The organism is Herbaspirillum sp. Her4 (genome assembly GCF_057961335.1).
This window is the reverse complement of record NZ_CM176330.1, coordinates 792,326-1,019,415: the sequence shown is the minus strand read 5'-3', so window position 1 is coordinate 1,019,415 and position 227,090 is coordinate 792,326. Positions and strand designations below refer to the sequence as shown.

General features: G+C 62.7%; 198 protein-coding genes, 2 tRNA genes, 6 rRNA genes and 1 pseudogene (1 of these 207 cut by a window edge). 104 read left to right on the top strand and 103 right to left on the bottom strand.

Going from position 1 to position 227,090, the window contains the following annotated elements; genetic code table 11:
* Positions 1-82 precede the first annotated feature (82 nt).
* The gene (locus tag ACWFUC_RS04690) at positions 83-1,249 is read left to right on the top strand and encodes a CobW family GTP-binding protein (protein ID WP_039790314.1); all 1,167 of its coding nucleotides are present in this window, start codon (positions 83-85) and stop codon (positions 1,247-1,249) included.
* Positions 1,250-1,395: 146 nt separating this feature from the next.
* Positions 1,396-4,236, top strand: a complete 2,841-nt coding sequence (locus ACWFUC_RS04685; protein ID WP_134137691.1) for a bifunctional diguanylate cyclase/phosphodiesterase — start codon at positions 1,396-1,398, stop codon at positions 4,234-4,236.
* A 69-nt stretch (positions 4,237-4,305) separates the two neighbouring features.
* Here the strand turns inward: ACWFUC_RS04685 and ACWFUC_RS04680 are convergent, their stop codons facing one another.
* Positions 4,306-5,241 carry an AEC family transporter gene (locus tag ACWFUC_RS04680; protein WP_209585203.1) on the bottom strand — a complete coding sequence of 312 codons (936 nt, stop codon included), beginning with the start codon at positions 5,239-5,241 and terminating at the stop codon, positions 4,306-4,308.
* A gap of 137 nt (positions 5,242-5,378) precedes the next feature.
* On the opposite strand from ACWFUC_RS04680, the gene mnmC1 reads away from it, so the two are divergent.
* Positions 5,379-7,256 carry an FAD-dependent 5-carboxymethylaminomethyl-2-thiouridine(34) oxidoreductase MnmC1 gene (gene mnmC1, locus ACWFUC_RS04675; RefSeq protein WP_489624236.1) on the top strand — a complete coding sequence of 626 codons (1,878 nt, stop codon included), beginning with the start codon at positions 5,379-5,381 and terminating at the stop codon, positions 7,254-7,256.
* Here mnmC1 and ACWFUC_RS04670 read toward each other — a convergent pair.
* Together ACWFUC_RS04670 and ACWFUC_RS04665 are read right to left on the bottom strand one after the other, a co-directional pair.
* Entirely contained in the window at positions 7,231-7,566 is a 336-nt protein-coding gene (locus ACWFUC_RS04670; RefSeq protein WP_121037460.1) for a YXWGXW repeat-containing protein, read from the bottom strand. The two genes, mnmC1 and ACWFUC_RS04670, sit on opposite strands and share 26 nt — an antisense overlap.
* A gap of 220 nt (positions 7,567-7,786) precedes the next feature.
* Positions 7,787-8,764, bottom strand: coding sequence for a GNAT family N-acetyltransferase (locus ACWFUC_RS04665; protein WP_209585207.1), 978 nt, complete (start codon positions 8,762-8,764; stop codon positions 7,787-7,789).
* 244 nt (positions 8,765-9,008) lie between these two features.
* Between ACWFUC_RS04665 and ACWFUC_RS04660 the strand changes: the two genes are divergently transcribed.
* Complete coding sequence (locus ACWFUC_RS04660; RefSeq protein ID WP_121037466.1) at positions 9,009-10,616, top strand: NAD(P)/FAD-dependent oxidoreductase; 1,608 nt, start codon at positions 9,009-9,011, stop codon at positions 10,614-10,616.
* A 76-nt stretch (positions 10,617-10,692) separates the two neighbouring features.
* Here the strand turns inward: ACWFUC_RS04660 and phaP are convergent, their stop codons facing one another.
* The 3 genes from phaP to ACWFUC_RS04645 all read right to left on the bottom strand — a co-directional run bounded on the left by phaP (position 10,693) and on the right by ACWFUC_RS04645 (position 13,050).
* Complete coding sequence (gene phaP, locus ACWFUC_RS04655) at positions 10,693-11,262, bottom strand: TIGR01841 family phasin (RefSeq protein WP_006463404.1); 570 nt, start codon at positions 11,260-11,262, stop codon at positions 10,693-10,695.
* Positions 11,263-11,500: 238 nt separating this feature from the next.
* Positions 11,501-12,709: a patatin-like phospholipase family protein gene (locus ACWFUC_RS04650; protein WP_489624235.1), complete on the bottom strand. Its 1,209-nt coding sequence runs from the start codon at positions 12,707-12,709 to the stop codon at positions 11,501-11,503.
* Positions 12,710-12,843: 134 nt separating this feature from the next.
* Positions 12,844-13,050, bottom strand: a complete 207-nt coding sequence (locus tag ACWFUC_RS04645) for a DUF3717 domain-containing protein (protein ID WP_008333821.1) — start codon at positions 13,048-13,050, stop codon at positions 12,844-12,846.
* Between the two features lie 266 nt (positions 13,051-13,316).
* Between ACWFUC_RS04645 and ACWFUC_RS04640 the strand changes: the two genes are divergently transcribed.
* From ACWFUC_RS04640 to ACWFUC_RS04610, 7 genes are all read left to right on the top strand, one after another.
* Complete coding sequence (locus tag ACWFUC_RS04640; protein WP_489624234.1) at positions 13,317-14,552, top strand: SfnB family sulfur acquisition oxidoreductase; 1,236 nt, start codon at positions 13,317-13,319, stop codon at positions 14,550-14,552.
* A 40-nt stretch (positions 14,553-14,592) separates the two neighbouring features.
* Positions 14,593-15,855, top strand: a complete 1,263-nt coding sequence (locus tag ACWFUC_RS04635) for an SfnB family sulfur acquisition oxidoreductase (protein ID WP_489637455.1) — start codon at positions 14,593-14,595, stop codon at positions 15,853-15,855.
* 9 nt (positions 15,856-15,864) lie between these two features.
* Entirely contained in the window at positions 15,865-17,244 is a 1,380-nt protein-coding gene (locus ACWFUC_RS04630) for an LLM class flavin-dependent oxidoreductase (protein WP_134137695.1), read from the top strand.
* 121 nt (positions 17,245-17,365) lie between these two features.
* Complete coding sequence (locus tag ACWFUC_RS04625) at positions 17,366-18,187, top strand: MetQ/NlpA family ABC transporter substrate-binding protein (RefSeq protein ID WP_343725892.1); 822 nt, start codon at positions 17,366-17,368, stop codon at positions 18,185-18,187.
* A gap of 150 nt (positions 18,188-18,337) precedes the next feature.
* Complete coding sequence (locus tag ACWFUC_RS04620; protein WP_166675115.1) at positions 18,338-18,487, top strand: hypothetical protein; 150 nt, start codon at positions 18,338-18,340, stop codon at positions 18,485-18,487.
* Positions 18,488-18,625: 138 nt separating this feature from the next.
* Entirely contained in the window at positions 18,626-19,558 is a 933-nt protein-coding gene (locus ACWFUC_RS04615) for a DMT family transporter (protein ID WP_121037538.1), read from the top strand.
* 12 nt (positions 19,559-19,570) lie between these two features.
* Positions 19,571-20,917, top strand: coding sequence for a DUF2863 family protein (locus ACWFUC_RS04610; RefSeq protein WP_489624233.1), 1,347 nt, complete (start codon positions 19,571-19,573; stop codon positions 20,915-20,917).
* A gap of 9 nt (positions 20,918-20,926) precedes the next feature.
* Here ACWFUC_RS04610 and ACWFUC_RS04605 read toward each other — a convergent pair whose 3' ends face one another.
* Positions 20,927-21,253, bottom strand: a complete 327-nt coding sequence (locus tag ACWFUC_RS04605; protein WP_489624232.1) for a hypothetical protein — start codon at positions 21,251-21,253, stop codon at positions 20,927-20,929.
* Positions 21,254-21,664: 411 nt separating this feature from the next.
* Between ACWFUC_RS04605 and ACWFUC_RS04600 the strand changes: the two genes are divergently transcribed.
* Positions 21,665-22,510 (top strand): transporter substrate-binding domain-containing protein, encoded by an 846-nt coding sequence (locus ACWFUC_RS04600; protein WP_039790280.1) that lies wholly within the window; start codon positions 21,665-21,667, stop codon positions 22,508-22,510.
* A 105-nt stretch (positions 22,511-22,615) separates the two neighbouring features.
* Here the strand turns inward: ACWFUC_RS04600 and ACWFUC_RS04595 are convergent, their stop codons facing one another.
* From ACWFUC_RS04595 to ACWFUC_RS04580, 4 genes are read right to left on the bottom strand one after another with little or no spacing between them, the layout of a single operon-like run.
* Positions 22,616-23,014 (bottom strand): type II toxin-antitoxin system VapC family toxin, encoded by a 399-nt coding sequence (locus tag ACWFUC_RS04595; protein ID WP_489624231.1) that lies wholly within the window; start codon positions 23,012-23,014, stop codon positions 22,616-22,618.
* Positions 23,011-23,337 (bottom strand): hypothetical protein, encoded by a 327-nt coding sequence (locus ACWFUC_RS04590; RefSeq protein WP_489624230.1) that lies wholly within the window; start codon positions 23,335-23,337, stop codon positions 23,011-23,013. The genes ACWFUC_RS04595 and ACWFUC_RS04590 overlap by 4 nt, the downstream gene beginning before the upstream one ends.
* 31 nt (positions 23,338-23,368) lie before the next feature.
* A complete protein-coding gene (locus tag ACWFUC_RS04585; protein ID WP_489624229.1) occupies positions 23,369-23,560 on the bottom strand; it encodes a hypothetical protein in 192 nt (63 codons plus the stop codon).
* A complete protein-coding gene (locus ACWFUC_RS04580; protein ID WP_489624228.1) occupies positions 23,560-23,850 on the bottom strand; it encodes a hypothetical protein in 291 nt (96 codons plus the stop codon). The genes ACWFUC_RS04585 and ACWFUC_RS04580 overlap by 1 nt, the downstream gene beginning before the upstream one ends.
* Positions 23,851-24,289: 439 nt before the next feature.
* Here ACWFUC_RS04580 and ACWFUC_RS04575 point away from each other — a divergent pair, with 439 nt between their 5' ends.
* Positions 24,290-25,441, top strand: coding sequence for a sigma-54-dependent Fis family transcriptional regulator (locus ACWFUC_RS04575; protein WP_489624227.1), 1,152 nt, complete (start codon positions 24,290-24,292; stop codon positions 25,439-25,441).
* An 84-nt stretch (positions 25,442-25,525) separates the two neighbouring features.
* Entirely contained in the window at positions 25,526-27,328 is a 1,803-nt protein-coding gene (locus tag ACWFUC_RS04570; protein WP_489624226.1) for an NAD(P)-binding domain-containing protein, read from the top strand.
* Positions 27,329-27,455: 127 nt separating this feature from the next.
* On the opposite strand, the gene ACWFUC_RS04565 is transcribed toward ACWFUC_RS04570, so the two are convergent.
* The gene (locus ACWFUC_RS04565; RefSeq protein ID WP_489637454.1) at positions 27,456-28,229 is read right to left on the bottom strand and encodes an amino acid ABC transporter ATP-binding protein; all 774 of its coding nucleotides are present in this window, start codon (positions 28,227-28,229) and stop codon (positions 27,456-27,458) included.
* Positions 28,230-28,239: 10 nt separating this feature from the next.
* Positions 28,240-28,905: an amino acid ABC transporter permease gene (locus ACWFUC_RS04560; protein WP_008333808.1), complete on the bottom strand. Its 666-nt coding sequence runs from the start codon at positions 28,903-28,905 to the stop codon at positions 28,240-28,242.
* A gap of 355 nt (positions 28,906-29,260) precedes the next feature.
* Between ACWFUC_RS04560 and ACWFUC_RS04555 the strand changes: the two genes are divergently transcribed.
* Together ACWFUC_RS04555 and ACWFUC_RS04550 are read left to right on the top strand one after the other, a co-directional pair.
* Positions 29,261-30,058, top strand: coding sequence for an SDR family NAD(P)-dependent oxidoreductase (locus ACWFUC_RS04555; protein WP_121037504.1), 798 nt, complete (start codon positions 29,261-29,263; stop codon positions 30,056-30,058).
* An 86-nt stretch (positions 30,059-30,144) separates the two neighbouring features.
* Positions 30,145-31,410 carry a D-amino acid dehydrogenase gene (locus ACWFUC_RS04550; protein WP_252697464.1) on the top strand — a complete coding sequence of 422 codons (1,266 nt, stop codon included), beginning with the start codon at positions 30,145-30,147 and terminating at the stop codon, positions 31,408-31,410.
* 36 nt (positions 31,411-31,446) lie between these two features.
* Here ACWFUC_RS04550 and ACWFUC_RS04545 read toward each other — a convergent pair whose 3' ends face one another.
* On the bottom strand, positions 31,447-31,890 hold the full coding sequence (locus ACWFUC_RS04545; protein ID WP_034338987.1) for a hypothetical protein: 444 nt from the start codon (positions 31,888-31,890) through the stop codon (positions 31,447-31,449).
* 250 nt (positions 31,891-32,140) lie between these two features.
* Here ACWFUC_RS04545 and ACWFUC_RS04540 point away from each other — a divergent pair, with 250 nt between their 5' ends.
* On the top strand, positions 32,141-32,716 hold the full coding sequence (locus ACWFUC_RS04540; RefSeq protein ID WP_034338990.1) for a hypothetical protein: 576 nt from the start codon (positions 32,141-32,143) through the stop codon (positions 32,714-32,716).
* A 158-nt stretch (positions 32,717-32,874) separates the two neighbouring features.
* Here ACWFUC_RS04540 and ACWFUC_RS04535 read toward each other — a convergent pair whose 3' ends face one another.
* Positions 32,875-33,552: a flagellar basal body L-ring protein FlgH gene (locus ACWFUC_RS04535; protein ID WP_039790266.1), complete on the bottom strand. Its 678-nt coding sequence runs from the start codon at positions 33,550-33,552 to the stop codon at positions 32,875-32,877.
* Between the two features lie 475 nt (positions 33,553-34,027).
* Here ACWFUC_RS04535 and folE point away from each other — a divergent pair, with 475 nt between their 5' ends.
* Together folE and ACWFUC_RS04525 are read left to right on the top strand one after the other, a co-directional pair.
* Complete coding sequence (gene folE / locus ACWFUC_RS04530; protein ID WP_039790264.1) at positions 34,028-34,771, top strand: GTP cyclohydrolase I; 744 nt, start codon at positions 34,028-34,030, stop codon at positions 34,769-34,771.
* 2 nt (positions 34,772-34,773) lie between these two features.
* Positions 34,774-35,199, top strand: coding sequence for a BLUF domain-containing protein (locus tag ACWFUC_RS04525; protein WP_034338998.1), 426 nt, complete (start codon positions 34,774-34,776; stop codon positions 35,197-35,199).
* A gap of 78 nt (positions 35,200-35,277) precedes the next feature.
* On the opposite strand, the gene ACWFUC_RS04520 is transcribed toward ACWFUC_RS04525, so the two are convergent.
* The gene (locus ACWFUC_RS04520; protein ID WP_034339001.1) at positions 35,278-36,522 is read right to left on the bottom strand and encodes a cyclic di-GMP phosphodiesterase; all 1,245 of its coding nucleotides are present in this window, start codon (positions 36,520-36,522) and stop codon (positions 35,278-35,280) included.
* Between the two features lie 327 nt (positions 36,523-36,849).
* A complete protein-coding gene (locus ACWFUC_RS04515) occupies positions 36,850-38,277 on the bottom strand; it encodes an MFS transporter (protein WP_121037510.1) in 1,428 nt (475 codons plus the stop codon).
* 219 nt (positions 38,278-38,496) lie between these two features.
* Here ACWFUC_RS04515 and ACWFUC_RS04510 point away from each other — a divergent pair, with 219 nt between their 5' ends.
* The 13 genes from ACWFUC_RS04510 (at position 38,497) to rrf (ACWFUC_RS04450) (ending at position 55,440) form a co-directional block, all read left to right on the top strand.
* Complete coding sequence (locus ACWFUC_RS04510; protein ID WP_489624225.1) at positions 38,497-39,741, top strand: ArgE/DapE family deacylase; 1,245 nt, start codon at positions 38,497-38,499, stop codon at positions 39,739-39,741.
* Between the two features lie 218 nt (positions 39,742-39,959).
* On the top strand, positions 39,960-41,438 hold the full coding sequence (locus ACWFUC_RS04505; protein ID WP_489637453.1) for a HAMP domain-containing sensor histidine kinase: 1,479 nt from the start codon (positions 39,960-39,962) through the stop codon (positions 41,436-41,438).
* A complete protein-coding gene (locus ACWFUC_RS04500; protein ID WP_034339018.1) occupies positions 41,428-41,931 on the top strand; it encodes a hypothetical protein in 504 nt (167 codons plus the stop codon). The genes ACWFUC_RS04505 and ACWFUC_RS04500 overlap by 11 nt, the downstream gene beginning before the upstream one ends.
* A gap of 71 nt (positions 41,932-42,002) precedes the next feature.
* Positions 42,003-43,385, top strand: coding sequence for a sigma 54-interacting transcriptional regulator (locus ACWFUC_RS04495; RefSeq protein ID WP_489624224.1), 1,383 nt, complete (start codon positions 42,003-42,005; stop codon positions 43,383-43,385).
* A 232-nt stretch (positions 43,386-43,617) separates the two neighbouring features.
* Complete coding sequence (locus tag ACWFUC_RS04490; protein ID WP_121037519.1) at positions 43,618-43,962, top strand: BON domain-containing protein; 345 nt, start codon at positions 43,618-43,620, stop codon at positions 43,960-43,962.
* A 506-nt stretch (positions 43,963-44,468) separates the two neighbouring features.
* Positions 44,469-46,001, top strand: a 16S ribosomal RNA gene (locus ACWFUC_RS04485).
* A gap of 117 nt (positions 46,002-46,118) precedes the next feature.
* A tRNA-Ile gene (locus ACWFUC_RS04480) sits at positions 46,119-46,195 on the top strand.
* A 368-nt stretch (positions 46,196-46,563) separates the two neighbouring features.
* Positions 46,564-49,434 (top strand): 23S ribosomal RNA (locus ACWFUC_RS04475).
* Between the two features lie 140 nt (positions 49,435-49,574).
* Positions 49,575-49,687, top strand: a 5S ribosomal RNA gene (rrf, locus tag ACWFUC_RS04470).
* Positions 49,688-50,224: 537 nt separating this feature from the next.
* Positions 50,225-51,757, top strand: a 16S ribosomal RNA gene (locus ACWFUC_RS04465).
* Positions 51,758-51,874: 117 nt separating this feature from the next.
* A tRNA-Ile gene (locus ACWFUC_RS04460) sits at positions 51,875-51,951 on the top strand.
* A gap of 364 nt (positions 51,952-52,315) precedes the next feature.
* Positions 52,316-55,187, top strand: a 23S ribosomal RNA gene (locus tag ACWFUC_RS04455).
* 140 nt (positions 55,188-55,327) lie between these two features.
* Positions 55,328-55,440: ribosomal RNA gene (gene rrf / locus ACWFUC_RS04450) — 5S ribosomal RNA — on the top strand.
* Together the 16S, 23S and 5S rRNA genes with 2 tRNA genes alongside form the textbook arrangement of a ribosomal RNA operon.
* Before the next feature lie 147 nt (positions 55,441-55,587).
* On the opposite strand, the gene ACWFUC_RS04445 is transcribed toward rrf (ACWFUC_RS04450), so the two are convergent.
* From ACWFUC_RS04445 to ACWFUC_RS04435, 3 genes are all read right to left on the bottom strand, one after another.
* Positions 55,588-56,687 (bottom strand): IS3 family transposase gene (locus tag ACWFUC_RS04445; RefSeq protein WP_489622786.1). Its coding sequence is split into 2 segments (ribosomal slippage): positions 55,588-56,435 and positions 56,435-56,687, totalling 1,101 coding nucleotides; the frame shifts between segments, so codons are not numbered across the junction.
* Between the two features lie 743 nt (positions 56,688-57,430).
* Positions 57,431-58,834 (bottom strand): sensor histidine kinase, encoded by a 1,404-nt coding sequence (locus ACWFUC_RS04440; RefSeq protein WP_489624223.1) that lies wholly within the window; start codon positions 58,832-58,834, stop codon positions 57,431-57,433.
* A gap of 4 nt (positions 58,835-58,838) precedes the next feature.
* Positions 58,839-59,525, bottom strand: a complete 687-nt coding sequence (locus tag ACWFUC_RS04435) for a response regulator transcription factor (RefSeq protein WP_088755402.1) — start codon at positions 59,523-59,525, stop codon at positions 58,839-58,841.
* 258 nt (positions 59,526-59,783) lie between these two features.
* On the opposite strand from ACWFUC_RS04435, the gene phnD reads away from it, so the two are divergent.
* The 5 genes from phnD to glpD all read left to right on the top strand — a co-directional run bounded on the left by phnD (position 59,784) and on the right by glpD (position 64,947).
* Positions 59,784-60,773 (top strand): phosphate/phosphite/phosphonate ABC transporter substrate-binding protein, encoded by a 990-nt coding sequence (gene phnD / locus ACWFUC_RS04430; protein ID WP_034339821.1) that lies wholly within the window; start codon positions 59,784-59,786, stop codon positions 60,771-60,773.
* A gap of 160 nt (positions 60,774-60,933) precedes the next feature.
* Positions 60,934-61,704 (top strand): phosphonate ABC transporter ATP-binding protein, encoded by a 771-nt coding sequence (gene phnC / locus ACWFUC_RS04425; protein WP_013236645.1) that lies wholly within the window; start codon positions 60,934-60,936, stop codon positions 61,702-61,704.
* Positions 61,701-62,504, top strand: a complete 804-nt coding sequence (gene phnE / locus ACWFUC_RS04420; RefSeq protein ID WP_121041338.1) for a phosphonate ABC transporter, permease protein PhnE — start codon at positions 61,701-61,703, stop codon at positions 62,502-62,504. The genes phnC and phnE (ACWFUC_RS04420) overlap by 4 nt, the downstream gene beginning before the upstream one ends.
* Positions 62,497-63,330: a phosphonate ABC transporter, permease protein PhnE gene (phnE, locus tag ACWFUC_RS04415; RefSeq protein WP_034339830.1), complete on the top strand. Its 834-nt coding sequence runs from the start codon at positions 62,497-62,499 to the stop codon at positions 63,328-63,330. The genes phnE (ACWFUC_RS04420) and phnE (ACWFUC_RS04415) overlap by 8 nt, the downstream gene beginning before the upstream one ends.
* Positions 63,331-63,342: 12 nt before the next feature.
* Positions 63,343-64,947: a glycerol-3-phosphate dehydrogenase gene (gene glpD, locus ACWFUC_RS04410; protein ID WP_489624222.1), complete on the top strand. Its 1,605-nt coding sequence runs from the start codon at positions 63,343-63,345 to the stop codon at positions 64,945-64,947.
* Here glpD and ACWFUC_RS04405 read toward each other — a convergent pair.
* The 16 genes from ACWFUC_RS04405 to ACWFUC_RS04330 all read right to left on the bottom strand — a co-directional run bounded on the left by ACWFUC_RS04405 (position 64,929) and on the right by ACWFUC_RS04330 (position 81,425).
* Positions 64,929-65,540: a HupE/UreJ family protein gene (locus ACWFUC_RS04405; RefSeq protein ID WP_034339842.1), complete on the bottom strand. Its 612-nt coding sequence runs from the start codon at positions 65,538-65,540 to the stop codon at positions 64,929-64,931. The genes glpD and ACWFUC_RS04405 overlap by 19 nt on opposite strands.
* A gap of 59 nt (positions 65,541-65,599) precedes the next feature.
* Positions 65,600-66,232, bottom strand: coding sequence for an urease accessory protein UreG (gene ureG, locus ACWFUC_RS04400; protein WP_489624221.1), 633 nt, complete (start codon positions 66,230-66,232; stop codon positions 65,600-65,602).
* Positions 66,233-66,292: 60 nt separating this feature from the next.
* The gene (locus ACWFUC_RS04395) at positions 66,293-66,973 is read right to left on the bottom strand and encodes an urease accessory protein UreF (RefSeq protein ID WP_489624220.1); all 681 of its coding nucleotides are present in this window, start codon (positions 66,971-66,973) and stop codon (positions 66,293-66,295) included.
* 4 nt (positions 66,974-66,977) lie between these two features.
* Entirely contained in the window at positions 66,978-67,511 is a 534-nt protein-coding gene (ureE, locus tag ACWFUC_RS04390) for an urease accessory protein UreE (protein ID WP_204726745.1), read from the bottom strand.
* A gap of 18 nt (positions 67,512-67,529) precedes the next feature.
* Positions 67,530-69,230, bottom strand: a complete 1,701-nt coding sequence (gene ureC, locus ACWFUC_RS04385; protein WP_489624219.1) for an urease subunit alpha — start codon at positions 69,228-69,230, stop codon at positions 67,530-67,532.
* Positions 69,227-69,571 carry an urease subunit beta gene (locus tag ACWFUC_RS04380; RefSeq protein WP_034339857.1) on the bottom strand — a complete coding sequence of 115 codons (345 nt, stop codon included), beginning with the start codon at positions 69,569-69,571 and terminating at the stop codon, positions 69,227-69,229. Before ACWFUC_RS04380 ends, ureC begins: the two co-directional genes overlap by 4 nt.
* Positions 69,572-69,581: 10 nt before the next feature.
* Positions 69,582-69,884 (bottom strand): urease subunit gamma, encoded by a 303-nt coding sequence (locus ACWFUC_RS04375; RefSeq protein WP_008333723.1) that lies wholly within the window; start codon positions 69,882-69,884, stop codon positions 69,582-69,584.
* Positions 69,885-69,974: 90 nt separating this feature from the next.
* Positions 69,975-70,874, bottom strand: coding sequence for an urease accessory protein UreD (locus ACWFUC_RS04370; protein WP_489624218.1), 900 nt, complete (start codon positions 70,872-70,874; stop codon positions 69,975-69,977).
* A gap of 241 nt (positions 70,875-71,115) precedes the next feature.
* Positions 71,116-71,814, bottom strand: coding sequence for an urea ABC transporter ATP-binding subunit UrtE (urtE, locus tag ACWFUC_RS04365; RefSeq protein WP_008333719.1), 699 nt, complete (start codon positions 71,812-71,814; stop codon positions 71,116-71,118).
* 18 nt (positions 71,815-71,832) lie between these two features.
* Positions 71,833-72,702 (bottom strand): urea ABC transporter ATP-binding protein UrtD, encoded by an 870-nt coding sequence (gene urtD / locus ACWFUC_RS04360; RefSeq protein WP_039790232.1) that lies wholly within the window; start codon positions 72,700-72,702, stop codon positions 71,833-71,835.
* Positions 72,699-73,829, bottom strand: coding sequence for an urea ABC transporter permease subunit UrtC (gene urtC / locus ACWFUC_RS04355; protein ID WP_489624217.1), 1,131 nt, complete (start codon positions 73,827-73,829; stop codon positions 72,699-72,701). The genes urtD and urtC overlap by 4 nt, the downstream gene beginning before the upstream one ends.
* Positions 73,826-75,442: an urea ABC transporter permease subunit UrtB gene (urtB, locus tag ACWFUC_RS04350; protein WP_034339871.1), complete on the bottom strand. Its 1,617-nt coding sequence runs from the start codon at positions 75,440-75,442 to the stop codon at positions 73,826-73,828. Before urtB ends, urtC begins: the two co-directional genes overlap by 4 nt.
* A gap of 245 nt (positions 75,443-75,687) precedes the next feature.
* The gene (gene urtA / locus ACWFUC_RS04345) at positions 75,688-76,941 is read right to left on the bottom strand and encodes an urea ABC transporter substrate-binding protein (protein WP_013236630.1); all 1,254 of its coding nucleotides are present in this window, start codon (positions 76,939-76,941) and stop codon (positions 75,688-75,690) included.
* A gap of 435 nt (positions 76,942-77,376) precedes the next feature.
* Positions 77,377-78,204 (bottom strand): ferritin-like domain-containing protein, encoded by an 828-nt coding sequence (locus tag ACWFUC_RS04340; RefSeq protein WP_489624216.1) that lies wholly within the window; start codon positions 78,202-78,204, stop codon positions 77,377-77,379.
* A 160-nt stretch (positions 78,205-78,364) separates the two neighbouring features.
* A complete protein-coding gene (locus ACWFUC_RS04335; RefSeq protein ID WP_489624215.1) occupies positions 78,365-80,086 on the bottom strand; it encodes a sensor domain-containing diguanylate cyclase in 1,722 nt (573 codons plus the stop codon).
* 13 nt (positions 80,087-80,099) lie between these two features.
* Positions 80,100-81,425 (bottom strand): ABC transporter substrate-binding protein, encoded by a 1,326-nt coding sequence (locus tag ACWFUC_RS04330; RefSeq protein ID WP_489624214.1) that lies wholly within the window; start codon positions 81,423-81,425, stop codon positions 80,100-80,102.
* A gap of 471 nt (positions 81,426-81,896) precedes the next feature.
* On the opposite strand from ACWFUC_RS04330, the gene ACWFUC_RS04325 reads away from it, so the two are divergent.
* The 6 genes from ACWFUC_RS04325 (at position 81,897) to ACWFUC_RS04300 (ending at position 88,086) form a co-directional block, all read left to right on the top strand.
* On the top strand, positions 81,897-83,120 hold the full coding sequence (locus ACWFUC_RS04325) for a Bcr/CflA family multidrug efflux MFS transporter (RefSeq protein ID WP_039790221.1): 1,224 nt from the start codon (positions 81,897-81,899) through the stop codon (positions 83,118-83,120).
* A 23-nt stretch (positions 83,121-83,143) separates the two neighbouring features.
* Positions 83,144-84,040: an EamA family transporter RarD gene (rarD, locus tag ACWFUC_RS04320; protein WP_121041301.1), complete on the top strand. Its 897-nt coding sequence runs from the start codon at positions 83,144-83,146 to the stop codon at positions 84,038-84,040.
* A gap of 40 nt (positions 84,041-84,080) precedes the next feature.
* Positions 84,081-85,748, top strand: coding sequence for an energy-dependent translational throttle protein EttA (gene ettA, locus ACWFUC_RS04315; RefSeq protein ID WP_039790218.1), 1,668 nt, complete (start codon positions 84,081-84,083; stop codon positions 85,746-85,748).
* A gap of 101 nt (positions 85,749-85,849) precedes the next feature.
* A complete protein-coding gene (locus ACWFUC_RS04310; protein ID WP_489624213.1) occupies positions 85,850-86,200 on the top strand; it encodes a hypothetical protein in 351 nt (116 codons plus the stop codon).
* Positions 86,201-86,430: 230 nt separating this feature from the next.
* The gene (gene panS / locus ACWFUC_RS04305; protein ID WP_489624212.1) at positions 86,431-87,345 is read left to right on the top strand and encodes a ketopantoate/pantoate/pantothenate transporter PanS; all 915 of its coding nucleotides are present in this window, start codon (positions 86,431-86,433) and stop codon (positions 87,343-87,345) included.
* 147 nt (positions 87,346-87,492) lie between these two features.
* Positions 87,493-88,086 carry a putative pterin-binding protein gene (locus tag ACWFUC_RS04300; RefSeq protein WP_489624211.1) on the top strand — a complete coding sequence of 198 codons (594 nt, stop codon included), beginning with the start codon at positions 87,493-87,495 and terminating at the stop codon, positions 88,084-88,086.
* A 21-nt stretch (positions 88,087-88,107) separates the two neighbouring features.
* Here the strand turns inward: ACWFUC_RS04300 and ACWFUC_RS04295 are convergent, their stop codons facing one another.
* Positions 88,108-89,748 (bottom strand): acyl-CoA synthetase, encoded by a 1,641-nt coding sequence (locus ACWFUC_RS04295; protein ID WP_489624210.1) that lies wholly within the window; start codon positions 89,746-89,748, stop codon positions 88,108-88,110.
* 180 nt (positions 89,749-89,928) lie between these two features.
* On the opposite strand from ACWFUC_RS04295, the gene ACWFUC_RS04290 reads away from it, so the two are divergent.
* The 3 genes from ACWFUC_RS04290 (at position 89,929) to hisC (ending at position 92,522) form a co-directional block, all read left to right on the top strand.
* Positions 89,929-90,603, top strand: a complete 675-nt coding sequence (locus ACWFUC_RS04290; RefSeq protein ID WP_259433719.1) for a Crp/Fnr family transcriptional regulator — start codon at positions 89,929-89,931, stop codon at positions 90,601-90,603.
* A gap of 89 nt (positions 90,604-90,692) precedes the next feature.
* The gene (locus ACWFUC_RS04285; RefSeq protein ID WP_489624209.1) at positions 90,693-91,355 is read left to right on the top strand and encodes a hypothetical protein; all 663 of its coding nucleotides are present in this window, start codon (positions 90,693-90,695) and stop codon (positions 91,353-91,355) included.
* 84 nt (positions 91,356-91,439) lie between these two features.
* Entirely contained in the window at positions 91,440-92,522 is a 1,083-nt protein-coding gene (gene hisC / locus ACWFUC_RS04280) for a histidinol-phosphate transaminase (protein ID WP_489637452.1), read from the top strand.
* A 57-nt stretch (positions 92,523-92,579) separates the two neighbouring features.
* On the opposite strand, the gene ACWFUC_RS04275 is transcribed toward hisC, so the two are convergent.
* Together ACWFUC_RS04275 and ACWFUC_RS04270 are read right to left on the bottom strand one after the other, a co-directional pair.
* Positions 92,580-93,815, bottom strand: a complete 1,236-nt coding sequence (locus tag ACWFUC_RS04275; RefSeq protein ID WP_489624207.1) for a YbfB/YjiJ family MFS transporter — start codon at positions 93,813-93,815, stop codon at positions 92,580-92,582.
* A 344-nt stretch (positions 93,816-94,159) separates the two neighbouring features.
* Positions 94,160-94,759 carry an HD-GYP domain-containing protein gene (locus ACWFUC_RS04270; protein WP_039790209.1) on the bottom strand — a complete coding sequence of 200 codons (600 nt, stop codon included), beginning with the start codon at positions 94,757-94,759 and terminating at the stop codon, positions 94,160-94,162.
* A 266-nt stretch (positions 94,760-95,025) separates the two neighbouring features.
* Between ACWFUC_RS04270 and ACWFUC_RS04265 the strand changes: the two genes are divergently transcribed.
* Both ACWFUC_RS04265 and ACWFUC_RS04260 read left to right on the top strand, forming a co-directional pair.
* A complete protein-coding gene (locus ACWFUC_RS04265) occupies positions 95,026-96,186 on the top strand; it encodes an MFS transporter (protein ID WP_134223921.1) in 1,161 nt (386 codons plus the stop codon).
* 48 nt (positions 96,187-96,234) lie between these two features.
* Positions 96,235-96,930: an alpha/beta fold hydrolase gene (locus ACWFUC_RS04260; protein ID WP_489624206.1), complete on the top strand. Its 696-nt coding sequence runs from the start codon at positions 96,235-96,237 to the stop codon at positions 96,928-96,930.
* A 51-nt stretch (positions 96,931-96,981) separates the two neighbouring features.
* Here the strand turns inward: ACWFUC_RS04260 and ACWFUC_RS04255 are convergent, their stop codons facing one another.
* Together ACWFUC_RS04255 and ACWFUC_RS04250 are read right to left on the bottom strand one after the other, a co-directional pair.
* Positions 96,982-97,251 (bottom strand): hypothetical protein, encoded by a 270-nt coding sequence (locus tag ACWFUC_RS04255; RefSeq protein WP_034339950.1) that lies wholly within the window; start codon positions 97,249-97,251, stop codon positions 96,982-96,984.
* A gap of 388 nt (positions 97,252-97,639) precedes the next feature.
* Positions 97,640-98,614: an NAD(P)H-dependent flavin oxidoreductase gene (locus ACWFUC_RS04250; RefSeq protein WP_489637451.1), complete on the bottom strand. Its 975-nt coding sequence runs from the start codon at positions 98,612-98,614 to the stop codon at positions 97,640-97,642.
* A gap of 305 nt (positions 98,615-98,919) precedes the next feature.
* Here ACWFUC_RS04250 and ACWFUC_RS04245 point away from each other — a divergent pair, with 305 nt between their 5' ends.
* Positions 98,920-99,075 (top strand): hypothetical protein, encoded by a 156-nt coding sequence (locus ACWFUC_RS04245; RefSeq protein WP_489624204.1) that lies wholly within the window; start codon positions 98,920-98,922, stop codon positions 99,073-99,075.
* A gap of 42 nt (positions 99,076-99,117) precedes the next feature.
* On the opposite strand, the gene ACWFUC_RS04240 is transcribed toward ACWFUC_RS04245, so the two are convergent.
* Both ACWFUC_RS04240 and ACWFUC_RS04235 read right to left on the bottom strand, forming a co-directional pair.
* Positions 99,118-100,230: a ShlB/FhaC/HecB family hemolysin secretion/activation protein gene (locus tag ACWFUC_RS04240; protein ID WP_489637619.1), complete on the bottom strand. Its 1,113-nt coding sequence runs from the start codon at positions 100,228-100,230 to the stop codon at positions 99,118-99,120.
* Positions 100,207-100,428: pseudogene (locus tag ACWFUC_RS04235) on the bottom strand (POTRA domain-containing protein); the annotation flags it as partial. The pseudogene ACWFUC_RS04235 and the gene ACWFUC_RS04240, both read right to left, overlap by 24 nt.
* A 20-nt stretch (positions 100,429-100,448) precedes the next feature.
* On the opposite strand from ACWFUC_RS04235, the gene ACWFUC_RS04230 reads away from it, so the two are divergent.
* From ACWFUC_RS04230 to ACWFUC_RS04205, 6 genes are all read left to right on the top strand, one after another.
* Positions 100,449-102,134, top strand: a complete 1,686-nt coding sequence (locus tag ACWFUC_RS04230; RefSeq protein ID WP_489637450.1) for a hypothetical protein — start codon at positions 100,449-100,451, stop codon at positions 102,132-102,134.
* Positions 102,056-104,143 carry a hemagglutinin repeat-containing protein gene (locus tag ACWFUC_RS04225; RefSeq protein ID WP_489637449.1) on the top strand — a complete coding sequence of 696 codons (2,088 nt, stop codon included), beginning with the start codon at positions 102,056-102,058 and terminating at the stop codon, positions 104,141-104,143. Before ACWFUC_RS04230 ends, ACWFUC_RS04225 begins: the two co-directional genes overlap by 79 nt.
* The gene (locus ACWFUC_RS04220) at positions 104,140-105,030 is read left to right on the top strand and encodes a hypothetical protein (protein ID WP_489624200.1); all 891 of its coding nucleotides are present in this window, start codon (positions 104,140-104,142) and stop codon (positions 105,028-105,030) included. Before ACWFUC_RS04225 ends, ACWFUC_RS04220 begins: the two co-directional genes overlap by 4 nt.
* A gap of 168 nt (positions 105,031-105,198) precedes the next feature.
* Complete coding sequence (locus ACWFUC_RS04215) at positions 105,199-106,005, top strand: hypothetical protein (RefSeq protein ID WP_489624199.1); 807 nt, start codon at positions 105,199-105,201, stop codon at positions 106,003-106,005.
* A 129-nt stretch (positions 106,006-106,134) separates the two neighbouring features.
* Positions 106,135-106,524: a hypothetical protein gene (locus ACWFUC_RS04210; RefSeq protein ID WP_489624198.1), complete on the top strand. Its 390-nt coding sequence runs from the start codon at positions 106,135-106,137 to the stop codon at positions 106,522-106,524.
* Between the two features lie 126 nt (positions 106,525-106,650).
* Positions 106,651-107,049 (top strand): DUF6853 family protein, encoded by a 399-nt coding sequence (locus ACWFUC_RS04205; RefSeq protein ID WP_310161487.1) that lies wholly within the window; start codon positions 106,651-106,653, stop codon positions 107,047-107,049.
* 197 nt (positions 107,050-107,246) lie between these two features.
* Here the strand turns inward: ACWFUC_RS04205 and ACWFUC_RS04200 are convergent, their stop codons facing one another.
* The 9 genes from ACWFUC_RS04200 to ACWFUC_RS04160 all read right to left on the bottom strand — a co-directional run bounded on the left by ACWFUC_RS04200 (position 107,247) and on the right by ACWFUC_RS04160 (position 116,281).
* Entirely contained in the window at positions 107,247-108,155 is a 909-nt protein-coding gene (locus tag ACWFUC_RS04200) for a hydroxymethylglutaryl-CoA lyase (RefSeq protein WP_489625594.1), read from the bottom strand.
* A gap of 52 nt (positions 108,156-108,207) precedes the next feature.
* Complete coding sequence (locus ACWFUC_RS04195; protein ID WP_121041275.1) at positions 108,208-108,717, bottom strand: YbaK/EbsC family protein; 510 nt, start codon at positions 108,715-108,717, stop codon at positions 108,208-108,210.
* A 98-nt stretch (positions 108,718-108,815) separates the two neighbouring features.
* Positions 108,816-109,745, bottom strand: coding sequence for an MBL fold metallo-hydrolase (locus ACWFUC_RS04190; protein WP_489624197.1), 930 nt, complete (start codon positions 109,743-109,745; stop codon positions 108,816-108,818).
* Between the two features lie 10 nt (positions 109,746-109,755).
* Positions 109,756-111,771 (bottom strand): acetyl/propionyl/methylcrotonyl-CoA carboxylase subunit alpha, encoded by a 2,016-nt coding sequence (locus ACWFUC_RS04185; protein ID WP_489624196.1) that lies wholly within the window; start codon positions 111,769-111,771, stop codon positions 109,756-109,758.
* Positions 111,772-111,793: 22 nt separating this feature from the next.
* Positions 111,794-113,428, bottom strand: coding sequence for a carboxyl transferase domain-containing protein (locus ACWFUC_RS04180; protein ID WP_489624195.1), 1,635 nt, complete (start codon positions 113,426-113,428; stop codon positions 111,794-111,796).
* Between the two features lie 80 nt (positions 113,429-113,508).
* Positions 113,509-113,925, bottom strand: coding sequence for a YchJ family protein (locus ACWFUC_RS04175; protein ID WP_121041271.1), 417 nt, complete (start codon positions 113,923-113,925; stop codon positions 113,509-113,511).
* Positions 113,925-114,527 (bottom strand): 2-hydroxychromene-2-carboxylate isomerase, encoded by a 603-nt coding sequence (locus ACWFUC_RS04170; protein ID WP_489624194.1) that lies wholly within the window; start codon positions 114,525-114,527, stop codon positions 113,925-113,927. Before ACWFUC_RS04170 ends, ACWFUC_RS04175 begins: the two co-directional genes overlap by 1 nt.
* A gap of 42 nt (positions 114,528-114,569) precedes the next feature.
* On the bottom strand, positions 114,570-115,754 hold the full coding sequence (locus ACWFUC_RS04165; protein ID WP_489624193.1) for an isovaleryl-CoA dehydrogenase: 1,185 nt from the start codon (positions 115,752-115,754) through the stop codon (positions 114,570-114,572).
* Between the two features lie 113 nt (positions 115,755-115,867).
* Positions 115,868-116,281, bottom strand: a complete 414-nt coding sequence (locus tag ACWFUC_RS04160; RefSeq protein ID WP_008333608.1) for a MerR family transcriptional regulator — start codon at positions 116,279-116,281, stop codon at positions 115,868-115,870.
* 131 nt (positions 116,282-116,412) lie between these two features.
* Between ACWFUC_RS04160 and ACWFUC_RS04155 the strand changes: the two genes are divergently transcribed.
* A complete protein-coding gene (locus ACWFUC_RS04155; RefSeq protein WP_489624192.1) occupies positions 116,413-117,477 on the top strand; it encodes an MBL fold metallo-hydrolase in 1,065 nt (354 codons plus the stop codon).
* Between the two features lie 108 nt (positions 117,478-117,585).
* Here ACWFUC_RS04155 and def read toward each other — a convergent pair whose 3' ends face one another.
* Positions 117,586-118,104 (bottom strand): peptide deformylase, encoded by a 519-nt coding sequence (gene def / locus ACWFUC_RS04150; RefSeq protein WP_039790192.1) that lies wholly within the window; start codon positions 118,102-118,104, stop codon positions 117,586-117,588.
* 303 nt (positions 118,105-118,407) lie between these two features.
* Here def and dprA point away from each other — a divergent pair, with 303 nt between their 5' ends.
* The 3 genes from dprA (at position 118,408) to ACWFUC_RS04135 (ending at position 123,197) form a co-directional block, all read left to right on the top strand.
* A complete protein-coding gene (gene dprA / locus ACWFUC_RS04145) occupies positions 118,408-119,553 on the top strand; it encodes a DNA-processing protein DprA (protein ID WP_489624191.1) in 1,146 nt (381 codons plus the stop codon).
* 86 nt (positions 119,554-119,639) lie between these two features.
* Positions 119,640-120,116, top strand: a complete 477-nt coding sequence (locus ACWFUC_RS04140; protein WP_034339991.1) for a Smg family protein — start codon at positions 119,640-119,642, stop codon at positions 120,114-120,116.
* 402 nt (positions 120,117-120,518) lie between these two features.
* On the top strand, positions 120,519-123,197 hold the full coding sequence (locus ACWFUC_RS04135; RefSeq protein ID WP_134134206.1) for a DNA topoisomerase III: 2,679 nt from the start codon (positions 120,519-120,521) through the stop codon (positions 123,195-123,197).
* Between the two features lie 214 nt (positions 123,198-123,411).
* On the opposite strand, the gene ACWFUC_RS04130 is transcribed toward ACWFUC_RS04135, so the two are convergent.
* Positions 123,412-124,188 carry an exodeoxyribonuclease III gene (locus ACWFUC_RS04130; RefSeq protein ID WP_039790188.1) on the bottom strand — a complete coding sequence of 259 codons (777 nt, stop codon included), beginning with the start codon at positions 124,186-124,188 and terminating at the stop codon, positions 123,412-123,414.
* Between the two features lie 174 nt (positions 124,189-124,362).
* Here ACWFUC_RS04130 and pyrE point away from each other — a divergent pair, with 174 nt between their 5' ends.
* The gene (pyrE, locus tag ACWFUC_RS04125) at positions 124,363-125,022 is read left to right on the top strand and encodes an orotate phosphoribosyltransferase (RefSeq protein WP_008333588.1); all 660 of its coding nucleotides are present in this window, start codon (positions 124,363-124,365) and stop codon (positions 125,020-125,022) included.
* A gap of 90 nt (positions 125,023-125,112) precedes the next feature.
* On the opposite strand, the gene ACWFUC_RS04120 is transcribed toward pyrE, so the two are convergent.
* The 6 genes from ACWFUC_RS04120 to ACWFUC_RS04095 form a co-directional block, all read right to left on the bottom strand.
* The gene (locus tag ACWFUC_RS04120; protein ID WP_489624189.1) at positions 125,113-125,613 is read right to left on the bottom strand and encodes a LapA family protein; all 501 of its coding nucleotides are present in this window, start codon (positions 125,611-125,613) and stop codon (positions 125,113-125,115) included.
* A gap of 178 nt (positions 125,614-125,791) precedes the next feature.
* Positions 125,792-126,316 (bottom strand): peroxiredoxin family protein, encoded by a 525-nt coding sequence (locus tag ACWFUC_RS04115; RefSeq protein WP_489624188.1) that lies wholly within the window; start codon positions 126,314-126,316, stop codon positions 125,792-125,794.
* 166 nt (positions 126,317-126,482) lie between these two features.
* Positions 126,483-127,142 carry a BON domain-containing protein gene (locus tag ACWFUC_RS04110; protein WP_209583564.1) on the bottom strand — a complete coding sequence of 220 codons (660 nt, stop codon included), beginning with the start codon at positions 127,140-127,142 and terminating at the stop codon, positions 126,483-126,485.
* Complete coding sequence (locus tag ACWFUC_RS04105) at positions 127,135-127,731, bottom strand: phosphoheptose isomerase (protein WP_259433701.1); 597 nt, start codon at positions 127,729-127,731, stop codon at positions 127,135-127,137. Before ACWFUC_RS04105 ends, ACWFUC_RS04110 begins: the two co-directional genes overlap by 8 nt.
* Positions 127,732-127,854: 123 nt before the next feature.
* Complete coding sequence (locus ACWFUC_RS04100; protein WP_489637448.1) at positions 127,855-128,223, bottom strand: YraN family protein; 369 nt, start codon at positions 128,221-128,223, stop codon at positions 127,855-127,857.
* Between the two features lie 7 nt (positions 128,224-128,230).
* Positions 128,231-129,496 carry a penicillin-binding protein activator gene (locus ACWFUC_RS04095; RefSeq protein WP_121041256.1) on the bottom strand — a complete coding sequence of 422 codons (1,266 nt, stop codon included), beginning with the start codon at positions 129,494-129,496 and terminating at the stop codon, positions 128,231-128,233.
* A 13-nt stretch (positions 129,497-129,509) separates the two neighbouring features.
* Between ACWFUC_RS04095 and rsmI the strand changes: the two genes are divergently transcribed.
* Complete coding sequence (rsmI, locus tag ACWFUC_RS04090) at positions 129,510-130,424, top strand: 16S rRNA (cytidine(1402)-2'-O)-methyltransferase (RefSeq protein ID WP_489624186.1); 915 nt, start codon at positions 129,510-129,512, stop codon at positions 130,422-130,424.
* Positions 130,425-130,568: 144 nt separating this feature from the next.
* On the opposite strand, the gene ACWFUC_RS04085 is transcribed toward rsmI, so the two are convergent.
* From ACWFUC_RS04085 to ACWFUC_RS04060, 6 genes are all read right to left on the bottom strand, one after another.
* Positions 130,569-131,777 (bottom strand): septal ring lytic transglycosylase RlpA family protein, encoded by a 1,209-nt coding sequence (locus ACWFUC_RS04085; protein WP_489624185.1) that lies wholly within the window; start codon positions 131,775-131,777, stop codon positions 130,569-130,571.
* Between the two features lie 174 nt (positions 131,778-131,951).
* On the bottom strand, positions 131,952-133,061 hold the full coding sequence (gene rodA / locus ACWFUC_RS04080; RefSeq protein ID WP_034340689.1) for a rod shape-determining protein RodA: 1,110 nt from the start codon (positions 133,059-133,061) through the stop codon (positions 131,952-131,954).
* A gap of 40 nt (positions 133,062-133,101) precedes the next feature.
* Positions 133,102-135,075, bottom strand: coding sequence for a penicillin-binding protein 2 (mrdA, locus tag ACWFUC_RS04075; protein ID WP_489624184.1), 1,974 nt, complete (start codon positions 135,073-135,075; stop codon positions 133,102-133,104).
* Between the two features lie 19 nt (positions 135,076-135,094).
* Positions 135,095-135,604, bottom strand: coding sequence for a rod shape-determining protein MreD (gene mreD / locus ACWFUC_RS04070; RefSeq protein WP_034340686.1), 510 nt, complete (start codon positions 135,602-135,604; stop codon positions 135,095-135,097).
* A complete protein-coding gene (mreC, locus tag ACWFUC_RS04065) occupies positions 135,601-136,689 on the bottom strand; it encodes a rod shape-determining protein MreC (protein ID WP_489624183.1) in 1,089 nt (362 codons plus the stop codon). Before mreC ends, mreD begins: the two co-directional genes overlap by 4 nt.
* 328 nt (positions 136,690-137,017) lie before the next feature.
* The gene (locus ACWFUC_RS04060; RefSeq protein ID WP_006465688.1) at positions 137,018-138,061 is read right to left on the bottom strand and encodes a rod shape-determining protein; all 1,044 of its coding nucleotides are present in this window, start codon (positions 138,059-138,061) and stop codon (positions 137,018-137,020) included.
* A gap of 358 nt (positions 138,062-138,419) precedes the next feature.
* Between ACWFUC_RS04060 and gatC the strand changes: the two genes are divergently transcribed.
* The 3 genes from gatC (at position 138,420) to gatB (ending at position 141,768) form a co-directional block, all read left to right on the top strand.
* Positions 138,420-138,722: an Asp-tRNA(Asn)/Glu-tRNA(Gln) amidotransferase subunit GatC gene (gene gatC, locus ACWFUC_RS04055; RefSeq protein ID WP_134134198.1), complete on the top strand. Its 303-nt coding sequence runs from the start codon at positions 138,420-138,422 to the stop codon at positions 138,720-138,722.
* 73 nt (positions 138,723-138,795) lie between these two features.
* A complete protein-coding gene (gene gatA, locus ACWFUC_RS04050; protein WP_034340678.1) occupies positions 138,796-140,262 on the top strand; it encodes an Asp-tRNA(Asn)/Glu-tRNA(Gln) amidotransferase subunit GatA in 1,467 nt (488 codons plus the stop codon).
* Positions 140,263-140,307: 45 nt separating this feature from the next.
* Positions 140,308-141,768: an Asp-tRNA(Asn)/Glu-tRNA(Gln) amidotransferase subunit GatB gene (gatB, locus tag ACWFUC_RS04045; protein WP_489624182.1), complete on the top strand. Its 1,461-nt coding sequence runs from the start codon at positions 140,308-140,310 to the stop codon at positions 141,766-141,768.
* Positions 141,769-141,870: 102 nt separating this feature from the next.
* Here the strand turns inward: gatB and ACWFUC_RS04040 are convergent, their stop codons facing one another.
* The 5 genes from ACWFUC_RS04040 to ACWFUC_RS04020 all read right to left on the bottom strand — a co-directional run bounded on the left by ACWFUC_RS04040 (position 141,871) and on the right by ACWFUC_RS04020 (position 148,540).
* Positions 141,871-142,626: a putative type VI secretion system effector gene (locus ACWFUC_RS04040; protein ID WP_489624181.1), complete on the bottom strand. Its 756-nt coding sequence runs from the start codon at positions 142,624-142,626 to the stop codon at positions 141,871-141,873.
* Between the two features lie 32 nt (positions 142,627-142,658).
* Entirely contained in the window at positions 142,659-143,414 is a 756-nt protein-coding gene (locus tag ACWFUC_RS04035) for a putative type VI secretion system effector (RefSeq protein WP_489624180.1), read from the bottom strand.
* A gap of 95 nt (positions 143,415-143,509) precedes the next feature.
* The gene (locus tag ACWFUC_RS04030) at positions 143,510-146,350 is read right to left on the bottom strand and encodes a T6SS effector BTH_I2691 family protein (protein ID WP_489624179.1); all 2,841 of its coding nucleotides are present in this window, start codon (positions 146,348-146,350) and stop codon (positions 143,510-143,512) included.
* A 2-nt stretch (positions 146,351-146,352) separates the two neighbouring features.
* Entirely contained in the window at positions 146,353-147,327 is a 975-nt protein-coding gene (locus ACWFUC_RS04025) for a DUF4123 domain-containing protein (RefSeq protein ID WP_489624178.1), read from the bottom strand.
* A 277-nt stretch (positions 147,328-147,604) separates the two neighbouring features.
* A complete protein-coding gene (locus tag ACWFUC_RS04020; protein WP_489624177.1) occupies positions 147,605-148,540 on the bottom strand; it encodes a cupin-like domain-containing protein in 936 nt (311 codons plus the stop codon).
* A gap of 155 nt (positions 148,541-148,695) precedes the next feature.
* Between ACWFUC_RS04020 and ACWFUC_RS04015 the strand changes: the two genes are divergently transcribed.
* Positions 148,696-149,586, top strand: a complete 891-nt coding sequence (locus ACWFUC_RS04015) for a TauD/TfdA dioxygenase family protein (protein ID WP_288069931.1) — start codon at positions 148,696-148,698, stop codon at positions 149,584-149,586.
* A gap of 4 nt (positions 149,587-149,590) precedes the next feature.
* Here ACWFUC_RS04015 and ACWFUC_RS04010 read toward each other — a convergent pair whose 3' ends face one another.
* The 10 genes from ACWFUC_RS04010 to aptA all read right to left on the bottom strand — a co-directional run bounded on the left by ACWFUC_RS04010 (position 149,591) and on the right by aptA (position 162,545).
* Complete coding sequence (locus ACWFUC_RS04010) at positions 149,591-151,165, bottom strand: methyl-accepting chemotaxis protein (protein WP_489624176.1); 1,575 nt, start codon at positions 151,163-151,165, stop codon at positions 149,591-149,593.
* Between the two features lie 220 nt (positions 151,166-151,385).
* Positions 151,386-152,879: a M81 family metallopeptidase gene (locus tag ACWFUC_RS04005; RefSeq protein ID WP_489624175.1), complete on the bottom strand. Its 1,494-nt coding sequence runs from the start codon at positions 152,877-152,879 to the stop codon at positions 151,386-151,388.
* 37 nt (positions 152,880-152,916) lie between these two features.
* Positions 152,917-154,176, bottom strand: coding sequence for a Zn-dependent hydrolase (locus tag ACWFUC_RS04000; protein ID WP_489624174.1), 1,260 nt, complete (start codon positions 154,174-154,176; stop codon positions 152,917-152,919).
* Between the two features lie 166 nt (positions 154,177-154,342).
* Entirely contained in the window at positions 154,343-155,047 is a 705-nt protein-coding gene (locus tag ACWFUC_RS03995; RefSeq protein WP_034340657.1) for an ABC transporter ATP-binding protein, read from the bottom strand.
* Positions 155,044-155,811: an ABC transporter ATP-binding protein gene (locus ACWFUC_RS03990; RefSeq protein WP_489624173.1), complete on the bottom strand. Its 768-nt coding sequence runs from the start codon at positions 155,809-155,811 to the stop codon at positions 155,044-155,046. Before ACWFUC_RS03990 ends, ACWFUC_RS03995 begins: the two co-directional genes overlap by 4 nt.
* Positions 155,808-156,806, bottom strand: coding sequence for a branched-chain amino acid ABC transporter permease (locus ACWFUC_RS03985; protein WP_489624172.1), 999 nt, complete (start codon positions 156,804-156,806; stop codon positions 155,808-155,810). Before ACWFUC_RS03985 ends, ACWFUC_RS03990 begins: the two co-directional genes overlap by 4 nt.
* Positions 156,807-156,858: 52 nt before the next feature.
* Positions 156,859-157,725, bottom strand: a complete 867-nt coding sequence (locus ACWFUC_RS03980) for a branched-chain amino acid ABC transporter permease (RefSeq protein ID WP_034340650.1) — start codon at positions 157,723-157,725, stop codon at positions 156,859-156,861.
* A 193-nt stretch (positions 157,726-157,918) separates the two neighbouring features.
* Positions 157,919-159,112: an ABC transporter substrate-binding protein gene (locus ACWFUC_RS03975; protein ID WP_121041230.1), complete on the bottom strand. Its 1,194-nt coding sequence runs from the start codon at positions 159,110-159,112 to the stop codon at positions 157,919-157,921.
* Positions 159,113-159,687: 575 nt separating this feature from the next.
* A complete protein-coding gene (locus ACWFUC_RS03970; protein ID WP_121041228.1) occupies positions 159,688-161,181 on the bottom strand; it encodes a CoA-acylating methylmalonate-semialdehyde dehydrogenase in 1,494 nt (497 codons plus the stop codon).
* Positions 161,182-161,216: 35 nt separating this feature from the next.
* Positions 161,217-162,545 (bottom strand): omega-aminotransferase AptA, encoded by a 1,329-nt coding sequence (gene aptA / locus ACWFUC_RS03965; RefSeq protein ID WP_204726776.1) that lies wholly within the window; start codon positions 162,543-162,545, stop codon positions 161,217-161,219.
* Between the two features lie 336 nt (positions 162,546-162,881).
* Between aptA and ACWFUC_RS03960 the strand changes: the two genes are divergently transcribed.
* Positions 162,882-164,300, top strand: a complete 1,419-nt coding sequence (locus ACWFUC_RS03960) for an aminotransferase-like domain-containing protein (protein WP_121041224.1) — start codon at positions 162,882-162,884, stop codon at positions 164,298-164,300.
* A 6-nt stretch (positions 164,301-164,306) separates the two neighbouring features.
* On the opposite strand, the gene ACWFUC_RS03955 is transcribed toward ACWFUC_RS03960, so the two are convergent.
* Positions 164,307-164,792, bottom strand: coding sequence for a DMT family transporter (locus ACWFUC_RS03955; RefSeq protein WP_489624171.1), 486 nt, complete (start codon positions 164,790-164,792; stop codon positions 164,307-164,309).
* Between the two features lie 69 nt (positions 164,793-164,861).
* A complete protein-coding gene (locus ACWFUC_RS03950; RefSeq protein ID WP_489624170.1) occupies positions 164,862-165,239 on the bottom strand; it encodes an EamA family transporter in 378 nt (125 codons plus the stop codon).
* Between the two features lie 93 nt (positions 165,240-165,332).
* On the opposite strand from ACWFUC_RS03950, the gene ACWFUC_RS03945 reads away from it, so the two are divergent.
* The 3 genes from ACWFUC_RS03945 (at position 165,333) to ACWFUC_RS03935 (ending at position 167,940) form a co-directional block, all read left to right on the top strand.
* Positions 165,333-166,268, top strand: coding sequence for a LysR family transcriptional regulator (locus tag ACWFUC_RS03945; protein WP_489637447.1), 936 nt, complete (start codon positions 165,333-165,335; stop codon positions 166,266-166,268).
* Entirely contained in the window at positions 166,269-166,853 is a 585-nt protein-coding gene (locus ACWFUC_RS03940; protein WP_489624167.1) for a GNAT family N-acetyltransferase, read from the top strand.
* Positions 166,854-167,292: 439 nt separating this feature from the next.
* Entirely contained in the window at positions 167,293-167,940 is a 648-nt protein-coding gene (locus tag ACWFUC_RS03935) for an HAD family hydrolase (protein ID WP_209569535.1), read from the top strand.
* Between the two features lie 6 nt (positions 167,941-167,946).
* On the opposite strand, the gene ACWFUC_RS03930 is transcribed toward ACWFUC_RS03935, so the two are convergent.
* From ACWFUC_RS03930 to ACWFUC_RS03915, 4 genes are all read right to left on the bottom strand, one after another.
* Positions 167,947-169,515 carry a methyl-accepting chemotaxis protein gene (locus ACWFUC_RS03930; RefSeq protein WP_489624166.1) on the bottom strand — a complete coding sequence of 523 codons (1,569 nt, stop codon included), beginning with the start codon at positions 169,513-169,515 and terminating at the stop codon, positions 167,947-167,949.
* Between the two features lie 490 nt (positions 169,516-170,005).
* On the bottom strand, positions 170,006-170,737 hold the full coding sequence (locus tag ACWFUC_RS03925) for a DsbA family protein (RefSeq protein WP_489624165.1): 732 nt from the start codon (positions 170,735-170,737) through the stop codon (positions 170,006-170,008).
* A 76-nt stretch (positions 170,738-170,813) separates the two neighbouring features.
* The gene (locus ACWFUC_RS03920; RefSeq protein WP_039783000.1) at positions 170,814-171,425 is read right to left on the bottom strand and encodes an NAD(P)-dependent oxidoreductase; all 612 of its coding nucleotides are present in this window, start codon (positions 171,423-171,425) and stop codon (positions 170,814-170,816) included.
* Between the two features lie 58 nt (positions 171,426-171,483).
* Positions 171,484-172,380, bottom strand: coding sequence for an MBL fold metallo-hydrolase (locus tag ACWFUC_RS03915; protein ID WP_489624164.1), 897 nt, complete (start codon positions 172,378-172,380; stop codon positions 171,484-171,486).
* 125 nt (positions 172,381-172,505) lie between these two features.
* Between ACWFUC_RS03915 and ACWFUC_RS03910 the strand changes: the two genes are divergently transcribed.
* Positions 172,506-173,450: a LysR family transcriptional regulator gene (locus tag ACWFUC_RS03910; RefSeq protein ID WP_489624163.1), complete on the top strand. Its 945-nt coding sequence runs from the start codon at positions 172,506-172,508 to the stop codon at positions 173,448-173,450.
* Between the two features lie 10 nt (positions 173,451-173,460).
* On the opposite strand, the gene ACWFUC_RS03905 is transcribed toward ACWFUC_RS03910, so the two are convergent.
* A complete protein-coding gene (locus ACWFUC_RS03905; RefSeq protein ID WP_034340603.1) occupies positions 173,461-174,021 on the bottom strand; it encodes a PAS and helix-turn-helix domain-containing protein in 561 nt (186 codons plus the stop codon).
* Between the two features lie 269 nt (positions 174,022-174,290).
* Between ACWFUC_RS03905 and ACWFUC_RS03900 the strand changes: the two genes are divergently transcribed.
* The 3 genes from ACWFUC_RS03900 (at position 174,291) to ACWFUC_RS03890 (ending at position 176,511) form a co-directional block, all read left to right on the top strand.
* A complete protein-coding gene (locus ACWFUC_RS03900) occupies positions 174,291-174,986 on the top strand; it encodes a CoA transferase subunit A (protein WP_013236556.1) in 696 nt (231 codons plus the stop codon).
* A gap of 13 nt (positions 174,987-174,999) precedes the next feature.
* Positions 175,000-175,650: a 3-oxoacid CoA-transferase subunit B gene (locus ACWFUC_RS03895; protein ID WP_034340601.1), complete on the top strand. Its 651-nt coding sequence runs from the start codon at positions 175,000-175,002 to the stop codon at positions 175,648-175,650.
* A 228-nt stretch (positions 175,651-175,878) separates the two neighbouring features.
* Positions 175,879-176,511, top strand: coding sequence for a hypothetical protein (locus ACWFUC_RS03890; RefSeq protein ID WP_288069904.1), 633 nt, complete (start codon positions 175,879-175,881; stop codon positions 176,509-176,511).
* Here ACWFUC_RS03890 and ACWFUC_RS03885 read toward each other — a convergent pair.
* Both ACWFUC_RS03885 and ACWFUC_RS03880 read right to left on the bottom strand, forming a co-directional pair.
* On the bottom strand, positions 176,506-177,651 hold the full coding sequence (locus tag ACWFUC_RS03885; RefSeq protein WP_489624162.1) for a helix-turn-helix domain-containing protein: 1,146 nt from the start codon (positions 177,649-177,651) through the stop codon (positions 176,506-176,508). The two genes, ACWFUC_RS03890 and ACWFUC_RS03885, sit on opposite strands and share 6 nt — an antisense overlap.
* Before the next feature lie 117 nt (positions 177,652-177,768).
* Positions 177,769-179,283 carry a sensor domain-containing diguanylate cyclase gene (locus ACWFUC_RS03880; protein WP_204726787.1) on the bottom strand — a complete coding sequence of 505 codons (1,515 nt, stop codon included), beginning with the start codon at positions 179,281-179,283 and terminating at the stop codon, positions 177,769-177,771.
* Between the two features lie 107 nt (positions 179,284-179,390).
* Between ACWFUC_RS03880 and ACWFUC_RS03875 the strand changes: the two genes are divergently transcribed.
* Both ACWFUC_RS03875 and ACWFUC_RS03870 read left to right on the top strand, forming a co-directional pair.
* Entirely contained in the window at positions 179,391-180,833 is a 1,443-nt protein-coding gene (locus ACWFUC_RS03875; RefSeq protein WP_259433682.1) for a sensor histidine kinase, read from the top strand.
* Entirely contained in the window at positions 180,818-182,167 is a 1,350-nt protein-coding gene (locus tag ACWFUC_RS03870) for a sigma-54-dependent transcriptional regulator (protein WP_121041207.1), read from the top strand. The genes ACWFUC_RS03875 and ACWFUC_RS03870 overlap by 16 nt, the downstream gene beginning before the upstream one ends.
* Before the next feature lie 181 nt (positions 182,168-182,348).
* On the opposite strand, the gene ACWFUC_RS03865 is transcribed toward ACWFUC_RS03870, so the two are convergent.
* A complete protein-coding gene (locus ACWFUC_RS03865; protein WP_134223880.1) occupies positions 182,349-183,167 on the bottom strand; it encodes an SDR family NAD(P)-dependent oxidoreductase in 819 nt (272 codons plus the stop codon).
* A 108-nt stretch (positions 183,168-183,275) separates the two neighbouring features.
* Between ACWFUC_RS03865 and ACWFUC_RS03860 the strand changes: the two genes are divergently transcribed.
* Entirely contained in the window at positions 183,276-184,217 is a 942-nt protein-coding gene (locus ACWFUC_RS03860) for a GlxA family transcriptional regulator (RefSeq protein ID WP_489624161.1), read from the top strand.
* 17 nt (positions 184,218-184,234) lie between these two features.
* Here ACWFUC_RS03860 and ACWFUC_RS03855 read toward each other — a convergent pair whose 3' ends face one another.
* Together ACWFUC_RS03855 and speG are read right to left on the bottom strand one after the other, a co-directional pair.
* Positions 184,235-184,567 carry a DMT family transporter gene (locus tag ACWFUC_RS03855; protein WP_034335425.1) on the bottom strand — a complete coding sequence of 111 codons (333 nt, stop codon included), beginning with the start codon at positions 184,565-184,567 and terminating at the stop codon, positions 184,235-184,237.
* 68 nt (positions 184,568-184,635) lie between these two features.
* A complete protein-coding gene (gene speG / locus ACWFUC_RS03850) occupies positions 184,636-185,226 on the bottom strand; it encodes a spermidine N1-acetyltransferase (protein ID WP_489624160.1) in 591 nt (196 codons plus the stop codon).
* An 89-nt stretch (positions 185,227-185,315) separates the two neighbouring features.
* On the opposite strand from speG, the gene ACWFUC_RS03845 reads away from it, so the two are divergent.
* From ACWFUC_RS03845 to ACWFUC_RS03830, 4 genes are all read left to right on the top strand, one after another.
* On the top strand, positions 185,316-186,215 hold the full coding sequence (locus ACWFUC_RS03845) for a LysR family transcriptional regulator (protein ID WP_489624159.1): 900 nt from the start codon (positions 185,316-185,318) through the stop codon (positions 186,213-186,215).
* A gap of 159 nt (positions 186,216-186,374) precedes the next feature.
* Positions 186,375-187,109, top strand: a complete 735-nt coding sequence (locus ACWFUC_RS03840) for a hypothetical protein (protein ID WP_121041193.1) — start codon at positions 186,375-186,377, stop codon at positions 187,107-187,109.
* Positions 187,110-187,187: 78 nt separating this feature from the next.
* A complete protein-coding gene (locus tag ACWFUC_RS03835; protein ID WP_034335429.1) occupies positions 187,188-187,535 on the top strand; it encodes a DMT family protein in 348 nt (115 codons plus the stop codon).
* Positions 187,532-188,761, top strand: a complete 1,230-nt coding sequence (locus ACWFUC_RS03830; RefSeq protein ID WP_489624158.1) for an MFS transporter — start codon at positions 187,532-187,534, stop codon at positions 188,759-188,761. Before ACWFUC_RS03835 ends, ACWFUC_RS03830 begins: the two co-directional genes overlap by 4 nt.
* A gap of 5 nt (positions 188,762-188,766) precedes the next feature.
* Here the strand turns inward: ACWFUC_RS03830 and ACWFUC_RS03825 are convergent, their stop codons facing one another.
* Complete coding sequence (locus tag ACWFUC_RS03825; protein WP_489624157.1) at positions 188,767-189,510, bottom strand: helix-turn-helix domain-containing protein; 744 nt, start codon at positions 189,508-189,510, stop codon at positions 188,767-188,769.
* Positions 189,511-189,715: 205 nt separating this feature from the next.
* Between ACWFUC_RS03825 and ACWFUC_RS03820 the strand changes: the two genes are divergently transcribed.
* From ACWFUC_RS03820 to ACWFUC_RS03800, 5 genes are all read left to right on the top strand, one after another.
* Positions 189,716-190,126, top strand: a complete 411-nt coding sequence (locus ACWFUC_RS03820; RefSeq protein ID WP_134134172.1) for a hypothetical protein — start codon at positions 189,716-189,718, stop codon at positions 190,124-190,126.
* A gap of 21 nt (positions 190,127-190,147) precedes the next feature.
* The gene (locus tag ACWFUC_RS03815; protein WP_489624156.1) at positions 190,148-190,939 is read left to right on the top strand and encodes a DUF2145 domain-containing protein; all 792 of its coding nucleotides are present in this window, start codon (positions 190,148-190,150) and stop codon (positions 190,937-190,939) included.
* Positions 190,940-190,971: 32 nt separating this feature from the next.
* Entirely contained in the window at positions 190,972-191,349 is a 378-nt protein-coding gene (locus tag ACWFUC_RS03810) for a c-type cytochrome (protein WP_205703729.1), read from the top strand.
* A 64-nt stretch (positions 191,350-191,413) separates the two neighbouring features.
* Entirely contained in the window at positions 191,414-192,343 is a 930-nt protein-coding gene (locus ACWFUC_RS03805; RefSeq protein WP_489624155.1) for a hypothetical protein, read from the top strand.
* A complete protein-coding gene (locus tag ACWFUC_RS03800; RefSeq protein ID WP_489624154.1) occupies positions 192,340-193,242 on the top strand; it encodes a hypothetical protein in 903 nt (300 codons plus the stop codon). The genes ACWFUC_RS03805 and ACWFUC_RS03800 overlap by 4 nt, the downstream gene beginning before the upstream one ends.
* A gap of 7 nt (positions 193,243-193,249) precedes the next feature.
* Here the strand turns inward: ACWFUC_RS03800 and ACWFUC_RS03795 are convergent, their stop codons facing one another.
* Positions 193,250-194,128, bottom strand: coding sequence for an oxygenase MpaB family protein (locus tag ACWFUC_RS03795; protein ID WP_489625593.1), 879 nt, complete (start codon positions 194,126-194,128; stop codon positions 193,250-193,252).
* Positions 194,129-194,538: 410 nt separating this feature from the next.
* On the opposite strand from ACWFUC_RS03795, the gene ACWFUC_RS03790 reads away from it, so the two are divergent.
* The 4 genes from ACWFUC_RS03790 to ACWFUC_RS03775 all read left to right on the top strand — a co-directional run bounded on the left by ACWFUC_RS03790 (position 194,539) and on the right by ACWFUC_RS03775 (position 202,159).
* Positions 194,539-197,727 (top strand): efflux RND transporter permease subunit, encoded by a 3,189-nt coding sequence (locus ACWFUC_RS03790; RefSeq protein WP_489625592.1) that lies wholly within the window; start codon positions 194,539-194,541, stop codon positions 197,725-197,727.
* A 3-nt stretch (positions 197,728-197,730) separates the two neighbouring features.
* Complete coding sequence (locus ACWFUC_RS03785) at positions 197,731-198,954, top strand: efflux RND transporter periplasmic adaptor subunit (RefSeq protein ID WP_489624153.1); 1,224 nt, start codon at positions 197,731-197,733, stop codon at positions 198,952-198,954.
* Complete coding sequence (locus ACWFUC_RS03780) at positions 198,951-200,429, top strand: efflux transporter outer membrane subunit (RefSeq protein ID WP_489624152.1); 1,479 nt, start codon at positions 198,951-198,953, stop codon at positions 200,427-200,429. Before ACWFUC_RS03785 ends, ACWFUC_RS03780 begins: the two co-directional genes overlap by 4 nt.
* Before the next feature lie 179 nt (positions 200,430-200,608).
* Entirely contained in the window at positions 200,609-202,159 is a 1,551-nt protein-coding gene (locus tag ACWFUC_RS03775; protein WP_489624151.1) for a methyl-accepting chemotaxis protein, read from the top strand.
* A gap of 127 nt (positions 202,160-202,286) precedes the next feature.
* Here ACWFUC_RS03775 and ACWFUC_RS03770 read toward each other — a convergent pair whose 3' ends face one another.
* Positions 202,287-203,030 (bottom strand): response regulator, encoded by a 744-nt coding sequence (locus ACWFUC_RS03770; protein ID WP_489624150.1) that lies wholly within the window; start codon positions 203,028-203,030, stop codon positions 202,287-202,289.
* Positions 203,027-204,481, bottom strand: coding sequence for an ATP-binding protein (locus ACWFUC_RS03765; protein WP_489624149.1), 1,455 nt, complete (start codon positions 204,479-204,481; stop codon positions 203,027-203,029). The genes ACWFUC_RS03770 and ACWFUC_RS03765 overlap by 4 nt, the downstream gene beginning before the upstream one ends.
* 226 nt (positions 204,482-204,707) lie before the next feature.
* Here ACWFUC_RS03765 and ACWFUC_RS03760 point away from each other — a divergent pair, with 226 nt between their 5' ends.
* The 8 genes from ACWFUC_RS03760 to ACWFUC_RS03725 all read left to right on the top strand — a co-directional run bounded on the left by ACWFUC_RS03760 (position 204,708) and on the right by ACWFUC_RS03725 (position 215,308).
* Complete coding sequence (locus ACWFUC_RS03760; protein ID WP_489624148.1) at positions 204,708-206,009, top strand: efflux RND transporter periplasmic adaptor subunit; 1,302 nt, start codon at positions 204,708-204,710, stop codon at positions 206,007-206,009.
* Positions 206,010-206,020: 11 nt separating this feature from the next.
* Positions 206,021-209,176 carry an efflux RND transporter permease subunit gene (locus ACWFUC_RS03755; RefSeq protein WP_489624147.1) on the top strand — a complete coding sequence of 1,052 codons (3,156 nt, stop codon included), beginning with the start codon at positions 206,021-206,023 and terminating at the stop codon, positions 209,174-209,176.
* On the top strand, positions 209,176-210,678 hold the full coding sequence (locus ACWFUC_RS03750) for an efflux transporter outer membrane subunit (RefSeq protein ID WP_489624146.1): 1,503 nt from the start codon (positions 209,176-209,178) through the stop codon (positions 210,676-210,678). The genes ACWFUC_RS03755 and ACWFUC_RS03750 overlap by 1 nt, the downstream gene beginning before the upstream one ends.
* A gap of 411 nt (positions 210,679-211,089) precedes the next feature.
* Complete coding sequence (locus tag ACWFUC_RS03745; RefSeq protein ID WP_121041165.1) at positions 211,090-211,944, top strand: NAD-dependent epimerase/dehydratase family protein; 855 nt, start codon at positions 211,090-211,092, stop codon at positions 211,942-211,944.
* 247 nt (positions 211,945-212,191) lie between these two features.
* Complete coding sequence (locus ACWFUC_RS03740) at positions 212,192-213,025, top strand: amino acid ABC transporter permease (protein WP_489624145.1); 834 nt, start codon at positions 212,192-212,194, stop codon at positions 213,023-213,025.
* Positions 213,022-213,675 carry an amino acid ABC transporter permease gene (locus ACWFUC_RS03735; protein ID WP_121041161.1) on the top strand — a complete coding sequence of 218 codons (654 nt, stop codon included), beginning with the start codon at positions 213,022-213,024 and terminating at the stop codon, positions 213,673-213,675. Before ACWFUC_RS03740 ends, ACWFUC_RS03735 begins: the two co-directional genes overlap by 4 nt.
* Positions 213,659-214,453 carry an amino acid ABC transporter ATP-binding protein gene (locus tag ACWFUC_RS03730; protein ID WP_489624144.1) on the top strand — a complete coding sequence of 265 codons (795 nt, stop codon included), beginning with the start codon at positions 213,659-213,661 and terminating at the stop codon, positions 214,451-214,453. Before ACWFUC_RS03735 ends, ACWFUC_RS03730 begins: the two co-directional genes overlap by 17 nt.
* Before the next feature lie 51 nt (positions 214,454-214,504).
* Positions 214,505-215,308, top strand: a complete 804-nt coding sequence (locus tag ACWFUC_RS03725; protein ID WP_489624143.1) for a transporter substrate-binding domain-containing protein — start codon at positions 214,505-214,507, stop codon at positions 215,306-215,308.
* A 64-nt stretch (positions 215,309-215,372) separates the two neighbouring features.
* Here the strand turns inward: ACWFUC_RS03725 and ACWFUC_RS03720 are convergent, their stop codons facing one another.
* On the bottom strand, positions 215,373-216,095 hold the full coding sequence (locus ACWFUC_RS03720) for a FadR/GntR family transcriptional regulator (RefSeq protein ID WP_209534022.1): 723 nt from the start codon (positions 216,093-216,095) through the stop codon (positions 215,373-215,375).
* Between the two features lie 448 nt (positions 216,096-216,543).
* Between ACWFUC_RS03720 and ACWFUC_RS03715 the strand changes: the two genes are divergently transcribed.
* Positions 216,544-217,800, top strand: a complete 1,257-nt coding sequence (locus ACWFUC_RS03715; RefSeq protein WP_034331750.1) for an MFS transporter — start codon at positions 216,544-216,546, stop codon at positions 217,798-217,800.
* A gap of 94 nt (positions 217,801-217,894) precedes the next feature.
* Here the strand turns inward: ACWFUC_RS03715 and yfcF are convergent, their stop codons facing one another.
* Complete coding sequence (gene yfcF / locus ACWFUC_RS03710; RefSeq protein WP_489624142.1) at positions 217,895-218,536, bottom strand: glutathione transferase; 642 nt, start codon at positions 218,534-218,536, stop codon at positions 217,895-217,897.
* Between the two features lie 24 nt (positions 218,537-218,560).
* Positions 218,561-219,448: a 4-hydroxy-tetrahydrodipicolinate synthase gene (dapA, locus tag ACWFUC_RS03705; RefSeq protein WP_489624141.1), complete on the bottom strand. Its 888-nt coding sequence runs from the start codon at positions 219,446-219,448 to the stop codon at positions 218,561-218,563.
* Between the two features lie 357 nt (positions 219,449-219,805).
* On the opposite strand from dapA, the gene ACWFUC_RS03700 reads away from it, so the two are divergent.
* Positions 219,806-220,285, top strand: a complete 480-nt coding sequence (locus tag ACWFUC_RS03700; RefSeq protein WP_489624140.1) for a DUF2384 domain-containing protein — start codon at positions 219,806-219,808, stop codon at positions 220,283-220,285.
* Complete coding sequence (locus ACWFUC_RS03695) at positions 220,282-220,797, top strand: RES family NAD+ phosphorylase (RefSeq protein ID WP_259433654.1); 516 nt, start codon at positions 220,282-220,284, stop codon at positions 220,795-220,797. Before ACWFUC_RS03700 ends, ACWFUC_RS03695 begins: the two co-directional genes overlap by 4 nt.
* Before the next feature lie 28 nt (positions 220,798-220,825).
* Here ACWFUC_RS03695 and ACWFUC_RS03690 read toward each other — a convergent pair whose 3' ends face one another.
* On the bottom strand, positions 220,826-221,560 hold the full coding sequence (locus ACWFUC_RS03690) for a GntR family transcriptional regulator (RefSeq protein WP_034331745.1): 735 nt from the start codon (positions 221,558-221,560) through the stop codon (positions 220,826-220,828).
* Positions 221,561-221,927: 367 nt separating this feature from the next.
* Here ACWFUC_RS03690 and ACWFUC_RS03685 point away from each other — a divergent pair, with 367 nt between their 5' ends.
* Positions 221,928-223,169 (top strand): MFS transporter, encoded by a 1,242-nt coding sequence (locus ACWFUC_RS03685; protein WP_034331744.1) that lies wholly within the window; start codon positions 221,928-221,930, stop codon positions 223,167-223,169.
* The gene (locus ACWFUC_RS03680; protein ID WP_489624139.1) at positions 223,166-224,002 is read left to right on the top strand and encodes an amidohydrolase family protein; all 837 of its coding nucleotides are present in this window, start codon (positions 223,166-223,168) and stop codon (positions 224,000-224,002) included. The genes ACWFUC_RS03685 and ACWFUC_RS03680 overlap by 4 nt, the downstream gene beginning before the upstream one ends.
* Before the next feature lie 122 nt (positions 224,003-224,124).
* Here the strand turns inward: ACWFUC_RS03680 and ACWFUC_RS03675 are convergent, their stop codons facing one another.
* Positions 224,125-224,763 carry a cysteine hydrolase family protein gene (locus tag ACWFUC_RS03675; RefSeq protein WP_034331743.1) on the bottom strand — a complete coding sequence of 213 codons (639 nt, stop codon included), beginning with the start codon at positions 224,761-224,763 and terminating at the stop codon, positions 224,125-224,127.
* Positions 224,764-224,950: 187 nt separating this feature from the next.
* The gene (locus ACWFUC_RS03670) at positions 224,951-225,520 is read right to left on the bottom strand and encodes a hypothetical protein (RefSeq protein WP_489637446.1); all 570 of its coding nucleotides are present in this window, start codon (positions 225,518-225,520) and stop codon (positions 224,951-224,953) included.
* A 95-nt stretch (positions 225,521-225,615) separates the two neighbouring features.
* Between ACWFUC_RS03670 and ACWFUC_RS03665 the strand changes: the two genes are divergently transcribed.
* Complete coding sequence (locus ACWFUC_RS03665; RefSeq protein WP_489637445.1) at positions 225,616-226,665, top strand: phosphoethanolamine transferase; 1,050 nt, start codon at positions 225,616-225,618, stop codon at positions 226,663-226,665.
* Positions 226,666-226,784: 119 nt separating this feature from the next.
* On the top strand, positions 226,785-227,090 hold the start of the coding sequence (locus ACWFUC_RS03660) for an NAD(P)/FAD-dependent oxidoreductase (RefSeq protein ID WP_489624137.1). The gene runs 981 nt beyond the window's last position; 306 of the gene's 1,287 nt are visible here — the first part of the coding sequence; the start codon lies at positions 226,785-226,787; its stop codon lies beyond the right edge, outside the window.

Genomic DNA, 227,090 nt, shown 5'->3' with positions numbered 1-227,090 from the left:
TTTTTTGTCTCGCGGAGGCAGTCCGCTTGACGCATCAGGTAGCATGACGGCTGCATCGTCCTTACTCCCCCGTCCTGACACCATGAATCCATCCGTCCCTGCCGGCAGCGCGCCGATCCCCGTTTCCCTGCTGACCGGTTTTCTGGGCAGCGGCAAGACCACGCTGCTGAACCATCTCATCACCCAGCCGGAGATGAAGAACACCCTGGTCATCATCAACGAGTTCGGCGAGATCGGCCTGGATCACCTGCTGGTGGCCCACAGCCAGGAAGAGACCATCGTCGAGATGAGCAGCGGCTGCCTGTGCTGCACCATCCGTGGCGACCTCAAGAAGACCTTGAAGGACATCACCTGGCGCTTCGCCGAAGGCGGCCAGCGCAAGTTCGACCGTGTCGTCATCGAGACCACCGGCCTGGCCTCGCCCACGCCCATCCTGCATACGCTGATGACCGATGCCTTCATCTCGGAGCGCTATCGCCTCGATGGCGTGATCGTCACGGTGGATGCCGTCAATGGCATGTCGACCCTGGACCATCACCCGGAAGCGATCCAGCAGGCCGCCGTCGCCGACCGCCTGTTGCTGACCAAGACCGACCTGGTGGATGCCGATACGCTGTCGGCCCTGCAGGCGCGCCTGCGCACGCTCAATCCCGGCGCGCGCCAGCTGCAGCCGCAGGTCGGCCAGATCGCTGCTGCCGAGCTGCTCGACGCGGGCCTCTTCAAGCCTGGCGAGAAGATGCCTGACGTCGCGCGCTGGCTCAACGAGGAAGCCTTCGCCGAGAAAGAGGCGCACGCCCATCATGCGCACCATCACCACGGCCATGGCCACGAGCACGGACACCACGATCATCATGGGCACCACCATGACGATCACGCCCATGACGTCAATCGTCACGATGACCACATCCGCGCCTTCTGCTTTACCTTCGACGAACCCATCGATCCGGTGCTCTTCGATGAGTGGCTGAGTTTGCTGGTCGGCTTCAAGGGCCCCAACATCCTGCGCATCAAGGGCATCCTCAATCTCAAGGGCGAGGACAAGCCGACCGTCATCCACGGCGTGCAGCACATCTTCCACCCCACGGCCACGCTGCCGGAGTGGCCCTCGGAAGACCGCCGCAGCCGCATCGTCTTCATCACCCGCGATGTCGAGCGCGCGACCATCGAGCGTTCCTTCGATGCCTTCATGCAGGCCCAAGCGATTGAGCGCGAAGCACGCGAGCAGCGCCAGTCACCATCGGTTTATTGAGCCCGGTCACGCTGAACAAATGCGTTCGTTCCCATGTGGAAACATGCGAGCAGGCTGGTCCGGTTAAAAATAAATGCGCTTTGACCGATAACAAGGGGAGTCCCGGATTATGATCGGGCTCTCCTAAGGGATATAACGATTCGTTTATGCAGCGTGTGATCAACAAGCTGGGGGCAACGTTGTCGGCATCGCTCACGCTGATGCTGGGTTTGTGTGCCACTGCGACGGTGTTCGTCGCGACCAGCCATCTGGAAGAGGATGCCGTCCAGCTCGACTTCGAGCGTCGGGCGGGCCTGCGCGCCTTCACCATACAGCGCGGTCTGGAAGAGGCGGTGCAGGTACAGTCGGTGGTGAACCATTTCTATGCCACCGTGGGCGATCCCACGCGCGAACAGTTCGAGAGCTTCACGCGGCCGCTGCTGGAACGCTATCCCTATGTGCGCGCCTTCAGCGTGCAGCGCTTCGTGGCCGACGAAGACCGCCTGGTCTTCGAAGCTCTGCGCCAGGGGGCCAAGCCGGGCTTTGAAATCACCGCGCTCGATGGCGACCGCACCGTGCGCGCCTCGCAGCAGCCGACCTATCTGGTGGTCGATTACGTGGAACCGGTGGCCGGCAATGAAGCGGCGCTCGGGCTGGATGTCTCGCGCAATCCCGCCATCATGGGCGCGCTCGACGCCGCCGTGGTCAGCGGGAATCCTTCTTCAACGCCGCCGATCCGGCTGGCCCAGACCGGCCCGGATGAGCGCGGCCTGCTGGTGATCCAGCCGGTCTATCGTGGTGGCGTACAGCCGACCGACACGGCGGCCCGGCGCGCACTGCTGGTCGGCGATACCACCGCCGTACTGGAACTCAACGGCCTGGTGCAGAAGATCCTCGACGGTGCCGGGCTGATGTCCGACCATGAGATCGGCCTGCGCCTCTACGTCGGACCCCAGGCCGATCCGGCCAACCTGGTCTACCGCCACGACAGCCAGCCCCGCGCCATGCAGTGGATGGACCAGGTCATCAAGCCGGGCAGCTTCTTCCGCCATCCCTCCACCACCATCACCAGCTTCGACATCGCCGGCCAGACCTGGCACATGGAGATCAGCATCCCGCCACGGTCGGTCTTCTCGGACCACTACGGTTCGCTGCTCATCGGCCTGGTCGGCGTGATCGCTTCGTTGCTGGGCGCGGCCTACATGCGGGCGCTGTCGATGCGTTCGCACCGCGTGCAGCAACTGGTGGAAGACAAGACCGCGGAGCTGCGTACCACCAATGCCCTGCTGTCGGATGACATCAAGGCGCGCCGCCTGGCCGAACGTGCGCTGCGCCTGCGCCATCAGGCCATCGAGGCCAGCGCCAATGCCATCCTGATCCTCTCGGCGCAGGAGCCGGACTACGCCATCGAATACGTCAATCCGGCCTTCGCCCGCATCACCGGCTACAGCAGCGGCGAAGCGGTGGGCAAGAGCATTCGTTTCCTGGAAGGCCGCGACAGCGATCCTGAAGGTTTCGAGACTGTGTGGATCGCCATGCGCGAACAGCGCGAACACAATGTTGTACTGCGCAACTATCACAAGGATGGCTCGGAGCTGTGGAACGATTTCTACATCGCCCCGGTGCGCGACGAGAGTAGCGTGGTGACGCATTTCGTGGCGGCGCTCTACGACATCACCTCGATGAAGCGCTATGAAGCCGAACTGGAATTCCAGGCCAGCCGCGACACGCTCACCGGCCTGATCAACCGCCACATGCTGCGCCATCATCTGGAGCAGGCCATCGGCACGGCCGAGCGGCAGAAGCAGGCCTTGTGGGTGGTGTTCGTAGACCTGGACCGCTTCAAGTTCGTCAACGACACCCTCGGGCACAAGGCCGGCGATACCCTGCTGCGCACGGTGGCCGGTCGCCTGCGTGCGGCCGTGCGCGAAGCCGATACGGTGGCACGCCTGGGTGGCGACGAATTCATCATGATCCTGCCGGAGCAGGACGAACTCTCGCTCGATACCCGCAGCCTGCAACGCATCATGGATGCGGTGGCGGCCCCCGTGACGCTGGGCGGCCATACGCTGTTCATGACCTGCAGCATCGGCGTGGCCTGCTACCCCAACGATGGTACCGATGGCGAGACGCTGATCAAGCATGCCGACATCGCCATGTATCGCGGCAAGCAGACCGGCCGCAACAATTTCCAGTTCTACACCCCAGCCATGAACGAGCAGGCGCTGGAACGCCTGCGCATCGAAGGCGACCTGCGCAATGCGCTGGATCACGGCGAATTCCTGCTGCACTACCAGCCCAAGGTGGACCTGGCCTCGGGCCGCGTGGTGGGCAGCGAGGCGCTGATCCGCTGGCTGCATCCGCAACTGGGCATGGTCTCGCCGGCGCGCTTCATCGGCCTGGCCGAAGAGACCGGCCTGATCCTGCCCATCGGTGCCTGGGTCCTGCGCACCGCCTGCACGCAGTGCCGCCAGTGGCAACTGGCCGGGCATGAGGACATCAGCGTGTCGGTCAACCTCTCGGTGGGCCAGTTCCTGCAGAAGGATCTGGTCTCCTCGATTGCCGATGTGCTGCAAGACACCGGCCTGCCGCCGGCCTCGCTGGAAATCGAACTCACCGAGAGCCTCATGATGACCGACGTCGAGCACGCCATCGGCATCCTGGCGGGCTTGAAGAAGCTGGGCATCCGTCTTTCCATCGACGACTTCGGTACCGGTTATTCGTCGCTGGCCTACCTGAAGCGCTTCCCGATCGACGTGCTCAAGATCGACCGTTCCTTCGTGCGTGACATCACCATCGATGCCGATGATGCGGCCATCACCGCCTCCATCATCTCGCTGGCGCGCCACTTGAAACTGCGCGTGATTGCGGAAGGCGTGGAGACCGATGAGCAGCTGGACTACCTGCGCCACTATGGCTGCGACGAGATCCAGGGTTACCTGTTCAGCCCGCCGGTGGCGGCCGAGAAGTTCGAGCAGATCCTGCGCGAAGAGCGGGTGATTTTGTAATTTTTCTTCACGCGCTGTTCTGGAATCAGGCCGCACGGCAATGCCGCTGCGGCCTTTTTCATATTGGGCTCAATGATGCGCAATCCAGGCCAGGATGAGCGCGATGGTGGGCAGCGAGAGGGTGGTGGAGTACAGGATGGCGCGCGACATGGCAGTGACTTCGCGTTGATACAGCTCGGCCAGCATGAAGGGGCCGGTACCGATGGGCAGCGCCGCCAGCAGTACCGCGCTGTCGGCCCACAGGCGCGGCATGGGCAGAATCCAGTAGGCCAGCACGGCGGTCACGGCCGGCTGCAGCAGCAGTTTGAAGGCCACCAGCAGCCACACCGGCGAGCCTCCGGCCGTGCGCACCGGCTGGGCCAGGAACAGCCCCAGCGAGACCAGCGCGCAAGGACCGGCCGCACCGCCCAGAATCTTGAAGAGCTGCTGTACGCCAGGGGGAATGGCCACGCCGCTCAAGGCCACGATGATGCCGGCCACCGGCGCGATCATGATGGGATTGCGCAGCAGCGAGCGGCCCACCTTGGCGACGGTCTGGCCGAAGGCCGCCTGGGCATGCAGGCAGGTTTCCAGCAGCACGATGGCCACCGCAAAGAGCAGGCAGGCCGTCATCACCATGGCGATCACCGAGGGCGGCAGGCCGTCGCTGCCGAAGGCCAGGTAGCACAGCGGAATGCCGATGAAGCCGGTATTGGCATAGGAGCTGCCGAGACTGTCGATGATGACGTCGGGTGCGGCCGCTTTCTGACGCAGGCGCAGCGCGGCGGTGATCAGGAACACCACCGCCACGCCGATGGCGAAGACGGCGATGAAGCGCAGGTTGGCGAAGTCCGCGGGTTTGAGGCGCGACATGGAATCGAACAGCAGCGCCGGCAGCGCCAGCCAGATCACGAAACGGTTCAGCTCGCTGGCCGCGCCTGCCGAGAGGATGCGGCGCTTGCGGCACATCCAGCCCAGGAAGATCAACGAAAAAATCGGGAAGACGATGTTGAAGATGGCGAGCATGGCGTGGCGGGTTGACCGGCGTCGGAGGTGGGAACAGACCCTACGGAGCCGCTCCTGCTTTGTCAAGGCGCAATGCCGCACGGGGTGGGCGGCGTAGAATGGCGGCCTTGTCTGATTTATCCACAGGGCTTTTCACGATGCCTGCGCGTCCTCTTCAACTTGCCTCCCCTGAATTGCTGGCCGCCTGGCGTGCCGAGGCCGGCACGATTTCCTCCGCACTGCAGGGCGTTCCGGACTGCCTGCGCGAACAGCGCAGCGCCACCGTGCTGGACCTGCATTTCGGGCTGGGTCAGTCCTTCTTCGCCACCTGGCATGCCTTCGCCCGCCAGCGCGCGCAAGGGGAGGGCGCCGCACATTTGCACTACATTGCGATCCTGCCGCATCCGCCGACCGCCGATGTCCTCCATGAAGATTTGACTTATGCACAGGCCTTGCGCGCTGCATGGCCGTTGCCCTTGCCGGGCACGCACCGCCTCTTGCTCGATGAAGGCCGCGTCACACTGACCCTGATCTGGGGCGCGGTGGAAGAAGAGCTGGCCCGACTGGACGCGCCGGTGGACCTGTTCTACCTGCATGCCGACCCGACCCGCTTCGATCCTGCCGCGCCATCCTGGCATGCGCATGCCTGCAAGCGCCTGGCGCGGTTGGCCTGGACCGGGGCGCGGGCGCTGGTGTTCGGTGCGGCGGCCGATGTGGCGCTGATGGCGGCGATGCGCCAGGTCGGTTTCCATGGACAAGCGCGTGACGGCGCGCTGGCCTTGCGTTATGCACCGGCCTGGGCGCGTCCGGCCACGCACGTGGCGGCGTCCGATACGCCCTTGCGGCGCGATCTGCCGCATGCGCGGCAAGCGCTGGTGATCGGCGCCGGGCTGGCCGGAACCGCTGCGGCCGAGCGGCTCACGGCACGCGGCTGGTGCGTCGATCTCATCGATGCGGGCCCGGAGGTGGCCACCCGCGCTTCAGGCAATCACGGTGGTCTCTTCATGCCCGCGCTGGCTCGCGATGATAGCCCGCTGGCGCGGCTCACGCGGGCGGCTTTTCTGTTTGCCTCGCAGCGTCTCGATGATCTGGGCGGGGTCGGTCTGGACGATCACGCTGCCATTCGTGGCGAGCGCTGCGGCATCCTGCAATTCGGCCGCGATGCCAAGCAGGCGATCTCCTTCGAGCAGGGCGCGCAGGAGTGGCAGTATCCGCCGCGTTATGCGCGCTGGATGTCCGCCGGTGAGACGGCAAGCGCACTGGGCATGCCGACCATGGGTGGCGGCTATTTCTTCCCGGAAGCGGGCTGGCTCAATCCGCCCTCGGTGTGCCGCCGCATGCTGGCGGTGGCGCAGTCGCAAGGCGAGGTGCGCACGCATTTCAATCGCGCCGTCGCCCGCCTGGTACGCGTGGATGATCAATGGCAGGCGCTCGATGCCGCTGGCCTGCTGATCGCGCAAGCGCCGGTGGTGATCCTCGCTGCGGGCGCGCAGGCGCGCGTGCTGGAGCAGGCGGCGGGTTTGCCGCTCAATGCAGTACGCGGCCAGGTCACGCACCTGCCGGCAACAGGCTTCCCCGGTTTGCCGCATGCGCTGTGTGGTGACGGTTACCTCACGCGCCCCTATGCCGGGCAGGTGTGCATGGGGGCCAGCTATGATCGCTTCGACGATCCTGCCCTGCGTGCCGACAGCCATGCCGAGAACCTGGCCCGCCTGCAGCACATGCTGCCGCAGATCGCGGCACACATGTCGCTGCCGCAGGCGGATGCGGAGCTTCCTGGGCGGGTCGGCCAGCGTTGCATTGCGCCGGACCGCTTGCCGCTGGTCGGTGCTTTGCCGGGTGAGGCGGGGATCTATGGCCTGTTGGGCTATGCCTCGCGCGGCCTGATCTGGGCACCGCTGATGGCCGAGTTGCTGGCCGCGATGATCGAGCGCGAGCCCTTGCCGCTGCCGCGCGAATTGGTGGCGGCGCTGGATCCGGCCCGTTTCGGCGCGGATTCAGCGATCGGCCTCAACGCACCCAGTGACCCGGAATGAATACCCAGCCACCCGGACCCGGTTGCCAGTGGGCCGGCTCATAGCGGGCGTAGTCGCGGCGCACGCGTTCCCAGTGGCCGCCGATCCAGATGTGGCGATGGCCGTTCCAGGCCCAGTAGCCGGGTGCCCAGGCATAGCCGTGGCGCGGGGCGGGCACCACTTCATAACGCGGGGCGGGCGGTGGCGTGCCGATGCGCACATCGACGCCGACTACCTGCGCTTGCGCGGCAGGCGCCAGGGCTGCGGTGGCAGCGAGCGCAGACAGGGTCGTGAGAAGGACGAAGGCGAGGCGAGTGATCTTGGTTTTCATGTTGGACTCCTGCAAGGTGGTGGTGCGTGGATGCAGCGCAAGCGGGGCCGCGCTGTGAAAACCACTGTAGGAGCCGGGCTTCTTTAAGACTGTAATGTTGTGTTTCCAGTTGTGTCCGTGCCTGTCAGCGCTGCCGTATTGCAGCCCGAAGGCAGCGCAGCGCGGGGGAATCCGGTAACAAATCGCGGCATACCGATACATGCCGCGCACCCTGCACCGCTCATTTCCTGCGCGCCGGGCGCTCGTAGCGTTGCTCCACCACGCGGCTTCCCCATTGCTCACCCGGCGATTCCTCCACCAGTTCGAAGCCGGCCGACAGATACAGGTGGCGTGCCGCATCCAGTCCCTGGAAGGTCCACAAATAGCAGGCCAGGCGATGGGCATCGACAAAGGCCATGGCCTGTTCCAGCAAGCGCCGTCCCACGCCGCTGCCGCGCAGGCTGTCGTCGACGATGAACCAGCGCAGGTGCGCTTGCCGATGCTGCAGATCGCCATCGATCACGATGGAGGCCAGGCAGCGCCCGTGTTCGACGTGGGTCCAGAGTTGCTTGCCGGCCTGGGGCAGGGTTTGCGCAAAGCTGCCCAGTTCGCTGGCCACCTTGTGCTCGAAGAACACCCCGAAGCCGGCCGCCGCGGCGTAGTAGCGCGCATGCAGGCTGGCGATATCGCCGATGCAGCCGGGCTGGTAGCCGGTGCTCAATTCCGATGCCGCGCCTTTGGCCGGGCGAGCTGCTGCATTGGGGTTGTCGCGCGACAGGGCCTCGGAATACAGCGCCAGCGCCCGCACCAGGCCCTGCTGGTCTTCCGGCAGGATGCGCCGCAGGGCCCCGGAGACCTGGTCGGTGGCGAACTTGTCGATCTTCTTGCGCAGCGCCTGCCCCTCTTCGGTCAGCGCCAGACTGTAGGCCCGCCCGTCGCCCGGCACCGGGCTGCGCCGTACCAGCCCCAGTGCCTCCAGCTTGGCCAGCTGGCGGCTGGTGTTGGATTTGTCCAGGTACAGCAGCTCGCCCAGCTCGCGCGCCTGCAGGCCGGGTTTGAGTCCGATCTCGATGAGCGCGTGCACCGCCGAGGGCGCCAGGTCGCTGCCGGCCAGGGTGCTGCGCATGAAGCCCAGTTCCCGCACCAGCTTGCGCGAGAGCTCGCGCAACTGGCGGATGGTCTGGTCGCGCGGGGGAGACTGCAGGCCGTCATAGTCCATGGCAAGATCCGGTAATGGTTGCGAAGTGCAATCAATGCTGCGCCAGATGCTTGCGTTATGCAACTTGTTTGGCAGCCCGGGCCATGTTGGCTGTCGCACCTGCGCAACTGGCGGGGCCGGGCTGGGAGCGCCTGCCGGGCTGGAGTAAAATGTCGCCTTTCGCGCAGCCTTCCGCCGTGAGCACACCGGCCATCGTGGCCTGCGCCACCTCCTGCATCCCCAGTCTTGTTGAAAGTCCCCGCACATGTTGCGCATCTCTGAACTGACCCTTCCGTTGAGCCATACGGAAGACGAACTGAACGCCGCCATCCTCGACCGCCTGGGCATCCCGGCCGGCGACCTGCTGTCCTTCACGCTGTTTCGCCGCAGCTACGATGCCCGCAAGAAGACGGCCATCACCCTGAACTACACCATCGACGTCGAGGTGAAGGACGAGGCGGCGGTCCTGGCACGCCATGCGAAGACCACCAATGTCGGCCCCACGCCCGATACCTCCTATCACTACGTCACGCGCGCCCCGGCGAGCATCAAGAAGCGTCCGGTGGTGATCGGCTTCGGTCCCTGCGGCCTCTTTGCGGCACTGATCCTGGCCGAGATGGGTTTCAATCCCATCATCCTGGAACGCGGCAAGACCGTGCGCGAGCGCACCAAGGACACCTGGGGCCTGTGGCGCCAGCGCGAACTGAAACCGGAATCGAACGTGCAGTTCGGTGAGGGTGGGGCCGGGACCTTCTCCGACGGCAAGCTCTACAGCCAGGTCAAGGATCCCAAGCACTATGGCCGCAAGGTGCTGGCTGAATTCGTGGCCGCCGATGCGCCGCCCGAAATCATGTACGTCAGCAAGCCCCACATCGGCACCTTCCGCCTGGTCAAGATGATCCAGCTCATGCGCGAGAAGATCGAGAAGCTGGGCGGCGAATTCCGCTTCGAACAGCGCGTCGAGGATGTGCTGATCGAAGACGGCCAGATCCGTGGCCTGACGTTGAACACCGGCGAACAGATCGAAGCCGACCATGTGGTGCTGGCCATCGGCCACAGCGCCCGCGATACCTTCGAGATGCTCTACGAGCGCGGTGTCTACATCGAGGCCAAGCCGTTCTCGATCGGCTTCCGCGCCGAGCACCCGCAGTCGCTGATCGACAAGTGCCGCTTCGGTCCCGGTGCCGGCCATCCCATCCTGGGCGCGGCCGACTACAAGCTGGTGCACCACGCCTCCAACGGCCGGTCGGTCTACAGCTTCTGCATGTGCCCGGGCGGCACGGTGGTGGCGGCGACCTCCGAGCCGGGCCGCGTGGTCACCAACGGCATGAGCCAGTATTCGCGCAATGAGCGCAATGCCAACAGCGGCATCGTGGTGGGCATCTCGCCGGCCGACTATCCGGGCCATCCGCTGGCCGGCATCGCCTTCCAGCGCGAGTGGGAAAGCCGCGCTTACGAACTGGGCGGCGGCAACTACAATGCACCGGGGCAGCTGGTGGGCGACTTCATCGCCAATCGTCCCTCGACCCAGCTGGGCAGCGTGGAGCCATCGTACAAGCCGGGCGTGACCCTGGGCGACCTCAACCCGTCGCTGCCCAAGTACGCTATCGATGCCATCCGCGAGGCGCTGCCGGCTTTCGAAAAGCAGATCCGTGGCTACTCCATGCATGACGCCGTGCTGACCGGCATCGAGACGCGGACCTCCTCGCCCATCCGCATCAAGCGTGACGACCACACCCTGCAGAGCCTCAACACCAAGGGCCTGTACCCGGCCGGTGAAGGTGCCGGTTATGCCGGCGGCATCATGTCGGCGGCCATCGACGGCATCCGCGTGGCCGAGGCGCTGGCGCTGGACATGGTGGGACAGGGCTGATCCCAGGACCGCCCAAAGCAAAACGCCGCTCCGGTGACCCGGGGCGGCGTTTTGTTTTTACGGCCTGAAGTGAAGATTACTTCTTGGCGCGGGCCGAAGCGACGGTCTTTTCAGCAGCAGCGGTGAACTGTTTGGTCGCGTTGGCCAGGTTGGCTTCCAGCGTTTCCACAGCTTGCTTGGAGTTCTTGGACAGTTGCTCGTAGGCAGCGTTGGCGTTGGTGAGGGTGGCCTTCAGGATGGAGACGGCTTGCTCCGAACCCGGGGGCGCGTTCTTGCTGATCTCGTCGATCAGGGCCGACAGCTTGCGGCTGGTTTCGGAGATCTGGGCTTCGGCAGCCTTGGTGAATTCAGCCTGGGTCGAGGACACGATACCGGCCAGGTGACGGCTGTAGGCGGTGGCCTTTTCAGCGCCCGGCTGGGCTTGGGCGGCGGCCAGCGACAGCAGTTCCTGCGGGTCCTTGGCGGCGGCCAGCTGCTTGGCGGCAGCGGTGGCTTCTTCCAGGGTGGCCTTGGTGGCCGACAGGTTCAGCTCAACGATCTTTTCCACGCCTTCGAAAGCCTTGGCGGTCAGGTTGTTGATGAGGTCCAGGTGGGCTTGCAGGTTGGCCTTGGTGGCGGCGGAAAACTGATCTTGGTACGAAAACATGTGCATCTCCTAGGTGATATGAACAAATGAGCTTGCCGACGAGCGTGACGATCAAAACAATCGGCGTTCGAGCGCGGCTTTCGACCAGAATCAATCAACAATCATGATTTGTGCGCCGCAACAATTCTTATTGTATGCACTTCTTTGGTGAAATCAAGAGTTATTTGTGCGGCGCACAAAAAATAATCCGCCGCGTGGACATTTTGCTACGCCGCACCAGCAGCGGCTTTGCGGGCGATCAAGCCGAACGTTCGGTCGTTTTCTCCGGGCGGACGTGGGTGTCGCCGCTGGGGAGATCGTGGACCACGATGCCGGTATCGCTCTCGGAAAACGGACAGCCCTTGCCCAGCGCGATGGCACGCAGGCCATCCTGGTAGCCCTGCTCCCAGCGCCACATCACCGAGCCCTTGGCGAAGTTGACGTCCTTGGAGGCCATGTTCCAATCGCGCCCGGCGTAGGCCAGGCGGACGATGTGGATGGTGCTGTCGGCTCCGAGCTCGTCCATCATCTGGCGGTCCTGCTGGGTCAGCATGTCGGGGGGCAGGCGCTTGTAGAGCGCGTGGGCCGCACGGCGCAGCTTGTATTGCTGCAGATAGGCATCGATGTGGCGCTGGGAACGGGAGGCGAAGGTGACATCCTTCTCGCGCGTCTGCACCTCTTCCAAGGTACGCGGCTCCGGTCCGTCGGCATGCCACAGGTCGACCATCATGCAGAGCAGGTTGGTACGCGGCTCATCGTTGAGCACGACTTCCAGCGGCGTATTGGAATACAGCCCGCCATCCCAGTACAGCTCGCCGTCGATGCGCACCGGCGCAAAGCCCGGGGGCAGGGCGCCGCTGGCCATGACATGTTCCGGTCCCAGCGGCCGCTGGCGCGAATCGAAATTGACCAGCGTGCCACAGGTGACCTTGACCGCCGCGACCGTCATGCGGATGCCGGAGGGACTGTTGAGGTAATCGAAATCGACCAGACGCGACAGCGTCTCGCCCAGCTCGGCAGTGCTGTAGAAACTGGCTTCGTCGGGCGGCACAGGCAGGCCCAGCGCAAAGGGGTTCAGCGGACGCGGCCGGAAGAAGCCGGCCGTGCCGCGCAGAAACGTATCGAGCGTGGTCAGGCGCGTGGCCCAGGGGCGCAAGGCGTCCGGGACCTGGCGCAGGTCGAACACGTCCGGATGCGCCACCGTCTCCCAGAATTCGCGCAGGCGGGCGATGCGGGTCTCGCGCGGGTTGCCCGCAATCAAGGCGGCGTTGATGGCACCGATGGAGGTGCCGACCACCCAGTCGGGGGTCAGGTCGTTCTCGTGCAGGGCCTGGTAGACCCCGGCCTGGTAGGCACCCAGCGCACCGCCTCCCTGCAGCACCAGCGCCACGCGCGGCTTGGCAGCCACGGTGGCGGGGGCGGATTTGCGGCGGGGGGAGGGCGGCGACTGATCCTGATCCTTGCGCATCGTTCTTCCTTTCAGGGGATACCGGGTGGATCCGGCAACAACGTGAAGGTTCTGCAACAACAGCAGGAGTCTAGGATAACGCGCTTACACGGAAGTGACCGTCACTGTACGCGGACGTACGAAAAACCTGGGGTTCAGCTGGCCAGCCAGGCCTCGATCAGCTGGCGCGCCTGGGCATCGATCTGCTCCAGGTCCACTTCATGGCGGCGATGGAAAATCATCATCGCGTAGAGGCCCGCCAGGGCATTGACTTCCGGGGACAGTGCGCACTCCTCTCCGCTGGCCGGGCGCTGTTGGCGCCAGTAGTTGATTGCATCTTCGAGTTCGGTGAGGGTGAGCATGGCGGTATTTCTTGATAAAGACGTAAGGTAAAACGTCGGCGCATTCTACTCCATTTCAGCCGCCGATACTGGTTGAAAACACAGTATGGCCGGGCTTGCCGGGCCTCCATGCAATTTCCGCATAAGCATCCGCGTTCTCTGCAGCATGCGAAAAACAAGCAAGCACATGCGCAATGCTTCGTTCGGATTCCCCCCTCGCTTTGCTCTAATGAGACCCCTCGCGCGCGCCATTCGGCGCTGCCCGCACTATCCCTCAGGAGTGGTTCATGTCCGCGCACATCCTAGAAACCGTCCGCCGTCCCGGCCTGCGCCAGGCCCAGCGCATAACCAGTGAAGCGCAGGCGCTGCAGGTTGCCGTCGAGCTGGCCGCCGAGTTCGCGCAAAGCGCCGCCGAGCGCGACCGTGAGCGCATCCTGCCGTTCGACCAGATCGAACGCTTTTCGCACAGCGGCATGTGGGCCATCACCGTGCCGCGCTCCCATGGCGGCATCGGCGCATCATGGCAGACGGTGGCCGAGGTGTTTCGGTTGATCTCTGCGGCCGACCCTTCCATCGGCCAGATTCCGCAAAATCATTTCGGCAATCTCAACCTGATCGCCAAGCTCGCCAGCGAAGAGCAACAGCGCTTCTTCTTCAACGAGGTGCTCGAAGGCGCGCGACTGGGCAATGCCGGTCCCGAGCGCAACGGCAAGAACGTGCTCGACGTGCGTACCCGCGCGACCCTCGACACCGCAGCAGGTGATGGTAGCTACCTGCTCAATGGCACGCGTTTCTATTCCACCGGTGCGCTCTATGCGCACTGGATTCCCAGCCGCGCCATCGATGATGAGGGCCAGCCGCTGGTGGTCTACAGCCGCCACGATGCGCCGGGTCTGCGGGTGATCGATGACTGGTCCAGCTTCGGCCAGCGCACCACGGCCAGCGGTACGGTGGTGTTCGACAACGTGCGCGTGCCGGCGTCGCAGGTGCTGCCCCTGAAGGACGTGCTGCAGCAGCCCAACAACATCGGCCCGGTCTCGCAGCTGATCCAGGCCGCCATCGATGCTGGCATCGCCCATGCGGCCGTGCAGGACACCATCGCCTTCGTCACCACCCGTTCGCGTCCCTATGTGGACAGCGGCCTGGAGCGTGCCAGCGACGACCCCTACATCCTGCGCGACATCGGCAACCTGAGCCTGCGCCTGCATGCGGCCGAAGCGCTGCTGGAAGAGGCGGCCGCCGTGCTCGACAGCCTGCCCGCCAAGATCAGCTTCGAGCAGATGGCGCAAGCCTCGGTAGCCGTGGCCGAGGCCAAGGTGCTGTCCACCGAAGTGGCCCTGCTGGCCTCGGAAAAACTGTTCGAACTCTCCGGCTCGGCTGCGACCCTGGCGAGCCACAACCTCGACCGCCACTGGCGCAATGCGCGCGTGCACACGCTGCATGATCCGGTGCGCTGGAAATATTTTGCGGTCGGCAATTACGCCCTGAACGGCACGCCGCCGCCGCGCCACTCCTGGAGCTGATGCCCGGACCCTGCCTTCCCTCATTCGAACGCGAACCATCATGACCCAGACCGCTGCCGCCCAGGCCACCCACACCACGCTCGATTCCCTGCCGCCGCCGTCGGGCACGCCACCGCGCCTGGTGGCGCGCATCCGCGACGACGCCGAAGCCATCGCCGCCGCGCGCAAGCTGGCCGAGGACTTCAGCCGCGAAGCCGCGCTGCGCGACCGCGAGCGCAAGCTGCCCTGGGACGAGCTGGAACGCTACGTGCGTTCGGGCTTGTGGGGCATCACCGTGCCCAAGGAATACGGCGGTGCGGGTGTCAGCTACGGGACCTTGGCCGAAGTCATCGCTACCATCTCTGCGGCCGATGGTTCCATCGGACAGATTCCGCAAAACCATTTCTATGCGGTGGAACTGATCCGCGTCAACGGCAGCGAATCGCAGAAGCGTTTCTTCTTCGACCGGGTGCTGCAGGGCGACCGCTTCGGCAACGCCCTGGCCGAACTCGGCACCAAGACCTCGCATGACCGCAAGACCCGTCTGAGTCGCAACGAACATGGCCCCGGCTACCGCATCAACGGCCGCAAGTTCTACGCCACCGGCGCGCTCTATGCCGACTGGGTCCCGACCTCGGTGATCGATGAAGAGGGCGTGCAGCAACTGGCCATCGTGCCGCGCCATGCACCGGGCCTGACCATCATCGATGACTGGTCCGGCTTCGGCCAGCGCACCACCGGCAGCGGCAGTGCCGTATTCGAGAACGTCCATGTACCGGCCGATGCCGTGATCGGGTTTGCCACTGCCTTCTCGCGGCCCACGCAGATCGGCCCGATGGCGCAGATCCAGCACGCGGCCATCGATCTGGGCATTGCGCGCGCAGCTTATGCGGACCTGCTGCAATTCGTGCGCACCCGCTCGCGGCCCTGGGTTGACAGCGGTGTGGAACGCGCCGGCGACGATCCGCTCACCATTCGCGAAGTGGGCGACCTGACCATTCAACTGCACGCCGCCGAAGCACTGGTGCGCCGCGCCGGCCGCAAGGTCGATGCCGCCGCTGCCGCGCCCACGGAAGACAGCATCGCAGAGGCGTCCATTGCGGTGGCCGAGGCACGCGTGCTGACCACCGAAGTCTCGCTGGCGGTCGGCAGCAAACTGTTTGAGCTGGCCGGTTCGCAATCGACCCTGTCCGAACACAATCTCGACCGCCACTGGCGCAATGCCCGCACCCATACGCTGCATGATCCGGTGCGCTGGAAATATCACGCCATCGGCAATTACGTCCTGAATGGCAAGAAGCCGCCGCGTCACGGCGCGATCTGAGGAGCCCGCATGGCCAAGAAGGAAATCCGTCTCAACGCATTCAACATGAATTGCGTCAGCCACATCAACCACGGCCTGTGGACGCACCCGCGCGACCGCTCGCAGGACTACACCGACATCGCCTACTGGACCGACCTGGCGCGCCTGCTGGAACGCGGCAAGTTCGACGGCCTGTTCCTGGCCGATATCGTGGGCGTCTATGACGTTTACCAGGGCAATACCGATCTCACCCTGCGCGAGACCATCCAGCTGCCCGTGAACGACCCGCTGATGCTGGTCTCGGCGATGGCGGCAGTCACCGAACATCTGGGCTTTGGCGTCACTGCCAACCTGACCTATGAGGCCCCGTTCCTGTTTGCGCGCCGCATGTCCACGCTGGATCATTTAAGTCGTGGCCGCGTGGGCTGGAACATCGTCACCGGTTATCTCGACAGCGCCGCGCGCGCCATGGGCTTGCATGAACAGCTGGAACACGATCAGCGCTATGACCGCGCCGATGAATTCATGGAAGTGGTCTACAAGCTCTGGGAAGGCAGCTGGGAAGACGGTGCCGTGGTGCGTGACCGCGCGCGCCGCGTCTATGCTGACCCGGCCAAGGTGCACAAGATCGCGCATCACGGCGACTACTACCACGTCGAAGGCATCCACCTGAGCGAGCCGTCGCGCCAGCGCACGCCCGTGCTGTACCAGGCCGGTTCGTCCGGACGTGGACAGGCCTTCGGTGCACGCCATGCGGAATGCGTGTTCATCTCCAGCCAGAGTAAGGACGCCACGCGCAAGCTGGTGCAGAGCATTCGTGACGGGGCGGTGCGCGAGGGACGCGATCCGGACGCCATCAAGATCTTCATGGGCCTGACGGTGGTGACCGGCCGCACTGACGAGGAGGCCCAGGAGCGCTTCCGCGAATACGCCAGCTACGCCAGTCCCGAAGCGGGGCTCGCGCATTTCTCGGCGGGCACCGGCATCGATTTTTCTAAGTATGAGCTGGATGAACCGATCCGCGCGGCCAAGACCAATGCCATCGAATCGCTGACCAAGGTGGTCACGCAACCGGAGCTGAACTGGACCAAGCGCAAGCTGCTGCAACAGCTCGAACTGGGTGGCCGTTATGCCAGCATCGTGGGCGCGCCCGACCGCATCGCCGATGAACTGGAAAGCTGGGTCGCCGACACCGGCATCGACGGCTACAACCTGACCCGTACGGTCGCGCCGGAGAGTTTCGAAGACTTCGTGAACCTGGTCATTCCGGTCCTGCAGGAACGCGGTTCCTACAAGCGCGAATACGCCCAGGGAACTTTGCGTGAAAAACTTTTCCAGCGCGGTGCCACCTTGCCGCAAGAGCACGTGGGTGCGGGTTTCCGGGCGGGAGCGGCGGTCGAGCACGCCTGAAGAAAATCGCCTGGTGGCTGCGCGCAGGCACATGCGCGCAGCACATAAGCAAAGCGGAAATGATTCCTTCCGCACCGGTTGAGGGCTCGCTACATTGGCCTTTTTTCAACCGGGGAAAACAATGAAATCGATCGTCACCAACTGGCTTTCGCACCTTGCCATCGGCGTGCTGGCCAGCGCCAGCATCACGGCCCAGGCCGCCACCGACCAGGTGATTCGCGTGGGCGTGACCAGTGGTCCGCATGCGCAGATTTTCGAGCAGGCACGCCGCGTCTTCGAGCGTGACAATCCGGGCTACAAGGTCAAGATCATCGAGTTCAACGACTACATCCAGCCCAATGCGGCGCTGGACGCTGGCGAGCTCGATGCCAACAGCTACCAGCATCGTCCCTTCCTCAATGCGCAGATCAAGGCGCGCGGCTACAAGCTCTATGCCGAGGGCAAGACCATGATCGGGCCCATGGCGATCTATTCGCGCAAGTATCGCAAGCTGGAGGACGTGCCGGTGGGAGCAAAGATCGGCATTCCCAATGACCCGGCCAACGAGAGCCGCGTGCTGCTGCTGTTGCAGAAGCAGGGCCTCATCAAGCTGCGCGAGGGCATCGATCCGCTGACCGGCACCAATGCCACGCCCATCGACATTACCGAGAATCCGAAGAAGTGGAAGTTCGTCGAGATCGACGCCGCGCAATTGCCGCGCACGCTCGATGACCTGGATGCCTCGGCCATCAATGCCGACTATGCCTCCAAGGCCGGCTTCAATCCGGCGCGCGACAGCCTGCTCGTGGAAAGCGGCGACAGCCCCTATGCCTGCCTGATCGCCGTGCGCGACAAGGACCGTGCGCAGCCTTGGCTGGGCAAGCTGGTGCAGGCGTATCAGTCGCCGGAAGTGAAGCGGTATATCGAGACGGAGTTCAAAGGGGGGATTTTGGCGGCTTGGTGAGTGCGATCGTTATTGCCGGACGTTGATTTGTTTTGATGGCGCGGCAAAAGTTTTTGAAACGCATCGACCTCAAGAAAGCGGCCCTTATAGTGAAGTCCCGGCGCATGTCCGCATGCGCCCGGTTCAACGTTCACGAGAGGGAATCCGCTCATGTCATTTTTCCGCAAGCTTTGGCAGGATCTTAAAAACGGCGAAATGCACGCCGGTGCGCTGGTGGCCGAGCTTGGCACGATTGGGTTCGTTTTGCTGCTTCTGCTATTGGGCGGTGTCAAAAAACTCATCGAGACTTTCTGGCATTGAGCTCGCCGCACTTTTCTTTTCCACAGGGCTGCACGCCCTCATCAGGTTCACTTCGTTCGAGCAGGTAAAATGCTGGCTCCATTCACCGGAGCCAGCGTCGTCCATGCCGCCGGCCTCGACACGATATCCGAACCGAACATGAGCTACACCCCCAGCCGCCCCATGGGCTATGGCTGTCTGATCCTGAGCATGTCCCTGGTCGGCGCTTACGTCGCGCTGACCAAGCCGCTGGCGGCGCTGCTGCCGGTGTTCCTGCTGGCCTGGCTGCGCTTCGCCATCGGTGCGGTCGCCATGCTGCGCTGGCTGAAAAAACCGGCCGATGAAAAGCCGCTCTCCACGCAGTCGCGCTGGCTGGTCTTCCTCGAATCCTTCCTCGGCAATTTCCTCTTCACGCTGTGCATGATTACCGGCGTGTCGATGACCAATGCGGTCTCGGCGGGCGTGATCATGTCCTCTATCCCGGCGGTGGTGGCGGTGATGAGCTGGGTCTTCCTCAAGGAAAAAATCAGCCTGCGCGTCTGGGGCGCGGTGGCCTGCGGGGCCATCGGCATCGGCTTGCTGTCGCTGGCCAAGGACAGCCATGGCGCGGCCGCTGCCAGCGGCGGGCAGAGCGCCTGGCTCGGCAACGTGCTGGTGTTCTGCGCCGTGCTGTGCGAGGCCGCCTATGCCGTCATCGGCAAGAAGCTGACCACGGTCCTCACGCCCAAGCGCATCAGCGCCGTCATCAACCTGTGGGGCCTGCTGCTGATGACTCCCATGGGCTTGTACACCGCGCTGCAATTCAATTTCTCCACCGTGCCGGCCAACATCTGGCTGCTGCTGGTGTTCTATGCCCTGGCCGCCAGCGTCTGGACCGTGTGGCTTTGGATGACGGGATTGAAGGTGGTCCCGGCTGCGCGTGCCGGCGTCTTTACCGTGATGCTGCCGGTCTCGGCCGCGGTGGTCGGCGTGCTGGCCCTGGGTGAAAGCCTCTCGGCCCTGCAGGCCGGCGCCTTCGCCGTGGCCCTGGCCGGGATGTTCCTGGCCACGCTGCCTGGCCGCAATACTGCCGACAAGTTACCGCTGAACTGAGCGAGGAAAAAAATGAATCAAACCAAACGCCCCACCGGCAAACCACATTCCCCCGGCCCCAAGAAAGCCCCCCAGAGCCACGCCAAGCCAGCCGCGAAGGCGGGCCCCAAGCCTGCGCCCGCGGGCCCGGCACGCGACAAGCCCAAGACCCACGTCTCCACCGAAGCCGCCCGCCGTCGCCAGCACCAGGCGCATGCGGCTTCGCAGAGCCTGGATGAAGATGAACTGCGCGTGCAGCAGATGGTGGCGCTGGCCAGTGCGGTGGCCGCCGATGCGCCGGACCGCGCAGGCCGCCGCGTCGGCCAGGATGAACTGGAACGCATGGTGCGCAATACCCTGCGCGAGCGCGATGACGACACCCTCTACGAAGCGCTGGAACAGCTGCGCTACGACGATCCGCGCGGCCATGCTTTCCTGCGTGAAGTGGTGGAAGAGGGCGCCGACATCATCGTGCTGCGCCGGGGCGAGAAGGAACTGGAAATCAATGCCTTCCTGATCCCCCTGCTGGCGCGCACGCGCGGTGGCCTGCGCGAGGAGCAGGCCCTGGCCGATGGCGATGCCTTCGACACCCTGCGCGAGAGCATCCAGAAAGCCGGACTGGAAAGTCCCAAGGCGCGCGTGGTGCTGGTGCATCATCTCTATCATCCGGAAGAGATCAACGCCTTGAGCTTCAGTGAAGTGGAGGCCATGAATCGCGATGCCTTTGCCTCACTGACCGACAAGAAGATCCTGAGCGTACCGGCCATCGAGCGCAGCATGCGCGGCTGGCCGGCCAGCCATTTCGCGGCCGACGATGAGGCGCTGGAACTGCGCTTCCTGCTGGGCTTTTCGCTCAAGGAGGTGACTGATCCCTTCTATGCGATTCCACAGGAAGAAGCGGCCGCCGATGCCTACTTCGAATCGCGCGCGCAACGCTTCCGCCAGTGGAGCGAAGAGATCACGCCGCTGATGCAGCAATGCCTGACCGGGCAAACCGGCGAGGCGGCGCAATGCCAGTTGCACTTCCTGTACCAGGATCTGTTCCATGGCGCCAAGCACACAGGCAATGGCGAATACCGCACCCTGCAGATGCTCTCCGAACTGGAAGCCGGTCTGGCGCAATCCGCTGCACAGGCGGCAGAGGCGAGTGCCTACATCGCGCTGGTGGACGAGGACGACGAGACCACCCTGCAGGTCGTACTGCGCAATGCGCAAGCCACGCTGGCTCGCTCTGAACATCTGGTCGAGGGCGATCTGCAGGCGGTGCTGTTCGATGCCGCCGATGCGGTGGCCTCGCTGGGCGTGACGGCTGTGCGCCTGGCCGATGGCTTTGATGAGCACGGACAGCCGGTGCGTCCGCGCGATCTGCCGGCGGCCTGATCGGCGGCCTCAGTCCAGCAGCGCCTGCAGGCTGGTTCCTGCAGGCTGGCAGCGGAAAATCAGCTCTACCTGCATCGGACGCCAGCCACGGATGAGCTGGCGCAGGTCGGCCTGCATCTGCTGCTTGCCGCAGAAGGCGGTCGCCTTTTCACGGGCGGCCGAAGTCAGGGCCGGAATCGACATGGTGTAGCTCACCCCCGTGGCCGAGACCGTGTAGAGATCGCCGCGCCCGGCGCTGACTTCGCTGAAGTTGGCGCATCCGCCCAGGGCGGCTGCACCGAGACAGGCGGCCAGCAGGCGGCCGTTGTGGCGACGATGATGATGGTGACTGCGCATGAGATCCCCCTTGTACTCGTGACGCGTGCTGTCGGCAATTGCCCTGCGGCATCAACACGACAAGGCAAGCCTACGCGCGGCATGGCTGCCGTTGGGGGTGGCTTACCCGGTTTTACCCGGATGGCGTGGCTGTAAAAAAATCTTCAATGGCGTTCGAAAAATAGCGTGACCTGTCAATTTTCGTACAGGCGTGTCAGGGCGCTGGCTACTTCAAGTGCACGTAAATAATTTCCTGCCTGCTGGGAGCCAGGGCCATGTGGCTCCCCGTGCATGGCATTTGCCTGCGCGAGCGGCTGGCGGCTGGGCTAAAATCATCGACGCCGTCGGGCCAGGGCCGGGCGGCAGACCACGTGTGCCATGCTGCCGACCATAGCGCAGCGGTACCATCCGCCAAATCAGGGAGAACCGAGAATGACCAACCGTCGCAGTTTCATCACCGGCGTGGCCGGCCTTGCCGCCGCCACTGCCATCCCCAACGTCTTCGCCCAGGCCGCCGCTGCGACCGGCTCCACGGAACCGACCCTGGCCCGCGTGCAGCGGACCAAGACCCTGCGCATCGGTGCCGTGCGCGGTGCCGCACCGTACTACAACAAGGACCTGGCCAGCGGCGAGTGGGGCGGTTTCATGATCGATTTCGCCAAGAGCCTGGCGGCCAGCCTGAACGTGAAGCTGGACATCACCGAAACCACCTGGGGCAATTCGGTGCTGGACCTGCAGACGCACAAGATCGACCTGTTCTTCGGCATGAACCCGACTCCGGCGCGCCGCGAAGTGATCGGCTTTACCGAACCGCTGTTCCTGAACGCCTTCACGGTGGTCTCCAAGAAGGAGTTCAAGACCTGGGCCGACCTGAACAAGCCGGAAGTCAAAATCGCCGTGGACATCGGTTCCTCGCACGACCAGATGATCAGCCGCGTCTGTCCCAACGCCACCATCGTGCGCCTGGAAAAGGCGGACGACGCCACCCTGGCGCTGCAGACCGGCCGCGTCGATGCGCAGGTGCTGGTGTGGCTGCTGGCCCTGAACATCCTCAAGAAGAATCCTGCGCTGGGCAAGATGTACGTGCCGCAGCCGCTGGAAGCGACCTCCACCAACATCGGCGTACCCAAGGAAGAGGACAAGGCCTGGGTCGAGACCATCAACAAGTGGATCGCCGCCGAGCGCGCCGCCGGCAAGATCAAACCGACCGTGCTGGGCAATCTGCAGAAGCTCTCCGGGGTGAAGCCGGAGGATGTGCCGGCGCAGATTCCGCTCTGATGTCGGGCGGCCTGACCGGCCGCGCTGCAGACAAAGAAAACCCGCGCTGAAATGCCAGTGCGGGTTTTTTATTGGCGGGTCGGAGGGCGCTTGTGGGCAGACGTTTCAGTTGCCCAGCAAACGCATGCCGGCGGTTCTGGCGGCCTTGCGATCAAAGGTCAGCGTATCGCTGCATCCAGCCTGGTAGCCGCTGCGTTCGATCAGGCAATCCGCAAATCCTGCTGTCGATTCAGCAAAGCGGTGAAGCGCCTGCGATGCGCTTTCGGAATTTTCGACAACAATTTCAGGGGCCAGCAGGAGCTTCTCGATGATGCGCACCAATTGAGGCTTGCGCACCTTGTAGGCAGCATGCAGCACCCACACCAATTCTGCCAGGGCGATCTGGGACAGGAAGCCCGGCTGTTGCTCGTTCAGCGATTCGATCACTGCCGTCGCTTGGGCTGATTGCAGCGGATGGTCCTGGGCGAAGTAACGGGCCAGCACATTGGTGTCCAAGCCGATCATTGCGCGGCCCCGCCTCGCCGGGCAATGGCTTGCTCCATTTCCTCCAGGGACACGGGGCGCTGCTGCCGCACGCAGCCCTTGAGGGCCCGGATCGACCCTGAAGGGATGCCAGGCGTGGCTTGCGACCGGGGCTCGGGCGCGATGGCATTCTTGTTTTTCGCATGAGCCTTGGGCACGTGGGGAGCGATGGCAGCGGCGGGCACGGTGAACCTCCAGTCAGGGGAAAAAGGGAGAGCCGCGAAGTTGCCAGATGCCTTCCCCAATGTCGAGGTCATGACGATTTTTTGCCGGGAGGTCTCGATTTTTTGCGGAGCATCTTTCATGGCAGGTTGGATCGCCTCCGATGCAATTGCATCATTTGATTCGCTTGAGCTCGCTGGCATGGAGCACCACCTCCAGCAGGGTTTCCAGCTTGATCATGCGCTCGGTGAGGTTTTCGATCCGTATCTGTTGCTGACGCAGGGCTTCGCTTTGCCGGATCACCTTGTCCTCCAGCTTGATGACGGTCGCCAAGGCGCTCCAGATACGGCCGGTAATGCCGAACATCAGGCGCTCCTGGACCGGGCGGATGCGTCCAGCGCAGCCAGCCGTGCATTGCTGGCCTCGATGAAGGCCAGCGACGCATCGGCGCTGGCTCCGGCCCGTTCGGCTGCTTCCTGCGCCAGATTGGCCAGGGTGTCCAGCTCCTCTTCCCATTGCGCAGCCTCATAAGCCAGGGCACCGAGACACATCAGCTCCGAGATCTGCAGCCCCAGCTTGCGCGCCTTGGCCGCGATGATTTTCTCTTCTTGCGCGGTGGCTTCGACCACGATGGTTGCGACGGCAGCAGTACGCATGATGAACCTCCAGACAGGGAAAGGGGAGAACCGCGAACTTGCCTGATGCCCTGCCTGAAGTCGAGGCCATTGCAGATTTTTGCAGGAGGGTCTCGATTTTTTGCGGAGCATCTCTCGCACGCAGGTAGCGTCTTTCTGCAAGCCGGCATCATGAAGCAGAAAAATATTCGCTGACAATTTGCAAGCACAAGAACGCCGCTGCCGGGCTTTTGTCTTGCTGGCCGGGGCCTGTGAACCGCCCCTCATGCTCCGATCAGCGTCGACATGAGCCCCCCTTCGCGCCTTGAGACAAGCGTCTCACCATCCCCCGATGCTGCGCCGCAGGACAACTCGCCGCGCACGCTGTGCTACAACATCACCCATCGCTTCACCGTCGTTTGCGCCCTGATCCGCATTGATGCCGATGGATCCGCGCAGTGCCGTCCAGCCAGGAGCCCCCATGCCCTACGTTGCGAAAGTCAGCCATCTCGACCGCGTGCGCCGCCTGCTCGACGGCCAGCCCGATCCTGCCGCCAGTCCCTACCTGCAACGGCTGAGCTCGTCTTACCTGCGTTCGCTCGACCAGCACCATCTCGACCCGGCCGACATGCGCGGTCCGCGCGTGCTGAGTTCCGGCGAGCTGCGCCAGGTCCAGCAGGGCGAGGAAGATTTCCTGCGGGCATCAGGGCAGTGCCTGTCGGTGCTGCACCAGACCGTGCGCGAAGCCGATTACTGCGTGATGCTCACCAATGCCGGCGGCACCACCATCGACTATCGCGTGGACCGCGAGCGCCGGCATGATTTCAAGCGGGCCGGTCTCTATCTCGGTTCCTGCTGGTCCGAGAGCGAAGAGGGGACTTGCGGAGTGGCCGCCGTGCTGCAGGATGCCTTGCCGATCACGGTCCACAAGAGCGATCACTTCCGCGCCGCCTTCACCACGCTGACCTGCAGCGCTGCCCCCATCTTCTCGCCGTCGGGTGAGCTGATCGGCGTGCTCGATGCCTCGGCGATCCGCTCGCCCGATGCGCGCGACAGCCAGAATCTGGTCAACCGCATCGTCCAGCAAAGCGCCACCCTGATCGAGGATGGCTATTTCCTCAATGCCATGGCCTGCGCCTGGGTGCTGCTGGTCCATCGCAGCCGCCATTACGTGGAAGCGCAACCGGAAATCCTCATCGCCTTCGACGCCCTGGGCAACATCATCGCGGCCAATCGCCGCGCGCGCGAATGCATCGCGGGATTGCAGCAATTGCCGCGCCCCATGGGCGAGATCTTCGACCTGCAGTTCGAACGCCTGCTCGACAGCCGCGCCCTGCAAGGCTTGCATCTGCTGCGCCTGCATGGCGGCAGCACGCTCTATGGCCGCGTACGCGCACCCGTCTCGCGTGCGGTGCGTCCGGCCCGTGCCCATGCGGCGGCGACGCCGGTGGCCACAAGCAGCGAGAGCCCCGCCATCGAAGCCGATGAACGCCAGGAGCGCGACCAGATCGTCGCCGCCCTGACCGAATGCAAATGGCGTGCGCCGCACGCCGCCCAGTTGCTGGGCATGTCACGCGCCACGCTGTACCGGCGCATGGCGCGCTACCGCATCCTGCCGCCGCATCGACGTTAGCGCGGCAGGCTTCACCCAGGCGGTCACAGAACCGCCACCCCCATCCAACCACGAGATCTATTGTCGAGATAGAGGAGACTTGTCATGCCCGAAGAAACCCCCAGCCAGACCATCGCGCACATGCTGGAGACCCTGCAGGCCGCCCTGCGCGAAGGCAATGCCGCCAAGGCCGCCGCCCTGTTCGGGGAGGACGGCTACTGGCGCGATCTGATTGCCTTCACCTGGAACATCAAGACCCTGGAAGGCCGCGACCAGATCTGCGCCATGCTGCAATCGCAGCTGCCGCAGCTGGGATCGATACAGCTGCGTCCCGATCCCGATGAGACGCCCTCGCAAGCCGATGGCGTAACCCAGGGCTGGATCCTGCTGGAGACCGCCGTCGCCCGCGGCAAGGGCTACCTGCGCCTGCGCGACGGCAAGATCTGGACCCTGCTGACCACCGCCGCCGAACTGAAGGGCCACGAAGAACCCAAGGGCGTGAACCGCCCGCGCGGGGCGGTGCATGGCGTGCATACGCAGCGCCGTACCTGGAAGGAAGAACGCGAAGCGGAGGCGCGTGAACTGGGCTACCAGCAGCAACCGTATTGCCTCATCATCGGCGGCGGGCAGGGGGGCATTGCGCTGGGTGCGCGGCTGCGCCAGCTGGGTGTGCCGACCATCATCATCGAACGCAACGAGCGCGCCGGTGACAGCTGGCGCAAGCGCTACAAGTCGCTGTGCCTGCATGATCCGGTGTGGTACGACCATCTGCCCTACATTCCCTTCCCCGAGAACTGGCCGGTCTTCGCGCCCAAGGACAAGATCGGTGACTGGCTGGAGATGTACGCCAAGGTGATGGAACTGAACTACTGGGGCTCCACCGTCTGCAAGTCCGCCAGCTTCGACGAGGCCACGCAGAAGTGGACCGTGGTGGTCGAGCGCGAAGGTAAGGAAGTCGTGCTGCAGCCGACCCAACTGGTGCTGGCCACCGGCATGTCGGGCAAGCCCAATGTGCCGCAGTTTCCCGGAGCGGAAAACTTCCGGGGCGATCAGCATCACTCCTCGCGCCATCCCGGTCCCGATCCTTATCGCGGCAAGAAGGTGGTGGTGGTCGGCTCCAACAATTCGGCGCACGACATCTGCGCGGCGCTCTGGGAGAACGGCGTGGACGTGACCATGCTGCAGCGGTCCTCCACCCACATCGTCAAGTCCGATTCCCTGATGGAACTGGCCCTCGGCGATCTCTATTCCGAACGCGCAGTGGCCAGCGGCCTCACCACCGCCAAGGCCGACCTGCTGTTTGCGTCGATCCCCTACAAGGTCTTGCCGTCGATGCAGAAGCAGGTGTTCGACAAGATCCGCGAACGCGATGCGGATTTCTATCGGCGTCTCGAAGAGGCCGGTTTCCTGCTCGATTTCGGCGATGACGATTCCGGCCTGTTCATGAAATACCTGCGGCGCGGCTCCGGCTACTACATCGACGTGGGTGCCTCCGAGCTGATCGCCGAAGGCAAGATCCGCCTCAGGAGCGGGGTCGACGTCAAGGAGATCCGCGCACACTCCATCCTGCTCTCCGATGGCAGCGAATTGCCGGCCGACGTGATCGTCTATGCCACCGGTTACGGTTCCATGAATGGCTGGGCCGCCGACCTGATCTCGCACGAGGTGGCCGACAAGGTCGGCAAGTGCTGGGGCCTGGGATCGGCCACCACCAAGGATCCGGGACCGTGGGAAGGCGAACAGCGCAACATGTGGAAGCCCACGCAGCAGCCAGCCCTGTGGTTCCATGGCGGCAACCTGCACCAGTCGCGCCATTACTCGCTGTATCTGGCGCTGCAGCTGAAGGCGCGCATGGAGGGTATTCCGACACCGGTGTATGGCCTGCAGGAGGTGCATCATCTCCGATAAGGCCCGCGCCTGAGACCGGCAAGGGCAGATGAAAAAAATGGCGCACAGAGAAATCTGCGCGCCATTTTTTCGTCCGGCTGAAAAGCTGCTGTCAGCGTGGTTTCGATGCCATCTCCATCACTCCCGGTCAGGCATTGAAGCGGGCCAGGAAAGCCTGCGTTGCCGCCTCGCGCGGATTGTCGATCACCTGCGACGGCGGTCCGGCTTCCACCACCACGCCATCGCGCATGAATACCACTTGGTCCGCCACTTCACGGGCGAAGGCGATCTCGTGCGTGACCAGGATCATGGTCATGCCATCGGCGGCCAGGCCACGAATCACGTTGAGCACTTCACCGACCAGCTCCGGGTCCAGCGCCGAGGTCGCTTCATCGAACAGCATCACGTCCGGCTGCATGGCCAGCGCGCGGGCGATGGCGATGCGCTGCTTCTGGCCACCGGAGAGCTTCTGCGGATACATGTCGGCACGGTCCGACAGGCCCACCTTCTGCAACAGCGCCATGGCCTTGGCGCGCGCTTCGGCCTTGGGCGTGCGCAGCACGGTGACCATGCCTTCCATCACGTTTTCCACCGCCGTCATGTGCGGGAACAGGTTGAAGTGCTGGAACACCATGCCGGTGCGCACCCGGAAGGCGGCCAGCTCGCGGTCCTTGGGCAGGCGCGACTTGCGGCCGTTGAATTCGAAGTGGCGCTCGCCGATGCGTACCGTGCCCAGGTCCGGCACGGTCAGCAGGTTCAGGCAGCGCAGCAGCGTCGACTTGCCCGAGCCCGAGGGGCCGATCATGGCCACCACGCTGCCACGGGGCACGGCGATGGAAATGTCCTTGAGCACCACGTGCTCGCCAAAGGCCTTCTTGAGATTGCTGATCTGGATCATCGCGTCCGAGTGTTGGTTGTTCATCGTCTTCTCCTCAACCATGCTGGACCGACAGGCGGTTTTCCAGGCGCTTGGCCCAGATGGTGGCCGGCAGCAGGATCACGAAGTAGATGATCGCCACCAGGGTGTAGATTTCCAGCGGACGATAGGTTTCGTGGGCGATGATCTGGCCCTGGTACAGCAGGTCGGGCACGGCCAGCACCGACAGCAGCGAGGTGTTCTTGAGCTGCATGATGGACTGGTTCACCAGCGGTGGCGTCATGCGTTTGAAGGCCTGCGGCAGGATCACGCGCTTCATCAGCTGGAAACGCGTCATGCCCAGTGCCCAGCCCGCTTCGGACTGGCCGACATCGATGGAGACGATGCCGCCGCGAATGATCTCGGAATAGAACGCACCGCCATACAGCGCCAGCGACAGCATGGCCGCCGTGCCCGCCGACATCTCGATGCCCAGCAGCACCGGCAGCGCATAGTAGAACCACACCAGCTGTACCAGCACCGGCGTGCAGCGGAACACTTCGACGAAGGCGCGCAGCGGGCCGGAAATGAAGGGGTTCGACGACAGCCGGCCGAGGCCCACCACCAGACCGACCAGCAGGCCGAGCGCGATACAGGCCACGGTGTAGGAGAGGGTATAGACGAAGCCGATTCCGATGATGCTCCTGAATTGCCAGAGCGAGCCGAAGTCCCATTGATACATCTGCGATTTTCCTTGGTTGCCAATTGCATGAGCCCGGGGAGGGCAGGGTGTGCAGCGCAGGCACGAACCATGCCCTATCCCTCCGGGGCAGTTGTGCGCCGGGTACCGGGAGGAGGGAGGACGTGGGAAGAACTGCCCGCGCATGGATTGCAGGCGACCGCAACCGACGCTGCGGCGTGCCGCGAACCCGGCCATTGTAAAGGAGAACGCCTGGAGCACGAACTGAACAAAACGTCTCATCATGCGCCGGGAACCCCCGTAGATGCGGGCTTTGGCTAAAATGACGGGATTGCGCAAGTGAAGTGTTATGCCAAATTCCCGGTCAGCGGGAACGTGCTGTTTCACCTTTTGGATCATGAACCCGTCCCCTTTTTCTTCCATTCCTGCTGCCAGTTCTCCCCTTTCTGTGCGTGTCATCCTCATCACCGGTGCCGCGCGCGGCATCGGCGCGGCGGTGGCCACCACCGTGGCGGCACCCGATGTCGCCCTGGTCCTGCATGCCCGCAGCGAATCGCCGGAGTTGCAGGCGGTGGCGCAGCAATGCCGCGCGCAGGGCGCGCAGTGCACGCTGGCGCTGGGCGACCTGGCTGATGCGCACACCGCAGCGCAGTTGCGTGACGCTGCGCTGACGCACTACGGAAGGCTCGATGCGCTCGTGGCCAATGCCGGCTTTGCCGATCGCAAGCGCATTGGCGAACTCGATGAGGCGGACTGGTCGCGTTCGCTCGATGCGCTCCTGGGCGGCTTTTTCCGCTTGATCACGGCTTGCCGCGAGCCGCTACAGGCCAGCGGTCAGGGCCGTGTGGTGGCGGTGAGCTCCTTCGTGGCCCACGTGTTCCGCCTGGGGGAATCGGGCTTTCCCGCATCGGCGGCGGCCAAGGCGGGCATCGAGGCCCTGGTGAAATCGCTGGCGGTGCAGGTGGCCGCGGCCGGGGTGACGGTCAACGCGGTGGCGCCCGGCTACGTTCAGAAAAGCGACCCGGCCAAGTCGGCCATCGACCCGGCCGCCTGGCAGGCGGCGCTGGCGCGTATCCCGCTGCAGCGCCTGGGACAGCCGCAGGAGATCGCCAATGTGATCGCTTTCCTCCTCAGTCCGGCGGCTTCCTACGTCACCGGACAGGTGTGGCACGTGGATGGCGGACTCACCCTGTAATGCAAAAATGGTTTAAATCGTTTAAATCATTTATATCATTAGCTCCATTAACATCATTTACATTTTTCGGAAGTTGAACTGAGACCATGCGCATCATCGTGCTGGGCGCCGGCATCGTCGGCGTCACCACTGCTTATTTCCTCCGCGAGCGCGGCCATGAAGTGGTCGTGGTGGAACGCCGCGCCGAGGTGGCGGCCGAGACCAGCGTCGGCAATGCCGGCCATGTCTGCCCCTCGTATGCCACGCCGTGGGCGGCTCCCGGCATGCCGGCCAAGTCGCTGAAGTGGTCGGTGCAGAGCTGGCTGGGGATCGAGGCGGCCTTGCGTTTCACGCCGCGCCTGGATGCGCATCAGTGGAAGTGGCTCAAGACCTTCCTGGCGCAATGCACGCCCGAGCGCTATGCCGTCAACAAGGCCCGCATGGGGCGCCTGGCACGCTACAGCCACGGCCAGTTGAAACAGATCCGCGAGCGTCTCGATATCCGCTACGAACAGACCACCGGCGGCAACCTGCAATTGTTCCGCACCCAGGAAGGGCTGGACAATGCCGGGCTGTCGACCAAGGTATTGGCGGAAGCCGGCGTGCCTTTCGAGCTGCTGGATGCCGATGGCTGCGTGGCCTTCGATCCGGGCTTGCATGCGGCCCGTCATGAATTGAAGGGCGGTTTGCTGTTGCCGATGGATGAAACCGGCAATTGCCCGCTGTTTGCGCGCGCGCTGGCCGGCTGGCTGCAGGCGCATGGGGTGGAGTTTCACTTGTCCACAGAGGTGCAGGCCATCGAGGTGGCCGGTGGCCAGGTCAGCGGCCTGCGCACACCCACTGGTACCTTGCGCGCCGATGCCTACGTGGTCGCCTGCGCCAGTGCGTCAGTACCGATGCTGAAACCCCTGGGGCTGGACCTGCCGATCTATCCGGTCAAGGGCTATGCCATCACGGTGCCGGTGGCCGATCCCAAGAGCGCGCCGCGCAGCGGTGTCATGGACGAGTACTACAAGGTCGCCATCACCCGCATGGGCAATCACATCCGTGCGGCAGGCACGGCCGAGATCGGCAGCTGGGATGCGCGGGTAACCCCGCGCGATTGCGCCACCGCGCTGAAGTCGCTGAAGAATCTTTATCCACAGGGCGCCGATCTGGCCAAGGTCGAATACTGGGCCGGACTGCGACCCATGACACCGGACGGCGCACCGCTCATCGGTGCCACCCGCTATGCCAACCTGTGGCTCAACGCCGGCCATGGCTCCAATGGCTGGACCACGGCCTGCGGGTCCTCGGCCATCATCGCCGACAAGATCTCGGGCGTGGCCAGCGCCATCGAGAGCGCCGACCTGGAGCCGCAGCGCACGTTCTGAGCGGCGCGCTGCCGATCAATGATCAATGATCAATGATCAGCGATCAAACAGCGCATCCACATTGTCGCCATTGCTGAAGCTGCTCACGGCCCAGCCGCCAGGCGTCTTGTAGAAGATGAACATCCACGGGATGGCCTGGCGTTCGGTTTTTTCGATGTAGGTGAGCTTGATCAGCGATTCGCCCACCTTCTCGGAACGGATGAATTCGTAGCCGACCGAATTGCCGACCAGCGCTTCGATGGCCGTGCGCGCGCTGCGTGCACTGGTGCGTGCGCCCTCGAAGGCGCGGATGTCCACCAGCGCATAGGGCGAAAGCAGGCCATAGGCATCATCGGTGCGGCCGGCACCGGCCTGGGCCATGACCTTGTCGGCCAGGGCGCGCACTTCGGTGTCGGATTTGAGGGTATCGGCCTGGGCGGCCTGCAGCAGGCCGGTGAAGGCGAGGGAGGCCAGCAGGGAACGAATGATGAGCGAGGGCATGGAAGTCTCCTTGTAAGGCAGCACATGAAACGGCACAGGCGGCTATTGTGCCAGTAGTGTGCAGGTCCCCGCCAAGCCTTGTATTTGCGTGACGTACGTGGCTGTTAAGCCTGCACAGGGTCAGCGTAAATCAAGGTAAAACGGTCCTGAGGCTGCAATATGCGCCGCTATGATGGGCAGCCTGTAATCCCGGCCACCTGCGCCATGCAGGGATCGTGAAAGCCAAGGGATTGCGCTCGGGGAGAGCATCATGCGCACCATCATCATTGCCACCTTGCTGGCTTCATCGCTGTCGGGCTGCATCGTCACGTCCGGCAATGCCCTGGTCGACGCCGTGGGCCTGGTCGGTTCCACCGCCTCCAGCGTGCGCGCGATGACGCCCAACTCGGTACAGAATCCCATCGTCTACAGCAAGGACCCGATCCACGAAGTCTGCATCGAGTGGAATGGCTCGGTGGCGCTGAGCGACTTCGTGCCCGGCCTGCAGGGCGAGCTGCAGAAACACGGCGTACAGAGCCGGGTCTACGATGCCGGTACCCAGTCGCTGGCCTGCCCGGTGACGCTGAGCTATGTGGGCTACGTCAAATGGGACACCAAGGTCTTCACCGATGCCTATACGCCCTATCTCACCTATGCCGCACTGACCCTGCGCCGCGAAGGCCGCGTGCTGGGCACGGCGCAGTACCGGCTCGGTTCCTTCGGCCAGGACAAGTGGGCCAGCGCGGGTGACAAGCTGGCACCGCTGATCGATGCGCTGTTCCCGGGCAATCCGCAGGTGGCGGACAATTCGCCGGACAACATGCGCAGCGCGGCCAACGGATTCTGAAGCCGGATTCGAAAGACGAAATACGGCGCACACGGCGCACTCGGGGATCACGCTGTTGCGCCTCCAATGAAAAACGGCAAGCTGCGCGCTTGCCGTTGTCGTTTGCAGACCGGGTGATCTCGCGCCTGCAGCGCGTACCCGATCACATCATCATCCGATCACCAGATGGTCAGCAGGCGGCGGAAGAAGTTGCCATCGGTGCTGGCATCCGCAATGGAGCCACCGCCGACCTGTTCCAGCCGCGCATCGGCCACGTTGGAGGAGGCCACGATGCCGCCGCGGATGTCACGGGTGCGCACCACCCCCGAGAAGCGCAGGGTGTTGGTGTTGCCGTTGACGCCGATGCGCTTTTCACCGGCCACCACCAGGTTGCGGTTGGGCAGCACTTCGACGATGGAGACCATCAGCGTGCCGGTCATGGTGTTGGTATTGCTGCTGTCGCCGGAGCCCTTGAAGGTATTACTGCCGTTGGCCGAATAATTGGCGTCGTACAGTTGCGTGAACAGTCCGCCCAGCGGCGCGCCCGAGCCCGGGCCCTTTTGCGTGAGCGTGGTGTCGCGGCTGTTGGTGGTGGCTGCCTTGTTGCTGCTGCTGATGGATTCGGAGATGTCGATCTTGATGATGTCGCCCACGTTGTAGGTGGTCGGCTCTTCGAACAGCTGCGCGCTGGAGACGCGGAAGATGGCACCATTGTTTTCCACGTTGGCCACCTGATAGGCCGGCCGCACGCTGGTGGGCCCGGTCACCATGGGTGCCGGGCTGTTGCAGGCCGACAGCGAGACCGATAGCGAAACGGCCAGTGCGCAGGCACCGGCAAGGCGATACTGGAATGTCATGGTACTCCCCCGATGGCGGCCAGGCTGGATGCCCGGCACGAGCCACCGCCCGCTGTTGCCTGCTTCTGAGCTGCTGCTTGCCTGAGGCGGGCAGCCACCTCGCAGGAAGCATGAACGCGCGGGCGGCGCGTGCAGGGATGATGGTGGCTGCAGGCGTAAGCAGCGGTTAGGCCCGTGTAAAGTGCGGCAAACAATCATCAATGACGGTTAAGTCGTGCGCTGGACAGCATTAAGCGCAGATGAATGCTCCTGTGAACGAGCATTAAACACGGGGCACGGAGGTCATACGGATGAATCCCGCGCAGCTCCCGGTTTCGCCGCCGGCGCTGCCGTGGACGGCACGCCACAGCCGCGCTGTTGTGATCGCTTTGACTCGGGCTTGACGCTGGTTTGCCCTCAATGCGTCTGCGTTTTTCCGTGCATAATGACGCCACCCCCAACTCAGCGGTCCCGCCTGGCGTGATCGCACTCCATCATGGCAACAGACAAGAACCAGGCCGCCACCAGCGCCGAGATTGCAGCGCCCAGCGTGCATGAGCAGCTGGTATCGGCCCGCATCCGCCAGCGCATCAAGGCGGCCGGCGTGCGTTTCCACGCCAACGACAATATCGCCGCCTTCATCCGGGAAGGCGAACTGGAGCAATTGCAGGCCGAGGTACAGTCCAAGCTGGCCGCGGTGCTGGAGAGCCTGGTGATCGATGTCGAGAGCGACCACAACACCCAGGACACCGCCAAGCGCGTGGCCAAGATGTACCTGAACGAAGTTTTCAAGGGCCGCTACCAGGCGGCGCCGCCGGTGACCGAGTTCCCCAACATCGAGCGCCTCAACGAGCTGATGATCGTCGGCCCGATCACGGTGCGCAGTGCCTGCTCGCACCACCTGTGCCCGATCATGGGCAAGGTGTGGGTGGGCGTGATGCCCAATGAACATTCCAACCTGATCGGCCTGTCCAAGTACGCGCGCCTGCTGGAATGGATCATGAGCCGCCCGCAGATCCAGGAAGAAGCGGTCTCCCAGGCCGCCGACCTGCTGATGCAGAAGCTGCAGCCCGATGGCCTGGCCATCGTCATGGAAGCCGATCACTTCTGCATGCACTGGCGCGGCGTCAAGGATGTGGAATCGAAGATGATCAACAGCGTCATGCGTGGCTCCTTCCTGCGTGATGCCAACCTGCGCCGTGAATTCCTGGCGCTGATTTCCCAACGTCAACGAGGTTAATCATGCTGGTTCGTCTGATCTACGCAAGCCGCTCGCGCGAGACCATCACCCACGAGACCATTGAGGGCATCCTGGCTGCCTCGCGCCAGCGCAATCCGCAGCAGGGCATTACCGGCGTGCTGTGCTACAGCGACACGACCTTCGTGCAGGTGCTCGAAGGCGGGCGCGATCAGGTCAATCGCCTGTATGGCCGACTGCTGCGTGATGACCGTCATCAGGACGTGATCCTGCTGGCCTATGAATCGATCGACGAGCGCCAGTATTCCTCCTGGACCATGGGCAAGATCCGCCTGGACAAGATCAACCGCTCGCTGTTGCTGAAGTATTCGGTCACGGGCGAACTCAATCCCTATGATGTTTCCAGCTGTTCCACCGTGGCGCTGTTGAATGAGCTGGCCTCGACGGCGGCCTTCGCCCAGCGCGATTGATGGCGCAGGTTCGCGCGGATGTGAGAACGGCACCTTGCGGTGCCGTTTTTTTTGGGGGGCTGCGTGATTTTCGCGGGCTTAATCCAGGTCGATGCTGGGCAGGCTGCGGATGCCCCACTTGGCCGGATCGGCGTAGGCCACGATCTTGTCGCCCCCACGGGCCAGGTCGATGATTTCCGGCTTGAGCGGCATGCGGCTGGTGGTCGAGTAGAACAGTTTGATGCGCGGGGTGAGCAGGTGCTCCGGCCGCTGGTCCACTACGATCCCCAGCCGGCCCGATTGCAGGATCACGCAGGAGCCGGTCGGGTAGATGCCGATGGCCTTGACGAAGGCTTCCATCGTGATCGGATCGAAATGCCCGGCGCTGGCGGCCATGTGGCGGATCGAGCGGGCCGGATCCCAGCCGGCCTTGTAGGGACGGTTGGAGGTGATGGCATCGTAGACGTCGCACACCGCGCCCATCTTGGCCATGATGGAAATGCTGTCGGCCTTGAGATTGAACGGATAGCCGCTGCCGTCGATCTTCTCGTGATGATGCAGCGAGACATCCAGCGCGGCTTCGCCAATTCCTTCGATCTGTTTGAGGATGCTGTGGCCCTGTACGGTGTGCGAGCGCACCGAGGCGAATTCTTCTTCGGTCAGCTTGGCGGGTTTGTTGAGGATATCCAGCGGCACGGCCATCTTGCCCACATCGTGCAGCAGGCCGGCCATCCCGGCTTGCTTGATCTGTTCCTGCGTCATGCCGAGCTGGTTGGCCAGCGAGATCATCATCGCGCAGACCGCCACTGAATGCATGTAGGTGTAATCATCGGTGGTCTTCAGCCGCGCCAGGCTGATCAGCGCATCGGCATTGCGCGAGACCGAGGAGGTGATCTCGGTCACCAGTTCGGCGGCATCCTTGACGTCGACCGTCTTGCCCATGCGCGCTTCGGAAAACATGTTGAGCACGGTGGACTTGGAGGAGGAGATGATGCGCGCCGCGCGTTCACGTTCTACCGCCGTCTCGGTGCGGGTGGCTGGTTTGCGCACGGCCACCGTGGCGCTGGCACCCTGGTGGGCGATGGCGATCTCGGCGGGGGGCGCGGCGTCATCCTGCTCCGCCTCGCCGGTCTCGTCGTCGATATCGTGTTCGGGGGCGATGTCGCGGCCCTTGGCGGTGTCGATGGTCACTTCGTCGACCGGGCACTCGCGCAGGGTTTGCAGGTCTTCCAGCGTTTCGATCTTGAAGGATTTGCGCCAGAAAGGATGATTGATCCATCCGCCGGGGATGGAATGAACGTACATGCCCAACCGTAATTGAGCCAAGGCGATGGATTTCAACATATCGAATTCAGGTCTGTGCCTGTCGCTGGTTCCCGTACTGAAAGCGGTTCGATTTCCCTGATGAAATGGACGCCTGTTGTCTGAAGGAATGAAGCTCGGTGATGGTCTGTGAACATCATTCCACTGACGGGCTATCGTAACAGAATGGCATCAGTTTTACGCGACTTGTCGTCATCTTGCCGACGAATTTTACCTGCGTCCGCACGGAAGTTTATGTGCGGAAAATGTTTGATCTGAAGATCGTTGAAAAATTGATGTAATACCGAGACAGGTAGCCACCGCCTGAGAATCCGGCCGACGGTGGCTGTGAGGAATGGTGAGAAAAACTTATTTTTTCAGTGGCGGCGCATAAGGGTTGCTGGTGAGCAAACGCAGGAAGCTGGCAATGCAGGCCACCCCCGCAAAGGCGGCGCCGAAGCCGAGGGCAAAGCGCGAGCCCTGGGTCTCCGACAGGTTGAAGCACAGCGCCACCAGCGCGGCCCCGACACTCTGGCCGAGCAGCCGTGCCGTCGCCACGATGCCGGAGGCACCACCGCTGCGATGCGGCGGGGCGCTGGTCATCAGTGCCTTGAGATTGGGCGACTGGAAGAAGCCGAAGCCCATGCCACAGAGCAGCATGCGCCAGCTGATTTCCCATACGGTGGGCGCAGCCGGCATGAAGGTCATCGATAGCAGCCCTGCACACAGGAGCGCCAGCCCGACGCCGCCGAGGATGCCGACCGGATAGCGATCCGACAGCCGTCCGGCGATCGGTGCCATGATCGCCACGGCCACCGGCCAGGGTGTCATCAGGAGACCGATCTCGACCTGGCTGCGGCCCAGGTCATGGTGGAAGAAGAAGGGCAGCGAGACGAAGGCGAGGCCCTGTGCCGCGAAGGAACACACGGCGGTGATCGCCGAGAGCGTGAACATGGGATGGCGGAACAGGTCCACCGGCAGCATCGGTGCCGGATGCGACAGTTCGCGCTTGAGCAGGAACAGGCCGCAGACGATGGCGGCGCCCAGTTCCAGTCCGACCACGCTGGCCTCTGCCTGGTGCGCGCCTTCACCGATGGCCAGGATCAGCAGGCCGAAGGCAGCCGCATTGAGCACGGCGCTGCGCAGGTCGAAGGCGTGTGTCGACAGCGCGGTATGCGGCAGCGAGGGCAGGGCCAGGATGACGGCCGCCACGCCCAGCGGCACGTTGACCGCAAACAGCCACGGCCAGGGTGCGATGGCGAGGATGCCGGAGGCGACCGATGGTCCTACCGTGAAGGCGATGGCCACGATCAGGGTATTGAGCCCGACGCCACGGCCCAGTGAGCGGGTCGGATAGATGAATCGGATCAGCGCGGTGTTCACGCTCATGATGCCGGCCCCGCCCAGTCCCTGCAGGAAGCGCGCCATCACCAGCGTGGGCAGCGACCAGGCCACCGCGCACAGCAGCGAGGCCGCGGTAAAGAGGACCAGTCCCCAGATATAGATGCGGCGGTAACCGACGATTTCCCCCAGCGCCGCCAGCGGCAGCAGCGCCACCATCATCGCCAGCTGATAGGCGGTGACGATCCAGACCGAGGCTGCCGGTGTGGTGTTGAGGTCCAATGCCATGGCGGGCAGGGCCGTGTTGGCGATGGCGGTGTCGAGCGTGGCCAGGCCGACCGCGATGCCCAGCGCCAGGATGGCGCGCCCGCGCTGCTCGGGCGGCAGGCCCTCGCCGGCGATGACGATGTGATGGGCAGGATCGGACGTGCCGGAAGTGGAAGGCTGCGAGGACATGGTGTGGTTGGGTGTTGGCGGTGCAAGCGTGCTGGTGCTGCCGCTTGTTGTCGTGGTTGTCTTGGAGGTCCTGGAATGCGCGCCACCCCGCAAGGCAGCGCCGGTCAATGATAGCGGGGAACGCCCGGATGCGCAGGCGGCGGCCACACGCGGGGCGGCTGCGCTATGATGGCGGTTTGCGCCAGCGCGGCTGGTGCCTTTGATCACGGAGTGGCAAGCATGTCCAAACAGCAGTTGTCGGAGCGCCTGTGCGCATGGATCGATCAGCATTTCGAGGAAGAGGTCGGGGTCCTGCAGCAGTTGATCCGCATCCCCACCGATACCCCGCCCGGCAACAACGCCCCGCACGCCGATGCGGTGGCCGAGCTGGTGCAGTCCTGGGGCTGGCAGGCCGAGAAGCACGCGGTACCGGCCGACCAGGTGCGCGACTATGGCATGCAGAGCATCACCAACCTGATCGTGCGCCGTCCCTATGGCGACGCTGGACCGACCCTGGCGCTCAACGCCCACGGCGACGTGGTGCCGCCGGGCGAAGGCTGGACCCATGACCCGTATGGGGGCGAAGTGGCGGATGGCCGCATCTATGGCCGTGCGGCAGCGGTTTCCAAGAGCGACTTCGCCAGTTATATCTTCGCCACGCGCGCGCTGGAGTCCTTGGGGGCAGCGCTGCGCGGCGCAGTGGAACTGCACTTCACGTATGACGAGGAATTCGGCGGCGTGCTCGGCCCGGGCTGGCTGCTGGAACAGAAGCTGACCCGTCCGGATTATGTGCTGGCGGCCGGCTTCAGCTACAACGTGGTGACTGCCCACAATGCCTGCCTGCAGTTCGAGGTGACCGTGCATGGCCGCGCCACGCACGGCTCCATGCCCGAGACCGGCCATGATGCCCTGCAGGCGGCCAATGCCATTCTCAATGCGATCTATGACGCGCTGCCGGGATTGAAGGACATCCGTTCCTCCATCCCGGGCATCAGCCATCCGACCATGATCGTCGGCCGCATCGATGGCGGTACCAATACCAATGTGGTGCCGGGCAAGGTGGTGCTGAAGATGGACCGCCGCATGATTCCCGAGGAAGATCCGGCGCAGGTCGAAGCCGGCGTGCGCAAGCTGATCGAAGACGCAGCGGCCGGCCTGCCGGGCATCCGTGTGGAGATCCGCCGCCTGCTGCTGGCGCGTGCGCTGCGCCCGCTGCCGGGTCACGAGAAGCTGGTGGACAGCCTGCTGCGCAATGCCGAACAGGTCATGGGCGAGACCCTGACCACCAATGGTTCGGCGCTCTATACCGATGCCCGCCTGTATGGCGAAGCGGGCATTCCGGTGGTGCTGTTCGGGGCCGGTCCGCGCACGCTCATGGAATCCAATGCCAAGCAGGCCGATGAGAATCTGGCGCTGGATGACCTGAAGAAGGCCACCAAGGTGGTCGCCCTGATGCTGCTGGATTTCCTCGGCCCGCAAGACTGAGGCCGACGCCATTCCGGGCGCGCCTGCGGTCCTGCGCGGCAGGTCGCGCTCGCGGAATTGCTGCGGGGAAACGTCGCCGCATCGCAGGCCGCCCGACAAATGATTACAATGTGTGCCCGCAACAGCGTGGCCGGCGTTTCCTGTCGGCATGTTTCGGGCCGGAGGGCAGTGCGCCAGCCGGATAACCAGGCAAGTCTTGTGGGACCGAGATCAATCGCATGTTCAACGCCATCGAGCACACTCATCCGCCCCAGTCGCCCGCCGGCCGCAAGCCCGGCTATCTTGGATTGTCGTTCCGGCAGTTGCTGCTGGCGGCTTTCCTGCTGATCGCCGCGCTCCTGAGCGGTACGTCCATCCACGCCCTCTTCACACTGGACCGCATGTCGGCCAACAGCCGCGAGACGGCGCGCCAGGCGGTGCAGCTGACCGAATCCGCCCAGCGGCTGGCCGAGCGCACCGTGGCCATGGAGCGCAGTGCGCGCCAGTACCTGGTGCTGGATGACCGCGCTTTCCATGATCGTTTCAACGAGGCGCGCGAGCAGGCGCGCCAGGCCTTGGGTGAATTGTCGGATTCGCTGCCGATGGCCCCGCGCGACCTGTTCAGCCAGTGGGGCGTGTATGTGGATGAAGCCGCCGGCGTGCTGGAGGCGGAGTCGCGCAAGGACAAGGGCGAGCAGGCCAAGCTGTTCCAGGACTTTGCGCGCCTGCCCGCGCTCAATGAACGCATCGCGCTGGAGAGCCGACGCGAGGTGGATCGCCGCAACAATGCTTTATCGGCGGCGCTGGAGCAGCAGCGCCAGCTGCTCACCGCCCAGGTGGTGGGGGCCATCGTGTTGGCGGTCTTGCTGGCGTTCTGCTTCGGACTCTGGCTGTCGCGTCCGATGGCACGGCTGGAGCAGGCCATTGGCCGGCTGGGCGACAATCGCTTCGACCAGCCCATCGACGTGCGCGGCCCGGCCGACATCCGCCGCCTGGGCCAGCAGCTGGACTGGCTGCGCCAACGGCTGGCGGATCTGGAGGCGGAGAAGTCGCGCTTCCTGCGCCATGTCTCCCATGAATTGAAGACCCCGCTGGCGGCGCTGTGCGAAGGCGCGGCCCTGCTGGATGACGGCGTGGCCGGGCAACTGACCGAGAACCAGCGCGAGATCGCTCGCATCCTGCGCCAGAATACCCAGTCGCTGCAGACCCAGATCGAGGATCTGCTGCGTTATAACGAAGTCTCCTTCGATGCCCAGCGTATCCATCCGGTGCCGGTGGACCTGCGCGCGCTGCTGCACAAGGTGATCGACGACCAGCGCCTGCAATGGCTGGCGCGCGAACTGAAGGTGGAAATCGAGGGTGCGGCCCGTACCGTGGTGGTCGATCCCGAGAAGATGGCCATCGTGCTGGCCAACCTGCTGTCCAATGCCGTGCGCTTCAGCCCGCAGGGCGGCTTCATCCGCTTCCTGCTGAGCGAGGCTCCGGGCATGGTGCGGGTGGAATGTCTGGACCAGGGGCCGGGCGTGGCACCGACCGATACCGCCCGCATCTTTGAACCCTTCTACCAGGGCTTGCATCAGCCCACCGGTGCCCGCCGTGGCAATGGCATCGGGCTGTCCGTGGTGCGCGAGTACGTACAGGCGCATAGCGGCAAGGTCTATCTGGTCCCGCGTGAGGGCGGGTCGCATTTCCGAATCGAGTTGCCTGATGAAAAATAAGATCCTGATCCTGGCTTGTTCCGTCGTGCTGGCCGCGTGTGTGGGACCGCAGCCGTCCGCACCGACGTCGACCGTCCAGCTCATCCAATCCTCCAGCAACATCGACGAACTGCTGGCCTACAACGCCCAACTGCGCAAGATGACGCCGGCCGAACTGGGCCGCGAGTTGCAGCGTGTCAATACCTATCCGGCCGGTCCGGCGACCAATGTGCGCCGCGCCATGGCCCTGTCTTTGACGCGCGACGCCATCGACCTGGCCAAGGCCGAAGCCCAGCTATGGAACGTCATGGCCGATCGCAGCGTCGAAGCGGAGAAGCTCAAGCCTCTGGTGCAGTTGCTGGTTGGACATTATTCCGACCTGCGCCGCGTGGCCGACGGTGCCGAGAAGTCCTCGGTGCAACTGAAGGAAGCGCAGCGCAAGGTCGATCAGCTCAACGACAAGCTGGAAGCGCTCAAGAACATCGAACGGACCCTGCCGGCTGGCGGCAAGTAATCTGCATCCCTGAAGACCCGGGGTGCCGCCATCCCGCCGGGGCCGTTCCCTTTACTGGAACTGGAGTCCCGATGGGAAAGACTGCCCCCCTGATGCTGGTCGACGATGATCCCGACCTGCTGCGATTGCTGACGCTGCGCCTGAACGCCAGCGGCTACCGCATCCTGGCCGTGGAAAGCGCCGAGGCCGCCCTGGCCCAGCTGGCCATTGCGCTGCCGGCGCTGGTGATCACCGACGTGCGTCTGCCCGGCATGGATGGGCTGGCGCTGTTTGCCGAGATCCGCAGCCGCTATCCGGCCTTGCCGGTGATCCTGCTCACCGCCCATGGCACCATTCCCGATGCCGTCGAGGCCACCACGCAGGGGGCCTTCGCCTATCTCACCAAGCCGTTTGATGGCCATGTCCTGCTGGACAAGGTGGCGCAGGCCCTGAGCCTGTCCGCGCCAGCCCAGGAGACGCCGGATGAAGCCTGGCGCGCCGACATCATCAGCCGCAGCCAGCGGGTCGATGAACTGTTGGCCGAGGCCCGGCTGGTGGCGGCCTCCGACGCCAGCATCCTCATCCGTGGCGACAGCGGTACCGGCAAGGAAGTGCTGGCCCGCGCCATTCATCGTGCCAGTCCACGTGCGGACAAGCCCTTCATTGCCGTCAATTGCGGTGCCATTCCCGAGCAGTTGCTGGAGTCCGAATTGTTCGGCCATGTGAAAGGCGCATTTACCGGCGCTGTAGAGCATCGTGAAGGTTTATTCCAGGCGGCGGAAGGCGGTACCCTGTTTCTCGATGAAATCGGGGATATGCCGCTGGCCTTGCAGGTCAAGCTGTTGCGCGTACTGCAGGAAAAGACCGTGCGGCAGGTGGGGGCCAACCAGGCTGCCGAGGTCGACGTACGGGTGATCTCGGCCACCCACCGCGACCTGGAGGTGGCCATGAATGAGGGGCACTTCCGGGCCGATCTGTATTACCGGCTCAATGTGGTCACGCTCAGCCTGCCGCCGCTGGAAGAGCGGCGTGAGGATATCGCGCTGCTGGCCAATCATTTCCTCAAGACCATCGCCGCGCGCTATCCCAAGCGCCTGACGGGCTTTGCCCCGGATGCGCTGGAAGTGCTCAGCCTGGCCCACTGGCCGGGCAATGTGCGCCAGCTCTATAACGTCGTGGAGCAGGTGTGCGCGTTGTCGACCGCGCCGCTGATCCCGGCGTCGCTGGTGCAGCGCGCATTGCGGGTGCCGACGCTGGATCTGCTGCGTTATGCAGAGGCCAAGCAGAAATTCGAGCGGGATTACCTCGTGCGGCTGCTGAAGCTGACGGATGGCAATGTCTCCGACGCAGCCCGGCTGGCCGACCGCAATCGAACCGAGTTTTACCGGCTGCTGCAGAAGAATGGACTGGATCCAAGGCGATTCCGGGGTGGCGAGGAGGCCGTCGTGATGGAGCGACAGGATGGAGTCGTTTGAAATCAAGGAGTTGCGCTTGTCGCTGCGACATGATGTCGGGTCCGGCCGACGGAAATGGTGGGTTTGCCGGCTCATCTTTGCTGCCGTACTGCTGAGTTCGCGCGATAAGTCACTGATGTCATTGAGGATAGCTTGGGGTGGCATGGCATTTGCGAACGAACAGACCAGAGTTGCCCGCCTCGGTGAAGGGAAGGGCAATGCCAGGTCCACCTCATTGAACAAGGAGAACTTCATGAAGACATCTTCACTTGCAGCACGACTGCTGGCCGCCGCCATGGTGATGGCCGCTGCCGCACCGGCAGTCCACGCGGCGGATTCCGCCAGCACCAATGCGCCCTCTGCGCAGAAGGCCGGAGCCTATATTGACGATTCCGTGATCACCGCCAAGGTGAAGGCGGCGCTGGTGGAAGACAAGCAGATCTCTTCCATGAAGATCAAGGTCAGCACCAAGGATGGCGTGGTCACCCTGAAGGGCTCCGTCCCGAGCGCCGAGCTGGGCCAGCATGCCTTGCAATTGGTCGCCGGGGTCGAGGGAGTGCGAGACGTGAAGAGCGACCTGACCGTGAAGGCGGGTTAAGCAGAGCCGCCTGGGTTTGCAGAAAATCCGGTAATTATTTGAATTATTTAGACCAGTAAAAAAGAATCCGGGCCGTCCCGCCAGGGATGGCCCGGATTCTTTTGGTTTTTTTCGGTCCTGGCCAGAATCTCCGAGGCCCAAGCTGGGTAAGGCTTTTCGGCGTACCGGACGGAGCCTGGCCCATATCCTTCTAAATTATTTTGAACTATTTTTCAAAAAGTACTTGCGCGCTGCCGGATGCGTTGCTATAGTTCGCCCCCTGCTGACGAACAAAACGATTCGCAGCGATGCAAACAGCGCCAGGCGCGTTTGCGACAGACAGATCTTTAAAAATTAACAGCCGATAAGCGTGGGCGTTTAATGAAGTGCGACCGAACTTCGGTTCTGGAAACTTTAAATATTAAATGCTCACAAGAAATATAGGTAAGTTCGCAAGAAATTACCTGTCAGTATTTTGAGAGAGCGATGCCCTTCGGGGTAGCCAGAAATGGCACAAAACAGAGATTAAACTAAAGAGTTTGATCCTGGCTCAGATTGAACGCTGGCGGCATGCCTTACACATGCAAGTCGAACGGCAGCATAGGAGCTTGCTCCTGATGGCGAGTGGCGAACGGGTGAGTAATATATCGGAACGTGCCCTAGAGTGGGGGATAACTAGTCGAAAGACTAGCTAATACCGCATACGATCTACGGATGAAAGTGGGGGATCGCAAGACCTCATGCTCCTGGAGCGGCCGATATCTGATTAGCTAGTTGGTGGGGTAAAAGCCTACCAAGGCAACGATCAGTAGCTGGTCTGAGAGGACGACCAGCCACACTGGGACTGAGACACGGCCCAGACTCCTACGGGAGGCAGCAGTGGGGAATTTTGGACAATGGGGGCAACCCTGATCCAGCAATGCCGCGTGAGTGAAGAAGGCCTTCGGGTTGTAAAGCTCTTTTGTCAGGGAAGAAACGGTAGTAGCTAATATCTATTACTAATGACGGTACCTGAAGAATAAGCACCGGCTAACTACGTGCCAGCAGCCGCGGTAATACGTAGGGTGCAAGCGTTAATCGGAATTACTGGGCGTAAAGCGTGCGCAGGCGGTTGTGTAAGTCAGATGTGAAATCCCCGGGCTCAACCTGGGAATTGCATTTGAGACTGCACGGCTAGAGTGTGTCAGAGGGGGGTAGAATTCCACGTGTAGCAGTGAAATGCGTAGATATGTGGAGGAATACCGATGGCGAAGGCAGCCCCCTGGGATAACACTGACGCTCATGCACGAAAGCGTGGGGAGCAAACAGGATTAGATACCCTGGTAGTCCACGCCCTAAACGATGTCTACTAGTTGTCGGGTCTTAATTGACTTGGTAACGCAGCTAACGCGTGAAGTAGACCGCCTGGGGAGTACGGTCGCAAGATTAAAACTCAAAGGAATTGACGGGGACCCGCACAAGCGGTGGATGATGTGGATTAATTCGATGCAACGCGAAAAACCTTACCTACCCTTGACATGGATGGAATCCCGAAGAGATTTGGGAGTGCTCGAAAGAGAACCATCACACAGGTGCTGCATGGCTGTCGTCAGCTCGTGTCGTGAGATGTTGGGTTAAGTCCCGCAACGAGCGCAACCCTTGTCATTAGTTGCTACGAAAGGGCACTCTAATGAGACTGCCGGTGACAAACCGGAGGAAGGTGGGGATGACGTCAAGTCCTCATGGCCCTTATGGGTAGGGCTTCACACGTCATACAATGGTACATACAGAGGGCCGCCAACCCGCGAGGGGGAGCTAATCCCAGAAAGTGTATCGTAGTCCGGATTGGAGTCTGCAACTCGACTCCATGAAGTTGGAATCGCTAGTAATCGCGGATCAGCATGTCGCGGTGAATACGTTCCCGGGTCTTGTACACACCGCCCGTCACACCATGGGAGCGGGTTTTACCAGAAGTGGGTAGCCTAACCGCAAGGAGGGCGCTCACCACGGTAGGATTCGTGACTGGGGTGAAGTCGTAACAAGGTAGCCGTATCGGAAGGTGCGGCTGGATCACCTCCTTTCTAGAGTGCGCACGAAGTTAAGCGTCCACACTTATCGGCTGTAAATCAAGAACAGTTATTTGGTGAAGCACGGTCCGTGACACAAGTCACTGACTGGCTACTGATACTGATCCAAGCGGGTCTGTAGCTCAGCTGGTTAGAGCACCGTGTTGATAACGCGGGGGTCGTTGGTTCGAGCCCAACCAGACCCACCAAGGTTTCGGGGTTTAGCTCAGCTGGGAGAGCACCTGCTTTGCAAGCAGGGGGTCGTCGGTTCGATCCCGTCAACCTCCACCAAGAAATGTCAAACCTAAGTCAGCGTTCAAGTTGGCGTAGTGATTTAGGTTTGATCTTTTACGATCAATGGCTGTTTTTGTTCTTTAACAATCTGGAAGAAGTAAAGATTCATTTGATGATGAATGCCAGGACTGCGGTCCTTGTATGAAAGTAAAAATGGGTGTGATTGTATCAATCAAAGTATTACGAAGTGATCTTAGCAATTAGAAGACTTACTTTGGAATACGGCAAACGCTAAAACTCAACGCTTCATATAACGCTCTTGCAAAAGAGGCTAACGTTATAGGAACAAGCGAATAAGTGCACATGGTGGATGCCTTGGCGATTACAGGCGATGAAGGACGTAGTAGCTTGCGATAAGCTGCGGGGAGCTGGCAAACAAGCTTTGATCCGCAGATTTCCGAATGGGGAAACCCGGCCGTAAGGTCATCGTTATCTGAATACATAGGGTAACGAAGCGAACGTGGCGAACTGAAACATCTAAGTAGCTACAGGAAAAGAAATCAACCGAGATTCCCAAAGTAGTGGCGAGCGAAATGGGATCAGCCTGCAAGATTTAGCATCAACGATAGCAAAACGGAATGGAAAGTCCGGCCATAGTGGGTGATAGCCCCGTATGCGAAATCGATGGTGTGGAACTAGGCTTGCGACAAGTAGGGCGGGACACGTGAAATCCTGTCTGAACATGGGGGGACCATCCTCCAAGGCTAAATACTCGTAATCGACCGATAGTGAACCAGTACCGTGAGGGAAAGGCGAAAAGAACCCCGGAAGGGGAGTGAAATAGATCCTGAAACCGTGTGCATACAAACAGTAGGAGCCTCGAAAGGGGTGACTGCGTACCTTTTGTATAATGGGTCAGCGACTTACATTCAGTGGCAAGCTTAACCGAATAGGGAAGGCGCAGAGAAATCGAGTCCGAATAGGGCGTTCAGTCGCTGGGTGTAGACCCGAAACCAAGTGATCTATCCATGGCCAGGTTGAAGGTGCGGTAACACGCACTGGAGGACCGAACCCACTAATGTTGAAAAATTAGGGGATGAGCTGTGGATAGGGGTGAAAGGCTAAACAAACTTGGAAATAGCTGGTTCTCTCCGAAAACTATTTAGGTAGTGCCTCAAGTATCACCATCGGGGTAGAGCACTGTTATGGCTAGGGGGTCATCGCGACTTACCAAACCATTGCAAACTCCGAATACCGATGAGTGCGAGCTTGGGAGACAGACGCCGGGTGCTAACGTCCGACGTCAAGAGGGAAACAACCCAGACCGCCAGCTAAGGTCCCAAAGATTGGCTAAGTGGAAAACGAAGTGGGAAGGCTAAAACAGTCAGGAGGTTGGCTTAGAAGCAGCCATCCTTTAAAGAAAGCGTAATAGCTCACTGATCGAGTCGTCCTGCGCGGAAGATGTAACGGGGCTAAGCCAGTCACCGAAGCTGCGGATATCCGCAAGGATATGGTAGGAGAGCGTTCTGTAAGCCTGTGAAGGTGTCTTGTAAAGGATGCTGGAGGTATCAGAAGTGCGAATGCTGACATGAGTAGCGATAATGCGGGTGAAAAGCCCGCACGCCGTAAGCCCAAGGTTTCCTGTTCAACGTTCATCGGAGCAGGGTGAGTCGGCCCCTAAGGCGAGGCAGAGATGCGTAGCTGATGGGAAGCAGGTTAATATTCCTGCACCGTCGTTAGATGCGATGGGGGGACGGATCGCGGAAGGTTGTCCGACTGTTGGAATAGTCGGTTTTTGCATCGAAGAAGGCTGTTAGGCAAATCCGGCAGCGTAATTCAAGGGTGTGAGACGAGCGAACTTGTTCGCGAAGCAATCGGAAGTGGTTCCAAGAAAAGCCTCTAAGCTTCAGTCTAACGAGACCGTACCGCAAACCGACACAGGTGGGCGAGATGAGTATTCTAAGGCGCTTGAGAGAACTCGGGAGAAGGAACTCGGCAAATTGGTACCGTAACTTCGGGATAAGGTACGCCCAAGTAGTTTGACTGGCCTGCGCCAGAAGGACAAAAGGGTTGCAATAAAATGGTGGCTGCGACTGTTTAATAAAAACACAGCACTCTGCAAACACGAAAGTGGACGTATAGGGTGTGACGCCTGCCCGGTGCTGGAAGATTAAATGATGGGGTGCAAGCTCTTGATTGAAGTCCCAGTAAACGGCGGCCGTAACTATAACGGTCCTAAGGTAGCGAAATTCCTTGTCGGGTAAGTTCCGACCTGCACGAATGGCGTAACGATGGCCACACTGTCTCCTCCCGAGACTCAGCGAAGTTGAAATGTTTGTGATGATGCAATCTACCCGCGGCTAGACGGAAAGACCCCATGAACCTTTACTGTAGCTTTGCATTGGACTTTGAACCAATCTGTGTAGGATAGGTGGGAGGCTTTGAAGCGTGGACGCTAGTCTGCGTGGAGCCGACCTTGAAATACCACCCTGGTTTGTTTGAGGTTCTAACCTTGGTCCGTTATCCGGATCGGGGACAGTGCATGGTAGGCAGTTTGACTGGGGCGGTCTCCTCCCAAAGTGTAACGGAGGAGTTCGAAGGTACGCTAGGTACGGTCGGACATCGTGCTAATAGTGCAATGGCATAAGCGTGCTTAACTGCGAGACTGACAAGTCGAGCAGGTACGAAAGTAGGACATAGTGATCCGGTGGTTCTGTATGGAAGGGCCATCGCTCAACGGATAAAAGGTACTCTGGGGATAACAGGCTGATTCCTCCCAAGAGTTCATATCGACGGGGGAGTTTGGCACCTCGATGTCGGCTCATCACATCCTGGGGCTGTAGCCGGTCCCAAGGGTATGGCTGTTCGCCATTTAAAGTGGTACGTGAGCTGGGTTTAAAACGTCGTGAGACAGTTTGGTCCCTATCTGCCGTGGGCGTTGGAAGTTTGAAGGGGGCTGCTCCTAGTACGAGAGGACCGGAGTGGACGAACCTCTGGTGTATCGGTTGTCACGCCAGTGGCATTGCCGAGTAGCTAAGTTCGGAAGAGATAACCGCTGAAAGCATCTAAGCGGGAAACTCGCCTTGAGATGAGACTTCCCGGGAACTAGATTCCCCTAAAGGGTCGTTCGAGACCAGGACGTTGATAGGTCAGGTGTGGAAGCGCAGTAATGCGTTAAGCTAACTGATACTAATTGCCCGTGCGGCTTGTTCCTATAACATTAGCTCTGTTATAGACAAGTTGAGCATATATTGTGTTTGCCATAGTGCATCACACCCCAAGAATCTACTAAATACTTCTTCCAGTTTGGGTTAGTTGCTGCTCCATTGAGAGCAACTGGCTTTACAAGTTATGCCTGATGACTATAGCAAGTTGGTACCACCCCTTCCCATCCCGAACAGGACCGTGAAACGACTTCGCGCCGATGATAGTGCTGCAACCAGTGTGAAAGTAGGTCATCGTCAGGCTTGTTATCCCCAAAAACCCTCGTTACGCAAGTAGCGAGGGTTTTTGCTTTTAAGTATACGTGTGAGACCCTGAAGTATGAATGAGTCTTCACCGAGCTGGCCGGAACAACGGTGACCGCTGAAAAGCGAACCAGGTTGAACCGGAAAGCAAAGAGGCATGAAGCAGTGTGAAGTACGTTTTAAATGGAAGTAGTCAAAGCGGAAGTTAAGCGAGACGAAGAGATTTAAAACGAATCGCAAAAAAGTAGTTGACGCGATAAACAAACTGCTACATAATCTCGCTTCTCTGCTGCTGACGAACAAAACGATTCGCAGCGATGCAAACAGCGCCAAGCGCGTTTGCGACAGACAAGATCTTTAAAAATTAACAGCCGATAAGCGTGGGCGTTTAATGAAGTGTGACAGAACTTCGGTTCTGGAAACTTTAAATATTAAATGCTCACAAGAAATATAGGTAAGTTCGCAAGAAATTACCTGTCAGTATTTTGAGAGAGCGATGCCCTTCGGGGTAGCCAGAAATGGCACAAAACAGAGATTAAACTAAAGAGTTTGATCCTGGCTCAGATTGAACGCTGGCGGCATGCCTTACACATGCAAGTCGAACGGCAGCATAGGAGCTTGCTCCTGATGGCGAGTGGCGAACGGGTGAGTAATATATCGGAACGTGCCCTAGAGTGGGGGATAACTAGTCGAAAGACTAGCTAATACCGCATACGATCTACGGATGAAAGTGGGGGATCGCAAGACCTCATGCTCCTGGAGCGGCCGATATCTGATTAGCTAGTTGGTGGGGTAAAAGCCTACCAAGGCGACGATCAGTAGCTGGTCTGAGAGGACGACCAGCCACACTGGGACTGAGACACGGCCCAGACTCCTACGGGAGGCAGCAGTGGGGAATTTTGGACAATGGGGGCAACCCTGATCCAGCAATGCCGCGTGAGTGAAGAAGGCCTTCGGGTTGTAAAGCTCTTTTGTCAGGGAAGAAACGGTAGTAGCTAATATCTATTACTAATGACGGTACCTGAAGAATAAGCACCGGCTAACTACGTGCCAGCAGCCGCGGTAATACGTAGGGTGCAAGCGTTAATCGGAATTACTGGGCGTAAAGCGTGCGCAGGCGGTTGTGTAAGTCAGATGTGAAATCCCCGGGCTCAACCTGGGAATTGCATTTGAGACTGCACGGCTAGAGTGTGTCAGAGGGGGGTAGAATTCCACGTGTAGCAGTGAAATGCGTAGATATGTGGAGGAATACCGATGGCGAAGGCAGCCCCCTGGGATAACACTGACGCTCATGCACGAAAGCGTGGGGAGCAAACAGGATTAGATACCCTGGTAGTCCACGCCCTAAACGATGTCTACTAGTTGTCGGGTCTTAATTGACTTGGTAACGCAGCTAACGCGTGAAGTAGACCGCCTGGGGAGTACGGTCGCAAGATTAAAACTCAAAGGAATTGACGGGGACCCGCACAAGCGGTGGATGATGTGGATTAATTCGATGCAACGCGAAAAACCTTACCTACCCTTGACATGGATGGAATCCCGAAGAGATTTGGGAGTGCTCGAAAGAGAACCATCACACAGGTGCTGCATGGCTGTCGTCAGCTCGTGTCGTGAGATGTTGGGTTAAGTCCCGCAACGAGCGCAACCCTTGTCATTAGTTGCTACGAAAGGGCACTCTAATGAGACTGCCGGTGACAAACCGGAGGAAGGTGGGGATGACGTCAAGTCCTCATGGCCCTTATGGGTAGGGCTTCACACGTCATACAATGGTACATACAGAGGGCCGCCAACCCGCGAGGGGGAGCTAATCCCAGAAAGTGTATCGTAGTCCGGATTGGAGTCTGCAACTCGACTCCATGAAGTTGGAATCGCTAGTAATCGCGGATCAGCATGTCGCGGTGAATACGTTCCCGGGTCTTGTACACACCGCCCGTCACACCATGGGAGCGGGTTTTACCAGAAGTGGGTAGCCTAACCGCAAGGAGGGCGCTCACCACGGTAGGATTCGTGACTGGGGTGAAGTCGTAACAAGGTAGCCGTATCGGAAGGTGCGGCTGGATCACCTCCTTTCTAGAGTGCGCACGAAGTTAAGCGTCCACACTTATCGGCTGTAAATCAAGAACAGTTATTTGGTGAAGCACGGTCCGTGACACAAGTCACTGACTGGCTACTGATACTGATCCAAGCGGGTCTGTAGCTCAGCTGGTTAGAGCACCGTGTTGATAACGCGGGGGTCGTTGGTTCGAGCCCAACCAGACCCACCAAGGTTTCGGGGTTTAGCTCAGCTGGGAGAGCACCTGCTTTGCAAGCAGGGGGTCGTCGGTTCGATCCCGTCAACCTCCACCAAGAAATATCAAACCTAAGTCAGCGTTCAAGTTGGCGTAGTGATTTAGGTTTGATCTTTTACGATCAATGGCTGTTTTTGTTCTTTAACAATCTGGAAGAAGTAAAGATTCATTTAAACGATCGCCAGGACTTCGGTTCTTGCGAAAGTAAAAATGGGTGTGATTGTATCAATCAAAGTATTACGAAGTGATCTTAGCAATTAGAAGACTTACTTTGGAATACGGCAAACGCTAAAACTCAACGCTTCATATAACGCTCTTGCAAAAGAGGCTAACGTTATAGGAACAAGCGAATAAGTGCACATGGTGGATGCCTTGGCGATTACAGGCGATGAAGGACGTAGTAGCTTGCGATAAGCTGCGGGGAGCTGGCAAACAAGCTTTGATCCGCAGATTTCCGAATGGGGAAACCCGGCCGTAAGGTCATCGTTATCTGAATACATAGGGTAACGAAGCGAACGTGGCGAACTGAAACATCTAAGTAGCTACAGGAAAAGAAATCAACCGAGATTCCCAAAGTAGTGGCGAGCGAAATGGGATCAGCCTGCAAGATTTAGCATCAACGATAGCAAAACGGAATGGAAAGTCCGGCCATAGTGGGTGATAGCCCCGTATGCGAAATCGATGGTGTGGAACTAGGCTTGCGACAAGTAGGGCGGGACACGTGAAATCCTGTCTGAACATGGGGGGACCATCCTCCAAGGCTAAATACTCGTAATCGACCGATAGTGAACCAGTACCGTGAGGGAAAGGCGAAAAGAACCCCGGAAGGGGAGTGAAATAGATCCTGAAACCGTGTGCATACAAACAGTAGGAGCCTCGTAAGGGGTGACTGCGTACCTTTTGTATAATGGGTCAGCGACTTACATTCAGTGGCAAGCTTAACCGAATAGGGAAGGCGCAGAGAAATCGAGTCCGAATAGGGCGTTCAGTCGCTGGGTGTAGACCCGAAACCAAGTGATCTATCCATGGCCAGGTTGAAGGTGCGGTAACACGCACTGGAGGACCGAACCCACTAATGTTGAAAAATTAGGGGATGAGCTGTGGATAGGGGTGAAAGGCTAAACAAACTTGGAAATAGCTGGTTCTCTCCGAAAACTATTTAGGTAGTGCCTCAAGTATCACCATCGGGGGTAGAGCACTGTTATGGCTAGGGGGTCATCGCGACTTACCAAACCATTGCAAACTCCGAATACCGATGAGTGCGAGCTTGGGAGACAGACGCCGGGTGCTAACGTCCGACGTCAAGAGGGAAACAACCCAGACCGCCAGCTAAGGTCCCAAAGATTGGCTAAGTGGAAAACGAAGTGGGAAGGCTAAAACAGTCAGGAGGTTGGCTTAGAAGCAGCCATCCTTTAAAGAAAGCGTAATAGCTCACTGATCGAGTCGTCCTGCGCGGAAGATGTAACGGGGCTAAGCCAGTCACCGAAGCTGCGGATATCCGCAAGGATATGGTAGGAGAGCGTTCTGTAAGCCTGTGAAGGTGTCTTGTAAAGGATGCTGGAGGTATCAGAAGTGCGAATGCTGACATGAGTAGCGATAATGCGGGTGAAAAGCCCGCACGCCGTAAGCCCAAGGTTTCCTGTTCAACGTTCATCGGAGCAGGGTGAGTCGGCCCCTAAGGCGAGGCAGAGATGCGTAGCTGATGGGAAGCAGGTTAATATTCCTGCACCGTCGTTAGATGCGATGGGGGGACGGATCGCGGAAGGTTGTCCGACTGTTGGAATAGTCGGTTTTTGCATCGAAGAAGGCTGTTAGGCAAATCCGGCAGCGTAATTCAAGGGTGTGAGACGAGCGAACTTGTTCGCGAAGCAATCGGAAGTGGTTCCAAGAAAAGCCTCTAAGCTTCAGTCTAACGAGACCGTACCGCAAACCGACACAGGTGGGCGAGATGAGTATTCTAAGGCGCTTGAGAGAACTCGGGAGAAGGAACTCGGCAAATTGGTACCGTAACTTCGGGATAAGGTACGCCCAAGTAGTTTGACTGGCCTGCGCCAGAAGGACAAAAGGGTTGCAATAAAATGGTGGCTGCGACTGTTTAATAAAAACACAGCACTCTGCAAACACGAAAGTGGACGTATAGGGTGTGACGCCTGCCCGGTGCTGGAAGATTAAATGATGGGGTGCAAGCTCTTGATTGAAGTCCCAGTAAACGGCGGCCGTAACTATAACGGTCCTAAGGTAGCGAAATTCCTTGTCGGGTAAGTTCCGACCTGCACGAATGGCGTAACGATGGCCACACTGTCTCCTCCCGAGACTCAGCGAAGTTGAAATGTTTGTGATGATGCAATCTACCCGCGGCTAGACGGAAAGACCCCATGAACCTTTACTGTAGCTTTGCATTGGACTTTGAACCAATCTGTGTAGGATAGGTGGGAGGCTTTGAAGCGTGGACGCTAGTCTGCGTGGAGCCGACCTTGAAATACCACCCTGGTTTGTTTGAGGTTCTAACCTTGGTCCGTTATCCGGATCGGGGACAGTGCATGGTAGGCAGTTTGACTGGGGCGGTCTCCTCCCAAAGTGTAACGGAGGAGTTCGAAGGTACGCTAGGTACGGTCGGACATCGTGCTAATAGTGCAATGGCATAAGCGTGCTTAACTGCGAGACTGACAAGTCGAGCAGGTACGAAAGTAGGACATAGTGATCCGGTGGTTCTGTATGGAAGGGCCATCGCTCAACGGATAAAAGGTACTCTGGGGATAACAGGCTGATTCCTCCCAAGAGTTCATATCGACGGGGGAGTTTGGCACCTCGATGTCGGCTCATCACATCCTGGGGCTGTAGCCGGTCCCAAGGGTATGGCTGTTCGCCATTTAAAGTGGTACGTGAGCTGGGTTTAAAACGTCGTGAGACAGTTTGGTCCCTATCTGCCGTGGGCGTTGGAAGTTTGAAGGGGGCTGCTCCTAGTACGAGAGGACCGGAGTGGACGAACCTCTGGTGTATCGGTTGTCACGCCAGTGGCATTGCCGAGTAGCTAAGTTCGGAAGAGATAACCGCTGAAAGCATCTAAGCGGGAAACTCGCCTTGAGATGAGACTTCCCGGGAACTAGATTCCCCTAAAGGGTCGTTCGAGACCAGGACGTTGATAGGTCAGGTGTGGAAGCGCAGTAATGCGTTAAGCTAACTGATACTAATTGCCCGTGCGGCTTGTTCCTATAACATTAGCTCTGTTATAGACAAGTTGAGCATATATTGTGTTTGCCCTTAGTGCATCACACCCAAGAATCTACTAAATACTTCTTCCAGTTTGGGTTAGTTGCTGCTCCATTGAGAGCAACTGACTTTACAAGTTATGCCTGATGACTATAGCAAGTTGGTACCACCCCTTCCCATCCCGAACAGGACCGTGAAACGACTTCGCGCCGATGATAGTGCTGCAACCAGTGTGAAAGTAGGTCATCGTCAGGCTTGTTACTCCCAAGAACCCTCGTTACGCAAGTAGCGAGGGTTTTTGCTTTGTGCGCTCGGTTTTCATTTGGTCGGCAGGCGAAGTAAATCCCTGTGTGGCCAGAGGTTCCGATGCTGTCCTGACCTGCGTCGGTAATTTGTAGCCAGTCAGGCAGTGAGTCGGTTGTCGATCATATTCGATTCCAGCCAGGCTCGACGGACCGTAGCTGGAGGTTGGTACTGATGTGCGCTATGCGGCCTGCGCTCGTTGTAGAACTGACGCCATCTTTCAATCAGCACTTTTGCCTCTGCCCGACTGCGGAACCACTCCCGGTTAAGCAGTTCGTCACGCAGCTTGCCATTGAAGCTTTCCACGAATCCGTTCTGCCATGGACTGCCTGTCGCAATGAAGGCGGGACCAACGGAGGCATCCCGCAGCCAGCGCATGACCTTGGCCGCTGTGAACTCGGCGCCGTTGTCCGACCGAACGTAGGCCGGCTTTCCATGTAACCGCATCAATCGCGAGAGCGTCAGAATGACGTCCTGGGAGCGCAAACTGGCAGCAACTTCGATGGCCAGGCATTCCCGGGTGTATTCATCGATCACGCACAGCATCTTCAATGAGCGTCCATCCACCATCTGGTCATGAACAAAGTCGTAGCTCCAGACCGAATTGGGCTTGGTTGCTCCAGGTAGCCGAATGTCGTTGCCGCATCGACGCCTGCGAGGCCGCTTTCGTGGAATACCCAGTTTGAGCGCGCTCCAGAGCCGTCGTACTCGGGACTCGCCCAAGGCCAGCCAGGCAGACATACGCCGATAGCCGAATCGAGGGACCTCTTGCGATGCCGCGATCAGCTGCTGCGTCAGACTCCGATCCTTTTCAGGTTGTAGCAACTGATAACCTGCTACCCGCCGGCTCAGATCCAGATAACGACATGCCTTGCGTTGCGACAGCCCCCGACGAGTAAGGACTTCCAGCGCTTCGCGCCGGCCCGCGGAGGTCATCATTTTTTTCGGCTTAACTCCTTCAAGCCATCAATCACCAGCAGCTGCTCCGCCACCATGCGTTTGAGCTTGTCGTTCTCGGATTCAAGCTCTCTGAGCCGCCGGGCATCCGAGACATCCATACCGCCAAACTTGTTTCTCCAGCGGTAAAAGGTCTGCTCTGTAATGTTATGACGCTTGCACAGATCTACCGTCGCAATCTCCTTGCTCTCTGCTTCTCGCAAGATGCTGATGATCTGTTCGTCCGTAAATCGCTTCTTCATTGAGTTCTCCTTGGCGTTAGCATAAAGAACTCACTTAGCCGGTGGCTACAAAATTCGTCTCAGGTCAGTCCTCTCGGCTTGGAAGCCATGAAACGCGCCAGGCTGTTGATTGATGCAGATGGCCTGGCGTATCTTCGGCTCAGCTCAGTCCGCCGCACTGAAAAAACAGCGCCTTGCTTCATCTTTTCCACAGGCGCTCTCTACGCATCGTCCGCATATCGGGCCGTCCTGCCCTCCTTCTTCATATCACCTCCGAACCACCCAACACCGGGCGCGGTTTGTCTTTTCCACAGGCCAGCAACAGGAAAAGCCAGCTTATGTTTTCCACAGGGCCAACTCCTCTTGAACTGGCCGTGGATGAATTGTCCACAGCGATCCTGCTGAGTGACGTCTTGCGCTTCTCAAGTCAACGTCATTCCGTTGCAGAACAAGGTAATGGATCATTTTCCAAGTTTCCTGGAGTATTAGAGACATAACCCAACGCCAAAAGAAAAGCCGGCAAAGCCGGCTTTTCTAACAAATGAGTGATGACACCATCTCCGTGGGAAACCAATCAACTTATCCCCAATTCCGCCACGGATGCGACGCAAGCTACTTTGTCCACAACCTGAACTAAGTGGAAACAGTGTACAAAAACTTATACACAGGCATTCGAGGCGTCCATCCCATGCTGTGCTGAGTGACGAACGAGACCGACAAAAAACTAAGTTTTCCACACCCTCCACATTCTTGCCACACCAGCCTCACCCCGCAACAGATCTGAAATGCACCAGTGCATCCAAGCCGTCAAGCGCCCCCTCCTTGCTGATCCGATTGCGCAAGCTGATGGTTGCCTGCATCGAATCGACAATCTCTCCGCAGATGGTCAGCCCCAACCCGCCGGCTGATGAAACATTGGAAGAAAACGCCTTGAAGACATTCTCCATCGCCTGGTCATCGATCCCCTCTCCGCTATCCCAGATCAGCAACTCCGCCACATCTTCCCGAGCACTGATGCGAATGCCCAGCTTCCCATGCACAGGCGTATGCCGGATCGCGTTATGCAGCAGATTGGAAATCAGCTCCCCGATCATCCACGGATGACCCATCACGAGGATCTTCTCCCCCTCCAGCTCGAAGTCCAGATCCTTCTCCGCAATCAGCGGCGACAGATCCACTGCCGTTTCGCGCGCCAGCATGCCCAGGTCGCACACCTCCTGCGCACCGCGACCGCGTATCTGCTCGACCTTGGCCAGGGACAACAATTGATTGGCCAGCGTCGTGGCCCGCTCGACGGTACCCGACATCTCCTGCCAGATCACCGGTGCCGGCGCATCACCCCGCAAACCTGACTGCAGCTGCGTTTTCAGCACCGCCAATGGCGTACGCAACTGATGCGAGGCATTGGCCACGAAACGTTGCTGGTGATCCAGCAGCCGTCGCAAGCGCGCCATCAATTGATTCAAGGCATCGATGAACGGCTGCAATTCACGCGGTGCCATCGGCGGCGCCACGGGCGAGAGATCATCCGCCGGCCGCTCATCAAGCTGCCGCCGCAAGGCATCCACCGGTTGCAGCGCACGCCGCACCACATACAAGGTCACCGACACGATCACCACCAGCAAGGCTGCCTGACGGATCAGCGTCTCCCAGAAAATCTTGCGTGCCAGCGCACTGCGGTTCTCCATCGTCTCGGCCACCTGCACCAGTGCCGCGCCGCGCGGATCATTGGTCACCACCGGCTGGAACAGTGCCGCCACCCTGACCGGCACGCCGTTATAGGTATCTTCGTAGATATGCGCCAGGGCCGGATAGATGGCCTCCTTGTCCGCCTTCCCCTTGTAGGAAGGCAGATCCTGATCCCCCTCGAAGAACTTGCCGTCCAGGCCGTTGATGCGGTAAATCATGCGGCTCGAATAATCGGCCTCATAAATTTCCAGCGCCGCATAAGGCAGCGAAGCCTTGAGCTCGCCATTCTCGATGCGCAGCAGGTCGCCAATCGAATGCACCGAGGCAATCAGCATCCGGTCATAAGCGGTGTTGACCGACTCCAGGGTATTGCGATAAAGCGAGAAGGAATCGATGACGATGAACAGCGCAATCGGTGAAATGATCCACGCCAGCAGATAGGCACGTACCGAGCGCCGCCGCGAAAACAGATGTGCCACGTCCTCAGCCCTCGCCACCCTGCTGCTGCCGATCCCGCAGCAGATACCCCAGCCCGCGCAGTGTCATGATCTCGGCACCGGTCTCCATGAGTTTCTTGCGCACCCGGTGCACCACCACTTCGATGGCTTCGAGCTGCGTGTTCTCCTCCATCGGAAAAACCAGCCTGAACAATTTCTCCTTGGTCACCGCATGTCCCGGCTTGGCGATCAATGCCTTCAACAGCGTATGCTCGCGCGGCGTCAACTCCAGCGGCTCATCGTCACAATAGAACGCCCCCGATGCCCGGTCAAAGCGCAGGCGCCCGCAGCGCTGCCCGCCATCATCGGCATTGGTACGTCGCCGCAGCAGCGCACGGATGCGGGCATCGAGCTCATCCAGATCAAAGGGCTTGGCCAGGTAATCATCGGCACCGGCATTGAGTCCCACCACCCGATCGCCCACTGCGCCGCGCGCGGTCAGCACGATCACCGGGGTACCGATGTCCTGCGAGCGGATGCGCTGCAGCAGGTGCAGCCCGTCCAGTCCGGGGATATTGAGATCGAGCACCACCAGGTCGCCAATCCCGTCCTTGATGTGCGAGAGCGCACTGATGCCATCACCGCAATGCGTGACCTGAAAGCCGCGCCGCTCCAGCGCGCGCACCAAGGCGCGCGACATGTCGATGTCATCCTCTACCAGCAGGATATGCATGATCTCCCGTGTCGTTATCGTTGTGCAGCCGCCTTTATACCGCCAATCCACGCGGGGCGCGAGTCCCGTCTCCCCACGCTTTGAAAGCAGATTGAAAGCCGCTGGAAAGGCAGCTGACAGGAAACCCCCTCCTCGGCGACCTCGCCCCATGGCAAAAGCCGTCCCCCTCGCCTACACTCCCGCACATCGCCGGCCACGCACCGATCAACACCGCCGTCGCGACCGGCACCAAGACCAAAACCATCTCCAGGAGACAGCATGACCCCACGTCTGATCAAGACCCTGTTGGCACTCGCCCTGGCCGCCCCGGCCATCGCCTTCGCCCAGGACACCTGCAGCAATCGCGGCGACCTCGACCAGCAATACTGCGACGCCAATCACGACCTGACCGCCGACACCCCCACCGATCCCAAGAAGCTGAAGAACCCCAATACCCTGGTCTTCACCTTCACCCCGGTGGAAGATCCGGCCGTCTACGACAAGATCTTCAAGCCCTTCACCGACTACCTGTCGCAATGCACCGCCAAGAAGGTGGTCTTCTTCCAGGTGCAATCCAACGCCGCTGAAATCGAAGCCATGCGCTCGGGCCGCCTGCACGTCGGCGGCTTCTCGCCGGGACCGACCAACTTCGCCGTCAACATCGCCGGTGCCGTGCCGTTTGCCGTCATCGGTGACGCCAAGGGTTATCAGGGTTATACCCTCAACGTGATCGTGCGCAAGGACAGCCCGATCCAGAAGATGACCGACCTCAAGGGCAAGAAGGTCGCCCACACCGCGCCTTCGTCGAACTCCGGCCACATGGCCCCGATGGCCTTGTTCCCCAAGCTGGGCGTGACGCCGGACAAGGACTACAAGGTCATCTTCTCCGGCAAGCATGACCAGTCCATCTTGGGCGTGAACTCGGGCGACTACGATGCTGCTGCCATCGCCTCCGACGTCTTTGATCGCATGGTGGAACGTGGCGTCATCAAGGCCGAGAACTTCCGCGTCATCTGGCACAGCGAGAAATTCCCGACCCAGGACTTCGCCTATGCGCATGACCTGGAGCCCAACTTCCGCGACAAGATGCTCAAGTGCTTCTACGACTATCGCTTCACCGATGAGCTCAAGAAGGCCTTCGCCGGTTCCGATCGCTTCTACCCGATCAACTACAAGAAGGACTTCGAGATGGTGCGCTTCGTCGCCCAGTCCGCCGGTGAGTCCTTCAACCGCGCCGCCTACGACAAGCAGAACGCCGGCAAGAAGTAAGCATCACCGCAAGGCATCCGTGACCTCCGGTCCGGATGCCGCAAGACGATTCCATCCAGCACAAGCAACACGGCCCCTGCCCATCAGCAGGGGCTGCGGCCCCTCGCATCCCGCAGTCCGCCGCGCACCACCAGAAACATCACCAGAGAAAGCGTCTCCCATGTCACACGCCATCGAAATCCAGGGCCTGGTCAAGGAATACAAGCCCGGTCATCCCATCCTCAAAGGCATCGACCTGAAGATTGGCGACGCCGGCCTGATCGCCATCATCGGCCCTTCCGGCACCGGCAAGTCCACCCTGATCCGCTGCATCAACCGTCTGGTCGATCCCAGCCGTGGCGCGATCTGGTTCGAGGGCGAAGGCAAGCGCGTGAACCTGGCCGAACTGCGCGGCCGCGCCCTGCGCGAACAGCGCCGCCACATCGGCATGGTGTTCCAGGAATACAACCTGGTGGAACGCCTTTCCGTGATGGAGAACCTGTTGTGCGGAAGACTGGGTTACGTCAATGCCTTCACCGCCTGGCGCCGCAACTTCGCCAAGGAAGATATCGCGCACGCGTTTGAATTGCTCGATACCGTGGGCCTGGGCAACTTCGCCAACCAGCGGGCCGACGCGCTCTCCGGCGGCCAGCGCCAGCGCGTGGGCATCGCCCGCGCCCTGATGCAGCGCCCGCGCCTGCTGCTGGCCGATGAACCGACGTCCTCGCTGGACCCCAAGACCTCCTTCGAGATCATCTCGCTGCTCAAGGAACAGGGCCGCGCCCAGAAGATCCCGGTCATCGTCAACATCCACGACGTGGAACTGGCCAAGCGCTATGCCGACCGCATCATCGGCATGTCCGGCGGCCACGTGGTCTACGACGGCAATGCAGAGAACCTGTCGGATGACTTCCTCAAACAGATCTACGGCGGCGAGGACTGGCTGGCATGACGACCTCCTCCACTTCCTCCACGCCCCGCGTGAGCCTGGCCTTCAAGCCGCAACTGGCCACCCGCGTGGTGATCTGGCTGATCGCCCTGTATGCGATCTACGCAGCCACGCAACTGGGTTTCTCGTGGGAGCGTTTCTCTTCGGGCCTCGGCAATGGCGCCAAGTTCCTGGGCCGCATGTTTCCGCCCGATCTCTCCAAGGGCGACATTCTCTGGGGCGGCATCAAGGAGACGCTGCAGATTGCCGTGCTGGCGTCGCTGTTTGGCATCCTGTTCTCGCTACCCATCGGCCTGATGGGCGCACGCAACCTGATGCCCTCCTGGATATCCTGGCCTGCGCGCGCGCTGGTGTCGGTGTGCCGCTCGCTGCATCCGGTGATCGTGGCCATCCTGTTCGTCAAGGCCGTGGGCTTTGGTGCGCTGGCCGGCGTGCTGGCGCTGATCGTGGCGTCCATCGGCTTCATCGGCAAGCTCTTTGCCGAAGCCATTGAAGAGATCTCCATCAAACAGGTCGAAGCCATCCGCGCCACCGGTGCCTCCTTCATGAACGTGATCCTCTTTGGCGTGCTGCCGCAGGTGATGTCGCGCTTCGTCGGTTTCTCGACCTACCAGCTCGACTCCAACCTGCGCAACTCGACCATGGTCGGCATCGTCGGTGCGGGCGGCGTGGGCGGCGTGCTGTTCTCCGCCTTCCAGCGCTTCGACTACGACTTCGTGCTCACCATCCTGGTCACCATCATTACCATCATCGTCGTCGGCGAACTGCTGGCCAATTCGGTCAAGAAGGTCTTCAATGTCTGATACCGTCCTCCCCCGCCCCGCTGCCGCGCTCAACCCAGCCGAGCGCGAATGGCAGCGCCATACGCCCCTGCAGCGCATCCTGCGCTTCACCGTGTGGCTGGTCATCGCCCTGGCCGTGGTGCAATCGCTGCGCTACATCGAGATCATCCCCGAGTTCCTCTACGATGCGCCCGAGCAGATGAGCGACATGCTCGCCCGCATGTGGCCCATCGACTGGGCCTACTTCAGCAGCGACGTCCAGGCCGGACTGATCGAGACCCTGCACATCGCTACGCTCGGTACCCTGCTCTCCATCGTGCTGGCCATTCCCTTTGGCCTGCTGGTGGCGCCCAACCTGACCCGCCATCGCGGCCTGAACCTGTTCGCCCGCATCGTGCTGGTGGCCAGCCGCTCGGTCAATTCGCTGGTGTGGGCGCTGCTGTTCCTGGCCATCTTCGGACCCGGTCCGCTGGCGGGCACGCTGGCCATCGCTTTCCGCTCGATCGGCTTCGTCGGCAAGATGGCCGGCGAGACCATCGAGCAGATGCCGCGCGGCCCCATCGAGGCGCTGCAGGCGTCGGGCGCGAGCAAGTTCTCCGAGATCTGGTATGGCTACTGGCCGCAATTGAAGCCGGCCTTCATGTCCATCGTGCTGCTGCGCTGGGACATCAACGTGCGTGAATCCGCCGTGCTGGGCATCGTCGGTGCCGGTGGCGTGGGCATGGTGCTCGATACCGCGTTGAACCTGTTCCAGTGGCCGCGCGTGGCGACGGTGCTGGTTTCCATTTTCGCCATCGTGATCGTGACCGAAGTGGTGGTCACGCAAATCCGCAAGCGCATACTCTGACCGGGAGCCAGCATGAAAGCACGTGGCATGGAAGGCATCACCTATCCTCCGCAATACGATGTGCTGGTGGTCGGCGGCGGCATCAACGGCGCGGGCATCGCGCGCGATGCGGCCGGGCGCGGCCTGTCGGTGGCGCTGTGCGAACAGCACGACCTGGCGCAGCATACGTCGTCGTCCTCCAGCAAGCTCATCCACGGTGGCCTGCGCTACCTGGAACATTATGAATTCGGGCTGGTGCGCAAGGCGCTGATCGAGCGCGAAGTGCTCTTGCGCAGCGCGCCGCACATCATGTGGCCGCTGCGCTTCGTGATGCCGCATGACCGGGGACAGCGCCCCGCCTGGCTGATCCGTTTGGGCATGTTCCTCTACGATCACCTGGCCCGACGCGAATTGTTGCCGGGCTCGCGTGCACTGGACCTGCGCCGCCACGCCTCGGGGGCGCCATTGAAAGCGCAGTTCACGCGTGGCTTCGTCTATTCCGATGGCTGGGTCGATGATGCCCGGCTGGTGGTGTTGAACGCCATGGATGCCGCCGAAAAAGGCGCGCACATCATGACCCGCACCCGCTGCGAATCGCTCACGCGCCAGGACAACGGCTGGCAAGCGGTGCTGCGCCGTGAAGACGGCCATGCCATGCAGGTGCGCGCACGCTGCGTGGTCAATGCCGCCGGCCCGTGGGTGGCGCAGTTCCTGGGCGGTGCGGCCCACGTGCATTCGAGCAAGTCGGTGCGCCTGGTCAAGGGCAGCCACATCGTGGTGCCGCGCCTGTTCGAACACGATCACGCCTACATCTTCCAGAACCCGGATGGCCGCATCGTCTTCGCCATTCCCTACGAGCAGGACTTCACGCTCATCGGCACCACCGATATCGAGTACCAGGGGCGGGTGGAAGACGTGGCCATCTCCGCAGACGAGACGGCTTATCTCTGTCAGCTGGCCAATCGCTATTTCGAGAAGCCCATTACACCGGCCGACGTGGTGTGGTCGTATTCAGGGGTGCGCCCGCTGCTGGAAGACGCAGCCGCCGAGGCCTCGGCCGTCACGCGCGACTACCAGCTCGACCTGAACACGCAAGGCGCCCCGCTGCTCTCCATCTTCGGCGGCAAGATCACCACCTTCCGCAAGCTGGCCGAGGAAGCGGTGGACATGATCGCGCCGGTACTGGGCAACCAGCGCGGCGCGTGGACTGAACACGGCTGCCTGCCGGGTGGCGACCTGTATGGGGCGCAGCCGTCCAATCGCTCGGTGCGCCAATTCGGTCACTACGTGGAAGGCTTGCAGCAGCAGTATCCGTGGCTGCCCGCCGCATTGTTGCAACGCTATGCGCGTGCCTATGGCAGCCGCACGCACGCGCTGCTGGAAGGAAGAAAGAACTTGGAAGAGATGGGAGAAGAAATCCTGGGCGGGCTCTATGCCGCCGAGGTGGACTACTTGTTGCGCCACGAATGGGCCACCAATGCGGCCGACATCCTGTGGCGGCGTTCCAAGCTCGGCCTGCATTTCCCCAAGGGCAGCGAGGCCGTGCTGGACGCCTGGCTGGCCGCGCGCGGCGGCCAGTCTTCCGGTCAGGAACCACCCGCCGAAGCGGGCGAGTTGCTTCAGGCAGCCAGCAGGTAAGCACCCACGGCGGCGATACCGACGCCGCCGATGCGCACCACGCGGTCAGCCATCTGCTTGCCCGCGATCAGGCCGATACCGAGGCCGGCGGCATGCAGCAGTGCGGTGGCGGCGATGAAGCCGGCACCGTACAGGGCGGCCGAGCTGCCGTGCGGCAGTTCAGCGCCGTGTGCGTAGCCATGGAACATCGCGAAGACCGACACCACCAGCGTGCTGCCCCACAGCGGCAGGCGCACGGCGAAGGCGATCAGCAGGCCCAGCACGGCCACCGAAGCGGCGATACCGGTTTCCACGGCCGGCACTTGCAGGCCGGCGAAGGCCAGCAGCGCGCCAGCCACCATCATCAGCGGGAAGGCCAGCGGCAGCACCCACAGGGCGCGCTGCTTGTTCTGTGCCGCCCACAGGCCCACGGCCAGCATGGCCAGCAGGTGGTCGATGCCCGAGAACGGGTGGGCGAAGCCGGCGGCCATGCTGGCCGAGGCATCCATGGTGGAACCCGGATGGCCGGGGTGCGCCAGGGCAGTGCCGGCCGCCAGTGCGGTGACGGCCAGGACGCCCAGGCGGGCGCGGGTCTTGGTCGAGAGGGTCAACATGTTTTCTCCTTGGGCTGATACGGCAGATTCTTTAATCGGGGAAGTGACAGGGTTCAGGTTCAGTTCTTCGGCTTCTCGTCCAGCATGCCCTGCTTGCGGATGTATTCGATGACCTTTTCCACCCCGTCGCCACTGCGCAGGTTGGTGAACACGAAGGGGCGCTCACCGCGCATGCGCTTGGCATCGGCCGCCATGATATCCAGATTTGCGCCCACATAGGGAGCCAGGTCGGTCTTGTTGATGATGAGCAGGTCCGAACGGGTAATGCCGGGGCCACCCTTGCGCGGAATCTTTTCGCCACCGGCCACGTCGATCACGTAGATGGTCAGGTCCGACAGTTCCGGGCTGAAGGTGGCGGCCAGGTTGTCGCCGCCGGACTCCACCAGGATCAGGTCCAGGTCCGGGAAATCGGCACTCATGCGGGCAATGGCTTCCAGGTTGATGGAGGCATCCTCGCGGATGGCAGTGTGCGGGCAGCCGCCGGTCTCCACACCCATCAGGCGTTCTGCCGGCAGCGCATCGGCGCGCAGCAGGATTTCCATGTCTTCCTTGGTGTAGATGTCATTGGTGATGACGGCCATGTCGTAATGGTCGCGCATGCGCTTGCACAGCATTTCGCACAGCGCCGTCTTGCCGGAACCGACCGGGCCGCCGATGCCCACGCGCAGCGGATTGGAAGTGGAGTTGCTCATGGTTGGTCTCTTGATCTCTTGGTCGTGTTGAAACGAAAACGATATAAACGATTTCAATAATTAAGAACGATAGATGCGGCTGTACTGCACCTCATGCTGCATCGACAGCAGCGACAGGCCCGGTGCCCAGTTGCACAGATCGTCATCCTCCAGCGTCAGCGCGGTGGCCGCGGCCTTTTCCAGTTCAGGCTGCAGCGACAGCAGGATACGCTGCCCCGCCACCTGGCCCAGCGGCACCGTCTTCACGCAGGCCAGCACCTGGTTCTCGGCCCAGGCGAACAGCATGCCCAGCACCGCCGCCTCGCGCGGCACCTGCAGGGCCACGGTAGCAAAGGCCAGGGAGGTGGGCAGCGGCAGTTCCGGCTGCGCCTGCAGGATGGCCAGCAAGGCCTCATCGCCCAGCTTCAGGTCGGTCGCCAGTTTGCCCAGCGAATAGCCCATCTGAATGGTTTCGGCACGAAACTCGGAAGTATCGCGGGCCGCGATGAAGCGTTCGGTCCACAAGGTGACCTTTTCTGCATCACGGGCCTCGAAGGCCGCTACCAGCCGCGCAAAGATGGGGGCCTCGAAACGCGCCACCACCTCATGCAGCGCATGGCCTATCCAGGCACGGGCCGTGGCTTCGCTGCCCACGCGCCCGCACTCGATGGCCGCCTCCAGCCCTTGCGAATAGCTGTAGGCGCCGATCGGCAAGGACGGGCTGCTCAGTTGCAGCAGGTGCAGCAAGGCGGCAGCTTGCATGGGGTCAGCCCTCTTCCTTCTTGTCGCCGGGACGATGGATTTTCTGGCGCAGCGGAATCGGTGCCAGCGGATTGTGGTGATGGTCATCGCCATGATGGTGATGACCGCCGCCATAGGCCCCCGCTTCCGGCTCGAAGGCCGCCAGTTCTTCGGAGACGCGCGCGCCCAGCCCTTCCAGCATTTCCTTCAGCACCGGGTCCTTGCGGATGCGCAGGAAACCGGCGCCCCCTTCATGGCCCACATGCGCCTGGGTGTGACGATTGCCGAGGTGGAAGGCGCAACGCAGCAGCAGGTGCGCATCGGCCGCATCGACGCGATAGGTCGCTTCGGCCTTGGCGATGATCCTGACCACGCGGCCATCATCGCCGCGCAGCAGGTCGCCATCGCGCAGCACCGTACCGCGCACGGTGAACACCGCCACGTCTTCACCGGAACGCAGGGTGGCACGCAGGCGGCTCTTCTCGCGCTGGTCATAGGGCAGTTCCAGTTCGCCGTCGATCTGCTCGGCCTGGGCTATCTTGGTATTGAGAGTGAGCATGAAAAAATCTAATGAAAATCAGAACAGGAAATAACGTTGTGCCAGCGGCAGCGAGACCGCCGGTTCGCACACCAGCAGCTCGCCATCGGCGCGCACTTCATAGGTCTCGGAATCGACTTCCATCTTCGGCGTGGCACCGTTGTGGATCATGTCGCGCTTGCGCAGGTTGCGCATGTTCTTCACGGCTACCACCGGCTTGTTGAGTTTGAGCTGTTCACCGATGCCGGCATCGAAGGCCGCCTGCGAGACGAAGGTCATCGAGGTCTTCAAGCCACCGCCATAGGCACCGAACATCATCCGGTAATGCACTGGCTGCGGGGTCGGGATGGAGGCATTGGGGTCACCCATCTGGGCGGCCGCGATCATCCCGCTCTTCAGGATCATCGAGGGCTTGGCCCCGAAGAAAGCCGGCTTCCACAGCACGATGTCGGCGATCTTGCCCACCTCCAGCGAGCCCACCACGTGCGAGATGCCGTGGGTGATGGCCGGGTTGATGGTGTACTTGGCGATGTAGCGCTTGATGCGGAAGTTGTCGTTGCGCGAGGTATCTTCCTTGAGCGAACCGCGCTGCACCTTCATCTTGTGCGCGGTCTGCCAGGTACGCAGGATGACTTCGCCCACGCGGCCCATGGCCTGCGAGTCGGAAGACATCATCGAGATCGCGCCGATGTCATGCAGGATGTCTTCGGCGGCGATGGTCTCGCGGCGGATGCGCGATTCGGCAAAGGCGATGTCTTCGGCGATGGCCGGGTCCAGATGATGGCAGACCATCAGCATGTCCAGGTGTTCGTCCAGGGTATTGACGGTGAAGGGACGCGTCGGGTTGGTCGAGGACGGCAGCACGTTGCCCTCGCCCACGGCCGCGATGATGTCCGGTGCATGGCCGCCGCCCGCGCCTTCGGTGTGGAAGGTGTGGATGGTGCGATCCTTGAAGGCCGCCAGGGTGTGCTCCAGGAAGCCGCCCTCATTGAGCGTATCGGTGTGGATGGCCACCTGGATATCCATGCGGTCGGCCACTGTCAGGCAGTTGTCGATGGCCGCAGGCGTCGAGCCCCAGTCCTCGTGCAGCTTCAGGCCGATGGCACCGGCGCGGATCTGTTCTTCCAGCGGCAACGGCAGGCTGACGTTGCCCTTGCCGAGGAAACCGAGGTTCATCGGGAAGGCGTCCGCTGCGGCCAGCATGGAGTGAATGTGCCAGGGACCGGGCGTGCAGGTGGTAGCGGCCGTGCCGACGGCAGGGCCGGTGCCGCCGCCCAGCATGGTGGTGACGCCGCTCATGAGCGCCTCCTCGATCTGCTGCGGACAGATGAAGTGGATGTGGCTGTCGATGCCGCCGGCGGTGACGATCATGCCTTCACCGGCGATGATCTCGGTGGCACCGCCAATGGCCATGTTCACGCCGGGCTGGATATCGGGATTGCCGGCCTTGCCGATGCCGGCGATCTTGCCGGACTTGATGCCGATGTCGGCCTTGACGATGCCCCAGTGATCGACGATGAGCGCATTGGTGATGACGGTATCCATCACCTCGGCATGGGGGCGCTGCGACTGGCCCATGCCGTCGCGGATCACCTTGCCGCCGCCAAATTTCACTTCCTCGCCATAGACCGTGTAATCCTTCTCCACTTCCAGGAACAGTGCGGTATCGGCCAGGCGCACGCGGTCGCCGACGGTGGGGCCGAACATTTCGGCATAGGCCGAACGGGAAATCTTGCTCATTTGGTTTGCCCCTTCTTGTCGTTGCCATGCTGGGCCTTCAGCTTGCCCATCACCAGTGCATTGAAGCCGTAGACGCGGCGGTCGCCGGCCAGCGCCACCAGTTCCACCGTGCGTTCCTGACCGGGCTCGAAGCGCACTGCGGTCCCGGCCGCGATGTTCAAGCGCATGCCATAGGCCGCTTCGCGTTCGAAGCGCAGTGCCGGATTGGTCTCATAAAAATGGAAGTGGGAGCCGACCTGGATGGGACGGTCTCCGCTGTTGGCCACCGTCACCGTCACGGTGGGGCGGCCGACATTGAGTTCGATGTCGCCGGGTTCGACCAGCATTTCGCCTGGAATCATGACGCGCTCCTCAAGGAATCGGATGGTGGACGGTGACCAGCTTGCTGCCATCGGGGAAGGTGGCTTCGACCTGGATGTCGGGGATCATCTCGGGCACGCCTTCCATGACATCGTCGCGGGTGAGGATGGTGGTGCCCTCGGACATCAGTTCGGCCACGGTCTTGCCGTCGCGCGCGCCTTCCATGATGGCGGCGGTGATCAGCGCCACCGCTTCCGGATAGTTGAGCTTGAGGCCACGGGCCTTGCGGCGCTCGGCCAGCAGCGCGGCGGTGAAGATGAGCAGCTTGTCTTTTTCTCTTGGTGTCAGTTCCATGTTGGCTCCTGGCCGTTGGGCGGCCTTCAGGTTCTATAACGCAGGGCGAGGCTTGATTCAGTTTTCCTGATGCAGCGTTTTACGTCGTATTCATGTATTCCAGATGCGCGGAATGGCCGCCGGCTTGCCGGTGACCGCCGGGCGCAGCACATGCCAGGCCGCATGCATCCACTGCCGCGCCACCAGGCTGGATGGCCCCATGTAGCGCGCGATGAGCACCTGCTTCATCAGCGTGGCACCGCTGCGTCCTTCCAGCTGCAGGACCCCGATGGTCTCGCGCAGCCGTCCGAGCAGTGCCGCATCCATGCCATCGCCCACGGCGATCAAGGTGCCGCAGATGGTCTGCCCGTCCAGCGCCAGCGGGCCTTGCATGGCCCCTGCCTCGGCCTGCAGGCGGCCCTGCTCGAACCATACCAGCTTGCCGCCGCGGCGGATGCTGGTGCGCTGGCTGACGGCACCGGTGTTGAAGGTTTCGCCCGAGGCGGTGCGGCCGAAGCAGAGGATTTCCGCACCCAGGTAAGCCGCGTCGGCGGCCAGGGTCACTTCATGTTCCATGCGCACGTCGGCGCCATCGAAGAAGATGGTTTCCTGCGGCAGCCATTCCAGCGTGGCTCCGGCAGCAGCGTCGAGCCTGACGGCCTGGCGTGATGACTGGCCGTTGGCGCGATACCACTTGCCCGCACCGGGCGTGGTCAGCAGCGCATGGGCGCGCTCGCCGACCTCGGCGGTGATGGAGAGCTGGTCGCCACCGACGATGCCGCCCGGCGGGTGGACGATGATGGCGTGGCAGATGGAGGGATCTTCGGGATAGAGCGGCTTCTGCACGCGCAGGGGGCCGAAGTGCTGGCGGCGCATGAGGCGCGTCGTGCCCTTGTCGTCGGCAAAGCTCAGCGCCAGGCGTGCCTGGTCCGGCGCATGCCGCAGGGGCGCGCCTGGTGTCGCGGGGGCCGGCATGCTGGCGGGTTCCGGATGGCCGGGGAGTCGTTTCATACCTGGTTCTTCATTGCGTGGAAGGCGGCGTGTGCAAGCGGACTGCCTGGCCGCGAACATGCGACTTTATAGCAGACCCGCTGCAAACGCGCAGCTTCGTCTTGTGCCTCGCTCCCCGTTCGGACTGAGTAGGCCCGCAGGGCCGTATCGAAGGCGCTGTGCCGGGCGCAACCTTGGAGCGCCTTCGATACGCCGCTGCGCGGCTACTCAGTCCGAACGGTTTCTGCTGGACATCCTTCGGTCACACCGCCAGATGCTTCTTTACGTCCTCGCCATCCATCTGATCCTGGGTGCCGGCCGCGACCACTTCGCCGCGCGACATCACCACGAAGGTATCGGCCAGTTCGCGGGCGAAGTCGAAATACTGCTCGCACAGCAGGATGCCGATGTCGCCGCGCTGGCGCAGCAGGCTGATGACGCGGCCGATGTCCTTGATGATGGAGGGCTGGATGCCTTCGGTCGGTTCATCCAGGATGATCAGCTTGGGCTCGGCCAGCAGTGCCCGGGCGATGGCCAGCTGCTGCTGCTGGCCGCCGGAAAGATCGCCGCCGCGACGATGCAGCATTTCCTTCAGCACCGGGAAGAGTTCATAGACCTCGCCCTTGATGGTGGAGGCACGGCGGCCCGACAGCGTAGCCATGCCCATGAGCATGTTTTCTTCCACCGTCAGGCGCGCGAAGATCTCGCGTCCCTGCGGCACATAGGCGATGCCCAGCTTGGCGCGCTGGTGCGGCTTGAGACGGGTGATGTCCTGGCCTTCGAAGCTGACGTTGCCCTTGGCCACCGGCAGCACGCCCATCAGGCATTTCAGGAGCGTGGTCTTGCCCACGCCATTGCGGCCCAGCAGGGACAAGACTTTGCCCTTCTGCACATCGAGCGAGACGCCGCGCAGCGTATGCGCCGCGCCGTAGTACTGGTTCAGTTCATTGACTTGCAGCATGGATGATGGTCTCCGCTCTTATCGTCCCAGGTAGACTTCGATGACGCGTTCGTTGGATTGCACCTGGCGCATGTTGCCTTCTGCCAGCACCGATCCTTCGTGCAGCACGGTCACCTTGCCGCCTTGGGCGATCTCTTCGACGAAGCCCATGTCGTGTTCCACCACCATGATGGAATGCTTGCCGCGGAGCTCGTTCAACAGCTCGGCGGTGCGCGCGGTCTCGGCGTCGGACATGCCGGCCACCGGTTCGTCCAGCAGCAGCAGCTGCGGCTCCTGCATCAACAGCATGCCGATTTCCAGCCACTGCTTCTGCCCGTGCGAGAGCAGGCCGGCCACGCGATGCTCCTGGCCGTTCAGGCGGATCAGCTTGAGGATTTCCTCGATCTTGCCGATCTGCTCCGAGGACAGTCGCGCAAAGAGCGTGGTCTTGACGCGCTTGTCCATCTTCATCGCCAGTTCCAGGTTTTCGAACACGGTGTGCTGCTCGAACACCGTCGGGCGCTGGAACTTGCGGCCGATGCCCGCATGCGCGATCTCGTATTCGGTCATCTTGGTCAGGTCGATGGTCTGGCCGAAGAAGGCGGTGCCGGCGGTAGGCCGGGTCTTGCCGGTGATGACGTCCATCATCGTGGTCTTGCCCGCGCCATTGGGACCGATGATGCAGCGCAGTTCACCGACCGAAATATCCAAGTTCAGGTTGTTGATGGCCTTGAAGCCATCGAAGGACACTGTGATGTTTTCCAGATAGAGGATGGCACCGTGGGTGGTATCGACGCCCTCGGGTTTGATGCGTTCGTAGGATGCACCGTGGTCGGCGCGGGGCGTATCGACGTTGCCGCCCAGGCCGCCGATGGCGACTGGATTCTTGCCGGGTTCGATGGCACTCATGCGGCCTCCTTGGATGCGCTGCCCTCAGCGGACGCGGCATCGCGTTTCTTGAATTTCTGCACCAGGCCCAGGATGCCCTGCGGCAGGAACAGCGTGACCAGGATGAAGATCAGCCCCAGCGCATACAGCCACAGGTCCGGGAAGGCCGCAGTGAACCAGCTCTTCAAGCCATTGACCGTGAAGGCGCCGATGATCGGTCCGATCAGCGTGCCACGGCCACCGACGGCCGCCCAGATCACCATCTCGATGGAGTTGGCCGGCGACATCTCGGAAGGATTAATGATGCCCACCTGCGGCACGTACAGGGCACCGGCGACGCCGCAGATCACGGCCGAGAGCGTCCACACGAAGAGCTTGAACCACAGCGGGTTGTAGCCGATGAACATGAGGCGTGATTCGGAATCGCGCACGCCCTGCAGCACGCGGCCCAGCTTGGAGGTGACGATCATGCGGCACAGGACCAGGGCACCGAACAGCAGCGCCAGCGTCACCAGGTACAGCACCGCCTTGGTGGCCGGTGCGGTGATGGTGAAGCCGAGGATGCGCTTGAAGTCGGTGAAGCCGTTGTTGCCGCCGAAGCCGGTATCGTTGCGGAAGAACAGCAGCATGAAGGCGAAGGTCATCGCTTGCGTGATGATGGAGAAATACACGCCCTTGATGCGCGAACGGAACGCGAAGTAACCGAACACGAAGGCCAGCAGACCCGGCACCAGCACCACCAGCAGCATGGAGAACCAGAAGTGGTCGGTCATCCACCAATACCAGGGATAGGCCTTCCAGTTCAGGAACACCATGAAGTCAGGCAGGTTGCTCTGGTACACGCCGTCACGGCCGATGGCGCGCATCAGGTACATGCCGTGGGCGTATCCGCCCAGTGCGAAGAAAACGCCATGTCCCAGCGACAGGATGCCCGTATAGCCCCACACCAGGTCCAGTGCCAGCGCCGCCATGGCGTAGCACATGAACTTGCCGACCAAAGCGACGGTGTAGGAGGACACGTGCAGCGCGCTATCTGCGGGGAACAGCAGGTTGCAGACCGGCAGCAGCGCCAGCACGATGGTGCAGATGACGATGCCGGTCCAGGACGGGCGATTGAACAGCGAGGGGCGCATGATCATGGTGCTCATTCCACGCTCCTTCCCTTGAGTGCGAAGAGGCCTTGCGGACGCTTCTGGATGAATACGATGATGAAGACCAGGATGGCGATCTTGGCCAGCACGGCACCGGCCATCGGCTCCAGGAATTTGTTGACTTCGCCCAGGCCGAAGGCTGCAATGACGGTACCGGCCAACTGGCCCACGCCGCCCAGCACCACCACCATGAACGAGTCGACGATGTAACCCTGTCCCAGGTCGGGACCGACGTTGCCCAGCTGCGAGAGCGCCACGCCACCGAGACCGGCGATGCCGCAACCGAGACCGAAGGTCATCATGTCGATCTTGCCGGTGGACACGCCCACGCAGTCGGCCATGCGGCGGTTCTGGGTGACGGCGCGCACGAACAGGCCCAGGCGGGTCTTGTTCAGGATCAGCCACACGGCGAAGACCACGAAGAGCGCAAAGAACACGATCACGATGCGGTTGTAGGAGAGCACCAGCGAACCCAGCACGGTCACGCCGCCCGACATCCAGCTCGGGTTGGCCACTTCCACGTTCTGCGCACCGAAGATGGAGCGCACACCTTGCATCAGCATCAGGCTGATGCCCCAGGTGCAGAGCAGGGTTTCCAGCGGACGGCCATAGAGCCAGCGGATCACCAGGCGCTCCAGCGCGATGCCAACCGCTGCGGCCACGATGAAGGCGGCCGGCAGTGCCACCACCAGATACGCGTCGATGGCACCGGGGAAGAACTTGCGGAACACCAGCTGGCACACGTAGGTGGTGTAGGCACCGATCATCAGCAGCTCACCGTGGGCCATGTTGATGATGCCCATGAGGCCGAAGGTGATGGCCAGGCCCAGCGCGGCCAGCAGCAGCACGCTGCCCAGCGAGACGCCATAGAACAGCTTGCCGGCGAAGTCGACGATGGCCAGGTGGCGGTCCAGCGCGGAGAGGGTGCGCACTGCTTCGATACGCACGCCTTCATCGGCTTCGACGTAGGAGCCATCGGGATTCTTGGCCAGCATGTTTTCCAGCACCGGCTTCAACGAGGCATTGGTGGTCTCGGCCAGTTTCTTGACGGCCGCGCGGCGTGCCGCCGGGTCGGCCGAATGCAGGTTGGCGGTGGCTTGCACCTGCTGCAGCACGTCCTTGATCTGCGGATCGCTTTCCTTGGCGAGCGCTTTTTCGATCAGCGGGATCTGCGCCGGGTCGGCATTCTTGAGCAATTCACCGGCGGCGGCCAGGCGCTGGTCGCGCTGCGGTGAGAGCAGCTTCAGGCCCGAGAGCGCGCCATCGACAGCGCCGCGCAGGCGGTTGTTGACGGTGATGCCTTCGGCGTCATCGGGGGCCGGGCCGGTCTGGTCGGTGGCCGGATTGAATGCCTTGCCGGCGTCGTCGACGATGAGCACGTCACCGGCGGGGGTGACGTAGAGCGCGTCGCTGTTCAAGGCGTTGAGGATCTTGAGCGCGTCTTCATTGGCCAGCGCGGCAATCTGGTTGACGGCGTCGATGCGCGCGTCGGGGTCGTCTCCGCCAAGGGGCTTGAGCAGGGCCGGATCGATGGCTGCGAACGCCCCCAGGGCGTGGACGCAAAGCCAGGTCGCGAGCAGCCCGCGTAGGAACTGGATGGCTGGTTTCATGGTCGGTGTGCGCCTCGAAGCGCGGGCCGGTCAATGCGGTGGCCGGGGCGAGTCGTCGGGCGGTTTTCTTGTGGAGGGAGATGCATCGGGGCGGACGGAGCGCCTTCGATACGCCGCTGACGCGGCTACTCAGGGCGAACGGTCTGTAGATTGTGCAACAAAAACCCGTTCGGACTGAGTAGCCGCAGCGCGGCGTATCGAAGGCGCTCCGAAGAACGCCATGAACTACAACAGCAACCGCAAGCTTAGTTCTTCTGCTTGCTTTCGTTGCCCGGGATGTACGGGCTCCACGGTTGTGCGCGGATGGTGGTCTTGGTCTTGTAGACCACGTTGAACTGACCGTCCGCCTTGATTTCGCCGATCATGACGGGCTTGTGCAGGTGGTGGTTGGTCTTGTCCATTTCCAGCGTGTAGCCCGACGGTGCCTTGTAGGTCTGGCCACCCATGGCCGCGATCACCTTGTCGGTGTCGGTGGACTTGGCCTTTTCCACGGCCTGTGCCCACATGTGGATGCCGACGTAGGTGGCTTCCATCGGGTCGTTGGTCACGACGGTATCGGCGTTGGGCAGGTTCTTGGCCTTGGCGTATTCCTTCCACTTCTTGATGAAGGCGGTGTTGACCGGATTCTTCACCGATTCGAAGTAGTTCCAGGCGGCCAGGTGGCCCACCAGCGGCTTGGTATCGACACCGCGCAGTTCTTCTTCACCCACCGAGAATGCCACCACCGGCACGTCGGTCGCCTTCAGGCCGGCGTTGCCCAGTTCCTTGTAGAAGGGCACGTTGGAGTCGCCGTTGATGGTCGAGATCACGGCCGTCTTGCCACCTGCGGAGAACTTCTTGATGTTGGCCACGATGGTCTGGTAATCGGAGTGGCCGAACGGGGTGTAGACCTCGTCGATGTCGGAGTCCTTCACACCCTTGCTGTGCAGGAAGGCGCGCAGGATCTTGTTGGTGGTACGCGGATAGACGTAGTCGGTGCCCAGCAGCACGAAGCGCTTGGCGCCGCCGCCTTCCTTGGACATCAGGTATTCCACGGCGGGAATGGCTTGCTGGTTGGGGGCAGCGCCGGTGTAGAAGACGTTCTTCTCCAGTTCTTCACCTTCGTACTGCACCGGGTAGAACAGCAGGCTGTTCAGTTCCTTGAAGACCGGCAGCACCGACTTGCGCGACACCGAAGTCCAGCAGCCGAAGACCACCGAGACCTTGTCCTGGGAGATCAGCTGGCGGGCCTTTTCGGCGAACAGCGGCCAGTTCGAGGCGGGGTCGACCACCACCGGTTCGAGCTTCTTGCCCATCACGCCGCCGGCGGCGTTGATTTCGTCGATGGTCATCAGGGCCACGTCCTTGAGGGACGTTTCGGAAATTGCCATGGTGCCCGACAGCGAGTGCAGGATACCGACCTTGATGGTGTCGGCAGCGAAGGCCGACGGCAGCCAGGAGGATGCGGCCAGTGCGAATGCGCCCAGAGCGGTGGCTTTCAGTACGGTACGACGTGACATGTGGTGCTCCCTCGAGAAAAGTTTTGGAAGATTTTTTTCACTGCCCAGTCGCTTTAGCAGATTGCGTGCCAATGCCCCGCCAAGGGCCTGCGGGCTGCATCAAAGCGGGGCGGGGAGGGGCGCGGTGCGGGAAGAATGTTGTCAGGCACGCCAGGATTGCGCACCAAAGCCGAGCGCCATTGTCGACAGTCCCATGTCGCTGCGGCAACACTCACCAGCCTGGCGCTCGGCGATGCGCGATCTTGGTGCGCCGCGCAAAGCGCCATTGGAGGCGGGTTTGCGGCAGGTGGTTCAACTTCCTGAGGGGTGAGACGGATTGTTCACAATAGCGAGCACATCCTGAACGATGGGGCAGCAGCCGGCGTGATCCATTGCGGTGCCTGCCTGCCGCGTGGGCCGGAAGATGGTCCTGGCGGACCATCCTCCGGCGCCGGATCAGCGCAGCAGCACGTGCTGCATGAACTGGCGCAAGGGGAATTCGATCATGTTCTGCAGGGCCACCGGCAACTCCAGCGGCCGCATGATCATCTTGATGGTGGTTTCGGGCTTGAGATTGACGCGCACGGTACGGCTCATGCGCGAGGCCAGTTCCTTCACGCGTGCCGGATCGGCGGCCAGTTCCGGCTTGTACACCATCACCACGTGACGGATGGCGCAATCGGCGTCCTCGCTCTTCAGTTCCAGGGTGCGGCGGCTGAGGGTGCCGAAGACGCGCGAGCGGCCGATGTTTTCCTGGCGGCGATAGCGGCGGAAGTATTGGTAGAAATGCTTGTAGTGATTGACCTCGTCATTGGCGATGAGTCCGGCCAGGTGCTTCAGGACCGGCTCGTCGGTGGCCCGCGCCAGCGCGCGGTAGTAGGTGGAGGTGCCGGTCTCGACCACGCAGCGCGCGGCCAGCTCCTGGGCCCGTGTCGGTTCGAGCAGCTCGACCTTGCAGTATTGCGAATATTCGTCGAGGAAGCCCTGGTAGGCGCGCGGCCAGTCGAACTCCGGCCAGACATGCTCGACATAGGCGCGCAGGGCCGCGCCGTGCTGCAGCTCTTCCTGTTCCCACTGCTCGCGCAACCAGGTCTCGACCTCGGCATCGCCTTTGTAGAATTCCACCAGGTTGTGGGTGTAGAGGTCGGAACCGCTTTCGACGAAGGAAGCGCAGGCCACCAGGTAGAACAGGTCTTCATTCTGCCGCACCCGCTCGCGGTCGATGCGGTTCAGGTCGATGTCATCGATGGTCCAGTGTTTTTTTTCTTGGCGACTCGGGTTCATCTGCTATACCTCTCTTCTCAAAGTGATGGTGGGCATAGCGATATGATGCAGCGCGATGACATTGGTTCAGGGCCGCCGGCGGCGTCTTGACGCAACTTTGCAAAGCGTCGCGCGACGTCAGCATTTCGTCAGGTGAACCGGTCCGTGCGACTCTACCCGATCACAGGTTGCTGGTCGCGTCACTGCCCAGCACCACGCGGTTGCGGCCTTGGTACTTGGCGTGATACAGCGCCTGGTCGGCCACGCGAAGCAGTTGTTCGGCGCTGGTGTGCTCATCCGGCTGCAGCGAGGCCACGCCGATACTGGCCGTGATGTAGCCGAAGGGCGAATCGGCATGCGGCAGCTTGAGTTCGAAGATGGCCTGGCAGATGTGCTCGGCCTGCTGCAGGGCATGGGCGGTATCGCTCTCGGCGATGATGACGCAGAACTCCTCGCCGCCATAGCGCGCTACCAGGTCGGTAGCACGGCGCGAACTCTTCTGCAGCACGCGCGCCACGATGCGCAGGCATTCGTCCCCTGCCACGTGGCCGTAGCGGTCGTTGTATTTCTTGAAGTAATCCACGTCCAGCATCAGGAGCGCCAGCGCATGGCCCGAGCGCACCGAGCGCCGCAGCTCGCTGTCGAGTACCTCGTCGAAGCGACGCCGGTTGGCCACCCCGGTCAGGCCATCGGTGGCCGAGAGCGCTTCCAGCTTGCGGTTGGCCAGCTCCAGCTCGCGCGTGCGGCGGGCGACCTGGTCTTCCAGTTCTTCCTTGTTCTGCTGCAGCTTGCCGGCCATCTCGTTGAACTTGCGCGAGAGGATGGCGATCTCGTCGCCGCCGGCCTGTTCCACGCGCACCGTGGTATCGCCGCTGCCGGCTTCCTTCATGGCGCCCACCAGGCGCTGCAGGGGCACGCTGATACTGCGCGCGATCAGCGCCGAGAGGAACAGCGAAGCGGCAAAGCACAGCAGGCCGATGGCGATGATCTTGTCGCGCACCGAGCGGGTGTCGGCGTTGAGCTTGTCGCTTGGCGTGGCGCTGACTACCCACCACGAGGTGTGCGGCAACTGGGCGATGGCGGCGTAGTAGCGTGTCTTGTCAGCACGTGTATAGGCGATGAAATCGCTGGTGCGGCGTTGTCCCGCGCTGGCCGTGATGCCCTCCAGCAGGGCCGGGTCGGCGCTGCTGAAGCTGGTGTCGCGCCCCTGCACGACCACCGTGCCATCGCTCGCATCGACGATGAAGAGACTGGAGTCATAGCCCAGGTCCACGCCCTCGAAGATGCTGAAGAAGTAGCTCGGGCGCACGCCGATGAAGAGCACGCCGGCGCCGCGATTGTTGCCCGTGAAGCGGATCTCGCGCAGCATGGCCACGCTCTTCTGGCCATGGCCGCCGTTGTAGAGCGTCCACCAGCCGCGTCCGCCGAGGTCCGGCGCCTCCTCTGCCACGCGGGTGATGTTGCTGGCCAGCGGCGCAAAGATCTGCGGATCGATGACCTGGCGCTTGCGGTCCAGCAGGTATTTCTGGTTCACGTCCGGCAGCGAGCCATAGGTGTCCAGCAGTACGCGCGCCACCCCGCTGCGGGCCGCAGCACTGGTGGCTTCGTCGCCGCTGTAATAGTCGCCCAGCAGGCGCTGCAGCTTGTCGGAGAGCGCCAGCTCCTCGCTGGTGTCCTCGATCTTTTCCATGCGCAGCATCAGGTTCTGCGAGATCTGCTTGACCACCTGGACCGAGTAGGTGCGTACCTTCTCCTGGGTGGCACGGGTGGTTTCGCGATAGGCCAGCAGACCTGAGATCACCAGCGGCACCAGCGAGACCAGGATGAAGGAATTGATGAGCCGGTAGCGGATTTCGATCTTGCGCAGGAAACCCAGCCAGAAAAAGTCGAGCCGTTTTTTCATCGAACGCGCTCCCTTACCTGGCCGACAGGCGTGCCTGTTCGGTGATGGAATCCTGCAGCAGGCGCGCGGCCCGCGCCGGGGTCTGGCTGCCCGACAGCACGGCCTGCAGGAGCGGATGCAGGACCTCGATGGTATTGACCGGCAGCACCGAGTAATACAGTCCCGGGGCATTGCTGGCGGCGGCATCGCGCGTCATCTGGTCGACCAGCGCGAAGAGCGCGGGATCGCCTTTCACATCGGCCGCGATCACGCGGAACGGCGGAATGTTCTGCCGCTTGGCTTGCCAGATCGGCATCCCCGGACCGTAGAGGAAGTCCAGGAACTGCACCGCCGCCTGCCGTTGCCGCGCGCCGCTGTGCTGGGCCACTGCAAAGCCGGTCTCGCTGCCCAGCACCGGTTTGAGCGGCTGGCCCTTGTCATTCCATGGCGGCACGAACACGCCTACCCGCATGCCGCGCGCATTCATCAGCGTGCCGGCGGCCCAGCTGCCCTGGAAGGTCATCGCTGCGCGGCCTTCGGCGAACTGGCGCAGGGCCGTGTCGTAGCCGGCGCGCAGACAGTCGGCCTGCACCATCTTCTGCTCCACCAGCGTGCGCAGGCGCGCAAAGATGGCCGCGCCGTCCGCATTGTCCAGCTGCAGGGTGCCATTGGCGATGCGGGTGCGCCAGTCGGGGACCTTGGCTGCGATCTGGTTGGCGAAGCCGTAGCTGAAGGGACCATTGCCCAGCATGTTGGGGAAGCCACCCGGCAGCGCCAGCGGCACCAGGCCGGCCTTGCGCAGTGCGGCGCCGGCCGCCAGGAAGGACTCGAAGTCGGCCGGTGGCGCGGTGATGCCGGCGCGGTCGAACATGTCGCGGTTGTAGTAGATCAGGGTGGTGGCCACGCCCGAGGGAATGCCGTAGCGCCGCCCGCCCGGCGAGGTCCATTCGCGTTGCAGGACCTCCAGCATGTTGCCCCAGGCCTGGGTATCGCCGATGTCGGCCAGCAAGCCCTGGTCCGCCAGGGTGGCCGTATACGGATTGGCGTTGACCGAGACGATGTCGGGCAGGCTGTCGGTGGCGGCGCGCGGCTTGAGGTTTTCCTCGACGGAATTGCCGATCATGAATTGCAGGTTGATCCGCACCTCGGGATGCTTGAGCGAGAAGGCATCGGCCACGCGATGCATTTCCTCGGACCAGTCGGGTGCCCAGACCAGCGCGGTGAGCACCACCGGTTCGGCGACTGCGGTGGCCGTGGCAGCGCTGCCGCTGTCGTCGCCACGCTCGCAAGCCGTCAGCAGGAGTGCTGACGCCACCCCCGCGATGAAGATTCCGAGTCCGCGCTTGGCGTACCCTGTCATGCCTGACTGCCCGCAGCTGGAGTGGCAACCCGGATCAGGCACGCCTGTTACTGATGGCGTATATCGGCCACGCATCGATTTCCCCTGCGGCTAAACTTTTCTTGTTTTACAGCAATGCGCATGGTGCCGCGTTGACCTTCGCGCAGTCATGGTGATCTGCGTCACGTAACCCGCTGCAGCCCGCGTTGCGCCTACCTGCCGCTCCCTTTGCACGATCCTGGCACATGAGAACAATGACAACAAGTGTGCCAGTTTTTAGATCGCCCTGCACGAACCGCGTGCGCATTTCTTGTCTTTGTTCAGCTTTTGCCACGGCGCAATTGCGCCCGCCTTGATGTGCCGCCTGAACGAAAATGAACAGGCCCTTATAATGTGGCCCTCACGCCTTGCGGGGCGATCGCGCTTCACCTTGCTGCAACCTGCCTGCATCGTCCTCACTGCCGGCGATGCGGCTGTCTCACCGAATTCCACATGCACAACAAAGATACTTCGCTCTCCATGGGCAAATTTCCCCCATGGCTGGCCGTCCTGGCAGCCTTGACTGCGCTGGGCGCGCTGGCCATCGACATGTACCTGCCCAGCTTCACCGCCATCGCCAAGGAACTCGGCGTGGGCACCAACCTGGTCCAGCTCACGCTTGCTTCTTTCCTCGTCGGCCTGGCCGTCGGGCAGATGTTCTATGGTCCGCTGTCGGATCGCTTCGGCCGCAAGCCGCCCTTGTTCTTCGGGATCGCCTTGTATTTCGTATGCTCCCTGCTGTGCATTTTTGTACAGAGCATTGAGACACTGATCGTGCTGAGATTGTTCCAGGGGCTGGGCGGCAGCGCCGGCATGGTGATCCCGCGCGCCATGGTGCGTGATCGCATGGGGGCCGAGGGTTCGGCCAAGGCATTCTCGATGCTGATGCTGGTGTTTGGCCTGGCACCCATCCTCGCTCCTTTCATCGGCGGCCTGATGCTGGTCTTCGCCAGCTGGCGCGGCATCTTCGTGGTGCTGACGATCTTCGGCCTGCTGTGCATGCTCGGCACGCGCAAGTACCTTACCGAAACGGTGGATGTCTCCCGTGCCGAACCGCTGCATCTGGGCCGCACCTTGCGCCAGTACTGGGGTTTGCTGCGCCATCGCCAGTTCATGTCCTTCGTGCTGTGCGGAGGGTTGGTGCAGGCGGGCATGTTCGCCTACATCGCAGGTGGTCCGTTCGTGGTGATCGAGCTGCACGGGATCAAGCCGCAGTATTTCGGTTTCGTGTTTGCGTCCAACGCCATCGGGCTGATCGCCGCTTCGCAGATCAATGCGCGCCTGGTGGTCAAGCGCTCGGCCGAACGCGTGCTGGGCAAGGTGCTGTGGGTACCGGCCGGTCTGTCGCTGGCGGTGGTGCTGGCCGTTCTGGCCGGATTGGAGAGCCTGCCGCTGTTGCTGTTCGGTTTCTTCGGTTTCCTGACGGCCTATGGCTTCACGGGTCCCAATGCCACTGCCATTGCGTTGAAGCACCAGGGCCGCCAGGCCGGTACCGCAGCGGCCTTGATGGGCACGCTGCAATTCGGCATGGGCGTGCTTTCGGGGGTGGTGATGAGCCTGTGGCATGACGGTACCGCCTTGCCGCTGGTGTCGGTGATGGCCATCTGCGGCGTCAGTGCCTTCCTGCTGTATCACTTCGTGGCCAAGCATGAGCCGGTGACGCCGGCCCTGCATTGATCCTCGGGAAACGCTGATCCGCCATGCTTCACGCCGTTTGCGCCTCCGTCCTGTGGGGCCTGTTCCCGCTGTATTTCAAGTTGCTCAAGGAGATTCCCTCCTTCGATATCGTCGTGCATCGCCTCTTCTGGTCCTGCGTGTTCCTGGTGGCCGTGCTGGCCTGGCGGCGGCAATGGCGCTGGGTGGGCGAGGTCATCAAGCGGCCCATGGTGGTGCTGGGCTTCCTGCTCTCGGCCCTGCTGCTGACCGGCAACTGGACCCTGTATGTCTGGGCCGTCAACGCCGGGCGCATCGTCGATACCAGCCTGGGCTACTTCATGAGCCCGCTCATGAGCGTCTTCATGGGCTACCTGATCCTGAAGGAACGCATGCGTCCCCTGCAATGGCTGGCGGTCTTCCTGGCACTCGGTGCCGTGATCTGGCTGACCTTCGCCAACGGCAGCCTGCCGTGGATCTCGCTGCTGATCGCGCTGACCTTCGCCTTCTATGGCCTGCTGCGCAAGACCGCGCACCTGGGCGCGCTTGAAGGCCTGTCGCTGGAAACCTTGCTGATGCTGCCGCTGGTGCTGGCCATCCTGGGCGTGGATACCTTGCGTGACAGCAATGCCTTCACCCATGCATCGACCACAGCCAAGATCCTGCTGGCCCTGTCCGGCCCGATCACGGCGGTGCCGCTGCTGCTCTTTGCCCATGGCGCGCGCCGCATCCCCTTGTCGATGCTGGGCCTGATGCAATACATTTCGCCTACCATCCAGCTGCTGGGGGGCGTGCTGATCTACGGCGAGCCCTTCACCGGGGCGCGCGCCATCGGCTTTTGCGTGATCTGGGTGGCGCTCGCGGTATACTCCGCCGAAGGCTTGTGGCGCTACCTGCGCACCCGCGCGCAAAGCTCGGCAGAGCCCAGCGCCGGCGGCGCCTGAACGCTGCCCTATCGTTTTCCTCTCACTGGCAACTCATACCATGGCCCAATACGTCTTTACCATGAACCGCGTCGGCAAGATCGTGCCGCCGAAGCGGCAGATCCTCAAGGACATCTCGCTGTCCTTCTTCCCCGGCGCCAAGATCGGCGTGCTCGGCCTGAACGGCTCGGGCAAGTCCACCCTGCTCAAGATCATGGCCGGCATCGACAAGGAAATCGAGGGTGAAGCCATCCCGATGCCCAACCTGAACATCGGCTACCTGCCGCAGGAACCCCAGCTCGACGCCGAGAAGACCGTGCGCCAGGAAGTCGAAAGTGCCCTCGGCGAAGTCTTCGAAGCCCAGGCCAAGCTGGACGCGGTCTATGCCGCCTATGCCGAAGAAGATGCCGACTTCGACGCCCTCGCCACCGAGCAGGCGCGCCTGGAAGCCATCATCGCCGCCGCTGACGGCAACAGCCTGAACCAGCAGCTGGAAATGGCCGCTGACGCCCTGCGCCTGCCGCCCTGGGACGCCAAGATCGGCGTGCTCTCCGGTGGTGAAAAGCGCCGCGTGGCGCTGTGCAAGCTGCTGCTCTCCAAGCCCGACATGCTGCTGCTGGACGAACCGACCAACCACCTGGATGCTGAATCGGTGGACTGGCTGGAGCAGTTCCTGCAACGCTTCCCCGGCACCGTGGTGGCCATCACCCACGATCGCTACTTCCTCGACAACGCCGCCGAATGGATCCTGGAACTGGACCGCGGCCACGGCATTCCCTGGAAGGGCAACTACAGCTCCTGGCTGGAACAGAAGGAAGCCCGCCTGAAGCAGGAAGAGGCCAGCGAATCGGCCCGCCAGAAGACCATCGCCAAGGAACTGGAGTGGGTACGCCAAAACCCCAAGGGCCGCCAGGCCAAGAGCAAGGCGCGTCTGGCCCGCTTCAACGAGCTCTCCGAATACGAATACCAGAAGCGCAATGAAACCCAGGAAATCTTCATTCCCGTCGCCGAGCGCCTGGGCAATGAAGTCATCGAATTCAAGAACGTCAGCAAGGGCTATGGCGACCGCCTGCTGATCGACAACCTGAACTTCAAGATTCCGGCCGGTGCCATCGTCGGCATCATCGGTCCCAACGGCGCCGGTAAATCGACCCTGTTCCGCATGCTGGCCGGCCGTGAAACGCCGGACAGCGGCGAACTGGTGCTGGGCCCCACCGTCAAGGTGTCGCTGGTGGACCAGTCGCGCGAAGACCTGGGCAACAAGAAGACGGTCTTCGAAGATGTCTCGGGCGGTGCCGACATCCTCACCGTGGGCCGTTTCGAAATGCCCTCGCGCGCCTACCTGGGCCGCTTCAACTTCAAGGGCGGCGACCAGCAGAAGGTGGTCGGCAACCTGTCCGGCGGTGAGCGCGGCCGCCTGCACCTGGCCAAGACCCTGCTGCAGGGCGGCAACGTCCTGCTGCTGGACGAACCGTCCAACGACCTCGACGTGGAAACTCTGCGCGCCCTGGAAGATGCGCTGCTGGAATTTGCCGGCACCGTGCTGGTGATCTCCCACGATCGCTGGTTCCTGGACCGTATCGCCACCCACATCATCGCCTTCGAAGGCGATTCGCAGGTCACCTTCTTCGACGGCAACTATCAGGAATACGAAGCCGACAAGAAGAAGCGCCTCGGCGAAGAAGCCGCCAAGCCCAAGCGTATCCGTTACAAACCGGTTACGCGTTGATGGCTTGACTGAAATGGTCGGGAAAACGCCGCTGCTTCCAGCGGCGTTTTTTTTCGTCCGTGCAGTGGATCGTCAGCGGAGGTAAAGAGTTGTAGGGACGCATGACGCCATCCATCGCGCTGGCTACCATCGTGGATCACAAGACTAAGGGAGCCCCGATGACAATCCGCCTGATGCCGACGCTGTCCCTTGCGATGGGGGCCGCACTGGCCGGCTGCGCCTCCTCGCAACCGGTCACGCAGATCGACAAGGACACCTACCTGCTGGTGGCCAGTTCACGCTGGCGCGGCAATGACGGCGTAGCGGCACAGGGTCTGCAGCAGGCCGATGACTGGTGCCGTCAGCAGGGCCGCCGTGCGCGCATCATCGGCAGCGAACGTTCGGAAGGCGTGATCGGCGTGATGCCGCCCAAGGTGATGCTTAGTTTCAAATGTGATCTTATTCGCCAGTAGGCCGTCCCACGGCCCGGGAGCCGGCAGGAATCGGCCTGCGCGGGTAGAATCACGCCCTTGCCGCGCCCATAAGGCGCGTGATCGAGGATAGAGAAGAGGCCGCCACCGGACCTGGTGCACGAAGTCTCTCCGCCGCAGTGTGCGTCATCCGCGCAATGAACATAAAAAACGCGCCATCCCGGCATGAGCGTCTTCATGCGCGGGCCTGTATTCATCATTCATCCATTGCCATGCTTGCCACCACCACCCGCCTCTTTCCCGTGTGGGCGCTGCTGCTTTCCGCCGCTGCCTACTTCTCGCCGCCGACCTTCACGCCCATCGGCAAATACATCACCCAGCTGTTGACGCTCATCATGCTGACCATGGGCGTCACCCTCACCGTGGACGACTTCAAGCGCATCATCAAGCGCCCCGCACCGGTGGCTGCCGGCATCATCCTGCACTACCTGGTCATGCCGCTGGCCGCCTGGGTCATCGCCAAGGTGCTGCGCATGCCGCCCGATCTCACCGCCGGCATGGTGCTGGTGGGCAGTGTCGCCTCCGGCACCGCCTCCAACGTGATGATCTATCTTTCGCGCGGCGATGTGGCGCTGTCGGTGACGATCTCCACGCTCTCCGCGCTGGTGTCGGTGTTCGCCACGCCGATGCTGACCGAGCTCTACGTGGATGCCTCCATCCACTTCGACGCCCACGCCATGCTGATGTCGATCGTGCAGATCGTGGTGGTCCCCATCGCGGTCGGCCTGGTGCTGAACCTGTTCGCGGGCAAGCTGATCCGCCGCATCGAGCCCTACCTGTCGCTGGTGTCGATGGTGGCCATCCTGCTGATCATCTCGGCGGTGGTTGCGGGCAGCCAGGCCAGCATCGCTTCGGTCGGCCTGGTGGTGCTGGTGGGCGTGATCCTGCACAACGGCCTGGGTTTGCTGGGCGGCTACTGGGGTGGCCGCCTGCTGGGCTTCGACGAAGCAGTCTGCCGCACGCTGGCCATCGAAGTCGGGATGCAGAATTCCGGGTTGGCGGCCGCCCTGGGCAAGCTGTATTTCACGCCGGTGGCGGCCTTGCCGGGCGCGTTGTTCTCGGTGTGGCACAACCTCTCGGGGTCGCTGCTGGCCGGCTACTGGCGCGGCCGTCCGCCGCGTGACTGAAGCGCAGTTGCAGTGATGCAGCGCTGAATCCAACGGCCCGCTTCGCCTAGAGGCGGGCCGTTGTCGTTGGTGCGCAGCGAAGCGCAAAAACTGATTACAATCCGCCATCACCGCACGTCCCATCCATCTCCATCAGGAGGGTTATTCATGCAAAAACGCAAGTTCCTCGGCCTCGGTGCCTCGCTGCTGGCCGCGCCCGTGGCTCTCCCGGCACTGGCTGCCGACAAGAAGCCTGGTGCTGCCGCAGGTCCGGTGTTGCTCACGGTGACCGGCGACATCAGCAAGGCCAATCGCGGCCCGCTTGATCCGGCGCTGGACCAGATGATGGCCAAGCAGAAGCTGGCGTTCGACCGGGCCCACACCTTCGATTTTGCCGCGCTCGCCGCGCTGCCTTCGGTGGAGATCCATCCCACGCTGGAATACGATGGCCGCCGCCACAGCCTGCGCGGTCCGCTGCTCTCGGAAGTCTTGCGCGCCGTCGGAGGTCCCGCCACCGTGCAGAACTGTGCCCTGCGCGCCGTCGATGGCTATGCGGTGCTGGTCTCGGCCGAGGATATCGCCAAGTATCGATTCATCATCGCCACCCATCTGGATGGCAAGCCCATCCCGCTGGGCGGACTCGGTCCGCTGTGGGCCGTGTATGACGCCGACAGCTTCCCCGAGATGAGTGCGCGCCCCTTGCCGGAGCGCTTCGGCCAATGCCCGTGGGGCCTGTATCACATCGCCGTGCGCAAGGCCTGACGAGATGCGCAGGACAGCGCCTCAGACGTTGATGGCGCTGTCCGACTTCATGCGCTTGCGCAGTTCGAACTTCTGGATCTTGCCGGTGGACGTCTTGGGCAGCGGACCGAAGTAGATCGCCTTGGGTACCTTGAAACCGGCCAGATGGCCCCGGCAGAATTCGGTCAGTTCGGCCGCATCGATGTTGGCCCCGTCCTTGAGTTCGACGAAGGCGCAGGGCGTCTCTCCCCATTTCTCATCCGGTTGCGCCACCACCGCTGCGGCCAGCACGGCCGGATGGCGGTACAGCACGTCTTCCACTTCCACGCTGGAAATGTTTTCGCCGCCGGAGATGATGATGTCCTTGCTGCGGTCCTTGATCTTGATGTAGCCGTCCGCATTCATCACCCCCAGATCACCGGTGTGGAACCAGCCCCCGGCAAAGGCTTCGTGCGTGGCCTTGTCGTTCTTCAGGTAACCCTTCATGCAGATGTTGCCGCGGAACATGATCTCGCCGATCTCCTCGCCATCGGCGGCCACCGGTTCCATGGTGTCCGGCGAGAGCACCGTCACTCCGCTCTGCAGGTGATAGCGCACGCCCTGGCGAGATTTCTGCACCGCGCGTTGATCCACCGACAGCGCGTTCCATTCATCCTGTTCCGCACACACGGCTGCCGGTCCATAGACTTCGGTGAGTCCATACACGTGGGTCAGCTCGAACTGCATCGCCTCCATCTTGGCCAGCACGGCCGCTGGCGGCGGCGCACCGGCCACCATCGCCTTGACCGGGCCACGGATGCCGGCACGCCAGCCCTCGGGCGCATTGGCCAGCGCCGCATGCACGATGGGCGCGGCGCAGTAATGCGTGATGCCATGTTCGGCGATCAGGTCGAACACCAGCTTGGGTTCGAACTTGCGCAGGCATACGTTCACGCCTGCACGGGCGGCCACGGTCCACGGGAAGCACCAGCCATTGCAATGGAACATGGGCAGCGTCCACAGGTAGACCGGATGCTTGGGCAGATCCCATTCGAGGATGTTGGAGACCGCATTCAGGGCCGCGCCGCGATGGTGATAGACCACGCCCTTGGGGTCGCCGGTGGTGCCGGAGGTGTAGTTCAGCGCAATGGCATCCCATTCGTCGGCGGGCCATTGCCATTCGAAATTTTCATCCCCATCGGCCAGCAGGGCTTCGTATTCCAGATGGCCGAAACGCTCGCCGGGTACCGGCGGCGGACCCAGCACGTCGAACACCTCGACGATTTTGAGCGCCGGCAATTGCGTGCGCAACTGCTGCGCCAGCGCGGCGAATTCGCTGTCGATCAGCAGCACCTTGGCTTCGCCATGGCGCAGCATGAAGACGATGGATTCGGCATCGAGCCGGATGTTGAGGGCATTCAATACCGCACCGGCCATGGGCACACCGAAGTGCGCCTCCACCATCGCCGGGGTATTGGGCAGCATGGCCGAGACGGTGTCGTTCTTGCCCACACCGAGGCGTTGCAGTGCGCTGGCCAGGCGGCGCGTGCGGCGATAGGTCTGGTCCCAGTCCTGGCGCAATGCGCCGTGAATGATGGCGGGACGCTGGCCATAGACGGCGGCGGCGCGCGCGATGAAATCGATGGGGGTGAGGGCCGCGTAATTGGCGGCGTTGCGGCCAAGGCCGGTGTCGAAGTCTGCCATGCTTGTCTCCTTGCAGCGGGGATGAGGGGCGCGGCCTGTGCATTTTTTATCAGCCGCCTGTTATTTTCTGCACTAGGGTAGCACCGAAGCGGCCTTGCGCTTTGTCATCACGACGACAAGGCTGACATGCGACAATGTTTGCCGTTTCCTTCCCTCTTTTCCTATCCCATGAGCAGCCCGATGGCGCAGCTTCTGCAGCAATACGACTGGTTCGCCGCGCTGGCCGGTGAGCATCGTGCGCTGGCCGCCGCCACCACCCAGTTGACGCGCTTTTCGGCCGATGCCTTCGTGGCCCGGCGCGGCGAACTCTCGCAATACTGGATCGGCGTCCATGAGGGCTTGATCAAGCTGGCCGTCTACAACATCGATGGCCGCAGCAGTACGCTCTCGGGCGTACCCGAGGGCGGCTGGTGCGGCGAGGGCAGCGTCATCAAGCGCGAGCCGCGCCGCTATGACGTCATCGCCATCCGGGCGTCACAGATCCTGCTGGTGCCAGCCGATACCTTCCACCGCCTCATGGCCGAGAGCCTGCCCTTCAACGCCTTCGTCATCGGCCAGTTGAACGAACGCATGGGCCAGTTCATCGCCACGGTCCAGAACGAACGCCTGCTCGATGTTGACGCCCGTGTGGCGCAGGCCATTGCACAGCTGTTTCATCCGATGCTGTATCCGCGTACTTCCAAGGTGCTGGAACTGTCGCAGGAAGAGATTGGCCTCTTGACCGGATTGTCGCGCCAGCGCGTGAACCAGGCCATGCGCCACCTGGCCGAGCTGGGGCTGGTGGAGATTTCCTACCAGAGCATCCGCGTGGTCGACCTCGATGGCTTGCGCGCCTTCGGCATGGCCTCGCTGTGAGCGGCCTGTCAACACGATGACAGTCAGGCGCCCGCTGCCGGCTTAAGATCAGGCGAGCATCCCAGCGTTCACACTGCATCGATTCATCCATGGCCATCATCACCCATCATCATCTGCTGCTGCGTGAACTGCGGTTCGCCGCCCCGGCGCGCGTGCGTGTCTGGAAGGGGGCGGCCACCTTGAAGAGCGGGGGCGTAGCGGTAGAGCTGCAGGAGGGCGAAAGCTTCACGGTGCCGCCCTTCGTGCGTTTTTCCTGCCTCGCGCATCCGCGCGCGACGGCACAAGGCATGCGCCCCGCAGTCTGGTCGCTGGCGCTGGAGGCACAGGCCAGCGCCGATATGGAACGCGCCGCCGACACCAGCAAGCCCCACGCCCGCCGCCTTGCCGCCGCCATCTTTGCGCAGCCTTGCGCCGACTGGTGCGCCGAGCGCATCGCAGGTCAGTGGCAGATCTCTACGGCCCGCCTGCGTGCCTTGCTGTTTGCCGAGGGGGAGTCATTGCGCAGCCTGGTGCGCGAGCAGCGCGTGGCCTGGGTACTGGCGCAACTGGCGCGGATGGAAGATGCCGGTGCCAGTCCCGCCGCCGCCGGGTTTGCCTCGCTGTCGGCCCTGCAGCGCGCCTGCCAGGACCTGATCGGCCTGCCGCCCGAGATTGCCGGCCGCGCCCTGTCGCTGCTGAGCAGCCATCCCCGGCCGTCCGTTGTGCTGCAGGATGACCAGGCCCGCCAGCCGCGCTACCGCCCTTATTTCTGAGGCGTCTGCGGCCGGGTAGCGGCAAGTTTGCTACCATCTGCGCTTTCCCTCAATTCTGTGTGGCCCGGTCCGGGCTGATTTCTCATGAGCAAGTTCTGGAGTCCCATCGTCAGCCGCCTGACGCCCTACACCCCCGGCGAACAACCCAAGATCGCGCGCCTGGTCAAGCTCAATACCAACGAGAGCCCGTATGGCCCGTCGCCGCTGGCCCTGCAGGCCATTGCCCGCGAGGTCAGCGACAACCTGCGCCTGTATCCCAATCCCGACGCCGAGCCCCTGAAGCTGGCCATCGCCCGCCGCCATGCCGCCGACGGCATCAGCGCGCGCGAGGTGTTCGTGGGCAACGGCTCCGACGAAGTGCTGGCGCACGCCTTCCAGGCCCTGCTGCAACATGGCAAGCCCATCCTGTTCCCGGACATCACCTACAGCTTCTATCCGACCTATGCCGGCCTGTACCAAGTCGACTATCGCGCCGTGCCGCTGGCCGAGGATTTCACCCTGCGCACCGAGGATTACCTCGGCCATGGCGATGCCATCGGCGGCATCATCTTCCCCAATCCCAATGCGCCGACCGGCTGCCTGCTGGGACTGGACGAAGTGGAGCGCATCCTGCAGGGCAACCCGGAGCGCGTGGTGGTGGTCGATGAGGCTTATATCGATTTCGGCGGCGAGAGCGCCATCCCGCTGGTGCAGCGCTATCCCAATTTGCTGGTGGTGCAGACCTTCTCCAAGTCGCGCGCACTGGCCGGCATGCGGGTCGGTTTCGCAGTCGGCCATGCTGACCTGATCGATGCGCTGGAACGCGTCAAGAACAGCTTCAACTCCTACCCGCTGGACCGCCCCGCCATTGCCGGTGCCACCGCCGCCATCGAGGACGATGACTATTTCCGCAAGACCTGCGACATGGTCATCGCCAGCCGCACCGCACTGGTGACGCAGCTGGAAGCACTCGGCTTCGAGGTCCTGCCCTCGGCGGCCAACTTCGTCTTCGCCCGCCATCCGCAGCGCGATGCCGCCGAGCTGGCCGCTGCCTTGCGCAGCGACGGCATCATCGTGCGCCACTTCAAGAGCGAGCGCATCAAGCAGTTCCTGCGCATCACCATCGGCACCGATGAGGATTGCGGCACCCTGGTGGAGGCATTGCGCCGCCATCTCGGCCAGCAGTAAGTGTCCCCTCTGCGGGCCGCGCCGGTGTTGGTCGCGCGGTCCGATGTGCAGAAAACGTCAAGCGCCTGCGGTGCGTCCTTCTCCCGCGCCCAGCGGCCTTTGCCGCCACGCCACCAGCGCCCCCGCCAGCAGCATCAGTGCAGAAAACGTCAAGCCGCGTTGCAGGCCGCCGGCACCATCGGCGATCCATCCGACGATGGATGGGCCGATGATCTGCCCCACGGCAAAGATGATGGTGAAGGCGCTGATGCCGGCTGGCCAGTCCGAGGGCGGCAGGTTGTGACGCACCATGGCCGTGGTCGACGCCACGGCCGACAGGAAGCAGCCGCCAAACAGCAGCCCTGAGGCAAACACCGCCACCGGCGCGGCCGTCGTGGCCGGCAGCAGCGTGGCCAGGCACAGCAGGCCATTGAGGATGGCCAGCGATTGTCCGCCCCGGAAGCGGTCCAGCATGCGCGCCCAGATGCGTGAAGACGCAAAGGTCGCTGCGCCCAGCAGCGCAAAGAACAGCGTGATGCGCGCCGGTGCCATCCCTTCTTCCTTCAGCAAGGCGATGACGAAGGTCATGTAGCCGATGTACCCGAGACCGAAGAATAAATAACCGATCAGCCCGAACAACAAACTGCGCGGACGCCAGGCCCCGCCTCCTGCCGCCTGCGCCGGGGAGGTCGGCATCAGCCGCGCGGGCAGCGTCATGACCAGGCTGGCCACCAGCGCCAGCGCACCCAGCAGGATCCACGCCCATTGCCACGGATGGGGCGCACCCCGGGCGGCTGCGGCCTCCATTACCGGTGGCACCAGCAGCGAGGCGGCCACGATGCCGATGCCGGTACCGCCGTAATACAAGCCCAGCAGCAGGCCGGCGCGCTGCGCATGCAAGGCCGCCAGCCGGCTCACCAGCAATCCGCCCGAGACGAAGATGAGCGCACTGGTCACACCCGTGACTATCCGCAGCAGCAATTGCAGCAGCGTGTCCGTGGTCAGCGCCGGCAGGAAGGACAGCAGGGCGGTGGCGAAGGCCCCCGCGATCAGCACGCGGTGCGCCTGATAGCGGCGCATCAGGCGCGGCGTCAGCAGCGCGCCCAGCAGGTAACCCAAGGCATTGCCGGTATTCATGCCGCCGGCGATGAGGTAAGGCCAGCCGAGGTCGCTGCGCATCGGCGCCAGCAGCAGGGCATAGGAGAAACGCGCCACCCCCAGCGCCACGGCCGTGCCCAGCGACAGGGCCAGGGCGGTCAGGATGGGATGGCGCAGGATGAAAGGCGAGGGCGCATGCGCGGCGTGCGGGGGCATGGAATGGCGTCTCCTGGCGGTCTTGTTGTGGTGTGGGGTGCCAGTGTAGCCGAAGCGGTCAAACCGCTGCGCCGGGCTAGGGCCTGTTCACATTAAATCTGCGAGTGCGAGAGGTCGCCAAGCGTTGTCTGCCTAGGCGCGGCGACGCGCCGTGGTGGTGCCACGGCAAGGAGCTGCAACAACGGCAGGCGACGCTTGGCGGCCTCTCCCGGAGGGTTGCCCCCAGAAGGCGCGCTGGCCGCGTTGCACGTCAGGGCTGGTGGCACCACCACCAGCCCTGACGCGCGCCTTGCCACCCCGCCTTCTGGGGGCAACGCATCTCGCAGATTTAATGTGAACAGGCCCTAGTTGGTGACCGGCCGCCAGTTGTGTTGCTGCACCACATGCAGACAGGCATCCACTACCACGGGATCGAGGCGAGACCCGCTTTGGCGCTGGATTTCTTCCAGGGCGACTGCCATGCCCAGCGACTTGCGGTAAGGCCGGTCGGCCGACATCGACTCGACGATGTCAGCCACGGTCAGGATGCGCGCCTCCAGCGGCAGCGCATCGCCGCCGATGCCGCGCGGATAGCCGCTGCCATCAAGGTACTCGTGATGGCACCAGACGATCTCGGCAAGGTTGAAGGGGAAGCTGATCTTGTTCAAGATCTCGTAACCGAACTGCACGTGGGTCTTGAGCACGCCGTATTCGTCAGCGGTAATGCGGCCGGGTTTGGTCAGCAAATCGAGCGGTATTCTGGCTTTGCCGATGTCGTGCACTTGGGCGGCCATGTGCAGCACGTCGATGCGCTCGGCCGGCAGGGCCAGATGACGGCCGATCATCACCGCCAGCTCGGCGGTCTGGTCCTCGTGGTTGGGCGTATAGCCGTCAGTGAGCCGATGCAGGGCGATCAATGCATCGATGACTTCCTGGTAGATCTTGTTCGGTTCTGAAACTGGCATTCCTGTCCCTGCGTGATTGCAGCCGCTGGCAGCGTGCACGGTCGCTCAGAGGTGTTGCTCGATGGAGGGTGACAGGCGATGCACCTGCCGTGAACCTTTGCCGGTTCCTTTTCTCTGAATGAGCCCCTCTTGGGGAAGCCCCGACCCGCTGGTCCGACGACGCATGTGCATGCGTTTTCCCGGTTGTCGGATAATAGCGGTCTGCAATATTGAAACTCATTTCAGGAAAGAAATGATTCTGCGCAGTTTACATTCCTGACTGATCGATGACAACAAAGCTGTCCACTTCCCGCCCGTCTTCTGCCCTGCGCCTGATCTGGCGCAAGTTTGCCATCCCGCTCTTCTTCCTGTTGCTGGGCGTGGTGTTTTCCACCTGGGCGGCCCGCATTCCCGCCATCCGGGACCATCTGCAGCTCGATGCGGCCACGCTGGCGCTGGTGCTGCTGTGTGGCGGCATCGGCGCGGTCGGCTCCTTCCCGCTGGCCGCGTGGATCACCGGCCATTACGGCGCGCGCCACAGCACGCTCTACGCGGGGCTGGCCCTGCTGGTGTCGCTGCCCTTGCTGGGACTGGCGCCGAACGTGGCCTCGCTCATGCTGATCTGCACGCTCTATGGTGCGGCGTCCAGCTGCTTCGACGTCGCCATCAATGCGCTGGGCGCCCAGGCCGAACGCGACGCCGGCCGACCCATCATGTCCATGCTGCACGGCTGGTTCTGCGTGGGCACCTTCTCCGGTGCGCTCGCCGCCAGTGCCGTGGCGGGCATGGGCATCGCACCGATCTGGCACTTCCTGCTGGTGGCCGCGCTGTTCCTCTATCCGCTCTACGCCTGCTATGAAGCGCTGCCCGATGACCGCCCCGAGCACGATCCCGCACGCAAGCTCTTCGCGCTGCCGCACGGACATCTGGTGGTGCTGGGCGTGATCGCCTTCTGCGGCGCCATCGTCGAAGGTTCGGTGGCCGACTGGAGCGGTATCTACATGAAGGATCATATCGGTGCCAGCGATGGTGCCACGCCCCTGGCCTATGCTGCCTTCGCCGGGATGATGCTCATCATGCGCATGATCGGCGACCGTCTCAAGGCCCGCTATGACGCGCGCCGCGTGGTGTGGGTCGGCACGCTCATCGCGAGCTTGGGCATCGCCCTGGCCGTGGCGGCACCCGGCATGACGCTGGCCATTCTTGGCTTTGCCATTGCCGGTACCGGCGTGGCCGCGGTCTTCCCGTTCGTCTTCAGCGCTGCCGGACGGCATGGTTCCAGCGCCCTGGCGGCGGTGGCCACGCTGGGCTACAGCGGCAGCCTGATCGGCCCGCCGGTGTTCGGCTTCCTCGCCCATGGCTGGGGATTGCAGGCTGCACTGGCCTTGCTGGGCGTCTTGTGCCTGGCCATGGCCGGGTCCAGCCGCCGCGCGCAGTGGCTGCAGTAAGGCCTCCGCTTTTCACTTCTACTACCTCTGATGCAAGGAAAAAATACGATGCGCAATCTGGTCCTGCTGCCGGGCTTCATGCTCAATGCCCACCTGTGGGATGACATGCAGGCCGACCTGTCCACGCTGGGTGCACTGACCTTCGGCGACCTCGGCCAGGATATCGGCATCCAGGCCATGGCCGACGCCGTGCTGCGCCAGGCGCCGGAGCGCTTCGTGCTGTTCGGATTTTCGATGGGCGGCTTCGTGGCCCAAGCCATTGCGCTCAAGGCACCGGAACGCGTGCTGGGCCTGGGTTTGCTCAATACCTCATCGCGCCCGCAGACCGAGCGCGAATCGGCGGGCACACTGGCGCAGATCGAGCTGGCCCGGCGCACCCCCTTCAAGGGACTGACATCGCGCGCACTGGCCTCTTCGCTGCATCCGGCGCGCAGCACCGATCGCGGCCTGCTGGACCGGCTGCAGGCCATGGCCCTGGCCAATGGCAAGGAGGTGTTCCTGCGCCAGCTGCAGACCCTGCGCGACAGCAACGCCGAGGATCTGCAACGGCTGCAGTGCCCGGTACTCATCGTCAGCAGTGACGAAGACAAGCTGCGCAGTGTGGAGGAATCGGAAGAGATGGCGCGCCAGATACCGCACTCGCGCCTGGAGATCATCGGCGACTGCGGTCACATGACGCCGATGGAAAAGCCGCAGGAATTGTTCGGGATCATCTCTGACTGGATCGTGCAATCCGGTCTGTGAAGCCTGCGCGTCGGCCAGTCCGGGACCGGCGCGGCAGGACTTGAGGGGGCTTCAGCCCTCGTCGCGCTCCTTGCGGGGCGCTTCGGCAGAGCGGCTGCCGGGCCGTTTGTTCACTTCATCCAGTCCGCCCGTGCCGCGCAGGTCGGTATCGACCTGGCCCTTGCGGATATCGTCATATGCCTGGCGAATCTCGGGGCGCTCGACGGCATGGCCGCTGTTGGCGGCGTCCTGGCGGTCCGCATGCTGGTCATGCTCATGCGGCAGGCGCGGCTTGTCATGTTTGGGGTGACGGTCTTTTCTGGTTCTCAGGAAGCTGGTCATGGTGGTGGTCCTCGCAATTGAATGGTTGACTCTTCTTTTGCCGCAGGGCGATGCCGTGTGAGAGTGGCCACAGCGCATCATCACGCCTTGCATCTGCATGAAGCGAACAAGTACGACCGGGCCTCACAACAGAAGTGCCGCGAGTTACAAAGTGAGATGAAAAATAAGATTTTGTCCGACAGACAATTCGTACAAGCCGGCGCACAAGGCGCGGAAAGAAAAGAGCAGATGCCCGCTTGGACGCGCCAGGACTGGCTGCGTTCCCCATTTGCTGTGAATGGCCGCACATGAAAAAAAAGGCGGACCCGGGTAGCGGTCCGCCTTTTACTTAGTTTTTCACGCCGCTCATGATGGCGAGAAGCTCATCCGTTACTGCAAAAGCGTCGCCTCACAGCGACAGTCGCGCACGCGCGGCGCGATATTCCTCTTCCAGCCTATCCACCATTTCGGCCACGGTCGGCACATCTTCCATCAATCCCACGCCCTGGCCTGCGCCCCAGATATCGCGCCATGCCTTGGCCTTGCTGCCGCCGCCGGAACCGAAGTTCATCTTGGTCTTGTCGGCTTCGGGCAGGTTGTCCGGATCGAGGCCGGCATTGACGATGGACTTCTTCAGGTAGTTGCCGTGCACGCCGGTGAAGAGGTTGGTGTAGACCACATCGGCGGCGGTCGACTCCACGATGGCCTGGCGGTAGGCGTCGTCGACATTGGATTCACGCGTGGCCAGCCAGCGCGAGCCCATGTAGGCGAAGTCCGCGCCCATGGCCTGCGCTGCCAGCACCGCATCGCCCGTGGCGATCGAGCCGGACAGGGCCAGCGTTCCCTTGAACATCTTGCGCACTTCACCCACCAGCGCGAAGGGCGAGAGCGTACCTGCATGGCCACCGGCACCGGCGGCCACCAGGATCAGGCCATCGACACCGGCTTCCAGGGCCTTCTCGGCATGGCGCAGCGAGATCACGTCATGCAGCACGATGCCGCCATAGCTGTGCACGGCATCCAGCATTTCCTTGGGTGGTGCGCGCAGGCTGGAGATGATGATGGGCACCTGGTGCTTCACGCAGGTGGCCACGTCCTGGGCCAGGCGGTCATTGGACTGGTGCACGATCTGGTTGACCGCGATCGGTCCCGCCTTGCGTTGCGGGTGTTCCGCTTGCCATTGGGCAAGCTCGTCCTGCAGCTGGGTCAGCCAGGTGTCGAGCAGCTCGGCCGGGCGCGCGTTGAGGGCAGGAAACGATCCGACCAGCCCGGCCTTGCACTGGGCTGCCACCAGCGCCGGGCCGCTGGCGATGAACATGGGCGAGCAGATGATGGGCAGGCGCAGATCTTGCAATGCTTTGGGGTAAGCAGGGGCTGGTGGCATGGTCGTCTCTCTTGGGTTGTCATTATCTCAAGGCAACAGGGCAGGACCCCATGCCGCTTTTGTCCGGCGATTATAGGACAAAAAGCGACAAAATATAACGGTCGTGCTTTTTGTTGCGCGAAGGTGAAATTTTCAGGAAATTATTTATATGATTTACTGTCTTCCCTTCATGCGTGCTATGTTTTCCACAAGCCTGCAATAAAAACAGGCCGCGCAGGGCGCTACCGGGGGCGTCTTGCGGACCGGCTCAGCCGGAAGGGCCATGCCCGCGTTTCATCTATCGTTACTAGCCGTAGGGGGGAATCATGCAACACTTTGATCTCGTCAATATCCTCATCATCGTCCTGGCCGCCGTCGCACTGATTGGGGGCGCGCTGCTGCACAAGCGTGCACTGAAAAAGGCGCTCATCGAATCGGACAAGCTGCCGGTGCGCGGCCTGCGGCGTTATCGCCAGCAGTGAAGCGCGGCGCTTGCCCGCCATCCTGCGCGGCATTCTTTTCATTCAATACGACCATTGCAGGCTGAACCCGCCGGTCAGCGTACCGGTGGGGAATCCCTGTGGCCTGGTCAGTGGCGCAGCGATGAAGAGCTCCATGCCGAGCTTGTCCACGTTGCCACGCCAGCCCAAAACGGCACCGCTCAAGCGGCGCCCGCTCAGGCTTTGCGTCAGTGGTCCCGCTACCGCGCCGGTATCGACGCCGGCGTACACTTCCTGCCCGCCTTCTCCCATCCCCCAGGACAACTCATTGCGCAGCAGCCAGCCGCGCTCGGCCTGCAAGTTCATGTCGCCATCAAAGCCACGCACGGTATAGCGTCCGCCGATGGCGAACTGATCCTGCGCCGGCAGCTTGCCCCGGTTCCATTGGGCGCGCGCCGTTGCGTTGTAACGTAAACGCGCCGTGCCCAGCGTGAAGGGCGCATGGATCGCCGCGTCCGCCAGCCACAGTCCATAGCGCGTGGTGATCTGCGGCAGGTCGAGTTCGTCCTCGGGCGCACGGCCTTGCCGGTCCAGTGCACGGCGATGGCTCAGGTTGATCTCGGCCACGGCCGGTCCGATGAAGTGGCGGTGATTCACGCTCCATTCCCATGCCGTCATCCTGCGCTGTTGCGGCGCCAGCGGGATCTGGTCGACGAAATTGAAGGACTTGCGCAGCAACAGCCGGCCTGCGACATGGCTCTTGCTGGTGGCATTGCGTTGCAGGAGGCGCGACAGTTTGACTTCGCTCGTTTCGGCATGGCCGCTGTAGACCACCGGTTCAAAGGCGCCCTCCACCGTCTGGTGATAACGGCTGCCCGAGAGCGTCGCCGAGAGCAGCCAGTAGCCGAAGGGCAGCGAATAATGCACGGTATGGCTGCGGCTGCCGCGATCCCCATAGCGCCCCAGGCTGCGCGTGAGACTGGCGTAGAAGAGATCATTGAGCGTCCACCAGTTGTCATAGGCCACCGTCACGCCTGCCTGATAGCGGCCAGTGGTGCGCGCACCGCCATCGTCCAGCGAGGCTGACACGCGGAACGGAAAGGCCTGCCGGTATTGCACGACCAGATCGCTGTCGCCGGCTTGCGCGTCGGATTCTTCCGAGGGCGTGATCTCGATGTCGGCCTCCGCTGTCGGCACGCGCCTGAGGTTTTCCAATCCTTGCTCGATGGCGCGCAAGTCGAGCAGATCTCCCTCAGACAGCGGCAGTGCCGTGACAGCATTGCCGCGCGTGTCCGCTCCCTCGGCCATGCGCACCTTGCGCAACCTGCCCGGTATTACGGTCAGTACCAGCCTCCCGGCTGAAAGATCCTGCGGCTGCGCCAGCACGCGGGTGGTGGTGTAACCGCCGTGGCCTGATGCGTTCCGACGAAGACATAACGCTGCAGAGCCAGAGCCTGCGCAACGACGACACCCAGGGCAAGGATCAGGGCATCGAAGGCCGCAGCGTAAGTGTTACCACGGGCGCGCTCTACAACAACGGTGCCATCCGCACCGGCCAGTCATTGCAGATAGCCGCCAGCGACAGCGTGGACAATCGCGGGGGACTCCTGTCTTCGCAAGGCACGCTGTCAGTCAATGACCTGGCCAGCACCCGCAGGCTGGTGATCGACAACGAGGGCGGACGGATCCTCGCAGGCGGCGACCTCAGTCTCACATCGCACTCCCTGATCGGCAAGGGCTTGCTGTTGAGTCACAGGAATCTGCGTATCGATGTGGCCACCGATCTGGAGCAGCGCGGGGAAACCGTTGCCGGTGGCGATCTCGATCTGCGCACCGGCGGCCGCTTCAGCAACTACGGCACGCTGGCCGCAGGGGCAGCGTTGCGCGTGACTGCCAGGGGATTCCAGAATCATGCGGGTGCTTCGATACTGGGCGGCGATGTCTCGCTGTCTGCCGGTGCGAGCCAGGACTTCATCAACCGCGGCCTGGTCGATGGCGTCACCACGCGCATTCAGGCTGGCACGCTCTACAACCTCGGTGCCGGGCGCATCTACGGTGACCGCGTCGCGCTTGCTGCAGATGTGCTGCACAACGCACCGGAAACCATTGATGGCGTACAAAGAGCCCCCGTCATCGCGGCACGTGAGCGTCTGGATATCGGCACCGGCTTGCTCTACAACAGCGAGCAGGCGCTGCTGTATTCGGTCGGCGGCATGTCCATTGGCGGTGCCATCGGCAGCGACCATCGCGCGACCGGACGCGCGCGCGAGGTCAACAACACCAGCGCGACTGTCAATGCTGATGGCGCGCTCACCATTGCTGCCGATGCGATCAACAACCGGAATGCGCACTTCGAGATCGCCGAAGAGAGCAAGCCGGGACGCAGGGTCATCAACTACCGGCTGGTGGGGTCGCCGGATTTCGTCTCCGGTGACCATGCGCGGCTGATCCATCAGGATAGTGGCCAGATCATCGCGCCGGAGAACTGGCGCGCGATGGGTGATGAGGACAACTTCCGCCTGCTGCTGCCGTCGGCGGAATATCCCTTTGCTCGCTACGGACCGCCGTTTGATTACAGCCGATATGTCCGCAGGCGCGACACTTCCGATAGTGGCGTGGGTGTTGACCGTGCCTATCTTCGCCCGCTTGCTGCCGTCAGTACCGAGTCCTCCAGTTTCGAGGCAGAGCCGGAGCGCTTTGTCTATCAGCCTGAGGACAGGATATGGGACGTGTTCGGCCTGGCACGGCCTACCGCTCCCATACCGCCGGAGCCCGCTCTGCCGAAACTCTGCAGCGTTCCAGACTCCTGCCGAGATGCGGACTACCGGCGACGGTACGGCGAATGGAAAGCGATCCGTGATGCGCAGTTTCCGTACCACGACAAGCTCGACAAGGCGATCCTGAAATTCAACCGTTCCATCTACGCCCGCATGGCGAGCGAGTGGATCATCTACGACGGCACCGAGCAGATCCAGCGCACCACCGTGACCCGCAGCGCAACTGGCTGTCGTCCGACTTCCTGGTGCGTGCGTATCAGGACCGCTTCGGTCCTGCGCCGGGGTACCAGCGTTTCGGTGATGGCTTCTACGAACAACAGCTGATCCAGCGGCAGATCCAGGAAGCCACCGGCCAGCGCTATCTGAACGGCTTCAGCAACAACGAGGCGCAATACCTGGCGCTGATGCAAGCCGGGCTGCAGCAGGCACAGGTCCAGCGCTATGCGTTGGGCATCGCACTCTCCGAAGCACAGATCGCCCAGCTTAAAACGGACATCGTCTGGCTGGTACAGCGGAGGGTGACGCTGGCCGATGGCCGTGAGCAGGAAGTGCTGGTGCCGCAGGTCTATCTGCAGCCGTCGAGCCTGCGTGTGAGTGGTCGCCAGACCCTGATCGCCGGCAATGAAGTCGCCTTCCAGACCGTGCAGGACATCCTCAATCGCGGCGGCACCATCGCCGCACGATCGGGTGTGACGCTGCGCGCGGACAACGTCCGCAATCTCGGCGGGCGCATCGAGGGCGGCTCGGTCCGCCTCCTGGCGCAGAGCGATATCGAGAATGCCGGCGGCGTCATCGATGCCAACGACAAGCTGGCGCTGAGTGCGGGCCGGGATGTCGTACTTCGCAGCACCAGCGTCACGACTGCCAATGCCATCACCACGGGACGCAATATCGATCAGGTGGCCAGCGTCAGCGGCAAGGACGTGGTGCTACTGGCGGGCCGCGATCTGCAGGCCGATGCTGCCGTCATTGCCGCCTCGGGTGACGCCGTGTTGGCGGCGGGCCGGGATGTGCGTCTTGGTGTCGTGCAGGAATATTTCCGGCAGGAGATCCGTTGGGCCGATGACAAGGGCGGCAGCAACTGGGTCAGTCGCTTGACCGGGCCTAACTTCGTGGATCGCGCCAATGGTGCGCACGGCACCAGCGAGGTCGGCATCAATCGCGCCGTGGTGACCGGTAACAAGGAGGTCGCCACGCAGGTCAGCGGCAACAGCATCCGCATCCAGGCGGGGCAGGATGTGACGAGCAAGGGCGCGCAGGTGGTGGCGGAGAACGCGTTGCAAGTCGAGGCCGGGCGTGACATCCACATCGGCACCGCCAACGTCTCGGCCATCCTGGGATGCGCCGGTGCCATGGCCAAGGAGGCAGCGTGTGGCGCAGGTGCGCTGGGCGCATCGGCCGGTACCGTCATCAATGCGCTGCTGCAGTCTGCGGACCGGCCGGGCAGTCAGGAGAAGGAGTCGCGCACGAATCTGGTGACCAGCATCGTGGCGGGGATTGCAACGGCTGCCGGAAGCACAGCGAATCCGACGGCCACGCTCGCCGCCCAGCTGGAGGCAGAAAACAATGCCTTGGGGGTGAGCTACTCCAAACAATTCCTGAACAAGATCAGGGCTTGCGACGCATCGCAGGGGGCGTGCTTTGCCGAGCTGAAGGAAGACGCTGCGAAGCAAAGAAAATTGTTTACGGAGCAGTTGGAGAAGGGGGGCAGCGGAGCGGCGGCGACTACCTATGCCTGTGAGTCGGTGATGAGCTCGGGGCAGGCTGCGCTCAGTGATCTTGCTCATGCGCTGTACTTCGCGAAGACGGGGGATCAAAAAGCGTACGTCAAGGCGCTGATTGTCGAACAGACCTTGGATATGGACCGGCAATTTCCCAATCTGGCGGCGCTGGGGGAGAGGGCTGGTTTTCTGGATCAGCTGGCTTTGCAACTGCAGCAGATGTGGGCGGATGTCGGCCCTGCGGGGGCAAGTTCAGGGCTGATCAGTTCGGGGAATGTGGCGATAAGTCACGCCAAGAAGCCATACGTTCCTAGCGTGAAACCGGTAGCCAACATGGATCAATTTTTTAATGGATCAGCTTTTGGAGCCGAGGTGAAGGCTGGAACTAAAAAGGCGAAAATCGTTTATGACGGGCAAATGGTCTATGCCGCTGAACGGGAAATTGGAGCGGAGATTAAAAAGGGGGACCAGCTATATTTGGATGGCCGTCACAAAGATCATCTTGAAGTATTCGATAAGCACGGGAAATTTAAATCTGTTCTTAATTTGGACGGGACACGCAATGAGGATAAGACAAATGCTGCAAAAACACAGAGGAGAAGACTGAGATGATAGATATACGCAGAATGGATTTGATTAAAGATGTATTTCAGAACTTGTCCAAAAATAGGCAGCTGCTGCGGACGGAAATGAATGATAACAATGATGGCAATGACAGATCGGTCGCGTACCTCAACTACGATTTTCCACTGAGCGAGAGGCTTAAAAATGAACTGTCGAACCTAACTCACTATTTTCAAATGTATCGACGTGCTGTTGGCGAAAACGATCGGTTGGCAGCCTTATTCATGATCACCTGCGCTGGCGATCTGGCCCGAACGATCTCGGATGTATTCGGTGGTATCGAGGACGCTATTGATAAAGTGATGTACAGAGATCTGAGGTTCTCTTGGCCATCTGTACCCGAGGGATACAAGATTCCGCAGCCATTGCTGGTGGCCGCCAAGGAAAAATTGAAGTGTATGGCGGATTTTGGCAATGCGGACGATCACGATGTACTGATGTTCTGGGAAAGTTCAGTAGGAAAAATTGAGGTGGTGAAAAAAGATAGCGTCGATGTCATTCGTAAGACATTTATCGAGTCGGCCGAAAGCATTGGTGTATCGAGAAAGGAGATGAATGAAAGTATGGATGAGAATGATCATTTCGAATGGTGTATTGACTATCGGCGCTGCCTGGGAGCGCAGCTGGAGGTAGATCTTGATGAACTTCTTCTCTTCCTTGAAGCTCATCGGATCGCGATCCAGCAGAACGATCTGTTGGCGGCGTACATAACGCTCCTCTATTGTGGAATCCATGCCCAGAATGTTTCCGGTTTTTTTCTAAACATTAAGGACGAGGTCGATAGGGTCGCTGTTCTGGATAAGAGATTTTCGTGGCCTTGCATACCAGACGGCTACGAACTTCCTAAACATTTTGGTTTGTCACCCCATTCTTGATAGGCTGGGTTTTCTCCACGTATGTTTCCAACTGAAAAAGAGCATCTGTGGCTATCGTTCAGTTCTGAATTGCTCGCAACCAAAATGAACACGGTCATAAATTTAGACGTCGTCCAGACGACCTTTTTGTCACTGGTCCAATCCGTAGGTTTGACTAAAGAAGAGATCATGTCCGAGGAAGACGAGCACGGACGATGCCACTGGTCAATTAATCACGACGCATCCTTAAGCTTGGAGTTCTGTAAGAACTTGCAAGCGCTGACTTCTTTATTTGAGTTTTCTAATAGAGCAAGGCTCTCCGGTGATGACTTGACTGCCTATTGCGCGCTGATGCGAGCTGGGCTCCATGCGCTTATATTGCAGGATGTTTTCGAAGAGATCATGAACGATGTCGATAAGGTTCTGTACGGAGATAAAAGATTTTTCTGGCCCTCTATCCCGGAGGGATATCAGATACCTCAGCATTTGTTGGCGGCCGGAGCTGACACAATGAAGCGCGTGAAGGGTCCTGATGACACTGCGGGTCGCGACGGACTGATGTTATCGAAAGGCGCGACAGGAGAAATTGTAGTGATGGGAAAGGATCGAATCGACGCAATCAGCAAGACGTTCATCGAATTGGCTGAAAGCATAGGCGACACGCGAGAAGAAATGGATAAAGCGAAGGATGAAAATGATCATTTCGAATGGCGTATTGACTACAATTCCTCACTGGGTGATCGTCTGGAGCGATATCTTGACCAGCTCTTCCTCAGCGTAGAGGTCCACCGTATTGCTACTCACAGGAGTGACCAGCTGGCCGCTTACCAGGCCCTCAAAGATGTTGGAACTCATGCCCGATCGATATCGGAGTTATTCGGAGATATCAAGGCTGATGCGCATAAGGTCAGCATTTTCGATGAAAGATTTGCTTGGCCAGAGATCCCTGATGACTACAGATTTCCAGAACATCTGGTGATGAGCGGCGGCTGTTGATCAACGAGGTCTCATCGACGTCAGTCCCTTAGTCCTCCAAAGACCCAATCTCACTCGGGCGGCAAGAGGCTTGCGAGCGGTCGGGTACGTCGGAGGGCAACACTGTTTCAGAATCCGGTGAGTGACCAAATGAATAAATGTTATAAAAATTTATTTCGCAGCCTGCCTGGCAATGCTAGTTGGGAAGGAAGCTTTTACGAGAGGCTTGTCGAGTATGGGATATGGGATGAGCAAGAGTTTTGGAAATTTCATAAGGATCTCCTAGACATAGCGACGCTAATGAAGCACCGGAAAGTGGAGTGGGAAATCGCAACGGCCGTTGTTCGACTGTACGTAAAGATTGCATCTCTTATTTCCTCCCACTTCAATGCCAATGATATTTTCAAGATACAAAATCTTACTGATTCCGAGATTTTGGAATTCTATGAGCGGTTGGACTTGGCTGTGGTCGGCGCATTTTCGGGCGAGATTTTAGACGAGAGTCGCTTTGATCTTAGAAATCCATTTATTGATGGATAAGAAGGGGAAATAGATGGATATCTGCTGCGCGAATTTGTACCGAAATCTCCCTAGCAGCCAAGATTGGGATGGCACTGTTAATTTTAATAAGCGAGATTTGGCTCTTGCTCAAGGAAGAAAATTGAAATGAAAAACCTAGATGGATTAGATTTGATTCAATCAGCGTTTTTGGAGTTGACGTCCAGTATCGGTTTAACTATCGATGAAATGAATGAGGAGATAAAAGATGACGGTCAATTTGAATGGTCTATCGATTATGAAACATCACTTGATGAGCAACATGATTACGACTTATCTAAGCTCTTGTCGTATTTTGAGATTCATCGGATAGCGCGGAAATCGAATGACCATCTGACGGCTTATGTGGCCCTTCTTGAAGCCAGGCTCTTTGCACAGAATTTAAAAAATCTATACAGAAGCATTGAAGACGAAATCGACAAGGTGATGTATCGAGATCCTAGATTCACGTGGCCAGATATCCCTGAAGGCTATAAGTTTCCTGAAGACTATCTTGAGCGGAAGTAATAGAAAATATCACTGCCGAAAAGCCAGAAGAGGACCGATGACTAAAATGAGCCAATGCAATGACCCAGCCCAACCTGCTCACCCCAAGCAGCTAAAGCAAATGCCTCAGCTAGCGCCTTCATCCCCAACACCCCGCAAGCGGCAGAGGTTACAGAAGCCGATCCCGCCCCCAATATCTCGGCCCCTCCCAATAACCCTCACCCCACCCGCTTAGCCGCCAACGCATTCCCCACCCTGCTCACCGACTTGCGCCCCAGCTGCTGCGAGATGAACTGCCCCGCCTCGGCCACCGCATCCAGATCAATCCCGGTCTCGATCCCGAGCCCGTTCATCATGTACAGCACATCCTCGGTCGCCACATTGCCAGTCGCGCCCTTGGCATACGGACAGCCCCCCAGCCCCGCCACCGACGCGTGATAGATGCTGATGCCCGTCTGCAGACTGGCATAGATATTGGCCAGCGCCTGCCCATAGGTATCGTGGAAGTGACCCGACAAACCTTCGATATGGAATTCACGGATCGCCGTCTCCATCACCGGCCGCACCTTGCCCGGCGTGGCCACGCCGATGGTGTCGGCGATGTCGATCTCGTCACAGCCCAGCTCGCGGAAACGCCGCACCACGTCGGCCACTGAGTCCAGCGGCACCTCACCCTGGTACGGACATCCGAACGCGCAACTCACCGCCGCACGCAGGCGCTTGCGGTGGTCCTTGGCGGCCTTGGCCACTTCGGCAAAACGTTCGATGGATTCGGCAATGGAGCAATTGATGTTCTTCTGCGAGAACGCCTCCGAAGCCGCTCCGAAAATCACCACCTCATCCACCCCCGCCTCCAGCGCCGCCTCGAAGCCCTTCATGTTGGGCACCAGCGCGGAATACACCACGCCCGGCTTGCGGGTGATGCCATGCATCACCTCGCTGGAAGTGGCCATCTGCGGCACCCACTTGGGCGAGACGAAAGAAGCCGCCTCCACATTCGGAAACCCCGCCGCAGAAAGCCGGTTCACCAGCTCGATCTTGACCTCGGCGGAAATGGTTTCCTTCTCGTTCTGCAAACCGTCGCGCGGTCCGACTTCAACGATCTTCACTTTCTTGGGCAGGCTCATCATGCGGGTCTCCGTTGGGGTTGTTGTATGGCGTGGATGACTGTCGAACAGTTCAGCTGGCCGCTGGCGCGGCATCCAGCCGCACATCGGCCACCGTGCCGCCGGTCATCTTCTCCAGCTGCGCGGCCGTGAGGTTGAAGACGGCATGCGGATGGCCGGCCGCCGCCCAGACGCTGTCAAAGTTGAACAGGTCCTGATCGATCAGCATCACCGGCTTGACCACGTGGCCAATCGGGCAGACGCCGCCGATGGCATAACCGGTCGTGTCGCGCACGAATTTGGCGTCGGCCTTGCCCAGCGGGCCGGTGAGGGCGGTAACCTTGGCTTCGTCCACCCGGTTGGCACCGCTGGCAATGACCAGCACCGGCGCACCGTCAGAGACTCGGCGGAAGATGATGGACTTGGCAATCTCGGCCACGCTGCAGCCCACGGCCGCAGCGGCTTCGGCAGAGGTGCGGCCGGTCGAGGGCAGCATCGTGACCGGTTTGTCATGGCCCATCGCTGCCAGCAGGTCGGCAACGCGTTGGGCGGAAGAGGGCAGGGCGGCAGCAGGTTCGTTCATGGCGTTCATGGCGTTTGACTAGGAGGCGCAAGGCCGGCAGCAGGACAAGCCGGAAATGATAACAGCACCCCCGCCCCCTCTGCCGCGCAGGCCCGCATTCAGCGATCCAGCAGGAACACGCCATCGCTGGCGGCGGCTCCCGCCTTCTGCAGTTGCGCTACGCACCAGTCGGCCAGGGCTGCATCCTCCATCTGCACGAAGCGCGCATTGGTGATGCGCAACAAGGGGATCTCCCGCATCATCGCCGGCAAGTCCGCCAGCGCAATCCGGCCGCGTTCGAGCAGCAGGAATTTCACCAGGACCTTGATGCCATTGTGCGCATTGCGCAGCGGATTGGCCTGCAGATAATCGAGCCGCGAGAAGGCCTTTTCCAGCGCATCGTCCACCTCGGTGAAAGGCGCGCCATGGCCGGGAATCACGGTGCGCACATCGAGGCTGCGGATCAGCTCCAGCGTGGCGCGCGCCTCTTCGAAACCGGATTCGCCATCCAGCTCCGGGAAGATGATCCCGAAGCCATTGCGCCACAAGGCATCCGCCGAGATCAGCACACCCTCCTGCGCGCAATACAGCAGCAGCGCATGCGGGTCATGGCCGGGCGCGGCCAGAGCGGTCCAGTCGAGATCACCCAGGCGCAGCACATCGCCGCTGCGGATCAGTTGGTCATGCTCAAAGCGCGGGCAGCGCTGGCCGGTGGCGCGGTAGCTCAGGGCGTCTTCGTCCCACTGGCGCACCTTGGCATCCTCGGCAGCCGGGATGGCAATGCGGCAGCCATAGGCGGCATGCAGGGCGGCATTGCCGCCGCAGTGGTCCGAATGCAGATGGGTATTGAGCAGCACATCGAGCCGCTCACGCCCGCGCTGGTGCAGGACGTGGCGCACCAGCGTCTGCGTCTGTTCGGCATGGGCAACGTAGCCGCTGTCGATCATGGCGACTTCATCGCGGCCGAACAGCAGCACGTTGTTGGACGACAGCCAGCCCCGCTCCAGTACGTGCAGCGAGGGGGGCAGGCGCAGTGCGGACGTGTTCACGGCGCGCGGCTCACGCGGCCTTGAAGTCCAGCAGCTGCGCACCTTCGGCCACCTGGTCGCCAACCGCGTAGCGCAGCGCTTCCACGGTGCCGGCCGAGGGCGCGGCGATGGTGTGTTCCATCTTCATGGCTTCCATGATGAGCAACGGCGTGCCCTGCGTGACGCTCGCGCCCTGGTCCACCAGCAGCGCGACGATCTTGCCGGGCATGGGCGCGGTCAGGCGTCCGCCCTCGGCCTCTGCATGGCCGGCGTGGGCCATCGGGTCGAGCAGGCGCAGGCTGTGCTGGCTGCGGCCATCGAAGAGGTGTAGCCCTTCGCCTTCCCAGGCCACATCGGCTTGCAGGGTACGGCCGTCCAGGGCAATGCGCACGCTGTCGGAGTTGGCCGCATGCAGGGCCAGCGTGTGCGTGTTGCCGCCGATCTGCAATTGCCATTGCCGGCCGTCGCCCGCGTAGTCGATCCGGACTTCGCTGTTGCCTGAGTCATCCTCGAAATTCAGGCTGCGCTGCAGGCGGGTATTGAGTCGCCAGCCGCTGGTCTGGGCCCAGGGATCGCGGCTGTCCTGATGGCGCTGCTCCTGTTGCAGCAGGGCTGCGGTGGCCAGGGCCAGCGTGTCGGTCGTGGGCGCAGCCGGGGCAGGGAAGAGCGCGTCGCGGTGACGTTCGATCAGGCCGGTATCGAGATCGGCCGTCGCAAATGCCTGGCCTGCAATCAGCCGCTGCAGGAAGCCGATGTTGGTCGCCAGTCCGACCACCTGGTATTGCGCGAGCGCACGCGCCATGTTGCGCAGGGCCGCATCACGGTCCGCACCCCAGACGATGAGTTTGGCGATCATCGGATCATAGAAGGGCGAGATGGCGTCGCCCTCGCGCACGCCAGCGTCGATGCGCACGGCCGCCGGTTGCGTGGCGCCGGGTGCGGCCAGCGTGAATTCCACCGCAGGGGCGCTGCGCATGCGGGTGAGCGTGCCGATGGCGGGGAGGAAGCCTTTCTCGGGATTCTCCGCATAGATGCGCGCCTCGATGGCATGGCCCTGGATGCGCAACTGCTCCTGCTTCAGCGGCAGCGGTTCGCCCGAGGCCACGCGCAATTGCCACTCCACCAGGTCCAGTCCGGTAATCATTTCCGTGACGGGGTGCTCGACCTGCAGGCGCGTATTCATCTCCATGAAGTAGAAACTGCCATCCTGGTTGGCGATGAATTCCACCGTGCCGGCACCGACGTAGCCCACCGCACGGGCCGCCGCGACGGCCGCCTCACCCATGGCGGCGCGGCGGCCGCAGCTCATGCCGGGGGCCGGGGCTTCTTCCAGCACCTTCTGGTGGCGGCGCTGCACCGAGCAGTCGCGCTCGAACAGATAGACGCAATGGCCATGGCCATCGGCAAAGACCTGGATTTCGATATGACGCGGACGGGTCAGGTATTTCTCCACCAGCACGCGGTCATCGCCAAAGCTGGAGATCGCCTCGCGCTTGCAGGAGGCCAGTGCCGCCTCGAAATCTTCACTGCGTTCGACGACGCGCATGCCCTTGCCGCCGCCACCGGCGCTGGCCTTGAGCAGCACCGGGTAGCCGATGCGGTCTGCTTCCGCGCGTAAAAAATCGCTCTCCTGGCGCTCGCCGTGATAGCCCGGCACCAGCGGTACGGCGGCCTTTTCCATCAAGGCCTTGGCAGCGGATTTGGAGCCCATGGCATCGATGGCCGAGGCCGGCGGGCCGATGAAAACCAGGCCGGCATCGGCGCAGGCTTGGGCGAATCCGGCGTTCTCCGACAGGAAGCCGTAGCCGGGGTGGATCGCCTGTGCACCTGTGGCGAGTGCGGCGGCGATGATCTTGTCGGCGCAGAGATAGCTTTCCTTGGCCGGCGCCGGGCCCAGGTGCACGCTCTCGTCGCAGGCGGCCACGTGCTTGGCCTGCGCATCGGCGTCGGAATAGACGGCCACGGTGGCGATACCCAGGCGGCGGGCCGTGGCGGCCACGCGGCAGGCGATTTCGCCGCGATTGGCGATCAGGATCTTGGCAAACATGGTGTCTCCTCGGTGGCGCGCTTCAGATGCGGAAGACGCCGAATCGGGTCTCTTCGATGGGTGCGTTCAGGGCGGCCGACAATCCCAGCGCCAATACCTGGCGGGTATCGGCAGGATCGATCACGCCGTCGTCCCACAGGCGCGCCGAAGCGTAATACGGATGGCCCTGGGTTTCATATTGGGCGCGGATGGGCTCCTTGAATGCGGCTTCCTCTTCTGCGCTCCAGCTGCCACCGCGCGTTTCGATGCCATCGCGCTTGACGGTGGCCAGCACGCTGGCGGCCTGCTCGCCGCCCATCACCGAGATGCGCGCATTGGGCCACATCCAGAGGAAGCGCGGCGAGAAGGCGCGGCCGCACATGCCATAGTTGCCCGCACCGAAACTGCCGCCGATGATGACGGTGAGTTTGGGCACTTTGGCGGTGGAGACGGCCGTGACCATTTTTGCACCATGGCGCGCAATGCCCTCGTTCTCGGCCTTCTTGCCGACCATGAAGCCGGTGATGTTCTGCAGGAAGATCAGCGGGATCTTGCGCTGGCAGCACAGTTCGATGAAGTGCGTGCCCTTCTCGGCCGCCTCCGAAAACAGGATGCCGTTGTTGGCGATGATGCCCACCGGCATGCCGTGCAGGTGCGCGAAACCGCACACCAGCGTGGTGCCGTAGCGCGCCTTGAATTCGTCGAACTCGCTGCCGTCGACGATGCGGGCGATGACCTCGCGCACATCGAAGGGCTTGCGCGTATCGGTCGGGATCACGCCATACAGTTCCTGCGCCGGATACTTGGGTTCCACGCTCTCGCGCAGGGCCAACTGCTGCGGCTTGCGGCGGTTGAGGTGGCTGACGATGTTGCGCGCGATGGCCAGGGCATGGGTATCGTCCTGGGCCAGGTGATCGGCCACGCCCGAAAGTCGCGTGTGCACGTCGCCGCCGCCCAGTTCTTCAGCCGTCACCACTTCACCGGTGGCCGCTTTGACCAGCGGCGGGCCGGCCAGGAAGATGGTGGCCTGCTCCTTGACGATGATGGACTCATCGCTCATGGCCGGCACATACGCACCGCCTGCAGTGCAGGAGCCCATCACCACCGCGATCTGCGGAATCCCCTTGGCCGACAGGTTGGCCTGGTTGTAGAAGATGCGGCCGAAGTGGTCGCGGTCGGGGAAGACCTCATCCTGGTTGGGCAGGTTGGCCCCGCCGCTGTCGACCAGATAGATGCAGGGCAGGTGATTGAATTCGGCGATCTCCTGCGCGCGCAGGTGCTTCTTGGCCGTCATCGGATAGTAGGTGCCGCCCTTGACGGTGGCATCGTTGCAGACGATCACGCACTCCTGCCCGGCCACGCGGCCGATGCCGGTGATGATGCCGGCCGAGGGGGCGGCATCTTTGAGGTTGCCTTCGCGGTCTTTCTCGCGGTACATGCCGTAGGCGGCCAGTTGCGAGAATTCCAGGAAGGGCGTGCCGGGGTCCAGCAGCCTCTGCACCCGGTCGCGCGGCAGCAGCTTGCCGCGTGCCAGGTGCTTCTCGCGCGCGGCCTGGCCGCCGCCTTCGGCGATGGCTGCTACCTTCTGGCGCAGGTCGTCGACGATGCGCTGCATGGCATCGCGGTTGTGCTGGAATTCCTCGCTGCGCGGGTTGAGCTTGCTTTCAATCTGCGGCATGGTTTGGTCTCTCTGTTCAGTTTCTTGTTGTGCTGTCGGCCGCACCGGCGCTGGTGCAGCGGGGCATGGTGCAGAAAACGTCAGTCCTCCGGGAAGCGCCCGTCCACGTAATACCAGCGGGCCTGGCCACTGTCGTCAGGCTGGCGCACGAAGTTGCTGATCTCGTGCAGGCGGTGCGCCTTGCCACCCACCTTGAAGCGCGCCACGAACTCGACGGTCGCTTCATCGCTGCCGCTGGCGTGCTGGTGTTTCTTGATGTCCAGGCCGATCCACTTGACGTCGGTTTCGCTGGTCAGCTCTTCTTCCGGCAAGGTGTCCGGGAACCAGGTCGCGCGCAGGTAGGCTTCGTCGCGCAGGGCGAAGGCCGTATAGCGCGAGCGCATCAGCAGTTCGGCCGTGGCCGGCACCTGGCCACCGGTGATGAAGCGGCCACAGCATTTCTCGAAGCTGGGCTGGCCGCAGGGGCAGGGGCCGGACTTGTCTTTCCTGGTGCTCATCAGATCTTTCCGTTCTTGAGGAAGGCTTCCAGCTGGGTGAAGCGGTCGAAGCCCCAGAATGGTTCGCCATCGACGATCATGAAGGGCGAGCCGAAGACGCCAGCCTTGCCGGCCGCTTCGGTGGCTGCGCGCAGCTGCTCCTTCAGTTCGGGCGTACCCAGCGCCGCTTCCAGCGCGGCGCGGTCGATGCCGTTGTCGGCGGCGATGCGCAGCACGTTGTCGGGCACGCTGATGTCGATGTCTTCGGTGAAATAGGCGCTGTACAAGGTCTTGATCAGGTCCACCGCCTTGGCCGGCTGGGTCTGCTGCACCCACAGCGTGGCGCGTGCGGCGACTTGCGTGCCGATGGGGAACTGGCTCGGGGCCTTGTAGAAGATATTGTGGAAGCGCGCGGTGCGCTCCATGTCGTGACGCGAGTAGTCGCCCTTGACCGGAATGTTGGCCAGCGAATTGGTGCCCAGTGCCTTGAAGATGGGACCCAGCAGGATGGGATGCCAGTTGACGCTGCGGCTGTATTTCGCGGCCAGCTTGTCGATCTCGACCGCAGCGAAGTAGCCGTAGGGCGAGCTGAAGTCGAAGTAGAAATCGATGGGTGTGCTCATGATGTCCGTTGTGTTTGAAGTTTGAAAAGAGGGGGAGGGCGCTTACAGCGTATCGGAAAACAGTTCGCGGCCGATCAGCATGCGGCGGATCTCGCTGGTGCCGGCACCGATCTCGTAGAGCTTGGCATCGCGCCACAGGCGGCCCACGGGATACTCGTTGATGTAGCCATTGCCGCCCAGCGACTGGATCGCTTCGCCCGCCATCCAGGTGGCCTTCTCGGCCGAGTAGAGGATGGCACCGGCGGCGTCCTTGCGCAGGGCGCGCACCTTGTCGGCGCTGTCGGCACGGTCACAGGCCTGGCCCACTGCATAGACGTAGGCCTTGCAGGCCATCATGGTGGAATACATGTCGGCCAGCTTGCCCTGCATGAGCTGGAATTCGCCGATGGCCTGGCCGAACTGCTTGCGGTCATGCACATACGGCACCACCACATCCATGCAGGCCTGCATGATGCCCAGCGGGCCACCGGAGAGCACGCTGCGCTCGAAGTCCAGGCCCGACATCAGCACGTTGACGCCACGGCCGACGCCGCCCAATACGTTTTCTTCGGGGACTTCGCAATCCTGGAACACCAGTTCACCGGTGTGGGAACCGCGCATGCCGAGCTTGTCCAGTTTCTGCGCGACGGAAAATCCTTTATATCCTTTCTCTACCAGGAAGGCAGTCATGCCGCGCGCCCCGGCGTCGAGATCGGTCTTGGCATAGACCACCAGCACGTCGGCATCGGGGCCATTGGTGATCCACATCTTGCTGCCGTTGAGCACGTAGCGGTCGCCCTTCTTGTCGGCGCGCAGTTTCATGCTCACCACATCCGAGCCGGCGTTGGGTTCGGACATGGCCAGCGCGCCGATGAAGTCGCCCGAGATCAGCTTGGGCAGGTACTTGCGCTTCTGCTCTTCATTGCCGTTGCGCTTGATCTGGTTCACGCAGAGGTTGGAGTGCGCACCATAGGAGAGGCCCACCGACGCCGAGGCGCGCGAGATTTCTTCCATCGCGATGATGTGCGCCAGGTAGCCCAGTCCGGCCCCGCCGTATTCCTCGCCGACGGTGATGCCCAGCACGCCCAGGTCGCCCAGCTTCTTCCACAGGTCCATGGGGAACTGGTCGCTGCGGTCGATCTCGGCTGCGCGCGGGGCGATCTCCGTTTGGGCGAAGGCGGCAACCGCTTCACGCAGGGCGGCGATGTCTTCGCCATGGTCGAAATTGAGGCCGGGCAGGTGGATCATGGGTGTCTCCTCGTTGGGTGTTTGGGGAATTCTTGTTGTGATGTGGAACGATTGCTGTTGCTTGACGTTAACGTCAATGAAGACGGTCTGCGCGTTGCGAAATGCCGTTTGCGTCAGGCCGCTACCGCCTTGCGTTTGCTCTTCGGTTTGGCGTCAGCCAGCAATTGCCGGCATTCCTCTTCGTGGGCGGCGATTTCGGAGAGGGTCAGTTCGAGGTCTTCGCGCTGCTGTTCCAGTTTTTCGCGATGCTGTTGCAGCAGGCCCAGGAAGCGCTGCAGCTGCGGCTGCGTATCCTTGGGCGATTCGTACATGTCGATCAGGTCCTTGATTTCGGCCAGTGTGAAGCCCAGGCGCTTGCCGCGCAGCGTGAGCTTCAGGCGCGTGCGTTCGCGCGCCGGATAGACGCGATGCCGGCCGCCCACCCCTTCGCGCTTGGGATTGAGGATGCCGTGGTCTTCGTAGAACCGGATCGCGCGCGGCGTGATCGCGAATTCTTCCGCCAGTTCGGTGATGGTGTAGGTTGGCATGGACGGGATGGATTGGGTTGGTCTGGCACTTTACGTTAACGTAAAGTATATTGTGCCCTGTCGTCCAGCAAAAAATGCAGGACTGGTGCGACGCCTTTGACTCCCCCTCACGATGATCGCCAGGCTTACTGATGAACGCTCTTGAATCCCAGCTCGACTACGCCTTCGGCGACACCCTGCCCGACACCGGCCACACCATGGAGGTGGCACCGGGCGTGCGCTGGCTGCGCATGGGGCTGCCCTTTGCCCTGAATCACATCAACCTGTGGTTGCTGGAAGACGAGGCCGACACCCCGCAAGGCCGCCAGCGCGGCTGGACCGTGGTCGATTGCGGCATCGCCACCGACGATACGCGCGCGGCCTGGGAGCGCATCTTCACTGAAGAACTCGATGGCTTGCCCATCCTGCGCGTGCTGGTCACGCATTGCCATCCCGATCACGTAGGGCTGGCCGACTGGCTGTGCCAGCGCTGGCAGGCACCGCTGTGGATGAGTACCGGTGATTACGCTTTTGCGCGCGTGATGTCGGCGGCCTTGCCGGGGGCCGAGGGGACGGCGGCCACGCCGCATTTCCAGCGGCATGGCCTGGCGGATCCCGAGACGGTGGCGACGCTGCAGGGACGCAATACGTATTACCAGGACCTGGTGCCCGCGGTGCCGCACGCGTATCACCGCATGCAGGATGGCCACGCGGTGCGCATCGGCGGACGCGACTGGGAAATCATTACCGGATTCGGTCATTCGCCGGAGCACGTTTCCCTGTATTGCGCGGCGCTGAATGTGCTCATTTCGGGGGACATGGTCTTGCCGCGCATCTCGACCAATGTGTCGGTGTTTGCGATCGAGCCGGAGAGCAATCCGGTGCAGCAATATCTGGATTCGCTGGCGAAATACGCGCACCTGCCGGGCGATGTGCTGGTGCTGCCTTCGCATGGCAAGCCCTTCCGTGGCTTGCATACCCGTATCCAGCAGTTGAACGAGCATCACCGCGAGCGTCTGGCCGAAGTGCTGGAGGCCTGTGCCACACCGCAGACGGGCGTGGATATCCTGCCGGTGATGTTCAAGCGGCCGCTGGATACGCACCAGCTGTCCTTTGCGCTGGGGGAGGCGGTGGCGCACTTGCACAAGCTCTGGTATGACGGTGCGGTCAAGCGCTTGCTGGGGGAGGATGGGGTGTATCGGTTTGTGGCGGTGTAAGCCTTCTTGCATCAATCGACGGCATTGATGCAGATGACGCATCAATGAAAAACGCCGGCGGGGATGACCCGGCCGGCGTTATTTTTTATCTCAGATGCGGGCGGCGTATCAGCCCGCCTTCTTCTTCATCTCGCGCTCTTCCTTCTGCAGCTTGGTCTTGATGCGGTTGCGCTTCAACGGCGACAGGTATTCGACGAAGACCTTGCCCTTCAGGTGATCCATCTCATGCTGGATGCACACGGCCAAGAGCTCATCGGCATCGACCTCGAAGGCCTTGCCGTCGGCATCAAAAGCGCGCACCTTCACGCGGGCCGGACGTTCCACGCCATCGTAGATGCCGGGCACCGACAGGCAGCCTTCGTCATAGACGCGTTTCTCTTCGCTGGCCCAGAGGATCTCGGGGTTGATGAAGACCTGCAGGTTCTTGCCTTCATCGGAGACGTCAATGACCACCACCTGTTCATGCACATCCACCTGGCTGGCCGCCAGGCCCACGCCGGGGGCGGCATACATGGTCTCGGCCATGTCGGCCACCAGCTTCTTGATGCGCTCGTCGAAGACGGTCACGGGGACGGCAACCTTGTGCAGGCGCGGATCGGGATAACGGAGGATGTTCAGCAGGGCCATACGTGTGTTCTCGGTAAGCTTGGGGTTCGGTCTCGGGGGACCTGGTTCGGGCCGGATCTCGTCATTTTGCGAGCGTGCGGGAAATTCATTTCGGGATTTGTCATGTAAATGCGGCCGAAGCGCGACGCTTCAAGCACGGCCACAGCACAATGCCGGTCCTGGCAGGCCTGTGCGGCGTGGCGCGGCGGCCAGGAGATTCCCGTTTTTTGGAAAAGTGTATCACAGCCCGCCACAGGCCCGCCCGGAGAGCCGCGCCGCACGGCCTTGAGCGGGCGGCCGATGTACAACACTTCATCTATCTTCATGCAAGAGCCTTTCCACGACACTATTGCCGATCCGGCCACAGAACTGACTGCCTGGCTGCGCTTGGCCATGACCGAGGGCATCGGGCCGGTGCTGGCGCGCCGGCTGCTGGCGGTGTTCGGTTTGCCGCAGGGCATCTGGCAGGTCGATCAGGAGGCCTTGCGGGCGGTGGTGCCAGCGGCGGTGGCGGCTCGCCTGGTGTGCGCACCGACCGCACAGCAGCGCGAGCGCATCGCCGCCACGCTGGCCTGGGCGCAGGTGCCGGGGCAATCCGTCATCACGCTGGCCGATGCAAGCTATCCGCCGGGCTTGCTGCAGATTGCCGATCCGCCCTTGCTGCTGTACGTGCGCGGCAATCCGGCGCTGCTGGCGGGCAATGCGCTGGCGGTGGTCGGCAGCCGCAATGCCACGGCCCAGGGCGTGCAGCATGCGGGCCGGTTTTCGGAGGAGCTCAGCCGTGCGGGCATCACCATCGTCTCCGGGTTGGCGCTGGGTATCGATGCGGCCGCGCATGCGGGCGGATTGGCCGGGCCGGGCTCGACGGTGGCCGTCATCGGTACCGGCATCGATCTGGATTATCCCCAGCGCAATCGCGCGCTGGCACAACGCATCGCCGAGGGCGGCTGCATCGTCAGCGAATATGCACTGGGCACGCCGCCGCTTTCAGCCAACTTTCCACGCCGCAACCGCCTGATCTCGGGCTTGTCCCGCGCCGTGCTGGTGGTGGAGGCGGCGGCCCGGTCGGGTTCGCTCATCACCGCGCGCATGGCGGCCGAGCAGGGGCGGGATGTGTTTGCCATTCCGGGGTCGATCCACGCGCCGCTGTCCAAGGGTTGCCATCAACTGATCCGGCAAGGGGCCAAGCTGGTCGAGACCACGCAGGATATTCTCGATGAGCTGCCTGGTTGGTCCACGTTGCCGAAGCAGCAAGCTGTCGTGCAGGCAACTTCATCGCGCGCCATGGATGAGCTCGATGCGGCAAGCCAACAGTTATTGCAGAGCCTGGGCCATGACCCGGTCGATGCCGATACCCTCGCGTTGCGCTGCGGCCTTGATGCAGCGGGCCTGGCAGGGAGTTTGCTAACCTTGGAACTGCAGGGTTGGGTGGAGCTGCTGCCGGGTGCACGTTATCGCCGCACCGTGTGAAGAAATTATCCCCGCAGCGCCGCAAATCCTGCCATACTGGACTTGGCTGACTTGTACATTCATAACCTTCGCGATAGAGTACGAACATGTTTGATGTCCTCGTTTACCTGTACGAAACCTACTATCGCCCTGATGCCTGCCCCGAACCCGAGGCGCTCGTCAAAAAGTTGTCCGCGATCGGTTTCGAAGAAGATGAAATCTCCCAGGCACTCGGATGGCTGACTGATCTTGAAGTCGCCAATCACGAATTCGCCGACAACTATCCCCGACAGACCGCCTTTTCCTTCGGTACGCGCATCTATGCGACCCAGGAAAGTGACATTCTGGGCGTGGAAGCCATCGGTTTCATCCAGTTCCTCGAATCGGCCAAGATGCTGGACCCGATCCAGCGCGAGATCGTCATCGAGCGCGCCCTGGCCGCCGGTGAAGCGCCGATCACCTTGGAAAAACTCAAGGTCATCGTATTGATGGTGCTGTGGAGCCAGGGCAAGGAACCGGACGGCCTGATGTTCGAGGAGCTGTTCCTCGACGAAGACGATACCGAACCGCGCCTGCTGCACTGAACGCACCGGCCTGGCACGAGCGACAGGGCTGGGAGGGAGCCTTGCTGACAACGTGCTGACGCCGCATCCCCGTGCTGTTGCTTCATTTCAAGCCATTTCGGCATGAATGAACATAAAAGCCGGCGAAAGCGCATGAATCAATGAAACGGCAAGCCCTTGTGCTTGCCGTTTCATTTGCATCACGCTTATCATTCCCCCGCATTGGCCCGATATTGGCTACTATATAAAAATTCCGTTGTCCACAGGCAATGAAACGCCGGCCACTTGCGTAGCTTGCCGCCGCCTATCGTTGACCGCCTGGGATGGCATGGTGTTGTTTCGGAGCAGTCCGGCCCCACGTGAGGCTGATGCAACTCCCGCAGCACACCAGCAACTGACCTCTCACTACCGAGACCCATACCTATGAGCAAGACCCTCATCATTGCCGAGAAGCCCTCTGTCGCGAACGACATCGCGAAGACGCTCGGCGGCTTCACCAAGCACGATGAGTATTTCGAATCCGACGAGTACATCCTGTCCTCGGCCGTCGGTCACCTGCTGGAAATCGCAGTTCCCGAGGAATACGACGTCAAGCGCGGCAAGTGGAGTTTTACCCACCTGCCGATGATTCCGCCGCACTTTGCGCTCAATCCGATTGCCAAGACCGAGTCGCGCCTGAAGGTGCTCTCCAAGCTCATCAAACGCAAGGATGTCACCACCCTCATCAACGCATGTGACGCGGGCCGCGAAGGTGAACTGATCTTCCGCCTGATCGCGCAATACACCAAGGCCAAGCAGCCGGTGAAGCGCCTGTGGCTGCAATCGATGACGCCCGGCGCCATCCGCGAGGGCTTCGCCCATCTGCGCGATGATGAAGAAATGCTCCCGCTGGCCAATGCCGCGCGCTGCCGCAGCGAAGCCGACTGGCTGATCGGCATCAACGGCACCCGCGCCATGACCGCCTTCAATTCCAAGGAGGGCGGCTTCTATCTGACCACCGTGGGCCGCGTGCAGACGCCGACCCTGTCCATCGTGGTCGAGCGTGAAGAGAAGATCAAGAAGTTCATCCCGCGTGACTACTGGGAAGTGCACGCCGAATTCGTCTGCGCTGCCGGCATCTACAAGGGCCGCTGGCTGGACAAGGGCCACAAGAAGGATGAAGCCGATCCCGAGAAGCGTCCCGAGCGCCTGTGGAGCAAAGCCGCAGCGGATTCCATCGTGGCCGCCTGCCGCGACAAGCCGGGCAATGTCACCGAGGAATCCAAGCCGACCACGCAGATGTCGCCGGGCCTGTTCGACCTGACCAGCCTGCAGCGCGAGGCCAACTCGCGCTTCGGCTTCTCGGCCAAGAACACCCTGGGCCTGGCCCAGGCGCTGTATGAAAAGCACAAGGTGCTGACCTATCCGCGTACCGACTCGCGCCACCTGCCCGAGGACTACATCAACACGGTCAAGGACACCATGGAGGCGCTGGCGGAGAACAACAACTACCACCAGTTCTCCAAGCAGATCTTGAAGCAAGGCTGGGTCAAGCCGAACAAGCGCATCTTCGACAACACCAAGATCAGCGACCACTTCGCCATCATCCCGACCACCCAGGTGCCCAAGAACCTGTCGGAGCCGGAACAGAAGCTCTACGACCTGGTGACGCGCCGCTTCATGGCGGTGTTCTTCCCGCCGGCCGAGTTCCAGGTGACCACCCGCTTCACGGAAGTGTCGGGCCACCAGTTCAAGAGCGAAGGCAAAGTCATGATCAACCCCGGCTGGCTGGCCATCTACGGCAAGCAGGTCGAGGAAGACGACAAGGACAAGGAAGGCGGCGGCAACCTGGTGGCCGTGGCCCCGGGCGAGAAGGTCAAGACCGACAAGGTCACCGCCAATGGCCTGGTCACCAAGCCGCCCGCCCGCTACACCGAAGCCACGCTGCTGTCGGCCATGGAAGGCGCGGGCAAGCTGGTGGACTCCGATGAACTGCGCGAAGCCATGGCCGGCAAGGGCCTGGGCACGCCGGCCACGCGTGCGGCCATCATCGAAGGCCTGCTCAACGAAAAGTACCTGCTGCGCGAAGGCCGCGAAATGATGCCTACCGCCAAGGCCTTCCAGCTGATGACGCTGCTGCATGGCCTGGGTGTGGATGAACTGACCGAACCCGAACTGACCGGCGAGTGGGAACACAAGCTGGCCCAGATGGAGCGCGGCAAGATCAGCCGTGACGAGTTCATGCGCGAGATCGCGCAGATGACCCAGATCATCGTCAAGCGCGCCAAGGAATACGACAACGACACCATCCCCGGCGACTATGCGACCCTGCAGACGCCTTGCCCCAACTGCGGTGGTGTGGTGAAGGAAAATTACCGTCGCTTCGCCTGCACCAAGTGCGAATTCTCGATGAGCAAGGTGCCCGGTGGCCGCCAGTTCGAAATCGCTGAAGTGGAAGAGCTGCTGCAGAACCGTACCATCGGTCCGCTGCAGGGCTTCCGCTCCAAGATGGGCCGTCCGTTTGCGGCCATCCTGAAGATTTCGCGCGACGAAGAGATCAAGAACTTCAAGCTGGAATTCGACTTCGGCCAGGACCAGGCCGATGGCGAAGGCGGCGAGCCGGTGGACTTCAGCGAGCAGACTCCGCTGGGCGCCTGCCCCAAGTGCGGCAGCGGCGTCTACGAAATGGGCCTGGCCTATGTCTGCGAGAAGACCGTGGCCAAGCCCAAGGCCTGCGACTTCCGCAGCAGCCGCATCATCCTGCAGCAGGAAATCCTGCCGGAGCAGATGGCCAAGCTCCTCAACGACGGCAAGACCGACCTGCTGCCGGGCTTCATCTCGCAACGGACGCGCCGGCCTTTCAAGGCCTTCCTGGTGCGCGGCAAGGATGGCAAGATCAGCTTCGAGTTCGAGGAACGCAAGGCCAAAGCTCCCGCCAAGGGCAAGGCTGCAGCAGCGGACGCCGATGACGGTGCCGACGAGGCAGTAGCCAAGCCGGCCGCCAAGAAGACGGCGACCAAGACGGCGGCCAAGACCACGGCCACCAAGACCAAGGCGGCAGCGGCCAAGAAGCCGGCCCTGCGCAAGGCGACGCCGAAGAAGGCTGCGGCTCCGGACGCCTGATTTCCATCGGCCGAAAACGACAAAGGCCTCGCACTGTTCGGTGCGAGGCCTTTTGTTTTTTTATGCACGACGCTTCACCCACGACCCGTTCGGACTGAGTAGGCCCGTAGGGCCGTATCGAAGGCGCTCGCTGGACCACATTCGGCGCGTCTTCGATACCCTGCAGCGCCGCTACTCAGCCCGAACGGGTGGTGGGAGATTTTTCGGCGGTTGTTCAGTCGCTATAGACCACCGTCAACGGCGCATGATCCGAAAAGCGCTGTTCCTTGTAGATCGCCGCACTGACCGCCTTGGCCGCAATGCCCGGCGTGGAGACGTGGTAATCGATACGCCATCCCACGTTGTTGGCCCAGGCTTGGCCGCGGTTGCTCCACCAGGTGTAGGCTTCGCCGGTGGTCTCCGGATGCAGGCGGCGATACACGTCCACCAGGCCCAGCTGGTCGAAGATGCGCGTCATCCAGGCGCGTTCTTCCGGCAAAAAGCCTGAATTCTTCTGGTTGCTCTTCCAGTTCTTCAGGTCGATTTCCTTGTGGGCGATGTTCCAGTCGCCACAGATGACCACTTCGCGACCGCTCTTTTCCAACTCCATCAGGTGCGGCAGGAAGGCTTCCATGAAGCGGAACTTGGCTTCCTGGCGTTCCTCGCTGGAGGAACCCGAGGGCGCATAGAGCGAGATCACGGTCAGGTCGCCGTAGTCGCATTCGACATAGCGGCCTTCGTCATCGAATTCGGTATTGCCGAAGCCGATGCGCACCGAATCCGGCTGGCGGCGGCTGTAGACGCCCACGCCCGAGTAGCCCTTCTTCTGGGCGTAGTGGAAATGGCCGACATAGCCGGCCGGGGCCAGGAAGTCTTCGGTCATGTCGGCCGCCTGGGCCTTCAGTTCCTGCACGCAGACGAAGTCCGGCGCTTCCTTTTGCAGCCACTCGAAGAAGCCCTTCTTGGCGGCCGAACGGATTCCGTTGAGGTTGGCGGAGACGATTTTTGGCATGGATGTCCTGTTTGCTTGCTGCAGAAGTGTGTTCAATCAGGCCGGTAGCATAACCGATAGGATGAATCATTTAAAATGTCGGCCTGATGAAGGCTTTGCCACCGCGCCGCCTTGCCTGGCGGCAAGCGGGCGCGGTCCGCACCTTCCGTTTTGACTCTTCCCGGGAAATGCATTGTGAGCAACTTGAGACAGGAATTCATCGAATTCGCGGTATCGGCCGGCGTGCTGCGCTTTGGCGAATTCGTCACCAAGGCGGGCCGTACCTCGCCTTACTTCTTCAACGCCGGCCTCTTCAGCGAGGGCGCGACCCTGGCCCAGGTGGCCCGCTTCTACGCCCAGACCCTGCAGGATTCGGGCGTGGAATATGACATGCTGTTCGGCCCCGCCTACAAGGGCATCACCCTGGCCTCGGCCACCGCGGTGGCGCTGGCCGGCATGGGCCGCAATGTCCCCTTCGCCTTCAACCGCAAGGAAGCCAAGGACCACGGCGAAGGCGGCACCATCGTCGGCGCCAAGCTGCAGGGCAAGGTCGTCATCATCGATGACGTCATCTCGGCCGGCACCTCGGTGCGCGAGTCGGTGGACATGATCCGCGCCGCCGGTGCCACCCCCTGCGCCGTGCTGATCGCGCTGGACCGCATGGAGCGCTCGGGCAAGGATGGCGCACTCTCCGAACTGTCGGCCGTGCAGGAAGTGGCGCGCGAGTACGATATGCCGGTCATCTCCATCGGCAACCTCAATGACCTCTTCGAGTACATCTCCAACGGCGGCGATGCTCGCCTGAGCCAGTACAAGGATGCGGTAGCAGCATATCGGACCCGTTACGGCGTCTAAGTGCCCTGGAACTGCCGCTAAAAGGCATTAAATGAAGAAAAAGGCTGGATCCGCGAGGTTCCAGCCTTTTTTGCGTGGGCGTTGGAAGGTTTATGCCAAATTCTGAGGTACGGTGGTCACGCGCTGGCGCTGCAGGCGGTCATCAAGCTCGCCGACCTGGGCCGCAACGGCGTTCTCGGTCTGTTCCACGCGCTGGTGGATGTCACGCTGCAAGGCATCCAGACGCTGTGCCAGCAGGGTTTGCTGTTCGGTCTGGCGGCGTTGCAGCTGTTCCAGCTCGGTCTTCAGGTAGCCGCGCAGGTCATTGAAGCGCGAATGCTCGGCCTGGTCGGCCAGGGCGCGCTGGGCTTCCAGCTGCTTGGTCAGGCGGCGGCTTTCCAGCATCACGCTGGTCTGCAGGGCCAGGATGTAGAGCAGGAAGAAGGCCGTCAGCACCACCACCACGCCCAGCATCACCGCGCCCAGCGGTGCATGGAATTCGGTGTAGATCAGCGAGAGCGTGGTCGTGGCCGTAAAGGCCGTCCAGTTGACGGCGGCGAAGATGGCGACCAGCGCCAGCAGCACGATGAGGAAAATGGTCCGGAATTTCATGTCAGCCTCCTTTGTTGTGAAGGTGTCGGCAGAGGCACGCGAGCGCTTGTCATGACGACAATATGAATATCTTGGACTACGGCAAGCACGGGGATGTTCCGTGCAGTTGTCATCCTGCAATCAGAAATGAAAAAGCCGGCACGGAGCCGGCTTGCAAGCGGGGAAGAGCGCTGCGGGCTCAGGCAGCCAGCGCCTTTTCCAGCAACTGGTGCAGTTCGGCGAACTGCGGCTCACCGACATAGCGCTTGATGATGTTGCCATCCTTGCCGATGACGAAGGTGGTCGGGGTCAGCTTGACGTCGCCGAAGGCCTTGGCCAGCGTGTCCTGCGGGTCCAGCGCGACCTTGAAGGGCAGCTTGCGGGTTTCGGTGTAGTTCAGCACGTAGTTGGGCGGGTCATAGCTCATGGCGACGGCCACGAAGTCCAGGCCACGGTCCTTGAACTTGTTGTAGGTGTCGATCATTTGCGGCATCTCGCCCACGCAGGTGGTGCAGCTGGTGGCCCAGAAATTGACCATGACCACCTTGCCGCGCAGATCCTTCAGTGCGACCTGCTGGCCATTGAGCTTGGTGAAGGTGACGTCGGGCGCGGCATTGCCGGCATTGACCTTGAAATAGGCGAAGGCGGCGACAGCGGCCACCACCAGGACGGCTGCCAGCTTGATCATGAGACCGCTCTTGGGCGCGTTGGCCTGTGCTTGCATGGGAAACTCCGGATCCGGACTGCGGGAAGAGGCCTGCCACTGCATACGGCAGCCTCGTTGAACTGAAGCATTATAGACCTCGCCGCAGAATTCTGCGGGCGGCCCCTGCACGTGAAAACCGCCGGACTCGCCGGCGGTTTGACCTGCATCAGCTACGCAGCTGCCATCAGCTGGTGGCCTTGTTCTCGCTGGCCGGCTTGCGCTGGTAGTCCTTCAGTTCGTCCTCGGTGATGTATTCGAACAGGGTCACGACCTTGTTCACACCGGAAACGCCGCTGGCGATCTGCGCCGCACGCTGGCCTTCACGCTGGGTCACGCGGCCCAGCATGTAGACGATGCCGCGCTCGGTGGTGATCTTGAAGGCGCTGGAGTACAGCGTCTTGTCGTCCACCAGGCTGGCCAGGACCTTGCTGGTGATGAGCGCATCGCTGGAGCGCGAACCGAAGCTGGACGACGGGCCCACTTCCAGTTCGTTGTACACCGTATCGACGTTCTGGATGGCCTTGGTTTCACGCTCGGCGGCGGCCTTGGAGGCTTCGTCCGGCACTTCGCCCGAGAGCAGCACCTTGCGGTTGAAGGCAGTCACGTTGACGTGGGAGCCGGAGGCCACCACTTCGGGAATGCGGGCTTCGCCCTTGACCACGATGGACTTGTCTTCCGTCTGCGCGCCCAGGGTGCGGCGGTCGGTGGCGGCGAAGGTGGTGGCCAGCGCACCGCCGGCAAACACCGCAAAACAGCCCTGCAGGCTCAGGGCCACCATGCCGCCGAGGGCCACGGCCGCCAGCGGGCGGCGCATACGGGTCAACAAGGATCGTGCATCACTCATTCGCATCATCTCCAAAAAGCGCGACGTCGATACCGTCGCAAATGCAGTGCAGCGACACCAGATGCACTTCCTGGATGCGCGCAGTGCGTTCATGCGGCACACAGATATGCACATCGGCGTCGTTCAGGACCTTGCCGATCTTGCCGCCACCCTTGCCGGTCAGGGCCACCACGCGCATGTCGCGTTCGTGCGCCACTTCGATGGCGGCCAGGATGTTGCCCGAATTGCCCGAGGTCGAGAAGGCCAGCAGGATGTCGCCGGCCTGGCCGAAGGCCTGGACTTGCTTCGAGAAGATTTCCTGGTAGCTGTAGTCGTTGCCGACGGCGGTGAGGATGGACGTATCGGTGGTCAGCGCCAGGGCCGGCAGCGGCAGGCGTTCGCGTTCGAAGCGGCCTACCAGTTCGGCGGCGAAGTGCTGGCTGTCGGCGGCCGATCCGCCATTGCCACAGGCAAGAATCTTGTTGCCATTCGACAGTGCAGTGAACATTAGTTCAATCGCCTGTTCGATCGGTTGGGCCAGAACACTGGCGGCCTTCATCTTCAGGTCGGCGCTTTCCTGGAAATGGGCGAGGATGCGGGGATTTGTCATAGTGCCTGCGATTATAGAGGACTTGAACGCGGCCAAGTCCGGGCAATTCGTAAAGAGAAGTTTCCGGAATCCGGTCGCACATGATACTCCAGCCGCCCGCTGTCGCGCCAAATCGTCCGCTGTTCAGGCCTCAATGGCGTTGCGCAGCCACTGCAACCGGCCGCCTTCCAGCGTGACCACGTCGAAGCGGCAGGCCGGCAGGCGCGCTTGTCCTTGCAGCCAGACCTGGGCGGCCACCAGCAGGCGCCGCTGCTTGGGCGGCGTGACGCTGGCGGCCGCACCGCCATAGGCGCTGCTGGCGCGGGCGCGCACTTCCACGAAGACGATGGTGCTGCCCTCACGCAGGATCAGGTCGATCTCGCCGCCCTTGCAGCGGAAATTGCGCTGGCCTACCTGCAGGCCCTGTGCCTGCAGGTAGGCCAGCGCCCGGTCTTCGCCGTCGTCCCCGGTGCGCTGGCGCGCCGTGCGCCGCAGCGAGCTGCCTGGCGCCATGATGGCCTCAGTACTGGTCGGCCATCGGCACCGGCCAGCCATCCTGGTAGACGGCCTGGGTTTCCTGGCGTTGGAAGAAGGTGGTGCCGCCGCTGACCATGTTCACGTTCAGCCGGCCGGTGACGCCGTCGATGTCGAAGCCGGATTGCTTCTGGGCGATGCCATAGGCCACCCGGTAGGCATCGATGCCCAGCGCGTACAGGCGCGCCAGGTCGGGATTGGGGCGCTCGTTGTCGTTGACCGCCGGACGCGGGTAGCGGGCCACGGCCACGTTGTCCGGCTGCAGCTGCCAGGGGATGTCGATCAGGCGCACGCCATCGAGTTCGGGCAGCTTGTCATTCGGGTTGTCACGCTTGAGGGTGAAGGGATTGATCTGCGAAGTCCCGTACAGCGGCAGCTCGTTGCCGACGGCGCTGCGCAGTTGCACGGTCTGCGCCGCATCCAGGGCGACGAAGATCAGGGCCGGCTTTTCCTGCTCCACGCGCTTGGCCAGTTGCGCCAGGCCGGGCGCGGAGAGGGCGTTGGAGGGCGTGCTCAGTTCCAGTGTTTCCACCTGCAGTCCGAGCTGGCGCGCGCGCAGCTGGAAGGAGCGGGCGGCGCGCTTCTGCCAGGCGGTGCCGGTGGAGATGGCGAAAATCTTGCCGGGGGCCTTTTCCTTCTCGACCCAGTTGGCGACCTGGCGCGCTTCCTCGTCGATGGACAGGCCCACGGCCAGCATCTGCGGTGGCAACTGCAATTCGGTTTCGCCATTCATGTCGGGCTGCGCCAGCGCCACCGTGGGTTTGCTCACGCGCCCGCTCTGCGCCACGGCGGTGACGGCGCTGCGCGAGAGCGGGCCGACCACGATGTCGAACTTGGCGGATGCGTCGTCATAGGCACGCTGCATGTCGGGGGCCGAGTCGCCGGTTTCGACGATGGCCAGCTGGATATTTTCCTTCTGGCGCGAATAGGCCGTCAGGAAGCCCGTGCGCACGGCATCGGAAGCCGCGCCGAAGGCACCGCTGCGCGAGGGCAGCAGCAGAGCCACGCGCACGGGTGTCGGGGTAGCTGGGGGTGGCGGCACAGCGGGTGCGCCGATGGCGGCTGATTCCATCTCCGGGGAGGTGCCCGGCGGCAGGGCCAGCGGGGCGGGGTCGGCAGCACCAGGCGTGGCAGCCTGGGCCAGCAGAGGTACACTGTCGGCTGCTGCGGCGCTGGCCGTGATCATCCATGGTGCCAGCATGCCTGCCAGCAGGGCCGCTTGCGCGGTCATTTTCTTCCAACTTGTGAACATCCCGCCCCCTCCAATGAATCAGAATTCCAGCGTCGCCGCCTCCATCCTGCAGGATGCCGCCCAGCAAAGCTATCCGGTGTCGGCATTATATGTGCTGGCCACGCCCATCGGAAACGTCTGCGACATCACCCTGCGCGGCCTGCATGTGCTGGCCATTGCTGACGCGGTGGCCTGCGAGGATACCCGCAATACCAGCCAGTTGCTGCAGCGTTATGGCCTTTCCAAGCAGTTGCTGGCAACCCACGAACACAATGAGCGCGAAGCCGCCGCCAAGATCATCGAACGCCTGCAGGCCGGCCAGCGCGTGGCCCTGGTCTCGGACGCCGGTACCCCGGCCATCTCCGACCCCGGCGCCCGTGTAGTGGACGCCGTGCGCGCCGCAGGGTTCCAGGTCATCGCCTTGCCCGGTGCCTCGGCGGCGGTGACTGCCTTGTCGGCCTCCGGCCTGACCGATGCCCGCTTCCACTTCGTCGGCTTCCTGCCAGCCAAGACCCGCCAGCGTGAGACCGCCTTGCAGGAACTGGTGGCGCTGCAGGCCGCGCTGGTGTTCTATGAGGCTCCGCACCGCATCGTCGAGACCGTGCAGTCCATGCTGCAGGTCTTCGGCCCCACCCGCCAGGTGGTGCTGGCGCGCGAGCTGACCAAACTCTTCGAGCACATCCACCGCTGCCCGCTGGGCGAGGCCGTGGCCTGGCTGGAGCAGGATGCCAACCGCCAGCGCGGTGAATTCGTGGTCTTGCTGGAAGGGGCGCAGCCGGTCGAGGGGGAAGATGCCGAGGGCGAGCGCGTCTTGCGCATCCTGCTGGAAGAGTTACCGGTCAAGCAGGCGACGGCATTGGCCGCGCAGATCACCGGCCAGAAAAAGAATGCCTTGTATGAACGCGCCCTGCAGATCCGCCAAGGCGCACAAGAGGACGAGGACGCCTGAAGCCGCACAGGCCCCCGGCTCAGCCCGTTCGGGCGATCAAATGAAGTTTTTTGCGGGGCCACCCCTGCATCGCCCGCCACGCCGCCCTGCGTTGAAATGCCTCTGCAGGGCGGGTGAAGAAAATTCCCAAAAACCGAAGTCGGCTCAACGCTCCACGATGAACGGCGTGCCGGCACTGCGCTGGCGCACCAGCATGGCCGCGTTCTGCGCTGCCGGACGGGTCGGGTAGGGGCCGGCATAGAGGCGATAGAGTCCGTTGACCTGCACCGCCTGCATGCTGTCGACGATGCCGGAGAGGCTGGGCAGCAGCTTGTCGCGCGCCACCAGGGCATTGGCTTCCTGCGAGTAGGCACCGAACTGCAGGTAATAGCCGGCCGTCAGCGGAACCGCTTGCGGCATGGCCGGCGAAGGGGCCGAGCCGCTGGCCACGGCATTGATGATGCCACCGCCCCCGGCCATGCCCGCGCCACCGGCGGCGCTGCTGGTGCTGGCGTTGATGGGCTGCACGGCGGCCACGGTCGGCTGCGGCGGCAGGCTTTGCGCGCTGACCGTATTGATTTCCACCGGTCCGGTGGAGACACCCTGTCCACCGGCCCCGGTATCGGCAGCCCGGTTGATCGGATCGGCCGCCGCCAGCGTGGTGCCGCCGCCATTGCGGCGTGCATCGGCCATGCGCTGGGCTTCTTCCGGCAGGATGCGCTCGACTTCCAGTTCGCTGCTGCCGGTCCCCAGATAGCCGAGCTTGAGCGCGGCCGTGTAGGAGAGGTCGATGATGCGGCTGGAGTGGAAGGGCCCGCGGTCATTGATGCGCACGATGACCTGCTTGCCGGTCTTCAGGTTGGTCACCCGGGCGTAGGACGGGATGGGCAGCGTGGGATGCGCGGCCGTCATCTTGTACATGTCGTAGAGTTCGCCCGAAGAGGTCTTCTGGCCATGGAATTTCTTGCCATACCAGCTGCCCACGCCGCGCTGGATGAAGGGCTGGTTGTTGTCCGTGATCGGCACGTAGGTCTTGCCGAACACCGCATAAGGCCGGCTGGCGGCCTTGGAGACTGGTTCCACCTGGGGTTCGGCATCGGCCACGTCCAGGAGGCCATCGGGGATGTGATCGCCCGGGCCGTCATCCTTGTAGTAGCCGCCGCGCCCCGAACCCGCCGCCGGCAGCGCCGGGACGTTGGAGGGCCGGGTACTGGCGGACTTGGTGGGGGTGGCCGGTGCCTGGGCGGTCTGGCGCGGGGCCTGCTGGGTGGTGCCGCAAGCGGCCAGCAGCAAGGGCAGCAGCAGCGTGCCCCAGCGCAGGGCGCGGCCCAGGGAGGCGCGCGGGTGGTGATGGTCTAGAGTGGGTGTTTCCATGGGCTGTCCTTGGTCAACAGTCGATGCGCGGGGCCTGGTGCTTGCGGGTCCCGGCCGGAATGTTCGCAACGATACCAGACTGCAATGCACCGAGGCTGACAACTCGTCAGTACAGCAAGTTCACGAATCCTCGCAAACTTGCCATTCCTGCAACAAGAAGGGTATGCGTCCGGATCAGCTTTGAACCAGTTTGCGATGGCGCTGGATGCTCATCAGGATGCCTGCGCCCAGGCCCAGCGTGACCAGCGCGGTGCCGCCATAGCTCATGAAGGGAAGCGGGACGCCCACCACCGGCAGGATGCCGCTGACCATGCCCATGTTCACGAAGGCATAGGTGAAGAAGATCATCGTGATCGCCCCGCCCAAGAGGCGCGTGAACAGCGTAGGCGCATTGGCCGTGATCATCAGGCCGCGCCCGATCAGGAGCAGGTACAGCACCAGCAGCACGCAGTTGCCGATCAGTCCGAACTCCTCCGAATAGACCGAGAAAATGAAGTCGGTGGTACGTTCGGGGATGAATTCCAGGTGGGTCTGGGTGCCCATGAGCCAGCCCTTGCCCGTGACGCCCCCGGAGCCGATGGCAATGGTGGACTGGATGATGTGGAAGCCCTTGCCCAGCGGATCGGAGGTCGGGTCGATCAGCATCATGACGCGCTGGCGCTGGTAATCGTGCATGAAGGACCACACCACCGGAAGGCTGGCCGCGCCTGCCACGAAGAGTCCCAGCAGGATCTTCCAGGGCAGGCCGGCAAAGAAGATGACGTAGAAGCCGGCCGCCAGCACCAGTAGACCGGTGCCCAGGTCAGGCTGGCGGATGATCAGAAAGCCCGGGATCAGCAGCAGGATCGCCGCCACCAGGAAGGCATCCCAGCGCAGCATGCCTTCGCGCTTCTGGAAGTACCAGGCCAGCATGAGCGGCATGGCGATCTTCATGATCTCGGAAGGCTGCACCACCATGCCGATGTTGAGCCAGCGGCGCGAGCCCTTCTTGATGATGCCGAACAGCGCCACCGCGATGAGCAGCGTCACCCCCACCGTATAGACCGGCACGGCCAGCCGCAGCAGCAGCTGGGGCGAGACGTTGGCGGCTACCCACATGACGATGAAGGCCACCAGGATGTTGCGCAGCTGGTCTTCCACCCGGCCGGGGAAGTTCATGCCAGCCGAATAGAGGGTGACGATGCCCACCGACAGGATCAGGAACACGATCAGCGACAGCGCGCCGTCGAACACCGTCAGGTGCGGCTTGATGATTTGCCACAGGGGCGGACGTTGCAGGCTCATGCCGGCTCCTCGTGCGTACTGCTTGTTGCGATGTCAGGCCTCATTCCTGCACATCCGGCTGGACGGTCGGCGTATTGCTGCTGCCGGCGTCTTCGGAGGTGGAACCTTCGACCGGGGTATCCGGGCTCACCGCCTCGGGCGCGACCGACTTGATCGGCTCATTGGGGCGCTTGCCCAGCATGAAGTAATCCATGGCCTTGCGCACCAGCGGGGCAGCCACGCCGGCACCCCAGCCACCGTTCTCGACGACGGCCGCAATGGCGATGCGCGGCGCGTCGGCCGGCGCAAAGCCGATGTAGAGGCCGTTGTCGTGGTAGATGCGCGAAAGCTTCTTGGAATCATACTTCTGGTTCTTGGCGATGTTGACCACCTGCGCCGTCCCGGTCTTGCCGCCCGACTCGTAGGGCGCGCCCCGGAAGGCGGCTGCGCCCGTGCCTTCCTTGACCACGCCCACCATGGCGCGCTTGATGAAGTCGATGTTTTCCTGCTTCAGCGGGATGCGATAGCTTTCCTTGGGCACGGTCTCTGTGCGCTCGTGGGACACCCCGTCCTCGATGATCTTGACCAGGTGCGGCTTCATCACCACGCCATTGTTGGCCAGGATGGAGGTCGCCTGCGCCAGTTGCAGCGGGGTGAAGCTGTTGTAGCCCTGCCCGATGCCCAGCGAGACGGTGTCACCGGCGATCCAGCGTTTCTGCTCGGGTTTGCGGAAGGCGGTGCGCTTCCACTCGGTAGAGGGCAGGATGCCGCGCTTCTCGTGCTCCAGGTCGATACCGGTGATCTGGCCGAAACCGAAGGGCTTCATGAAGTCATGGATGGCATTGACCCCCATGTCATTGGCCAGCATGTAGTAATAGGTGTCGCAGGAGATGGCGATGGAGCGGTACATGTCCACCACGCCGTGGCCACCTTCCTTGTCGTCGCGGAAGCGGTGATTGCCCAGCACGAAGAAGCCCGGATCGCGGATGGCATCCTGCGGGCGGCGCTTGCCCAGTTCCAGCGCAGCCAGCGCCATGAAGGGCTTGTAGGTCGAACCAGGCGAATAGAGGCCCGACAGCGGGCGGTTCAGCAGCGGACGGTCGGGCGACTTGTTCAACTCATCCCAGCTCTGCTGGTCGATGCCTTCGACGAACAAGTTGGGGTCGTAGGAGGGCTGGGAGACATAGGCCAGAATGTCGCCGGTGGCCGGGTTGATCGCCACCAGCGCGCCCTTCTGGTCGCCGAAGGCTTCTTCGACCACCTTCTGCAGCTCGATGTCGATGGACAGGATCAGGTTCTTGCCGGGCGTGGCCGGGGTGCGCGAGAGCGAGCGCACGGCGCGTCCGCTGGCCGAGATTTCCACTTCCTCGTAGCCGGTGGTGCCGTGCAGCTGGGTTTCGTAACTCTTTTCCAGGCCTTCCTTGCCGATGTAGTCGGTGCCGTTGTAGTTGGCTTCGTCGTCGGAGTCGGCGATGCGTTCGGCATCGCGCTGACTGATGCGGCCGATGTAGCCGATCACGTGCGCAGCAGTCTTGCCGTAGGGATACTGGCGGAACAGGCGGGCCTGCACTTCCACGCCGGGGAAGCGATAGCGCTGGGCGGTGAACTTGGCCACTTCCTCATCGGTGAGGCGGGTGCGGATGGGCACGCTCTCGAAGTTCTTGGATTCTTCCTGCAGGCGGCGGAAGCGGCGACGGTCGCGCTGCTGGATTTCCACGATGGTGCCCAGCTCATCGATGAGGTCATCGATGTTGGTCTTGATCTTGGAGGGCGTGATTTCCAGCGTGTAGGCCGAATAGTTGCGCGCCAGCACTACGCCGTTGCGGTCCAGGATCAGGCCGCGGTTGGGCACGATGGGCACCACCGAGATGCGGTTTTCCTCGGCCTGGGCGGCGTAGGCGTCGTGGCGCACCACCTGTAGCCACAAAAAGCGCGCCAGCAGCAGGCTGAAGCACACCAGTACCAGGACGCTCGCAGCCAGCAGGCGCATCCGGAACAGCCTCAGCTCATGCGCGGTATTCTTGAATTCGGTCATGCTGCTTGCACCTGGCCCCTCAGATGGGGCGGTTCTCGTCGCGGTCCACCGCGCGGCGCTGCGGCGCCAGCAGCAGGACGCTTACCACCGGCCACAGCAGGGCCGAGACCAGGCTCTCGCTGAAATAGAACCAGTCCGGCGACTTGCCCGTCACCAGCAGCTGGATCACCAGTTGCACCGCCTGCGCCAGCAGCATCAGCGGCAGCACGTGCAGCGCCTGGGTGCGCAGCGGGAACCACAGCACGCGGCGGTGGATCATGATGGCGAAATACGACAGCAGGGTGTAGGCCAGCGCGTTCTCGCCCAGCAGCGTGGCTTCGTTCACATCCATCAGCAGGCCCATCATGAAGGCCACGCTGATGCCGACCTTGCGCGGCTGGTGGATGTTCCAGAACACCAGCGCCAGCGCCACGAAGTCGGGCACGCCGACCATCTGCCCCCAGGGCATCAGGTTCAGCACGAACGCCACGATGAGGCTGAAGGCGATGAACAGCGGACTGGCCGGCAGGAGGATGTATTGGTTGTTCATCGTGCGGATTCCTTGGCGGCCGGTTTGGCGGTGGCGGCTGCTGCAGCCGGCGCGGCCGGGGTAGCTGAAGCGGCCGCTGCCGCAGGCTTGGCCGGCGGTGTCACGTTGGCGGCGCCCTTGCGGTCTTCGGCGGGCTTGTCCTTGGGCGTGGCGTTGGCATCCTCGGCGCTATTGTCGCGGGTGCTGTCACGCAGGCGGCGCTTGAAGAGCTTGGCCGATTTTTCATCGATCACGTCCGGCTCCGGACGCGGCGGCAGGTTCTGTTCCACCAGCAGGATCAGCAGCTGGCGATGACGGTCGATGCCGGCCAGCGGACGGCACACGATGCGCGCGAAAGAGTCCGCCGAACGGGTTTCCACCAGCGCCACGCTGGCCACCGACAGGCCCGGCGGATAGACACCGTCGATGCCCGAGGTCACCAGCACGTCACCCTTCTGGATATCGGCGTTGGCCGGCATGAAGCGCAGGTCCAGCGCGCCGGTCTGGCCGCGGCCGTAGGCCACGCTGCGCAGGCCGTTACGCAGTACCTGCACCGGGATGGCCTGGTCCTTGTCGGTCAGCAGCGTCACTTCGGAGGAGAACGGGAATACCCGCGTCACCTGGCCCACGATGCCGACCTCGTCGATGACCGGCTGGCCGGCCGTGACGCCCTGTTGCGAACCGCGATTGAGGATGATCTTGCGGGTGAAGGGATCGCGCGCATCGTAGAGGATCTCGCCGACGATGGACTTGACCGGCACCTTCTGCTGCATGTCCAGCAGCTTGCGCAGCTGCACGTTCTCGGCCGCCAGCAGGCGTTCCTGCTGCATCAGCTGGGCGTTGACGATCTGCTGCTGGCGCAGCTCGCGGTTTTCCTTCTGCAGCGAGGCCAGCGAAGAGAAGTATTCGGACGAATTGGTGAAGGCGTCGCGCGGCACCATGGCCACCGTCTGGAACGGATAGAGGGCCGTGCCCAGCGCCTGGCGCAGCGTGCCCAGCACGTGCATGCGGGCGTCGACCACCAGCATCACGACCGAGATCAATGCAAAGACGGTCACGCGCACCCGGGCCGAAGCGCCCTGCTTGAAGAGTGGTGGGATTTCCATGGCGTCAGGCCGACTGCAGGGTCACACCAGGTGACCGGCTGCAGGCGGATAACTCACTTCCTGCGTCGAAAACGGTAACAAAAAGGGGAGCCGAGGCGCTCTGGCGACCCCGTACCCGCCGACGCTGCATCGGGTGCGCACGCGGGGTGCGCATCCTGTGGCTGGTCGGTGTGAACGGCGTCATATCGAACGGTTCGGTTCCCCACTCATCCGGCAGTACATCGCTGCCGGTTCATGCTTTGCTGCCCGGGCCTGCTGTCCGGCAGGCCCATGTACCTTGATACTGCTGTACTTTGGTGCTGTGGCTGTTCTGCGACTTTCGGCCGGCTTATTCAGCCGAGAAGATCGAACCCAGCTTGTCCATGCGGTCCAGTGCCATGCCCGAGCCGCGCACCACGCAGGTCAGCGGATCTTCGGCCACGATCACCGGCAGGCCGGTTTCTTCCATCAGCAGGCGGTCCAGGTCGCGCAGCAGGGCGCCGCCACCGGTGAGCATCATGCCCTTTTCGGCGATGTCGGCACCCAGTTCCGGCGGGGTCTGTTCCAGCGCGTTCTTGACGGCCGAGACGATGTTGTTCAGCGGATCGGTCAGGGCTTCCAGGATTTCATTGCTGGAGATGGTGAAGGAACGCGGGATGCCTTCGGACAGGTTGCGGCCCTTGACTTCCATTTCCTTGACTTCCGAGCCGGGGAAGGCCGAGCCGATTTCCTTCTTGATCGCTTCGGCGGTCTGTTCGCCGATGAGCATGCCGTAGTTGCGGCGGATGTAGTTGACGATGGCTTCGTCGAACTTGTCGCCGCCCACGCGCACCGAACCCTTGTAGACCATGCCGCCCAGCGAGATGATGCCCACTTCGGTGGTGCCGCCGCCGATGTCGACCACCATCGAGCCGGTGGCGTCGGAGACCGGCAGGCCCGAGCCGATGGCCGCAGCCATCGGTTCCTCGATCAGGTAGACCTGGGATGCGCCCGCGCCCAGTGCGGATTCGCGGATGGCGCGGCGTTCCACCTGGGTCGAACCGCAGGGGACGCAGATGATGATGCGCGGGGAGGGGCGGAACAGCTTGGAGTCATGCACCATGCGGATGAATTGCTTCAACATCTGCTCGGTGACGGTGAAATCGGCGATCACGCCGTCCTTCATCGGGCGGATCGCCTCGATGTTGCCGGGCACCTTGCCCAGCATCTGCTTTGCTTCCTTGCCGACCGCCTGGATGGTCTTCTTGCCGTTGGGGCCGCCTTGCTGGCGGATCGCCACCACCGACGGCTCGTCCAGCACGATGCCATGGCCGCGCGCGTAGATCAGCGTGTTCGCGGTGCCGAGGTCGATCGCCAGATCGTTGGAGAAGTAACTGCGGAGAAATCCAAACATGAGTTGTCCTGATGCGCCCGCGAGGGGGCGCCTAGCTTTTTGATAGGGGGAGGTGTCCGTTCATGCTGCGGCGACGCGAAAATCAGGCGCCTGCAAGGCATTAATCCGACATTCTACCTTATAATTCTCGAGAAACCAGCAAGCCAGTTTGCCAAAAACGTCCGCTTTACGGGAGCTTCCGGCCGCCATCTGGCGCGGGTTTGCCGTTTTTCAAGCGATTCACGCCATGACCCGGTCGACCCGCCGCGCAAGCGAACTTGCCCCGGCAACGAGGCTGCGGAAAACGCCTTGCGGCCGCAGCGGCTACGGGTCTTCCAATTTCAACATCACGCGGCGCGCCCTGCGCGTCCTTTCGACCATGTCTCTAGTCCTTTCCGACGTCCAACGCATCGCCAAACTGTCCCAACTGGAGCTGACCCCGGCCGAGGCCGATGCCACCCTGGACAAGCTCAATGGCATCTTCGCCCTGGTGGAACAGATGCGGGCCATCGATACCTCCGGCGTGGAACCGCTGTCGCACCCGATCGCCGCCATCGAGCCGGCGCTGGCACTGCGTTTGCGCGAAGATGCCGTGACAGAATCCAATCGCCGCGAGGACTACCAGCAACCGGCCCCGGCCACCCAGGATGGCCTGTACCTGGTGCCCAAGGTCATTGAATGAATCCGGCGCTTCGCGCCAGCCACCGTCCGCTTCCGGCCCAGCCGGCCCGCAAGACCGCAGCGTAACCGACTCCATGCACAAGCTCACCCTCAAAGAACTGTCCGCGCAACTGCAAGCGCGCAAGATTTCCGCCACTGAACTGGCGACCCTGTTCCTGGACCGCATTGCGGCCAGCGACCTCAATGCCTTCCTGCATGTGGACCGCGACCTCACCCTGGCGCAGGCCAAGGCCGCCGATGTACGCCTGGCAGGCAATGATGCCGGTCCTTTGACCGGCGTGCCCATTGCACATAAGGACATCTTCGTCACCCGCAACTGGCGCACCACAGCGGGTTCGCGCATGTTGCAGGACTACGTGAGCCCCTTCGATGCCACCGTGGTGGAGCAGTTCAACGCGGCCGGTACCGTCACCTTGGGCAAGCTCAACTGTGACGAATTCGCCATGGGCTCCAGCAACGAGAACTCGTTCTATGGCGCGGTCAAGAATCCCTGGGACAAGACCGCCATCCCTGGCGGCTCCTCCGGCGGCTCGGCCGCTGCCGTGGCTGCGCGCCTGGCGCCGGCCGCTACCGCCACCGATACCGGCGGCTCGATCCGCCAGCCGGCCTCGCTGTGCGGCGTCACCGGCATCAAGCCGACCTATGGCAGCGTGTCGCGCTACGGCATGATCGCCTTCGCCTCCTCGCTGGACCAGGGCGGCCCGATCGCCAAGACGGCCGAAGACTGCGGCCTGCTGTTGAACGCCATGACCGGCTTCGATGAACGCGATTCCACCAGCCTGCAACGTCCCAAGGAAGATTTCACCCGCTCGCTGAACCAGAGCCTGCAAGGCCTGCGCATCGGCGTGCCCAAGGAATTCTTCGGTGCCGGCCTGGCCGCTGACGTGGAAGCGGCCGTGCGCGCTGCCCTGGCCGAGTTCGAGAAGCTGGGTGCGACCCTGGTCGAGATCTCGCTGCCCAAGACAGAGCTGTCCATTCCCGTGTATTACGTGATCGCCCCGGCCGAAGCCTCGTCGAATCTGTCGCGCTTCGATGGCGTGCGCTACGGTCACCGTGCCGCCGACTACAAGGACCTGGCCGACATGTACAAGAAGTCGCGCGCCGAAGGCTTTGGCGACGAGGTCAAGCGCCGCATCCTGGTTGGTTCCTATGTGCTCTCGCACGGCTACTACGACGCCTACTACCTGCAGGCCCAGAAGATCCGCCGCCTGATCGCCGAGGACTTCCAGCGCGCCCTGGCCGGCGAGAACCGCCAGTGCGACGTCATCATGGGCCCGGTCTCGCCCACCGTCGCCTGGGACCTGGGCGACAAGACCGACGACCCGGTGGCCAACTACCTGGCCGACATCTTCACGCTCTCCACCAGCCTGGCCGGTTTGCCGGGCATGTCCATTCCTTGCGGATTCGGACAGGGCGAGAAGAACGGCAAGCGTCCGGTCGGCCTGCAGATCATCGGCAATTATTTCGACGAAGCGCGCCTCTTGAACGTGGCGCACCAGTTCCAGCAGGCCACCGACTGGCACCTGCGCGAACCGGCCTGATCGCGGGCTCTCGTCAACTACAACAGCATTCGCAAGGACAACATCATGCAGTGGGAAGTCGTCATCGGCCTCGAAACGCACACGCAGCTTTCGACCCAATCCAAGATCTTCAGCGGCAGTTCGACCCGCTTCGGCGCCGAGCCCAACACCCAGGCCAGCCCGGTGGACCTGGCCTTGCCGGGCGTGTTGCCGGTCCTGAACAAGGGCGCGGTGGAACGTGCGATCCAGTTCGGCTTGGCCATCGGCGCCACCATCGCCCCGCGCTCGGTGTTCGCGCGCAAGAATTACTTCTATCCTGACCTGCCCAAGGGTTACCAGATCAGCCAGTTCGAGATCCCCGTGGTGCAAGGCGGCACCATGTCCTTCGCCGTCGAGAAGGACGGCAAGACCGAGATCAAGACCATCAACCTGACCCGCGCCCACCTTGAAGAAGACGCCGGCAAGTCCCTGCACGAGGACTACCAGGGCATGACCGGCATCGACCTCAACCGCGCCGGTACGCCCTTGCTGGAAATCGTCACCGAACCCGAGATGCGCAGCGCCGCCGAAGCCGTCGGCTACGCCAAGGCCCTGCATTCGCTGGTGGTGTGGCTGGGCATCTGCGACGGCAACATGCAGGAAGGTTCCTTCCGCTGCGACGCCAACGTCTCGGTGCGTCCGGTGGGCCAGGAGAAATTCGGCACCCGTTGCGAGATCAAGAACCTGAACTCCTTCCGCTTCCTGGAAGAGGCCATCAACTACGAAGTGCGCCGCCAGATCGAGCTGATCGAGGACGGTGGCACCGTGGTCCAGGAAACCCGCCTCTACGATCCGGACAAGAAGGAAACCCGTTCCATGCGCAGCAAGGAAGACGCGCAGGATTACCGTTACTTCCCCGACCCCGACCTGCCGCCGCTGGCCATCTCGCAGGAGTGGATCGAGCGCGTCAGGACCACCATGCCCGAGCTGCCCGCCGCGATGCGCGAGCGCTTCGTGGCCGATTATGCGCTGCCGGAATACGATGCCATGGTGCTTACGCAATCCAAGGGCATGGCCTCCTACTTCGAAGCTGTGGTGGCTGCCGCGGGCAAGGACCAGGCCAAGCCGGCCGCCAACTGGCTCATGGGTGACGTGGCCTCCACGCTCAATCGCGAAGACACCGACATCGCCGATGCGCCCGTGAAGGCCGCACAACTGGCGCTGCTGTTGAAGCGCATCGCCGACGGCACCATCTCCAACAAGATCGCCAAGGAAGTCTTTGCGGGCATGTGGGAAGCCAGGTCCGACAAGGATTCCCTGGCCGATGACATCATCGAAGCCAAGGGCCTGAAGCAGATTTCGGACAGCGGCGCGCTGGAAGCCATCGTGGACCAGGTGCTGGCCGCCAATGAAAAGTCGGTGGCGGAATTCCGCGCCGGCAAGGAACAGGCCATCAACGCCCTGATCGGCCAGGCCATGAAGGCCACGCGCGGCAAGGCCAATCCGGCGCAATTGACGGAACTGCTGCGCAAGAAGCTGGCGGGCTGATTCACGCCCGTTGCCTGGTAGCGCAACAAGTTGGTGGATGAACCCCACGCCTGGCAACGGGCGTGGGGTTTGTTATTGGGGGCTTGGAAAGAGGGGACGATTTTAATATTTGAAATAGAGGCCGTTGTCTTCCTCATCCTCGTCATCCTCATCCGGTGCGGTCAGCCGTTTGGTTGACTCCCACAAATTGATGTCGGAGGGTGATGGAAACTCCAGCGCACGAAAGATCTTTTCTGCCAGCTTGGCGAACGGAAGCCATTTTCGAAGCATGGTGAAGCAAATTCCCGAGGTGATTACCATGCCAAGGAAGAGACCCCCCAGGGCTTCCCTTGAGGAAATAAATTTGATTCCTTGCTCCAGTGACTGCTTTCCGCCAAACAGAAATAAAAGAGAAAGCGCAGTGATGAAAATAGCGTTGGCAAACAAGGTCCGTCTCAGGGCAGCGCGGAGGTATGCGCGGGTTCCTTTGATGCAATGGGGGTAAAGCGCGATAGTTCGTTCTGCTGGTTTGTACAGAGCGAACAATTCGTAACTGCCACCTTGCTTCTTGATCACAGCTTCTACATAGTCGCCATCTTTGAATGGGCTGCCCCACAACCACCCATAGACACGACGTCCTTCCAACTCAAATTGAACATAATCGCCGATACCCTCCATGGAAGAGGCATAGTTCGACAGAGTCGCCGCTTGCCCCGAGTCGCCGACCAAGGCCGACAGAATCGCTCCGAGGCGCATGTTGCTCTGATCGCGTGCGGTGAAGAAGAAATTGGCTGTCTCGCGTGACTTTCTGAAATTCTTTATATGCCCTGATAATTTCTGAAAATCATTGCTGTTGGGGATGTCTATAAAGGCGGTCAACTTTTAACTTTGTGCTCGGATAGCCGGCTCTTCTAATATTTAAAATAGAGGCCGTTGTCTTCCTCATCTTCGTCATCCTCATCCTGTGCGGTTAGACGCTTGGTGGATTCCGACAAATTGACCTCGGCGGGTCGCGGAAAATCTAGAGCACGAAATATTTTTTCCGCGAGCTTTGCAAAGGGGAGCCATTTCCAAAGTATGGCGAAGCAAATACCAGTGGTGAGTGCGATGGCAAGCAAGAATCCCCACCTCGCTTCTATTGAAGAAATGAATTCTATCCGGTAGCTCAGCGACTGATTTCCGCCCAAAAGGATGATGAGGGAAATGGCTGTGAGAAAGAGAGCGTTGGTAACCAAGGTCCTTCTTACGGCGCTACGTAAGAAAGCACGCGTGCCTTTGATGCAATGGGGATAAAGGGCAATAGTGCGTTCCCCCGGTTTATACAAAGCGAACAGCTCGTAGCAGTTTCCTTGTCGTCTGACGGCGGCTTCTACATAGTCGCCGTCCTTGAAAGGACTTCCCCATAACCATCCACCGAGAGTACGCCCGTCAAGCTCAAGTTGAACATAGTCTCCGATGCCCTCCATGGAAGAGGCATAGTTAGACAGAGTCGCCGCCTGCCCGGAGTCACCGATCAAGGCCGACAGAATGGCTCCGAGGCGCATGTTGCTCTGATCGCGTGCAGTGAAGAAGAAATTGGCTGTCTCGCGTGACTTCCTGAAATTCTTTATATGGCCTGCCAATTTCTGAAAATCATCGTCGTTGGGGATGTCTATAAATTCGGTCATTTCTGTCTTTCAAAAATATATCCGCAATTCTTCCAATGTGGGATCTTCAAGAGATCCCCAAGCTCTCTCGGAATTCGCTTCCTTGGCAGGAGGTGCTAGCGCAAGCTCCACCAGGGCTTGTTGAGAGCCAGCATTTGTTCCCTATTAGACGCGTACCCAGCGGGGGTCTCTCGCTTTTCTCCAAATGAGCAGAGGGAGCACCAGACTTGCAACTCGTCGTCAGCGAAAATCCATATTAGGACTTGTAGAGCGAATAGTCCGATAGAGAGCGCCCCTCCCATCGTCATCAATAAACCCCTTGCTACAAGTAAAGGAACTTCCTTCTGACCTACCTTTTTTGCAGCGAGAAGAAGAACTGACTTAGTAGTTAAATGACGTATATATGGGGCAGAGTAAGTGAATGCAGTTGCTATGGAGATGATTGTGCTAGCTACTCCTGCGCCGGTTTTCAATACGTATAAAAAGCTAACTCCCCACTGCTTTCTATCCGCAGCCTTAGCAAATTCCTCATAGTCCAAATAAGCCCCAATCGCCGATCCCCCGGCACTCAACAATCCCCCCGCCAACTTCAACCGCTGATAGCTCCAGAGCGAAGCGCCCTTGTCAAAATCACCTGCCGCATCCTGCGCAATCCCTTTCACCAGCGTCGCCGTGATATCGAACAGGCCCGCCGTAATCGTCATGCCTGAAGCGGCCAGCGCCAGCCAGCTTTTCTTGTCATTCTTCTTCAGGACTTCGCCCATCATCTTGGCGAAGTTGCCCCCCTCGATGAACATGACCAGCAGGTTCAACCGGATGTCCTTGACGGCATTGGTGTGCGTGCCGCTGTTCTTGAATCCTTCCCAGGCCGCGCGCAACTTCTCCGCCTGCACCGTTCTCATCTCCGGCTTGTCTTCCATCAGGAAGGTCCGGGCCGTGCGCAGCCGCTCCATAGTCTGCTGTCGCGCAATGCCTTCTTCCTTCGATTGCACCCGTATCAGCTGCAGCGAGTCCGCCGGATCCACCAGCGCCCGGATGCTCAAAAGGTGCTGGATCATTTTCTCGCCCCCATAATCGAGCGCGCTGTCGATCCGGAATCGCCGCATGATGGCGTCACCCGTCGTCATGATCTGACGATCGATGCCCCGTGTGGGATATGCCTTGAGTGCGACATCGAAGGCCATCGACCCTTTCGCGGAGGCCGCCTTGTCGTTAGCGACGTAGAGGCTTTTAGCCTTCTTGTAGACGTCGGCTACCGACTTCAGGCTCTTTTGAAAGACGGTGTGCCAGCCAAGGCTGGACGCCAGCACCTGCTTGTCGTTGTGGGCGCTGGCCTCTTTCAGGTAGGCATCGAGTTCGTGCATCGCTTCGACCTGATTGAGCGCCATGGCCCTCCATAGCAGATTGCTCTCGGTGGCCTGCATGTCGTCCACCCAGGCTGCGATCTTGCGCTGACCAACCAGGCTGTGGTTCATGCCAAAGAGCGCACGGCCGACCTGATCGTCAAACACCATGCCGTCATGGACGTTCTTTCCATGAAACTCGCTGAAGGCGTCCAGCAGACTCTTCGATTCCAGCCAGAGCACCAGGTCTTCCGTCCGCTCCTCGGCGATGCGAGCGACCTCGTCCTGGAAAGCCTGGTAGTTCTTCTTGAATTTTTCCAGCAGCGGCTTGTCCAGCCGGCTTTCATATTTTTTCCATGCACCGGCACGCGCGTAGGCAACATTCTTGCGGCCCGCTTTTCCCCGTGCACGCACCAGTTCGTCAGCCTTCACGCGCACCTTTGCCAGTTCTTCGCTACGCTGCGGTTCAGGTAGTCGATTGACGCGGTGGAGCAGATGGTCAGGATCGATGACCCGGGGCGAAATGTCCGTCATGCGCAAGTCATCGATGAGGTCGCAGATTTCCTCAAGCTTCTGCCGCTCCTGCATCGGACGAGTCGCGGCACGGGCCCGTATCGGCCCGGTATCAGGTTGCCTGATAGGCTGTGCCTGCTGAACCGCCTCTTGAAATTGAGCCGCGCGTTCCCCCAGTACTTCCCGCAAGCCGTCAATGGTCATCATCGCCGAGACCTGCTGCTCCAGTTCGTCCACGTACTTTTCCGACCAACCGACCACGTCATTGCGATAGCCATTGAGCTCATGCACGATGCCTACCGCATCCCACAGCCCCATGATCATGGGCGGATGATCTTTTCCCTTTGCCTGCTTGCCGATCTGCTGCATCAGGCTAGCGATGGTCTCGCTCTGATCCGCACGGGAAAAGGAGACATGGACGGTGCTTTCCCGCGTGAGTACTTCCTTGAAGTAGCTGCCATCCTTGGCCGGCTTGCTGATGTTTCTCATGCCGCTTCTGTTGAGCGTGCCAGCGTCATACCGCGGGCGATATTCCAATATCTGCTCGATGTTGCGTTTGCTCGCGGCAAGCCCGTGACGATAGCCGCCAGCGGCTATCCAGGTCGCCGGCTCCAAGCACTGCATCCGGCGGTCACGGAGTTTGACGTCACGCTCAAAGTCGGCCAGTGTCTCCGCACTCCACATATGCTCGGAAAACGCCAGCCAGACTCGCTTGCAGTGTTGTGGCTCTTCGATCGTGATGACCGATGCCGGGAGATTGTGCCCATTGCGCGCGCACTGGGGTTCCTCGCTGACGAGCCGGATGGCGCTCGCCGATGGCATCTTCCATAGCGTGCCGGCCTCGGAGACCGCAAAGACTTCCCATTTGATGTGGCTGCCGCTGGGATGCTTCTCGTGGAAGAGATAGAGGAAACCCTGTCTCAAGGTGCGCAGCGCATAGTTGTGATTGCGCAGAGGAACCGTCAAGACCTTGTTGCCCAACGGAGCGGGGACAAATGCATCAACCTCCTTGGGGACCACGCAATAGCGTACCGGCAGGATGGCCAGACCGCTTTTGTTGCAGTTCGGGCAGGATGGATTCTGAGGATTGGTACAAGCCATGATCAAAGCGCCTTTCGAAAAATCCCTGCCAGCAGGTCAGGGCGGTCGTGGATGACGTCTTCCAGAGCCCGTCCATATGGCACACCCTCCGCCGTCTTCAGCCATACCGGGGCCAGCAAGGGGGCAAGATGGAAGTCCATGCCAATCTCCAGCGCGTGTCTGGCAAACAGGGTGCGGCAACGGGCGTCGCGCAAACCGTAACGGCTGGCATGTTGCAGACGGTGGAAGGTGCGCTGGGGCCAGCCGGCTTGCATGGCGAGCCGGTCAGCCCACAGGCTGTCTTGCGAGCACAGCTGCAGCCATGCGGCATGGACGTTGGCAAAGTCACTGACGCCAGCCCACTGGTCGACACTCAGTTTCAGGCGCATCATGGATGGCGCGCTGTCGATGGCAGAGAGGTCTTCTGGAGAACGGTCCTGAACCAGCAAGCTGTGTTGCCGTCCGATGGCCCAGATGGCCTGGGCCGGGCCAAGCAAGGTGTGGCGTTGCTGAGCATCGAGCATGGGCCAAAGCCATTCGCGCACCCCGGGGTCATGAAACCGCAGCAAGGTGTCCAGTCCGTTCCATCTGTGGAGATAGCAGCTTGCAGCCCAATGTCGGGCCAGATCCTCGGCACTGACGGAGCAGGTGATCCATCCACATACCGAATGCCCACGCATTCTTTGTAGCTGCTCCAGTGTCCAGTCGGCCCAAGCCCATTGCACGCTGCGTTCCAGCAGATCGGAGTCGTGACGGCGCGCCAGATCCAGCGTCACCAGATAGGGCCCTAGCAGCGGGTCGAAGTTGGCATGCGCCACAGGAAGGCGCACGCGCCTGTCTTGCTCCACTTCGCCGGCGTCGAAGGGATCTTGAAGCACAGGATTGATCCACAGCAGGCATCGACTGTCCGAATGAGCGCTGAAATGGCGGTGCAGATGCTGGATCAGCACATCAGCGCCGCCAGCCACCGCTGGCGCTTGGCGGCTCACGTAGTCCATGTGCTTGATGTCGCAGGTGTCGGCGCAGCGAGCCGCCTGGTTGATCGTGCGGGTTGCGATTGGGACTTCACGGTTTTCCTCGTCGTCAGGTCTTCAGGAAGAAGCTGCGATCTGGACTGTTGGTGAAGTTGAAGTGAAAACAGGTGCAGAAGCGTGTCTGCATCAGGCCGCAGCAAGGCCGCACATCATGCGGGGCCAATATCTGCGGAAGGCGTAAAGGGAAGAAAAAGAAGCGGAAGCTAGAAAATGATCGACGTTTATCTCGTCAATGTTTCGATCATGGCGATTCTGCGGCGTCCAACACCAATGGCCGCCCCCGCGCCCAGCGATTGCTCGACAGCGAGAAGGTCAATGAACTGACCTGGTGATACCAACCCGCCGGGATGTAGAGCATCTCTCCCGGCTGCACTTCGCAGCACACCAGTGCCGCCTGGCGCGCCAGCGGAAAACGCTCCAGGTCCGGATGATCGGGGTCGAAGGGAGAACCGAACAGGATGGCATTGGCCTCCTTCGGATAGAGATACTGGTCATGATGCGGCGGTGCCAGCCAGACGCGCTTGCTGCCCCATACCTGCGCGAAGACATTGTCGTCATAGTCGCAATGCAGCGGCGTGATGCAGCCGGCCGGGCCGATCCAGAAGCGCGGCGGCCCCATCTTCTCGAAGAAGTTGGGCCAGTGGCACAGGCGATTCAATTCCCGCAATTCCAGATTGCCCAGATAGGGCGGCAGCCCGCTCTCATCGGCCAGCGCCTGTTCCAGGTAATCGACCAGCGTCATGTCCTGCATGGCGCGGTCCGGCGCGAAGGCGGTGTTGATGTAGTCGCCCACGCGGGCCCGCACCGGCAGCTGGCCGAAGTGTTCCCGCAGCGCTTGCACCGACATCGCCGAGAGCGGCCAGCGGCCGGCCATGCCCGTCATGATGAACGGCAATCCCGCCCGTGCCCGTTCACGGAAGGCCGCCGTCTTCTGCGGACCGATGCGCGCGATCTCGTGCACCTCGGGCAACGCTGCACTCGCCGCACGGATGGCCTCACGCATCTCGGCCACCGAACGCACGCCACGCACCTTGGCATCGCGCTGGTCGCGCGCCGCCTTGCGTGCAGCAGCTTCCTCCGTGCTCAGGCCGCTGACATCGGGGCGTGGCGGCAGGGACCGTGCCGCAGGATGGGCGGTTCCGGGGTGAAGTGAAGGAGAAGGCTCGGACGGTTTCATCCTCGCCATTTTAAAGGGGTTGCGGCAGTCCCTATCTCGATTGCCGCATAAGGATATGAATTCTTCTTCCTTGTTCCGGGGTAGCCGGGGGAGTGTAATAAGCGTTTGGCCAGCCGGACATGCGCCGGGCTGGCACCGCCTACACAGGAGCCCCCATGTCGGTCGCCACACTGGAACGCACGCAGCAGACGCAACAACACTTCGAGATCCGTCCTTTCGACGCCCCGCTGGGCGCGGAAATCGTTGGCCTGGACCTCAACTTGCCGGTCTCGGCGCAAGAGCTGGCGCGCATTCGCGGTGCCCTGGTCGAGCATGGGGTGGTGGTGTTCCGCGAGCAGCGCATCACGCCGCAGCAGCACATCGATTTCAGCCGCCGCTTTGGTCCGCTGCAGGTGCACGTGCTCAACCGCTTCCACCTGGCCGGGCATCCGGAGATCCTGATCGTCTCCAACGTGGTCGAGAACGGCAAGCCCATCGGCCTGGTCGATGCCGGCGCGGACTGGCACTCGGACCTGTCCTACATGCCCAAGCCCAGCCTGGGCGCGCTGCTGCATTCGCAAGAATTGCCCGCTGAACGCGGCGATACGCTCTACGCCAATACCGCTGCCGCCTGGGACAGCCTGCCCGCCGCGCTCAAGACCCAGCTCGAAGGCAAGCGCGCCGTGCACTCCTACGTCTACCGCTACGAGCGCCTGCGCAAGCTCTCGCCGTGGCGCCAGCCGCTGACGCAGCAGCAGATCGATGAAGTGCCGCCGGTGGAGCATCCGGTGGTCATCACCCATCCGGAAAGCGGCCGCAAGATCCTGTTCGTGAGCGAAGGCTTTACCTCGCACATCATCGGCATCCCGCGTGACGAAAGCGATGCGCTCCTCAAGGAACTGCACGCCCACATCACCCGTCCGGAGAATGTCTACACGCACCAATGGCAGGCGCATGACATGGTGTTCTGGGACAACCGCAGCACCCAGCACTACGCCGCGATCACCCCGCAACACCTGCGCCGCACGCTCTATCGCACCACCGTCGAAGGCGACGTGCCGCGTTGAGCGATTACTGAGGGCGCGCTGGCGCGTCCGCTACCAAGGTGGTATCGAGACGAAACACGCTGACCGCCTCGGTCAGCGAGGCCGCCTGATCCTGCATGGAGCGCGCCGCCGCGGCCGCTTCTTCCACCAGTGCGGCATTCTGCTGCGTGGCTTCATCGATATGGGTGATGGCCAGGTTGACCTGTTCGATGCCATCACTCTGTTCCTGGCTGGCCAGCGTGATCTCGCGCACGATCTCGGTCACGCGCGCCACGCTGTGCACCACCTCCTGCATGGTGTCACCGGCCTGGGCCACCAGGCGGCTGCCATCGCCGACCTTTTCCACGGAATCCCCGATCAGCTGCTTGATCTCCTTGGCCGCCGACGCTGAGCGCTGCGCCAGCGAGCGCACTTCGGAGGCCACCACCGCAAAGCCGCGTCCCTGCTCACCGGCGCGCGCCGCTTCTACTGCCGCATTGAGCGCGAGGATGTTGGTCTGGAAGGCGATGCCATCGATCACGCCGATGATGTCGGCGATCTTCTGCGACGAAGCGTGGATCTCGCCCATGGTCGCCACCACCTGCTCCACCACCGCACCACCCTGGCTGGCCACCTGTGAGGCCGATGCGGCCAGCGCATTGGCCTGGCGCGCATTGTCGGCGTTCTGCTTGACGGTGGAGGTGAGCTGTTCCATGGCCGATGCGGTTTCTTCGAGCGAACCGGCCTGCTGTTCCGTGCGCGCCGACAAATCGAGGTTGCCGGTGGCAATCTCGCGCGAGGCGACGTTGATGGTCTCGGTGCCGGAACGCACGCGCCCCACGATGTCCTGCAGGTTGCCATTCATGGACTTGAGCGCGGCCAGCAGCTGGCCGGTTTCGTCGCGGCTATTGGCCTCGATGCGCGAGGTGAGGTCGCCTGCGGCCACCGTTTCCGCGATGCTCACCGCCTGGTTCAGCGGGCGCGTGATGCTGCGCGTGAGCAGCCAGGCCAGTGCCGCGCCCAGCACGATTTCCAGCGCACCCAGCATCAGCAGCATGCTGCGGCCTGAACGATAGTCGCCGTTGATCTCAGTGGCGGCCTGGTCGATCACCTTCTTCTGGTAATCGGCATAGCGCAGCACGCTGTCGGCGTACTCATCCATCATCTTCACCAGCGTGGTATCGGTCATCTCGCGGGCGCGTGCATCGTCGCCGGCGGTCTTGATGTCGAAGATCTTTTGCCGCGTATCGCGATAGGCGGCCCGCAGCTTGCCGACTTCCGCGAAGAGACGCTTTTCCTCGGGATCGGTGATGGCCGCTTCCACTTGCTTCTGCAGCTGGCTGATCTTGGCCGATTGCGCATCGATCTGCTTCTGGAAGTATTGCTGGAAGGCATCGTCATCACTCTTCATGACGGCGAAGGTGCGCACGCCGTTTTCCTTGATGGCCGCATGCCACTGTACGGCATCGCGCTCTTTCTTCAGCGCAATCTGGGTCATCTCGTCGGTGGCGTCCCCGATATTGCCCAGACGCCACACGCCCAGGCCGACCATCACGGCCATCAACATCAGCAAGGCAATGAAGCCGATGGCCAGGCGTACGCCGATCTTGAGGTTTTTCATTCCGTCTCCCCTGATTGAGTGAGGCGACCGGCGGCTGGTGTGCTGTTTTTCTGTTGTGATCGTGAGCCGGGCGCTGGCAGCAAGGACGGGCAGCCCATCCTTGCTGTCTTTGCAGGCTAACACAGGCCCTCCCCGGCACGACACAACTCGGGAATATCCCGATACCGGGGTGTTGTATTACGGCAAAGCCCATCGGCCCGCAGCGCAAGCCCGGTGCGTGTTACCAGTCCATGGCCGGATCCAGCGGATAGATCGGCCGCCGCACCTTCTTGATCGGGAACAGCCGGAAATTGGCGCTGGTCGGGCCGCCGCTGTCGGAATCGCACTCCACCAGCGCGCGGCTGATGGGCACGAAGACCGGACGGCAATACATGCGCGACTTCAGGATCAGGAAGGCTTGCTGCGCCGGGTCCAGGCCCAGGCTGGTGAAGACCCCGAGGTCATACGGTTCGACCCGCTCCTCGGTGATGACGATGCGCGCCGCACCGATGTCCAGCAGCACGCTGCGCCCCATCTGCAAGGTCGAACCGGTGTAGATCGGCCCGGTGACGGTGAAACGGCCATCGCTGATGGCCGATACCTTTCCGGTATAAACCGGCGGCGTCTTGCTGATGCCCTGCGCAGCCAGGTCCACCTTGTTGCCCACGGCCAGCGTGACGGTCGCACCCACCCCGGCCTGCACCAGCTGCGCCACCGCTTCCGGGTCGCTCACGGGGCCCACGGCAATGCCCGTGAGACCCGCCTGCAGAGCGGCTTCCAGCACGTCCATAGTGTTGCAAGTACCGCCCGACATGACGTTGTCGCTGTGATCCAGCAGCAGCACCGGCCCTTGTCCCGGTCCCTCGCTCAGTGCACGGGCCTGCGCCAGCGATTCGGCCAGCGGCAGGCTGTCATAGACGAAGTCGTCACGTTCATTCCAGATCTGCCGCGCGATGCGCTCGGCCACGGCATCGGCCAGTGCGGTGTCGTTCTCGGTCACCACCACCACCGACATCCCCGCATCGCGGAAATCCGACAGCGGGAATCCCGCCAGCACCGACACCGCCAGCACGCCCGCTTCCTGCTCCGCCGCCTTGGCCGCTTCCACCGCGCGCTGCATGGCCGAGGCCGAGGTATTGCTGGTCAGCGTGGCCGACAGCACCGGTACCTGGCGCCAGGCCATCGTTGGCTGCGACTTGCCCTGCAGCCGTGCCAGCAGCAGGCGGCCGGCATGCTCGCCGGTCTCGAACATGTCGATGTGCGGATAGGTCTTGAAGCTGACGATCACATCGGCATGCGTGACGATCTTTCGCGTGACGTTGCCATGCAGGTCCAGCGCCACCGCCATGGGCGTATCGGGCGCGATGCGGCGGATGCGTTCGAGCAGCGTGCCTTCGCCATCCTCGGCGTTCTCGGCCACCATGGCGCCATGCAGGTCCAGCAGGATGGCATCGCAGCCACCTTCAATGGCACGCACGATGGCGTCGCACATCACCGTGTAGGCATCGGCCGCCACCGCCGCACTGGGATTGGCCCATGCAGCCAGCGGCGTGACGATCTCGGCGCCGGTCTGTTCGGCCAGTTCGAGGAAGGCGCCCATCGCGGTGCGCGCCCCCTTCTGGTCGCGATACGCTTCGGCATCCCATTGCGGGGCGAAGGCTTCAAGGGGTGTGGGAATCGGCGAGAAGGTATTGGTCTCGTGATTCATGCGTGCAATGACGATTTTCGGTTTCATGTTCAGTTTTTTGCATCAATCCAAATTCATGCAATGATCAGTCGGCGACCACGCCCGCGCTGGCCAGCATGGCCTGCAACAGCACGTTGCAGCCGGCTTCGAGGTGTTCGGGGCGGGCGTCTTCGATCTCGTTGTGGGAGACCCCATCCTTGCAGGGCACGAAGATCATGCCTGCCGGTGCCAGGCGTGCGGCATAGATGGCGTCGTGTCCCGCGCCGGAGACCACGTCCATGGTCTTGTAGCCCAGCGCGGCCGAGGCCGCGCGCACGTTGTCCACACAATCCGGATGGAAGGGGCAGGGCGGGAAGTACGATACCCGCTCCAGTTCGATGGACAGCCCGGTCTTCTTGCGCATCGCTTCCAGGTAGGCCAGCAGGTCTTCATGCATGCGCGTGAGCGAGTCCTCGCTGACGTTGCGCAGGTCGATGGAAAATTTCACCTGCCCCGGAATCACGTTGCGGCTGTTGGGCATCACCTGCACCTGGCCCACCGTGCCGCGTCCGTAAGGCGGATAGCGGTTGGCGATGGCCACTACTTCCTGCATGATGAAGGTCGATACCTGCAGCGCATCCTTGCGGATTTCCATCGGGGTCGGCCCGGCATGCGATTCAAAACCGGTCACCGTACAGTCGTACCACGACAGCCCCAGCACCGCCGGCACCACGCCGATGACGGTATCGGCATTTTCCAGCACCGGCCCCTGTTCGATGTGCGCCTCGTAATACGCACCGATGGGATGGTCGCCGCAGACCTGCTCACCGATGTAGCCGATGCGTTCCAGTTCGTCGCGCACCTTCTTGCCGTCGATATCGGTGGCGTTGTAGGCATGCTCCAGCGTGAAGGCCCCGCAGAAGACCCCCGAGCCCATCATCACCGGCACGAAGCGCGAGCCTTCTTCGTTGGTCCATACCGCCACTTCGATGGGAGCCTCGGTCTGGATGTTGTGCTGGTTCAGCGTACGGATCACCTCGATGCCGGAGAGCACGCCGTAGTTGCCGTCGAACTTGCCGCCAGTGGGCTGCGTATCGATGTGCGAGCCCGTCATCACCGGCGGCAGCGCATTGTTGCGGCCCGGGCGGCGCATGAAGATGTTGCCGATCTGGTCCACCACCACGCTCATGCCTTCAGCGCGCGCCCAGGACGTGACCAGGTCGCGGCCCTGCTTGTCGAGGTCGGTCAGGGCCAGGCGGCAGACGCCGCCCTTGGCAGTGCCGCCGATGCGGGCCAGTTCCATCAGTGAATCCCACAGGCGCGTGCCGTCGATGCGCAGGGTGGAGGCTTGTGCTTTCATGTCCATGTTTGATTCCTTGTTTGATTTGGTGCCGGTGCGCCTTCGATACGGCCTTCGGCCTACTCAGGACGAACGGGAGGAGGGGCATCCATCACTCCTTGGCAGTCCCATCTCCGATCCGTTCGACCTGAGTAGCCGCGCAGCGGCGTATCGAAGGACGCTCCGTCGTCACTCAGGCCGCCAGATTCACGCCCAGATAACGGTCCTTCACCCCATCATCGGCCAGGAAGGCGGCATTGCTGCCGCTGTAGACGATGCGTCCCTGTTCGACGATGTAGTGCCGGTCCGCCAGTTGCGTACACACTTCCAGATTCTGTTCCACCAGGATGATGGACATCCCGGTCGCCTTGATCTGGCGCAGCTGCGCCACGATCTCGTCCACGATCACCGGCGCCAGGCCTTCGACCGGTTCGTCCAGCATCAGCACGCGCGGATGCGTCATCAGTGCGCGCGCAATGGCCAGCATCTGCTGCTCGCCGCCGGAGAGCTGGCCGCCGCCATTCCTGCGGCGCTCCTTCAGGCGCGGGAAGATGGTGTAGACCTCGTCCAGCCCCCATGCGGATTCCTTGCGCGCGGCCATGGTCAGGTTCTCTTCCACGGTCAGCAGCTTGAAGATGCCGCGATGCTCCGGCACCAGGCACACGCCGCGGGCCGCGATCTTGTAGGAGGGCAGGCCGCTGATGACCTGGCCTTCAAACAGCACGCGTCCCTGCGCCGGCGGCACCACGCCGACGATGCTTTTCAAGGTCGTGGTCTTGCCCGCGCCATTGCGTCCCAGCAGGGTCACCACTTCCCCGGCATCGACCTGCAGCGACACGCCCTGCAGGATGTGGCTCTTGCCATAGTAGCCGTGAACGTCTTCCACTTGCAGGATCATGCTTTGCCTCCCGTGATCATGCTGCCGAGATAGGCCCGGCGCACGCGTTCATCGCTGCGGATCTCGGCCGGCTTGCCCTGCGCCAGGATCTGGCCCAGCTGCATCACCGTGATGCGGTCCGAGATATCCATCACGATATCCATGTTGTGTTCGATCAGCACCACCGTGTAGTCGCGCCGCAGTCCGTGGATGAGCTGTTTCATCTCGGCGATGTCGTCGATGCCCATGCCCGAGGTCGGCTCGTCCAGGAAGATCACCTTGGGCCGTCCGGCCATGGCCATGCCCACCTCCAGCCTGCGTTGCTGTCCATGTGAAAGTTCTGCACAGGCCCGCTCCGCCACCGCCTGCAGGGACAGGCGCGCCACCAGCTCATCGGCCAGTGTGCATGCGGCAGTGAACTGTTCGGCACGTTTCCAGGGATTGAGTGCGGCCAGCGGCGAACGCCCCTGCACAGCCAGCCGCAGGTTCTCGCGCACGCTCAGGTTGGGGAACAGGCTGGTCACCTGGAAGGAGCGCGCCAATCCCTTCTGCACCCGGCGATTGCCCGGCAGGTGCGCCACTTCCTCGCCCTCGACCAGGATGCTGCCCTCGGTGATGGGCGTGGTGCCGGTCAGGGTATGGAACAGCGTGGTCTTGCCCGCGCCATTGGGACCGATTACCGAATGCACGGTGCCGGCCTCGATGTCCAGCGTGATGCCGTTGACGGCGGTGAACTTGCCGTAGCGTTTGGTGACGTTGAGCGCTTGCAGGATGGGGCGGCTCATGAGTGCTTCTCCTTGGTCACGGTGGCGGCCTGTGGCGCGTCATCCTTGCGGCCGCGCGCGGCATCGATCAACTTCATGGCCAGGCCGAACAGGCCCTTCTGCATGTAGAGGCTGACCGCAATCAACAGCAGCCCCAGCAGCATCAGCCAGCGTGGCCACAGCGTGGAAAGCCAGTTGCCCACCAGCACATAGAAGCTCGCGCCCAGCACCGAGGCAAACAGGTTGCCGGTGCCGCCGATGACGGTCATCACGAGAATCGCTTCACTGGTGTGATATTCGATGTTGGACAGCGGTGCCACGCCGGTCATCATCGCGTGCAGACCACCGGCCAGACCGGTGACCGCGCCCGAGATGACGAAGGCCGCCAGCTTCAGCAGCCTTACGTCATAGCCCAGCGCCGAGGCGCGCGCTTCGTTTTCGCGCACCGCCAGCAGGGTCTTGCCCAGCACCGAATCGACCACGCGCTGCAGCAGCCAGAACACCAGCACGAACAGGATGGCCACCACCGTGTAGTACTGCCACGAGGAAGTGGTCGGCAGCAGCGTGAAGCCCAACAGAGAGAGCGGCGGACGCGGGATGTCCAGCAGGCCGTTGTCGCCGCCGGTCACGTCCTTCAACGTATAGGCGAGGAAATAAAACATCTGGGCGAAGGCCAGCGTGAGCATCACGAAGTAGGTGCCGCGCTGGCGGATCGAGAACCAGCCCACCAGCAGCGCTACCAGCGCGCCGCCCACGGCCGCCAGGGCCAATGCGGGCAGCAGCGCGAGTTTCAACTGCAGCAGCACCACGCCGGTGGTATAGCTGCCCACGCCAAAGAAGATGCCCTGGCCAAAGGACATCAGGCCGGTATAGCCCAGCAGCAGGTTGCAGCCCAGCGCGGCCAGGGCGAACACCAGCACTTCGGTGGCCAGCGTGCCTGAAGGCAGCAGCAGCGGCAGCAACAGCACCACGGCGGCGGCCAGCAGGGTGTAACGGAAATGCGCAATCTGTTTCATGAAAGCCTCTGTGCAGAAAACGTCAGGTGGCGTCAGGTGACGTAATGCGGCCTCAGGCCGCGCCGGGCCGGCCCAGCAAGCCATTCGGACGCAGCAGCATCACCGCCGCCATGGCCACATAGATCATCAGGTGCGCCCCTTCGGACCAGACCGTGCTCATCACGCTCTGCACGATGCCGACCAGGATGCCGCCGATGAGCGCACCCCAGAAGCTGCCCAGCCCGCCGACCACCACCACCACGAAGGCGATGCCCAGCGCCTCGACCCCCATGAAGGGATCAGCCCCGCGTATCGGTGCGGCCAGCGCCCCGGCCAGTCCGGCGGTGGCCGCCCCCAGGGCGAAGACCAGGCTGAAGATGCGCTGGATGTTCAGGCCCAGCAGGCTGACCATTTCGGTCGATTCCGACCCGGCCCGCACGATCGAGCCCAGGCGCGTGCCTTCCAGCACCCACCACAGGAGCAGCGCCATGACGGCGGTCAGGCCGATGACGAAGAGGCGGTACTTGGGATAGACAAAGCCGCCCCACATCACCACGCCTTGCAGCAGATCCGGCGGCGAGACATTGTTGCCCAGCGGTCCCCAGACCGAGATCACCGCTTCCTGGATCACCAGCGCCATGCCGACCGTGAAGAGGATGTGGAAGTGATGCGGCAGGGCATACACGTGGCGCAGCACGAAGCGCTCCACCACCCAGGCGAACAGGCCCACGGCGGCGGGGGCAATGAAGAGCGACCACCAGAAATCCAGGCCGCGGCTGGTGGCCTCGTAACAGAGATAAGCGCCCAGCAGGAAGAAGGCACCGTGAGAGAAATTGACGAAGCGCAGCAGGCCGAAGACGATCGACAAGCCCACTGCCAGCAGGAAGTAGAGCATGCCGATGCCCACGCCATTGGCGATCTGCAGCAGATAGATGTTCATGGAACCTCGTGAGAAGAACAAGGAAGTTCAGTCAAGCCAAATCACCGTTCGAACTGAGTAGACCCGCAGGGTCGTATCGAAGGCGCGCCGTCGTCAATACAGGGGAAGCCACGCCTTCGATACGCCGCTGACGCGGCTACTCAGTCCGAACGGAAAGGGGAGTGCCGGAATGCAGCATCCCATCAACGCCACATCACAGCTTGCACTGCGTCTTCTCCAGCGGCAGGAAGGACTTGCCGGAGGAAACGATGTCGGCATAGTCATTCTTGTTGGCCATCTTCGCCTTGGCCTTGCCCTTGAGCAGGTAGTAGTTCTTGATGACCTGGTGGTCGCCCTTGCGGATTTCCTCGGTGCCGGTCAGGCCCTCGTACTTCATGCCTTCCATGGCCGCGATCACCGCCTTGGGATCGGTGCTGTTGGCCTTGATGATGGCGTCCAGGATGATCTTGGTACAGATGTAGGAACCGGCCAGGCTGTAGTTGGGATCGATCTTGAGATTGTCGTTGACCAGCTTGACGAATTCCTTGTTGAAGGGCGAATCGATGGCGTGCCAGTACTGCGCACCGAAGTAGACGCCATCGCAGATATCGGCCCCGAGGGTTTCGAACTGTTCCAGTCCCGAGGCCCAGGCCATGAGGATGGTGCAGTTGTTCTTCATGCCGAAGCTGACCGCCTGGCGCAGCGTATCCGAGGATTGCGAACCGAAGTTCAACAGCAGCAGCACGTCCGGCTTGGCCGCCATGGCATTGGTGAGATAGCCGGAGAATTCCTTCTCGGTCAGCGAGTGGTAGCTGTTGCCCACGTGCTCGATGCCTTTTTCCTTGAAGATGTTCTTGGCCGCCGACAGCAGGCCTTCGCCGAATACATATTGCGGCGTGATGGTGTACCAGCGCTTGGCATTGGGCAGCTTCTCCAGCAGCGGACGCACGGTCTGTTCGATGGCCCCGAAGGTCGGTACCGACCAGCGGAAGGTGGCGCGGTTGCAATCGCTGCCGGTAATCTCATCGGCCCCGGCGGTGGTGATGAAGACCGCGCCCGCCTTGTCGGCTTCCTTGCCCATGGCCAGCGCTTCGCCGGAGAGGATGCCGCCGGCGAAGAAGCGCGTGCCCTTCTCGATGGTCTCCTGCATCTTGCGCACTGCCGTGGCGGGCTTGCCTTCGGTGTCCAGGGTCACGTAGCTGGTGCTCTTGCCGAGCACCTTGCCGTATTTCTGCAGGGCCAGCTTCATGCCCATGTCGGCGAACTTGCCGTTGGCGGCGAAGGGGCCGGACATCGGCACCGGACAGCCGAAGGCAATGCTCTCGGCCTGGGCAAACACATCGTGGTAGCTCAATGCGCCGGGTGCGGCCAGTGCGGACAGTTTCAGGAAATTGCGACGGCTGATCATGCTTGTTTCTCCCTCGAAGCTTACGATTGACAGATGACATCCATGGAATTGCGCAATGCTGCAGTACTGCCCGTCAACGCAAGTTCCATGCCCGTGCTTCCCGAAAAACTAAGGAAAGCCGGGCAGGGATGATTTGCATGGACGTGTGGAATCCTCCGCCACGAACCGGCGGAAAAGGGTGGGTCAACAGGGTCGCACCGTCTTGCGCAGCCGCTGCAATACGGGACGTGACAAGCCGTAAACGCTGTTCCAGCGCGCTTTTGCGCCGCATGGCGTGAGCCGTCATGGGGCTCCTCCTGCCGCTCCGCAGAGCGTGTCTCCAAATGTGGTTTGCCGTTCTCCCCGTGCTGCCGGTGTGTCTCCACCGGTCGTCCACGACGGTCTGGTTTTCTAAGGTTTGCTGCTTTTGGTGCAAGCCCGAAGTTCACTTCCTGTGCGCTGGGGACGGCTGATCGTTTCTGCACCGTGCCTGACGTTTTCTGCACCAACACCGTCTGGGCAGGGCGGGACAGGCCCTTCATGATACGCACCCGCCAAAGAAAAACGGCATGAAAAATTCATGCCGTTGATCCTGTTTATTTCATCTGCGGGAACGCGAATTCCGCACCGGCACTGGCCGTATTGGGCCAGCGCTGCATCACCGCCTTGGCCCGGGTGTAGAACCGTACGCCTTCCGGTCCGTACATGTGATGGTCACCGAAGAGACTGCGCTTCCAGCCGCCGAAGCTGCTGAAGGCCATCGGCACCGGCAGCGGCACGTTGACCCCTACCATGCCCACTTCGATCTGGCGCACGAACTCGCGCGCCACGCCGCCGTCACGGGTATAGACCGCCACGCCGTTGCCGTACTCGTGCGCATTGATCAGTTCGACTGCGCTGGCGATGTCCGGGCAGCGCAGCACGCACAGCACCGGTCCGAAGATCTCCTCCTTGTACACCGTCATCTCGGGCGTCACATGATCGAGCAGGGTGCCGCCGACGAAGAAGCCCTTCTCGAAACCCGGGACCTGGTAGCCCCGGCCATCCACTACCAGCGTCGCGCCTTCTTCCACACCACGGCCGATGAGGCCTTCGATGCGTTCCTTGGCAGCGGCTGTTACCACCGGGCCCATCTCGGCACCGGCGGCCATGCCTTCGTTGATCTTCAGGTTGCGTGCGCGCTCGGCCAGTGCGGCCACCAGCTCATCACCGGCGCTGCCCACGGCCACCGCCACCGAGATCGCCATGCAGCGCTCGCCGGCCGAGCCGTAAGCCGCACCCATCAGGGCATCCACGGCCAGCTGCATGTCGGCGTCGGGCATGACCACCATGTGGTTCTTGGCACCGCCCAGGGCCTGCACGCGCTTGCCCTTGGCCGAGCCACGGGCATAGATGTATTCGGCAATCGGGGTCGAACCGACGAAGCTGATGGCCTTGACCTGCGGATGATCGAGCAGGGCATCGACCGTCACCTTGTCGCCCTGGATGACGTTGAAGACGCCATCGGGCAGGCCGGCTTCCTGCAGCAGGTCGGCGATCAGCAGCGCCGCCGACGGGTCGCGCTCGGAGGGCTTCAACACGAAGCAGTTGCCACAGGCAATGGCGATGGGGAACATCCACATCGGCACCATGGCCGGGAAGTTGAACGGCGTGATGCCGGCCACCACGCCCAGCGCCTGGCGCATCGACCAGGCGTCGATGCCACGGGCGATCTGGTCGGTGTATTCCCCCTTGAGCATCTGCGGGATGCCGGCCGCGAACTCGACGATCTCGATGCCGCGCGCCACTTCACCCTGGGCATCCGAGAAGGTCTTGCCGTGCTCGCGCACGATGATGCGGGCGAAGTCGTCGGCGCGCTGCTGGATCAGGTGCAGGAAGCGGAACAGCACGCGGGCGCGGGTCAGCGGCGGGGTGTTGGACCAGGCCGGGAAGGCGGCCACACCGGCCTTCACTGCCGCATCGACCTCGTCGGCCGTGCCCAGCGCAACCTGCGCCACCGGCACGCCCTGCGCCGGGTTGAAGACATCGGCGTAGCGCCCGCTTTGGGTATCGACGCGCTTGCCGCCGATGTAGTGTGCAATCTTTTCCATGAATCTTTCTTGCGTCATTGCTTGGGTGAAGGGGATCAGGCCAGGGTCTTGAGGATGGCCGCCAGCTTGCCGAACAGTTCGTCGATCTGCTGCTTGTTGATGATCAGCGGCGGCGACAGGGCGATGATGTCGCCGGTGACGCGGATCAGGATGCCGTCATTGAAGGCGCGCACGAAAGCGTCATAGGCGCGGGCACCGACGCGGCCGGGAATGGAGGACAGTTCGATGCCGGCGATGAGGCCAATGGTGCGTACGTCGATCACGTGCGGCAGGCCGCGCAGGGCGTGCGCCGCTTCCTGGAAATAATCCGACACCGCTTGCGCATTTTCCAGCACGCCTTCGGTCTGGAACACTTCCAGCGAGGCCAGGCCGGCGGCGCAGGCCAGCGGGTGGCCGGAGTAGGTGTAGCCGTGGAACAGCTCGATGCCGTCCGGACCGTTCATGAAGGCGTCGTGGATCTCCTTCTTCACGAACACCGCGCCCATCGGCACCACGCCGTTGGTGAGGCCCTTGGCGGTGGTGAAGATATCCGGTTCCACATCGAAGTAGTCGGACGCAAAGGGCGTGCCCAGGCGGCCGAAGCCGGTGATGACTTCATCGAAGATCAACAGGATGCCGTGCTTGGTGCAGATTTCGCGCAGGCGCTTCAGGTAGCCCTTGGGCGGGATCAGCACGCCGGTGGAGCCGGCCACCGGTTCCACGATCACGGCGGCGATGTTGGAGGCGTCGTGCAGGGTGACCAGGCGTTCCAGCTCATCGGCCAGGTGCGCGCCGTATTCCGGCTCGCCCTTGGTGAAGGCGTTCTTTTCCAGGTTGTGGGTGTGCGGCAGGTGGTCCACGCCCGGCAGCAGTGCGGTGCTGAAGGTCTTGCGGTTGCCGCCGATGCCGCCCACCGACATGCCGCCGAAGCCCACGCCGTGATAGCCGCGCTCGCGGCCGATCAGGCGGGTGCGGGTGGCGTTGCCCTTGGCGCGGTGATAGGCCAGGGCGATCTTGAGCGCCGTATCCACCGCTTCCGAGCCGGAGCCGGTGTAGAACACGTTGGCGAAGCGGTTGCCGGTATAGGCCTTGAGGCGCTCGGCCAGTTCGAAGGCGCTCGGGTGGCCGAGCTGGAAGGAGGGAGCGTAGTCCAGCGTGGCCACGGACTTCTGCACGGCCGACACAATCTTGGGATGGGCGTGGCCCAGCGGCACGCACCACAGGCCCGCAGTGCCGTCCAGGATGCTGTTGCCGGCATCGTCGCGGTAGTGCATGCCTTCGGCGGACACCAGCATGCGCGGCGCGGCCTTGAAGTTGCGGTTGGCAGTGAAGGGCATCCAGTAGGCCGACAGGCTGGAGGGATGCGTTTGGTCTTGGCTGGACATGGCAGGCACCGTGAAAAAGGGAAATTTCTGGAAAAAACCGGGAGTGCTTGATTATTGCCAGACAGCGCCCGTATTGTTAGCTACACTTTTGATTTTCGCTGGAAACTGTATTGGTCTGTGGGGCAAACTGTATTGCTCCATTCGGTGAGAAGCATGTGCTGCGGTCACGCTGGCCGGTTCTTTGATATCCCTGTATTCACTGGGGATTCGGCCTGATTCAGGGGATTTGCAAGCAGCACTACAGTGACCAATACAGTTTAGTATTTCCGCTTACACTTTGGCTGTCGGGAGCAATGCAGTCACTCGCCAGCCGGATACACTCTCAGAAAGGACGCCATGGCCAAGCCCGCCAGCGCGCCGCTGCAACTGGATTTGAAACGCAAGACAGCCGCTCGCCTGGTGGAGCAGGTGACCGATGGCCTGGCCGGGCTGATCGAGTCTGGCGAATTGCGCTCCGGCGAGCGCCTGCCTTCGGTGCGCCAGTTCGCGCAGCATCACGACATCGGCTCTTCCACCGTGGTGGAGGCTTATGAGCAGCTGGTGGCGCGCGGCATGCTGCAGGCCCGGCGCGGGGCGGGGTTCTTCGTGGCCGCGCGGGCCGGGCAATCCGGGGCGCGTGCGGTGTTCGTCCCGCCCGAGCCGGTGATCGACTCGGCCTGGCTGCTCTCGGAAATGTTTGCCGATGAGCGCGTGCCCATCAAGGCTGGCTGCGGCTGGCTGCCCGGCAAGTGGCTCAACGACGAAGGCCTGCACCAGGCCGAGCGCCGCATCATCCGCTCGCCCGGTGCGCAGCAGGTCGGCTATGGCCATCCCTATGGCTACGCCCCGCTGCGCCAGCTCATCACGCAGTTTCTTGGCCACTGGGCGCTGGAGCTGGGCATCGAGCAGGTGCTGACCACGCATGGCGCCACGCAGGCGCTGGATTTGATCATTCGCACCATGACCCAGCCGGGCGATACGGTGATGATCGATGATCCCGGCTACTGCAACCTGATTGCGATGCTGCGCCTGGCGGGCTTGAACGTGATCGGCGTGCCGCGTACGCCTGGCGGGGTGGACACGGACATGCTGGAGACGCTGGCGCGCCAGCATCATCCCAAGATGTTCTTCACCACCAGCGTGCTGCAGAACCCGACCGGCACGTCCTACACGCCGGCCTGCGCCATGCGCGTGCTGCAGACGGCCGAGCGCTATGGTTTCTGGGTGGTGGAGGACGACATCTTCCGTGAACTGGGGCAGGCCACCGATCCCATGCTGGCTGCGCTGGATGGACTGCAGCGGGTGATCTACGTGGGCAGTTATTCCAAGACCATCGCCCCTTCGCTGCGGGTGGGCTATATCGCCTGCCAGCGCGAACTGGCGCGGCAGATCGTGCATACCAAGATGGTCTTGACGCTGACCAATTCGGAGATCAACGAGCGGCTGGTGCACAACGTGCTCACCGAAGGCCATCACCGGCGCCATGTGCAGACGCTCAATGCAACCCTGCTCAATGCACAGTCCACCCTGAACGCCAAGCTCACCGAAGTGGGCCTGACGCCCTTCACGGCGGCGCGTGGCGGCATGTTCAGCTGGGCCACCATCGAGGGCTGCGAACTGTCAGCGCGCGAGATCGCGGACCGGGCGCGGCAGAAGGGCATCTGGCTGGCACCGGGGGATTTCTTTCACCTGTCGGCACCGCACAAGACCAGCTTCCGCTTCAATGTGGGGTATGCGGATGTGCCGGAGTTGTTTGATTTCTTGCGGGGCTTGTAGGCTGCGCTAGGTGGAATGGGTACGCGGCCGCAGCACCCACCCCGTGGCCCCCACGATCAGCAGGCCGCCCATCCAGCCCTGCAGGGACATCTGTTCCTGCATCCACACCACCGCGATGAGCGCCCCCCACAGCGGCTCGCTGCCCATCAGCAGGGCCACCCGTGACGCACTGGTGCGTGCGGCCGCATGGTTCTGTACGAAGAAGGCCACGATGGTACACAGCAAGACCAGGAACGCCATCGCCCACCAGAAGGAGGCGCTGGCCGGAAGGGGCATCCAGCGCTGACCCGGCAGCACCGCCATGAGTACCAGCGATCCCGCCGTCATGACACCCATCTGCACCGCCGTCAGCGTGAGTGCCGGCAAGCCGAACCGCAGGCCTTGGCGGCGTGTCAGGCACACCATCACACCACGCAGGAGCGCGGCCACTACCATCAGTGCGTCGCCCCAGCTCAGGTGCGAGAGCGTGATGCCATCCTGGAATGCCAGCAAGGCAGCGCCCACAAAGGACAATGCGCACGCAATCAGCGCCGAACGCTCGGGCCGCTGGCCCAGCAGCAGTCACTCGCACCATGGTGTGAAGACGACGCACAGGCTGATCAGGAAGGCGGCATTGGAGGCCGTCGTCAACGAGACGCCGACAGTCTCGCAGATGAAGATGGCCAGCAGGACCATACCCAACACGAGCGCCCCCGCCAGAGATCTCTTCCACGCGGGAACGGAAGTGATGCTGCGCAAGGCAGGTGCCAGCAGGAGAAACGTCAGGCCAAACCGCAGCACCAGGAACTGCAGTACCGGCAACTGCTCCGTGGCGGTTTTTGCGGCGCTGTAGCTTCCGCCCCAGATCACGGCGACCAGCAGCAGCGCCCATTCAACAGGATTGAGTCGCAGCAGGGTTGCCGGCCGGGTGGGAGCGTGCAGCAGGGAGGTCTTGTTCATGAGGTCTCATCGTGGCGTTGGGCGGAGCTGGTGTATTGTCTTGGGACCGATGAGACCTGACTAGCCAGGAACGAAGAACAGGAGTTGTGCCGCATGAGAACAAATGAGTTGGCCGAGGTACTGCATGAGCTGGTCACGTTCGTGCAAGTGGTGGACGCCGGCAGTTTTTCGGCAGCGGCCCGTCAGCAGGGCATGACGCCCTCGGCCGTGAGCCGCCAGGTGGCCCGTCTGGAAAAGATGATGGGCGTGGCGCTGTTCCAGCGCACCACCCGCCAGTTGCGCCTGACCGAAGCCGGACTGGACGTGCTGGAGCACGGACGCAAGATGCTGGCCGCCGCACGCGCCACCGTGCAGGCGGCCGAAGGCCATGCCGGCACGCCCAGGGGGCTGGTCAGGATGAGCGCCCCCAAGGCCGTCTCCCGCCATCTGCTGCAGCCGGTGCTGCTGCAATTCCTGGCCCGCTATCCGGACGTGGATGTGCATCTGATGGTGGTGGACCGGCTGGTCGATCCGCTGCGTGAAGGTGTCGACCTGGTCATCCGCCTGACCGATACGCCACCGCCAGGGATGGTGGCGCGGCCATTGCTGCCGGTCAGCCAGTGCCTGCTGGCGAGCCCGGATTATCTTGCAAGCCGTGGCGCGATCCATCACCCGGAAGACCTGATGAGCCATAGTTGCCTCACGCTGGGGGAGGAGGAACGCGATAATCGCTGGCGTTTCCTTTCCGGCACCCAGGCGGCAGAGATCATCGTGACTGGACGATGTGCGGTCAATCACAGCGAAATGCGGCTGGCGGCCATTGAAGCGGGCCTGGGCGTGGGGTGCGTGCCGGATTTCGTGGCCAGGGAGTCCCTGGCGGCCGGGCGTGTCGTCCGCCTTTTGCCGGAGTGGACTGTCGATAGCAACTATCAGGGCGTGGCCTATTTGCTCTTTCCGGCGTCGCGCCATATCGCGCCCAAGATGCGGGTGCTCATTGATTATTTGGTGGAGGCGTTGCAGGCGCGCGCCACGGATCAGGAGACGGCTTGAATGGACACCGCGATCATGCTCCGGACATCTCGCCTGACTCTGAGTTCACCGTCGCATCAGGATGCGCCGGAATTGCTTGCCTACTATGTGCGCAACAGACTCCACCTGAAACCGTGGGAGCCGGAAAGATCCGGCAGCTTCTTTACCCTGGACAGCATGGAAAAACGTATCCACGACATGGCCTGCGCAATGGACGCCGGACAGGCATTGCACCTGGTCCTGCGCGACAACGCGACCGGTGCCATGGTGGGCGAGTGCGGATTCACCAATATCGTCCGCGGCCCGTTCCAGGCCTGCCATCTCGGCTTTTCGCTCGATCACGCAGCGCAAGGCCGGGGCCTGATGCAGGAAGCCCTGTCGCAGGCCATCGGCCATGTCTTTTCGCAGCTTGGCCTGCATCGCATCATGGCCAACACGCGCACCGAGAACAGGCGCAGTCAGGCCCTGCTGCAGCGCCTGGGATTCCAGCAGGAAGGGCATGCGCGTGACTATCTGAAGATTGATGGCCAATGGCGGGATCATGTCCTGCATTCTCTGATCAATCCGGCGGACGCGGTGGCTCCTGTCGAGTCGCTGTCGAGTTGATGCGCCAATACGTTCGATGACGCGATATAGCATCGTCTTGCGCCACGAAAGTTCTAACCTGGCTTGGCCGACCATGCCTGCTCCAGTCCGATTTTCGATAAGATGACGGCCATCCATTTTCGCAGACCCCAAGTTCTGGTCGTTCCAGAGGAGTGTCGACATGCTTAATCGGGATCAAGAGGAAATTGAAGCCTGTCCCAAATGCGGTACCCATGACCAGGTCCGCAATAAAGCCATCCTGATCGGTCGTGCAAGTCCAGCGGTCCTGTTTGCAGAAGAGCGGGCGGGATATCGACGCAGAGATCAACTCGCGGTGGATGAGTGCGATCCGGAGAAGATCGCTGAGGCACCGTTGGAGCAATTTTTGGATGGTTACTATTGCGCTGTCTGCGATCTCGGGTTCGTTCCTGATATTCGTCCTATGCCAAGGATTTCAACCATGACGTTTTCTGCACCAAGCCCCATCCGCGCCGTCGTCTTCGATTTCGGCGGCGTGCTCTTCGACTGGAACCCGCAGCACCTGTATCAGCAGCTGATCGCCGACGAGCAGCAGCGCAACCATTTCCTCACGCACATCTGTTCGCCCGACTGGAACGTACAGCAGGACGGCGGCCGCACGCTGGCGGACGGGACGGCGGATCTGGTCCGGCAGCATCCCGAATACGAAGCACTGATCCGCGCCTTCTACGGTCGCTGGACCGAGATGCTGCGCGGCCCGTTGCCGGAGGGCGTAGCGCTCTTGCGCGAACTGCATGCGCAGCAGGTGCCGGTATTCGGCCTCACCAACTGGTCGTCGGAAACCTATCCGCATGCGCGCGACCACCACGATTTCATGCAGTTGTTCCTCGATATCGTGGTCTCGGGCGAGGAGCGCTGCATCAAGCCCGAGCCGCGCATCTACCAGATCGCATTGGAGCGCTATGCACGTCACCTGCCGGGCCTCAAGCCCGAAGAGCTGGTCTTCATCGATGATGTGCAAAAAAATATCGATGGGTGCCGGGCGCTGGGATGGCGCGGTATTCATCACGTGGATGTGACTGCTACACGGGCTGCATTGCGTGCGCTTGGTGTGCCGTGTCAGCTGTGACGACCATCAGGCAATCGCAAACACTTCCACCACACCACTGAGCCGCCGCGCCTGCGCCTGCAGTGCCTGCGACGCTGCTGCGGCCTGTTCCACCAGCGCCGCATTCTGTTGCGTGACCTGATCCATTTGCGAGATCGCATGGTTGATCTCGTGGATCCCCTTGCTCTGCTCGGCGCTGGAATCGCTGATGGCCCCGATCACCGACACCACCCGGTCGACGCTGGAGACAACATTGCTCATGCTCTCTCCCGCCCGGTTGACCAGCGCACTGCCGCTGGCGACCTTGTCCACCGAGTCGTCGATGAGCGTCTTGATCTCCTTGGCTGCCGATGAACTGCGTTGCGCAAGGCTGCGCACTTCCGACGCCACCACCGCGAAGCCACGACCTTGCTCGCCCGCGCGCGCGGCTTCCACGGCTGCATTCAGGGCAAGGATGTTGGTCTGGAAGGAAATGCCGTCGATGACGCTGATGATGTCCACGATCTTTTTGGACGAGTCCTCGATGGCCGCCATCGTCATCACCACATCCTTGACCAGCTGTCCGCTCTCGGCGGCCACCACCGAGGCTTCGGTGGCAAGCCGGTTGGCTTCGCCGGCGCTGTCGGCGTTCTGTTGCACCGTCGCCGTCAGCTGTTCCATCGCCGAGGCCGTCTCTTCCAGCGAGCTGGCTTGCTCTTCGGTGCGCGAGGAAAGGTCGAGATTGCCCGCAGCGATCTGGCTGCTGGCCGTTGCAATGGCATCCGTGCCGGAGCGGACTTCCCGCACGATCTCGCGCAAGCCGGCGTTCATGCTCTTCATCGACATCATCAGGCTGTTGGGAAGACGGCTGTCGGCATCCACCTCGCTGCGCAGGTCGCCTTGCGCGATCCGTGCCGCCAGCGCAGCGGCCACCGCCGGTTCTCCACCCAGCTGGCGCAGTACGCTTCTGGTGATGAGCACGGCAGCCACGATGCCGCTTGCCAGGGCCAGTACACCAAGTGCGATCAACAGCCTGCGCGCGGCCACATAGACGGCCAGCGCCTCGTTTTTGGCATCGTCGTTGAGCTTGTCTTCGAATGCTGACAGCTCGGCCAGCGCCTTGCGGCGTTCTGCCTGCATCTTGCCCAGCGGACCGTCCAGGATAGGCTTGAGTTCTTCACTCTTTTGCGCCTTGGCCAACTCGATCAGGCCCGAGACGACGGGCAGAATTTCCTTGGTCATCTTCTGGATCGCCACGAGGGAATTCTTTTCGGTCTCGGTGGTTTCTTGCAATTCCGTAAAGAGCTTGGCCAGTGCCGCTTCCGCTTGCGCATAGATGGTGATCTGCCGTTGCAGATTGTCGGCGTTGAGTTTCATGTCTTCCGGGGTCGTCGCCAGTCCGATCCCGCGCGAGGCCAGCGACTGCTCATAGGCCGCTGCACGCATGGTCGAGAGATGCAGGATCTCCACATTGTTGACTTCGGTGATGGACAGCAGTTGCTGGTTCACATCATCCAGTTTTTTCAGCGAGATGCCGACAATCAGAAGCATGAGCACGAGCACGCCACCAAAGCCGAACTTGAGGCGCGAAGAAACCGTCAGACGGGTGAAATCCATACACACTCCAGTGAACACTTGCAGTTATTCGTAGTACGTTCCCGACGCCACCCCATGCAGGCAAGGGTGGACGATGTGGCGTTCTGATGCCACAGGCAACGTCGGGAAGTGCGGATCTTGATTCAGTGGAGTTGGGCGATTCCTGTGGGAACGCCGCCCGCCGTGAACTAAGGATGAAGACAAGGGATGCTGTTCTTTTCCCGGCGGGCCGGCCGCCTTCCCCGGGAAAACCGCACACTGTAGAGCAAACGCGCTTGTTTGATTAGCACCGAAAACTTAACGGCAGTCTTCAGAAAAACCGCCCAATGGACGGGCTGCGTCAAGCAGGGAAGTGTGCCAGGACAAGATTGGACGGGGGCAGAAGAAGGATGCGATTGCGCCGTGACACGGCGGATCGGCAACCAGAGGAGGGGGCGAGGAGAGACAGAAGGTGCCTGCCGCGCAGGCTTGCGTGCGGCAGGTTTTGTCGGAGGACTGGACGAACGCCGGGTCAGTCGCAGCGGCCGGTCTGCAGATCACATTGCGCCAGCCCGTTGTCGGCTGCCGCAACGGCCGCGCCCGACGAGGCCGTTTCTTCACGCAGATAACTCGCCCACTCTTCCGGCTGCCCCAGCCAGCGCCCGGTATCAAGCACTTCCAGCGTATCGCCCCGCTGCAGCACGAAGGTCGGGAAGCCGCGTCCGCCTACATAGTTGAGCAATTCACGGCTGGCCTCGATGTGATTGGCCAGTTCTTCCTGTTCGATCCGCTGCATTTCGCCAGTGAAGGCAGCGGCCTCGATGTCCAGCGTCTGCGCCAGTTCGACCAGCGTCGCCACTTCGGAGATGCGCCGCCCTTGCTGGTAATGCGCACGCTGGATCGCTGCCAGCATGTCCAGTCCTGCGGCCTCGCCCTTGAGCGCCTGTACCGCCAGCACGGCCGCAATCGGCGGGGCCGAGTCGAAGACCGCGTCGGTATCACGCAGCAGACCGTTGAAGTAGGGTTCCCCGAATGCTTGTCCGGTCATCTGCGCGATGCGGTGATCGTGCGGCATCACGTAATCGCGCAGCTGGGCATCGACGCGGCGACGATTGCGGCCGGCCATCATGCCGCCTCCATGCGCCTGCACCGGCAGCACTGCGCGGGCCGCCGCCACCAGCGGCGCGGCACCGTAGCACCAGCCGCACAGCGGATCGTGGATGTAGTGAAGCACGGTGTCGTGCGGGGCGGCGGGGGTGGTCATGATGCGTTTTCCTCTTGAATGAATCGGCACAGGGCCTGACGTTTTCTGCACCGTCAGGCCCGTCAAGCTTAGTGGATCAGTAGCCTACCGTGAAACGGGCACGCACGTGCTTCGGTTGTTCCAGCTCGTCCAGCAGGGCCACGGCGTAGTCCTCGTAGGAGATCCAGCTCTTGCCATCGGCACCGACCAGCAGTGCATCCTGGCCCAGGCGGAACTGGCCGGTGCGCTCGCCGGCGATGAACAGCGCCGAGGGCGACAGGAAGGTCCACTCCAGCTCGGTCTCTTCACGCAGGGCATTGAGGAAGTCACGGCCACCGGATGCCTCGGGCATGTATTCGGCGGGGAATTCCGGGGTATCGATGAGCGCCTTGCCCGGTGCGATTTCCAGGCTGCCGGCACCGCCGACCACGGCCAGACGTTTGACGCCGGCTGCCTTCAGGGCCGGCAGGAGGTCGTCCGCACCGAAGGCAGTAAAGCGGCCACTGGAGACGACCACGTCCGCGCCCTTGATGGCGGTGGCCAGGGCGGCCGCGTCCTTGACGTCAGCCGAGACGGCAGTCACGCCGGTACGCTGGGCGATCTTGCCGGCGTCGCGGGCAATGGCGATGAGGTTGTGGCCGCGGCGCAGGGCTTCGTCCACGATGCGGGTGCCGACGTTGCCGGAGGCGCCGATGAGTGCGATTTTCATGGTGTTTCCTTTCTGATGGAGAGGGAGGACAAACAGCTTCGGATCAATGCAGTTCAGATCAGGGCCACTTCATTTCGCCCTTGATGACCTTGGCGGACAGCTCCAGCGAGCCGGTATCGCCCAGGTCAGGATAACGCTGCTTCATGGCGGCGATCAGGGCATTGCCATCGGCGGCCTTGGCGGCTTCCTGGTCGAAGGCCTTCAGGTAGTCGCGGGTGAAACGCACCGAGGCGATATCCAGCGGCGCACCGGCGGCATAGTGGCCGGGCACGACGACGGCCGGCTTGAGCTTCTCGATGCGCCCCAGCGTGCCGAGCCAGTCCAGGCGCGACTTCATGCTTTGCGTATCGGCCACCCATACGTGGATGTTGCCGGCCACCACCACGCCGCCAACCACGGCCTTGAGCGAGGGAATCCAGACGAAGCTGCGATCTGGCTGCGGGCCGTCCAGGCCGACGATTTCCAGCTTGCGGCCTTCCAGCGTCAGCGTCTTGCCCTTGAGCACTTCCGGCGTGATGGTGGCGCGGGGCGCGTTGTCACCCAGCTTGGGGCCCCAGTAGGCCAGCTTGCCGGCAGCCGTTTCCTTGATGTGTTCCACGGTCGGCGCGGAGGCCACAATCTTGGCGTCCGGGTAGGCGGCGTGCAGGGTTTCCAGGCCGAAGTAGTAATCCGGGTCGCCGTGGCTGATGTAGATGGTGGTCAGCTTCTTGCCACTGGCGCGGATCTTGTCCACGACCTGCTGCGCTTCGCGCTGGCCGAATTGCGCATCGACCAGGATCGCTTCGCGCTCACCCGTGACCAGCACCGAGCTGACCGGGAAGATGGCTTCTTTGCCGGGATTGTAGATGTCGAGCTTGAGCGGTGCGGCAGCCTGGACGGCCGCGCCCGAGAAGGCCAGCAGGCCGGTGACAGCGATGGCCAGCAGGGGACGCAGCAGGCGACGGGTGGAAAACATGGCGACTCCGGAAAGAGGTGGATGGGTGTCAGGAGCCGCCATCATAGGATCGCTTTTGATTTCGAAAAACAGCATAATCGATCACAGTTTGTTTCTGAAATCGTTCAAATGAAAAAGGGGCCCCGATGGATCGCCTGATGGCCATGCAGGTTTTCGTGACGGTGGTGGATGGCGGCAGCCTGTCGGCGGCGGCCGAGCAGCTGGACTTGTCGCGGCCGGTGGTGTCGCGCTACGTGGCCGAGCTGGAAGACTGGGTTGGTGCGCGCCTGCTGCATCGGACCACGCGGCGGCTCTCGCTCACGCCCGCCGGCAATGAATTGCTGCCGCGCTGCCGCCAGATGCTGGAGTATTCCGAGGACATGCGCCATGTTCTCGATACGCCCGATGAAACGCCGCGCGGGCTCCTGCGCATTACGACCAGTACCTCCTTTGCGCAGACCCAGCTGATCCAGGCCGTGGTCGAGTATGGCCGCCGCTATCCGGGGGTGGCAGTGGACTTGCTGGCGCTGGACCGCACCGTGAACCTGGTGGAAGAACGCATCGACCTGGCCATCCGCATGACCAACCGGCTGGAACCCAATCTGATCGCGCGTCCGCTGGGGGTCTGCCACTCGGTCATTTGCGCCACGCCGGATTACCTTGCGCGCCATGGCATGCCGCGCAAGGTCGAAGACCTGGCCTTGCACAATTGCCTGACCCATTCCTATGTGGGGCGCAGCCTGTGGCAGTTCGAACCGAAGAAGAAAAAAGCCAGGGCTGGCAAGGGCGCTGCCGCCGCGAAGACGCAGACGAAGAAGCAGACGCAAAGCGTGGCGGTAGGCGGCACCATCAGCGCCAACGAGGTGACGGTGTTGCTGCAGGCGGTGCTGGCCGGCGTGGGCATCGGCCACATGCCGGCCTATACGGTGGCTCCGCTGGTCGCCAGCGGCCAGTTGGTGCAATTGCTGCCCGATTACGAGCCTTTGCAGCTGGGCATCTATGGCGTCTATGCCTCGCGCAAGCACATGCCGGCGACCTTGCGCACGATGCTGGATTTCCTGGCGCAGCGTTTTGCGGGCCTGCCGTTCTGATCAAGGGTGATCAGGGCGTGATGCTCAGCAGCTTGTGCACCAGTTCGGAGGAGGTAGATGCGGCGAACTTGCGCATCAGGCGGGCGCGATGCATTTCCACCGTGCGCGGGCTCAGTTCGACCTGGCGGGCGATGAGCTTGCTGGTCTTGCCTTCCACCAGCAGTGCGGCGATCTCGCGTTCGCGCGGGGTCAGGCCGGGGGCGATGGGACGTTTTGCACTGACATCCTCAAAGGTCCAGATACCGGCCGCGTGCGGGTTGTCGCGGTTGAGCGCATGGCCGGTGACGTGGCACCAGAACATTTCATCGTTGGAGCGCTTCATGATGCGCTCGTCCGAATAAAAACCTTTTTCGTTGAGGATGGGCACCAGGCGCAGGCCGGTGCGTTCGAATTCGTCGGCGGTGGGGTAGATCTCCTGGAAGGAAGTCTGGCGCAGCGCATCGACCTCATAGCCGAACATGTCGGCCATGGCCAGGTTGGCCTGCTGGATCACGCGATTGTGCGAGACGCACATGCCGATGGGCGCGTGCATGAAAACCTGTTCGAAATCGATGGGGAGTGGCTGGGTCATGAGTTGCTGCAATGGTTGGCTGGTCCCTCGCAACTGGCGGGACCGTCTGTCTGACGGTACCATGCTGCATTGCGCCAGGTATTTTTACCGTATTGTATGGCCTATTTCAGCTGCCCTATGATAATTGGCGCTATTTGGAGCCGAACGGGGCCCGGCGACGTCTGCGGACGTTGCGCAAGAGAAGCCCCTGCGCCCATCCCTGTTGAAGCCGGCATGTCCGCCGGCCCGCTTGCAACCCTGCTCGCAAGACAAGAGCCGAAAGGAGACTCGTGAACAAAGTGTATCCAGACGCGGCCACCGCGTTGAAAGACATCGTCAAGGACGGTCAGACCATTGCGGTCGGCGGCTTTGGCCTGTGTGGCATCCCCGAGGCGTTGATCGCCGCCCTGCGTGATTCGGGCGTGCAGAACCTGACCGCCATTTCCAACAACGCCGGCGTCGATGGTTTCGGCCTGGGTCAGTTGCTGACCACCCGCCAGATCAAGAAGATGATCGCTTCTTACGTGGGCGAGAACAAGGAGTTCGAGCGCCAGTACCTGGCCGGCGAACTGGAACTGGAGTTCACCCCGCAAGGGACCCTGGCCGAAAAGCTGCGCGCCGGTGGCGCCGGCATCCCCGCGTTCTTCACCAAGACCGGTGTGGGCACGCTGGTGGCCGAAGGCAAGGAAGTGCGCGAGTTCGACGGCGAGCGCTACGTGATGGAACGCTCGCTGGTGGCCGACGTGTCGCTGGTGAAGGCACACAAGGCCGACAAGGCCGGCAACCTGGTCTTCAACAAGACCGCGCGCAACTTCAACCCCAACGTCGCCATGGCCGGCAAGGTCACCGTGGTGGAAGTGGAAGAACTGGTGGAAGTGGGCCAGCTCGATCCGGACCAGATCCACACCCCCGGCATCTTCGTGCATCGCATCGTGGTCAATGCCACGCCCGAGAAGCGCATCGAACAACGCACCGTGCGCGCATAAGGAGACACAGAAAATGGCATGGACCAGAGATGAAATGGCTGCGCGCGCAGCCAAGGAACTGCAGGACGGCTTCTACGTGAACCTGGGCATCGGCTTGCCGACCCTGGTCGCCAACCACGTTCCGAACGATATCGAAGTGTGGCTGCAATCCGAGAACGGCTTGCTGGGCATCGGCCCCTTCCCCACCGAAGACCAGGTCGACCCTGACCTGATCAACGCCGGCAAGCAGACCGTGACGACCATTCCCGGTTCGTCCTTCTTCAGCTCGGCGGACTCCTTCGGCATGATCCGCGGCGGCAAGATCAACATCGCCATCCTGGGGGCGATGCAGGTCTCGGCCAAGGGTGACCTGGCCAACTGGATGATCCCCGGCAAGATGGTCAAGGGCATGGGCGGCGCGATGGACCTGGTGGCCGGCGTGGGCCGCGTGGTGGTGCTGATGGAGCACGTGGCCAAGGCCAAGGATGGCAGCACCTCCAAGAAGATCCTGAACGACTGCAACCTGCCGCTGACCGGCGTGGGCGTGGTCAACCGCATCATCACCGATCTGGGCGTGATCGACGTGACCCCGGGCGGCCTGAAGCTGATCGAACTGGCTTCCGGCGTGACCAAGGAAGAAGTGATCGAGAAGACCGAAGCGCCGCTGGATGTGAGCGAGGTCTGATCGTTTGAAAGACCGGAGGCGGCAGTCACTGCCGTGTTGGATGAGCGAAGGGCACCATGCATGTGGTGCCCTTCGTCATTTTCAGCGCCGGAATGCAGGACGACCGGAGTCCATCATCCACATTCATCGGTTTTTGCTGGATGAAGCGGGTAGAGCAGCCGGGGACAGCAGCATGGCTGGCTATACTTTTTGACTCCTGTTTCTCCTCGTCAATCTGCCTGCTCTTCCATGCCGAAAGCGCCGAGTCCCCGCATACTTCTGCTCGATACCAATTGCTTCCTTCGTCTCTATTGCTCGCCGGTCCTTCCGCTGTTGGGACAGGTGGTAGGCGGCTATCGGCTGCTGACACTGGCGTCTCTCATTGATGAATTCAAGGCCAATTCCCGGCTCGGCCAGATCTTCTCGCAGGTCGGTATTCCCCCGCGCTCGGTGGACCTGGAGCAGGGTGCGTTGCGCCTGACACAGCCCAAGAAGCGTCTGGTCGAAGCGCAGCGCGGACCGCTTGCGGTCTACGCGAGGCTGTTCGTCCAGCATCGCAACACGCGCGGCGCCAGGCTGACGCCGCTGTCGTGCGAGGATACAGAGCTGCTGGCCACAGGCATCGTGCTGCGCGGCGTGATCGCAACTGACGAGAAAGCGCTGACAGAATTGATCAGAGACCTCATGGCGGCGGGTGAGGAAGCACCCCAGGCCTGTATTGATTCCCTGACCCTGCTGCATTTGCTGGAGCAGCACGGGCGTTTGAGTTCGCAACAGCGTCGCGACACAGTCTCGACCTGGGTGCGCATGGAAACCTTGCTTCCAGCTGGCTGGCGCAGGCGATATCTGGAGCTGTTCGGCGAATCAGCCGAGGCACTATGACGCAAGCATGCCGCTTGCCGGGGAGAGGGCAAACGAGATTTCTACCGCGTGGCCGATATCGACATTGAGTGCGCTGGCCACGAAGGCTGGCGAGCCGCCGCCTTGCCGGCGTTGCCAGCACGCCAGCGCCTCGAATACAGGGGTACGGAAGAAGTCAGCGGCGGTGCGGATATAGTGCTCCGCTGGCAACTGTTCAGCGCCGAACAGGGCTGCGCTGACGGAGAGCGTTTCCTGTCTTCCCTCTCCATGCACATCGCAGCCTCGCTGCTTGCGCTTGAGCCCGCTGACCTTGCGGCCTTGGTGCGCCAGCCAGAGATCGACCCGGGCCACGATGGTGGACATCGGTACCTCGTATTTGCCTGCATACCAGGCCAGCAGACGCAAGGCCTCATCGCCCGAGACCTTGCCCAATTCCGCTGCGGCCCGTGCAGCCGCAGCGGGAGGAAACAGCAGCGCTTGGGCGAAGCGTTCCGCGAAGAGTTCACCCTCATCGGCAGCCAGCCGGTGCAGGGTGTAGCAGTGCCCCAACTCATGGGCAAGCCAGGCATTGAAGGTGCCGATACACGCATGCAGATTGACGAAGACCCAGGTGGTCTTGCTGCGCGGCAGGTAGATGCTCAAAGCATTTTCATGACCGTGCCGTTGCCGGTTCCAGTAAACCGGCACCATGATGGCTCCGAAACCTTGCAACAGGGCTAGCAGCTCCTGGCGCTGTACTGGCGCATCATCGGCCAGTCCCAGCCGGTCCCGTACCTGGCGGGTGGCTTCCAGCAGATAAGCTTCTTCCAGCGAGGGAGATTCCAGAACCGCCGGGGAAAACAGCCGGGGGTGCGGCAAGTGCGGCAGCAATTCCTGCAGATGTTCTGCCGCCGTAACCGCAGCTTCCCTGGCAGCATCACTGGCGCGCTGGCCACCCGTGGTACGAAAGGCGATGACGGGTTCATCATCGGGGGCCATCAGTTGCGTCACTTCGATATGAAGAATCTCCGCCAGCCGCAGCAATTTGCGTGGCCGGGGCAGAGATTGCCCGGAAAGCCAGTTCGACACGGCTTCCTTGCTGACTTCGCAGGCAGTGGCCAACGCGGTTCTGGTCAGGCCGCGTTGTTGCATCGATTGCAGGATCAAGGGGATATTGAGCATGGTGGACTGATGGTAGGCAGACCATCGCACCGCGTCAAGTTAGGTCAAGTTGCATGCAAGCCGCGGCCTGCAAGATGGTGCGCAATATCGTCACATGACGAGCTCGCCACCCCTGCCTCACTCCACCCCGCTGACCCTCACCGCATTTCTCCCATCCCGCTTGGCCCGGTACAGGGCGGCATCGGCGGCATTGAGCACGTCCTCCACGCGGCGGTGGTGGCCGCGCTGCAGGGTGGCCACGCCCACGCTGATGGTGACCACGCGCAGGGGACTGGTGGCATGCACGATCAGCCGGCTGTAGACCGCATCGCACAGGCGCTGGGCCATCAGGAGCGCGCCCTGTTCCTCGGTCAGCTCCAGCAGCACCACGAATTCCTCGCCGCCGTAGCGGCCGGCGCAGTCAGTATTGCGCGGCAGGTTTTCGTTGATGGCCTGCGCCACTTCGCGCAGCACCTCATCACCCAGCTTGTGGCCATAGCTGTCGTTGTAGAGCTTGAAGTAGTCCACATCGATGAACAGCACCGAGAAGGTGGAATTGAGATTGCGCCGGCAGCGCTCCCAGGTGGCCTGCAAGGCGTCGTCCAGTGCGCGCCGGTTGAGCAGGCCGGTCAGGCCGTCGGTGAGGGCCAGTTCTTCCAGCCGCCGTTCGATGCTCACGCGGCGGCGCAGCTCGTGGCGTACGTGCGAAAGCAGATAGGCCAGCAGCAGCGTGAAGATGAACAGCGAGAGGATCACCGCATAGAGCGTCTTGCGCCAGCTCTTGAAAATCGCCTCCTGCGAATAGCCGACAAAGACGATCAGCGGCGAGTCGGGAATGCGCCGAAAGGTATAGAGCCGCTCTACGCCATCACTGTTGGCGCGCGCGAAGAAACTGCCTTCCTCATGCTGGAGAGAACTCTTGATGCGCTGAAAATTGGCACTGCCACTGAGATCGCGGCCGATGACGTCGTCCCGATACGGCACCCGCATGTAGGCCACGCCATCATCCGAATACAGCGAGATGACGCCATCGGCACCCAGCGACAGTCCCTCGAACAGATCGCGGAAATAGGCCAGGTCCAGTGCCATGACGACGACTCCGCCAAAGCTGCCATCGTCATTGAACAGCCGCTTGGACAGCACCACCACCTGCAGCTCATTGCCCAGGCTGGCCTGGATCGGCCGCGAGACGTACAGGCCGACATTGTCCGCATCGCGGTGCGCGGTGAAATAGGCACGGTCGCCATAGTTGGGAGCGGGTTCGCCCGGGCGGCGGCGCGAACTGGCCAGCACCTCGCCCTTGGGGCCGATCACGGCCATCACCGCGATATGGCTGACGCTGGCGGCGCTGCCGAACAGATAGGCATAGCGCTGCGCCTCTTCCAGCCGGCGTGCGCCCAGCGGATGCTGGTAGCGGTAGGCCAGCGTATCCAGCGACAGCGACAGCACCTCCAGGTTGCGCGAAATGGCGCGCTGGGAGATCAGCGTCACGTTGCCGGCGTTGGCCACCGCCGAAAGACGAGTCTGGCGATAGCTCTGATAAAGCGTACTGGCGCACATGGCCACCACCATCAGCATGGCGATACCCAATACCACGACCAGGTATTTCTTCAACTGCTTGATTTTTGTTCCCCCACGAATCCCCAGGCGCAATTAACGCATAAAGCAAAAAGCGCTTCCATCTTGATCGCCGGCAACGTGATTGTCTTGCAACAAAAGATGAACCGCCGCGCAGCCCTGCCGGTCTGATCGCAGAATGCGTGGCCCGCTTCGTGTTCAAATGCGAGCGTCGTCAACCGAATCTGTGCCGCACCGGAGGCTCCCTGAACATCAAGAACACCATCAAGCGCGACCTCGTCATCCTGTGGGCCTTCATCGCCCTGATCGCTCTCATTCTCGCCTTCCTGCTGCTGCAGCTGAGCCGCCAGGGCGCGTCTTCGCAGATCAGCCAGGCCACCGGCCAGGCCGCCGTCAGCTGCGCCACCATGAGCGCGGGCCTGGCCCATGCGCTCTCTTCCGGCAGCGGCGCGTCCCGCACGGCGGCCGATGGCGATGGCCTGCCCGGCAGCTCCATCATGCAGGCGGTGATCGACTTGTCCCTGCGCGATCAGGCCGGGGTGGAGGGCGGTTTCTGGCATCCCCAGCGCGACGTCGTGGCCTATGCCTTCCCGACCTATGACGGCAGCGGAATCAAACGTGATCCGCCGGGTGCGGAAATGGAACGCATCGTCTCGACTGCGCAGCGCGCCCTCGATGGCGGCACGACCGTCACCGACGTGCGGCCCGGCTTGCGCGAGGCGGTGGTGTTCGCCGCCTGCCCGGTGCCGCTGGGCAAGGTGGCGCTGGCGGCGTGGACCCTCAAGCGCGTGCCGGTGATGAGCGCCAGCGTGCTCAATCAGTTGCTGGTGGCCAGCGCCTTGCTGCTGGCCTTCGTCATCATCAGCGGGGTGTGGCTGGGGGCCACGCTCACGCGCTGGCGCAGCCAGTCCGAACGCTTGGCCAGCCAGCTGGCCCACGCCGAACGGCTGGCCACGCTGGGCCGGGTGGCGGCCGGCATGGCCCATGAAATCCGCAATCCCATCGGGGCCATGCGCATGAAAGCCGAGAATGCCCTGGCCGCCCCCGCCCAGGTGCGCGAGACGCGCGTGACCGGCGCGCTCGAAATGGTGGTCAGCCAGACCGAGCGGCTCGATACGCTGGTGGCCAGCCTGCTGGCACTGGCGCAACCGTTCCAGGTGCAGCGCCAGGCCGTCGATCTGGCCAGCTGGATCGAGGCCCGCTGCCAGGCCCACGCCGAACTGGCCGAGCGCCAGCAGGTGCGCTTGGCCTCGGCCATCGATGCCGCCAGCTTTGGCGGCAGTCTTGTCACCAGCGCACTGGACCCGGTGCAGATGGCGCGCGCGGTGGACAACCTGCTGCTCAACGCCCTGGCGCATTGCACCGCAGGCGGCCACATCGCATTGGGTGCGCGCTTGCGCGAGGACGGGCGACTGCTGCTGTGGGTGGCCGATGATGGTCCGGGCGTGCCGGCGGAATTGCGTGATAGTCTGTTCGACCCCTTCGTCAGCCAGCGTACTGGCGGCACCGGCCTGGGCCTGGTGCTGGTGCGCGAGATCGTGCATGCGCATGGCGGCGTCATCCACCTGGCCGCGAGCGAACGCGGTGCCCGTTTTGAAATGGAGTTGCCATGGCGCGCATCCTGATCGTCGATGACGATGCTGCCTTTCGCGGCAGCCTGGCCGAGACCGTCGGCGACCTCGGCCACGAAGTCCTTGAAGCCGGCAGTACGGCTGCCGGCCTGACCCTGCTGGCCGCGCATGCGGTCGATGCCGCCATCGTCGATCTGCGCATGCCCGAGGAAGACGGCCTGGTCTTCCTGCAGCGCGCCCCGGCCATCGCCGCCATCCCCTGCATCATGCTGACCGCCTACGCCAGCGGCGACAACACCATCGAAGCCATCCGCCTGGGGGCCTTCGATCACCTGACCAAGCCGGTGCCGCGCGCGGCCCTGGTGGAAACGCTGGAGCGCGCACTGCGCCAGAGCCCGGCCGCAACCGAAGACGCCAGCGTCACGCAGAGCGCAACCGGTGACGAGCGCAATGCCCTGGTCGGCGACAGCGAAGCCATGCGCCAGGTCTTCAAGCAGATCGGGCGCGCTGCCACCAGCGACGCCACCGTGCTGATCCTGGGCGAGACCGGCACCGGCAAGGAGCTGGTGGCGCGTGCCCTGCATCGCAATGGCTTGCGCGCCGCACGTCCCTTCGTGGCCATCAATTGCGCGGCCATTCCGGCGGAGCTGATCGAGAGCGAACTGTTCGGCCACGTCAAGGGCGCGTTCAGCGGGGCCACCGCCGCGCGTCTGGGACGTTTCCAGGAGGCCCATGGCGGGACCCTGTTCCTGGATGAGATCGGCGACATGGCCCTGCCGACCCAGGCCAAGATCCTGCGTGTCCTGCAGGAACGCGAACTGACGCCGGTCGGCGGCCAGCAGGCGGTCAAGGTGGACGTGCGGGTGATCGCCGCCACGCACCGCGACCTGCCGCAGGAAATCAGCGAGGGACGTTTCCGCGAAGATCTGTGGTATCGCCTGCAGGTCTTGCCGATCAAGGTGCCGCCGCTGCGCGAGCGTCCCGGCGATATCCTCGCCATTGCCGAACACTTCCTGCGCCAGCAGGGCGGCGATGCCCCCAAGCGCATCAGTCCTGCCGCCGCGCGTCGCCTGTTGCAGCACGCCTGGCCGGGCAATGTGCGCGAGTTGCGCAACACCATGGAACGCGCGGCGGTGATGAGCCATGGTGCCTGCATCGAACCGGAAGATATCGCCCTGGCCGACCGCAGCGTCACGGAAAATGCCAGCGACGTCGCCATCGATTGGGACGGTGAGCTGGCCGTGGCCATAGCGCAGGTCGAACGCGTGATGCTGCAGCGCGCGCTGGCAGCGGCCAACGGCAATCGTGCCGAAGCCGCCCGCCGGCTGGGCATCTCGCGTCAGCAGTTGTATCGCAAGCTGGAAGAGCAGGGCGGCGCAGTCGCTTAGGTCCGGTGCAGGCGCTGCTCCAGCAGCAGGCCAGCCAGTGCGCAGGTGCCGGCGGTGAGTTTCATGATTTTCCTTCACCAGGTCAGTTGGGACAGGCCGCACACACCCGCCCGCAGGGGGCCGTGGCGGCAAGCTTCATATCAGGGCAAAAAAGGCAGGAACCGGGGGCCTTGCGGGCTGCTCAGTGGAGATCGCTACCGGCATAGCGTGGTGCCGGGGTATTGGCAGAGAGCTGGGTTGCCATCTGCTGGCGCGCGCTGTCGAAACGGGTCCATGCCGTTTCGTCATGCAGCGAGGGAATGGTGACCAGCTCGCCGCGCTGGAAGCCGACCAGCGCCGCATCCACCATCTGCTCGGCCGACATCACGATGGCCGGGTCCAGGTGTTCCACCGGCAGGCCGCCGATGGCCCAGAACTCGGTGGCGGTGGCACCCGGCAGCACGGCCTGGACCTGCACGCCCTGGTTAGCCAGTTCATGATGCAGTGATTGCGAGAAGGCCAGCACGAAGGCCTTGCTGCCGCCATAGACGCCATTGAGCACTTCCGGCGCCACGGCCACGATGGAGGAGATGTTGATCACCGCGCCCCGGCCACGGGCCACGAAACCGGGCACGGCGGCATAGGTCAGGCGGGTCGGCGCGGTGACGTTGAGCGCGATCATGTCGGTCATGTGCTCGACCTTGCTTTGCAGCAGCGGCGTGTGGGTACCGATGCCGGCGTTGTTGACCAGCAGGGTGATGCTGGCATCGCTGCGCAGTTTTTCTTCCACCTGAGCCAGCGATGCAGCCTGGCCAAGATCGGCTTCCAGCACTTCGACGTTACGGGCGGTTTCGGTGGTGATGCGCGCGGCCAGGGTATTGAGGCGGTCGCGGTTGCGGGCCACCAGGATCAGGTCGTAGCCCAGGCGGGCCAGACGGTCGGCGTAGAGGGCACCGATGCCGGATGAGGCGCCGGTGACGAGGGCGGTACCACGACGGGCTTGGGTGTGTGGCTGGTTCATGCTGTTCTCCTTCGATGTGGGTTGTCGATGGAGTGCATCTTAGGTCGCTTGCGGACTTCCTGAATGACGTATATGGTAGTGTTTTGAGACATCATTACGGAGTCGGACATGCACCACATCGGCTACCTGCTCACCGAAGGTTTCCAGGTCATGGGCCTGGCCACCCAGTCGGTCTTTGAATATGCCAACAAGGTCGTGGGCCACGACTTCTACCGCATGCACAACTATTCGGTCGCGGGTGGCGAGATCACGTCGTCCCTGGGCATGTGCGTGAGCACCACCAGGGCGGCTGCCACGGCCACCATCGATACTTGGGTGGTGTGCGGCGTGGGCAATCCGCTGGAGTCGCCAGCGAGCCAGGAGGAGCGCGCCTTCCTGCAACGGGCGGCAAAGAAGGCCAGGCGCATCGCCGGCATTTGCACCGGCGGTTTCGTACTGGCCGAGTCGGGACTGCTGGCACGCCGCCGCGCCACCACGCACTGGGCGTTTGCTGCGGCGATGCGTACGCGCTTTCCTGATATCCAGATCGAAGACGATCGCATCTACATCGTCGATGGTCCGCTGTGGACCTCGGCCGGCATGACCGCCGGGCTGGACCTGGCGCTGGCCATGGTCGGCAAGGACCTGGGCGAGGAAGTGGCGCGCAGCGTGGCGCACAAGCTGGTAATGCACCAGCATCGCGCCGGTGGCCAGTCGCAGCATTCGGAAATGCTGGCGCTGGCCCCCAAGACGGATCGCATCCAGGATGCACTGAACTATGCGCGCCGCCATCTCAAGCGCGCGCTGACGGTGGAAGAACTGGCCGAGCAGGCCAACCTGAGTGCGCGCCAGTTCACCCGCGTATTCACGGCGGAGACCGGGCAATCCCCGGCCAAGGCCATCGAGGGCCTGCGGCTGGAAGCGGCGCGCCTGATGATCGAGCAAAGCCGCCATCCGCTGGAAGTGGTGGCGCGCGAGACCGGTTTCCGGGATCGCCGCCACATGCGCGAAGTCTTCCTGCGCGGCTTTGGGGTGGCACCGCAATCGATGCGGCGCGAAGTGCGCGCCTGATGGGCGCTTGATATGCGCTAGTGCGCCGCGCTGGCCGAGAACAGGTTGATCACCATCACGCCCGCAACGATGAGCGCGATGCCGGCCACGGCCGGCCAGTCCAGCCGCTGCTGATGGATCAGCCAGGCGGCCAGCGTGATGAGTACCAGTCCCACGCCCGACCAGATCGCGTAAGCCACGCTGGTCGGCATGGTGCGCAAGGTCTGCGACAGGCAATAGAAGGACACTCCATAGCCCAGCACCACGATGATGCCCGGCAACAGGCGCGTGAATCCCTGTGAGGATTTGAGGGCGGTGGTGGCGATCACCTCGGCCACGATGGCCACCGCCAGGGTCAGGTAAGCGGACATGCTGGATTCTCCTGTGGATAAATCAATTCGACGCAAACAGTGAGTTCAGTGCGTTCAGTGAGCGCGGTTCAATGCACCGCCGTCTCCACGATGGCGGGTGCGGCGTGTTCCTGCGCCGGTTCGGCCTGCATGCGGGCCAGGTGATCGCGCTGGAAGATGCCCATGCGGATCACGTCGCGGTACTGGCCGTTCATGAAGAATTCCTCCTTCAGCACACCCTCCTGCCGGAAGCCGGCCTTGGCGTAGACATGCACGGCCTTCTCGTTTTCGCGGTCGACGATGAGGTAGATCTTGTGCAGGTTCAGCACTGAAAAGCCATAGTCCAGCGCCAGCCGCGTGGCCTCTACGGCCAGCCCGCGCCCCTGGGAGGCGGGCGCGATGATGATCTGGAATTCGGCACTGCGGTGGACGGTGTTGATTTCCACCAGTTCCACCAGGCCGCTGCTGTCGCCATCGGCATCGACGATGAAGCGGCGCTCGTTCTGCTCGTGGATGTGCGCCTCGAACAGGGCCGAGAGTTCGGCGAAGGTTTCATAAGGTTCTTCGAACCAGTAGCGCATCACCGTCGCATTGTTGTTCAGGTGATGGACGAAGCGCAGGTCTTCGCGCTCCAGCGGACGCAGGCGCACGGTCCGGGTGAGGTCATGTGATTTCTGCATGGAATCTCCTTGTGGGAAAACCAGTATGATCCACCGTCAGGGCAGATCGACAAAGATAATATCTATCGATAAGTCAGATGGAGTGCCACATGCAATGGAATCTCGATCAACTGCGCCAGTTCGTCGCTGCAGCCGAACAGGGCTCCATCAGCGCCGCCGCACGCCACCTGGGCCGGGCCCAATCAGCCGTCAGTACGGCCATCGCGCTGCTGGAAGTCGATCTCGGCGTCACGCTCTTTGACCGTTCGGCCCACAAGGCCGGCCTCACCGAGGTCGGCGCGGCCATGCTGCAGGAAGCGCGCGAGGTGCTGCGCCAGGCCGATGCGCTGGAAGAACGGGCCCGGTCTTTTTCGCTGGGCGATCAAGCCTGCCTGACCATGGTGCTGGACGAGGCCTTGCCCTATGCCGCCCTGCGCGTGCTGCTGCGGGAATTGTCGGCGCGCGCGCCGGCGCTGGAACTGACCTTGCTCGATGGCACCCCGGCCGAAGTGGTGGCAGCCGTGCAGCAGCGCCGCGCCGACATCGGCTTTCACTTCGACCGGGGACGCGTGGCCAGCGGCTTCGACCAGCGCCACATCGGCTCGGTGGCGCAAGGCATCTTCGTCTCGCCGCGCCATCCCCTGGCCGCACGCGAACGCCTGCGCAAGACCGACCTGGCGCAATACCGGCAACTGATCCTGCAGGCCGATGGCGTCGAAGAACCGGTCTACAGCCCCAAGCTGTGGCGCTCCGACAATCACTACAGCATCGCCGAGATGGTGGCCGACAACCTGGGCTGGGCCATCCTGCCGGTCAACGTCGCCGAATATTTCGATCATGCCAAGGCACTGGTGCCGCTGCGCTGTCCGGCGCTGGCCCTGCCGCTGCTGTCGGTGCAGATGCTGTGGCTGCCGGGCCGCCCGCTGGGGAGTACCGCGCAATGGATAGGCGAGCGCTTCGGCCAGTTGTTGAGCAGCCAGGGACAGGCGGTGCTGGGCGAAGACATGTGATGGCGGCGCGGACAGTGTCCGGCAGCGGACGCCAAGGTGTCACGGGAACGGACACATGTGCCTGAGGGGAAGTTCGCAAGTCATTGATTTAAATGGGATTCGTGGCAGGCACGGGGTTTGCAAAAGAGGGTGTACCCCTCTCACCTCAAAGGAGTTGTCATGAACCGTTCCACCTTCCTCCCCCGTTCGCTGGCCGCGCTCTCGGCCCTGGCCCTGTTGGGTTCGATGATGGCGGCGCAAGCCCAGGCCTTGCCGCCTGCTCCGCCTCCGCCGGGTGCCGCGCCGGTCGCCGGCCCGATGGCACCCCCGGTCCCGCCCGCCACCTATGACGCCGCCATGACCGCCCAGGCTCCCATCACCGAAGGCCGAGTGAGCCGCTTCCTGATCAATCCCTACGGCGAAGTCGATGGCCTGATGGTGGGCGAGCGCACCGTGATCAAGTTCCCGCCGCACCTGTCGCAGACGCTGCAGAACGCGGTCAAGCCGGGCCAGTCGGTACGCATCTTCGGCCAGGCTGAAGCGGCCGGCGTGATCAAGGCCGATGCCATCGTCAATCTGGCCAACGGCCAGACCGTGATCGACCGCCCGCCCGCCTTCGATGCCAACCCGCCGCTGCCGCCCCATCTGCGCGCTGCGCAACTGCGCCAGCTCTCGGTGCGCGGCAAGATCGCCATGGTGCTGACCGGCCCGCGTGGCGAAGCCAATGGCGTCATCTTGGATGACGGCAGCATCGTGCGCTTCGCCCCCGACAGTCTGCGCACGCCGCTGGAACCTGGCGCGCCGTTTGCTGCCAATGGCTTGGGGACCCGCAACAGTTTCGGTACCGCCATCGAGGCCATTGATGTCGGGGCCAGCGCGGATTCCCTGCAACCGCTGTACAGCCGCGTCCGATAAGGGGTTGCGGCAGGGCAGGCCGGCGGTCTGCCCGATTCTCCGCGTGTCATTTCATCCACCTGATAAAGAATAAGAACCATGTCGCCAAAAATCCTTCCCATTGTTTTCCTGATCATCTCCAACGTCTTCATGACCTTTGCCTGGTACGGCCACCTCAAGTTCGAGAACCGGCCGCTGTACCTGGTGATCCTGGTCAGCTGGGGCATCGCCCTGGCCGAATACTGTTTCGCGGTGCCTGCCAACCGCATCGGCCACTCGGTCTACAACGCCGCCGAACTGAAGACCATGCAGGAGGTCATCACGCTGGTGGTGTTCTCGATCTTCTCGGTGCTGTACCTGGGTGAGCAGTTCACCATCAATCACCTGGTCGGCTTCGGCTGCATCTGCCTGGGTGCCTTCTTCATCTTCAAGGGGCCCATCGGATGAACACCAAAGCGGGCTCGATCGCCTGGCTCTCCAGGCTGAACTTCTTCCTGGCCGATGTGCGCGACGGGCTCGGTCCTTTCCTCGGTGTGTTCCTGATGGGTCACGGCTGGGCCGCGGACGACATCGGCTATGTCATGACGCTGGGCGGCATTGCCGGCATGTTGGCCACCACGCCCGCCGGGGCGCTGACCGATGCGGTGCGCGCCAAGCGGCTGGTGGTCGGCATCGGCTCGGTGCTGGTGGTGGCGGGCTCGCTGTTGTTGCTGGTCTCGCCCAGCTTCACGATCACGGCGGTGTCGCAGGTCGGCACCGGCATCGTCGGGGCCATCATCGGACCGGCCATTGCCGGCCTGACGCTGGGCATCGTCGGCCAGCAGGGCCTGCCTTCGCAGCTGGGAAAGAATGAGGCCTGGAACCACGGCGGCAATGTCTTCTCGGCGGCGCTGGCCGGTGCACTCGGCTACTTCTGGGGCTTGCCGGCGGTGTTCGTGCTGATGGCGGTGATGGCGATGGCGTCGCTGGTGTGCCTCTCGCGCATCCGTCCCGAGGACATCGACCACGATGTCGCCCGTGGCCTCGACCCCGAACGTGCCGCTGACCAGCCGCAGGTGTCCACCTGGCGCGTGCTGGCCGGGTCGCGCCCGCTGATGCTGCTGGCGCTGGCGATGATGCTCTTCCACCTGGGCAATGCAGCCATGCTGCCCTTGCTGAGCCAGTCGGTGGTCTCGCGCGGCCATGCCGATCCGGCGCTCTATACGGCGCTGACCGTGATCGTGGCGCAACTGGTGATGATTCCCACGGCGCTCTTTGCGGGCCGCTTCGCCGACCGCAAGGGCTATTGGCTGCTCATTACCGTGGCACTGCTGGCGTTGCCGGTGCGCGGCCTGGTGGCCGGGGTATGGGATTCGGCCTGGGCGCTGTTGCCGGTGCAGATGCTCGATGGCGTCGGTGCGGGTCTGCTGGGCGTGGCCCTGCCGGGCTCGGTGGCGCGCATCCTGCAGGGTAGCGGCCACATCAACATCGGCCTGGGTGCGGTCACGACCATCCAGTCCATCGGTGCAGCCATGAGCCCGGCATTGGCCGGCGTGGTGGCCAAGCATTACGGTTATGGCGCGGCCTTTGCGGCCCTGACCGGGATCGCCTTGCTGGCACTGGTGGTGTGGGGCGTGCTGGCCGAGCGGCGCGATCATGCGCCGGGCGGCCGGCCGGTGGCGGTGGCGAAGTAATCGTCCTATTCGTCTTCTACGCGGCGCAGATCGCGGAATTGCGCCGGTGTCCAGGGCCGCAGGGCCACGATCAGCGCCGTGCCATGACGCCGTTCCAGCGGCAGCGACAGATCCTGCTGATGCGCGCTGAGGAAGTCGGAGGACAGCCGGTTCATGGCGCGTTGTACGGCGGCATTGCTTTCCTCGGAGAGCGTGCCGCTGACCATGATCATCTTCTCGCCCCGCTTGTCGAAATGGGAGTTGAAGAAATCATTGCGCAACTGCGCGCGGAAATACTGCTGGATCGGCCCGCCCGGCAACCACGTGAAGTCCGGCGCGACGCGCACGCGAATGCGGTTGTTGGGCAGCAGGTCGAGGATGCCCAGCTTGTCCAGCCGCGCCAGCAGGCGGATGCATTCGGCCTTGCTCATGGCGAAGCTGGCGAGGATGTCTTCCAGCGTCCACTGGTGCAGGGCATGCACGGCCACCAGCAGCAGCTTGGGATCGGCCACCAGTTTCTTTTCCTGTTCTTCGGTCAGGCGCGAGGGCACCGGCTGCTCGGCCACCACCATGCGCGCCAGGTCGCTGATCTGGATGCCCAGCAGCGTGCAGACCAGATCCAGCCGCTCCAATGTGAAGCTGCGCTCGGCGAAGATGCGCTTGACGCTGGCCTCGCTCAGGCCCAGTCCCTTGGCCAGTTGCGCATAGGTGATGCCACGCGCCTTGAGCAGATTCTTCAATGCATTGACCAGCGATTCGGCCTGGGCCATGTCCTTCCTCCTTGTGATGCGCGTGGCGCGCGATGTTTGGCCGGTATTGTATTTCGATACCGGATGCGACAGGAACTGCGCTTTCTGATGAGGTGATCCACGTTCTGCAGGGGCATTGCTACAGTGCGTCCCGCTGACCCGCCAAGGCGGACCAGCAAGCCGTCATTCACACATCCCTCATCAGTCAAAGAACAAGGAGTCCATCATGAACAGCCCGCTGCTGCATCGCCTCACGCTTTCCTGCGTCTTGATCGCCGCCCTCCTGAGCGCCCCCGTACATGCCCAGTCGCGCAACAGCGATGCGTCCACCGTGTCGGTGGTGGTCTCGGTGATGCTGCCTGCCGCCTTCATTTCCGAAGGCGGACGCTACGTGGTCAAGGGCGTGGAAGCCTCCGCCGATGGTACGGTCTATGTGCTGGAAAAAGTGGGCGAGGGCATCCGTGGTTCGGTCACGGTCGGTGCCAATGTCAGCGGCGCGGCCTCGGTGGGCGTCGGTGAATCGGTCACGTTCGTGACCTCTGCGTCCGGCACGCTGCTGGTGGCCTCCGGCAAGGTGCTGGCGATCATTCCCAATGCGCTGGGCCGGGCGCTGCTCAAGAGCGAGAAACTGTCCTGACCGGCACAAGGGGAGATCGCCATGGCTTTGTTTCAACTTCGTATCAAATGCCTGCTTGCCGGTCTGGTCCTGGCCGTCGCAGCACCGCTGGCGGCGCACGCCGGGCAGTCCTGCGAACCGGCCATCCCTGATGCCACCGCCGTGCAAGCCCAGCTGGACATGGCCGTGCGCACCGTCGAGCGGCTCAATGCCAGCGGTGCAGACGTGGTCATCATCGGCCGTGTCGGGCAAGACCTGAGCAAGTACCGGCAACGCTATTCGCACCTGGCGTTTGCCTATCGCGATGGCCAGCAGTGGGTTGTGGTCCACAAGCTCAACGAATGCGGAACGGCCGTGAGCAATCTCTATGAACAGGGGCTGGGGCAGTTCTTCATGGATTCTCCCTTCCTGCTGGAGGCCTATGTGGCCGTGCCGCAGCCGGAGGTGCAACAGCGCCTGCGTGCGATCCTCGTGCGCCCGCAGGTCACGCGCCTGCATGAAGCGCAGTACAACATGCTGGCTTATCCCTGGGCGACGCGCTACCAGCAGTCCAACCAGTGGGTCAACGAAATGCTCGCCATGGCGCTGGCGCCGCAGATCACCACGCGTGAGCAGGCGCAGGCCTGGCTGAAGTTCAAGGGCTACGTGCCGGACACCCTGAACCTGGGACCGATGACGCGCCTGGGCGGACGCATGTTCAAGGCCAACATCGCTTTTGACGATCATCCCAACGCCTTGCGCTTCAGCGATAGAATCGAGACCACTACGGCGGATTCGCTGCTGGCTTTCCTGCAGAAAGCCGGTGTCGAAGCCAGCCATTTCGTGATCCAGTAATTTCCTGATGCCGGCGTTGGCCGGAACGATCCATGCGCCCCAATCATTGCCTGGCATTCGCCCTTGTCATTGCTGTTGCTCCGTTGTCCGCACTGGGGGCGGGAGATGTCGCGGCTGGCCGCGCCGCCTTCGCCAAATGCGCCAGCTGTCATGCGGTAGGTCCCTCGGCGCGCGCCGGTTTTGGTCCGCAGCTGACCAACGTGATCGGGCGCAAGGCTGGTTCCACCACCGATTTCAAGTATTCCCCGGCGATGGCCTCGGCCGGCTTCATCTGGACCGAAGACAAATTGCGGGCCTTCCTCAAGGCGCCCAGCGATGTCGTCCCCGGCAACAAGATGCGCTTCTGGGGCATCGGCAGCGACAAGCAGATCGACGACATCCTGGCCTATCTGCGAACTTTCCAGCAATAAGCGCGGTCTAGGCGGCTGACGCATCAGCGTCTATCAGCCATAACGACAACAAGAGCGCCGCGCCATGTCCGAGCTGTTCGTCATCACCACCTATTTCAATCCGGTCGGCTATGCCAGCCGGCGGCGCAATTACGGACTGTTCATGCAGGGCATGCGGGAGGCCGGCGTCCCCTGCCTGACCGTGGAATGTGCCTTCGGCGATGCGCCCTTCGACCTGCCGCCCAGCCTGGACGTGATCCAGATCCGCTCCGAAACCCTGCTGTGGCAAAAGGAAAGACTGCTCAATCTCGGCGCTTCCTGGCTGCCTGCAAGCTGCCGTTTCGTCGCCTGGATCGATTGCGACATCCTGTTCGACAATCCGCGCTGGCCGGCCGATCTGGTACAGGCACTGCAACGGCATCGGGTGGTGCAGGTGTTCGAGACCTGCACACGGCTGGATCGTCACGGTCAGGCCGGGGCCACGCCCGACCTCTGCCATTCCTTCGCCAGCGTGATGGCCAGGGATCCTGCCACGCTCAATGCCGGACGCTACGACCTGCACGGCCACACCGGTTATGGCTGGGCCATGCATCGCGAGATCTTCGACCGTGTCGGCCTCTACGAATGTGCGATCTCCGGCAGTGCCGATCACTTCATGGCGCATGCCATCTTCAACGACTGCAACTTCTGCATCCGCAATGCGCTCAAGCATGAGCCGCGCCAGCTGTCACATCTGCGCGAATGGAGCGCGCGTTTCCACGCAGAGGTGCGCGGCAGCTTGGGCGTGGTACCCGGCCACATCCGCCACCTGTGGCATGGCGATGCCATCAATCGCCGCTATTTCCTGCGCATGCACGACATCACCGACCTCGGCTACGACCCCTGGAACGACCTCGCCATCCATCCCGGCCAGCCGCTGGAATGGGCCGCGACGATGGACAAGCCGGGCCTGCGCGATTATTTCGCGCGTTACTTTGCCAGCCGTCACGAAGACGGCGAGGAGCTGGCCGCATGAGCATCCCTCCCTTGACCGACGCCCAGCGTGCCGAATTGCGCGCAGCCCTGCCGCTTCTTGAACAGGCTGACAGCGCACTCAGTCCGCGTCTGAAGAAGATCCGGCGCGATATCGAGATCGCCGATCGCCAGCGCCGCCGCTATCGCATCCGGCTGGTGGAAAAACAATTGCTGCCCGCCATCTCGCGCTCCACGCTGGCGCGCCTGCAGCGGGAAGTGCCCGATTTCGTCGATGCACTCATCCTCGACAGCTTCGCCCGCCATCAGCGCCGCTGCATGTGGTTCGGCTGGATGGCCTGGCTGGCCGGTCCCGCCTATCGCGAGGCGCTGGCCCTGATGCGTGTGCGCCTGACCCGCCACATCGACCGCCAGCGCCATGGGCAGCTTGCCGCCTTGCGCGCCGAGCTGGATCGTCTGGATCAGGAGCGGCGCGCATTGCTGACCGCGTCCCGTGCGCTGGTGGCGCTGGTGCAGCTGATCCGGCAATCGCTGCACAGCGGCAGCGGCCTGGAGGAAGCGCGCTGGCTCCAGCTGCGCGCGTTGCTGGCACAACTGCCGGCGGTACAGCCGGTGACACGACGCCGCGCGCAGCGCCGCGATGGCGAAGACAATGCCGCCCTGTTCAGCTTCACCACGTCCAGCCAGGGTGTAAGCCTGTTCCGCGATGTCAGTGAGCGCAGTCCCGATCCGGATGCCTTCCAGGGCCAGTTCGATGGTGGCGGTGCCAGCGGAGATTGGGATAACGGCCGCGATGGCAGCGGCGACACCAGTGGTCCCGAAGGCCGCAGCGAAGCCTCGGGCAGCCGCAGTCAGCGCGATGCCACCGATCTGGCACCGGTAGCAGCGGCGGCCGGTGCCGTGGCCATCGCCACCGATGACAGCCTGGGTCTGTTTTCCTGAGCGATCGTCAAGGCTGCGGCGGCAAGCCCATGCGCCGGCGTGCCAGGTGGATGGAGCCATTGCGCATGGCCCAGCGGATCGGCTGCGCGGCCAGCAATACCGAGCGCCGCAGCAGTTCGCGCCGTAGCGGTCCGCGTGGCGTCACGCCCAGCATCTCCTGTGCCCACGGCGGCAGCAGGTCCACCCCACCGCGCATCATCAGCCGTGTCCACGGTTGCGCTACCGCATTGGGAGCAGGCGCATTCAAGACCAGTTGCAAGGTGGCGCGGGTGCGATCGTCGCAGCGCAATTGCGGGCGCATGCGCGCTATGTAATCGGCAATGGCCGCCCGTGAACGCGGCACCTCGCGTGCGCCAAGCGCTTCAGCCACGCAGGCGATCTCATCGAGATACTGATCCTGGCGCGCCGCCGGAAAATTCGGGCGGCGATACCGCAGGTACCCCTGCAGGAAGCAATGCACCTCGGCCACGTGGACCCAGGTGAGCAGGTCCGGATCGCTGGCTGCATAAGGGCGGCCGTCGGGTGCCACGCCGGTGACGCCAAGATGAATCTGTTTGACGCAGGCGATCAGCCGCTCGGCGTCCGCCCGGCTGCCGAAGGTGGTACCGGCTACGAACTGGGCGGTGCGGCGCAGGCGGCCCAGCATGTCGGCCTGGAAGTTGGAGTGGTCCCAGACGCCTGCCAGCGGCAGGGGATGCAGCATCTGCAGCAGCAGCGCCGCGACGCCGCCGGTGAGCATGGCGGTGAAATCGCTATGGACCTGCCACGCCGCCGAGTCCGGTCCGAACAGGCCGGGGTCGCCCGGGGGCTGCAGGAAATCGGCACTGCCGGGGCCGCGGCTGATGGCGAGGACATTGGCTTCGATGCGCTGGCGCAGGAATTCCATGATGCAGAAAAAGCGGAAGGGAAGGGCAGTGTGCCATAGCGACAGTATTCCTGCCGGGGCCGTCATGTGGACATTTTTCCGGTTCAGTTTGCAGCCCGCGAGAAGCGTTTCGCTGACATTTCTGTCAGAAAGCGATTTGTCGCAACGCCCTCTGCACGCGGCCTGCGAGGCCGTTACAATAGCCACGCCGTACGGTCCCAGAAGAACAACATCGGGGCCGCAGGACAGGGAACAGGACGGCGCAATTCAGGGAACGCGATCGGGGCACCGGGGAAGCACGCCACGCCGCGCAAGACGAAATACAGCATCGCGGGAGAGGACGGCAGGCATCGCACGGGATGCCGGCTGCGGGCATGGGTGAGCCACAGCGCGCCTGGTCCGGCCTGCCCGTTTCACAGGGATCGCAGTTCATGAACATGGTCGCGCTGGCCTTGCGCCGCCCGTACACCTTCATCGTGATGGCCTTGCTCATCGTGCTGGCCACGCCGTTGACGCTGAAGAACATGGCCACCGACATCTTCCCCGAGATCAATATCCCGGTGGTCTCCGTCATCTGGAACTACAACGGCCTGTCGGCCCAGGAGATGGGCCAGCGCATCGCTGCCCAGAACGAGCGCGGGCTGACCACGGTGGTGAGCGACATCGAACACATCGAGTCGCAATCCCTGGCCGGGGTAGCCGTGATCAAGGTGTTCTTCCAGCCCAAGGCCAACATCCAGACCGCCATCGCCCAGGTGGTGGCCTCGGTGCAGTCGCAGTTGCGCCAGCTGCCGCCGGGCATCACGCCGCCGCTGGTGATCAAGTATTCGGCTTCCAGCATCCCGGTGATGCAGCTGGCGCTGTCCTCGCCCACGCTGCCCGAGCAAACCGTCTTCGATGCCGCCGTGCAGACGCTGCGCCCGCAGCTCATCACCATCCCCGGCGTGGCCGTACCGTTTCCCTATGGCGGCAAGACGCGCCTGATCTCGGTCGACCTCGATACGCCCGCGCTGCAGTCGCGCGGCCTCTCGCCCATCGACGTGGTCAACGCCATCAACACCCAGAACCTGATCCTGCCCTCCGGTACGGCCAAGTTCGGGGGCACCGAATATTCGGTCAAGCTCAACGGCTCGCCGGAAGCGGTGGCCGGCTTGAATGAACTGCCGGTGCGCACCGCCAACGGTGCCACCATCTACCTCAAGGACGTGGCCAACGTGCGCGACGGCTTCTCGCCGCAGACCAACGTGGTGCGCCAGGATGGCGCGCGCGGCGTGCTGCTGTCCATCCTCAAGAATGGCGGGGCCTCTACCCTGGACATCGTCGACAACCTGCGCAAGCTCCTGCCCACCGCCGCCCAGACCCTGCCGGAAGACATCAAGATCACGCCGCTGTTCGACCAGTCGCTGTTCGTCAAGGCGGCGGTGACCGGCGTCATCAGCGAGGCGCTCATCGCCGCCGGGCTGACGGCCGCCATGGTGCTGCTGTTCCTGGGCAACTGGCGCAGCACGCTCATCATCGGGCTGACCATTCCGCTGTCCATCATGGCGGCCATCCTGATGCTGGCCGCGCTGGGCGAGACGCTCAACCTGATGACCCTGGGCGGCCTGGCGCTGTCGGTGGGCATCCTGGTGGACCAGGCCATCGTCACCATCGAGAACATCGAACGCCATCTGCACTTGGGCAAACCGCTGCATGACGCCATCATCGTCGGGGCCGGCGAGATCGGCGTGCCGGCCTTCGTGGCGACCCTGTGCATCTGCATCGTGTTCGTGCCGATGTTCTTCCTCTCGGGCGTGGCGCGTTTCCTGTTCGTGCCGCTGGCCGAAGCGGTGGTGTTCGCCATGGCCGCTTCCTACCTGCTCTCGCGCACTCTGGTGCCGACCCTGGTGATGCTGCTCATGGGCAGTCACGGCCAGGTCGACAGCGCCAAGCAGAGCCTGCTGCAGCGGCTCTATCGCGCCTTCGACAGCCGCTTCGAGCGCGTGCGCCATGGCTATACGCTGGTACTGTCTTCGCTGCTGGCGCACCGGCGCCGTTTCGCGCTGGGCTTTTTGGGGTTCTGCCTGCTGTCCTGCCTGCTCTATCCCTTCCTCGGGCGCGACTTCTTCCCCAACGTGGACGGCGGCCAGATCCGCCTGCACATGCGCATGCCGACCGGTACCCGCATCGAGGAAACGGCGCGCGCGGCCGATGAAGTCGAGCGCGTCATCCGCTCACTGATCCCGGCCTCGGAACTGGAGACCATCCTCGACAACCTGGGCGTGCCCAACTCCGGCATCAACCTCTCCTACAGCAACGCCGGCACCATCGGCACGCTCGATGGCGAGATCCTGATGGCCTTGAAGGAGGGCCATCGTCCTACCGAGGAACTGGTGTCGCTGCTGCGCGAGCAGTTGCCGCGCCGCTTCCCGGGTATCGAATTCTTCTTCCAGCCGGCCGACATCGTCACCCAGATCCTCAACTTCGGCCTGCCAGCCGCCATCGACGTGCAGTTCACCGGCCCCAACATGGAAGCCAACGCGCGCCTGGCCGCCGAACTGACCAAGCAGATCCGCCAGATTCCGGGCGCGGTCGATGCCCACGTGCACCAGCGCCTCGATGGCCCCTCGCTGGACCTGCGCATGGATCGCACGCGCCTGCAGCAGTTCGGTCTGTCTGCGGCCAACGTCGGGCAGAACCTGCTGATCGCCTTGTCCGGCAGTTCGCAGACACAGCCGGCCTTCTGGCTCAATCCCAACAATGGCGTGGTCTACAGCATCGCGGTGCAGTCGCCGCAATACCAGGTCGATTCGCTCGATGCCCTGCTCAACATCCCGGTCGGTGCCGGTGCCAATGCCGCCTCGCCGCCGCAGCTGCTGGGCAACCTGGTCGACGTGCATGCCGGACGCCAGATGGCGGTGGCCTCGCGCTACAACATCTCGCCGGCCATCGACGTCTATGTGAGCGTGCAGGGCACCGACCTGGCCAGCGTGGCGGGCAAGGTTGCCAAGCTGGTGGAGGAGATCAAGCCCAAGCTGGCGCGCGGCAGCCAGGTGGCCATCCGTGGCCAGGTGGAGACCATGCAGTCTTCCTTCATCGGCCTGGGCGTGGGTCTGGCCATGGCCATCGTGCTGGTCTACCTGCTGGTGGTGGTGAACTTCCAGTCGTGGATCGATGCGGCCATCATCATCGCCGCCTTGCCGGCTGCACTGGCGGGGATTGCGTGGATGCTCTTCCTCACCGGCACCACGCTGTCGGTGCCGGCCTTGACCGGTGCCATCATGACCATGGGGGTAGCCACCGCCAACAGTATCCTCATCGTCGCCTTTGCCCGGCAGCGCCGCGAGGAAGGCGCGACCCCGCTGGCCTCCGCCCTGGAAGCGGGCTCCACCCGTATCCGTCCGGTGCTCATGACTGCGCTGGCGATGATCATCGGCATGATCCCCATGGCCCTGGGCCTGGGCGAGGGCGCCGAGCAGAACGCGCCGCTGGGGCGCGCCGTGATCGGGGGCCTGCTGCTGGCCACCGTATCGACCTTGTTCTTCGTACCGGTGGTATTCGCCGGTGTGCATCAGCGGCTGGCCCGCCGCGCCGAAAGGCGACGCCATCTGGCGGGCGGACCCGCGCATCAGGAGTCTTGAACCATGTCGCATGACCGTCATTCCGAACTCGGCATCCACCCTCTCGGCGAGGGCGAGCCGCAACAGCGCCAGCAGATGATGAAGCGCGCCCGGCTGGTGCTGGTCGTGGTGCTGGTATTGCTGGCCGCCGGTGCTGCGCGCACCCTCGTGAGCCGCGCCGCCAACGCCCGTGCACTGGAGGCCGGCACCGCTGAACGCGCCAAGGTCTTCGTGCGGGTGGCACCGGCCCGCAGCAGCGCCGAGGGCCAGACGCTGGCCTTGCCGGGCAGCCTGCAGGGCTTCGTGCAGTCGCCCATCTCGGCCCGTTCGGGCGGCTATCTCAAGCGCTGGACCAAGGACATCGGATCGGAAGTGAAGAAGGGCGAACTGCTGGCTGAACTCGATACGCCGGAAATCGACCAGCAACTGTCGCAAGCCCTGGCCGCACGCCAGCAGGCCGCCTCCAGCATGGAGCTGGCCCGGAGTTCGATGGCGCGCTGGGAAGCCTTGCGCAAGAAGGACGCGGTCTCCCAGCAGGAACTCGATGAACGCCGCAGCGCCTTTGCCCAGGCCAGTTCCAACCTGGCGGCGGCCGACGCCAACGTCGAGCGGCTGCGCCAGGTGGAGGGTTTCAAGCGCATCGTGGCACCGTTCTCGGGCATCATCACGCGCCGCAACGTGGATGTGGGCGACCTGATCGATCCGGGCGCGGGCCGCGCATTGTTCGTGCTGTCGCAGACCGATCCGCTGCGAGTCTACGTCAACGTGCCGCAGGCCTATGCCAACCTGGTCAAGCCGGGCCAGCAGGTGACGGTGACCCAGTCCGAACTGCGCGGACGCAAGTTCGAGGGCAAAGTGGCACGCACCGCTGGCTCCATCGATGCGGCCACGCGGTCGATGCAGATCGAGGTCACGCTCTCCAATGCCGACAACGCGCTGCTGCCCGGTGCCTTCGTGCAGGTGGAGCTGCCGTTGAAGCCCAGCGGCACGCTGCTGGTCGCGGCCGATACGCTGATGTTCCGACGTGATGGCTCGCTGGTGGCGGCGGTGGATGAACAGAACAAGGTGCGCCTGAAGAAGGTCAGGCTGGGCCGCAATTTCGGCCTGACGGTGGAAGTGCTGGAGGGCTTGAAGGGCGATGAAAAGCTGATCCTCAATCCTTCCGATTCGCTGGCTGAAGGTGATCAGGTCGAGCCCACACTGGAGCAGCCCAAGGACAAGGCCGCCGACAAGAAGGCCGCCTCATGAGCCTGCCGCGCCGCCACAGTATCGCTATCGCCTTGGCCGCCGCCGTGTTGCTGGCCGCCTGCGCCAGCGGTCCCGACTACGTGCGGCCGCAGGTCGACATGCCCGCCGCCTGGACCCCGGAAGCGCCGTGGCGCGCCATGCAGCCGCAGGACGCCGCCCCGCGCGGGCCCTGGTGGGAGCGCTTCAACGATGCGCAACTGAACGCCCTGCAGCAGCAGGCCCTGGCCGGCAACCAGACGCTGGCCATCGCCACTGCTCGGCTGGCCCAGGCGCGTGCGCAGCTCGATGTGGCGGGCGCGGCGCAAGCCCCGCAGGTCGGCATCAATACACGTGCGGCGCGCGCCCGCATCTCGGCCAACCGGCCGCTGACCAACTACAACTCGCCCAACTTCGCGACCGTACAAAACGATTTCGCGCTGGGTTTGAATGTCAGTTACGAACTCGATTTCTTCGGGCGCGTGCGCCGTTCGGTGGAAGCGGCCACGGCCTCGGCCCAGCAATCGGCGGCAGATCTGGAAAACACCCGCCTGCTGCTGACGGCAGAACTGGCCAGCAATTACTTCAACCTGCGCGAGCTGGACATCGAGCTGGACGTGGTCCGGCGTGCCATCGAACTGCAGCGCAAGGCGCTGGAACTGGCCACCGCGCGCCACGACCTGGGGGCCACCTCGGGGCTGGACGTGGCCCAGCAGCAAGCCCTGCTGGACAACACGCTGACCCAGGTGGATCTGCTGGGCCGGCAGCGGGCGCAATACGAGCACGCCATCGCCACGCTGACCGGCACCCCGGCACCGGCCTTCAGCCTGCCTCCTTCGCTGGCGCCCATTGCGCTGCCGGAGATTCCGCTGGGCATCCCGTCGGACGTGCTGGAGCGTCGTCCCGATGTGGCGGCAGCCGAACGTTCGATGGCCGCGGCCAATGCCCAGATCGGCGTGGCCAGCGCAGCCTTCTACCCCAGCTTCATGCTGCAGCCCGGTTATGGCGTGGACAGCCGCAACTGGGCCACGCTCTTCAACGCACCCAGCGTGCTGTGGTCACTGGGGGTGTCGGCCTCGCAAAGTTTGTTCGATGCCGGCCGCCTGCGCGCCGGTGTGGATTTCACCCAAGCCGGCTACAACGCCACCGTGGCGACCTATCGCCGCACCGTGCTGACCGCGATGCAGGAAGTGGAAGATGGCATCACCGGTATTGCTTCACTGGACCGCGCCTGGCGGCAATCGCAATCGGCCATCGCCAGTGCCCGCCGCGTGCTGGATATCGCCACCAGCCGTTATGAGGGCGGTGCCACGCCTTATCTGGATGTCATCACCGCCCAGCAGGCCCTGCTCAACAGCGAGCGCCAGGCGGCGCAGTTGATGGGACAGCGGCTGCTGGTGTCGGTGTTGCTGATCAAGGCCCTGGGTGGAGACTGGCATGCCCGCCACGAGGAAACGCCTCTTGTGCAATCGAAAACATTATCGTCTGCGGAGAAGTAGTGATCAGGTGGCCTGACCAGTTTGCACGATAGTTGGCACACTTCCTGTCGCGCTTGTCAGCTTCCGGCAGGAAGCGGGCAATTGCCCCGTAAACGCCCGTGTAATCAGCGTTATGGCCGCTTCCTGAGCTGCCTAGAATCGCTGGTGAAATCCATCACAAGCGAAACAACGAGGCAGACATGAACTGGTTCAACAATCTGAAGATCGCCAAGAAGCTCATCCTTTCCTTTGCGGCCGTCATCATCCTGACGGTCATCCTGGGCATCTTCGCGATCCGCGAATTGAAGGCGGTGAACCAGGCCTCCACCGACATGGCCACCAACTGGCTGCCCACGATCAAGGCGGCGCAGTCGATCCAGGCTTCACTGCCGCGCATGCGCATTTCCGAATTGCAGATGATCACGGCGGCCACCCCCGCCGAGCGTGAAGATGCGCTCAAGGCCATCAAGTCGCGCCTGGATATCCTGGCCAAACAGCGTGCCACCTACGAAGCCCAGATTTCGGAAGCGGCAGAAAAGCTCGCCTACGAGAAGTTCTCCAAGAGCTTCGCCACCTATCTGGAGATCGACAAGAAGCTCGCCGAGATTTCCGGTGCCGGCAAGGAAGAGGAAGCGCGCGCGATCTTCAAGGGCGATTCCAACAAGACCTTCCGCAGCATGCTGGAAAACATGGACGAGATCATCAAGATCAACGACGCCGGCAGCATGCGTTCGGACCAGACCGCCAGCGATGTCTTCAACTCGGCGCGCGCCTGGATCATCGGCCTGCTGGCCGCCATCGTGGTGATCGCTTTCGGGCTGGCGCTGGCGGTGGCACGTGCGGTCTCGCGTCCGCTCAATGAGGCGGTGAGCGTGGCCGAGCGCGTGGCGCAGGGCGACCTGACGGTGGACATCCGTTCCGACAGCAAGGATGAAACCGGCATGCTGATGCATTCCTTGCGCGCCATGAACGACAGCCTGAACAAGATCGTCAGCGAAGTGCGCTACGGCACCGATGCCATCACCACCGCCTCGCAGGAAATTGCGACCGGCAACCTCGACCTGTCCTCGCGCACCGAAGAGCAGGCCGGTTCACTGGAAGAAACCGCCTCGGCCATGGAAGAACTGACGGCCACCGTCAAGCAGAACGCCGACAATGCCCGCCAGGCCAACCAGCTCGCTGCATCGGCCTCCGACGTGGCCAGCCAGGGCGGCGAAGTGGTGGGCCAGGTGGTGCAGACCATGGAAGGCATCACCGAAAGCTCGAACCGGATTGCCGACATCATCACGGTGATTGACGGCATCGCCTTCCAGACCAACATTCTCGCCTTGAATGCGGCCGTGGAAGCGGCGCGTGCCGGTGAGCAGGGACGCGGCTTTGCGGTGGTGGCTTCCGAAGTGCGTTCGCTGGCACAGCGTTCGGCTTCTGCCGCCAAGGAGATCAAGCAGCTCATCGACGACTCGGTGCAGAAGGTCGATGCAGGCAGCCAGCTGGTCGAACGCGCGGGTGCCACCATGAGCGAGGTGGTGGCCAGCGTCAAGCGCGTCACCGATGTGGTGGCCGAGATCAGCGCAGCCAGCAGCGAGCAGAGCACCGGCATCGAGGAAATCAATCGCGCCATCACCCAGATGGATGAGGTGACCCAGCAGAATGCGGCGCTGGTCGAAGAAGCCGCCGCCGCCGCGCAGTCCTTGCAGGATCAGGCGGGGCGCTTGTCACAGGTGGTGAGTGTGTTCAAGATCCAGCGTTGAGGCTGGTTCGGCGGGGCGTGTTTCAAGCAGGTTTTGCCCAACGTAATTCGCGGTTACGCCATCCATATATGCCATATATGCCACATATTCCATTCATTCCAATCTGGAATGAATGGAAGGATGTCTTTCATTCCGGTGGCAACGCGAAGCAATAACCCACGCCATACACCGCCTGGATGGCATTGTGTCCGGGGAAGCAGGGTTCGAGCTTGCGGCGCAGATTCTTGATGTGGGTATCGATGGCGCGATCCGTGACCGAGCGGTCATCATCGTGCAGGTGGTTGAGCAGCTGTTCCCGCGAAAACACCTGGCCCGGCGCGGCCGCGAACGTCTTGAGCAGGCGCAGTTCCAGCGGCGTCAGGTTGAGCGGCTCGCCACGTACGCTGGCTTGATGGCGGGTCTCGTCGATGACCAGCGGCGAGCTGCCCTGCGGCTGTGTGTCCGCTGGCACTGAACGCTGCACCGAGGCATTGCGCCTGAGCATGGACTTGACCCGCGCCACGATCTCGCGTGGCGAAAACGGGGTCTTGCCGATGTAGTCATCGGCCCCCAGCTCCAGTCCGCGCAGGCGATCTTCTTCCTCGGCGCGCGCCGTCAGCATCAGTATCGGCACGTCCGAGAAGGTGCGCAACTGGCGGCAGATTTCCCACCCATCCATCCCCGGCAACATGATGTCCAGCAGGATCAGGTCCGGCCGCTGTGCGCGGACTGCATCCAGCGCCGCATCTCCGCGTGCCACATGGCGCGAGGTATAGCCGGCCACCGCCAGGTATTTCTGCAGCAGTTCAGCCAGCTTCGGTTCATCCTCGACGATGAGGATGTCGGCCCGCTCGGGCGGCGCGAAGCGGAAATCGTCGGTGGATTCGTTCATGCGTGGTCTTTCTCATCTTCTGCGCGGGCCGGCAATACCACCGAGACCCGCAGCCCGCCCAGGGGTGAGGCGGTGGCACCGATGGTCCCCTGATGCGCATCGACGATGCGGCGGCAGATCGCCAGGCCCAGCCCGGCACCGCCGCTGGCGCGGTTGCGCGAGGCCTCGACCCGGAAAAAGCGCTCGAACAGGCGCGCCATGACGTCAGGAGGCACGCCCGGTTCGCTGTCATCGAAGACCAGGTGCCAGTGCTGATGCAGCAGTTGCGCATGCACCTGCAGACGGCCGCCGCTGTCGGTATAGCGCAGACTGTTTTCGAACAGGTTGTTCAACAGCTGCTGCAGGCGCGCCGCATCGGCATGCACCGGCATGGTGGCGGGCAGGCTGCAGCTCAGCGTCATGCCGCGCTGGCTGAAACGCTCGGCGTAGATCGCCGCACTGTCGCGCAGCAGCGGTGCCAGGTCGATGTCGGTGCGGCGATAGGTAAGGGCACCGGCATCGGCCAGTGACAGATCGTAGAGATCGCCGACCAGCTTGTTGAGATGTTCCACCTCGCTCTTGAGCGAGCGCAGCGTCTGCGCGTCGGGCTGCAGTACGCCATCTTCCAGGGCTTCCAATTGGCCGTTGAGGATGCCCAAGGGGGTGCGCAATTCATGCGAGACATCGGCCATGAATTCGCGCCGCAGTTTCTCGTTGCGCTCCAGCGTCATGGCCAGCTGGTTGAAGTCCTGTGCCAGCATGCCCACTTCGTCGCCCGATTCCACTTCCACCCGGATCGCATAATCGCCGCCCGCCAAGCGGTGCGTGGCGCGGGCTACACGCGTCAACGGACGGGTCAGTACACCCGAGATACGCACCACCAGGAACGCCGCCAGCATCACGGCCACCACCGCAATGATGATCTGCGCCAGGAACTGGCTTTGTTGGAACCGCAGGTCGATGGAGCCGATCACGCTCTCGAAGGGGGTCTGCGCCACCCAGCCGACGATCACGTCATCCTGCATCAGCGGGCTCAGGCGCGCATCGGGACCGACATCCGGATAGCCGATCACCAATTGGCGGCGCGCATCGAGCAGCGAGAAACGCAGGGTCGCGCCGGTCAGGTCGGAGGGGGTGAAGGTCGGGCCGGAACTACGTACCGCACCACCGTGTTCGACGATGGCCGGCCTCATCAATTCGAACCAGGCGCGCGGATTGTCGCGCAGGAATTCCCAATTGCCGTGCTCGCGATAAGCCTGTTCCAGGCGCGGCACCATGTCTTCCATGCGCTGCTGGGCTTGCTCGTTGAGATAGCCGAGGAAGTCGCGGTTGAAGATGTAATGCCCCGCGCCATTGATGGCCGCAATCACCGCCACGATCAGGGCCAGCATCGCATAGAAGAGCTTGAGGCGAATGTTGGCGCGATAGAAGAAGCGGTCGGTCAGCTCGGCGATCGAGTGGGCGATGGACATGGGATGCAGCAGGCGGTCGGTGGAATCAGGCCAGAGCTTATCAAGAACCCGGCCGTCGGTGGCGCACGAGTTGCCAATGTCATGCGCGATGTTGCAGGACGGACATGCTGTCGCGCTTGCTCATTTTTCCCTCACATTTGTTTTCCATAATCGCAGGTCCGATAGCTCATTGCGCCCGGAGCCCGCGCCCATGGCGGCTGGCGGACGGGCAGAAAGCCACCCGATCATGCACGAAAACCTCTCACTCCCGCGCCGCCCGGGGCGCAGTTCCTCCACCGCAGCCCGCCTGGTGCTGTCGCTGATGCTGGTGGCCGTCCTTGGCGCCTGCTCCAAATCCGGCGACCAGCCCAAGCCTGCGGCCCAGTCCGAAGTCGGCTATGTGGTCGTCAAGGCCCAGCGCCAGGCGCTGACCACCGAGTTGCCCGGCCGTACCACGGCCTATCTGGCGGCCGACATCCGTCCGCAGGTGGGCGGCATCATCCAGAAGCGCCTGTTCAAGGAAGGCAGCAACGTCAAGGCCGGCCAGCCGCTGTACCAGATCGATCCGGCCAGCTACCAGGCGGCCTATGACAGCGCCAAGGCTTCCCTGCTGAAGGCACAGGCCACGCTGGCCTCCTCCAAGCTGAAGGCCGACCGTTATGCCGAGCTGAACAAGATCGACGCCGTCTCCAAGCAGGACAACGACGACGCCCAGAGCACGCTGCGCCAGAACCAGGCCGACGTGGAAGTGCAGAAGGCCGCCGTGCAGACCGCAGCCATCAACCTGCAATACACGAAGATCCTGTCGCCCATCTCGGGCCGCATCGAGAAATCCAGCGTCACTCCCGGCGCGCTGGTGACGGCCAGCCAGACCACCGCACTGACCACGGTGCAACAGATCGATCCGATCTACGTCGATGTGACGCAATCCACCGTGGACCTGCTGCGCCTGCGCCGCGAACTGGCCAGCGGCCAGATCAAGAAGAGTGGCGACAATGCCGCCCAGGTCAAGATCCTGCTGGAAGACGGCTCCACCTATGAGCGCACCGGCAAGCTCGAATTCACGGGCCTGTCGGTCGATACCGGCACCGGCATGATCACGCTGCGCGCGGTGGTCCCGAATCCGGATGGCGTGCTGCTGCCCGGCGCATATGTGCGTGCGGTGCTGGAAGAAGGTGTGGATGACCATGCGCTGCTGGTGCCGCAGAAAGCCGTCAGCCGTGACCAGACCGGTGCGGCGACGGCCCTGGTGCTGGGGGCCGACGGCAAGGTCCAGCAGCGCCTGGTGACCGTGGCACGCGCCGTGGGCAACAACTGGTGGATCAGCCGTGGGTTGCAGCAAGGCGACAAGCTCATCGTCGATGGCTTGCAGAAGGTGCGTACCGGTGACACTCCGCGTGCCATCGACATCACCGACAGCCTGCAGAAGGACCTGGCGCGTGAAGCCGCCGCAGCGGCCGCCGATCCCTCGCTGGGCGGTGATGCCGACAAGGCCGACAAGGCGGGCGAGTCCGCCGCTGCCCCGGCCACCAGCGTCCAGTCGAAGTAAGCGAGGCGCACATGGCACGTTTCTTCATCGACCGGCCCATCTTCGCGTGGGTCATCGCCATCATCATCATGCTGGGCGGGATGATGTCGATCCGCTCGCTGTCGCTGGAGCAGTACCCGGACATCGCGCCGCCCAAGGTCAACATCAAGGCCACCTATACCGGTGCATCGGCCAAGACCCTGGAAGATTCGGTGACCCAGGTCATCGAACAGCAGATGAAGGGCCTGGACAACCTGCAATACATGTCGGCCAGCTCCAGTTCGGCCGGCAGCGCCACAGTGGCGCTGACCTTCACCGCCGGGACCAATCCGGACGTGGCCCAGATGCAGGTGCAGAACAAGCTGCAGCAGGTCACGGCGCGCCTGCCGCAGGCGGTGCAGAACAATGGCGTGACCGTTACCAAGGCCTCCACCGATATCCTGATGGTGCTGTCGCTGACCTCGGATGATCCGCGCATCACCAGCATCGACATCGGCGACTTCATCAGCAGCACGCTGACCGACCAGATCAGCCGCGTGGAAGGCGTGGGCGACGTGACCGCCTTTGGTACCAATTACGCGATGCGCATCTGGATCGATCCGGCCAAGCTGCAGAAGTACGCGCTCATGCCGTCCGACGTCACCAGCGCGCTCGAAGCGCAGAACACCGAAGTGTCGGCCGGCGAGATTGGCGCACTGCCCGCACAGCCGGGACAGCAGATCAACGCCACCATCACGGCGCGCAGCAAGCTGACCACGCCGGATGAATTCCGCAACATCATCGTCAAGTCTTCCGCCGATGGTTCAGTGGTGAAACTATCTGATGTGGCCCGCGTGGAGCTGGGTGGCGAGAGCTACCAGGTGGCCTCGCAGCAGAACGGAAAACCGTCTTCGGCACTGGCGATCCAGCTGGCCACCGGCGCCAATGCGCTGGCCACGGCCGATGCGGTCAAGAAGAAGATGGCCGAATTGGAGCCTTACTTCCCGGCCTCCATGAAGCTCAAGACCAACATCGCCTACGACACCACGCCCTTCGTGCGCGTGTCGCTGGAAGAAGTGGTCAAGACCCTGATCGAGGCCATCGTGCTGGTGGTGCTGATCATGTACCTGTTCCTGCAGAACATCCGCGCCACCTTCATTCCGGCCATCACGGTCCCGGTGGTGCTGCTGGGGACCTTCGGCATCCTGGCCATGTTCGGCTATTCCATCAACACCCTGACCATGTTCGGGATGGTGCTGGCCATCGGCTTGCTGGTGGACGATGCCATCGTGGTGGTGGAAAACGTCGAGCGCCTGATGAGCGAGGAGAAGCTCAGTCCCAAGGAAGCCACCCGCAAGTCGATGCAGGAAATCACCGGTGCGCTGGTCGGTATCGCCATGGTGCTGTCGGCGGTGTTCATCCCGATGGCCTTCTTTGGCGGATCGACCGGCGTGATCTATCGCCAGTTCTCCATCACCATCGTCTCGGCCATGGCCTTGTCGGTGATGGTGGCGCTGACCCTGACGCCGGCCCTGTGTGCCACGCTGCTCAAGCCGCATGCCAGCGGCCACGTGCAGCAAGGAAAATTCTTTACCTGGTTCAACCGCACCTTTGACCGCAACGCCACCCGCTACCAGGGCGGTGTCGGTGGCCTGCTCAAGCGCGGCAAGCGCGGTCTGCTGATGTATGCGCTGATCGCCGTGGCGATGGCGGTGCTGTTCATGCGCCTGCCCACGTCCTTCCTGCCGGAAGAAGACCAGGGCGTGCTGATGGCCCAGATCCAGCTGCCCACGGGCGCGACCGCCGAGCAGACCGCTACTGTCGTGAAGACCGTGCAGGAATACTTCATGAACAAGCCCGAGTCGGTTGATTCGGTGCTGGCCATCGTCGGTGCAGGCGTGGGCGGCAACAGCCAGAACGGTGCGCGTGCCTTCATCCGCTTGAAGGAGTGGGACCAGCGTACCGGTACCGGGCAGTCGGCTTCCGAGCTGGTGCGCCTGGCCAACGCGGACTTGTCCAAGATTCGCGGGGCGCGCGTGTTCCTGATGAATCCGCCTGCGGTGCGCGGCTTGGGACAGAGTTCCGGCTTCGACCTGGAATTGAAGGATGTGGGCGGCGTGGGCCACGATGCGCTGTTGAAGGCGCGGGACCAGTTCCTGCAACTGGCGCGCGGCAATGCGCTGCTGGCCAATGTGCGGACCACCGGCCTCGATGACACGCCGCAATTGCGTGTGGCCATCGATGACCGCAAGGCAGATGCATTGTCGATTGCGACCTCCGACATCAACTCGACATTGGCCACTGCCATGGGCGGCACCTACGTCAATGACTTCCTCAGCAACGGGCGCGTCAAGAAGGTCTATGTGCAGGGCGATTCCGCCTTCCGCATGCAGGCCGAAGACCTGAACCGCTGGTATGTGCGCAACTCGGCCAGCCAGATGGTGCCGTTCTCGGCTTTCATGAGCAGCAAGTGGACCTATGGACCTTCCCTGCTGGAACGCTACAACGGCGTGTCGTCCTTCGAGATCGTCGGTGAACCGGCCGCGGGCGTGAGCTCGGGCACGGCCATGGCCGAAGTGGAAAAACTGGTGGCGCAACTGCCGGCCGGCATCGGTTTCGAATGGACCGGTTCGTCCTATCAGGAGCGGCTCTCGGGCAACCAGGCACCGATGCTGTATGCGATTTCCATCCTCTTCGTGTTCCTCTGCCTGGCGGCCTTGTATGAGAGCTGGTCGGTACCCTTCGCGGTGATCCTGGCGGTGCCGCTGGGCATCGTCGGGACCGTGCTGCTGACGGGGATTTTCGGGATGTCCAACGACGTGTATTTCCAGGTGGGGCTGTTGACCACGGTGGGCCTGTCGGCCAAGAACGCGATCCTGATCGTGGAATTCGCCAAGCAATTGCACGAGTCCGGCAAGAGCCTGCGGGATGCCACGCTGGAAGCGGTGCAGTTGCGCCTGCGTCCGATCCTGATGACCTCGCTGGCCTTCATGTTCGGCGTGCTGCCGCTGGCCGTGGCCAGCGGCGCCGGCTCGGCCAGCCGCCGCGCCATCGGCACGGGCGTGCTGGGCGGCATGCTCTCGGCCACTTTGCTGGGCATCTTCTTCGTGCCCTTGTTCTACTACCTGATCGGCACCTGGCTGGATCGCCGCGCGGCGAAGAAGCCGCGCCAGGATGACGATCACGCGACACAAAAGGAGGGCGTGTGATGACCCGGCCCGCACAACAAAAATCCATTCTCCGGACCCGCACGGCCATGGTGCTGGCGCTCACGGCAGCGCTGGCGGGCTGCGCCAATCTCGCGCCCGATTACGCGCAGCCGGCCGCACCGGTGCCGGCCAGCTGGACCCAGCAGGTCGACGGCAAGCCGGTCGGCGCCAGCGCCGGCAAGGCCGCTGGCGAGATCGATGCGGACCAGCTCGGCTGGCGCGAATTCTTCCTCGATCCGCGCCTGCAGCAGGTGATTGCCGCTGCGCTGGAGAACAACCGTGACCTGCGGGTGGCGGCGTTGAACATCGAGAAGGCGCGTGCGCAATATCGCATTACCGATGCCGATCGCTATCCGGCCATCTCCGCCACCGGCACCAGTACTGCCAGCCGCACGCCGTCTGAGTTGTCCACCAGCGGCCGCGCCACGGTGTCGCGGCAGCAGAGTGTGACGGTGGGGATCAGCGCTTATGAACTCGATTTCTTTGGTCGCCTGAAGAATCTCTCGGATGCGGCGCTGGAGACCTATCAGTATCAGGTCGAGACCCGTCGCAGCACGCACATCAGCCTGGTGGCCGAAGTGGCCACGGCGTGGCTCACGCTGGCCTCCGACCGCGAGCTGTTGAAGCTGGCGCAGGACACCTATGCCAGCCAGTCGCGCACCTTCGAACTGAGCCAGCGCAGCCATGATATCGGCACCGTCTCCGGGGTCGACCTGGCCAGCCAGGAAGCCACGGTGCAAGCGGCCCGTGCCGATGTGGCCAGCTACACCAGCCAGGTTGCGCAGGACATCAATGCCCTGCGCCTGCTGGTCGGGGCCGATATCGATGCGGCGCTGCTGCCCACCGGCTTGCCGGATACCGCCAGCGTATTGCCTGCCACGCCTGCCGGCTTGCCGTCGCAAGTATTGCTGCGTCGCCCGGATGTGCTGGCGGCGGAGCATACCCTGAAGTCCGCCAATGCCGACATCGGAGCAGCGCGCGCGGCCTTCTTCCCCAGCATTTCGCTCACCGCTGATGGCGGTACGGCCAGCCGCACGCTGGGCGGCTTGTTCAAGGCCGGCAGTGGCAGCTGGAGTTTCGTGCCGTCGATCAACCTGCCCATCTTCAATGCGGGCAGTCTGCGTGCCAGCCTGGACTCGGCCAAGATCACGCGCGACATCGATGTGGCGAATTACGAGAAGGCGATCCAGACCGCCTTCCGTGAAGTGGCCGACGCACTGGCCGTGCGCGCCACGCTGGACCAGCGGCTGGACGCACAGGGCCGGGCCACGGCGGCCAGCGAGAAGGCCTTCCGCTTGTCCGAGGCACGCTACAAGAATGGCATCGACAGCTATCTCACCACGCTGGTGGCGCAGCGTACGCTGTACTCCGCACAGCAGACGCTGATCTCGCTGCGACTGACCGAGCAGAGCAATCGCATTACGCTCTACAAGGTCCTGGGCGGGGGCTGGAATGAGGACACTGCGCAGCCTGTGGCAGCTGTGCAGCGCAGTCCGTCGTGATCGAGCTGACGGCCGTCAGCGCCCGATCCGCTGCTGCGCCGGCGTGATGTCGGTCGTCAGCGGGTCATCATCATCGGCCGCCACGTCAGCATCCCTCTGGTCGGCGCTGAACTGCCCGCACCATTGTGGATGTTGATGTGAATTGCGGTATTTTTATCGTGAAATGAATGTGTGTTGGCGATTTTTGCTGCAAGTGCTTCCTGCGTGAAGCTTCATATCTGAAGCCATCACTTGCCCCTTAATCTGGTTGACAAGCCGTACACCGGCGGGAATAATCCGCCAAGTGATACGACAACGTACAAGCTCTGCCGACCCGATGAAGTCGCAGGCCTATCGGCGAGATCACCGCCTTTGAAAGCAGCACCCGATCCGACAACAACAACGATGAGCAACCATCAGGAGACAGCCCGCATGAGCGCAGACACCGACCGTGATGCGTGGCAGACCGCCCGTTTTTCCCGACTCCTGCTGACCGGCGCGGCCGGTGGCGTGGGCCGGCAATTGCGTGGCCGCCTGGCATCCTTTGCCGAGCGTGTGCGGGTGGCGGATCTGGCTGCGGCCATGGAGGCCGCGGGTCCCGCGGCGGCGCATGAAGAAGTGCTGGGCTGCGACCTGGCCGACCGCGCCGCGGTCGATGCGATGGTGGCAGGCTGCGAGGCCATCATCCACCTCGGTGGCGTGTCGGTGGAGCGTCCCTTCGAAGAGATTCTGGAAGCCAACATCAAGGGCGTCTTCCATATCTACGAGGCCGCCCGCCGCCATGGCGTCAAGCGTGTCATCTTCGCCAGCTCCAACCACGTCACCGGTTTCTATGGCCAGGATGAGCGCATCGATGCGCACGACATGAAGCGTCCCGATGGCTACTACGGCTTGTCCAAGTCCTATGGCGAAGACATGGCGCAGTTCTACTTCGACCGCTATGGGGTGGAGACGGTGAGCATCCGCATCGGATCGATCTTCCCGGAAGCGACCAACCGCCGCATGCTGGCCAGCTGGATGAGCATGGACGATTTCGAGCAACTGCTGCGCCGTGCGCTGTTCATCCCTGGCGTGGGTCACACCATCGTCTACGGCATGTCGGCCAACGCCAAGACCTGGTGGGACAACCGCCACGCCGCGCACCTGGGCTATGCGCCCAAGGACAGTTCGGAAATCTTCCGCGCCAAGGTGGAAGCGCAACCGCAGCCGGCCGCCGATGATCCGGTGGCGACCCTGCAAGGTGGTGCCTTTACGGCTGCCGGACCCTTTGATCCGTTGGCGAACTAACTTAATTTATCCACAGCGTTTTCTCGTTTCATCGCGGCATTCCGTCGTAGTTCATCGCCGCAGTTCATTGCATTTTCCGCGCGCCACGCCATTCTTCAGCGCGCGGCATGGCAGCAACGCACGCAACAGCTTGACCTGAATCGCAGCAAGGCAGCACCCGGCACACCGGGCCGCTCGCACGCAGCAGGATCGCGCCCGCGCCGCACCGATGTCCGGTTCCCTGAAACCTTGACGGACCCGGCAGCCCATGAACTTCTCTCTCGACTTCACTCCGCTGGCGCCTTACTGGCCCGTGTTCCTGCACGGTGCCTGGCTGACGCTGAAGATGACCACGCTGGCCGTCATCGTCGGCGTGGCCATCGGCATCTTCGTCGCCTTCGCCAAGAACAGTCCTAATCGCTTCGTGGCCCGCACCTGCAGCGGCTACATCGAGGTGGTACGCAATACCCCGTTCCTGGTGCAGATCTTCTTGCTCTATTTCGGCCTGGCCAGTCTCGGTATCCGCATGCCGACCTTCGCGGCAGCAGTGCTGGCGATGGTCATCAACATCGCCGCCTATGCCGCCGAGATCATTCGCGCCGGCATTGATTCGGTGCCGCGCGGACAGATCGAAGCCGCCGAATGCCTGGGCCTGTCGGTCTGGCGCATCCGCTGGCACGTGATGCTGCAGCCGGCCATCGAGCGCGTCTATCCGGCGCTGACCAGCCAGTTCCTGCTGATGATGCAGGCCTCGGCGATGGCCTCGCAGATTTCCGCCGAAGAGTTGACGGCCATCGCCAATACCGTGCAGTCCGATACCTTCCGTTCATTGGAAACCTATCTCGTGGTGGCTGCCCTGTACCTGGTGCTGGCCGTGCTGGTCAAGCTGGTGGCTTATTCCATCGGTGAAACTATTTTCAAACGCCGCCGCACCTTGCGCCGCGCGGCTGCACAGGGCAGGCGCAGTCCGGTGTCGCGCCTGCCGGCCAGCGATCCGGCAGCGATGGCACCGCTGGCCCATGTGCCTTATGTACATGCCGCTTCGCGGCCGGTGGCGGTCAACACCGCAGCCGCGCTGCGCATCGAAGGGAGCACATCATGATGGGCAACTTCAGCTGGACCTATTTCTTCTTCATGGTGCAATCGATCGGCTGGACCCTGGTCTTGTCGCTACTGGCTTTCGTGCTCGGTGGCATCGGCGGATTCCTGGTGATGCTGGCGCGGATCTCGCCACGCGCCTGGCTGCGGCGGCCTGCCATCCTCTTCATCGAATGCGTGCAGGGCATACCCTTGCTGATCCTGCTCTTCATCGTCTATTTCGGCTTGTCGGTGTATGGGCTGGTGCTGCCGGCACTGGTGGCAGCGGGGCTGGCGATGATGATCTATGCCAGCGCGTATCTGGGCGACATCTGGCGCGGTTGCGTGGAGGCCATGCCGCGCCCGCAGTGGGAAGCATCGGAGTGCCTGTCGCTGACACGCTGGCAGACGCTGCGCCTGGTCATCATCCCGCAGGCCACGCGGCTGTCGCTGCCGCCCACCATCGGCTTCCTGGTGCAGCTGATCAAGATGACCTCGCTGGCGTCGGTCATCGGTTTCGTCGAACTGACGCGGGCCGGTCAGATCATCAACAACTCCATCTTCCAGCCCTTCCTGGTGTTCCTGCTGGTGGGGTCCTTCTACTTCCTGCTCTGCTATCCCTTATCGCGCTGGAGCGCATCCATGGAGAGAAAGCTCAATGTCAGCCATCGCTAAACCCGAATCCGCACCGCATCTGCGCGCCGTGGGGGCGTCCCAGGAGCCGCAGCCGGTCATCGTCCGGCTGGACCAGGTCTACAAGAGTTTCGGTGACAACCAGGTCCTGAAAGGCGTGTCCTTTGAAGTCGCGCGCGGCGAGATGATCGCCATCATCGGCGCCTCCGGTTCCGGCAAGTCCACCGCGCTGCGCTGTATCGACCGGCTGGAGACCATCGACTCCGGCAGCATCGAAGTGGCCGGCATCCGCGTCGATGATCCGCAGGTCGACCTGCACAGGCTGCGGCGCGAGGTGGGCATCGTGTTCCAGAGCTACAACCTGTTCCCGCATCTCAACGTGCTGGAAAACGTCATGCTGGCGCTGCGCCACGTCAAGCAGCAGGACAAGGCCGAGGCGCGCCGCGTGGCCCTGGCCGCGCTGGCGCAAGTCGGGCTCGACGAGAAGGCCAATGCCTATCCCGAACAGCTCTCGGGCGGTCAGCAGCAGCGCGTGGCCATTGCGCGCTCGCTGGCGATGTCGCCCAAGGTGATGCTGTTCGATGAAGTGACCTCGGCACTGGACCCGCAACTGACCGGCGAAGTGCTGCGCGTGATGGAAGACCTGGCCGCCAATGGCATGACCATGCTGCTGGTGACGCACGAGATGAACTTTGCCAAGCGCGTGGCCGACCGCATCATCTACATGCACCAGGGCCGGGTCTGGGAAGTCGGTCCCGGCGACATGCTGGACCACCCGCACACCCCCGAACTGCAAGCCTTCCTGGCTGCCGACCTGTAGCGCAAACGCTGTTGCCTGACCTGACCATTCATAAAATAACGGAGACACAAAATGAAACTAAGCCCATTACGCCACCTTGCACGCCCGGCCATTGCGGCCCTGATCCTGGGCCTCGCTACCCATGCCGCGCACGCCGACCAGCTCGACGATATCAGGAAGGCCGGCAAGATCCGCATCGCCACCACGTCCAGCACGCCGCTGTTCGGCTACAGCGACGACAAGCTGCAGCCGGCCGGCTCCGACGTCGACGCCGCGCGCCTGCTGGCGCAGGACCTGGGCGTACAGCTCGACCTGATCCAAGTGGCCAATGCCGCGCGGGTGCCGACCCTGCAATCCAATCGCGCCGATATCGTGGTGGGCTCGCTGTCGATCACGCCGGAGCGCCTGAAGGTCATCGATTTTTCCACGCCCTATGCGGTCATCAGCCTCATCATCGGCGCGCCCAAAAGCATGGCGATCAAGGATTATGCCGACCTCAACGGCAAGCGCATCGGCGTCACCCGCGCCACGCCCAACGATACGCTGACCACGCAGAACGCCAAGGGCGCGGAGATCATGCGCTACGAGGATGATGCCACCCTCATCACCTCGATGGTCACGGGCCAGGTGGAAGTGTTCTCCAGCACGCCTTCCAACCTGCAGGAGATGCAGAAGAAGGCGCCGGGCAAGAATCTGGAAATGAAATTTGAACAGAAGGCCTTTGACCTGGGCATCGCCATCAACAAGAACCAGCCGCGCCTCAAGGAATGGATCGACAACTGGGTCAAGACCAACCAGAAGAATGGCAAGCTCAATGCCATCTACAAGAAACATCACGGCCGCGATCTGCCGGCTGCCGTGCAGAATCCCGCATAAGCCGTATCTGTTCCAGCCACGCCGGGTGCAGCATGGCCCGGCGTTGTTGCGTCATGCGCAGCGTTCAGCGGCCTTCGAAAATGCGCTGGCGCGCATGCCCGATGTGGGCACGCATGGCCGCCTCGGCGTCTTGCGCCGAGCCTTGGGCGATGGCATCGATGATGGCCTGATGTTCGTCGTCGATGACCTGGATGCGCTCGCTCTCCTGCGGTGAACCCAGGTTCTGCGCCAGTTCCATGCACTGGCGGATCGGGCCCAGCGCATGTTCGATGGTGGAGATGAAGAAGGGATTGCGGGTGGCCCGGGCGATGGCCATGTGCAGCGCCAGGTCTTCCTCCACGCCGGTCTGGCCTTGCAGCTGCGCGCGCCGCAGTGCTTGCAGGCAATGGCGCATCAGGGCGATGTCCTCTTCCTCGCGGGCCGTGGCCGCAATGCCTGCCGCACCCACTTCCACACACGCGCGAAACGCGTAATAGCGCTCCACGTCAGGAATGCTGGCAATCTGCGCCGGCGCGCTGCTTTGCAGGACCGGCAGCCGCTGCACATAGTTGCCCGAGCCCCGGCGCGAGACCACGATGCCTTCCGAACGCAGGCGCGAGAGCGCTTCCCGTACCGTCGTGCGGGAAGCCTCGTAGCGCTGCGCCAGTTCCACTTCGGTGGGCAGCTTGCGGTTCTCGCCCAGTTCCCCGCGCAGGATGGACGCGATGATCTGCTTGCAGATGTGTTCGGACCGGCTGAGTTGGCCGCGATGTGAAGAATCGGGGGAGGGCGGGTGGAATGCTGACATGTACGATGACTGCTGCCGGGAAGTTCGTCTGCGGTCACTATGAAGGGTTCTGCGCCGGGGCGCAAGCCTGGGCTGCCCGGCGCGCGGGAAGATTCACCTCATCCCCCTGAAATCGGCCTGCAAAGCCGTTTCCATGAAGGAATCTGCATTTAATTCGGTTGACTTCCGGAGCCGCGATCATTAGAGTTGTCCACCTGCATGAAGAATTAGTCCGACTAATCGCAGCTCAACTTATACGACATCGTATAAATCAAATGATAAAAAAGATAAGAAAACTTCATCTGGAGACAGGCATGCATTCCCGATCTGCCTGAGCCCAGGCGGCCCTGTGCCGCCGGGGGATGACGGCTGTGCGCCATCCACCGCGAGAGCGGGCGCACAACCAGACCCTGGGGCGACGGGCCGCGCATTGCCTGCCCTTTGAAGAACTATCCATTTTGGAGACGCCATGAAGTACGTAAGAGGAATCCGCTGGTACATGGTGACGCTGGTCACCTTGGCCCTGATCGTCAATTACCTGGCCCGCAACACGCTGTCGGTGGCCGCCCCGACCATGATGAAAGAGCTGGACATGAGTACCCAGCAGTACTCCTACATCGTGGTGGCGTGGCAGATCTGCTATGCGGTCATGCAGCCGGTGGCCGGCTACGTTCTCGACGCGGTGGGCACCAAGATCGGCTTCGGCATCTTCGCCCTGGCCTGGTCGCTGGTGTGCGCGGCGGCTGCACTGGCGACCGGCTGGCAGAGCCTGGCCTTCTTCCGCGCGCTGCTGGGCATGACCGAAGCGGCCGGTATTCCCGGTGGCGTGAAGGCCTCCACCGAGTGGTTCCCGGCCAAGGAACGGTCGGTAGCCATCGGCTGGTTCAACATCGGTTCCTCGATTGGCGCGCTGTGCGCACCGCCCCTGGTGGTGTGGACCATCCTGCATGGCGGCTGGAAGATGTCCTTCGTGGTGGTGGGCGTGCTGGGCGTGTTGTGGTTCTTCCTGTGGATGCTGTTCTACAAGAGCCCGCGTGACCAGAAGCTGCTCTCGCCGGAAGAGCGTGACTACATCCTCGACGGCCAGGAAAAGACGCCTGAAAAAGTCGTGCGTGAAAGCTGGACCAAGATCGTGCGCAGCCAGAACTTCTGGTCGATCGCCATTCCGCGCTTCCTGTCGGAACCGGCGTGGCAGACCTTCAATGCCTGGATCCCGCTGTACATGGCCACCGAGCGCCACATGAACATCAAGGAAATCGCCATGTTCGCCTGGCTGCCTTTCCTGGCGGCGGACATCGGTTGCGTGCTGGGCGGCTACCTGAGCCCGTTCTTCCACAAGCATTTGAATGTGTCGCTGTTCACTTCGCGCAAGCTGGTGATGCTGGTGGGCAGTCTGGCCATGATCGGGCCGGCTTGCGTGGGCTTCGTCGATAGTCCGTATGTGGCCATTGCCTTGCTCTCCATTGGCGGCTTTGCGCACCAGACGCTGTCGGGCGCGTTGTATTCGATCACTTCCGATGTGTTCACCAAGAATCAGGTGGCCACTGCCACCGGCCTGACCGGCATGAGCGGCTACCTGGGGGCGACGCTGTTCACGCTGCTCTTCGGCATCCTCGTCACGCAGATTGGCTATGGCCCCTTGTTCGTGTTGCTGGCCGCGTTCGACCTGGTGGCCGTGGCGGTGGTGTTTGCGATTGCCCGTCCGCGTCCGGAGGCGATTGCCTGATTGTCGTCATTCGCAAGAGTGCATGAGGGGGCGGCGTCTTGGGACGCCGCCCTTTTTTCATTGGGGATCACGGATCAGTGACGCCCGATATCGTTCATGCCGTCAGCGGCGGGCGCTGCAGGGCCACCCACTCCTGCACCGTGGACCGCTGCCATTGTGCCTTTGCATAGGCGGCCAGACGCGGTGGTACAGGATCGCCATGCAGGGCGAGACGATTGATCATTAGCGCCAGGTCAGTATCGGCGATGCTCCATTGGCCGAAGAGGTGGTCCGCTGCTTGCGGCAGCAGGGCTTCCGCGAAACGGAACAGCCGCTGTGCGGTGGCTTCTGCCTGGGCGGACAGGGGCGGCTTGCGGGCGGCATAGAAGAGCACTTGCGTATTGCGTTCTTCGCGGATGGGCATCAGGTCGCTGCGCAGCCAGGCTTGCACCTGGCGTGTGCGTGCGCGCGCGGCTGGATCGGAAGGATAGAGCGGGGTACCGTCGAAGACGTCTTCCAGATATTCCGTGATGGCCGAGGATTCGGACAGGGCCAGCTCGCCATGCTGCAGCGTCGGCACGCGCGCCGTCAGGGACAGCGCGGCATAGGCGGGATCATGATGGGCGGCGGCGTCGAGGTCGACGGTGTGCAGATCGAAGGGCAAGGCCTTTTCGCGCAGGGCGACGAAGACCGACATGGCATAGGGGCTGGCGTATTGGGCGTCGACGTGGAGTTGCAGGGGCAGGGCGGATGACATGGTGTTTCTCCTTGAAAGCAGGGTTCAGAAAGCAGACGACAGCAGCGCCTGCCGCTGCGTCATCAGACGCGCATGCAAGCCCGCGCTGACCGGTACGAAGGGCAGGCGGACTTCCGGTGCGCACCAGCCATCGGCGTGCAGCAGGGCCTTCAGCGGTGCCGGGCTGGGTTCGGCAAACAGATCGCGGATGACCGGCTGCAACGCGTCGGCAATGTCCCTTGCCTGGTGCCACTGGTTGTCGCGGATCAGTGCCTGCATCTGCACGTGCCAGTGCGGCATCACGTGGGCCGAGGCAGCGATGACGCCGTGCGCGCCCAGGCACAGCGCCATGAAATTCTGGGCGTCGTCGCCCGAGAGGATGCGCAGCGAGGTCTCGTTGACCAGGCGCTGCATGCGCTCCTGGCTGCCGCCGCATTCCTTGATGCCGACCACGCGCGGATCCTGCGCCAGTTGTTGCAGCGTCTGCAGCTCGACCTGGCAGCCGGTGCGATAGGGAATGTTGTAGACCAGCACAGGCAGGTCGGCGCTCTCCGTGACCGCTTCCAGATGGCGGCGGATACCGTCCTGGGATGGCCGCACGTAAAGCGGTGGCGTCACCAGCAGGCCATCGGGCCGCAGTCGCGACAGTACGCGTGCGCGCGCCACCGCATCGTGCGTGGACGCGGTCGACAACCCCATGACCAGCGGTAGCTGCGGGACTGCAGCGCGCAGGGTCGCCAGCAGGGCGTCCTGTTCACCTGGCTGCAGCAGGATGCCCTCGCCCGTGGTGGCCGCGACGACCAGCCCGCTGATGCCTTGTTCGGCCAGATGTTGCGCCAGCCGTGCCAGGGCAGGGTGGTCGATGCTGGCCGCGTCGCCCGCCAGGAACGGCGTGACGATGGGGACCCAGACTCCGGTAAAGCTTGTGTGCATGTGTACCTCATGAAGAACGGTTGAAGAAAGCCGTTCCGCCGGCAGTGCGCCGGGCGAGGTCTGAAAGAAGGGTGATGTTGCGATCCAGTCCCGCCAGGCGATCCGCCGGACGGGACGTGACATCCCCGTCAGCGGAGATGCCGTTTTTTGGTGTTCAGCCCGCGCAGGCAGACGCCAGCCGCCGGGAGGGCAGCGCGTGTCTGGATGAGGGATCGCTTCAGTTGCATGGTGTGGGAAGTGATGGGCTGAGCGACGATAGTAAACGAGATTGTCGGAAAAGTTCAAATACCGTGTGGCGTTTCTGCACCGTGCAGATTCACAATCGCCCTTTTCCTTGCTGGCAAAAGAGGTGGTGATATGAAAGGCGTGCAATCGAACCGCGATGTCGTCGTTGAGGGTGCAATAATGGGGCCTTTCTTATGCCCGGATGACGACATCATGAACGACGGCAGCGCGCAAGCCATCCCGGATTTCGGTCAGGATTTCCGCGCGCTCCTTAATTTTCTGTACGCGGGCAGTGATACAGAAACGCTTTCGCCAGAGCGCTTTGCTGCAGTGCTGCGTATCGATGCTGCCGCGCTCATGGCCTCATGCCGCTACCCGGCGCTGTCACATGGCAGCGAAGCCTACGCCATGCAAAGGCATTTGCATGAAGCCCTACGCGTCATTCGGCTCTGCAATGATCTCTTCGGCAATGTGGAAGCATCCCTGGCCTGGTTTCAACAGGCCGCGCTCCCGGTTTTCGGTGGCAATACGCCGCATCAGCTGGTGTCGGAAGATCGTACCGATGATCTCGTGCGTTATCTTTCTTCGCTGCAAGCCGGATTTTCGGGATGATCCTGACCAGTCTTGAGACGGTCGCTTATCGGGTCCATGTTCCTCGCTGGTCGTTTGATCCGGTCTCAGGTGCCGGCGCAGCGCGATTCGGCGGCAGGCTCAACCGGCCCGGCGTGCCGGCTTTGTACCTCTCGCTGGAGACGGCCACGGCACTGGCCGAATACCAGCAGTTGGCTCCACTGCTGCCGCCGGGTGTGATCGTGGCCTATCAGGTGAGGCTGGAGAAGGTGGTGGATTTCCGTGATGGCATCGGCCCGGGGTGGAGCCCGATCTGGCGGAGTTTCTATTGCGATTGGCGGCGCTTGCTTTTTCAGGACACCACTGAACCACCTTCGTGGGCGATAGGTGATGCAGCCATGACGTCAGGTGCCAGTGGCATCCTGTTTCGCTCGGCCCTTACCAGCGCCGGTTGCAATCTGGTGGTCTTCACGGAGAAGCTTGGACATGCCGATCAACTGAACGTGCATGATCCGCTGCGCACATTGCCAGCCGATCAGGCCTCCTGGCGGTAACGGTACCAGCGGCCTCGTCAAGAGCAGATCACCGAATCTCCGCGCTATACCTGAACTTGCTCCCCGCCCCGCGCGATTGTCGCCACTCCAGCGGCGCACCATCCGAGCCGAAGGCGATGCGTTCGATCACCACGACCGGCGTCTTTTCCTTGAGTCCCAGCAGCTTTGCCTGCGCCGCCGTCACCGTTTCCACGGTCAGGGTTTCGCGCGCCGAGGCGACGATGAGCCCGCATTCGCGCTCATACAGCGGATACAGCAGATCGCCGAAATCCTCCGGTGCCTTCCCCGCCAGCGCCTTGAAGCGCTGGGCACACAGGTAGATGTTCTCGGCCAGCACCGGTTGTCCATCCACCTTGCGCAGGCGCAGCAGTTCGATCACCCGGGCGTGCGTCTTCAGGTGCAAGGCCTCGGCCACCTGACGCGGTGCCTCGATGACCTTGCGGCTGACGATCACGCTGGTCGGCTGCAGCGGGCGGCCATCGGCCGATTCGAACCGGAAGAAGCGGAACAGCGAATTGTCGAAACGCGCCTTGCGCACGAAGGTGCCACGTCCGTGCGTGCGTTCCACCAGGCCTTCGCTCATCAGCGTCTCGACCGCGCGGCGCACCGTACCCACGGCCACCTGATAGGTCTGGCTCAATTCGGCTTCGGACGGGATGGCTTGTCCCGGTTGCCATTTCTGGGCGCGGATCTGCGCCGCGAGCTGGTCACGCAACTGGAGATAGAGCGGCAGGCGCGCATCGGCGGCGGTCTGGTCAAGCATGCTGAAACTTGCCTTGCAAAAGAGAAAGTGCTCAGTCTACCCGGGGCCGGGCCCGCCCACAATGACAGGGTGCATCGTACCGCACGCAGGTGGACGGCACTGCGCCGCCGTCCTTGTCCACCGATGATGCAACCCTGAGCGCCACAAGGTTTCATCGCTCGCCGCAGTGATCAGGATTCAGGAGGATTGTTGAGTCACCCCGGCTGTGTTATCTTCCGTTAACTCATATAGATGACTATATGAGTAGTCCACTAAATATATCAATCAGCTACGCGCCACCATCGTGCTTGCATCACGTTCCGGCACCGCCCTGGCGGCCGGACGGGGAAGCCCGAGGTAGCGCGCCTTCGGCATAGAGGAAGAGACAATGTTTTCATGGTATCGGCAGGTCACTGCCAAGGAACGCAAGACTTTCTGGGCCTGCTTCAGCGGGTGGGCACTGGATGCGCTGGACGTGCAGATGTTCAGCCTGGCCATCCCCGCGCTGATCGCGGCCTTCTCGCTCTCCAAGGCGGACGCCGGCATGATCAGCGGTGCCACGCTGGTGGCCTCGGCCATCGGCGGCTGGTTCGCCGGCGCCCTGTCGGACCGCTACGGGCGCGTCAAGACCCTGCAGATCACCATCATCTGGTTTTCCTTCTTCACTTTCCTGAGCGCCTTCGCCCAAAGCTATCCGCAGCTGCTGGTGCTCAAAGCCCTGCAGGGCTTCGGTTTCGGCGGTGAATGGGCGGCCGGTGCGGTGCTGATGGCCGAGACCATCCGCGCCGAACATCGCGGCCGCGCCATGGGTACCGTGCAGAGCGCCTGGGCCGTGGGCTGGGGCGGTGCGGTGCTGCTGTTCTCGGTGCTGTTCACGATGCTGCCGCAGGAAATGGCCTGGCGCGTGATGTTCGTCATCGGTCTGCTGCCCGCGTTGCTGGTGGTCTACGTGCGCCGTTCGGTGTCCGAGACCGATGCCTTCCTGGCCGGCCGCAAGGCTGCCACCAGCAAGCCTGCGGCCAGTACGCTGCTGGGCATCTTCCGTCCCGACGTGCTGCGCCTGACCCTCATCGGCAGTCTGCTCGGCGTGGGCGCACACGGTGGCTACTATGCGCTGATGACCTGGCTGCCGACTTATCTGAAAACCGAGAAGCACCTGTCGGTCCTGTCTACCGGCGGTTATCTGGCCGTCATCATCATCGCCTTCTGGTGTGGCTGCATCGCCAGTGCGCAATTGCTGGACCGCATCGGCCGCCGCCGCACCGTGGCGTCGTTCGCACTGTGCTGCGTGGCGACCGTGCTGTGCTACATCTTCCTGCCGCTGACCGATACCCAGATGCTGATCTGCGGCTTCCCGCTGGGCTTCTTCGCGGCCGGCATCCCGGCCAGTCTCGGCGCGCTCTTCAATGAGCTGTATCCGAGCGGCATTCGCGGCACCGGCGTGGGCTTCTGCTACAACTTCGGACGCGTGGCCTCGGCCGGCTTCCCGGTGCTGGTCGGGCACATGAGCGACTCCATGCCGCTGGGCCAGGCCATCGGCATCGATGCCGCCATCGCCTATTCGCTGGTGGTGATCGCCGTGCTGATGCTGCCCGAGACCAAGGGACGCCAGATGGAAACCGGCGCATGAGCAAGACCGCCACCGTGACCGCGCCCGCATTGCGCATCGATACCCACGCGCACGTTTTTGCGCGTGGCCTGCCGATGGCCGACGTGCGCCGTTACACGCCCGCTTACGACGTGACCGTCGAGGAGTACCTGGCGCAGCTGGATGCGCATGGCATGAGTCATGGCGTGCTGGTGCAACCGAGCTTCCTGGGCAGCGACAACGGCTACCTGTTGCAGGCCATCGCTCGCGCTCCGCAGCGCCTGCGCGGCATCGCCATGGTCGATGCCGATATCGACGACGCGCAATTGCAGGCCTTGCAGCAGGGCGGCGTGGTCGGCGTGCGCTTCAACCTGGTGGGCGGCGCGCCGCTGCCGGATTTCAGCGGCGCGTGGCGCGACACGCTCACGCGCATTGCGGCACTGGGCTGGCAGGTAGAGATTCATCGCGAGGCCGCAGATTTGCCACGGGTGCTGGAACCCTTGCTGGCACTGGGATTGAAGGTCGTGGTCGATCACTTCGGGCGGGTCGACGCGGCACTGGGCGTGGATGACCCGGGTTTCCGCTACCTGCTCTCCACCGGCCCTTCGCGCCAGGTGTGGGTGAAATTGTCGGCGCAGTATCGCAATGGCGGCAGCCAGGGCGGTGCCCGTTTCGCTGGCCAGGCCTGGCCACTGCTGCGCCAGCACTTCGGACCGGATCGCCTGCTGTGGGGCAGCGACTGGCCGCACACCCAGCATGAGAGCATGACCAGCTATGCCGACAGCTGGCGGCGTTTTGAAAGTCTGGTGAGTGACGAGGCCGATCGCCGTTGCATCACCGGCGAGACGGCGGCGCAACTGTTCCAGTTCGCCTGAGCCCGTGCCACGCGCACAGGAAAGCAGATAATCCCTCCGGGGATTGATGCATGGCCTGCATCAGATCCCCGCATTGATGCATTCGCTGCACTTGTTGCGCAGCGGATGATGTCACCTCCGCTTCACTCGATCCAGCTCAGCTGCGTCAGTTTGACGCGCTCACCGAGACGCGGCGCATTGACCAGGTGCCATGCCGTGTATTGCTCGGCATAGGCGGTGTCGGAGGCCATCAGGTCCACCGGCACCACCACGTCAAAACCACGGAAGGCTGCGCTGGCCGCCGTATGCAGCACCGCGCCGTGGGCCGCCGCACCGATGCAGATCACGGTCTTGATGCCTTTCTCGCGCAGCAACTTTTCCAGCTCGGTATTGATGAACTTGTCCGGGCCCGACTTGAACAGCGGCTCACCGCCCTGCATGGCCGCTTCGGGCCAGATGTCGGCCGGCGTGCTGTTGCCGCCCAGGGTATAGATCACAGGGACCTTCTTCTCGCGTGCCATGGCCAGCAGCCTGGCCACGCGCGGCAACATCGCCACGCAGCGCGGTCGGCTGTCCGGATGACAGGTCTGGCGCGCGATGTCGAGAACCAGCACGGCGGTGGTGGCCGGGTCGATGACTACGTGCGACAGTGCCGGCGCGGCGGGTGCCTTCACCGTCGACCATTCGTCATAGACGCCCTGGGCTGCCGCCGGGGCGGAGACTGCAAGGCTGGCCGACAGGCCGATGAGGGCGGCCAGGATGGCGTGAGAGAAGAGTCGCATGGTGTTCCTTTCAGAAGCAGGGGCCCGGGGAGTCGGTATTGTTGGTCATTTTCCAGCACGGTGCCATACTTCGCCTGCCGCGCGGAAACAAATTATCGCCGAGCTTGTCCTATCGTGCAGGCCGGACAGAGCGTCTGCGCCGCCGGAGACAAGCCGCCAGGGAAGCGGCGCTCCGGACAATATTTCTTCAGAACAAAATTTTGCCGGGCGGGGCGGCGGAAAGACAGCATTGGAAAAACTGGTCAAGCGACTTGGTTTGGGCCTCATCGGCCTGGTTTTCTTCTGGGCACTGGATCGCATCAGCGCCAACGAACTGGCCAAGAGCAGCGTGCTCATGGCCACCGCCTTGCCCGGCATCGCCGGCGTGTTTCTGGTCTTGCCGTGGATGCGCGAACGGCCACGCTGGTTCTCGCGCGCGACGCTGGTGATCATCGGCGTATTCTTCCTGGATGCCGCCATCAAGGGTTTCCTGCGCGACTATTTCGGCCTGCGCCCCAAATCCCATCCTGGTGCTGCAAGCCATCTTCAATACCAACCCGGCCGAGAGCAGCGAGTTCTTTCGCCACAATGGCCGCGACCTGGCCGAGGCGCTGGGCCTGCTGTTGCTGGCGTGGACCGGACTGTGGCTTGGCGAGCGCTGGCTGCGCCGGCGCGAGCAGGGACAGCCCGCCGCGCCCTGGCGCTGGCGCGGGCGGGCCGCCGTCGGCTGCTTGCTGGCGGTGTTCGTGGCCCTGCATTTCAATCCCACGATGGCCAAGGAAAAATCCGCTGCTGTTCTGGCCCATCCGTTATCTCGACTATCGCGAGCAACTGGCCCAGGCCGCCACCATGGAGGCGGATGTGGCGCGCAACATGGCGCATCGCTCCGACTGGCAGGTGCGCTATGCCGGACCGGAGCGCAACACCGTGGTGTGGATCATCGGCGAGAGTCTCAATCGCGCCAACATGTCGTTGTATGGCTATGAGCGCCATACCTCGCCGACGCTGGAAGCGATGCGCAAGGAGCTCATCGTGTTCCGCGACGTGGTCTCGTCGGAACCCGCCACCATGGCCTCGCTGATGAAGATGCTCACGCCGGCAGACCTCAACGATCCGCAGGCCTGGAACCGCAAGCCGGACGTGCTGATGCTGGCGCGCGAGGCCGGATTCCGGATTCACTGGCTGTCCAACCAGCCGCCCAACGATGGCTGGCTGGGCCTGGTCTCGCGCCGTGCCGACGAGCAGGTGTTCATCAACAAGGGGGCCGGGCGCGGCGAAAACAATTTCGACGGCAACCTGCTGCCGGCGCTGGACACTGCCTTGCACGACCCGTCCCCGAAGAAGCTGATCGTGGTGCACCTGCTGGGCGCGCATCCTACCTATGACATGCGCTACCCCAGCCAGTACGCCCGCTTCGATACCGTGCGCGATGGCGTGACCGAAAAGCTGGAGGACGCCGACCGCTCGGCGTGGATACGCCAGCTGCGCAATGAGTACGACAACGCCATGGCCTACAACGACTACGTGGTCGGCAGCATGCTGAAGCTCACCATGAACGCGGCACCGCAGGACCATGCCAGCCTGCTCTTCAGTTCCGACCATGCGCAGGAGGTGGGCCACACGCGCAATCACGCCGGCCAGTCGGTGAGCGACGCCACCGGCTATGAAATTCCGATGCTGGCATGGACCCGCTCCTTCACCAGCAAGAGCCCGGAGGACAAAGCCCGGCTCGAATACCGACCTTACCAGACCGACCAGCTGGAGCACACCGTCATGGGCCTGCTGGGCGTGCAGTCACGCTACTACGACGCGCGCCACGACATCCTCAGCGAGCAGTTCGGCAGCGGCAATTTCCATCAGCAGCGGCGCATCAATGGCCAGCCTTATCTGCCGCGCACGGTGACCTACAACCAGACTCCCTGATCGCGTTGGAGAAGCGTGATCCGTGATGGAGCCGAGCGAAGCCGCAGGACGCGCCATGCGCGATCCTGACGGACGCGCGCGGTTCTCGTATCATGCTGCTTTGCATCGCACATCCCGCCATGTCCACTTCCTCCGCCATAGCCTTTCCCCGCCATGCCGTGATCATCGGCACCGGTGCCGTCGGTCTCATGACTGCCATCCACGCGCTGGACCAGGGCTTGCAGGTGACCCTGCTGGATTTCAATCCGGCCGGCAGCGAGGAGGCGTCCAGCTATGGCAATGCCGGCTGGCTCTCCTCGCATTCGGTGATCCCGCCGGTGGAGCCGGGGATGTGGAAGAAAGTCCCCGGCTATCTGATGGATCCGCTCGGTCCCCTGTCGATCCGCTGGCGCTACCTGCCGCGCCTGACGCCCTGGCTGCTGCGC

What these genes read in the sequence shown, in the direction of transcription:
- ACWFUC_RS03760 (WP_489624148.1), top strand. Translation starts at nt 204,708, where the DNA reads ATGCACGAAAACCTCTCACTCCCGCGCCGCCCGGGGCGCAGTTCCTCC.
- ACWFUC_RS04095 (WP_121041256.1), bottom strand. Translation starts at nt 129,496, where the DNA reads ATGTTCACAAGTTGGAAGAAAATGACCGCGCAAGCGGCCCTGCTGGCA.
- ACWFUC_RS03830 (WP_489624158.1), top strand. Translation starts at nt 187,532, where the DNA reads ATGAACACCAAAGCGGGCTCGATCGCCTGGCTCTCCAGGCTGAACTTC.
- ACWFUC_RS03820 (WP_134134172.1), top strand. Translation starts at nt 189,716, where the DNA reads ATGAACAGCCCGCTGCTGCATCGCCTCACGCTTTCCTGCGTCTTGATC.
- ACWFUC_RS04625 (WP_343725892.1), top strand. Translation starts at nt 17,366, where the DNA reads ATGAAATCGATCGTCACCAACTGGCTTTCGCACCTTGCCATCGGCGTG.
- ACWFUC_RS04545 (WP_034338987.1), bottom strand. Translation starts at nt 31,890, where the DNA reads ATGCCCTCGCTCATCATTCGTTCCCTGCTGGCCTCCCTCGCCTTCACC.
- ACWFUC_RS04180 (WP_489624195.1), bottom strand. Translation starts at nt 113,428, where the DNA reads ATGCCGCAGATTGAAAGCAAGCTCAACCCGCGCAGCGAGGAATTCCAG.
- ACWFUC_RS04230 (WP_489637450.1), top strand. Translation starts at nt 100,449, where the DNA reads ATGCGTTCCGACGAAGACATAACGCTGCAGAGCCAGAGCCTGCGCAAC.
- ACWFUC_RS04525 (WP_034338998.1), top strand. Translation starts at nt 34,774, where the DNA reads ATGCTGGTTCGTCTGATCTACGCAAGCCGCTCGCGCGAGACCATCACC.
- ACWFUC_RS04025 (WP_489624178.1), bottom strand. Translation starts at nt 147,327, where the DNA reads ATGGACTACGTGAGCCGCCAAGCGCCAGCGGTGGCTGGCGGCGCTGAT.
- ACWFUC_RS04665 (WP_209585207.1), bottom strand. Translation starts at nt 8,764, where the DNA reads ATGGACTATGACGGCCTGCAGTCTCCCCCGCGCGACCAGACCATCCGC.
- ACWFUC_RS04100 (WP_489637448.1), bottom strand. Translation starts at nt 128,223, where the DNA reads ATGGCGCCAGGCAGCTCGCTGCGGCGCACGGCGCGCCAGCGCACCGGG.
- ACWFUC_RS04670 (WP_121037460.1), bottom strand. Translation starts at nt 7,566, where the DNA reads ATGAAAACCAAGATCACTCGCCTCGCCTTCGTCCTTCTCACGACCCTG.
- ACWFUC_RS04535 (WP_039790266.1), bottom strand. Translation starts at nt 33,552, where the DNA reads ATGACATTCCAGTATCGCCTTGCCGGTGCCTGCGCACTGGCCGTTTCG.
- ACWFUC_RS04370 (WP_489624218.1), bottom strand. Translation starts at nt 70,874, where the DNA reads ATGAAACGACTCCCCGGCCATCCGGAACCCGCCAGCATGCCGGCCCCC.
- ACWFUC_RS03685 (WP_034331744.1), top strand. Translation starts at nt 221,928, where the DNA reads ATGTTTTCATGGTATCGGCAGGTCACTGCCAAGGAACGCAAGACTTTC.
- ACWFUC_RS04110 (WP_209583564.1), bottom strand. Translation starts at nt 127,142, where the DNA reads ATGAGTGATGCACGATCCTTGTTGACCCGTATGCGCCGCCCGCTGGCG.
- ACWFUC_RS03915 (WP_489624164.1), bottom strand. Translation starts at nt 172,380, where the DNA reads ATGTTTTCCACCCGTCGCCTGCTGCGTCCCCTGCTGGCCATCGCTGTC.
- ACWFUC_RS04565 (WP_489637454.1), bottom strand. Translation starts at nt 28,229, where the DNA reads ATGAACAACCAACACTCGGACGCGATGATCCAGATCAGCAATCTCAAG.
- ettA (WP_039790218.1), top strand. Translation starts at nt 84,081, where the DNA reads ATGGCCCAATACGTCTTTACCATGAACCGCGTCGGCAAGATCGTGCCG.
- ACWFUC_RS04405 (WP_034339842.1), bottom strand. Translation starts at nt 65,540, where the DNA reads ATGTTGACCCTCTCGACCAAGACCCGCGCCCGCCTGGGCGTCCTGGCC.
- ACWFUC_RS04635 (WP_489637455.1), top strand. Translation starts at nt 14,593, where the DNA reads ATGACCCAGACCGCTGCCGCCCAGGCCACCCACACCACGCTCGATTCC.
- gatC (WP_134134198.1), top strand. Translation starts at nt 138,420, where the DNA reads ATGTCTCTAGTCCTTTCCGACGTCCAACGCATCGCCAAACTGTCCCAA.
- ACWFUC_RS03720 (WP_209534022.1), bottom strand. Translation starts at nt 216,095, where the DNA reads ATGTCAGCATTCCACCCGCCCTCCCCCGATTCTTCACATCGCGGCCAA.
- mnmC1 (WP_489624236.1), top strand. Translation starts at nt 5,379, where the DNA reads ATGCCTGCGCGTCCTCTTCAACTTGCCTCCCCTGAATTGCTGGCCGCC.
- hisC (WP_489637452.1), top strand. Translation starts at nt 91,440, where the DNA reads ATGAGCAAGTTCTGGAGTCCCATCGTCAGCCGCCTGACGCCCTACACC.
- ACWFUC_RS04550 (WP_252697464.1), top strand. Translation starts at nt 30,145, where the DNA reads ATGCGCATCATCGTGCTGGGCGCCGGCATCGTCGGCGTCACCACTGCT.
- ACWFUC_RS04115 (WP_489624188.1), bottom strand. Translation starts at nt 126,316, where the DNA reads ATGCAAGCACAGGCCAACGCGCCCAAGAGCGGTCTCATGATCAAGCTG.
- ACWFUC_RS03985 (WP_489624172.1), bottom strand. Translation starts at nt 156,806, where the DNA reads ATGAAACAGATTGCGCATTTCCGTTACACCCTGCTGGCCGCCGCCGTG.
- ACWFUC_RS04610 (WP_489624233.1), top strand. Translation starts at nt 19,571, where the DNA reads ATGAATCAAACCAAACGCCCCACCGGCAAACCACATTCCCCCGGCCCC.
- ACWFUC_RS04515 (WP_121037510.1), bottom strand. Translation starts at nt 38,277, where the DNA reads ATGTCCTCGCAGCCTTCCACTTCCGGCACGTCCGATCCTGCCCATCAC.
- ACWFUC_RS03690 (WP_034331745.1), bottom strand. Translation starts at nt 221,560, where the DNA reads ATGCTTGACCAGACCGCCGCCGATGCGCGCCTGCCGCTCTATCTCCAG.
- ACWFUC_RS04495 (WP_489624224.1), top strand. Translation starts at nt 42,003, where the DNA reads ATGGGAAAGACTGCCCCCCTGATGCTGGTCGACGATGATCCCGACCTG.
- ACWFUC_RS04335 (WP_489624215.1), bottom strand. Translation starts at nt 80,086, where the DNA reads ATGAAAAAACGGCTCGACTTTTTCTGGCTGGGTTTCCTGCGCAAGATC.
- ACWFUC_RS03795 (WP_489625593.1), bottom strand. Translation starts at nt 194,128, where the DNA reads ATGGAATTCCTGCGCCAGCGCATCGAAGCCAATGTCCTCGCCATCAGC.
- ACWFUC_RS04270 (WP_039790209.1), bottom strand. Translation starts at nt 94,759, where the DNA reads ATGCCAGTTTCAGAACCGAACAAGATCTACCAGGAAGTCATCGATGCA.
- ACWFUC_RS04020 (WP_489624177.1), bottom strand. Translation starts at nt 148,540, where the DNA reads ATGAAACCGTCCGAGCCTTCTCCTTCACTTCACCCCGGAACCGCCCAT.
- ACWFUC_RS04555 (WP_121037504.1), top strand. Translation starts at nt 29,261, where the DNA reads ATGAACCCGTCCCCTTTTTCTTCCATTCCTGCTGCCAGTTCTCCCCTT.
- ACWFUC_RS04600 (WP_039790280.1), top strand. Translation starts at nt 21,665, where the DNA reads ATGACCAACCGTCGCAGTTTCATCACCGGCGTGGCCGGCCTTGCCGCC.
- ACWFUC_RS04680 (WP_209585203.1), bottom strand. Translation starts at nt 5,241, where the DNA reads ATGCTCGCCATCTTCAACATCGTCTTCCCGATTTTTTCGTTGATCTTC.
- ACWFUC_RS04325 (WP_039790221.1), top strand. Translation starts at nt 81,897, where the DNA reads ATGCACAACAAAGATACTTCGCTCTCCATGGGCAAATTTCCCCCATGG.
- ACWFUC_RS03835 (WP_034335429.1), top strand. Translation starts at nt 187,188, where the DNA reads ATGTCGCCAAAAATCCTTCCCATTGTTTTCCTGATCATCTCCAACGTC.
- ACWFUC_RS04135 (WP_134134206.1), top strand. Translation starts at nt 120,519, where the DNA reads ATGAGCAAGACCCTCATCATTGCCGAGAAGCCCTCTGTCGCGAACGAC.
- ACWFUC_RS04620 (WP_166675115.1), top strand. Translation starts at nt 18,338, where the DNA reads ATGTCATTTTTCCGCAAGCTTTGGCAGGATCTTAAAAACGGCGAAATG.
- ACWFUC_RS04265 (WP_134223921.1), top strand. Translation starts at nt 95,026, where the DNA reads ATGACAACAAAGCTGTCCACTTCCCGCCCGTCTTCTGCCCTGCGCCTG.
- ACWFUC_RS04005 (WP_489624175.1), bottom strand. Translation starts at nt 152,879, where the DNA reads ATGAAACCGAAAATCGTCATTGCACGCATGAATCACGAGACCAATACC.
- ACWFUC_RS03800 (WP_489624154.1), top strand. Translation starts at nt 192,340, where the DNA reads ATGAGCATCCCTCCCTTGACCGACGCCCAGCGTGCCGAATTGCGCGCA.
- ACWFUC_RS03865 (WP_134223880.1), bottom strand. Translation starts at nt 183,167, where the DNA reads ATGAACCAGCCACACACCCAAGCCCGTCGTGGTACCGCCCTCGTCACC.
- phnE (WP_034339830.1), top strand. Translation starts at nt 62,497, where the DNA reads ATGTCTGATACCGTCCTCCCCCGCCCCGCTGCCGCGCTCAACCCAGCC.
- ACWFUC_RS03895 (WP_034340601.1), top strand. Translation starts at nt 175,000, where the DNA reads ATGGCATGGACCAGAGATGAAATGGCTGCGCGCGCAGCCAAGGAACTG.
- ACWFUC_RS04645 (WP_008333821.1), bottom strand. Translation starts at nt 13,050, where the DNA reads ATGCTCACCCTCACCGAACTCGAAGATGCAATCAACTACTGGCGCCAA.
- ACWFUC_RS03940 (WP_489624167.1), top strand. Translation starts at nt 166,269, where the DNA reads ATGGACACCGCGATCATGCTCCGGACATCTCGCCTGACTCTGAGTTCA.
- ACWFUC_RS04260 (WP_489624206.1), top strand. Translation starts at nt 96,235, where the DNA reads ATGCGCAATCTGGTCCTGCTGCCGGGCTTCATGCTCAATGCCCACCTG.
- ACWFUC_RS03780 (WP_489624152.1), top strand. Translation starts at nt 198,951, where the DNA reads ATGAGCCTGCCGCGCCGCCACAGTATCGCTATCGCCTTGGCCGCCGCC.
- ACWFUC_RS04295 (WP_489624210.1), bottom strand. Translation starts at nt 89,748, where the DNA reads ATGGCAGACTTCGACACCGGCCTTGGCCGCAACGCCGCCAATTACGCG.
- ACWFUC_RS04380 (WP_034339857.1), bottom strand. Translation starts at nt 69,571, where the DNA reads ATGATTCCAGGCGAAATGCTGGTCGAACCCGGCGACATCGAACTCAAT.
- ACWFUC_RS04120 (WP_489624189.1), bottom strand. Translation starts at nt 125,613, where the DNA reads ATGAAATTCCGGACCATTTTCCTCATCGTGCTGCTGGCGCTGGTCGCC.
- ACWFUC_RS04165 (WP_489624193.1), bottom strand. Translation starts at nt 115,754, where the DNA reads ATGATCCACCTGCCCGGCCTCAATTTCGACCATGGCGAAGACATCGCC.
- mreC (WP_489624183.1), bottom strand. Translation starts at nt 136,689, where the DNA reads ATGGAAATCCCACCACTCTTCAAGCAGGGCGCTTCGGCCCGGGTGCGC.
- ACWFUC_RS04185 (WP_489624196.1), bottom strand. Translation starts at nt 111,771, where the DNA reads ATGTTTGCCAAGATCCTGATCGCCAATCGCGGCGAAATCGCCTGCCGC.
- ACWFUC_RS03665 (WP_489637445.1), top strand. Translation starts at nt 225,616, where the DNA reads ATGGCGCATCGCTCCGACTGGCAGGTGCGCTATGCCGGACCGGAGCGC.
- ACWFUC_RS03810 (WP_205703729.1), top strand. Translation starts at nt 190,972, where the DNA reads ATGCGCCCCAATCATTGCCTGGCATTCGCCCTTGTCATTGCTGTTGCT.
- phaP (WP_006463404.1), bottom strand. Translation starts at nt 11,262, where the DNA reads ATGTTTTCGTACCAAGATCAGTTTTCCGCCGCCACCAAGGCCAACCTG.
- ACWFUC_RS03680 (WP_489624139.1), top strand. Translation starts at nt 223,166, where the DNA reads ATGAGCAAGACCGCCACCGTGACCGCGCCCGCATTGCGCATCGATACC.
- ACWFUC_RS04560 (WP_008333808.1), bottom strand. Translation starts at nt 28,905, where the DNA reads ATGTATCAATGGGACTTCGGCTCGCTCTGGCAATTCAGGAGCATCATC.
- gatB (WP_489624182.1), top strand. Translation starts at nt 140,308, where the DNA reads ATGCAGTGGGAAGTCGTCATCGGCCTCGAAACGCACACGCAGCTTTCG.
- ACWFUC_RS03980 (WP_034340650.1), bottom strand. Translation starts at nt 157,725, where the DNA reads ATGAACATCTATCTGCTGCAGATCGCCAATGGCGTGGGCATCGGCATG.
- ACWFUC_RS03770 (WP_489624150.1), bottom strand. Translation starts at nt 203,030, where the DNA reads ATGAACGAATCCACCGACGATTTCCGCTTCGCGCCGCCCGAGCGGGCC.
- ACWFUC_RS03920 (WP_039783000.1), bottom strand. Translation starts at nt 171,425, where the DNA reads ATGAAAATCGCACTCATCGGCGCCTCCGGCAACGTCGGCACCCGCATC.
- ureG (WP_489624221.1), bottom strand. Translation starts at nt 66,232, where the DNA reads ATGAGCAACTCCACTTCCAATCCGCTGCGCGTGGGCATCGGCGGCCCG.
- rsmI (WP_489624186.1), top strand. Translation starts at nt 129,510, where the DNA reads ATGAATCAGAATTCCAGCGTCGCCGCCTCCATCCTGCAGGATGCCGCC.
- urtB (WP_034339871.1), bottom strand. Translation starts at nt 75,442, where the DNA reads ATGAAACCAGCCATCCAGTTCCTACGCGGGCTGCTCGCGACCTGGCTT.
- ACWFUC_RS04035 (WP_489624180.1), bottom strand. Translation starts at nt 143,414, where the DNA reads ATGACCGAATTTATAGACATCCCCAACGACGATGATTTTCAGAAATTG.
- ACWFUC_RS03700 (WP_489624140.1), top strand. Translation starts at nt 219,806, where the DNA reads ATGAAAGGCGTGCAATCGAACCGCGATGTCGTCGTTGAGGGTGCAATA.
- ACWFUC_RS04590 (WP_489624230.1), bottom strand. Translation starts at nt 23,337, where the DNA reads ATGAAAGATGCTCCGCAAAAAATCGAGACCTCCCGGCAAAAAATCGTC.
- ACWFUC_RS04200 (WP_489625594.1), bottom strand. Translation starts at nt 108,155, where the DNA reads ATGAGCCTGCCCAAGAAAGTGAAGATCGTTGAAGTCGGACCGCGCGAC.
- ACWFUC_RS03970 (WP_121041228.1), bottom strand. Translation starts at nt 161,181, where the DNA reads ATGGAAAAGATTGCACACTACATCGGCGGCAAGCGCGTCGATACCCAA.
- ACWFUC_RS04340 (WP_489624216.1), bottom strand. Translation starts at nt 78,204, where the DNA reads ATGAACCCGAGTCGCCAAGAAAAAAAACACTGGACCATCGATGACATC.
- ACWFUC_RS04245 (WP_489624204.1), top strand. Translation starts at nt 98,920, where the DNA reads ATGCAACACTTTGATCTCGTCAATATCCTCATCATCGTCCTGGCCGCC.
- urtE (WP_008333719.1), bottom strand. Translation starts at nt 71,814, where the DNA reads ATGCTGCAAGTCAATGAACTGAACCAGTACTACGGCGCGGCGCATACG.
- ACWFUC_RS04130 (WP_039790188.1), bottom strand. Translation starts at nt 124,188, where the DNA reads ATGCCAAAAATCGTCTCCGCCAACCTCAACGGAATCCGTTCGGCCGCC.
- ACWFUC_RS04215 (WP_489624199.1), top strand. Translation starts at nt 105,199, where the DNA reads ATGTCCGAGGAAGACGAGCACGGACGATGCCACTGGTCAATTAATCAC.
- ACWFUC_RS04640 (WP_489624234.1), top strand. Translation starts at nt 13,317, where the DNA reads ATGTCCGCGCACATCCTAGAAACCGTCCGCCGTCCCGGCCTGCGCCAG.
- ACWFUC_RS04170 (WP_489624194.1), bottom strand. Translation starts at nt 114,527, where the DNA reads ATGAGCACACCCATCGATTTCTACTTCGACTTCAGCTCGCCCTACGGC.
- ACWFUC_RS03755 (WP_489624147.1), top strand. Translation starts at nt 206,021, where the DNA reads ATGGCACGTTTCTTCATCGACCGGCCCATCTTCGCGTGGGTCATCGCC.
- ACWFUC_RS03745 (WP_121041165.1), top strand. Translation starts at nt 211,090, where the DNA reads ATGAGCGCAGACACCGACCGTGATGCGTGGCAGACCGCCCGTTTTTCC.
- rodA (WP_034340689.1), bottom strand. Translation starts at nt 133,061, where the DNA reads ATGAGCCTGCAACGTCCGCCCCTGTGGCAAATCATCAAGCCGCACCTG.
- gatA (WP_034340678.1), top strand. Translation starts at nt 138,796, where the DNA reads ATGCACAAGCTCACCCTCAAAGAACTGTCCGCGCAACTGCAAGCGCGC.
- ACWFUC_RS03890 (WP_288069904.1), top strand. Translation starts at nt 175,879, where the DNA reads ATGCCGAAAGCGCCGAGTCCCCGCATACTTCTGCTCGATACCAATTGC.
- ACWFUC_RS04685 (WP_134137691.1), top strand. Translation starts at nt 1,396, where the DNA reads ATGCAGCGTGTGATCAACAAGCTGGGGGCAACGTTGTCGGCATCGCTC.
- ACWFUC_RS03990 (WP_489624173.1), bottom strand. Translation starts at nt 155,811, where the DNA reads ATGAGCCGCCCCATCCTGCAAGCGCTCAACGTCACCAAACGCTACGGC.
- ACWFUC_RS04175 (WP_121041271.1), bottom strand. Translation starts at nt 113,925, where the DNA reads ATGAGCACCAGGAAAGACAAGTCCGGCCCCTGCCCCTGCGGCCAGCCC.
- ACWFUC_RS03975 (WP_121041230.1), bottom strand. Translation starts at nt 159,112, where the DNA reads ATGATCAGCCGTCGCAATTTCCTGAAACTGTCCGCACTGGCCGCACCC.
- ACWFUC_RS04220 (WP_489624200.1), top strand. Translation starts at nt 104,140, where the DNA reads ATGATAGATATACGCAGAATGGATTTGATTAAAGATGTATTTCAGAAC.
- ACWFUC_RS03840 (WP_121041193.1), top strand. Translation starts at nt 186,375, where the DNA reads ATGAACCGTTCCACCTTCCTCCCCCGTTCGCTGGCCGCGCTCTCGGCC.
- ACWFUC_RS03675 (WP_034331743.1), bottom strand. Translation starts at nt 224,763, where the DNA reads ATGCGACTCTTCTCTCACGCCATCCTGGCCGCCCTCATCGGCCTGTCG.
- ACWFUC_RS03695 (WP_259433654.1), top strand. Translation starts at nt 220,282, where the DNA reads ATGATCCTGACCAGTCTTGAGACGGTCGCTTATCGGGTCCATGTTCCT.
- urtC (WP_489624217.1), bottom strand. Translation starts at nt 73,829, where the DNA reads ATGAGCACCATGATCATGCGCCCCTCGCTGTTCAATCGCCCGTCCTGG.
- ACWFUC_RS03740 (WP_489624145.1), top strand. Translation starts at nt 212,192, where the DNA reads ATGAACTTCTCTCTCGACTTCACTCCGCTGGCGCCTTACTGGCCCGTG.
- ACWFUC_RS03730 (WP_489624144.1), top strand. Translation starts at nt 213,659, where the DNA reads ATGTCAGCCATCGCTAAACCCGAATCCGCACCGCATCTGCGCGCCGTG.
- ACWFUC_RS04275 (WP_489624207.1), bottom strand. Translation starts at nt 93,815, where the DNA reads ATGCCCCCGCACGCCGCGCATGCGCCCTCGCCTTTCATCCTGCGCCAT.
- ACWFUC_RS03945 (WP_489637447.1), top strand. Translation starts at nt 165,333, where the DNA reads ATGAGAACAAATGAGTTGGCCGAGGTACTGCATGAGCTGGTCACGTTC.
- ACWFUC_RS03995 (WP_034340657.1), bottom strand. Translation starts at nt 155,047, where the DNA reads ATGATCCTGCAAGTGGAAGACGTTCACGGCTACTATGGCAAGAGCCAC.
- ACWFUC_RS03855 (WP_034335425.1), bottom strand. Translation starts at nt 184,567, where the DNA reads ATGTCCGCTTACCTGACCCTGGCGGTGGCCATCGTGGCCGAGGTGATC.
- ACWFUC_RS04575 (WP_489624227.1), top strand. Translation starts at nt 24,290, where the DNA reads ATGCCCTACGTTGCGAAAGTCAGCCATCTCGACCGCGTGCGCCGCCTG.
- mrdA (WP_489624184.1), bottom strand. Translation starts at nt 135,075, where the DNA reads ATGACCGAATTCAAGAATACCGCGCATGAGCTGAGGCTGTTCCGGATG.
- ACWFUC_RS04105 (WP_259433701.1), bottom strand. Translation starts at nt 127,731, where the DNA reads ATGACAAATCCCCGCATCCTCGCCCATTTCCAGGAAAGCGCCGACCTG.
- ACWFUC_RS04605 (WP_489624232.1), bottom strand. Translation starts at nt 21,253, where the DNA reads ATGCGCAGTCACCATCATCATCGTCGCCACAACGGCCGCCTGCTGGCC.
- dprA (WP_489624191.1), top strand. Translation starts at nt 118,408, where the DNA reads ATGCAAGAGCCTTTCCACGACACTATTGCCGATCCGGCCACAGAACTG.
- ACWFUC_RS04580 (WP_489624228.1), bottom strand. Translation starts at nt 23,850, where the DNA reads ATGCGTACTGCTGCCGTCGCAACCATCGTGGTCGAAGCCACCGCGCAA.
- ACWFUC_RS04060 (WP_006465688.1), bottom strand. Translation starts at nt 138,061, where the DNA reads ATGTTTGGATTTCTCCGCAGTTACTTCTCCAACGATCTGGCGATCGAC.
- ureE (WP_204726745.1), bottom strand. Translation starts at nt 67,511, where the DNA reads ATGCTCACTCTCAATACCAAGATAGCCCAGGCCGAGCAGATCGACGGC.
- ACWFUC_RS04300 (WP_489624211.1), top strand. Translation starts at nt 87,493, where the DNA reads ATGCAAAAACGCAAGTTCCTCGGCCTCGGTGCCTCGCTGCTGGCCGCG.
- ACWFUC_RS03725 (WP_489624143.1), top strand. Translation starts at nt 214,505, where the DNA reads ATGAAACTAAGCCCATTACGCCACCTTGCACGCCCGGCCATTGCGGCC.
- ACWFUC_RS04330 (WP_489624214.1), bottom strand. Translation starts at nt 81,425, where the DNA reads ATGACAGGGTACGCCAAGCGCGGACTCGGAATCTTCATCGCGGGGGTG.
- speG (WP_489624160.1), bottom strand. Translation starts at nt 185,226, where the DNA reads ATGCAGAAATCACATGACCTCACCCGGACCGTGCGCCTGCGTCCGCTG.
- ACWFUC_RS03905 (WP_034340603.1), bottom strand. Translation starts at nt 174,021, where the DNA reads ATGACCCAGCCACTCCCCATCGATTTCGAACAGGTTTTCATGCACGCG.
- urtD (WP_039790232.1), bottom strand. Translation starts at nt 72,702, where the DNA reads ATGAGTGCCATCGAACCCGGCAAGAATCCAGTCGCCATCGGCGGCCTG.
- ureC (WP_489624219.1), bottom strand. Translation starts at nt 69,230, where the DNA reads ATGAGCAAGATTTCCCGTTCGGCCTATGCCGAAATGTTCGGCCCCACC.
- ACWFUC_RS04570 (WP_489624226.1), top strand. Translation starts at nt 25,526, where the DNA reads ATGCCCGAAGAAACCCCCAGCCAGACCATCGCGCACATGCTGGAGACC.
- ACWFUC_RS03735 (WP_121041161.1), top strand. Translation starts at nt 213,022, where the DNA reads ATGATGGGCAACTTCAGCTGGACCTATTTCTTCTTCATGGTGCAATCG.
- ACWFUC_RS04140 (WP_034339991.1), top strand. Translation starts at nt 119,640, where the DNA reads ATGTTTGATGTCCTCGTTTACCTGTACGAAACCTACTATCGCCCTGAT.
- ACWFUC_RS04205 (WP_310161487.1), top strand. Translation starts at nt 106,651, where the DNA reads ATGAAAAACCTAGATGGATTAGATTTGATTCAATCAGCGTTTTTGGAG.
- ACWFUC_RS03960 (WP_121041224.1), top strand. Translation starts at nt 162,882, where the DNA reads ATGGCCAAGCCCGCCAGCGCGCCGCTGCAACTGGATTTGAAACGCAAG.
- ACWFUC_RS04615 (WP_121037538.1), top strand. Translation starts at nt 18,626, where the DNA reads ATGAGCTACACCCCCAGCCGCCCCATGGGCTATGGCTGTCTGATCCTG.
- ACWFUC_RS04630 (WP_134137695.1), top strand. Translation starts at nt 15,865, where the DNA reads ATGGCCAAGAAGGAAATCCGTCTCAACGCATTCAACATGAATTGCGTC.
- ACWFUC_RS03765 (WP_489624149.1), bottom strand. Translation starts at nt 204,481, where the DNA reads ATGTCCATCGCCCACTCGATCGCCGAGCTGACCGACCGCTTCTTCTAT.
- ACWFUC_RS04255 (WP_034339950.1), bottom strand. Translation starts at nt 97,251, where the DNA reads ATGACCAGCTTCCTGAGAACCAGAAAAGACCGTCACCCCAAACATGAC.
- ACWFUC_RS04510 (WP_489624225.1), top strand. Translation starts at nt 38,497, where the DNA reads ATGTCCAAACAGCAGTTGTCGGAGCGCCTGTGCGCATGGATCGATCAG.
- ACWFUC_RS03935 (WP_209569535.1), top strand. Translation starts at nt 167,293, where the DNA reads ATGACGTTTTCTGCACCAAGCCCCATCCGCGCCGTCGTCTTCGATTTC.
- ACWFUC_RS03925 (WP_489624165.1), bottom strand. Translation starts at nt 170,737, where the DNA reads ATGACCACCCCCGCCGCCCCGCACGACACCGTGCTTCACTACATCCAC.
- ACWFUC_RS04540 (WP_034338990.1), top strand. Translation starts at nt 32,141, where the DNA reads ATGCGCACCATCATCATTGCCACCTTGCTGGCTTCATCGCTGTCGGGC.
- phnE (WP_121041338.1), top strand. Translation starts at nt 61,701, where the DNA reads ATGACGACCTCCTCCACTTCCTCCACGCCCCGCGTGAGCCTGGCCTTC.
- ACWFUC_RS04650 (WP_489624235.1), bottom strand. Translation starts at nt 12,709, where the DNA reads ATGCGCAAGGATCAGGATCAGTCGCCGCCCTCCCCCCGCCGCAAATCC.
- ACWFUC_RS03950 (WP_489624170.1), bottom strand. Translation starts at nt 165,239, where the DNA reads ATGAACAAGACCTCCCTGCTGCACGCTCCCACCCGGCCGGCAACCCTG.
- ACWFUC_RS04290 (WP_259433719.1), top strand. Translation starts at nt 89,929, where the DNA reads ATGGCGCAGCTTCTGCAGCAATACGACTGGTTCGCCGCGCTGGCCGGT.
- ACWFUC_RS03785 (WP_489624153.1), top strand. Translation starts at nt 197,731, where the DNA reads ATGTCGCATGACCGTCATTCCGAACTCGGCATCCACCCTCTCGGCGAG.
- ACWFUC_RS04595 (WP_489624231.1), bottom strand. Translation starts at nt 23,014, where the DNA reads ATGATCGGCTTGGACACCAATGTGCTGGCCCGTTACTTCGCCCAGGAC.
- ACWFUC_RS03715 (WP_034331750.1), top strand. Translation starts at nt 216,544, where the DNA reads ATGAAGTACGTAAGAGGAATCCGCTGGTACATGGTGACGCTGGTCACC.
- glpD (WP_489624222.1), top strand. Translation starts at nt 63,343, where the DNA reads ATGAAAGCACGTGGCATGGAAGGCATCACCTATCCTCCGCAATACGAT.
- ACWFUC_RS04505 (WP_489637453.1), top strand. Translation starts at nt 39,960, where the DNA reads ATGTTCAACGCCATCGAGCACACTCATCCGCCCCAGTCGCCCGCCGGC.
- urtA (WP_013236630.1), bottom strand. Translation starts at nt 76,941, where the DNA reads ATGTCACGTCGTACCGTACTGAAAGCCACCGCTCTGGGCGCATTCGCA.
- ACWFUC_RS04520 (WP_034339001.1), bottom strand. Translation starts at nt 36,522, where the DNA reads ATGTTGAAATCCATCGCCTTGGCTCAATTACGGTTGGGCATGTACGTT.
- ACWFUC_RS04435 (WP_088755402.1), bottom strand. Translation starts at nt 59,525, where the DNA reads ATGCATATCCTGCTGGTAGAGGATGACATCGACATGTCGCGCGCCTTG.
- ACWFUC_RS03885 (WP_489624162.1), bottom strand. Translation starts at nt 177,651, where the DNA reads ATGCTCAATATCCCCTTGATCCTGCAATCGATGCAACAACGCGGCCTG.
- ACWFUC_RS03825 (WP_489624157.1), bottom strand. Translation starts at nt 189,510, where the DNA reads ATGGCCCAGGCCGAATCGCTGGTCAATGCATTGAAGAATCTGCTCAAG.
- ACWFUC_RS04285 (WP_489624209.1), top strand. Translation starts at nt 90,693, where the DNA reads ATGGCCATCATCACCCATCATCATCTGCTGCTGCGTGAACTGCGGTTC.
- ACWFUC_RS04210 (WP_489624198.1), top strand. Translation starts at nt 106,135, where the DNA reads ATGAATAAATGTTATAAAAATTTATTTCGCAGCCTGCCTGGCAATGCT.
- ACWFUC_RS04030 (WP_489624179.1), bottom strand. Translation starts at nt 146,350, where the DNA reads ATGGCTTGTACCAATCCTCAGAATCCATCCTGCCCGAACTGCAACAAA.
- ACWFUC_RS03750 (WP_489624146.1), top strand. Translation starts at nt 209,176, where the DNA reads ATGACCCGGCCCGCACAACAAAAATCCATTCTCCGGACCCGCACGGCC.
- ACWFUC_RS04585 (WP_489624229.1), bottom strand. Translation starts at nt 23,560, where the DNA reads ATGTTCGGCATTACCGGCCGTATCTGGAGCGCCTTGGCGACCGTCATC.
- ACWFUC_RS03870 (WP_121041207.1), top strand. Translation starts at nt 180,818, where the DNA reads ATGGCGCGCATCCTGATCGTCGATGACGATGCTGCCTTTCGCGGCAGC.
- ACWFUC_RS03790 (WP_489625592.1), top strand. Translation starts at nt 194,539, where the DNA reads ATGAACATGGTCGCGCTGGCCTTGCGCCGCCCGTACACCTTCATCGTG.
- panS (WP_489624212.1), top strand. Translation starts at nt 86,431, where the DNA reads ATGCTTGCCACCACCACCCGCCTCTTTCCCGTGTGGGCGCTGCTGCTT.
- folE (WP_039790264.1), top strand. Translation starts at nt 34,028, where the DNA reads ATGGCAACAGACAAGAACCAGGCCGCCACCAGCGCCGAGATTGCAGCG.
- ACWFUC_RS04500 (WP_034339018.1), top strand. Translation starts at nt 41,428, where the DNA reads ATGAAAAATAAGATCCTGATCCTGGCTTGTTCCGTCGTGCTGGCCGCG.
- phnC (WP_013236645.1), top strand. Translation starts at nt 60,934, where the DNA reads ATGTCACACGCCATCGAAATCCAGGGCCTGGTCAAGGAATACAAGCCC.
- ACWFUC_RS04490 (WP_121037519.1), top strand. Translation starts at nt 43,618, where the DNA reads ATGAAGACATCTTCACTTGCAGCACGACTGCTGGCCGCCGCCATGGTG.
- ACWFUC_RS04310 (WP_489624213.1), top strand. Translation starts at nt 85,850, where the DNA reads ATGACGCCATCCATCGCGCTGGCTACCATCGTGGATCACAAGACTAAG.
- def (WP_039790192.1), bottom strand. Translation starts at nt 118,104, where the DNA reads ATGGCCCTGCTGAACATCCTCCGTTATCCCGATCCGCGCCTGCACAAG.
- ACWFUC_RS03860 (WP_489624161.1), top strand. Translation starts at nt 183,276, where the DNA reads ATGCACCACATCGGCTACCTGCTCACCGAAGGTTTCCAGGTCATGGGC.
- ACWFUC_RS04395 (WP_489624220.1), bottom strand. Translation starts at nt 66,973, where the DNA reads ATGCAAGCTGCCGCCTTGCTGCACCTGCTGCAACTGAGCAGCCCGTCC.
- ACWFUC_RS04085 (WP_489624185.1), bottom strand. Translation starts at nt 131,777, where the DNA reads ATGGAAACACCCACTCTAGACCATCACCACCCGCGCGCCTCCCTGGGC.
- phnD (WP_034339821.1), top strand. Translation starts at nt 59,784, where the DNA reads ATGACCCCACGTCTGATCAAGACCCTGTTGGCACTCGCCCTGGCCGCC.
- ACWFUC_RS04250 (WP_489637451.1), bottom strand. Translation starts at nt 98,614, where the DNA reads ATGCCACCAGCCCCTGCTTACCCCAAAGCATTGCAAGATCTGCGCCTG.
- ACWFUC_RS04155 (WP_489624192.1), top strand. Translation starts at nt 116,413, where the DNA reads ATGAACGCTCTTGAATCCCAGCTCGACTACGCCTTCGGCGACACCCTG.
- aptA (WP_204726776.1), bottom strand. Translation starts at nt 162,545, where the DNA reads ATGTCCAGCCAAGACCAAACGCATCCCTCCAGCCTGTCGGCCTACTGG.
- ACWFUC_RS04690 (WP_039790314.1), top strand. Translation starts at nt 83, where the DNA reads ATGAATCCATCCGTCCCTGCCGGCAGCGCGCCGATCCCCGTTTCCCTG.
- ACWFUC_RS03910 (WP_489624163.1), top strand. Translation starts at nt 172,506, where the DNA reads ATGGATCGCCTGATGGCCATGCAGGTTTTCGTGACGGTGGTGGATGGC.
- ACWFUC_RS04160 (WP_008333608.1), bottom strand. Translation starts at nt 116,281, where the DNA reads ATGCCAACCTACACCATCACCGAACTGGCGGAAGAATTCGCGATCACG.
- ACWFUC_RS03845 (WP_489624159.1), top strand. Translation starts at nt 185,316, where the DNA reads ATGCAATGGAATCTCGATCAACTGCGCCAGTTCGTCGCTGCAGCCGAA.
- ACWFUC_RS03775 (WP_489624151.1), top strand. Translation starts at nt 200,609, where the DNA reads ATGAACTGGTTCAACAATCTGAAGATCGCCAAGAAGCTCATCCTTTCC.
- ACWFUC_RS04375 (WP_008333723.1), bottom strand. Translation starts at nt 69,884, where the DNA reads ATGGAACTGACACCAAGAGAAAAAGACAAGCTGCTCATCTTCACCGCC.
- ACWFUC_RS04660 (WP_121037466.1), top strand. Translation starts at nt 9,009, where the DNA reads ATGTTGCGCATCTCTGAACTGACCCTTCCGTTGAGCCATACGGAAGAC.
- yfcF (WP_489624142.1), bottom strand. Translation starts at nt 218,536, where the DNA reads ATGTCATCCGCCCTGCCCCTGCAACTCCACGTCGACGCCCAATACGCC.
- ACWFUC_RS04195 (WP_121041275.1), bottom strand. Translation starts at nt 108,717, where the DNA reads ATGAACGAACCTGCTGCCGCCCTGCCCTCTTCCGCCCAACGCGTTGCC.
- ACWFUC_RS04015 (WP_288069931.1), top strand. Translation starts at nt 148,696, where the DNA reads ATGTCGGTCGCCACACTGGAACGCACGCAGCAGACGCAACAACACTTC.
- mreD (WP_034340686.1), bottom strand. Translation starts at nt 135,604, where the DNA reads ATGAACAACCAATACATCCTCCTGCCGGCCAGTCCGCTGTTCATCGCC.
- dapA (WP_489624141.1), bottom strand. Translation starts at nt 219,448, where the DNA reads ATGCACACAAGCTTTACCGGAGTCTGGGTCCCCATCGTCACGCCGTTC.
- ACWFUC_RS03805 (WP_489624155.1), top strand. Translation starts at nt 191,414, where the DNA reads ATGTCCGAGCTGTTCGTCATCACCACCTATTTCAATCCGGTCGGCTAT.
- ACWFUC_RS03815 (WP_489624156.1), top strand. Translation starts at nt 190,148, where the DNA reads ATGGCTTTGTTTCAACTTCGTATCAAATGCCTGCTTGCCGGTCTGGTC.
- ACWFUC_RS04000 (WP_489624174.1), bottom strand. Translation starts at nt 154,176, where the DNA reads ATGGACATGAAAGCACAAGCCTCCACCCTGCGCATCGACGGCACGCGC.
- rarD (WP_121041301.1), top strand. Translation starts at nt 83,144, where the DNA reads ATGCTTCACGCCGTTTGCGCCTCCGTCCTGTGGGGCCTGTTCCCGCTG.
- ACWFUC_RS03930 (WP_489624166.1), bottom strand. Translation starts at nt 169,515, where the DNA reads ATGGATTTCACCCGTCTGACGGTTTCTTCGCGCCTCAAGTTCGGCTTT.
- ACWFUC_RS04010 (WP_489624176.1), bottom strand. Translation starts at nt 151,165, where the DNA reads ATGAAAAACCTCAAGATCGGCGTACGCCTGGCCATCGGCTTCATTGCC.